The organism is Caulobacter ginsengisoli (genome assembly GCF_030814835.1).
In the GTDB taxonomy this organism is placed as follows: Bacteria; Pseudomonadota; Alphaproteobacteria; order Caulobacterales; family Caulobacteraceae; genus Caulobacter; species Caulobacter ginsengisoli.
In genome coordinates, this window is sequence record NZ_JAUSVS010000001.1 from 533,548 (window position 1) to 755,493 (window position 221,946).

General features: G+C 67.8%; 224 protein-coding genes, 3 tRNA genes and 1 pseudogene (2 of these 228 cut by a window edge). 127 read left to right on the plus strand and 101 right to left on the minus strand.

Annotated features, from left to right (window positions below):
* A protein-coding gene (locus QO010_RS02645; RefSeq protein ID WP_307345577.1) for an ABC transporter ATP-binding protein crosses the window boundary here: on the minus strand, positions 1-245 show its start. It extends 652 nt beyond the left edge of the window; only the first 245 of its 897 coding nucleotides appear in the window; its start codon is at positions 243-245; the stop codon falls past the left edge of the window.
* Positions 246-359: 114 nt separating this feature from the next.
* Here QO010_RS02645 and QO010_RS02650 point away from each other — a divergent pair, with 114 nt between their 5' ends.
* The 13 genes from QO010_RS02650 (at position 360) to QO010_RS02710 (ending at position 9,928) form a co-directional block, all read left to right on the plus strand.
* Complete coding sequence (locus tag QO010_RS02650; protein ID WP_307345579.1) at positions 360-1,580, plus strand: alkaline phosphatase family protein; 1,221 nt, start codon at positions 360-362, stop codon at positions 1,578-1,580.
* A gap of 203 nt (positions 1,581-1,783) precedes the next feature.
* Positions 1,784-2,260 carry a VOC family protein gene (locus QO010_RS02655; protein WP_307345581.1) on the plus strand — a complete coding sequence of 159 codons (477 nt, stop codon included), beginning with the start codon at positions 1,784-1,786 and terminating at the stop codon, positions 2,258-2,260.
* Between the two features lies 1 nt (position 2,261).
* On the plus strand, positions 2,262-2,717 hold the full coding sequence (locus QO010_RS02660) for a VOC family protein (protein WP_307345584.1): 456 nt from the start codon (positions 2,262-2,264) through the stop codon (positions 2,715-2,717).
* Positions 2,717-3,172 carry a VOC family protein gene (locus QO010_RS02665; RefSeq protein ID WP_307345587.1) on the plus strand — a complete coding sequence of 152 codons (456 nt, stop codon included), beginning with the start codon at positions 2,717-2,719 and terminating at the stop codon, positions 3,170-3,172. The genes QO010_RS02660 and QO010_RS02665 overlap by 1 nt, the downstream gene beginning before the upstream one ends.
* Positions 3,172-3,549 (plus strand): cupin domain-containing protein, encoded by a 378-nt coding sequence (locus QO010_RS02670; RefSeq protein WP_307345591.1) that lies wholly within the window; start codon positions 3,172-3,174, stop codon positions 3,547-3,549. Before QO010_RS02665 ends, QO010_RS02670 begins: the two co-directional genes overlap by 1 nt.
* A complete protein-coding gene (locus tag QO010_RS02675) occupies positions 3,546-3,875 on the plus strand; it encodes an ArsR/SmtB family transcription factor (protein WP_307345594.1) in 330 nt (109 codons plus the stop codon). Before QO010_RS02670 ends, QO010_RS02675 begins: the two co-directional genes overlap by 4 nt.
* A gap of 1 nt (position 3,876) precedes the next feature.
* The gene (locus QO010_RS02680) at positions 3,877-4,353 is read left to right on the plus strand and encodes an SRPBCC domain-containing protein (RefSeq protein ID WP_307345597.1); all 477 of its coding nucleotides are present in this window, start codon (positions 3,877-3,879) and stop codon (positions 4,351-4,353) included.
* On the plus strand, positions 4,350-4,691 hold the full coding sequence (locus tag QO010_RS02685; protein WP_307345599.1) for an MmcQ/YjbR family DNA-binding protein: 342 nt from the start codon (positions 4,350-4,352) through the stop codon (positions 4,689-4,691). Before QO010_RS02680 ends, QO010_RS02685 begins: the two co-directional genes overlap by 4 nt.
* Complete coding sequence (locus QO010_RS02690) at positions 4,688-5,959, plus strand: TCR/Tet family MFS transporter (RefSeq protein ID WP_307345602.1); 1,272 nt, start codon at positions 4,688-4,690, stop codon at positions 5,957-5,959. The genes QO010_RS02685 and QO010_RS02690 overlap by 4 nt, the downstream gene beginning before the upstream one ends.
* A gap of 4 nt (positions 5,960-5,963) precedes the next feature.
* Entirely contained in the window at positions 5,964-6,353 is a 390-nt protein-coding gene (locus tag QO010_RS02695) for a VOC family protein (protein ID WP_307345605.1), read from the plus strand.
* Positions 6,354-6,426: 73 nt separating this feature from the next.
* Entirely contained in the window at positions 6,427-7,836 is a 1,410-nt protein-coding gene (locus QO010_RS02700) for a Do family serine endopeptidase (protein ID WP_307345608.1), read from the plus strand.
* A gap of 23 nt (positions 7,837-7,859) precedes the next feature.
* Positions 7,860-9,170: a replication-associated recombination protein A gene (locus QO010_RS02705; RefSeq protein WP_307345610.1), complete on the plus strand. Its 1,311-nt coding sequence runs from the start codon at positions 7,860-7,862 to the stop codon at positions 9,168-9,170.
* An 80-nt stretch (positions 9,171-9,250) separates the two neighbouring features.
* Positions 9,251-9,928: an RluA family pseudouridine synthase gene (locus QO010_RS02710; RefSeq protein WP_307347050.1), complete on the plus strand. Its 678-nt coding sequence runs from the start codon at positions 9,251-9,253 to the stop codon at positions 9,926-9,928.
* Here QO010_RS02710 and QO010_RS02715 read toward each other — a convergent pair.
* Entirely contained in the window at positions 9,925-10,074 is a 150-nt protein-coding gene (locus QO010_RS02715; RefSeq protein ID WP_307345613.1) for a hypothetical protein, read from the minus strand. The two genes, QO010_RS02710 and QO010_RS02715, sit on opposite strands and share 4 nt — an antisense overlap.
* 155 nt (positions 10,075-10,229) lie before the next feature.
* On the opposite strand from QO010_RS02715, the gene QO010_RS02720 reads away from it, so the two are divergent.
* Complete coding sequence (locus QO010_RS02720; protein WP_307345616.1) at positions 10,230-10,724, plus strand: CC0125/CC1285 family lipoprotein; 495 nt, start codon at positions 10,230-10,232, stop codon at positions 10,722-10,724.
* 128 nt (positions 10,725-10,852) lie between these two features.
* A complete protein-coding gene (locus QO010_RS02725) occupies positions 10,853-11,227 on the plus strand; it encodes a DUF4177 domain-containing protein (protein ID WP_307345617.1) in 375 nt (124 codons plus the stop codon).
* A 1-nt stretch (position 11,228) separates the two neighbouring features.
* Here the strand turns inward: QO010_RS02725 and QO010_RS02730 are convergent, their stop codons facing one another.
* Positions 11,229-12,479: a hypothetical protein gene (locus tag QO010_RS02730; RefSeq protein ID WP_307345618.1), complete on the minus strand. Its 1,251-nt coding sequence runs from the start codon at positions 12,477-12,479 to the stop codon at positions 11,229-11,231.
* 161 nt (positions 12,480-12,640) lie between these two features.
* Between QO010_RS02730 and crcB the strand changes: the two genes are divergently transcribed.
* The 4 genes from crcB to QO010_RS02750 are packed head-to-tail and all read left to right on the plus strand — an operon-like array spanning position 12,641 to position 17,197.
* Positions 12,641-13,024 carry a fluoride efflux transporter CrcB gene (crcB, locus tag QO010_RS02735; RefSeq protein WP_307345620.1) on the plus strand — a complete coding sequence of 128 codons (384 nt, stop codon included), beginning with the start codon at positions 12,641-12,643 and terminating at the stop codon, positions 13,022-13,024.
* On the plus strand, positions 13,021-14,007 hold the full coding sequence (locus QO010_RS02740) for an RluA family pseudouridine synthase (protein WP_307345622.1): 987 nt from the start codon (positions 13,021-13,023) through the stop codon (positions 14,005-14,007). The genes crcB and QO010_RS02740 overlap by 4 nt, the downstream gene beginning before the upstream one ends.
* Positions 14,004-15,503 (plus strand): putative 2OG-Fe(II) oxygenase, encoded by a 1,500-nt coding sequence (locus QO010_RS02745; RefSeq protein ID WP_307345624.1) that lies wholly within the window; start codon positions 14,004-14,006, stop codon positions 15,501-15,503. The genes QO010_RS02740 and QO010_RS02745 overlap by 4 nt, the downstream gene beginning before the upstream one ends.
* On the plus strand, positions 15,500-17,197 hold the full coding sequence (locus tag QO010_RS02750; RefSeq protein WP_307345626.1) for a putative 2OG-Fe(II) oxygenase: 1,698 nt from the start codon (positions 15,500-15,502) through the stop codon (positions 17,195-17,197). The genes QO010_RS02745 and QO010_RS02750 overlap by 4 nt, the downstream gene beginning before the upstream one ends.
* Positions 17,198-17,246: 49 nt before the next feature.
* On the opposite strand, the gene QO010_RS02755 is transcribed toward QO010_RS02750, so the two are convergent.
* Together QO010_RS02755 and QO010_RS02760 are read right to left on the minus strand one after the other, a co-directional pair.
* The gene (locus tag QO010_RS02755; RefSeq protein WP_307345628.1) at positions 17,247-18,443 is read right to left on the minus strand and encodes a DUF1501 domain-containing protein; all 1,197 of its coding nucleotides are present in this window, start codon (positions 18,441-18,443) and stop codon (positions 17,247-17,249) included.
* Positions 18,440-19,816: a DUF1800 domain-containing protein gene (locus tag QO010_RS02760; protein WP_307345630.1), complete on the minus strand. Its 1,377-nt coding sequence runs from the start codon at positions 19,814-19,816 to the stop codon at positions 18,440-18,442. The genes QO010_RS02755 and QO010_RS02760 overlap by 4 nt, the downstream gene beginning before the upstream one ends.
* Positions 19,817-19,898: 82 nt before the next feature.
* On the opposite strand from QO010_RS02760, the gene QO010_RS02765 reads away from it, so the two are divergent.
* Together QO010_RS02765 and QO010_RS02770 are read left to right on the plus strand one after the other, a co-directional pair.
* Positions 19,899-20,624, plus strand: coding sequence for an ATP12 family chaperone protein (locus tag QO010_RS02765; protein ID WP_307345632.1), 726 nt, complete (start codon positions 19,899-19,901; stop codon positions 20,622-20,624).
* Between the two features lie 91 nt (positions 20,625-20,715).
* The gene (locus QO010_RS02770; protein ID WP_307345634.1) at positions 20,716-22,248 is read left to right on the plus strand and encodes an acyl-CoA carboxylase subunit beta; all 1,533 of its coding nucleotides are present in this window, start codon (positions 20,716-20,718) and stop codon (positions 22,246-22,248) included.
* Between the two features lie 160 nt (positions 22,249-22,408).
* Here the strand turns inward: QO010_RS02770 and QO010_RS02775 are convergent, their stop codons facing one another.
* The 3 genes from QO010_RS02775 to QO010_RS02785 are packed head-to-tail and all read right to left on the minus strand — an operon-like array spanning position 22,409 to position 24,690.
* Positions 22,409-23,869: a Dyp-type peroxidase gene (locus tag QO010_RS02775; RefSeq protein WP_307345637.1), complete on the minus strand. Its 1,461-nt coding sequence runs from the start codon at positions 23,867-23,869 to the stop codon at positions 22,409-22,411.
* Positions 23,866-24,345, minus strand: coding sequence for a hypothetical protein (locus tag QO010_RS02780; RefSeq protein ID WP_307345640.1), 480 nt, complete (start codon positions 24,343-24,345; stop codon positions 23,866-23,868). Before QO010_RS02780 ends, QO010_RS02775 begins: the two co-directional genes overlap by 4 nt.
* A gap of 51 nt (positions 24,346-24,396) precedes the next feature.
* A complete protein-coding gene (locus QO010_RS02785) occupies positions 24,397-24,690 on the minus strand; it encodes a FliM/FliN family flagellar motor switch protein (protein ID WP_307345642.1) in 294 nt (97 codons plus the stop codon).
* A 9-nt stretch (positions 24,691-24,699) separates the two neighbouring features.
* On the opposite strand from QO010_RS02785, the gene lipB reads away from it, so the two are divergent.
* A complete protein-coding gene (gene lipB / locus QO010_RS02790) occupies positions 24,700-25,422 on the plus strand; it encodes a lipoyl(octanoyl) transferase LipB (RefSeq protein ID WP_307345643.1) in 723 nt (240 codons plus the stop codon).
* Positions 25,423-25,425: 3 nt separating this feature from the next.
* Here lipB and QO010_RS02795 read toward each other — a convergent pair whose 3' ends face one another.
* The 4 genes and pseudogenes from QO010_RS02795 to QO010_RS02810 form a co-directional block, all read right to left on the minus strand.
* A complete protein-coding gene (locus tag QO010_RS02795; protein ID WP_307345646.1) occupies positions 25,426-25,782 on the minus strand; it encodes a hypothetical protein in 357 nt (118 codons plus the stop codon).
* Positions 25,783-25,805: 23 nt separating this feature from the next.
* The gene (locus QO010_RS02800; RefSeq protein WP_307345648.1) at positions 25,806-26,207 is read right to left on the minus strand and encodes a DUF805 domain-containing protein; all 402 of its coding nucleotides are present in this window, start codon (positions 26,205-26,207) and stop codon (positions 25,806-25,808) included.
* Positions 26,208-26,262: 55 nt separating this feature from the next.
* Positions 26,263-26,661: a DUF805 domain-containing protein gene (locus QO010_RS02805; protein WP_307345651.1), complete on the minus strand. Its 399-nt coding sequence runs from the start codon at positions 26,659-26,661 to the stop codon at positions 26,263-26,265.
* A gap of 66 nt (positions 26,662-26,727) precedes the next feature.
* Positions 26,728-28,705 (minus strand): annotated as a pseudogene (locus QO010_RS02810) (acetyl-CoA carboxylase biotin carboxylase subunit).
* A 123-nt stretch (positions 28,706-28,828) separates the two neighbouring features.
* Here QO010_RS02810 and msrB point away from each other — a divergent pair.
* Positions 28,829-29,290: a peptide-methionine (R)-S-oxide reductase MsrB gene (msrB, locus tag QO010_RS02815; RefSeq protein ID WP_307345654.1), complete on the plus strand. Its 462-nt coding sequence runs from the start codon at positions 28,829-28,831 to the stop codon at positions 29,288-29,290.
* Here msrB and QO010_RS02820 read toward each other — a convergent pair.
* Together QO010_RS02820 and QO010_RS02825 are read right to left on the minus strand one after the other, a co-directional pair.
* The gene (locus QO010_RS02820) at positions 29,287-30,306 is read right to left on the minus strand and encodes an N-acetylmuramoyl-L-alanine amidase (protein ID WP_307345657.1); all 1,020 of its coding nucleotides are present in this window, start codon (positions 30,304-30,306) and stop codon (positions 29,287-29,289) included. The two genes, msrB and QO010_RS02820, sit on opposite strands and share 4 nt — an antisense overlap.
* 2 nt (positions 30,307-30,308) lie before the next feature.
* A complete protein-coding gene (locus tag QO010_RS02825) occupies positions 30,309-31,175 on the minus strand; it encodes a hypothetical protein (protein WP_307345661.1) in 867 nt (288 codons plus the stop codon).
* A gap of 226 nt (positions 31,176-31,401) precedes the next feature.
* Between QO010_RS02825 and QO010_RS02830 the strand changes: the two genes are divergently transcribed.
* The 4 genes from QO010_RS02830 to QO010_RS02845 all read left to right on the plus strand — a co-directional run bounded on the left by QO010_RS02830 (position 31,402) and on the right by QO010_RS02845 (position 35,882).
* Positions 31,402-31,486 (plus strand) — tRNA-Leu (locus tag QO010_RS02830).
* Between the two features lie 56 nt (positions 31,487-31,542).
* Positions 31,543-32,979: a magnesium transporter gene (gene mgtE / locus QO010_RS02835; protein ID WP_307345665.1), complete on the plus strand. Its 1,437-nt coding sequence runs from the start codon at positions 31,543-31,545 to the stop codon at positions 32,977-32,979.
* 67 nt (positions 32,980-33,046) lie between these two features.
* Positions 33,047-34,582, plus strand: coding sequence for a lysozyme (locus QO010_RS02840; protein ID WP_307345667.1), 1,536 nt, complete (start codon positions 33,047-33,049; stop codon positions 34,580-34,582).
* 133 nt (positions 34,583-34,715) lie between these two features.
* Positions 34,716-35,882, plus strand: coding sequence for an isovaleryl-CoA dehydrogenase (locus QO010_RS02845; protein ID WP_307345670.1), 1,167 nt, complete (start codon positions 34,716-34,718; stop codon positions 35,880-35,882).
* Here the strand turns inward: QO010_RS02845 and QO010_RS02850 are convergent.
* The gene (locus QO010_RS02850; RefSeq protein WP_307345672.1) at positions 35,879-36,850 is read right to left on the minus strand and encodes a hypothetical protein; all 972 of its coding nucleotides are present in this window, start codon (positions 36,848-36,850) and stop codon (positions 35,879-35,881) included. The two genes, QO010_RS02845 and QO010_RS02850, sit on opposite strands and share 4 nt — an antisense overlap.
* Before the next feature lie 345 nt (positions 36,851-37,195).
* Between QO010_RS02850 and QO010_RS02855 the strand changes: the two genes are divergently transcribed.
* Positions 37,196-37,969 (plus strand): methyltransferase domain-containing protein, encoded by a 774-nt coding sequence (locus QO010_RS02855; RefSeq protein WP_307345675.1) that lies wholly within the window; start codon positions 37,196-37,198, stop codon positions 37,967-37,969.
* Here QO010_RS02855 and QO010_RS02860 read toward each other — a convergent pair.
* Together QO010_RS02860 and QO010_RS02865 are read right to left on the minus strand one after the other, a co-directional pair.
* Entirely contained in the window at positions 37,966-40,545 is a 2,580-nt protein-coding gene (locus tag QO010_RS02860) for a M10 family metallopeptidase C-terminal domain-containing protein (RefSeq protein ID WP_307345678.1), read from the minus strand. The genes QO010_RS02855 and QO010_RS02860 overlap by 4 nt on opposite strands.
* Before the next feature lie 131 nt (positions 40,546-40,676).
* Positions 40,677-42,422 (minus strand): patatin-like phospholipase family protein, encoded by a 1,746-nt coding sequence (locus QO010_RS02865; RefSeq protein WP_307345681.1) that lies wholly within the window; start codon positions 42,420-42,422, stop codon positions 40,677-40,679.
* A 130-nt stretch (positions 42,423-42,552) separates the two neighbouring features.
* Here QO010_RS02865 and QO010_RS02870 point away from each other — a divergent pair, with 130 nt between their 5' ends.
* The 15 genes from QO010_RS02870 (at position 42,553) to QO010_RS02940 (ending at position 53,030) form a co-directional block, all read left to right on the plus strand.
* Positions 42,553-42,822 (plus strand): RebB family R body protein, encoded by a 270-nt coding sequence (locus QO010_RS02870; RefSeq protein WP_307345684.1) that lies wholly within the window; start codon positions 42,553-42,555, stop codon positions 42,820-42,822.
* Between the two features lie 10 nt (positions 42,823-42,832).
* A complete protein-coding gene (locus QO010_RS02875; protein ID WP_307345686.1) occupies positions 42,833-43,090 on the plus strand; it encodes a RebB family R body protein in 258 nt (85 codons plus the stop codon).
* A gap of 1 nt (position 43,091) precedes the next feature.
* Positions 43,092-43,385, plus strand: a complete 294-nt coding sequence (locus tag QO010_RS02880; RefSeq protein ID WP_307345688.1) for a RebB family R body protein — start codon at positions 43,092-43,094, stop codon at positions 43,383-43,385.
* Positions 43,382-43,732 carry a hypothetical protein gene (locus QO010_RS02885; protein WP_307345690.1) on the plus strand — a complete coding sequence of 117 codons (351 nt, stop codon included), beginning with the start codon at positions 43,382-43,384 and terminating at the stop codon, positions 43,730-43,732. Before QO010_RS02880 ends, QO010_RS02885 begins: the two co-directional genes overlap by 4 nt.
* 7 nt (positions 43,733-43,739) lie before the next feature.
* On the plus strand, positions 43,740-44,753 hold the full coding sequence (locus QO010_RS02890; RefSeq protein ID WP_307345692.1) for a hypothetical protein: 1,014 nt from the start codon (positions 43,740-43,742) through the stop codon (positions 44,751-44,753).
* Positions 44,753-44,914: a hypothetical protein gene (locus QO010_RS02895; RefSeq protein WP_307345694.1), complete on the plus strand. Its 162-nt coding sequence runs from the start codon at positions 44,753-44,755 to the stop codon at positions 44,912-44,914. The genes QO010_RS02890 and QO010_RS02895 overlap by 1 nt, the downstream gene beginning before the upstream one ends.
* 55 nt (positions 44,915-44,969) lie before the next feature.
* Positions 44,970-46,562, plus strand: a complete 1,593-nt coding sequence (locus tag QO010_RS02900) for a carboxyl transferase domain-containing protein (RefSeq protein ID WP_307345696.1) — start codon at positions 44,970-44,972, stop codon at positions 46,560-46,562.
* Positions 46,563-46,569: 7 nt separating this feature from the next.
* Entirely contained in the window at positions 46,570-47,409 is an 840-nt protein-coding gene (locus QO010_RS02905) for an enoyl-CoA hydratase-related protein (protein WP_307345698.1), read from the plus strand.
* Positions 47,410-47,428: 19 nt separating this feature from the next.
* Positions 47,429-48,352: a DUF3667 domain-containing protein gene (locus QO010_RS02910; RefSeq protein ID WP_307345700.1), complete on the plus strand. Its 924-nt coding sequence runs from the start codon at positions 47,429-47,431 to the stop codon at positions 48,350-48,352.
* Positions 48,352-50,346 carry an ATP-binding protein gene (locus QO010_RS02915; RefSeq protein ID WP_307345702.1) on the plus strand — a complete coding sequence of 665 codons (1,995 nt, stop codon included), beginning with the start codon at positions 48,352-48,354 and terminating at the stop codon, positions 50,344-50,346. The genes QO010_RS02910 and QO010_RS02915 overlap by 1 nt, the downstream gene beginning before the upstream one ends.
* A gap of 11 nt (positions 50,347-50,357) precedes the next feature.
* On the plus strand, positions 50,358-50,765 hold the full coding sequence (locus tag QO010_RS02920; protein ID WP_307345704.1) for a DUF1489 family protein: 408 nt from the start codon (positions 50,358-50,360) through the stop codon (positions 50,763-50,765).
* Between the two features lie 63 nt (positions 50,766-50,828).
* Entirely contained in the window at positions 50,829-51,194 is a 366-nt protein-coding gene (locus QO010_RS02925; RefSeq protein ID WP_307345706.1) for a hypothetical protein, read from the plus strand.
* A 125-nt stretch (positions 51,195-51,319) separates the two neighbouring features.
* On the plus strand, positions 51,320-52,156 hold the full coding sequence (locus QO010_RS02930; protein WP_307345709.1) for a division plane positioning ATPase MipZ: 837 nt from the start codon (positions 51,320-51,322) through the stop codon (positions 52,154-52,156).
* A gap of 43 nt (positions 52,157-52,199) precedes the next feature.
* Positions 52,200-52,622, plus strand: coding sequence for a J domain-containing protein (locus tag QO010_RS02935; protein ID WP_307345712.1), 423 nt, complete (start codon positions 52,200-52,202; stop codon positions 52,620-52,622).
* A complete protein-coding gene (locus QO010_RS02940) occupies positions 52,623-53,030 on the plus strand; it encodes a GFA family protein (RefSeq protein ID WP_307345715.1) in 408 nt (135 codons plus the stop codon).
* On the opposite strand, the gene QO010_RS02945 is transcribed toward QO010_RS02940, so the two are convergent.
* The gene (locus tag QO010_RS02945) at positions 53,027-54,112 is read right to left on the minus strand and encodes an alpha/beta fold hydrolase (protein ID WP_307345717.1); all 1,086 of its coding nucleotides are present in this window, start codon (positions 54,110-54,112) and stop codon (positions 53,027-53,029) included. The two genes, QO010_RS02940 and QO010_RS02945, sit on opposite strands and share 4 nt — an antisense overlap.
* A gap of 222 nt (positions 54,113-54,334) precedes the next feature.
* The gene (locus QO010_RS02950; protein ID WP_307345720.1) at positions 54,335-56,227 is read right to left on the minus strand and encodes an ABC-F family ATP-binding cassette domain-containing protein; all 1,893 of its coding nucleotides are present in this window, start codon (positions 56,225-56,227) and stop codon (positions 54,335-54,337) included.
* Positions 56,228-56,324: 97 nt separating this feature from the next.
* Here QO010_RS02950 and ndk point away from each other — a divergent pair, with 97 nt between their 5' ends.
* Both ndk and QO010_RS02960 read left to right on the plus strand, forming a co-directional pair.
* Complete coding sequence (gene ndk / locus QO010_RS02955; RefSeq protein ID WP_307345723.1) at positions 56,325-56,744, plus strand: nucleoside-diphosphate kinase; 420 nt, start codon at positions 56,325-56,327, stop codon at positions 56,742-56,744.
* 259 nt (positions 56,745-57,003) lie between these two features.
* Positions 57,004-57,558 (plus strand): hypothetical protein, encoded by a 555-nt coding sequence (locus QO010_RS02960; protein WP_307345726.1) that lies wholly within the window; start codon positions 57,004-57,006, stop codon positions 57,556-57,558.
* Here the strand turns inward: QO010_RS02960 and QO010_RS02965 are convergent.
* From QO010_RS02965 to purM, 3 genes are all read right to left on the minus strand, one after another.
* Positions 57,555-59,327, minus strand: a complete 1,773-nt coding sequence (locus QO010_RS02965) for an ATP-binding protein (protein ID WP_307345729.1) — start codon at positions 59,325-59,327, stop codon at positions 57,555-57,557. The two genes, QO010_RS02960 and QO010_RS02965, sit on opposite strands and share 4 nt — an antisense overlap.
* A gap of 194 nt (positions 59,328-59,521) precedes the next feature.
* A complete protein-coding gene (purN, locus tag QO010_RS02970) occupies positions 59,522-60,094 on the minus strand; it encodes a phosphoribosylglycinamide formyltransferase (protein ID WP_307345732.1) in 573 nt (190 codons plus the stop codon).
* The gene (gene purM / locus QO010_RS02975) at positions 60,091-61,113 is read right to left on the minus strand and encodes a phosphoribosylformylglycinamidine cyclo-ligase (RefSeq protein ID WP_307345735.1); all 1,023 of its coding nucleotides are present in this window, start codon (positions 61,111-61,113) and stop codon (positions 60,091-60,093) included. The genes purN and purM overlap by 4 nt, the downstream gene beginning before the upstream one ends.
* Positions 61,114-61,216: 103 nt before the next feature.
* On the opposite strand from purM, the gene rnd reads away from it, so the two are divergent.
* Entirely contained in the window at positions 61,217-62,386 is a 1,170-nt protein-coding gene (gene rnd, locus QO010_RS02980) for a ribonuclease D (RefSeq protein ID WP_307345738.1), read from the plus strand.
* 43 nt (positions 62,387-62,429) lie between these two features.
* A complete protein-coding gene (locus tag QO010_RS02985; RefSeq protein WP_307345741.1) occupies positions 62,430-63,272 on the plus strand; it encodes an HAD family hydrolase in 843 nt (280 codons plus the stop codon).
* A 9-nt stretch (positions 63,273-63,281) separates the two neighbouring features.
* On the opposite strand, the gene QO010_RS02990 is transcribed toward QO010_RS02985, so the two are convergent.
* The 7 genes from QO010_RS02990 to QO010_RS03020 all read right to left on the minus strand — a co-directional run bounded on the left by QO010_RS02990 (position 63,282) and on the right by QO010_RS03020 (position 73,065).
* Positions 63,282-65,150, minus strand: a complete 1,869-nt coding sequence (locus QO010_RS02990; RefSeq protein ID WP_307345745.1) for a pYEATS domain-containing protein — start codon at positions 65,148-65,150, stop codon at positions 63,282-63,284.
* Complete coding sequence (locus QO010_RS02995; protein WP_307345749.1) at positions 65,147-66,343, minus strand: caspase family protein; 1,197 nt, start codon at positions 66,341-66,343, stop codon at positions 65,147-65,149. Before QO010_RS02995 ends, QO010_RS02990 begins: the two co-directional genes overlap by 4 nt.
* A 3-nt stretch (positions 66,344-66,346) precedes the next feature.
* A complete protein-coding gene (locus QO010_RS03000; RefSeq protein ID WP_307345752.1) occupies positions 66,347-67,462 on the minus strand; it encodes a hypothetical protein in 1,116 nt (371 codons plus the stop codon).
* A 299-nt stretch (positions 67,463-67,761) separates the two neighbouring features.
* Entirely contained in the window at positions 67,762-69,249 is a 1,488-nt protein-coding gene (locus tag QO010_RS03005; protein ID WP_307345754.1) for a Ppx/GppA phosphatase family protein, read from the minus strand.
* Positions 69,250-69,256: 7 nt separating this feature from the next.
* On the minus strand, positions 69,257-71,473 hold the full coding sequence (locus tag QO010_RS03010; RefSeq protein ID WP_307345757.1) for an RNA degradosome polyphosphate kinase: 2,217 nt from the start codon (positions 71,471-71,473) through the stop codon (positions 69,257-69,259).
* Between the two features lie 111 nt (positions 71,474-71,584).
* Positions 71,585-72,247 (minus strand): P-loop NTPase family protein, encoded by a 663-nt coding sequence (locus tag QO010_RS03015; protein ID WP_307345760.1) that lies wholly within the window; start codon positions 72,245-72,247, stop codon positions 71,585-71,587.
* A 92-nt stretch (positions 72,248-72,339) separates the two neighbouring features.
* Positions 72,340-73,065, minus strand: a complete 726-nt coding sequence (locus tag QO010_RS03020; RefSeq protein WP_307345761.1) for an IclR family transcriptional regulator — start codon at positions 73,063-73,065, stop codon at positions 72,340-72,342.
* 71 nt (positions 73,066-73,136) lie between these two features.
* On the opposite strand from QO010_RS03020, the gene QO010_RS03025 reads away from it, so the two are divergent.
* Genes QO010_RS03025 through QO010_RS03035 form a run of 3 tightly spaced genes read left to right on the plus strand, consistent with a single transcriptional unit; the run spans position 73,137 to position 76,328 of the window.
* Positions 73,137-74,366, plus strand: coding sequence for a CaiB/BaiF CoA transferase family protein (locus QO010_RS03025; RefSeq protein WP_307345764.1), 1,230 nt, complete (start codon positions 73,137-73,139; stop codon positions 74,364-74,366).
* Between the two features lie 5 nt (positions 74,367-74,371).
* Positions 74,372-75,538, plus strand: a complete 1,167-nt coding sequence (locus QO010_RS03030) for an acyl-CoA dehydrogenase family protein (protein ID WP_307345767.1) — start codon at positions 74,372-74,374, stop codon at positions 75,536-75,538.
* Between the two features lie 13 nt (positions 75,539-75,551).
* Positions 75,552-76,328 (plus strand): enoyl-CoA hydratase/isomerase family protein, encoded by a 777-nt coding sequence (locus QO010_RS03035; protein ID WP_307345768.1) that lies wholly within the window; start codon positions 75,552-75,554, stop codon positions 76,326-76,328.
* Here the strand turns inward: QO010_RS03035 and QO010_RS03040 are convergent.
* Both QO010_RS03040 and QO010_RS03045 read right to left on the minus strand, forming a co-directional pair.
* Complete coding sequence (locus QO010_RS03040) at positions 76,325-76,582, minus strand: hypothetical protein (RefSeq protein WP_307345771.1); 258 nt, start codon at positions 76,580-76,582, stop codon at positions 76,325-76,327. The two genes, QO010_RS03035 and QO010_RS03040, sit on opposite strands and share 4 nt — an antisense overlap.
* A complete protein-coding gene (locus tag QO010_RS03045) occupies positions 76,579-77,307 on the minus strand; it encodes an EcsC family protein (RefSeq protein ID WP_307345774.1) in 729 nt (242 codons plus the stop codon). Before QO010_RS03045 ends, QO010_RS03040 begins: the two co-directional genes overlap by 4 nt.
* A gap of 97 nt (positions 77,308-77,404) precedes the next feature.
* On the opposite strand from QO010_RS03045, the gene aspS reads away from it, so the two are divergent.
* Positions 77,405-79,183 carry an aspartate--tRNA ligase gene (gene aspS / locus QO010_RS03050; RefSeq protein ID WP_307345776.1) on the plus strand — a complete coding sequence of 593 codons (1,779 nt, stop codon included), beginning with the start codon at positions 77,405-77,407 and terminating at the stop codon, positions 79,181-79,183.
* 13 nt (positions 79,184-79,196) lie between these two features.
* Here aspS and QO010_RS03055 read toward each other — a convergent pair whose 3' ends face one another.
* From QO010_RS03055 to QO010_RS03065, 3 genes are all read right to left on the minus strand, one after another.
* Positions 79,197-80,087, minus strand: coding sequence for a pentapeptide repeat-containing protein (locus QO010_RS03055; RefSeq protein WP_307345778.1), 891 nt, complete (start codon positions 80,085-80,087; stop codon positions 79,197-79,199).
* A gap of 113 nt (positions 80,088-80,200) precedes the next feature.
* Positions 80,201-80,689 carry a pentapeptide repeat-containing protein gene (locus tag QO010_RS03060; protein WP_307345781.1) on the minus strand — a complete coding sequence of 163 codons (489 nt, stop codon included), beginning with the start codon at positions 80,687-80,689 and terminating at the stop codon, positions 80,201-80,203.
* A gap of 258 nt (positions 80,690-80,947) precedes the next feature.
* Positions 80,948-83,440, minus strand: coding sequence for a TSCPD domain-containing protein (locus QO010_RS03065; protein WP_307345783.1), 2,493 nt, complete (start codon positions 83,438-83,440; stop codon positions 80,948-80,950).
* Between the two features lie 202 nt (positions 83,441-83,642).
* Here QO010_RS03065 and QO010_RS03070 point away from each other — a divergent pair, with 202 nt between their 5' ends.
* Both QO010_RS03070 and QO010_RS03075 read left to right on the plus strand, forming a co-directional pair.
* Positions 83,643-84,044 carry an NADH:ubiquinone oxidoreductase subunit NDUFA12 gene (locus QO010_RS03070; RefSeq protein ID WP_307345785.1) on the plus strand — a complete coding sequence of 134 codons (402 nt, stop codon included), beginning with the start codon at positions 83,643-83,645 and terminating at the stop codon, positions 84,042-84,044.
* 3 nt (positions 84,045-84,047) lie between these two features.
* On the plus strand, positions 84,048-84,677 hold the full coding sequence (locus tag QO010_RS03075; RefSeq protein WP_307345787.1) for a DUF2155 domain-containing protein: 630 nt from the start codon (positions 84,048-84,050) through the stop codon (positions 84,675-84,677).
* On the opposite strand, the gene aat is transcribed toward QO010_RS03075, so the two are convergent.
* From aat to QO010_RS03095, 4 genes are read right to left on the minus strand one after another with little or no spacing between them, the layout of a single operon-like run.
* Positions 84,614-85,264 (minus strand): leucyl/phenylalanyl-tRNA--protein transferase, encoded by a 651-nt coding sequence (gene aat, locus QO010_RS03080; protein ID WP_307345789.1) that lies wholly within the window; start codon positions 85,262-85,264, stop codon positions 84,614-84,616. The two genes, QO010_RS03075 and aat, sit on opposite strands and share 64 nt — an antisense overlap.
* A gap of 31 nt (positions 85,265-85,295) precedes the next feature.
* Positions 85,296-86,639, minus strand: coding sequence for an acetyl-CoA carboxylase biotin carboxylase subunit (gene accC / locus QO010_RS03085; RefSeq protein ID WP_307345791.1), 1,344 nt, complete (start codon positions 86,637-86,639; stop codon positions 85,296-85,298).
* A 7-nt stretch (positions 86,640-86,646) separates the two neighbouring features.
* Positions 86,647-87,174, minus strand: a complete 528-nt coding sequence (gene accB / locus QO010_RS03090) for an acetyl-CoA carboxylase biotin carboxyl carrier protein (RefSeq protein ID WP_307345794.1) — start codon at positions 87,172-87,174, stop codon at positions 86,647-86,649.
* A 40-nt stretch (positions 87,175-87,214) separates the two neighbouring features.
* Positions 87,215-87,655, minus strand: coding sequence for a type II 3-dehydroquinate dehydratase (locus QO010_RS03095; protein ID WP_307345796.1), 441 nt, complete (start codon positions 87,653-87,655; stop codon positions 87,215-87,217).
* Between the two features lie 65 nt (positions 87,656-87,720).
* Between QO010_RS03095 and thiS the strand changes: the two genes are divergently transcribed.
* Positions 87,721-87,921 (plus strand): sulfur carrier protein ThiS, encoded by a 201-nt coding sequence (gene thiS / locus QO010_RS03100; protein WP_307345797.1) that lies wholly within the window; start codon positions 87,721-87,723, stop codon positions 87,919-87,921.
* Here thiS and QO010_RS03105 read toward each other — a convergent pair.
* The gene (locus tag QO010_RS03105; RefSeq protein WP_307345801.1) at positions 87,918-88,466 is read right to left on the minus strand and encodes a helix-turn-helix domain-containing protein; all 549 of its coding nucleotides are present in this window, start codon (positions 88,464-88,466) and stop codon (positions 87,918-87,920) included. The two genes, thiS and QO010_RS03105, sit on opposite strands and share 4 nt — an antisense overlap.
* Positions 88,467-88,537: 71 nt before the next feature.
* On the opposite strand from QO010_RS03105, the gene QO010_RS03110 reads away from it, so the two are divergent.
* The 4 genes from QO010_RS03110 (at position 88,538) to QO010_RS03125 (ending at position 92,078) form a co-directional block, all read left to right on the plus strand.
* Positions 88,538-88,903, plus strand: a complete 366-nt coding sequence (locus QO010_RS03110; RefSeq protein WP_307345802.1) for a VOC family protein — start codon at positions 88,538-88,540, stop codon at positions 88,901-88,903.
* Between the two features lie 76 nt (positions 88,904-88,979).
* Positions 88,980-89,609, plus strand: a complete 630-nt coding sequence (locus QO010_RS03115; protein ID WP_307345804.1) for a TetR/AcrR family transcriptional regulator — start codon at positions 88,980-88,982, stop codon at positions 89,607-89,609.
* The gene (gene fabA, locus QO010_RS03120) at positions 89,602-90,132 is read left to right on the plus strand and encodes a bifunctional 3-hydroxydecanoyl-ACP dehydratase/trans-2-decenoyl-ACP isomerase (RefSeq protein WP_307345806.1); all 531 of its coding nucleotides are present in this window, start codon (positions 89,602-89,604) and stop codon (positions 90,130-90,132) included. Before QO010_RS03115 ends, fabA begins: the two co-directional genes overlap by 8 nt.
* Before the next feature lie 71 nt (positions 90,133-90,203).
* Complete coding sequence (locus QO010_RS03125; RefSeq protein ID WP_307345808.1) at positions 90,204-92,078, plus strand: TonB-dependent receptor plug domain-containing protein; 1,875 nt, start codon at positions 90,204-90,206, stop codon at positions 92,076-92,078.
* Here QO010_RS03125 and QO010_RS03130 read toward each other — a convergent pair.
* From QO010_RS03130 to QO010_RS03140, 3 genes are read right to left on the minus strand one after another with little or no spacing between them, the layout of a single operon-like run.
* Entirely contained in the window at positions 92,050-92,694 is a 645-nt protein-coding gene (locus QO010_RS03130) for a VTT domain-containing protein (protein ID WP_307345809.1), read from the minus strand. The genes QO010_RS03125 and QO010_RS03130 overlap by 29 nt on opposite strands.
* Complete coding sequence (locus tag QO010_RS03135; protein WP_307345812.1) at positions 92,691-93,737, minus strand: ferritin-like domain-containing protein; 1,047 nt, start codon at positions 93,735-93,737, stop codon at positions 92,691-92,693. The genes QO010_RS03130 and QO010_RS03135 overlap by 4 nt, the downstream gene beginning before the upstream one ends.
* 12 nt (positions 93,738-93,749) lie before the next feature.
* Positions 93,750-95,618 carry a hypothetical protein gene (locus QO010_RS03140; protein WP_307345814.1) on the minus strand — a complete coding sequence of 623 codons (1,869 nt, stop codon included), beginning with the start codon at positions 95,616-95,618 and terminating at the stop codon, positions 93,750-93,752.
* A gap of 185 nt (positions 95,619-95,803) precedes the next feature.
* On the opposite strand from QO010_RS03140, the gene QO010_RS03145 reads away from it, so the two are divergent.
* Together QO010_RS03145 and QO010_RS03150 are read left to right on the plus strand one after the other, a co-directional pair.
* Positions 95,804-96,607 (plus strand): thiazole synthase, encoded by an 804-nt coding sequence (locus QO010_RS03145; RefSeq protein WP_307345816.1) that lies wholly within the window; start codon positions 95,804-95,806, stop codon positions 96,605-96,607.
* Between the two features lie 49 nt (positions 96,608-96,656).
* Positions 96,657-98,309, plus strand: coding sequence for a tetratricopeptide repeat protein (locus tag QO010_RS03150; protein WP_307345817.1), 1,653 nt, complete (start codon positions 96,657-96,659; stop codon positions 98,307-98,309).
* Here the strand turns inward: QO010_RS03150 and QO010_RS03155 are convergent.
* The 4 genes from QO010_RS03155 to QO010_RS03170 all read right to left on the minus strand — a co-directional run bounded on the left by QO010_RS03155 (position 98,306) and on the right by QO010_RS03170 (position 103,661).
* Entirely contained in the window at positions 98,306-98,554 is a 249-nt protein-coding gene (locus QO010_RS03155; RefSeq protein ID WP_307345819.1) for a hypothetical protein, read from the minus strand. The genes QO010_RS03150 and QO010_RS03155 overlap by 4 nt on opposite strands.
* Positions 98,551-99,288 carry a DsbA family protein gene (locus QO010_RS03160; protein ID WP_307345822.1) on the minus strand — a complete coding sequence of 246 codons (738 nt, stop codon included), beginning with the start codon at positions 99,286-99,288 and terminating at the stop codon, positions 98,551-98,553. The genes QO010_RS03155 and QO010_RS03160 overlap by 4 nt, the downstream gene beginning before the upstream one ends.
* Before the next feature lie 13 nt (positions 99,289-99,301).
* Positions 99,302-100,669, minus strand: coding sequence for a M48 family metalloprotease (locus QO010_RS03165; RefSeq protein ID WP_307345825.1), 1,368 nt, complete (start codon positions 100,667-100,669; stop codon positions 99,302-99,304).
* Between the two features lie 214 nt (positions 100,670-100,883).
* A complete protein-coding gene (locus QO010_RS03170) occupies positions 100,884-103,661 on the minus strand; it encodes an Rne/Rng family ribonuclease (RefSeq protein WP_307345828.1) in 2,778 nt (925 codons plus the stop codon).
* Between the two features lie 458 nt (positions 103,662-104,119).
* On the opposite strand from QO010_RS03170, the gene QO010_RS03175 reads away from it, so the two are divergent.
* From QO010_RS03175 to prfB, 3 genes are all read left to right on the plus strand, one after another.
* Positions 104,120-105,295, plus strand: coding sequence for an N-acetylmuramoyl-L-alanine amidase family protein (locus QO010_RS03175; RefSeq protein WP_307345831.1), 1,176 nt, complete (start codon positions 104,120-104,122; stop codon positions 105,293-105,295).
* 159 nt (positions 105,296-105,454) lie between these two features.
* On the plus strand, positions 105,455-107,881 hold the full coding sequence (locus QO010_RS03180) for a penicillin-binding protein 1A (protein WP_307345833.1): 2,427 nt from the start codon (positions 105,455-105,457) through the stop codon (positions 107,879-107,881).
* A 268-nt stretch (positions 107,882-108,149) separates the two neighbouring features.
* Positions 108,150-109,272 (plus strand): peptide chain release factor 2 gene (gene prfB, locus QO010_RS03185; protein WP_307345835.1). Its coding sequence is split into 2 segments (ribosomal slippage): positions 108,150-108,218 and positions 108,220-109,272, totalling 1,122 coding nucleotides; the frame shifts between segments, so codons are not numbered across the junction.
* 170 nt (positions 109,273-109,442) lie between these two features.
* Here prfB and QO010_RS03190 read toward each other — a convergent pair.
* The 3 genes from QO010_RS03190 to QO010_RS03200 all read right to left on the minus strand — a co-directional run bounded on the left by QO010_RS03190 (position 109,443) and on the right by QO010_RS03200 (position 111,787).
* Complete coding sequence (locus QO010_RS03190) at positions 109,443-109,922, minus strand: bactofilin family protein (RefSeq protein ID WP_307345836.1); 480 nt, start codon at positions 109,920-109,922, stop codon at positions 109,443-109,445.
* Positions 109,903-111,054 (minus strand): peptidoglycan DD-metalloendopeptidase family protein, encoded by a 1,152-nt coding sequence (locus tag QO010_RS03195; protein WP_307345839.1) that lies wholly within the window; start codon positions 111,052-111,054, stop codon positions 109,903-109,905. The genes QO010_RS03190 and QO010_RS03195 overlap by 20 nt, the downstream gene beginning before the upstream one ends.
* A 268-nt stretch (positions 111,055-111,322) precedes the next feature.
* Complete coding sequence (locus QO010_RS03200) at positions 111,323-111,787, minus strand: peroxiredoxin (RefSeq protein ID WP_370873705.1); 465 nt, start codon at positions 111,785-111,787, stop codon at positions 111,323-111,325.
* Positions 111,788-111,967: 180 nt separating this feature from the next.
* Between QO010_RS03200 and QO010_RS03205 the strand changes: the two genes are divergently transcribed.
* The 11 genes from QO010_RS03205 (at position 111,968) to cobA (ending at position 126,370) form a co-directional block, all read left to right on the plus strand.
* Positions 111,968-112,546 carry an ANTAR domain-containing response regulator gene (locus QO010_RS03205; protein ID WP_307345844.1) on the plus strand — a complete coding sequence of 193 codons (579 nt, stop codon included), beginning with the start codon at positions 111,968-111,970 and terminating at the stop codon, positions 112,544-112,546.
* Positions 112,543-113,646 (plus strand): CmpA/NrtA family ABC transporter substrate-binding protein, encoded by a 1,104-nt coding sequence (locus QO010_RS03210; protein ID WP_307345846.1) that lies wholly within the window; start codon positions 112,543-112,545, stop codon positions 113,644-113,646. The genes QO010_RS03205 and QO010_RS03210 overlap by 4 nt, the downstream gene beginning before the upstream one ends.
* Before the next feature lie 598 nt (positions 113,647-114,244).
* Positions 114,245-115,570 carry an alginate export family protein gene (locus QO010_RS03215; RefSeq protein WP_307345849.1) on the plus strand — a complete coding sequence of 442 codons (1,326 nt, stop codon included), beginning with the start codon at positions 114,245-114,247 and terminating at the stop codon, positions 115,568-115,570.
* Between the two features lie 22 nt (positions 115,571-115,592).
* Entirely contained in the window at positions 115,593-116,867 is a 1,275-nt protein-coding gene (locus QO010_RS03220; RefSeq protein ID WP_307345852.1) for a CmpA/NrtA family ABC transporter substrate-binding protein, read from the plus strand.
* A gap of 23 nt (positions 116,868-116,890) precedes the next feature.
* Positions 116,891-117,787: a nitrate ABC transporter permease gene (gene ntrB / locus QO010_RS03225; protein ID WP_370873706.1), complete on the plus strand. Its 897-nt coding sequence runs from the start codon at positions 116,891-116,893 to the stop codon at positions 117,785-117,787.
* A gap of 14 nt (positions 117,788-117,801) precedes the next feature.
* The gene (locus tag QO010_RS03230; protein ID WP_307345855.1) at positions 117,802-118,602 is read left to right on the plus strand and encodes an ABC transporter ATP-binding protein; all 801 of its coding nucleotides are present in this window, start codon (positions 117,802-117,804) and stop codon (positions 118,600-118,602) included.
* 239 nt (positions 118,603-118,841) lie between these two features.
* Positions 118,842-120,080 (plus strand): nitrate/nitrite transporter, encoded by a 1,239-nt coding sequence (locus QO010_RS03235; protein WP_307345857.1) that lies wholly within the window; start codon positions 118,842-118,844, stop codon positions 120,078-120,080.
* A 3-nt stretch (positions 120,081-120,083) separates the two neighbouring features.
* Positions 120,084-122,549 (plus strand): nitrite reductase large subunit NirB, encoded by a 2,466-nt coding sequence (gene nirB, locus QO010_RS03240; protein ID WP_307345859.1) that lies wholly within the window; start codon positions 120,084-120,086, stop codon positions 122,547-122,549.
* A gap of 50 nt (positions 122,550-122,599) precedes the next feature.
* Positions 122,600-122,917: a nitrite reductase small subunit NirD gene (gene nirD, locus QO010_RS03245; protein WP_370873720.1), complete on the plus strand. Its 318-nt coding sequence runs from the start codon at positions 122,600-122,602 to the stop codon at positions 122,915-122,917.
* A 2-nt stretch (positions 122,918-122,919) separates the two neighbouring features.
* Positions 122,920-125,568, plus strand: a complete 2,649-nt coding sequence (locus QO010_RS03250; RefSeq protein WP_307347051.1) for a molybdopterin oxidoreductase family protein — start codon at positions 122,920-122,922, stop codon at positions 125,566-125,568.
* Entirely contained in the window at positions 125,558-126,370 is an 813-nt protein-coding gene (cobA, locus tag QO010_RS03255; protein ID WP_307345864.1) for a uroporphyrinogen-III C-methyltransferase, read from the plus strand. Before QO010_RS03250 ends, cobA begins: the two co-directional genes overlap by 11 nt.
* Here the strand turns inward: cobA and QO010_RS03260 are convergent.
* Positions 126,302-128,332, minus strand: a complete 2,031-nt coding sequence (locus QO010_RS03260) for a M13 family metallopeptidase (protein ID WP_307345866.1) — start codon at positions 128,330-128,332, stop codon at positions 126,302-126,304. The genes cobA and QO010_RS03260 overlap by 69 nt on opposite strands.
* Positions 128,325-128,909 (minus strand): cysteine hydrolase family protein, encoded by a 585-nt coding sequence (locus QO010_RS03265; RefSeq protein WP_307345868.1) that lies wholly within the window; start codon positions 128,907-128,909, stop codon positions 128,325-128,327. The genes QO010_RS03260 and QO010_RS03265 overlap by 8 nt, the downstream gene beginning before the upstream one ends.
* A 106-nt stretch (positions 128,910-129,015) precedes the next feature.
* Here QO010_RS03265 and QO010_RS03270 point away from each other — a divergent pair, with 106 nt between their 5' ends.
* Positions 129,016-129,474 (plus strand): Lrp/AsnC family transcriptional regulator, encoded by a 459-nt coding sequence (locus QO010_RS03270; protein WP_307345871.1) that lies wholly within the window; start codon positions 129,016-129,018, stop codon positions 129,472-129,474.
* 13 nt (positions 129,475-129,487) lie between these two features.
* On the opposite strand, the gene QO010_RS03275 is transcribed toward QO010_RS03270, so the two are convergent.
* The gene (locus QO010_RS03275; RefSeq protein ID WP_307345874.1) at positions 129,488-129,913 is read right to left on the minus strand and encodes a hypothetical protein; all 426 of its coding nucleotides are present in this window, start codon (positions 129,911-129,913) and stop codon (positions 129,488-129,490) included.
* Between the two features lie 13 nt (positions 129,914-129,926).
* Entirely contained in the window at positions 129,927-131,234 is a 1,308-nt protein-coding gene (gene tyrS, locus QO010_RS03280) for a tyrosine--tRNA ligase (protein ID WP_307345877.1), read from the minus strand.
* A gap of 206 nt (positions 131,235-131,440) precedes the next feature.
* Between tyrS and QO010_RS03285 the strand changes: the two genes are divergently transcribed.
* Both QO010_RS03285 and QO010_RS03290 read left to right on the plus strand, forming a co-directional pair.
* Positions 131,441-132,007 (plus strand): DOMON-like domain-containing protein, encoded by a 567-nt coding sequence (locus tag QO010_RS03285; protein ID WP_307345880.1) that lies wholly within the window; start codon positions 131,441-131,443, stop codon positions 132,005-132,007.
* Complete coding sequence (locus QO010_RS03290; protein WP_307345882.1) at positions 132,004-133,206, plus strand: exo-beta-N-acetylmuramidase NamZ family protein; 1,203 nt, start codon at positions 132,004-132,006, stop codon at positions 133,204-133,206. The genes QO010_RS03285 and QO010_RS03290 overlap by 4 nt, the downstream gene beginning before the upstream one ends.
* 33 nt (positions 133,207-133,239) lie before the next feature.
* On the opposite strand, the gene ppa is transcribed toward QO010_RS03290, so the two are convergent.
* Together ppa and QO010_RS03300 are read right to left on the minus strand one after the other, a co-directional pair.
* Positions 133,240-133,767 carry an inorganic diphosphatase gene (gene ppa / locus QO010_RS03295; protein WP_307345884.1) on the minus strand — a complete coding sequence of 176 codons (528 nt, stop codon included), beginning with the start codon at positions 133,765-133,767 and terminating at the stop codon, positions 133,240-133,242.
* Positions 133,767-134,417 (minus strand): alpha/beta hydrolase, encoded by a 651-nt coding sequence (locus tag QO010_RS03300; protein WP_307345887.1) that lies wholly within the window; start codon positions 134,415-134,417, stop codon positions 133,767-133,769. The genes ppa and QO010_RS03300 overlap by 1 nt, the downstream gene beginning before the upstream one ends.
* 151 nt (positions 134,418-134,568) lie before the next feature.
* Between QO010_RS03300 and QO010_RS03305 the strand changes: the two genes are divergently transcribed.
* From QO010_RS03305 to QO010_RS03345, 9 genes are read left to right on the plus strand one after another with little or no spacing between them, the layout of a single operon-like run.
* The gene (locus QO010_RS03305) at positions 134,569-135,018 is read left to right on the plus strand and encodes an Rrf2 family transcriptional regulator (RefSeq protein WP_307345889.1); all 450 of its coding nucleotides are present in this window, start codon (positions 134,569-134,571) and stop codon (positions 135,016-135,018) included.
* Positions 135,015-136,130 (plus strand): cysteine desulfurase family protein, encoded by a 1,116-nt coding sequence (locus QO010_RS03310; RefSeq protein ID WP_307345892.1) that lies wholly within the window; start codon positions 135,015-135,017, stop codon positions 136,128-136,130. The genes QO010_RS03305 and QO010_RS03310 overlap by 4 nt, the downstream gene beginning before the upstream one ends.
* Positions 136,130-137,599 carry a Fe-S cluster assembly protein SufB gene (sufB, locus tag QO010_RS03315; RefSeq protein WP_307345894.1) on the plus strand — a complete coding sequence of 490 codons (1,470 nt, stop codon included), beginning with the start codon at positions 136,130-136,132 and terminating at the stop codon, positions 137,597-137,599. Before QO010_RS03310 ends, sufB begins: the two co-directional genes overlap by 1 nt.
* Positions 137,596-137,844, plus strand: coding sequence for a hypothetical protein (locus tag QO010_RS03320; protein ID WP_307345896.1), 249 nt, complete (start codon positions 137,596-137,598; stop codon positions 137,842-137,844). The genes sufB and QO010_RS03320 overlap by 4 nt, the downstream gene beginning before the upstream one ends.
* 4 nt (positions 137,845-137,848) lie before the next feature.
* On the plus strand, positions 137,849-138,595 hold the full coding sequence (gene sufC / locus QO010_RS03325) for a Fe-S cluster assembly ATPase SufC (RefSeq protein ID WP_307345899.1): 747 nt from the start codon (positions 137,849-137,851) through the stop codon (positions 138,593-138,595).
* Positions 138,592-139,632, plus strand: coding sequence for a Fe-S cluster assembly protein SufD (sufD, locus tag QO010_RS03330; protein WP_307345902.1), 1,041 nt, complete (start codon positions 138,592-138,594; stop codon positions 139,630-139,632). Before sufC ends, sufD begins: the two co-directional genes overlap by 4 nt.
* Complete coding sequence (locus QO010_RS03335; protein ID WP_307345904.1) at positions 139,622-140,839, plus strand: cysteine desulfurase; 1,218 nt, start codon at positions 139,622-139,624, stop codon at positions 140,837-140,839. Before sufD ends, QO010_RS03335 begins: the two co-directional genes overlap by 11 nt.
* A 5-nt stretch (positions 140,840-140,844) precedes the next feature.
* Complete coding sequence (locus QO010_RS03340; RefSeq protein ID WP_307345907.1) at positions 140,845-141,204, plus strand: SUF system Fe-S cluster assembly protein; 360 nt, start codon at positions 140,845-140,847, stop codon at positions 141,202-141,204.
* 2 nt (positions 141,205-141,206) lie between these two features.
* Complete coding sequence (locus QO010_RS03345; protein WP_307345910.1) at positions 141,207-141,584, plus strand: HesB/IscA family protein; 378 nt, start codon at positions 141,207-141,209, stop codon at positions 141,582-141,584.
* Here the strand turns inward: QO010_RS03345 and QO010_RS03350 are convergent.
* Together QO010_RS03350 and QO010_RS03355 are read right to left on the minus strand one after the other, a co-directional pair.
* Entirely contained in the window at positions 141,581-142,369 is a 789-nt protein-coding gene (locus tag QO010_RS03350) for a lysophospholipid acyltransferase family protein (protein ID WP_307345912.1), read from the minus strand. The genes QO010_RS03345 and QO010_RS03350 overlap by 4 nt on opposite strands.
* 9 nt (positions 142,370-142,378) lie before the next feature.
* Positions 142,379-142,960: a TetR/AcrR family transcriptional regulator gene (locus tag QO010_RS03355; RefSeq protein WP_307345915.1), complete on the minus strand. Its 582-nt coding sequence runs from the start codon at positions 142,958-142,960 to the stop codon at positions 142,379-142,381.
* A 60-nt stretch (positions 142,961-143,020) separates the two neighbouring features.
* On the opposite strand from QO010_RS03355, the gene QO010_RS03360 reads away from it, so the two are divergent.
* Positions 143,021-143,410 carry a TfoX/Sxy family protein gene (locus tag QO010_RS03360; RefSeq protein ID WP_307345918.1) on the plus strand — a complete coding sequence of 130 codons (390 nt, stop codon included), beginning with the start codon at positions 143,021-143,023 and terminating at the stop codon, positions 143,408-143,410.
* Here the strand turns inward: QO010_RS03360 and QO010_RS03365 are convergent, their stop codons facing one another.
* Both QO010_RS03365 and QO010_RS03370 read right to left on the minus strand, forming a co-directional pair.
* Positions 143,411-144,214, minus strand: a complete 804-nt coding sequence (locus tag QO010_RS03365; protein ID WP_307345921.1) for an enoyl-CoA hydratase/isomerase — start codon at positions 144,212-144,214, stop codon at positions 143,411-143,413.
* Between the two features lie 90 nt (positions 144,215-144,304).
* Positions 144,305-145,360, minus strand: coding sequence for a GGDEF domain-containing protein (locus QO010_RS03370; protein ID WP_307345923.1), 1,056 nt, complete (start codon positions 145,358-145,360; stop codon positions 144,305-144,307).
* Positions 145,361-145,555: 195 nt separating this feature from the next.
* Between QO010_RS03370 and QO010_RS03375 the strand changes: the two genes are divergently transcribed.
* Together QO010_RS03375 and QO010_RS03380 are read left to right on the plus strand one after the other, a co-directional pair.
* Positions 145,556-146,989, plus strand: coding sequence for a coniferyl aldehyde dehydrogenase (locus QO010_RS03375; RefSeq protein ID WP_307345925.1), 1,434 nt, complete (start codon positions 145,556-145,558; stop codon positions 146,987-146,989).
* Between the two features lie 73 nt (positions 146,990-147,062).
* Complete coding sequence (locus tag QO010_RS03380; RefSeq protein WP_307345929.1) at positions 147,063-147,401, plus strand: hypothetical protein; 339 nt, start codon at positions 147,063-147,065, stop codon at positions 147,399-147,401.
* A gap of 23 nt (positions 147,402-147,424) precedes the next feature.
* Here QO010_RS03380 and QO010_RS03385 read toward each other — a convergent pair whose 3' ends face one another.
* On the minus strand, positions 147,425-149,122 hold the full coding sequence (locus tag QO010_RS03385; RefSeq protein WP_307345931.1) for a DEAD/DEAH box helicase: 1,698 nt from the start codon (positions 149,120-149,122) through the stop codon (positions 147,425-147,427).
* Between the two features lie 166 nt (positions 149,123-149,288).
* Here QO010_RS03385 and QO010_RS03390 point away from each other — a divergent pair, with 166 nt between their 5' ends.
* Positions 149,289-149,663, plus strand: coding sequence for a hypothetical protein (locus QO010_RS03390; protein WP_307345934.1), 375 nt, complete (start codon positions 149,289-149,291; stop codon positions 149,661-149,663).
* A gap of 103 nt (positions 149,664-149,766) precedes the next feature.
* Complete coding sequence (locus tag QO010_RS03395) at positions 149,767-150,138, plus strand: hypothetical protein (protein WP_307345937.1); 372 nt, start codon at positions 149,767-149,769, stop codon at positions 150,136-150,138.
* 58 nt (positions 150,139-150,196) lie between these two features.
* On the opposite strand, the gene QO010_RS03400 is transcribed toward QO010_RS03395, so the two are convergent.
* The 4 genes from QO010_RS03400 to QO010_RS03415 all read right to left on the minus strand — a co-directional run bounded on the left by QO010_RS03400 (position 150,197) and on the right by QO010_RS03415 (position 155,557).
* Positions 150,197-150,586 carry a hypothetical protein gene (locus QO010_RS03400; RefSeq protein ID WP_307345939.1) on the minus strand — a complete coding sequence of 130 codons (390 nt, stop codon included), beginning with the start codon at positions 150,584-150,586 and terminating at the stop codon, positions 150,197-150,199.
* 11 nt (positions 150,587-150,597) lie between these two features.
* The gene (parE, locus tag QO010_RS03405; protein WP_307345941.1) at positions 150,598-152,646 is read right to left on the minus strand and encodes a DNA topoisomerase IV subunit B; all 2,049 of its coding nucleotides are present in this window, start codon (positions 152,644-152,646) and stop codon (positions 150,598-150,600) included.
* A 92-nt stretch (positions 152,647-152,738) separates the two neighbouring features.
* Complete coding sequence (locus tag QO010_RS03410) at positions 152,739-154,097, minus strand: amidohydrolase family protein (RefSeq protein ID WP_307345943.1); 1,359 nt, start codon at positions 154,095-154,097, stop codon at positions 152,739-152,741.
* Positions 154,094-155,557 (minus strand): amidohydrolase, encoded by a 1,464-nt coding sequence (locus QO010_RS03415; protein WP_307345945.1) that lies wholly within the window; start codon positions 155,555-155,557, stop codon positions 154,094-154,096. The genes QO010_RS03410 and QO010_RS03415 overlap by 4 nt, the downstream gene beginning before the upstream one ends.
* Before the next feature lie 101 nt (positions 155,558-155,658).
* Between QO010_RS03415 and QO010_RS03420 the strand changes: the two genes are divergently transcribed.
* From QO010_RS03420 to QO010_RS03440, 5 genes are all read left to right on the plus strand, one after another.
* The gene (locus QO010_RS03420) at positions 155,659-156,036 is read left to right on the plus strand and encodes a PadR family transcriptional regulator (RefSeq protein WP_307345949.1); all 378 of its coding nucleotides are present in this window, start codon (positions 155,659-155,661) and stop codon (positions 156,034-156,036) included.
* Positions 156,033-156,599: an HAAS signaling domain-containing protein gene (locus tag QO010_RS03425; RefSeq protein ID WP_307345951.1), complete on the plus strand. Its 567-nt coding sequence runs from the start codon at positions 156,033-156,035 to the stop codon at positions 156,597-156,599. Before QO010_RS03420 ends, QO010_RS03425 begins: the two co-directional genes overlap by 4 nt.
* Before the next feature lie 60 nt (positions 156,600-156,659).
* Positions 156,660-157,013, plus strand: coding sequence for a Kazal-type serine protease inhibitor domain-containing protein (locus QO010_RS03430; RefSeq protein WP_307345954.1), 354 nt, complete (start codon positions 156,660-156,662; stop codon positions 157,011-157,013).
* A 38-nt stretch (positions 157,014-157,051) separates the two neighbouring features.
* Complete coding sequence (locus QO010_RS03435) at positions 157,052-157,927, plus strand: hypothetical protein (protein WP_307345957.1); 876 nt, start codon at positions 157,052-157,054, stop codon at positions 157,925-157,927.
* Positions 157,928-158,048: 121 nt separating this feature from the next.
* Positions 158,049-162,263 (plus strand): FG-GAP-like repeat-containing protein, encoded by a 4,215-nt coding sequence (locus QO010_RS03440; protein WP_307345960.1) that lies wholly within the window; start codon positions 158,049-158,051, stop codon positions 162,261-162,263.
* Here QO010_RS03440 and feoB read toward each other — a convergent pair.
* The 4 genes from feoB to QO010_RS03460 all read right to left on the minus strand — a co-directional run bounded on the left by feoB (position 162,260) and on the right by QO010_RS03460 (position 166,622).
* Positions 162,260-164,128, minus strand: a complete 1,869-nt coding sequence (gene feoB, locus QO010_RS03445; protein ID WP_307345963.1) for a ferrous iron transport protein B — start codon at positions 164,126-164,128, stop codon at positions 162,260-162,262. The genes QO010_RS03440 and feoB overlap by 4 nt on opposite strands.
* Positions 164,125-164,460, minus strand: a complete 336-nt coding sequence (locus QO010_RS03450) for a FeoA family protein (RefSeq protein WP_370873707.1) — start codon at positions 164,458-164,460, stop codon at positions 164,125-164,127. The genes feoB and QO010_RS03450 overlap by 4 nt, the downstream gene beginning before the upstream one ends.
* Positions 164,461-164,840: 380 nt before the next feature.
* A complete protein-coding gene (glnA, locus tag QO010_RS03455) occupies positions 164,841-166,250 on the minus strand; it encodes a type I glutamate--ammonia ligase (protein ID WP_307345966.1) in 1,410 nt (469 codons plus the stop codon).
* A gap of 33 nt (positions 166,251-166,283) precedes the next feature.
* Positions 166,284-166,622: a P-II family nitrogen regulator gene (locus QO010_RS03460; protein WP_307345969.1), complete on the minus strand. Its 339-nt coding sequence runs from the start codon at positions 166,620-166,622 to the stop codon at positions 166,284-166,286.
* A 432-nt stretch (positions 166,623-167,054) separates the two neighbouring features.
* Between QO010_RS03460 and QO010_RS03465 the strand changes: the two genes are divergently transcribed.
* Positions 167,055-167,621, plus strand: coding sequence for a histidine phosphatase family protein (locus tag QO010_RS03465; RefSeq protein ID WP_307345971.1), 567 nt, complete (start codon positions 167,055-167,057; stop codon positions 167,619-167,621).
* Between the two features lie 37 nt (positions 167,622-167,658).
* A complete protein-coding gene (locus QO010_RS03470; RefSeq protein ID WP_307347057.1) occupies positions 167,659-169,077 on the plus strand; it encodes an NAD(P)H-hydrate dehydratase in 1,419 nt (472 codons plus the stop codon).
* Between the two features lie 18 nt (positions 169,078-169,095).
* Here the strand turns inward: QO010_RS03470 and QO010_RS03475 are convergent, their stop codons facing one another.
* Both QO010_RS03475 and QO010_RS03480 read right to left on the minus strand, forming a co-directional pair.
* Entirely contained in the window at positions 169,096-169,758 is a 663-nt protein-coding gene (locus QO010_RS03475; RefSeq protein ID WP_307345974.1) for a nucleotide synthetase, read from the minus strand.
* Positions 169,759-169,767: 9 nt separating this feature from the next.
* Entirely contained in the window at positions 169,768-171,336 is a 1,569-nt protein-coding gene (locus tag QO010_RS03480; RefSeq protein WP_307345977.1) for a TIR domain-containing protein, read from the minus strand.
* 213 nt (positions 171,337-171,549) lie between these two features.
* Here QO010_RS03480 and QO010_RS03485 point away from each other — a divergent pair, with 213 nt between their 5' ends.
* Both QO010_RS03485 and QO010_RS03490 read left to right on the plus strand, forming a co-directional pair.
* The gene (locus tag QO010_RS03485) at positions 171,550-172,857 is read left to right on the plus strand and encodes a gluzincin family metallopeptidase (protein ID WP_307345981.1); all 1,308 of its coding nucleotides are present in this window, start codon (positions 171,550-171,552) and stop codon (positions 172,855-172,857) included.
* A 572-nt stretch (positions 172,858-173,429) separates the two neighbouring features.
* Positions 173,430-174,293, plus strand: coding sequence for a DUF6602 domain-containing protein (locus QO010_RS03490; RefSeq protein ID WP_307347060.1), 864 nt, complete (start codon positions 173,430-173,432; stop codon positions 174,291-174,293).
* 32 nt (positions 174,294-174,325) lie between these two features.
* Here the strand turns inward: QO010_RS03490 and QO010_RS03495 are convergent, their stop codons facing one another.
* The 7 genes from QO010_RS03495 to QO010_RS03525 form a co-directional block, all read right to left on the minus strand.
* Positions 174,326-174,670, minus strand: a complete 345-nt coding sequence (locus QO010_RS03495; RefSeq protein ID WP_307345984.1) for a DUF3768 domain-containing protein — start codon at positions 174,668-174,670, stop codon at positions 174,326-174,328.
* Positions 174,671-174,896: 226 nt separating this feature from the next.
* Positions 174,897-176,594, minus strand: a complete 1,698-nt coding sequence (locus QO010_RS03500; protein WP_307345987.1) for a hypothetical protein — start codon at positions 176,592-176,594, stop codon at positions 174,897-174,899.
* A gap of 121 nt (positions 176,595-176,715) precedes the next feature.
* Positions 176,716-178,614, minus strand: a complete 1,899-nt coding sequence (locus QO010_RS03505) for a UvrD-helicase domain-containing protein (protein ID WP_307345990.1) — start codon at positions 178,612-178,614, stop codon at positions 176,716-176,718.
* On the minus strand, positions 178,611-180,932 hold the full coding sequence (locus tag QO010_RS03510) for an ATP-dependent nuclease (RefSeq protein ID WP_307345993.1): 2,322 nt from the start codon (positions 180,930-180,932) through the stop codon (positions 178,611-178,613). The genes QO010_RS03505 and QO010_RS03510 overlap by 4 nt, the downstream gene beginning before the upstream one ends.
* A gap of 268 nt (positions 180,933-181,200) precedes the next feature.
* On the minus strand, positions 181,201-181,572 hold the full coding sequence (locus QO010_RS03515) for a DUF3768 domain-containing protein (RefSeq protein WP_307345994.1): 372 nt from the start codon (positions 181,570-181,572) through the stop codon (positions 181,201-181,203).
* Complete coding sequence (locus QO010_RS03520) at positions 181,569-181,799, minus strand: hypothetical protein (protein ID WP_307345996.1); 231 nt, start codon at positions 181,797-181,799, stop codon at positions 181,569-181,571. Before QO010_RS03520 ends, QO010_RS03515 begins: the two co-directional genes overlap by 4 nt.
* A gap of 263 nt (positions 181,800-182,062) precedes the next feature.
* Entirely contained in the window at positions 182,063-182,548 is a 486-nt protein-coding gene (locus QO010_RS03525; RefSeq protein WP_307345998.1) for a hypothetical protein, read from the minus strand.
* Positions 182,549-182,708: 160 nt separating this feature from the next.
* On the opposite strand from QO010_RS03525, the gene QO010_RS03530 reads away from it, so the two are divergent.
* On the plus strand, positions 182,709-185,120 hold the full coding sequence (locus tag QO010_RS03530) for an NACHT domain-containing protein (RefSeq protein WP_307345999.1): 2,412 nt from the start codon (positions 182,709-182,711) through the stop codon (positions 185,118-185,120).
* 68 nt (positions 185,121-185,188) lie between these two features.
* On the opposite strand, the gene QO010_RS03535 is transcribed toward QO010_RS03530, so the two are convergent.
* Positions 185,189-186,064: an ArdC family protein gene (locus tag QO010_RS03535; protein WP_307346001.1), complete on the minus strand. Its 876-nt coding sequence runs from the start codon at positions 186,062-186,064 to the stop codon at positions 185,189-185,191.
* 511 nt (positions 186,065-186,575) lie between these two features.
* On the minus strand, positions 186,576-186,893 hold the full coding sequence (locus QO010_RS03540) for a hypothetical protein (protein WP_307346003.1): 318 nt from the start codon (positions 186,891-186,893) through the stop codon (positions 186,576-186,578).
* Between the two features lie 140 nt (positions 186,894-187,033).
* Here QO010_RS03540 and QO010_RS03545 point away from each other — a divergent pair, with 140 nt between their 5' ends.
* Both QO010_RS03545 and QO010_RS03550 read left to right on the plus strand, forming a co-directional pair.
* The gene (locus QO010_RS03545; RefSeq protein ID WP_307346005.1) at positions 187,034-187,768 is read left to right on the plus strand and encodes an SOS response-associated peptidase; all 735 of its coding nucleotides are present in this window, start codon (positions 187,034-187,036) and stop codon (positions 187,766-187,768) included.
* Positions 187,765-188,196: a hypothetical protein gene (locus tag QO010_RS03550; RefSeq protein ID WP_307346007.1), complete on the plus strand. Its 432-nt coding sequence runs from the start codon at positions 187,765-187,767 to the stop codon at positions 188,194-188,196. The genes QO010_RS03545 and QO010_RS03550 overlap by 4 nt, the downstream gene beginning before the upstream one ends.
* Before the next feature lies 1 nt (position 188,197).
* Here QO010_RS03550 and QO010_RS03555 read toward each other — a convergent pair whose 3' ends face one another.
* Positions 188,198-188,515: a hypothetical protein gene (locus QO010_RS03555; protein WP_307346009.1), complete on the minus strand. Its 318-nt coding sequence runs from the start codon at positions 188,513-188,515 to the stop codon at positions 188,198-188,200.
* 339 nt (positions 188,516-188,854) lie between these two features.
* Between QO010_RS03555 and mobQ the strand changes: the two genes are divergently transcribed.
* Both mobQ and QO010_RS03565 read left to right on the plus strand, forming a co-directional pair.
* Positions 188,855-189,841, plus strand: a complete 987-nt coding sequence (gene mobQ, locus QO010_RS03560) for a MobQ family relaxase (protein WP_307346011.1) — start codon at positions 188,855-188,857, stop codon at positions 189,839-189,841.
* Positions 189,831-190,307: a hypothetical protein gene (locus QO010_RS03565; RefSeq protein ID WP_307346013.1), complete on the plus strand. Its 477-nt coding sequence runs from the start codon at positions 189,831-189,833 to the stop codon at positions 190,305-190,307. The genes mobQ and QO010_RS03565 overlap by 11 nt, the downstream gene beginning before the upstream one ends.
* Here the strand turns inward: QO010_RS03565 and QO010_RS03570 are convergent.
* The 4 genes from QO010_RS03570 to QO010_RS03585 form a co-directional block, all read right to left on the minus strand.
* Positions 190,287-191,054, minus strand: a complete 768-nt coding sequence (locus tag QO010_RS03570) for a DUF8453 domain-containing protein (RefSeq protein ID WP_307346015.1) — start codon at positions 191,052-191,054, stop codon at positions 190,287-190,289. The two genes, QO010_RS03565 and QO010_RS03570, sit on opposite strands and share 21 nt — an antisense overlap.
* A gap of 68 nt (positions 191,055-191,122) precedes the next feature.
* Positions 191,123-191,410 (minus strand): hypothetical protein, encoded by a 288-nt coding sequence (locus QO010_RS03575; RefSeq protein WP_307346018.1) that lies wholly within the window; start codon positions 191,408-191,410, stop codon positions 191,123-191,125.
* Between the two features lie 2 nt (positions 191,411-191,412).
* Positions 191,413-191,652: a hypothetical protein gene (locus QO010_RS03580; RefSeq protein ID WP_307346021.1), complete on the minus strand. Its 240-nt coding sequence runs from the start codon at positions 191,650-191,652 to the stop codon at positions 191,413-191,415.
* Positions 191,649-193,223, minus strand: coding sequence for a type IV secretory system conjugative DNA transfer family protein (locus tag QO010_RS03585; RefSeq protein ID WP_307346024.1), 1,575 nt, complete (start codon positions 193,221-193,223; stop codon positions 191,649-191,651). Before QO010_RS03585 ends, QO010_RS03580 begins: the two co-directional genes overlap by 4 nt.
* 111 nt (positions 193,224-193,334) lie before the next feature.
* Between QO010_RS03585 and QO010_RS03590 the strand changes: the two genes are divergently transcribed.
* Genes QO010_RS03590 through QO010_RS03600 form a run of 3 tightly spaced genes read left to right on the plus strand, consistent with a single transcriptional unit; the run spans position 193,335 to position 195,230 of the window.
* Positions 193,335-193,580 carry a hypothetical protein gene (locus QO010_RS03590; RefSeq protein WP_307346027.1) on the plus strand — a complete coding sequence of 82 codons (246 nt, stop codon included), beginning with the start codon at positions 193,335-193,337 and terminating at the stop codon, positions 193,578-193,580.
* The gene (locus QO010_RS03595; protein ID WP_307346030.1) at positions 193,564-194,775 is read left to right on the plus strand and encodes a hypothetical protein; all 1,212 of its coding nucleotides are present in this window, start codon (positions 193,564-193,566) and stop codon (positions 194,773-194,775) included. The genes QO010_RS03590 and QO010_RS03595 overlap by 17 nt, the downstream gene beginning before the upstream one ends.
* Entirely contained in the window at positions 194,775-195,230 is a 456-nt protein-coding gene (locus QO010_RS03600) for a hypothetical protein (RefSeq protein WP_307346033.1), read from the plus strand. Before QO010_RS03595 ends, QO010_RS03600 begins: the two co-directional genes overlap by 1 nt.
* A gap of 7 nt (positions 195,231-195,237) precedes the next feature.
* On the opposite strand, the gene QO010_RS03605 is transcribed toward QO010_RS03600, so the two are convergent.
* Positions 195,238-195,837 (minus strand): tyrosine-type recombinase/integrase, encoded by a 600-nt coding sequence (locus QO010_RS03605; protein WP_307346036.1) that lies wholly within the window; start codon positions 195,835-195,837, stop codon positions 195,238-195,240.
* Positions 195,838-196,071: 234 nt separating this feature from the next.
* Between QO010_RS03605 and QO010_RS03610 the strand changes: the two genes are divergently transcribed.
* Positions 196,072-196,458, plus strand: coding sequence for a hypothetical protein (locus QO010_RS03610; protein ID WP_307346038.1), 387 nt, complete (start codon positions 196,072-196,074; stop codon positions 196,456-196,458).
* Between the two features lie 3 nt (positions 196,459-196,461).
* Here QO010_RS03610 and QO010_RS03615 read toward each other — a convergent pair whose 3' ends face one another.
* The 8 genes from QO010_RS03615 to QO010_RS03650 form a co-directional block, all read right to left on the minus strand.
* Complete coding sequence (locus tag QO010_RS03615; RefSeq protein ID WP_307346040.1) at positions 196,462-197,244, minus strand: hypothetical protein; 783 nt, start codon at positions 197,242-197,244, stop codon at positions 196,462-196,464.
* Positions 197,245-197,347: 103 nt separating this feature from the next.
* The gene (locus QO010_RS03620; protein WP_307346042.1) at positions 197,348-197,578 is read right to left on the minus strand and encodes a hypothetical protein; all 231 of its coding nucleotides are present in this window, start codon (positions 197,576-197,578) and stop codon (positions 197,348-197,350) included.
* Between the two features lie 119 nt (positions 197,579-197,697).
* The gene (locus tag QO010_RS03625; protein ID WP_307346045.1) at positions 197,698-198,384 is read right to left on the minus strand and encodes a hypothetical protein; all 687 of its coding nucleotides are present in this window, start codon (positions 198,382-198,384) and stop codon (positions 197,698-197,700) included.
* A 482-nt stretch (positions 198,385-198,866) separates the two neighbouring features.
* Positions 198,867-199,775 (minus strand): hypothetical protein, encoded by a 909-nt coding sequence (locus tag QO010_RS03630; RefSeq protein ID WP_307346048.1) that lies wholly within the window; start codon positions 199,773-199,775, stop codon positions 198,867-198,869.
* A 5-nt stretch (positions 199,776-199,780) separates the two neighbouring features.
* Positions 199,781-200,107, minus strand: coding sequence for a helix-turn-helix domain-containing protein (locus tag QO010_RS03635; RefSeq protein WP_307346051.1), 327 nt, complete (start codon positions 200,105-200,107; stop codon positions 199,781-199,783).
* Complete coding sequence (locus QO010_RS03640) at positions 200,104-200,466, minus strand: type II toxin-antitoxin system RelE/ParE family toxin (RefSeq protein WP_307346054.1); 363 nt, start codon at positions 200,464-200,466, stop codon at positions 200,104-200,106. Before QO010_RS03640 ends, QO010_RS03635 begins: the two co-directional genes overlap by 4 nt.
* 149 nt (positions 200,467-200,615) lie before the next feature.
* A tRNA-Leu gene (locus QO010_RS03645) sits at positions 200,616-200,698 on the minus strand.
* Between the two features lie 56 nt (positions 200,699-200,754).
* Positions 200,755-202,032 (minus strand): site-specific integrase, encoded by a 1,278-nt coding sequence (locus QO010_RS03650; RefSeq protein ID WP_307346057.1) that lies wholly within the window; start codon positions 202,030-202,032, stop codon positions 200,755-200,757.
* Positions 202,033-202,496: 464 nt separating this feature from the next.
* On the opposite strand from QO010_RS03650, the gene tig reads away from it, so the two are divergent.
* Positions 202,497-203,849 (plus strand): trigger factor, encoded by a 1,353-nt coding sequence (gene tig, locus QO010_RS03655; protein WP_307346060.1) that lies wholly within the window; start codon positions 202,497-202,499, stop codon positions 203,847-203,849.
* 3 nt (positions 203,850-203,852) lie between these two features.
* Here tig and QO010_RS03660 read toward each other — a convergent pair whose 3' ends face one another.
* The 5 genes from QO010_RS03660 to QO010_RS03680 form a co-directional block, all read right to left on the minus strand.
* The gene (locus QO010_RS03660) at positions 203,853-204,422 is read right to left on the minus strand and encodes an NUDIX hydrolase (RefSeq protein WP_307346063.1); all 570 of its coding nucleotides are present in this window, start codon (positions 204,420-204,422) and stop codon (positions 203,853-203,855) included.
* 77 nt (positions 204,423-204,499) lie between these two features.
* The gene (locus QO010_RS03665; protein ID WP_307346065.1) at positions 204,500-205,486 is read right to left on the minus strand and encodes an inorganic phosphate transporter; all 987 of its coding nucleotides are present in this window, start codon (positions 205,484-205,486) and stop codon (positions 204,500-204,502) included.
* Between the two features lie 14 nt (positions 205,487-205,500).
* Positions 205,501-206,148: a DUF47 domain-containing protein gene (locus QO010_RS03670; protein ID WP_307346068.1), complete on the minus strand. Its 648-nt coding sequence runs from the start codon at positions 206,146-206,148 to the stop codon at positions 205,501-205,503.
* Positions 206,149-206,210: 62 nt separating this feature from the next.
* A complete protein-coding gene (locus QO010_RS03675) occupies positions 206,211-206,909 on the minus strand; it encodes a VIT1/CCC1 transporter family protein (protein WP_307346071.1) in 699 nt (232 codons plus the stop codon).
* Positions 206,910-207,000: 91 nt separating this feature from the next.
* The gene (locus QO010_RS03680; RefSeq protein ID WP_307346074.1) at positions 207,001-207,423 is read right to left on the minus strand and encodes a DUF695 domain-containing protein; all 423 of its coding nucleotides are present in this window, start codon (positions 207,421-207,423) and stop codon (positions 207,001-207,003) included.
* A gap of 106 nt (positions 207,424-207,529) precedes the next feature.
* Here QO010_RS03680 and QO010_RS03685 point away from each other — a divergent pair, with 106 nt between their 5' ends.
* Positions 207,530-208,567, plus strand: a complete 1,038-nt coding sequence (locus QO010_RS03685; protein ID WP_307346076.1) for an acyltransferase family protein — start codon at positions 207,530-207,532, stop codon at positions 208,565-208,567.
* A gap of 3 nt (positions 208,568-208,570) precedes the next feature.
* Here the strand turns inward: QO010_RS03685 and QO010_RS03690 are convergent, their stop codons facing one another.
* From QO010_RS03690 to QO010_RS03700, 3 genes are all read right to left on the minus strand, one after another.
* Entirely contained in the window at positions 208,571-209,209 is a 639-nt protein-coding gene (locus QO010_RS03690; protein WP_307346079.1) for a hypothetical protein, read from the minus strand.
* A gap of 60 nt (positions 209,210-209,269) precedes the next feature.
* Positions 209,270-209,346, minus strand: a tRNA-Asp gene (locus QO010_RS03695).
* 52 nt (positions 209,347-209,398) lie between these two features.
* Complete coding sequence (locus tag QO010_RS03700; RefSeq protein WP_307346081.1) at positions 209,399-210,937, minus strand: AbgT family transporter; 1,539 nt, start codon at positions 210,935-210,937, stop codon at positions 209,399-209,401.
* 143 nt (positions 210,938-211,080) lie between these two features.
* Here QO010_RS03700 and QO010_RS03705 point away from each other — a divergent pair, with 143 nt between their 5' ends.
* From QO010_RS03705 to nuoH, 16 genes are all read left to right on the plus strand, one after another.
* Complete coding sequence (locus tag QO010_RS03705) at positions 211,081-211,743, plus strand: glutathione S-transferase family protein (protein ID WP_307346083.1); 663 nt, start codon at positions 211,081-211,083, stop codon at positions 211,741-211,743.
* A 54-nt stretch (positions 211,744-211,797) separates the two neighbouring features.
* Complete coding sequence (locus QO010_RS03710; RefSeq protein WP_307346086.1) at positions 211,798-212,175, plus strand: NADH-quinone oxidoreductase subunit A; 378 nt, start codon at positions 211,798-211,800, stop codon at positions 212,173-212,175.
* Entirely contained in the window at positions 212,145-212,726 is a 582-nt protein-coding gene (locus tag QO010_RS03715; RefSeq protein WP_307346090.1) for a NuoB/complex I 20 kDa subunit family protein, read from the plus strand. The genes QO010_RS03710 and QO010_RS03715 overlap by 31 nt, the downstream gene beginning before the upstream one ends.
* On the plus strand, positions 212,723-213,328 hold the full coding sequence (locus tag QO010_RS03720) for an NADH-quinone oxidoreductase subunit C (protein WP_307346093.1): 606 nt from the start codon (positions 212,723-212,725) through the stop codon (positions 213,326-213,328). The genes QO010_RS03715 and QO010_RS03720 overlap by 4 nt, the downstream gene beginning before the upstream one ends.
* Positions 213,325-214,575, plus strand: a complete 1,251-nt coding sequence (locus QO010_RS03725; protein ID WP_307346095.1) for an NADH-quinone oxidoreductase subunit D — start codon at positions 213,325-213,327, stop codon at positions 214,573-214,575. Before QO010_RS03720 ends, QO010_RS03725 begins: the two co-directional genes overlap by 4 nt.
* Entirely contained in the window at positions 214,572-214,931 is a 360-nt protein-coding gene (locus QO010_RS03730) for a hypothetical protein (protein WP_307346097.1), read from the plus strand. Before QO010_RS03725 ends, QO010_RS03730 begins: the two co-directional genes overlap by 4 nt.
* Positions 214,931-215,269, plus strand: coding sequence for a nuclear transport factor 2 family protein (locus tag QO010_RS03735; RefSeq protein WP_307346099.1), 339 nt, complete (start codon positions 214,931-214,933; stop codon positions 215,267-215,269). The genes QO010_RS03730 and QO010_RS03735 overlap by 1 nt, the downstream gene beginning before the upstream one ends.
* Before the next feature lie 3 nt (positions 215,270-215,272).
* Positions 215,273-215,683, plus strand: coding sequence for a nuclear transport factor 2 family protein (locus tag QO010_RS03740; RefSeq protein WP_307346102.1), 411 nt, complete (start codon positions 215,273-215,275; stop codon positions 215,681-215,683).
* Between the two features lie 102 nt (positions 215,684-215,785).
* Positions 215,786-216,181, plus strand: a complete 396-nt coding sequence (locus tag QO010_RS03745; protein WP_307346105.1) for a hypothetical protein — start codon at positions 215,786-215,788, stop codon at positions 216,179-216,181.
* Positions 216,182-216,281: 100 nt separating this feature from the next.
* Positions 216,282-216,968 (plus strand): NADH-quinone oxidoreductase subunit NuoE, encoded by a 687-nt coding sequence (gene nuoE / locus QO010_RS03750; RefSeq protein WP_307346108.1) that lies wholly within the window; start codon positions 216,282-216,284, stop codon positions 216,966-216,968.
* Positions 216,968-217,171, plus strand: coding sequence for a hypothetical protein (locus QO010_RS03755; protein WP_307346109.1), 204 nt, complete (start codon positions 216,968-216,970; stop codon positions 217,169-217,171). The genes nuoE and QO010_RS03755 overlap by 1 nt, the downstream gene beginning before the upstream one ends.
* A complete protein-coding gene (locus QO010_RS03760) occupies positions 217,171-217,407 on the plus strand; it encodes a hypothetical protein (protein ID WP_307346112.1) in 237 nt (78 codons plus the stop codon). The genes QO010_RS03755 and QO010_RS03760 overlap by 1 nt, the downstream gene beginning before the upstream one ends.
* Positions 217,408-217,412: 5 nt before the next feature.
* Positions 217,413-218,732, plus strand: coding sequence for an NADH-quinone oxidoreductase subunit NuoF (gene nuoF, locus QO010_RS03765; protein ID WP_307347063.1), 1,320 nt, complete (start codon positions 217,413-217,415; stop codon positions 218,730-218,732).
* 106 nt (positions 218,733-218,838) lie between these two features.
* Positions 218,839-219,300, plus strand: a complete 462-nt coding sequence (locus QO010_RS03770) for a hypothetical protein (RefSeq protein WP_307346114.1) — start codon at positions 218,839-218,841, stop codon at positions 219,298-219,300.
* Between the two features lie 119 nt (positions 219,301-219,419).
* Positions 219,420-221,462: an NADH-quinone oxidoreductase subunit NuoG gene (gene nuoG, locus QO010_RS03775; protein ID WP_307346118.1), complete on the plus strand. Its 2,043-nt coding sequence runs from the start codon at positions 219,420-219,422 to the stop codon at positions 221,460-221,462.
* A gap of 3 nt (positions 221,463-221,465) precedes the next feature.
* A protein-coding gene (nuoH, locus tag QO010_RS03780; protein WP_307346121.1) for an NADH-quinone oxidoreductase subunit NuoH crosses the window boundary here: on the plus strand, positions 221,466-221,946 show its 5' end (the start). It continues 593 nt past the right edge of the window; 481 of the gene's 1,074 nt are visible here — the first part of the coding sequence; the start codon lies at positions 221,466-221,468; its stop codon lies off the right edge, out of view.

Genomic DNA, 221,946 nt, shown 5'->3' on the forward strand with positions numbered 1-221,946 from the left:
TCGATCACCGAGCCGGTGCGCCGCAGAGCCTTGATGTCGCCCCGCTCGGCGCCGAGCACCTTCACCGAACCGCTGCTCGGTCGCACCAGACCCAGCGCGATGCGGAAGAGGGTGCTCTTGCCCGCGCCATTGGGACCCAGCACGCCATAGACCCCGCCCAGCGGGATGGAGAGCGTCAGGTCGCGCAGCGCCTCCACGGTCCCGAACCGTTTGCCAAGACCCTGGGCTTCGAGCGCCACGCTCACCTGGAAATCTCCGACTCGCCGGTCGAACCGACACAGGCGCCGACTATGCCGATGGTCCTTGCGCCCGCAATAGGGCCGGGGCTTGATGGCCCTCCAAACGGCGCGGGGAGTCTCATGTCGCACGTCAAACGCTTCGCCCTGGCGCTGTGCCTGATCCTGCTGGTCCCCGCCGCGGCCCAGGCCGCCGGCAAGCCGCCGCCGCTGACCATCCTGGTCTCCATAGACGGCTTCAGGGCCGATTATCTAGACCGTGGCCTCAGCCCCAACCTGTCGGCGCTGGCGGCCTCTGGCGCCCGTCCCAGGGGCGGCATGCGGCCATCCTTCCCCTCACTGACCTTTCCCAACCACTACGCCCTGGTCACCGGCCTGCGCCCCGACCGCAACGGCATTGTCGACAATGTCATGCGCGACGAGGCCCGTCCCGGCATGACCTTCGGCATGGGCAAGCCCCAGATGGTCACCGACGCCTTCTGGTGGGACCAGGCCGAGCCGATCTGGGTCACCGCTCAGAAGGCCGGCATGCCGACCGCCACCATGTTCTGGCCGGGTTCGGAAGCGCCGATCCGCGGCGTCTGGCCGACCTATTACAAGCCCTATGACAAGACCTTCCTGGCCCCCGATCGGGTGAACCAGGTGCTGACCTGGCTGGACCTGCCGGCGGCCAGGCGGCCGCGCCTGGTCACCCTCTATTTCGATCTGGTCGACACCGCCGGCCACCATGCCGGGCCCGACAGCCAGGAGGTCAATGACGCCATCGCCAGCACCGACCAGGCCATCGGCCAGCTGGTGGCGGGGCTGAAGGCGAGGGGGCTGTATGGCCGGACCAACCTGGTCATCGTCGCCGATCACGGCATGGCCCAGACCTCGCCCGAGCGGGTGGTATATCTGGACGATGTCTTCGACCTGGAGCGGCTGGGTCAGGTGACCGGCGGCTCGATGTCCGAGATGAACCCCGCCGACCCGCAGGCCCTGGCCGCCATCCTGGCCCCGCACGACCACTTCCAATGCTGGAAGAAGGCCGACGTCCCCGAGCGCTTCCATTTCGGCAAGAACCCCCGGGTGCCGGCGGTGGTCTGTCTGGCCGAGACCGGCTGGACGATCACCACCAAGGCCTATGCCGCCAGCCGGCCGATGAAGACCGTCGGCGGGGCGCATGGCTATGACCCCTACGACCCCCAGATGGCCGCGCTGTTCATCGCCGAGGGGCCAAAAATCCGCCGGGGCGTGACGGTCGAGCCGTTCGACAATGTCGATGTCTATGTGCTGGTGGCCAGGCTGGCGGGGATCAAGGCGCTGCCGGGCGATGGGAGGCTGCCCAAGGGGGTTTTGCGGTAACTGCCCTACTACCCGCTCATCCCCGCGAAAGCGGGGACCCAGGCTTTTTACCGTTGAGGACGATTGCGACAGGTCAGGGCGGCGGAAGGTCCGCTACGAAAAACACCTGGGTCCCCGCCGCTTTCGCGGGGATGAGCGGAAATTTGTTTGACGAGATAGTTCTTCCGTGCGTTAAATATTATCGAAATCGGAAGGAGTTCGACATGAGCGCCCAGGTTCTCTCCCCCTGCCTCTCGTACCGGGACCGCCGCGCGGCGATGGACTGGCTGGAGGCGGCTTTCGGCTTCGAGGTCAGCCTGTTGGTCACCGACGACAAGGGCGAGATCGGCCATGCCGAGATGTCCTATCGCGACGCCAGCATCACTATCGCCGGCGAGTGGGCGATGCCCGAGCTGATCGGCCCGGCGGCGTTGCACAGCCCGGCCAACCAGGGCGGCCGCGTCACCGGCTTCCTGCGGGTCTTCCTCGAGGACGGCATCGACGCCCATTGCGAGCGGGCCCGGGCCGCCGGGGCGAGGATCACCGCCGAGCCGACCGACCAGTTCTATGGCGACCGGGTCTATCGCTGCCTGGACCTGGACGGCCACATCTGGACCTTCAGCCAGCCCGTGGCCAACCCGACCCTCGCCGAGATGGAAGCCGCCAGCGGTTTCAAGCTCAGCGCCGGCAAGGAGGCCTAACATGGCCGATTGGCGTCCCAGCCTGATGTCCGCCGTCGTCTACCGCGACCCCAAGGCCGCCCTGCGCTGGCTGGAAGAGGCCTTCGGGTTCGAGCTCCTCATGCTGATCGAGGACAATGACGGCAATCCGGTCCACAGCGAAATGCGCTTTGGCAACGCCGCCATCATGATCGGCAGCGAGTGGAGCGACGACCACAAGAGCCCGGCCTCGATCGGCGGCAAGAACACCCAGACCGTCCATATCGGCATCGACACCGACCTGGACGCCCACTGCGCCCACGCCCGGGCGGCCGGCGCTGAGATCGTGCGCGAGCCGGAGACGCAGTTCTACGGCGACCGCACCTACAGCTGCCGCGACCTGGAAGGCCATATCTGGAGCATCTCCCAGACCGTCCAGGCGGTGACTCGCGAAGAAGCCGAGCAGGTCAGCGGGCTGAAGATCACAGGGTGGGTGTGATGAGCGAACCTCAGGCCAGCATCAGCCCGGCGCTGTTCTACCGCGACAAGGTGGCGGCGATCCGGTGGCTGGAGGAAGCGTTCGGCTTCGACACCACCCTGGTGGTCACCAATCCCGACGGCCAGCCGGGCCATTGCGAGATGGGCTATGGTGGCGTCACCTTCGCCATCGAGAGCCATTGGGCCGACTGGACCCGCAGCCCGGCCAGCCTGGGCGGGGCCAACACCCAGTCGATCCGCATGACCATCGACGGCGATATCGACGCCCATTGCGAGCGGGCCCGGGCCGCCGGCGGCAAAATCATCACCGAGCCGATGACCGAGTATTACGGCATGCGCCTGTACGACGTCGTCGACCTGGAAGGCCATGTCTGGCGGTTCGAGAAGGTGATCCAGAAGATGACGCTCGCCGAGATGCAGGCCGCTGGCGGCTTTGCGATCAGGGACAAGCTCTGATGACGACTTTCGATCTGGAAACCACCTATCTGGGCCTGGACGGGGCCGGCGAGGTCAAACCGCTGCCGGTCGGGCCCGACTTCTGGGCCACCATCGATCGCAATCCGGATCTCCGCGCCAACCTGGTCGCGGTGTTCGGCGGCGAGGGCGACTGGCCAAGCTGGGAGATGCATCCCCAGGGCGACGAGGTGCTGATCCTGCTGGAAGGCTCCATGCAGATGGTCTTCGACCGGCCGCACGAGCCGGAGATCATCTTCATGGCGCCCGGGACCACCGTCATCGTCCCGGCCGGAGTCTGGCATCGCGGCGTCGACCAGCGCGGCGCCAAGCTGCTGGCCATCACCTACGGGGCCGGCACGGACCATCGTCCCGCATGAGTGGCGCCGCTCAGCTTGACCGCACTCTGGCCGCCCTGGCCGATCCCCACCGCCGGCAGGTGGTGGAGCTGCTGCGCGAGCGGCCGCGCCGGGCCGGCGAACTGGCCGAAGCCGCCGGCCTGACCCCGCCGGCCATGAGCCGCCACCTGCGCCACCTGCGCCAGTCGGGCCTGGTCGAGGAAACCCATCCCGAATTCGACGCCCGTGTCCGCGTCTATGCCTTAAGGCCCGAGCCCATGGTCCATCTGCTGCGCTGGCTGGAAGAAACCGAGAGGATGTGGTCCGAGCAACTGACCGCCTTCAAGGCCCATCTGGAGCGACCCTGAAGTGGCTTCCCGCGTCCTCGTCGCCCTGCGGGTCAAGGCCAGCCCTCAGCGCGCCTTCGAAGCCTTCACCGCCGAGATCGGCCAGTGGTGGCGGCCCAACTCGATGTTCCGGTTCACGCCGCGCTCGCCCGGCGTGCTGGGTTTCGAGTTCGATGCGAAGGGCAGGGGGCTGCGCCTGGTCGAGGTTCTCCCCAACGGCAAGGTGTTCGAGGTTGGTCTGGTCCGCATCTGGCAACCCGGCGCCAAGGTGGCTTTCGGCTGGCGGCAGGCCACCTTCGAGCCGGACCAGATGACCGAGGTCGAGGTCACCTTCGAGGCGGTCGGCGAGGAGACCCGCGTCAGCGTCACCCACACCGGCTGGGACAGCGTGCCCTCCGACCATGTGGCGCGGCATCACTTCCCGGACAGCCTCTTCCTGCACCGCCATGGCGAATGGTGGCGCGACCTGCTGGCCTCGTATCGGAGCAACCTGTCATGACCGAAGCCGAACTGCGCGCCCTGGCCCTGTCGCTGCCGGAGACCCTCGAGGTTCCCCATTTCCCGACCGCCTCGTTCCGGGTGCGCGGCAAGATCTACCTGACCATCGGCGAAGGCCGTGACGACACTCCGGCGGTGCTCAGGCTGCCGGCGCACATCCAGGAGGCCGTGCTGCAATCGGATGCTGACACGGCCGAGTCCGTGGGGGGCTATTGGGGACGGATGGGCTGGACCCGCTTCTTCATCGAGCGCATGGAAAACGAAAAGCTGGCCGACCTGGTGCGCCTCGCCTGGCGCCAGGTCGCGCCGAAGAAACTGATTTCTGGGGGAGCCGGATGAGCGACGAACACCATACCGAGCTGGCCGCGGGCAAACGCGCGCCGGCGCTGCGCTTCATCTTCATCACCGCCACGCTGGACGTCATCGCGCTGGGCCTGATGATCCCGGTGTTGCCCAACCTGGTGAAGGCGCTGGCGCAGGGCTCGACGGCCGACGCCGCCTTCTGGGTCGGAATCTTCTCCTCGACCTGGGGGCTGATGCAGTTCGTGGTCAGCCCGATCATGGGGATGATGAGCGACCGGTTCGGTCGCCGTCCGGTGATCCTGACCTCGATCTTCGGGCTGGGGATCGACTTCCTGTTCATGGCCCTCGCCCCGACTTTGGCCTGGCTCTATGTCGGTCGGATCATCAATGGCGCGACCGCCGCCAGCTTCTCGACCGCCAACGCCTATGTCGCCGACATCACCGCGCCGGAGAATCGCGCCAAGGCGTTCGGCATGATCGGCGCCTCTTTCGGGATCGGCTTCACGGTCGGGCCGGTCATCGGTGGCTGGCTGGGGGATATCGATCTGCGGCTGCCGTTCTTCGTCTGCGCGGCGGTGGCCCTGACCAACTGGCTCTACGGCTACTTTGTGCTGCCGGAATCCCTGCCGCCCGAGCGCCGCGTCAAGCGCTTCGACTGGAAGAAGGCCAACCCGGTCGGCTCGCTGAAGCTGCTGCGTTCGCACCCGGACCTGCTGGGCCTGGCCAGCATCGGCTTCCTCTTCCAGCTGGCCCACAACGTGCTGCCCTCGATCTTCGTGCTCTATATGGGCGAGCGCTACCACTGGAACCTCAAGCAGGTGGGCTTGTCCCTCTTGGGCACCGGCATCGCCGGCATCATCGTTCAGACGCTGTTGATCGGCCCGGCCGTGAAGCGGATCGGCGAGCGCGGGGCGCTGCTGGTGGGCCTGACGTTCGGGGTGCTGGGCTTTGCGATCTACGCCCTGGCGCCGACCGGCCTGATCTATCTCTGCGGCATCCCGGTCTTCGCCCTGATGAGCTTCACCGGCCCGGGCATGCAGGGCCTGATGAGCCGCCGGGTCGGGCCCAGCGAACAGGGCCAGCTGCAGGGCGCCAACGCCTCGATCCAGGGCATCACCGCCATCGTCGGGCCCCAGCTCTTCACCCTGACCTATGCCTGGAACCTCAAGAATCCGGGCGTGCTGCACCTGCCGGGCTTTCCGATCCTGATCGCCGCCGGCCTGCTGGCCCTGGGCTTTGTGATCGCACTCGGCGTCGCCAAGCCGCCGAAGGTCTCGGGCGAACCGGCGTCGGTCCAGGCCTAGTGGGATGAACCCCTTCGGCGGCATCAGGGCAGTCGACTACACCGTCATCTTCGCGCGCGACATGGCGGCGATGCGGGCGTTCTACGAGGAGGTGCTGGGCTTTGCGGTGGCCCGGACCCTCTCGTCGGGCTGGATCGAGTATCAACTGGGTGGCAACACGCTGGCCCTGGCCCGGCCCAGCCTGACGGCCCAGGACGCGCCCACGCCCGCCGGCAGCGCGGCCCTGCAGCTGGCCTTCAAGGTCTCCGCGCCGCAGGTGGACCAGTGCGCCGAGGAACTGCTGCGGCAGGGCGTGGACCTGGTCTCGCCGCCGACCGACCGGGCCTTCGGGCACCGCACCCTGTTCTTCCGCGATCCGGACGGAAATCTGCTGGAAGTGTTCGCCGAGATTTAGCAGGGGACCTAGCCATCAGGTCGCCAGAATCCTCAGGCGTGTTGATCGCGACCCAACACGCTGACGGATACCCATGCGCGCCATCAAAGTCCTGATCCCGGCCCTCGTCATCCTGGCCGCCTGTTCCGACCCCTCCTCGCGCAGCCGCGCCCAGGACGCCGGCCTGGCCCAGCCCACCCGCACCGTCCCGGCCAGCGCCGGCGCCATGAAGATGTCGTTCGCCCCCGTGGTGAAGCGGGCCGCGCCGGCGGTGGTCAATGTCTCCTCGCGGCGGGTGGTGCGCACCCAGGTCGATCCCTTTTGGCAAATGTTCGGCGCCGTCCCCGGCAACCGGGTCGAGGGCAGCCTGGGCTCGGGCTCGATCGTGCGGTCCGACGGGGTGATCCTGACCAACCACCACAATATCGAGGGCGCCCAGCAGATCATGGTGCAGTTGGCCGACCGGCGCGAGTTCGCCGCCACCGTGCTGCTCGACGATCCGCGCTCGGACCTGGCGGTCCTGAAGATAGACACCAAGGGCGAAAAGCTGCCGACCATCGCCATCGACGACGCCCAGCAGCCCGAGGTCGGCGACCTGGTGCTGGCCATCGGCAACCCGTTCGGGGTGGGCCAGACGGTGACCAACGGCATCGTCTCGGCCACCGCCCGCTCGAACGTCGGCATCACCGACTTCGGCTTCTTCCTGCAGACCGACGCCGCCATCAATCCGGGCAACAGCGGCGGGCCGCTGGTCGACATGGACGGCGACCTGATCGGGGTGAACACCGCCATCCTGTCGCGCTCGGGCACCTCGTCCGGCGTCGGCTTCGCCATCCCCGCCGCCATGGCCAAACAGGTGGTCAACGCCGCCCTGGGCGGCAGCCGCACGGTGGCCCGCCCCTGGCTGGGCGCCAAGACCCAGAGCGTCACCCCCGAGATCGCCGCCAGCCTGGGCCAACGCACCCCGCGCGGGGCGCTCGTCGCCGACGTCTGGCCGGGCAGCGCCGCCGACCGGGCGGGACTCAAGCCCGGCGACATCATCCTCAAGGTCGGCGGCCAGGACGTCATCGACGAGTCCGGCGTCACCTACTATTTCGCCGGCCGCCGCATCGGCGAGGAGGAGCCGCTGGTGGTGCTGCGCGACGGCCGCGAGCGCACCATTTCCGTCCGCGCCGAGGCCGCCCCGGGCAATCCCAAGGGCGACGAGCGGCTGATCTCCGGCCGCAACCCGCTGGACGGCGCCAGCATCGCCACCTTCAATCCCGCCATGGCCGACGCGGCCGGCCTGGACCCCTTCGCCGGCAAGGGCGTGGTGGTGACCCGGGTGGGCCAGGGGTTCGCCCAGGAGGCCGGTTTCCGGCCCGGCGACTTCGTGCTGTCGATCAATGGACGCTCGGTCAGCACAGTCGGCGACGTCGCCGCCATACTGAACGCCGGCTCGCGCGGCTGGCGGGTGACTATCCTGCGCGGCGGTCAGCAGATCACGGCGGACTTCCGGACCTGAGGAGCAGGGTCTAGAAGCGGGGCATGAGCGACCTCTTCCAGGCCGCGGGCCTGACCCCGCACGCGCCATCGCCGCTGGCCGACCGGCTGCGGCCGGCCAGCCTGGACGAGGTGGTCGGCCAGGACCACCTGCTGGGCGAGGGCGGGCCGATCCGGCGGATGGTCGATGGCGGCCGGCTGGGCTCGATGATCCTCTGGGGCCCGCCGGGCACCGGCAAGACCACGATCGCCCGCTTGCTGGCCAAGGCCGCGGGCTATGAGTTCCAGCAGCTGTCGGCGGTATTCTCCGGCGTCGCCGACCTGAAAAAGGCCTTCGAACAGGCCAAGGTCCGCCGCTCGGCCGGCCAGTCGACCCTGCTGTTCGTCGACGAAATCCACCGCTTCAACCGCGCCCAGCAGGACGGCTTCCTGCCCTTCGTCGAGGAGGGCATCGTGACGCTGGTGGGCGCCACCACCGAGAATCCCAGCTTCGAGCTGAACGGCGCGCTGCTGTCGCGCTCGCAGGTGTTCGTGCTGCGCCGGCTGGACGAGGCCGCCCTCGAGCAGCTGCTGGCCAAGGCCGAGGCCTTCGAAAAGCGCGCGCTGCCGCTCGACCCCGCCGCCCGCGAGGCGATGATCGCCATGGCCGATGGCGATGGCCGCTACCTGCTGACCCTGGCCGACACCCTGTTCGGCATCGCCGCGCCCCAGCCGATGACGCCGGCCGAGCTCGGCCAGGTGCTGCAGAAGCGCAGCCCGGCCTACGACAAGGATCGCGAGGAGCACTACAACCTCATCTCGGCCCTGCATAAGTCGATCCGCGGCAGCGACCCCGACGCGGCCCTCTACTGGCTGGCCCGCATGCTGGACGGCGGCGAGGACCCGCTGTTCATCGCCCGTCGGCTGGTCCGCGCCGCCATGGAAGACATCGGCGAGGCCGACCCCATGGCCCTGGTGCTCGCCAACGCGGCGAAGGACACCTACGACTTCTTAGGGAGTCCCGAGGGCGAACTGGCCCTGGCCCAGCTCACCATCCATCTGGCCGCCGCCCCCAAGTCCAATGCGGTCTACACGGCCTTCAGCGCGGCCCGGAAGGCGGCCAAGGAAACCGGCTCGCTGATGCCGCCCAAACACATCCTCAACGCCCCGACCCGGCTGATGAAGGGCCTGGGCTACGGCAAGGGCTACAACTACGACCACGACGCCGAGGAGGGTTTCTCGGGCCAGAACTACTTCCCGGACGGCATGGAGCGGCGGGTGTTCTATGCGCCGAAAGGCGAGGGGGTCGAGGCGCGGATCAAGGATCGGCTGGACCGCTGGGCCGAGATCCGGGCCAAGCGCGGGGAGGGCCGTTGAGCCCGCGTCCGTCCAAGAAGCTGCGGGCCATCGATACGCCCATCGTCCTGACGCCGGAGGAGATCGCCTTCGTGCGGGGCATGGTCATCCATGAGGACGATCAGGTCATCGCCCTCAACAAGCCGGCCGGCCTCTCCAGCCAGGGCGGGCGGATCGCCACTCACACCCTGGACGAGTTGCTCTGGGCCTTCGCCCGATCGAGCGGCAACCGCCCGCGCCTGATCCACCGCCTGGACCGCGACACCTCCGGGGTGCTGCTGACCGGCCGGACCAAGCCGGCGGCCGGGTTCCTCGGCAAGGCGTTGATGGGCAAGCGCTTCCGCAAAACCTACCTGGCCATCGTCGCCCCTGGCGCGCCGCAGCCGGCCAAGGGTCTGATCGAACTGCCCCTGCGCCGCGAGATGCAGGGGCGCGAGGCTTATATGAAGACCTGCGCGGCCGATCATCCGGACGCCGAACTGGCCCGCACCCGCTACCGCACCCTGGCCGCCAACGACGAGGCGGCCTTGGTCGAGCTCAGCCCCGAGACCGGCCGCATGCACCAGCTGCGGGTGCATATGGCGAGCCTCGGCAGGCCCATCGCCGGCGACGTGCGCTACGGCGGGGCCCTGACCCTGGGCGGGCGGCCGGTCCCCCGGCTGATGCTGCATGCCGCCGCCCTGACCTTCCCGCATCCGGACGGCCAGGAGATGCGCGTGGAGGCGCCGCCGCCGGCCGATTTCGAGGGCCTGCGGGCGGCGCTGTTCGGCGCGGACTAAGGGTCACCCAGCCCGATATCCTTCAGGATGTGCGGCGAGAGCCGCGTTTTGAGGGTCTTCCTGGCCTTGGCGAGTTTGCTTTGGGCCAGCTTATCCGGCGCTGGGCCGGTGAGAGCGCGCACCAGGCGCGTCAGCCATTTGATCATTCCAGCTTTCGACAGTGAGGGTGAAACACGGGGTCTGTTTCATGGGTCACTCTCCTGTCGGCTGGCCGGCCCCACTTGGGCGGACGAGAGTCTCTAAGCCGCCGGCGCCAAAGCGTCGAGCGGAACCTGCGGGCCGCGCTGATCATTTTACGGCCATGAAGAAACTGCTCGCCTGCGCCGCCGCGCTCAGCCTGCTGGCCGCCTGCGCCACCCCCACCACCTACATGCCCGCGCCCGGGCCGCGCGCGGTCGGCTTCTCCGACTACCGGATCGAGACCGGCCGTTATCGTGTCACCTTCCGCGGCGGCCCTGGCGCGCCGCCGGCCCAGGTGGCCAACTATGCTCTGCTGCGGGCCGCCGAGGTGTCGCTGCGGGACGGCTATGACTGGTTCCGCATCGTCGAGCGCTTCGACGACCGTACCGATAGCGGCTCGGGCCCGCGGGTCAGCCTGGGGACGGGCGGCGGCAGTTTCGGCCGGCGCAGCGCCGTGGGCGTGGGGATCGGGACCAGCTTCGACCTCTCCGGCGGCCCGGCCTACAGCCGCACCCTGGAGGTTCAGGCCGGCAAGGGCCAACGGCCGGCCGACGGCTATGACGCCCGCGACATCGTCCGGGTAGTTGGCCGGGGCGAGGCGCCGGCAGCCTCCTAGATCGGTGGCGTTGTCGTAAGACTGTCGTTAGATCGTCGTCTCAACGGCGTCCTGGCGTCGACAGGACGCCGTGGCGCTGTCCGTCGGGGCGGCGGACGCTCTGGGCGTCAACCGGTCAGGGACAGTCGATGAAGATCAACACGGCGTTGGTGCTCAAGGCGAGAAAGCGGCGGTCCTGGTCTCAGGACGAACTGGCGATCGCCTCCGGGCTCAACCTCCGGACCATACAGCGCATAGAGAGCGAAGGGTCGGCGTCGCTTCAGTCGAGAAAAGCCCTCGCCGCGGCGCTGGATTGCGATGTCCAGGACCTCGAATGCGAGGACAAGCGGATGCCACAGAAGTGGGAATACAAGGTCGTCGAAACCAAGGACCGCAAGGCGCTCCAGTCGGAACTGGACAGGGCGGGCGCCGATGGATGGGAGCTGGTGTCAGCGACCTCGATGTTCAACGCGATGATGACGACCGTCGTGCATACGATGTTTTTCAAGCGTCCCGGGGCCTGACCTAGGCGGCAGGCCTGGCGGCTGTCTGGGCCTGTCGGCGCGCGGCGGCGTGGGTCAGGCCGGCCACCTCGGCGATGGCGAAGAAGTCGGCCGAGCTGAGGCCATGCACGCCCAGCACGGGGGCCATGCCCCGGGCCTGGCGGCCGAATTCCAGGATCTGGCTGGCGATGCGCGAGTCGGGGCCGGCCAGCTCGGAAGCGTCCAGGGTGATCCCCATCAGCCGGGCGTCGCGGAAGGTGGGGACGAACTCCTTGCCCGGCGTCACCCGGCCCATCACGCCCCGGCAGATCGAGGTCAGCAGGCCGGCGATCTCGGTCAGCCGGCCGGAGGGCACGCCCGAGCCGGCGTCGATCAGCTCGACGATCACCCCGGCCTTGACCAGGGCGGTGGCGGCGCCGGCCTGGCCGATCAGGGCGTTGCGGCCCCGGCGGGCGGCCATGGTCCGGAACGACTGGGGCAGAACCAGCGGCGGGTGGCTGCGGCCGTCGCCCTTGGGCAGGTAGAGGGCGCCATAGGCGATCGTGGCCTCGTCGATCAGCGCCATGTCCTGGTCCGCCAGGCGGGTGAAGGCCCGGGCCGGGATGATCCGGCCGGTCGGCTCGTCGGTGACGATGGGCTCGATGCGCAGACCCGCCGTAACCTGGTGCTTGAGGCTGATCAGCGGCTCCAGTGAGAAATCGACCCGCAGGGCCAGGCCGCTGCCGGTGACGAAGGAGACCGGATTGCGCTTGCGCTCCTCGGCGAGATCGATCCCGACAAAGGAGTGGGCCGGCGGCGAAACGGGAGCGGTGGGGGTGCGGGTCCGCATCACCGCCATCAGGTCGTCGTCCAGGGTGGCGCAGGTGAGCGAGCCGTTCTCGACCGCCGTCACCGCCTTGATGTCGATGTCGCAGGGCCGCGCCTCGCCCAGGAAGTGGATCAGCACCTCTTCCAGCACCCGCATGGCCACCACCTGGGCGGTGACGCAGTCGCGGCTGGGCATGGCGACCAGGAAGTCTGTGGGATTGAGCCGGTGGCGGACGTCCCCATGGCTGAGATGCTCGTCCAGCTTGCGGTCCATATAGGCCCAGACGTCGCCGGCCCGGCGGGCCCAGCGCTCGCCCAGCCGGGCGCGGATGGCCGCGACACTGATCACATTGACCGTGCCCTTGGCCAGCATCTCGGGGCTGGCGAACCGCTCCAGCACCACGTCGGCGTCCACCGCTTCGAGCCGGCGGCTGTCCGTCGAGGAATCGGCGATGTCACTGCTCATGAACGCGACTCGGGGGGTATTGGGGCGAGTATCGGGAGAATGCTCCACCCAATATGGGTAGACGCGCTTAACGGGCCGTTGAGGCCGCGACGTTTTGACCGAACTTTGCCCAGGCCGCGCCGAGACTTTGCATGCGCGCGCCGCCGTCGCATAAGGGGCCGATGGAAAGATTGCTCTTTGTCGCGCTCGGCGGCGCGGCCGGCGCGGCGGCCCGCTATGGGGTCGGCATGCTGACTCTGCGCTGGTTTGGCCCTGGCTGGCCGGCCGGGACCTTCGCCGTCAACCTGCTGGGCGGGTTGGCGATGGGCATGCTTGCGACCTGGCTGGCCCTGCGCGGCGGCGCCGATCAGGAGCGCTGGCGCCTGTTGCTGGGCGTGGGCGTGCTGGGCGGCTTCACCACCTTCTCGGCCTTCTCGCTGGACATGGCGCTGATGGTCGAGCGCAAGGCCTGGATCGGCGCGGCCGGCTACGCCCTGGCCTCGGTGCTCGGCTCGCTGATCGCCCTCTTTGCCGGCATGGCCCTGATGCGGCGGCTGCTGGCATGAGGGAAGTCCGCACGCTGCATGTGGCTCCGCTCGAGGACGGGGTGCGCCTGGACCGCTGGTTCAAGCGCCGCTGGCCGCACCTCAACCACATCCAGATCCAGAAGCTGGTCCGCTCGGGCCAGATCCGCGTCGATGGCGGTCGCGCGAAGGTCGACACCAAGCTGGCCGCCGGGGCCCAGATCCGCGTCCCGCCGCTGCCCGACGCCCCCGATCCCGACGAGCGCAAGCAGATCTCGCAGCGCGACATCGTCTTCGCCAAGTCGCTGGTCCTCTACGAGGACGAGGACGTGCTGGCCCTCAACAAACCCTCGGGCCTGGCCGTGCAGGGCGGCACCAAGACCGCCCACCACATCGACCGGCTGCTCTCGGCCTGGGGCGAGGGGATGGATCGCCCGCGTCTGGTCCATCGCCTGGACCGCGACACCTCCGGCGTGCTGCTGCTGGGCAAATCCCCCGCCGCCGCCGCCAAGCTTTCCGGCGCCTTCGCCCGCCGCAAGGCCCAGAAGACCTACTGGGCGCTGGTGGTCGGCAACCCCAAGCCGGTCGAGGGGGTCATCGAGCTGCACCTGGCCAAGAAGGGCGTCGGCGACCGTGAACTGGTCGTGCCGGCCGATCCCAAGGACCCCCGCGCCAGCCCGGCCGAGACCGAATACGTCACCCTGGCCCGGGCCGCCGGTCGAGCCGCCTGGATGGCGCTGCGACCCCATACCGGCCGCACCCACCAGCTGCGCGCCCACATGCTGGCCATCGGCCATCCGATCCTGGGCGATCCGAAATACGGCGACGAGAAGAGCCTGGCTCTCTCGGCCGGCCTGCAGCTGCAGCTGCATGCCCGCCGGGTGGTGCTGCCCCATCCCTCCGGCGGCGTCATCGTCGTAGAGGCCCCGCTCAGCAAGGAAATGAAGGCGGGATTTGAACGGTTCGGCTTCGACGAGCATGAAGCCGACCCTGAACCCTTTGGCCGGCGGAGTGTGCGGCGATGAATTCTGGCCAGTCGCCAGTCCAGCGTATCTATGACCTGATCGAGAAGGGCCGGCCCAAGGACGCGGTCGCCCTGGCCGCCCCCATGGCCAGCCGCATCGACGCCAGCCATGCCTTGCGCGCCGCTTACGCCGCCGCACTGAAGGCCGTTGGCCGGACCAAGGACGCCTATGACGTCCAGCGCGGCTCCTCGCGGGCCTTCCCCAACGACCGCATCGCCTGGCACAACCTGGCCGCCGCCGCCGTCGATGTCGACAATCCGCGCGAGGCCAAGGCGGCGGCCGAGAAGGCCTTTGCCCTGGGCCTGGACGCACCGGAAACCTGGACCATCTATGGCCGGGTGCTGATCGCGCTGGGCGACACCGCCGGCGGCCAGGCGGCCCTGGAAAAGGCCGTGGCCCGCGCGCCGGGCCACGCCGTGGCCGCCGTGCTGCTGGCTAAGCTGATCTGGATGCGCACGGCCGACGCTGACGCCGCGGTGGCGCCGCTGCGCAACGGCATCAACAGCCCCGGCGCCGACCTCTCAATGGTCCTGGTCGAGGCCAAGATTCTCGAGGCCGCCGGCCGCACGGGCGAGGCCAGCGATTTGCTGGAGGGCTGGACCCAGGGCTATCCCAACGACGCCATGCTGGCCCGCGCCACCGGCCAGGCGCGTATGGAGCGCGGCGAGCTGCCAGGCGCCGAATGGATGATGCGCCGGGCGGTCAGCCTCGATCCCCGGCTGACGGCCGCCTATGTGGGCCTGGCCTCGGTGCTGATGGCCCAGGGCAAGGCCGAGGAAGCCCTGGCGGCGGCCAAGGCGGCGGCCGAGATCGATCCTGGCGACCAGTCGACCTGGGGCTGGATCGCCACCGCCGCCCGGGCGCTGGACCTGCCCCAGCACCGCGAACTCTACGACTACGACGCCTTCGTGCGGCCCTACAGGATCGAGACGCCGGAGGGCTGGCCCAGCCTGGAGGCCTATCTGGCCGATCTAGACGCCGCGCTGAGCCGCATCCACACCATGCGGGCCGCGCCGTCCGACCAGACCCTGCGGGCCGGCATCCAGACCATCGACGACCTGGCCCAGTCGCAGGACCCGGCGATCAAGGCCTTCTTTCGCGCCATCGACAAGCCGATCCGCGCCTACATGGCCGAGATGGGGCAGGGGAACGATCCCCTGCGCAGCCGCAACACCGGCCAATACCGGATCAGCGACATCTGGTCGGTGCTGCTGCGCGAGCAGGGCTTCCATGTCGACCATTTCCACCCGCGCGGCTGGATCTCCTCGGCCTTCTATGTGTCGCTGCCGCCCATCGTGGATGACGGCAAGCACGAAGGCTGGATCGAGTTCGGCCAGCCGCCCTTCGCCGTCCAACCCCCGCAGCCGCCGGAGCGTTTCGTGAGACCAGAACCGGGGACCCTGGTGCTGTTCCCCAGCTATATGTGGCACGGCACCGTGCCGTTCGAGGGCAGCGACCGGCGCCTGACCATCGCCTTCGACGCGGTGCCGGCATGAGCGCGGCAGACGACGCCATCGCCCAGGCGCGGGCCCTGGGCGGCAAGGGGGACCTGGTCTCGGCCGAGGCCGTCATCCGCGCCGCTCTGGCCACGCAGAAGAAATCCGCCCAGTTGCAAACCGAACTGGCCCAGATCGCCGCCGCCCAGGGCCGCGACGACGAGGCGGAGAAGGCCCTGCGCGCCGCCCTCGACGCCGACCCGCTCTATCCTCCGGCGGCCTATTCACTGACCCAGGGCCTGATCGGCATGGGCCGCGTCGAGGAGGCGCTGGCGGTCATCACGCCGCTGGCTGAGGTCGCCAAGCCCGAGTCCGCCGCCCTGGCCCTGCAGGGACAGGCGCTGCGGGCGCTGGGCCGCACCGAGGCGGCGCTGGACGCCCTCTACACGGCCACCCGGATCGACCAGGCCGACCCCAGCCACCAGCACAACCTGGCGCTGGCCCTGGAAGAGGCCGGCCTGCATCCCGAGGCCACCCGGGCCGCCCGGGCCGCCCGGGCGCGGGGTCTGGACCGGCCGGAGACCTGGCTGATCGAAGGCCGCACGCTGCTGGCCCAGGATCGTCTGGACGAGGCCGAGACCGCCTTCCGCGAGGCGCTGCGCCGGCAGCCGAACTTCACGCCGGCCCACCGCGAACTGAGCCTGTTGACCTGGATGCGCAGCGGCGACCTGGCCGCCGCCACCAGCGAGCTCGACAAGGCCATCGCCGCCAGTCCCGGCCAGCCGGGGCTGCGGGTCGTGCGGGCCAAGCTGCTGGAATACACCGGCGATGCGCGGGGCGCTTACGAGTGCCTGCGGGAGGCCCCTCAGGGCGAGAGCGAGATCGAGATTCAGATGGCCGCCTCGCAGGCCGCCGTGGCCTTCGATCCGGCCGCGGCCCTGGCCCATGCCGAGACGGCCGTGCGGCTGGAGCCCGATCATCCCCTGGCGATCAGCCTGCTGGCCGAGGCCAACCTGGCCCTGGGCCGCCCCGAGGCCATTTTGGCGGCGACCGACCGGCTGCGGGCGCTGCTGCCGTTCAACCAGCATGCCCTGGCGCTGGAGGCGACGGCCTGGCGTCTGTTGGGCGATCCGCGCAACGCCCAGCGCAACGACTACCAGAGCCTGGTCCGCACCGCCCTGGTCGAGACTCCGGCCGGCTGGTCCAGCCGCGAGGCTTGGCTGGCCGACCTGACCGCCGCCCTCGACCGGCTGCAGGTGATGAAGGGCCATCCGGTCGGCCAGTCCCTGCGCGGCGGCTCCCAGACCAACCAGAACCTGCAGCGCTCGACCGACCCGGCCATCCGCGCCTTTTTCCAGGTCATCGCCGATCCGATCATGGCGACCATGGAGGCCTATGGCCGCCTGGGCGACCCGGTCCTGTCCCGCAACACCGGCCGCTACCGGCTGGCCGGGGCCTGGTCGGTCAACCTGCGGCCCGGCGGCCATCACGTCGACCATCTGCATCCGGCCGGCTGGCTGTCCTCGGCCTTCTATGTCGACCTGCCGCCGGCGGTGGAGGGCGAGGGGCGCGAAGGCTGGCTGCGCTTTGGCAAGCCCGGCATCGCCTCCACCCCGGCCCTGGAGGCCGAGCACTGGGTCAAGCCCGAGCCCGGCATGCTGGTGCTGTTCCCCAGCTACATGTGGCATGGCACCCAGCCGTTCGGCGGCGAGGCGCGGCGGCTGACCATGGCCTTCGACGTGATGCCGGCCTAGCGAGAAAAGTCCCCAGACCCGTGCGACGGGCCTGGGGAAGGGAGGTTCTCTAGACCAGTCCCACGACCGGCGCCGCGCCGGCGCTGTCGGGGAAGACGTCGCCCTCCAGGGCCCGGCGGTCGACGCCCATATGGTCGGCCAGCACGCCCTTGAAGAGGCCGCGCATGTCCAGTGTCGGGGCGGTGTCGCGGTTTTCGAACAGGGCCTGCTGTTTGAGGGTCGGCCAGTCGCCGATGATGCCGCCCTTCTTCAGCGCCCCGCCCAGCACCAGGGCCGTCGAGCCGGTGCCGTGGTCCGTGCCGCCGGTGCCGTTGACCTTGGCGGTGCGGCCGAACTCGGTGGCGCAGACGACCACCGTATTCTTCCATTCGTCGCCAAGGCCGCTGCTCAGGCCGTCCAGCAGGGCGTCCATCCCCGCCAGCCGGGGCGGCAGGGCGTTGTTCTGGTTGGCGTGGGTGTCGAAGCCGTCGAGCGAAATGGCGGCGATCTGCGGCCCGTTCGGCTGGGTCATGAAGCCGGCCAGGGTGGTTCCCAGCTTGCGGGAACTGGCCAGGGCGGCGCGGCCAAGGCCCGGCGTCATGCCGCCGCCGGCCATCTGGCCCTGCTCGGCGCTGGCGGCCATGGCCTCGGTCTGCAGGCCCTGAGCCAGGGCCGCGGCCAGCATCGGATCGCCCGCATAGAGGTCGGTGAGCAGGCCGGGCAGGCGGGGCAGGTCGTTGGCCTCGGCCCCCGGCGACCAGGAGCCGGCCGGGGCTTTGCCGCGCAGGATCAGCGGGGCGGTGGCGCCCACCGACAGGCCGGCCACCTTCCGTTGGGGGGCGAGGCTCGCCAGGGTGCGGTTCAGGAAGCCGGAACTCACGCCGTAGACCTTGCTGGCTCCGCTCTCCAGCACGTCCTGGGCCTCGAAGTGCGAGCGGGCGCGGTCGGGGCTGGCGATGGCCGGGGCGATGCGGGCCTGGCCGGCCAGGGCCAGCCTGTGCACCGTCGTCAGGGAGGGGTGCAGGGCGAAAGTGTCGTCCAGCTTCAGCGCCGCCGAGGCGGGGATGGCGATCGAACCGCGCAGGTTCGCATAGTCGGGATCGCCGATCGGCGGCGAGACGGAAAGCCCGTCCATGCCGCCCCGGCAGATGACCACCACCAGCTTGCGGCGGTTCAGGGTCTCGTCGGCATAGGCGCCGCCACCGAGGAAGGTGATGGACGCGCCGGCCGCCAGCAGCAGGCGGCGGGAAATGACAGGACTGGTCATCGGCGTTGGAACTCCGGAGACATCAACAGCAGCGCCAGGGCTTCGGGACGGCTCTCGGCCCTGGCGACGGCCTTGGCGGTCTGGGGCGACAGGCGTGCGCCCAGGGCTTCAGCGGCGATCCGGTTGGGGTCGCGGTCCTGGGCGACCACGGCGGCGAAGCCCTCGGCCCAGCTCATCCGCTTGATCACCGCGTCGGGCGCGCACCAGGTCACCGCGTCGTCGGCCCAGCCCTTGGGCGAGGGGGCGGCGAAGGGCCTCTGGCCCATGCCGGTCAGAAGCGGGGCCAGATACTGGGCCGAGGTCGGCTGGCCGCCGATGGCCCGCCAGCCGGAGATCAGGAACTCATAGGGCGTCTTGAACTTGGCCGGGGTCGGGTCCCAGGCCTCGTTGGCGGTGATCAGCGTATTGGCCACCACCGCCAGATCGCCGCGCGAGGCGGTCCAGGCCGCCACCAGCCGGTCGGTCAGGGCGGCCGGCGGATCGTCGGCGACGAAGTGGCGGGCGATCTTGCCGCAGACATGGCGGGCGGTGGCCGGATGGGCGGCGAGGTCCGCCATCACCGCCGCGGCCTGGTCGACGCCATCCTGGTCGTAGCGCCTGCCCATGATGGTCCGGCTTCCCGGCTCATGGGTGGCGGCGCGGAACACGAACTGGCCCTGGCGCTGCGGCTCGCGCGGCCCGCCGATGCTCCAGCCGGTCATGGCCCGGGCGAACTCGGTGACGTCGGCCTGGCTGTAGCCGCCGTCGACCCCGACGGTGTGCAGCTCCAGGATCTCGCGGGCCAGGTTCTCGTTCAGGCCCGCCGTGCGGTTCTGGCGGCGGGCGGCGAACTGGGCGCCGGGGCTGTCGGGACCGACCGACTGGAACTGGTCCAGATAGGTCAGCATGGCCGGATGGCTGGCGCTGGCGATCAGCAGATCCCCGAACCGGCCGAACACGTGGGGCCGGATGGCCTCGTTCTCGTAGGGCCCGACCACCACGGCGGTGATCAGCTTGGTGGCCGAGGCGGTGAAATGGTTGGCCCAGAAGAGGGCCCAGCGCTCGCGGAACCCGGCCGGGGTGGTGGCGCCCAGCCTGGCCCGGGCGACGAAGTCCTCGCCGACATCGTCGCGCAGGAGGCGGGCGGCGCCCAGCGCCGCCTCACCGTCGGCCTTGGCCGCCCGCCGTTCGCGGCGATAGGCGGCAAACTCGGTCAGGCGCTTGACGCTGCTGGCGCCGTCATTGGGGATGGGGTCGGCGCCCTCCTTGCGGATCTGGGCTTTCAGCCAGCCCTGGGGATCGCCCTGGAGGGTTTCCAGCTCGCCGGGCCGCGCGCCCAGGCCGAAGCGGGTGACGGCGATCGCGGCCATCATGTCTTTGGGAGGGTAGGCCAATTTACGCGCCTCCTTGCGCTCACGATGCGCTTCGGTCACTTGCACGGCGCTGATCGGATGTTCCGTCGTTGGAGAGTTTTTCGTGGCCGACCCCACCGACCTGCCGCGCCGTTTCTACGCGGAGGTGACCACCGGCCCGCTCGAGGAGGGCCCCTCTCAGGAAGGTGGGGCCGTGCTGCTGGACGGCCGCACCCCGCGCAGCCCGGGCGGCAAGCGGCTGATCCTGCCGACGGCGGCCCTGGCGCACCTGGTCGCCGCCGAGTGGGCGGCCCAGGTCGAGGTCATCCGCCTGGCCGAGATGCCCGCCACGCGACTGGCCTACACCGCCCTGGAAAAGATCGGCCCCAGCCACCGCGAGGTCGCCGCCGAGGTCAGCCGCTACGCCAATTCCGACGTGCTCTGCTACTGGGCCGAGGCGCCGCGCGAACTGGTCCGCCTGCAGGGCGAGCGCTGGGCCCCGCTGCTGGCCTGGGCCCAGGAAGAGCTTGGCCTGCGCTTCCAGAAGGCCCACGGCATCGTCCACCAGGCCCAGCCCGCTGAAACCGTGAAGGCCGTCGAGGCCCTGGCCGCCGAACTGGACGACTTCGCCCTGGCGGGCCTCGCCCACGCCACCCCCCTCTACGGCTCGGCCATCCTGGCCCTGGCCCTGCAGCGCGGCCATCTGGACGGGGAGGCCGCCTTCGACCTTTCGCGCCTGGACGAGGCCTACCAGGAAGCCCAGTGGGGCGTGGACGAGGAAGCCGCCGCGCGGACGGCCAAGCTGCGGGCCGAGGCGGTGATGCTGGGGCGGTGGTTCCGGGCTCTCTAAGAACTGGCCTCTGACGCCTATCCTTGCGGCAGGGTTGTCACCGTGGGCGGAGGGCTTTAACCCCTGCTGGCAGGCCAACGGGGTAAGCGAAGTGCAGCACATCCTTGAAGAACTCGACCGGCGCCGCGAACAGGCCCGGGCCGGCGGCGGCGAGCGGCGGATCCAGAGTCAGCACGCCAAGGGCAAGCTGACCGCCCGCGAGCGGGTCGACCTGCTGCTGGACGAAGGGTCCTTCGAAGAGTTCGACATGTTCGTCGAGCACCGCAGCCACGACTTCGGCATGGAAGACCAGCGCATCGCCGGCGACGGCGTGGTCACCGGCTGGGGCACCATCAACGGCCGCGTCGTCTATGTTTTCTCCAAGGATTTCACCGTGTTCGGCGGCTCTCTTAGCGCCACCCACGCCCAGAAGATCGTCAAGGTTCAGCGCCAGGCGGCCAAGGTCGGCGCCCCGATCATCGGCCTGTTCGACGCCGGCGGCGCGCGTATCCAGGAGGGGGTCGACAGTCTGGCCGGCTATGCCGACATTTTCCTCGAGAACGTGCTCAGCTCGGGCGTGGTGCCGCAGATCAGCGTGATCATGGGTCCCTGCGCCGGCGGCGACGTCTATAGCCCGGCCATGACCGACTTCATCTTCATGGTGAAGGACACCAGCTACATGTACGTGACCGGCCCGGACGTGGTCAAAACGGTCACCAACGAGACGGTCACCCACGAGGACCTGGGCGGGGCCCGCGTCCACGCCGCGAAGTCCGGCGTCGCCGAGGGGGCGTTCGAGAACGACCTGGAGGCCCTGACCCAGGTCCGCCGGCTGATCGACTTCCTGCCGCTCAGCAACCGCGAGAAGCCGCCGGTGCGCGAGAGCTTCGACGAGGCCCTGCGAGAAGAGCCCTCGCTCGACACCCTGATCCCGGCCAACGCCAACAAACCCTACGACATGAAGGAGCTGATCCTCAAGATCGTGGACGAGGCAGATTTCTTCGAAATCTCAAGCGAGTGGGCCAAGAACATCATCTGCGGCTTCGCCCGCATGGATGGCCAGCCGGTGGGCATTGTCGCCAACCAGCCGCAGGTGCTGGCCGGGGTTCTGGACATCGATTCCAGCCGCAAGGCCGCGCGGTTCGTCCGCTTCTGCGACGCCTTCAACATCCCCATCGTCACCCTGGTCGACGTGCCGGGCTTCATGCCGGGGACCAAGCAGGAGTATGGCGGCCTGATCAAGCACGGCGCCAAGCTACTGTTCGCCTACGCCGAGGCCACCGTCCCGAAGATCACCGTCATCACCCGCAAGGCCTATGGCGGCGCCTATGACGTGATGAGCTCCAAGCACCTGCGCGGCGACCTCAACTATGCCTGGCCCACCGCCGAGATCGCGGTGATGGGCGCCAAGGGGGCGGTGGAGATCATCTTCCGCGCCGACATCGGCGACCCTGACAAGATCAGCGCCCGGGAAGCGGAGTACAAGGAACGCTTTGCCAACCCCTTCGTGGCGGCGTCACGCGGCTACATCGACGACGTGATCATGCCGCATGGGACGCGCAAGCGGATCGTGCGGGGACTGCAGTCGCTGAAGGGCAAGCAGCTGTCGAACCCCTGGAAGAAGCACGACAACATTCCGCTGTAACGGCTTGGTCTGCCTACCTAATTCCGCTCATCCCCGCGAAAGCGGGGACCCAGGCTTTTTCTGTCTAGGTAGTTCTGACAGGTCTCGGCAGCGGGAAGGCTGAAACGAAAAACACCTGGGTCCCCGCTTTCGCGGGGATGAGCGGTGTGGGTGATGGGGCTTAGCCCTTCAACGCCCCGATCCAGGCCACCCCGTCGATGCTCGGGAAGAACAGGTAGGCGCTGCCCTTGGTCTGCACGAAGCTGCTCAGCGTGAACCGGGTGTCGCGGTCCTTCGGGCCGGTGGGCGCGCTGTGGTCGTAGGGCGCGGTGTGCTGGCCGGGCGGGACCGGGTCGTCGGGGATGTTGGTCCCCATGATCGGGTCGGCGAGGTCGAAGGTGGGGCCAAAGCCGCTGGGGCTGTTCAGCCAGTTCGCCATCAGGAACTCGAACTGCTGGCGCAGGCTGGCGCCGACGAAGAGGCCCATCAGGCCGCGCTCGCCGGTGTTCCGGTTTTCGGCGTTGTAGGGCAGCTGATAGGCGATGGCCCGGCGCAGGATGCGGTGCATGTGGGCAAAGCCGCTGACATGGGGGCTGCTGCGCGGGTTGCCGCGGCGGGTGTGGGCGCCCATCGGACAGACCTCGCCGCGGTCGGGCGCCGTGCGCTGGCCGCCGGGGCCGAAGGGGTCGTAGCTGAAATCGTTGAGCCGCTGGGGCGGCAGGTCAGGGGGCAGCTTGTCGCCCTGGACGGGGAAGACGGCGAGCGGGGTGCCGTTGGGCCAGCGACCCAGCAGCTTGGCCTTCAGCGACGCCTTCTGGATTTCGGGCCTGGTGATGCCGAACGCCGCCCCGAAATCGGGGGCCAGGGCCTCGATCTGGCGTTCGAAGCCGTCGACGTCCTGCTTGAGGATGCGGAACGCCGCATAGGTCCCGTATTGGCCCAGGGCTGGAGGCGAGGGCACGCTGAGGCTCTCGAACCCGCCCCCGGGCCGGGCCGTCCCCAGCAGGAAGCCGCCCGGATCGGCCTGGCGCTGGCCGCCGTCGGGTTCGCGGGCGAAGGGGCTGCCGGCGATGGTGGGCTGGGCGATGCCGTCCTGGTAGCCGAAATAGACCTTGCCGTTCTCCAGTTCCTGGCTGTCGAAGACCCGGCTCATGTCCAGCTTGCCAAAGCCGGCTGCGAAACGGGCGGCCAGGTCCGCCGTCGCCGAGGTGAGCGCCTGTTCGGTGAGGGCGTAGAGGACCAGCATCACGTCGAAATGCTGGTCGTCGATCCGCCAATGGCTGGGGTCGCTCTGGCCGACATCGCCGATCCTGGCGGCGCTGGCGGCGGCCCCGTGCACGAACGGCGCGCAGTTCAGGTCGCGCTGAAAGCTCATCAGGCTCTGCTTGGGCACGCCCAGCGCGTTCAGACCCCGCCAGGTGAAGCCGACATTGAGGCAGGTGGCCGGTTTGACGGTCCAGGGCGCTGCCGAGGTGATGGCCGGCCCATCGGGCCCGGGCCGGGCGAGGTCGGCCAGGAAGCGGCAGGCCTTGGCGCGGTCCTTCACCGTCAGGGCGAAGTAGCGCACGAAGGTCTGGCGATAGCCGCGCAGGATGAAGCCCTGGATGCGATCCAGCGGCCAGTCGGTCTGGACGACGCTCATTTGCGCGCCTTTTTGAGCTGGGCGGCCGAGGGCGGCGGCGGCTTCTGCATGGCGCCCTGGATCTGGTCGACCGTGTAGGGATAGGCCCGGAAGAAGGCCCCGAAATAGCTCGTGCCGCCCTTGGTCAGGTCGCGCTCCAGCAGGTACTGGGTGAAGGCGGGGATGTTGTTCTGGATCGGCTTGAGCTCGCCCATGCCGACGAAGAGGTCGGCGGCGGCGTTGAAGCCATCGGGCAGGGCGTTCACCAGGTCGCCGATATAGTCCTCGAAGGACTCGTCATAGACGGTGGAGAGCAGCGCCGTCTGCCTGCCGTCGGCGCCGACCGGGGGGAAGACCACCCAGGCATAGTGGAGAATATTGACGGCCCCATCCGATGGCGGGCTGAAGGCGGCGGCGAGGGCCGTGGCGGCCTTGGCCTGGTCTGCAGGCTTCACCAGCTCGAGCACGAGCGACAGACCGTTGGGTCTTTGCGGCATGATCACCCCCGAGATCGATCCCGGAAGGATTACAGGTCGTGGGTCTGTTGGCTAGGAGCCGCCGGCCATGAAGTCGTAGACGTCGGCCGCTCGCGTCACGGCGATGGAAATCCGGTCATCGCTGATCTGGATTTCGCCACGGGCGACGGGGTGGTTGTTGGCCAGGATCCACACTTCGTCGGTGGTCTTGGCGTCGAGCGGAATCACCGCGCCGCGGCCCATGCGCAGCAGCTGCTGCATGGGCAGGGTTGAGCGGCCGAGCACGACGGAAATCTCGACATTGACCGAATTGACCTGGCTCACGAAACGCTCACCCCTCGCGCCGACGCGCCTGAGAGACCACATTGGGCCGACATGCTTGACCGCTCGTTAAATCTTCAGGCCCCGGGGCCGCTATTCGGTCGTGATGACGACCATGCCGCAGGCTGGGCGGTGTCGGCCGGATTGGTCGACTATCCCGCCGCCGTGGCCGCCATGGAGGCCCGCGCCGCCGCCATAGCCGAGGGACGGGCAGGGGAGCTGGTCTGGCTGCTGGAGCACCCGCCGCTCTACACCGCAGGGGTCTCGGCCAAGGCCGGCGACCTGCTGGCCCCGGACCGCTTTCCGGTGTTCGAAACCGGGCGGGGCGGACAGCATACCTATCACGGGCCGGGCCAGCGGGTGGCCTATGTCATGCTGGACCTGACCCGCCGCCGCCGCGACGTGCGGGCCTTCGTGGCGGCGCTGGAGGCCTGGGTGATCGAGGCTCTGGGGGCCTTCAATATCGTGGGCGAGATCAAGCCTGGCCGGGTCGGGGTCTGGGTCGAGCGCAAGGGCCCCGGCTGGTTCCGCGAGGACAAGATCGCCGCCATCGGGGTCAAGCTACGCCGCTGGGTCAGCTTCCATGGCGTCAGCCTGAACGTCGAGCCGGACCTGGAGCATTTCAGCGGCATCGTCCCCTGCGGCATCACCGAGCATGGGGTGACCAGCCTGGTCGACCTGGGCCTGCCGGTGACCATGGACGAGGCCGACGCGGCGCTGCGGGCGGGGTTCGAGCGGGTGTTCGGGACGACGGAGGCGGCCGCCCCGCCGATTTGAGGGCTATGGCCCTTTCTGGCAGGCCTTCCAGGCCTGGTAGGCGGACCGCTCGCTGGAGCGGGTCACGGCCGAATCCCAGGTGAAGAAGGAATAGGGCTCGGTCGGTCCCTCGTTGACCCACAGGGCGCCGGTGGCCTTGGTCAGCATGAAGGCCACGTCGTCGCCGCCGCCCATATGGGCGTTGCCGCAGACATCGCCGTTGGCCGCGACCTTGACCTTGCTGAACATGGTCTTGTCGGGAGATTTCAGATGCTGCTTGACCACAGCCAGACCTTCGGCGGCCTCGGGTGGGGGAGGGGCGGCGATCGCGGCGGTGGCGGTCAGGGCCAGGCCGACGGCGATCAGGGGGATAAGGCGCATCTCAAAACTCTCCGCAACTCACGCTAAGCCTGGACGGTGCGGCCGGGATTGGGACCGAAACGATTGGCGCCCTGCTCGCCGCTGAGCAAGCCGAGCTCCACTACCGCCCAGACCACCACCAGCAGGAACAGCACCCGATAGTCGTGCGGCACCGGCCAGACGGCGATCAGGGCCAGCAGCACCACCGCCGCCAGCCAGCCCGAACGGCCGCGGTCGTGCAGGCGCTTCGACAGCAGGCAGGCGCCGCTGTAGACCAGCACCGGATAGACGATCCAACCGGTCAGCCAGTGCGGGATCGAGGGCACGGTCAGCTCATAGAGCGCCGCCGAGCCGATCAGCGCCGCCGCCGCGATGACGAAGGGCGTGCGCGACAGCCTGCCGGTCGAGGAGAAGAACAGTTCCGCCCAGTTGATCTGGCCCTGCATGGCCGCGCCGGTCTCCGAATCGTCCGCGCGCCGAGCGGCGGGACGTGCAGCGGTTTTAGGCGAGGGCGGGGCTTTGCGAAAGCCTCACAGGCGTGACCAACGGTCCCGGCGCCAGGCCCGGTCCGCCCAGCAGGTTCATCACCAGCCAGATCTGACCCAGGATCGGCGGGAAGGCGAACAGCAGCATCCAGCCCGACAGATTGCGGTCGTGGCAGCGCTTGACCGTGGTCGCCAGGGAAATCCAGGCCAGGGCGATGACGAACATCGTGAAGGTCAGGGCGACCACGATCATGATCGGCGGCGTGACCCCGGTCATGTGCTCATCGCCCGCCCCGCTGGCGACGATGAACAGGAAGGCGAAGAAATAGGCGACGGTGAACAGGGTAAGCTGGGTCAGCACGAACCGCCGCCGGCCAACCCGTCCGTCGAAACTGAAGAGTTCGGTATAGGTCATCGACCCGCCCCACATTGCCTGTGGGGTTAACGCGGAACTTTCGGATTGGATGCGGTCGCCGACGCGCTAGGCGAACTCGACCAGCACCTCGTCGGCCGCGACGCTGTCGCCGCCCTTGGCGTTGACGGTCTTCACCACCCCCTCGCGCTCGGCGCGGATGATGTTCTGCATCTTCATCGCCTCGATGACGCAGACCGTCTCGCCCTCGCGCACGGTCTGGCCGACCTCGACATCCATGGTCACCACCAGGCCGGGCATCGGCGAGATGATGGTCTTGGAGGTGTCGGGCTTGGGCTTGGGCGGCAGCTTGTGGTGCAGCTCGGCCGAGCGGGTGGTCAGGACCAGCACCTTGGAGGTCGAGGCGCGGTGGCGGATGGTGAAGCCTTCGGGCGCCGGGGCGACATTCACCGTGAAGGCCGTGCCATTCAGGCGACCGCGGAACTGGGCCTTGCCCGGGCGCCAGGCGATGTCGGTCAGGGTCAGGCTGCGAGCTTCGTCGGTGAGGTCGATGCTCAGGCCCTGGCCGGCGTCGCGCGCCTCGACCCGGCGTTCGGCCGTGCCGACGAACACCACCCAGTCATCGCGCAACAGGCCGGCGGCCCGGCGGGTCATGATCCGGTGCATGGCGACGCCCGCCGCGGTCATCGCGTCCAGCTGGAAGGCCGTGCGCGGCGTGCTCTCGAAGCCGTCGGGGAATTCGTCCTTGATGTAGTTGGTCGACAGGGCCCCGGTGCGGAACCGCTCCTGGTCCATCACGGCCGCCAGGAAGGGCACGTTGTGGCCAAGGCCCTCGATGTGGAAGTCCTCCAGCGCCCGGCCCATGCCGTCCACCGCCGCCAGCCGGGTCGGCGACCAGGTGCAGAGCTTGGCGATCATCGGATCGTAGAACATCGAGATCTCGTCGCCCTCCCGCACCCCGGTGTCGTTGCGGACGCGGTAGCCCTCATGATCGCCCTCGGCCGGCGGCTCGTAGCGGACGAGGCGGCCGATGGAGGGCAGGAACTTGCGGTAGGGATCCTCGGCGTAGATGCGGCTCTCGATGGCCCAGCCGTTGATCTTCAGATCGGCCTGGGAAAAGGCCAGCTTCTCGCCCCAGGCCGAACGGATCATCTGCTCGACCAGGTCGAGGCCGGTGATCAGTTCGGTCACTGGATGCTCGACCTGCAGGCGGGTGTTCATCTCCAGGAAGAAGAAGCTCTTGTCCTGGCCGGCCACGAACTCGACCGTGCCGGCGCTGTCGTAGTTCACGGCCTTGGCGAGCGCCACGGCCTGGGCGCCCATGGCCGCGCGGGTCGTCTCGTCGAGCAGCGGGGAGGGGGCCTCCTCGATGACCTTCTGGTTGCGGCGCTGGATCGAGCATTCGCGCTCGAACAGGTGGACGACGTTGCCGTGCTTGTCGCCCAGCACCTGGATCTCGATATGGCGCGGGCTGACGATGAACTTCTCGATGAAGATGCGGTCGTCGCCGAACGCGCCCTTGGCCTCGGCCTTGACGGCCGGGAAGCCCTCCTCGACGTCCTTGCGGTCCCAGGCGACCCGGATGCCCTTGCCGCCGCCGCCGGCCGACGCCTTGATCATCACCGGATAGCCGATCTCCTCGGAGATCTTCACGGCATGGGCGGTGTCGTCGATCTCGCCGATATGGCCGGGGACGCAGGAGACACCGGCCTTCTGGGCGAACTTCTTGGACTCGATCTTGTCGCCCATGGCCTCGATGGCCCAGGGGTTGGGGCCGATGAAGACGATGCCCTCGTCGGCGCAGCGCTGGGCGAACTCGGCCTTTTCGGAGAGGAAGCCGAAGCCCGGATGGACGGCCTCGGCGCCGGTCGACTTGCAGGCGGCGATGATCTTGTCGGCGTCCAGGTAGGACTGGTTGGCGGGGGGGCGGGCCGATGAAGACAGTCTCGTCGGCCATCTCCACGGCCAGGCTGTCGGCGTCGGCTTCGGAGTAGACGACGACGGTCTTGATCCCCAGGCGGCGGCAGGTCTTGATGACCCGGACGGCGATCTCGCCGCGGTTGGCGATCAGAATCTTCGAAAACATCGTCTCGTCAGGCCCCTGGCGTGGCAAAGCTCACCGTCCGGTTAGACGCCCCCGAAGGGGTTTGCAACGTCACGCCACGTCAGTTGCTTCCCGAACAGCGAGCGGCCACCTACATTGCAGACCATGACCGACACTGCCCATTTCGACCTGACCCCGCCCAGCGAGGCCGAACGCGCCCGCCTGGAAGCCGATCTCAACCCCGAAGAGCGCGAAGTCCTGCTGCGCCACGGCACCGAGGCCCCGTTCTGCGGCGGCCTGCTGGGCGAGAAGCGGCCGGGCGTCTACTGCTGCCGGCTGTGCGGCCTGCCGCTGTTCCGCTCGCGCACCAAGTTCGAAAGCGGCACCGGCTGGCCCAGCTTCTATGAGCCCTACGCCGAGAGCCACGTGGTCGGCATCCGCGATGTCAGCCACGGCATGGTGAGGATCGAAACCCGCTGCGCCCGCTGCGACAGCCACCAGGGGCACGTCTTCCCGGACGGCCCCCCGCCGACCCGCCTGCGATACTGCATCAACTCGGTGTCGCTGCAGTTCGTCGGCGAGGAAGAGCCGCTGCCCGACCCGCTGGGCCGGGGCGACCACCTCTAGAGCCGGCTTTTCAGGTCGGCGCGGAACTCGGCCATCGTCATCACCTGGTCGGGATCGGCAAGGGCGCCGCCGGGATCGTTCTTGCGAGTCGGCGCCACCTCGTCATGGCCCAGCACCCGGTCGAGGCTGAAGCTCGAAAAGCGCTTGGCCAGGTAGAGGGCGATGTTGGTCAGGGTCTCACGCTGGGCATGGCTGTAGGGCAGATACCAGCCGTCGTGGATATTGCCGCCCGAGGCCCGGCGGACCTGGTCGGACGTGTACCATTCGTCCGTGGCCGAGCGGCGGGTCGCGCGGCCCTTGCTGTCGAGGACCGGGTTCTTGTCCTTGTCGACCACCACGTTGAACCAGGGACAGAACACCCCCGGATCGGCCGTCGCGAACAGCTTGCCCGGGTTGTTCATCTCGAAGCCGACATAGAATTGCGAGACACCCGTGCGCTGGGTCACCGGGCACAGGCTGGGCCCGGCGTGATAGCCCCAGTCACCCCAGTCGAAGCCCTCCGGCAGCCAGACCCGGCCGGTCCGGCTGATGATGCCATAGTGGAAGCCGTTGTCCTGCCCGCCGCGGAGGGTGTCGAGCGAGCGGGAATCGGAGTTCTCGGCGCCGTTGCCGGCCGCCCGGATGCGGTAGGCGTCAAAGTGCACGATCATGCCTTCCAGCCCGTTGGGACGCTTGCCCTGCACCTTGTGACGGATGCCGGTCGCCGTTTCGAAGTTCGGCGGCGAATAGTCGCCAAGCTCGGCGCGCGAGGGCCGATCGCCATCGGCGTCGGCGTCGGGGTCGGGGCCGGCCACGAAATTGTCGCAGGCGCCGGCCCAGACGAACTCATTGCCGCCCAGGGCGTACCAGAGGGCGACGCCCTGGACGTTCTGGCCGTTGGCCTGGCCGATCACCCCAAAGCGCTGGCCCGCTTCGATCTGGCGGGTGCGGGGCGAGGCCGAGGAGGGCGCATCGCGCCGGACGTTGAGTTTCAGGCGGGCGGTGACCGCCCCGGCCGATCCGGTGATCGTGACCATGCTCATCCAGCTCCATCGGTGGGGGCCGCCGGAGTGGCGGCGGGGGAGGGCAGAGCCTTGGCCGCCAGATAGCCGACGTGGCTGATGCCCATCAGCCAGATGAACCGCTCGCTCAGCGGCGGCAGGGTGGCGGTGAAGGTGGGCTCGCCGGCGGCCGGCGCATGCAAGGGCCCAAGATGGCCCGCGTAGAAGAACGACCATAGCGCCGCGGCGTAGACGCCCAGCAGCAGCAGGGTGATCAGAAACTGCTGGATCTTGCTGAGATCGGCCGTGGCCGCATCGCCCACCTGTTCGCCGCGGAACATGTCCATCCATTGGGCGTCGGACGCGCTGGACCAGCCCACGATCGAACCGGAGACGACCGCTTGGCCGTCGCTGCGCCCCGTGGCGGCGGCGACATCGTCGGCGGCGGCCTGTCCGGCGGCATCCCCGGATGGGGCGTCCGACGGCGACTTCAGGGTCAGCAGGGCCGGCGAAGCCACCAGGGTGCCGGCCGAAATGCCCATCGCCGCCAGCAGCTCGGCGGGCAGGTCGATGTTCAGGGGGTCCTTCACGCCCAAGCGGATCAGGGCGGCGACCAGGGTGACCAGCGCGGAGATGACGATCACCGTCCAGCCGGCCGCCTGGAACCGGGACAGGCTGACCCGGTTGCGGGAATCGATGAACAGCCCGGCGGGCCGTCCGCGAATGGCGATGCTGGCCAAGGCCATGAACAGCATGACCAGGCCCACGGTCTTGATCCAGGCCCAGGCGATCTCGGGCCCGCTCGGATTGAAGCGCATCCAGTTGACCCAGACTATCGCCGCCAGCACCGCCAGCCCAAGCGCTCCGCAGGTCGCCACGCGCCTCTGGTATCGTTTCTTGTCCATCACGCCCTCCCCGGACAGCGTCCTCTGATTGAAATGCCTTGGTGACGTTATCAGAGATCGCATCCTAGGCCAGTGGCGCGGGCCGCGGCGTGATCGGGATCACGGACCCCCCGATCGCCGGGCGTATCCGCCGCCGCCGAGAATGGCCGTCGCACCGGCCGTCTCTATATTTACTGAGCCCTTCCCATCGCCCATTCATTTTGCTACCCCCCGCGCCTCACCACGAGCGGTCGTGGCGGAATTGGTAGACGCGCAGCGTTGAGGTCGCTGTGGGGCAACCCGTGGAAGTTCGAGTCTTCTCGACCGCACCAGTGAATCAGGGAACTTAGCGCCAGATCGACGCTCACACTCAGACAGGGAGGCCCCAATGACCCGGGAACCAGCCGACCTGACCGAGGATATCCTGAAAAAGCCAGTCCCAGCTCCCGAGGTCGAAGACCTCGAGGACCTGGCGCTTGGCGACGACTACGCCCTCAATCCCGACTACGTGGAAATGGTGGTCGACGCCGCCGACCGCGGCGATTCGGAGCGGCTGGGCGAGCTGGTCAGCGCCCTGCGCTCGGAAGACGTCGCCGACCTGATGGGCTTTCTGACCGCCGACTATCGCGAGCAGGTCATCCCGCATCTGGACCCCGAAGCCCTGGCCGAGGTGCTGTCGGAGCTGGAAACCAGCCTGCGCGAGGAAATCCTCGAGGCCATGCACCCGGCGACGTTGGCCAAGGCCCTCGAAGAACTGGACAGCGACGACGCCGCCGACCTCGTCGACGACCTGGAGGACGACAAGCGCGCCGCCGTGCTGGCCGCCATGGACGAGACCGACCGGGCCGCCATCGAGACCAGCCTGGCCTATGAGGACGAGACCGCCGGCCGCCTGATGCAGCGGGAAGTGCTGGCGGCGCCGCAGTTCTGGACGGTCGGCCAGGCCATCGACCATGTCCGCACCGCCGGCGACGACATCCCCGAGCTGTTCTTCGACATCTATGTGGTCGACCCCGGCTACAAGCCGGTCGGCGCGGTGCCGGTCAGCCATCTGCTGCGGGCCCGGCGCGAGGTCAGCCTGGCCGAGATCATGGAAGAGGTCAGCGAAATCCCGGTCGACATGGACCAGGAAGAGGTCGCCTACATCTTCGACAAATACCACCTGATCAGCGCTCCCGTCGTCGATCCGGGCGGGCGGCTGGTCGGCCAGATCACCGTCGACGACATCGTGGGCGTCATCCAGGAAGAGGCCGACGAAGACGTGCTGGCCCTGGCCGGGGTGTCGGATGCCGGCCGCGACGCCGGGGTCTTCGACGTGGTGCGCTCGCGCCTGCCCTGGCTGGTGGTCAACCTGGTCACGGAGGCCCTGGCGGTCACCGTCATCGGCGCCTTCCAGGCCGAGATCACCAAGCTGGCCGTGCTGGCCGTGCTGATGCCCATCGTCGCCTCGCTGGGCGGCAACGCCGGCACCCAGACCCTGGCCGTGGCCGTGCGGGCCCTGGCCAACAACGAACTGAACGCCGCCAACGCCTTCCGCATCGTCGGGCGGGAGATGTTCGTGGGCCTGCTGAACGGCGGGGCGGTCGGAGCGGTGATGGCGGTCGCCGTCTGGGTGATCTTCAAGGACGCGACCCTCTGCCTGGTCATCGCCCTGGCCCTGATCATCAACATCTTCGTCGCCTCGGTGGCGGGCATCCTGGCTCCGCTGACCCTGGAAAAGCTTGGCCGCGACCCGGCGGTGTCCAGTTCGGTGTTCGTCACCTTCGTCACGGATTTCACAGGATTCTTTTCGTTCCTGGGTCTCGCCGCCCTGATCCTGCTTTAACCGGCCCCTATCTTGCGAACCTGGAGCAGGCGCTCCGGCGTTTGTTTCAAACTGGGTCAGGTAGGGCATGAAACCCCGTCATCAGGTCTCCCGCGCAGCGATCGAACTGATCAAGCGCTTCGAGGGTTACCGCCGCAAGGCGGCCCAGTTGGCCGATGGCCGCTGGACGATCGGCTATGGCCACACCCTGACGGCCCGGGAAGGCGCCGAGGTGTCGGAAAGCGACGCCGAGGCCCTGCTGCTCTACGACATGATCGCCGTCTCGCACGCGGTCAACGAATGGACCTACACCCCGCTCACCCAGAATCAGTTCGACGCCCTCTGCGCCTTCGCCTTCAACATCGGCGTGGAGAATTTCCGCCGCTCGTCCGCCCTTCGCCGGGTCAATGAAGGCGCGCTCCTGCAAGCGGCGTGCGCGATGGAGATGTGGCGCAAGGCCGACTTCGAGGGCGAGCGGATCGTCATCGACGCCCTGGTCCGCCGCCGCTCGGCCGAGAAGACCCTGTTCCTCACTCCGGCCGGCGGCTGGATTCCCGCCCCCTCGCCGGTGCTCAAACCCAAGGTCGACTACGACGCGGTCAACGCCGTGCCGCGCCAGGCCCCGACGGCGGTCACCACCGACCTGACCGGCGACAAGGCTGTCGCAAAACGGGACGAGCCCGTGGCGGCCCCGGCCGCGCCGGTCAGCCCCAGCCTGAGTGAAGCGGCCGCCAGCCGCGTCGAGAGCCAGCTGCAGACCCTGGTTCCGGAAGCCCCTCAAGCCGAGGCTCCGCGCATCTTCGTCGTGCCCGGCACGCCGCTGGACCCCGAGCCCCTGGCCGGGGCGCCGGTGGAAACCGCGCCGGCGGCCCAGGACGTCGCCGCCCTGGTCGGTGAGCTGGTGCAACCGGAAGAGCTGGCGCCGTTCCCCGGCCTGCCGGAACTGATGCCGGAAGAGCCCGCCGCGCCCTCGCCGCCGCCGGCCAGCAGCCTGGATTTCCCGCCGATTCCGACCGGGGACACCGCGCCGTCGGCTCCGCAGTCGCAGCCCGAGCCGCCGCGCGCCGCCCCGACCCTGACCGTGGTCGGCACTGAGCGCGCCTTCGCGCTCAGCCCGCCGCCGGAAGACCTGGAGATCGTCGAGCCGGAAGCCGCGCTGGACCCCGAGCCGGCCCCGCTGCCGGTGGCCGCCAACGAGTCGGAGCCGGGCCTGTTCGAGACCCCTTTCCCCTCGTTTTCTGGCCCGTCGTTCAACCAATCCTTCGACGCCGAGTACGAGGCGGCCCCGTCGCGGCCGCTGGTCAACGAGGACTATGTCCGCCGCCTGGTCCAGGAGGATGAACGCGCTTCCATGGCCCTGGAGCTGGACGCTGAATTCCACGACGTCGAGGTCCAGCCGGGCCGGATCAACGGCCTGCCGTGGCTGGGCGGGGTGCTGGTCGGCATCCTGGGCTTCGGCGGCGGCGTGGTCTGGGCCGTGAAGACCCACGATCCGGTCATCGGCTATTCCGTCGCCGTGCTGGGAATTCTGATCGGGGGCGTCAGCTCCTGGCAGTGGCTCCGCTCGCTGGGTGTGCTGAACGCCACCGGCGATGAAGAGGGGGAACCGCAGGATCAAGTCTGATCCGGCGGGAGTAAGCGTAGCGTTGCGTAGAGTTTAGTGAGGGGGCGTAAGGACCACCCGCGGATCGGCAGATCGGCGGGTGGTTTTTCTTTTGATGTCCCCACGGCGGCACGGATTTGCTAGCTACTGCCGCATGATCCCAAATTCCGGCCCCTCCATGGATTTCGGCCTCGGCGAGACCGCCGACGCCATCCGTAAAACCACCGCCCGCTTCGCCGCCGACCGCATCGCGCCGCTGGCCGCCCAGATCGACGAGACCAACCACTTCCCGCGCGAGCTCTGGCCCGAGATGGGCGACCTGGGCCTGCACGGCATCACCGTCTCGGAAGAGGACGGGGGGCTGGGCCTGGGCTACCTGGAGCATGTCGTGGCCATGGAGGAGGTCTCCAGAGCCTCCGCCTCGATCGGTCTTTCCTACGGCGCCCACTCCAACCTCTGCGTCAACCAGATCCGGCGTTGGGCCAATGCCGAACAGAAGGCCCGCTACCTGCCCAAGCTGATCAGCGGCGAGCATGTCGGCTCGCTGGCAATGAGCGAGGCGGGCTCCGGCTCCGACGTGGTTTCCATGAAGCTGCGGGCCGACCGCCGGGGCGACCGCTATGTCCTGAACGGGACCAAGTTCTGGATCACCAACGCCCCGCACGCCGACACCCTGGTGGTCTACGCCAAGACCACCCCCGACGCCGACAGCCGCGGCATCAGCGCCTTCCTGATCGAGAAGGGCATGAAGGGGTTCAGCGTCTCCAAGAAGCTGGACAAGATGGGCATGCGCGGCTCCGACACCGCCGAGCTGGTGTTCGAGGACTGCGAAGTCCCGGAAGAGAACATCATGGGCCCCGAGAACGGCGGGGTCGGGGTGCTGATGAGCGGCCTGGACTATGAGCGGGCGGTGCTGGCCGCCGGGCCGCTGGGCATCATGCAGGCCTGCCTGGACGCGGTGCTGCCCTATGTCCGCGAGCGCAAGCAGTTCGGCAAGGCGATCGGCAGCTTCCAGCTGATGCAGGGCAAGGTCGCCGACATGTATGTCGCCCTCAACAGCGCCCGCGCCTACGTCTATGCGGTGGCCAGGGCCTGCGACAACGGCAAGACCACGCGATTCGACGCCGCCGGCGCCATCCTGATGGCCAGCGAGAACGCCGTGAAGACCGCGCTCGAAGCCATCCAGGCCCTGGGCGGGGCCGGCTACACCAAGGAATGGCCGGTCGAGCGCTATCTGCGCGACGCCAAGCTCTACGACATCGGGGCGGGGACGAATGAGATCCGCCGGTTCCTGATCGGGCGTGAGTTGGTGGGGGGCTAGGGCCGCCGCATCGCCCACACATCGTGGCTGTAGACGAAGCGGATGTCCGGCGGGCTGCCGGTGGAATACTTGCCGCCGGTGATCCACATCGCGCCGTTCCAGTCCCAGACGGCGACGCCGCCGCGCGGGGTCCAGGGGGCGCTGAGGGCGGTCCAGGTCTTGCCGTCGTCGCTGACCAGCATCTCGCTGGAAAAGCCGCCGCTACGGTTGGCGCCGACCAGCCACAGCCTGCCGTCGAAGGCGGCGGCCGTGTAGCCGACCGGCTCGGGCGTGGCGACGCCGTCGGCGACCTTGGTCCAATGGCGAGCGTCATCGCTGACCCAGACGTCGTTCTGGGCCGGCCCGTCGATCTCGCCGCCGCCGATCAGCCACAGCCGGTCCTTCAGCACCACCAGATGCGGATTGACCCTGGGGCCCCAGGGCGGCGCCTCGACCTGGGTCCAGGTCAGGCCGTCCGTCGAGCGGAACACCTCGTTGCGCGAGCGCTGGCCATCGAAGCCGCCGACGATCCAGATCGCCCCCTTGAAGGCCACCGCGCCGTAGAACACGCGGCGGGGCAGGGTGGAACTGGCTCCCAGGGTCTCCCAGGTCTTGAAGTCGCTGGTGCGCCGGATGGACGGGGTGATGGTGAAGCCCAGATAGTTCCCTTCGATCCGGCCCAGGGCATAGACCGCCTCGCCCAACTGCACCTCCTTGAGATAGGCGGTGTTGGTCCCGCTGGCGGGCAGGGCCTCCTTGCGCCAGGCCGTCCCGTCGGCGCTGCTCCAGGTCCCCGCCGGATGCCGCGCCCAGGCCCGGCCCTGGGCCAGGAAGACGGGGAAGTTGTAGCTGCCTGGAAAGCCGGCGTCGGCGGTGGCCTGGGTCCAGCGATAGGGGCTCGGTGCGACGGCGGCGGCCTTGGCCGGTTCAGCAGGGCGGCAGCTAGCGCTCAGGGCCAGCACGGCGGCAAGGGCTAGGGCGCGGATCATGCCGCAGCTTGGCCCAAACCCCAGATACACAAAAGCCCCGGCGAAACCGGGGCTCTCAGGCTTGTCGGTACGCCACGGAGGCCTAGACCTCCGTGGCGCCCAGCAATGTCAGCGTTGATGCCGACGGCTCAGCTAAGGATATGATCCTCAGCGGAGCGCTCCAGCAACTCCGCGTGATGACATTGAGACACTGGATCACCTCCTTTCAGCTGTTTGAAACAGTAACGTCAGTGAATATGGGGGTCGGTTAACGAGTCGCAAAGATATCTCGCGCGCGGCGCGACCGATTGCCTCGAAATCGGGCCATCTGGCTCACGATTGGCGAAACAGTGTAGCGCTGGCGCCATGCCCAGCTGGGACCCCGCGACTTACGAACGCTACAAGGCCTACCGCGACCGGCCCGCGCTCGACCTGTTGCTGCGCCTGCCCGCCGACCTGTCGCCGCGTGAAATCTGGGACCTGGGCTGCGGGACCGGCGAGCATGCCGCCCTGCTGGCCCGCCGCCATCCCGGCGCCAGGGTCCACGGCCTGGACTCCAGTCCGGCCATGCTCGACGAAGCGCGGGCTCGCAACGCCGAAGTGGATTGGCGGCTGGGCGACATTGCCGGCTTCGCGCCCGATGCGCCGGTCGATCTGATCTTCACCAACGCCGCCCTGCAATGGCTGCCGGACCATGCCGTGTTGTTCCCGCGCCTGGCCGGCCTGCTGGCCAGCGGCGGCGTCTTCGCCTGCCAGATTCCAATCGCTTATGAGAGCCTGCACCATCAGCTGCTGCGCGAGGTGGCGGAGGAGGGGCCGTGGGCCGCGCTGACCCGCACGGCGCGGGTGATCCAGCCCACGCCGTCGATGGCGGACTACCATCGCTGGCTCGGCCAGGCCTGCGACGAGATCGACATCTGGAGCACGACCTATCTGCACGCCCTGGAAGGCCCCGACCCGGTCATCGACTGGATGGACGGCACGGCCCTGCGGCCCTATCTCGACGTACTGACCGACGAGACCCTGCGCCAGGCCTTCCTGGACGCTCTCAAGGCCCGGATGGTCGAAGCCTTCCCGCCCGAGCCGGACGGTACGACCCTGTTCCCCTTCGCCCGGCTGTTCATGGTCGCCCGCCGCTAGAGAATCCAGCCGCCGCTGGCCAGATGGACATCGCCCGTGATCCTCATCTGGTAGTCCGCGATCCCGTCGCCATCCACGTCGAGCTTGAGCAGGGTGGTGTTGTTGGCGGACGTGTAGGCCAGGGTCATCTCGCCAGCATGCTTGGTGAAGGCGCCGGTCAGGTGGAAGGCCTGGTCGCCGCTGGCCGCCAGGTCGGCGTCGATGGCCGACAGGTCCAGTTTGTCGCCCAGGCCGTAGTCGGTGATGTTGTCGGTCTCGATCACCGTCTTCAGCCTGCTCGAGCCCACGGAGGCCGCCTGGATCACGAAGGTGTCGGCCCCCAGGCCGCCGGTCAGAGTGTCGTTACCCGTCCCGCCGATCAGGGTGTCGGCGCCGGCTCCGCCGCCCAGGGTGTCGCCGCCGCCACCGCCGTTCAGGATGTTGGCGCCCTCGTTGCCGGCCAGATTGTTGGCCAGGTCGTTGCCGGTTCCGCTGAGGTCGGCCGCCCCCTGCAGCTGCAGGGTTTCCAGGTTGGCGCCCAGCTTCCAGGTCACCCAGGCGCGGACCACGTCGCTGCCCTCGCTGGCCAGTTCGGTGATGGAGTCGCCCAGGTCATCGACGATGTAGGTGTCGTTGCCGGTCCCGCCCACCAGAGCGTCGGCCCCGGCGCCGCCGTCCAGAGAGTCGTTGTCCGGGCCGCCAACCAGGCTGTCATTGCCCGCTCCGCCGGCCAGGGTGTCGGCTCCGTCGCCGCCGGTGAGGCTGTCGATCCCGTCGCCGCCGTCCAGCTTGTCGGCGCCCGCGCCCCCCGAGAGCGTGTCGTCGCCCAGCCCGCCGATCAGCCTGTCGATGCCATCGCCGCCGTCGAGGGTGTCATTGTCCGAGCCGCCGTCCAGGGCGTCGTCGCCCGCGCCGCCGGCCAGCACGTCCTTGCCGTCGCCGCCGCTCAGGATGTCGTTGCCGTCGTTGCCGTTGATGGTGTCGTCGCCGTCCAGGCCGTTCAGCACGTCCTTGCCGCCCAGGCCGCCCAGGGTGTCGTTGTAGTTCGTGCCGCTGTGGAGGTCGGCGCCGGCCGTGCCTGCATAGGTCTCGCCCTTGGGCGGCGGCGGGGGCGGTGAAGAGCCACTCGGACCTCCATAGATCAGATAGCCGCCCCCTTCGTTGCCGTTCAGGCCGGGCGCGCCGATGAAGAAGTCGTCATAGCCGTCGTCATTGATGTCGCCGGCCGCCGTGATGCTGGCGCCGAGATTATGGAGCGCCTTGTGACCGGCCAGGCGATAGCCGTTGGTCCCGTTCAGGGCGGCCAGATCGACGCTGGCGTTCCAGCCGCCGGTGTGGCCGTAGACCACATAGACCTCGCCCTGGGTGATGATGCCGCCGACCGAGGCGTAGGGCGCCCCGACCGCGATGTCGTCGATACCGTCGCCATTGACGTCGCCGATCCCGGCCACGACGCCGGTGTAGGAATAGGCTGCCACGCCCGGCAGCTTGAAACCGTTGGTCCCGTCCAGGGCCGCCAGGTCGATGCTTTCAGGCAAACTGCCCTGGGAGCCGAAGACGACATAGGCGCCGCCGTTCTCCAGCCGCCCGTTGCTGCTTTCCCGCTGCACCCCGACGATCAGGTCGTCGACGCCATCGCCATTGACATCGCCGGCGGAGGCCAGGGCCCACATCAGGCCGTGGTCGGACGGGCCATCGATCCGCACGCCGTGGACGCCATCGGCCAGCGCCGGCATATCCACAGTGGCCGTGGCGGGCGCATGGCCGTCGCCGAAGATCACATAGACCGCACCATTGCTCTGGCGGCCCAGGGTTTGCTCCCCATAGGCGGCGATCGCGATGTCGGTCAGGCCGTCGCCGTTGAAGTCCAGTCCGGCGACGGGCATGCCGAACTGTTCGTCCTGCAGCTGCTGGCCGACGAGGCGGAAGCCCGCCACCCCGTTCAGGGCGCCCAGGTCGACGGTGGCCGGGCCCGGGTTGGCATGGCCGAAGACGACATAGGCCGCGCCGCTGTCGCCATGCAGGTCGTCGACCCGGAAAGCGCCCAGCAGCAGGTCATCGACGCCGTCGCCGTTGACGTCGTGGATGACGCTGACCGAGCTGCCCACATAGCCGAAGTTCTGCGTCCCATGGATGGCGAAGCCGTTGGTCCCGTCCAGCGAGGCCAGGCTGAAGGTGGGCGACCAGCCGCCGGCCTTGCCGTAGATGACATAGACATCGCCCGCCCGGCCCGGACCGGTGTCGCTGACCACCAGGTCGGCCAGGCCATCGCCGTTCAGGTCGCCGCCCGCGACGGCGCGGCCCAGGTATGTGCTGGCGAATCCGAAGATGGCGAAGCCGTCGGAACCGGACAGGGTGTTGGTGTCGAATATCGCGCCCAGGCCCCCGGCGCGCCCGAAGACGACATAGGCCGCGCCCGTTTCGAAGGCGCCGCGGGACGATCCGGGCGAGGCGATCACGAAGTCGTCGATGCCGTCGCCGTTGATGTCGCCGACGTTCGAGGCGGCGTTGCCCAGACCGCGGTCGAAGAAGTCGTTCCCCGTGATCTCGGTCGCGGAAACTCCGACAAGCGTGTCGATATCGATGGCGTTGGTCATGGCTGGCTCCCCCGGCTGTGTGCGGGGGAAGCTGTGGCGGGCGCCGGCTGGCGCCAACGCGGCGTTGGCTCAATTTGGGGTTTGCCGGCCGTTCCGGGGCCAAGGCTGGCTCAGAATGGGTTTAGAGCCCGTCAGCCGGGGAGGGCGGCCTTGCGCAGCTCGGTGACCGGCCGGGTCAGCTTGGCCAGGGCTTCGCGGGTGGCGATCTCGCCGGCGGCGACGCCGGGATCGAAGGCCTTCCAGTCGCGGATGTCGATGCCGTCGACGCTGGGCATGATCAGGAGGTCGGTGGCCTGGCGGGCGGCGGCCAGGTCCCGGGCGGTGGAGACGGTGGCGGCGCGCATCAGGAGGGCGACGATGGGCGGGCCCTTGCGCCATTCGCCCGACAGGATCCAGCTCAGCCAGTGGCGCGGCCGGTGCATCTCCTCGGCGTTGATGCTGCGGCCACGCGAGACATCGACCCCCACCACCGGTCCCAGCTGAATGGATCGCATGATGTCGGCCGGGTAGTTTTTCAGCACCGCCCCGTCGACCAGCACGCTGCCTTCCTCGGTCATCGGCGGCATGACGCCGGGCAGGGCGATGGAGGCTCGCAGCGCCCGGCTGAGCTTGCCGCGCCGGTGGACCTGCACCGTGCCCGAGGTCAGGTTGGACGAGACGCAGAAGAAGGGCAGCCACAGGTCGGCAATCTCGGTCTCGCTGAAATGCTCGGTCAGCCGCTCCTTGACCTTGACCCCGTGGGTCATGGCCAGGATCGGGAAGGCGATGTCATCGAGCGGGCTCGACTCGACGAAGGCCTTGCGGATGCGGCGGTCGATCTCGGCGTCATCCCAGCCCATGGCGACGCTGGCCGCCACGATGGCGCCCATCGAGGCGCCGCCGACGAAGTCGAGGGGAATGCCTGCGGCCCGCAGCGCCTTGACCGCCCCGATATGGGCATAGGCCCGCGCCCCGCCGCCCGACAGCACCAGCCCCACCGAGCGGCCGGTCAGCACTCGGGCGATACGCTGCACGTCGGCCAGGTTGTCGCGCCGCAGGTGGAAGAGCCGCGCCGCGCCGGTGGCGTCCAGCCAGGCTTCCGAGCCGCTTGGCCGCGCGCAGTCGCCAGGCTGCAGCAGGATCAGGTCGACCAGCCGGTGCTGCTGCAGGGCGTCGGCGGCGTGGGTTTCCAGCAGCGGGGGCGGGGGGCGGTCACCCCGGCCGATACGGAACAGCCGGTCGACCTGGCGCCCGACAATGCCCTTCCACAGGGTCTCGCCCGCCTCGGCGACATAGAGGACGTGGTCGTATTCGGCCTCCAGGTTGGAATACCATTCGGTCGGGGCGTTGGCGGCTTCCGAGCCGATCACCTCGACGCTGGAGCCCTGTTCGGCGATGGCCCGGGCGATCTTCATCACCAGCGGCCGGATCGCCCCGCCTCGGTCGGCGGCCACGAAGCCGAACACCTTGGGCTCGCCGATCGAGGTCTGGGTGGCCGCCTGGCGGGTGCGCAGGATCATCAGTCGGGCCAGCTCGTTCATCACCTGCGGGTCGGCGTCGGCGGCGGCGAAGAAGTCCTCGCGGGTCAGGGCCAGCAGTTCGCTGTCGCGCAGGGCCACGACATTGCCGCTGTGGGGGGTGCCGGCCACCATGGCCATCTCGCCGGCCGGCTCGCCCGGGCGGATCACACCCAGGAAACTGCGCTCGCCGCTCTCGTCGGGGCGGAAGACGCCCAGGCGTCCGGCGCTGAGGAAATACAGCTCGTCCGACGGCTCGCCCGGCGAATACAGGGTCGCCCCGCCGGGCAGCGAGAACCAGCGGGCGTCGCCGCCGATCCGCTCGCGCGCGAACAGACGCCCCAAGGCCGTATCGTCGTCGCTGTTCTGCCCCGTCGCCACAGGAGCAGCCTAGTCCCCCCGCTGAGTCGCGGCGATGGGGTCTTTACGTCGCGCCGGGCGGTATCCTAGGGTAGAAACGGGGGAAGATGGCGCGGCCAAATTGCTCCCCGAACGCAAACGAGGACAAGCCATGGCCTTCCCGACCGCCGTCAACGACCAGATCACCGACTCCATCACCCAGGCCAACACCAAGGTGCTGGGAACCGCCCCGGCCATGGCCATGGGCAACCTCTACCAGGCCACCGCCCAGGCCCTGGCCAACGCCGCCCACAACGCCACCAACAACCAGCAGCAGGCCAACGTCACCGCCCAGGCGGCGACGACCATGGGGGTGGCGACGCTCTATTCGGTCGACACCGCCTCAACCGGCGTGGCGACCAAAGACATCCTGAGCGGCTGAGGCGCGGATCATGGCCTTTCCGACCGCCGTCAACAGCCAGATCACCGACGCGGTGACCCAGATCAATGTCCAGGTGCTGGGGGTCTCGCCGGCCACCGCTCTGGGCAGCTACCTGCAGGGCGCGGCCCTGGCCCTGACCAATGCCGGCCACAACGCCGCCGCCGCCCAGCAGCAGATGAACATCCTCGCGCAGGCCGTTACCACGGCGGGAGTCAATCTGATCTATGCCGCGCATCCGGCAGTCGGCGCGCCGGTCAGGGGGCTCTGACATGGCCGACGACGCAACCGACTCCGGTGGCACGGTCAACAGCCAGATCGTCGACGCTACCACCCTGGTCGACACCCTGGTCACCGGCCTGACCCCGGGGGCCAGCTTCGCGCTGCTCGACGCGGTGATGACCGAGACGATCGGGCTGGCCATGCAGAACGCGGTCACCCGCCAGCAGTCGGCGGGCCTGGTCACCAGCGCGGCGGTCAGCGCCGCCTGCGCGCGGATCGCCGGCGCCGTGCAGCCGCCGCCGTTGCCGCTGCCGCCCCAGCCTGCGCCGGAGCCGGGCTCATGAGCGATCCAACCATCGTCGATCCGCAGGTCGTCGACGCCATAAACCAGGTCCAGCAAGCGACCATGGCGCCCCAGGTCGTGCTGACCTCCGGGGCCGGCAAGGCCTATCAGATGGTCGCCCAGGCCTGCGCCATGGCCGTGCAGGACGCCACCGACGCCCTGCGCAATATCAACACCATCTCCGCTACCGCCATTGGCGTGGCCATGGCCCAACTGCTGGAGACGGGCGATCCACGGTACGTCGCGGTCCTGGCGGAAGCCCAGAAGCTGCTGGTCGACGCCAACGCCAATTTCGCCGCCACCGGCGAGGCGGCGGCCGCAGTCCTCAAGTCATTCCCCAGCGGTTGAGGCGGGCATGACGCTGATCATCGCCGGCCGGCCGCTCGAACAGGCGGACGGACTTTCAGAGACGGCCCGGACGGTCCTTGGCCTGATCGACGGCGGCGTGAACTGGGTCCAGTGGGCCATTCAGGCCCCGAACGCCAACTACGCTTTCGCCGATGAGACGGCGCTGGTCCAGGGCGTGCAGGCGGGCCTGCACGGGCGGGACGCCGCCTTTCTGCCCACGCTCGGCCTGACGGTCGGACCCGGACGGCTGATGACGCTGGGCCTGGCGCAGCTGACGGCGCTGGCCAAGGCCGAGTCCAGCGGCAAGGTCCCCGCGACGGCCCGCAAGATTCTGGCCGCGGCCGGCCTGCTGACCGCCGCCGACCTGGCCGCCGGGACCGCCTGGCTGGCGGGACAGGGGATCGCCGACGCGGCGGTGTTCGCCGGCGCCGACCTGACCGACCGCATCGCCCTTGCGGACCTGGCCGCCGCCGACAAGGCCGAGCCCGCGCTGGGCCGGGAAGCCAGCGCCTTCGCCATCGCCGAGGCCCGCACGCCCGGTGAATTTGCGGACTACCGTCGCCTCTATCTGGCCCTGGCCGCCCGGCCGGGGGCCACTACGCCGGGTGAGCGTCAGGCCCTGGCCCGGTCCAGCCTGGACCTGCTGCTGCCCTGGATGTTCACCGCCCTCGACACCCCCCGCATCAGCCCGGTGGCCTGGAGCGAGGTTGGCCCGGCGCTGGAGGACTGGATGCGCCAGGGCCGCCGGCTGGGGTTCCACAGCGCCGCCGCCGGGGCGCGGCAGATCTGCGAGAACACCGCCTTCGCGCCCGATACGAACGAGGCCGCCGCCTTGATCTCCAGCTACCTCGCCGGGGCCGCCGCCGTCATTTCAACCGGTCCCCTGCCGCCGGCCGCTCTGGGCCAGGATGGCCAGGCGTTGAGCTTCCGGATCGAGCAGGGCGGCAAGGTCGCCGAGCTCTCGGTCAGCGCGCTGGGAGACCTCGCCCTGGAGAACTTCCAGCCCACGGAGCCTGCCTGATGGCCCAGACGCCGAAGAAGGTCGCCACGCCCGCCGACGCCGCGGCCCAGGCCCTGCAGGCCGCCCAGGCCGCGGTCGAGCAGGCCATGCAGGCCGCGCAGCAGGCAGTGGCGACGGCGGTGCATGGCCCCCAGCCTCCGTCACCGCCGCCCAAGGACTGACCCCGCCCCAAAGGGCGCTTCCGACCCGGCCCGGGACAGGCTATTCCCTTCCGTCATGCCCCGCCTTGTCAGCTCGATCGACCCCGCCTCCGAGGCCTTCAAGGCCAATGCCGCCGTCAATACCGCCCTGGCGGAGGACCTGCGCGCCAAGGTCGCCCAGGCGGCCCTGGGCGGTCCCGAATCCTCGCGCACCCGCCATGCCGGCCGCGGCAAGCTGCTGCCCCGCGAGCGGGTCGAGCGGCTGCTGGATCCCGGCTCCCCCTTCCTGGAGGTCGGCCAGCTGGCGGCCAATGGCCTGTATGGCGAGGACATCCCCGGCGCCGGCCTGATCACAGGCATCGGCCGGGTCTCGGGCCGCGAGGTGATGATCGTCTGCAACGACGCCACCGTGAAGGGCGGCACCTACTATCCGATGACGGTCAAGAAGCACCTGCGGGCCCAGGAGATCGCCCTGCAGAACCGCCTGCCGTGCGTCTATCTGGTCGATAGCGGTGGGGCCAACCTGCCGCACCAGGACGAGGTCTTCCCCGACCGCGACCATTTCGGCCGCATCTTCTACAACCAGGCCCGGATGAGCGCCGAGGGCATCGCCCAGATCGCCTGCGTGATGGGTAGCTGCACGGCCGGCGGCGCCTATGTGCCGGCGATGAGCGACGAGACCGTCATTGTCCGCAACCAGGGCACCATTTTCCTGGGCGGGCCGCCGCTGGTGAAGGCCGCCACCGGCGAGATCATCAGCGCCGAGGAACTGGGCGGCGCCGACACCCATGGCCGGCGCTCAGGCGTGGTCGACCATGTCGCCAACAATGACGAGCACGCGCTGGACATCGTCCGCTCGATCGTCGCCAACCTCAACACGGTCAAGGCCGTGGAGATGGATGTCCGCGAGCCCCGGCCGCCGGCTTTCGACCCCTCCGAAATCTACGGCATCGTCCCCCAGGACGTCCGCGCCCCGTACGACGTGCGCGAGGTCATCGCCCGCATCGTCGACGGCAGCGAGTTCGACGAGTTCAAGGCCCTTTACGGCACGACCCTGATCTGCGGCTTCGCCCGCATCTGGGGCTACCCGGTCGCCATCCTGGCCAACAACGGGGTGCTGTTCAGCGAGAGCGCGCTCAAAGCAGCCCACTTCATTGAGCTTGCTTGTAAGAGAAAGATCCCGCTGATCTTCCTGCAGAACATCTCCGGCTTCATGGTCGGCGGCAAATACGAGGCCGGCGGCATCGCCAAGGACGGGGCCAAGATGGTCACCGCCGTCGCCAGCGCCAACGTCCCCAAGTTCACCGTACTGATCGGCGGCAGCTTCGGGGCCGGCAACTACGGCATGTGCGGCCGGGCCTACAGCCCGCGTTTCCTGTTCACCTGGCCCAACAGCCGCATCAGCGTCATGGGCGGCGAGCAGGCCGCCGCCGTCCTGGCCACCGTCCACCGCGACGCCGACAAATGGACCCCCGAGCAGGAAGAAGCGTTCAAGGCTCCGGTGCGACAGAAATACGAGGACGAAGGCAACCCCTACCACGCCACCGCCCGCCTCTGGGACGACGGGGTCATCGACCCGGCCCAGACGCGAGATGTCCTGGGTCTGGCGATTAGCGCCAGCCTCAACGCCCCCATCCCCGACACGCCGTTCGGCGTGTTCCGCATGTGAGTAACCGATGACCAATCCCATCGCCGATCCCCTGGTCGAAGTCCCCGACACCGAGACCGAGAGCGAACTGGTCACCCTGACCGCCACGGTCGACGGCGTCGCCACGGTGACCATCAACCGGGCCGCCAAGCGCAACGCCTTCAACGCCGAGGTCATCTCGGCGCTCAGCCAGGTCTTCGAGAGCCTGCAGGCGGCCGACGGGGTGCGGCTGGTGCTGCTGACCGGAGCGGGGCAGGGGTTCAGCGCCGGGGCCGACCTGGAATGGATGAAGGCCGCCGTCGAATGGAGCGAGGCCGACAACCGCGAGGACGCCATGGCCCTGGCGGTGATGCTGAACCGCCTCTACGACCTGCCGGCCATGACGGTGGCCCTGGTCAATGGCGCGGCCATGGGCGGCGGGGCCGGGCTGGTCGCTGCCTGTGACTACGCCGTCGCGGTCGAGAGCGCGCAGTTTGCCTTCTCCGAGGTCAAGCTGGGCCTGACCCCGGCCACCATCAGCCCCTATGTCGTGGCCGCTATCGGCCCGCGCCGGGCCCGGGCGCTGTTTGCCACCGGCAAGGTGTTCGACGCCGCCTTCGCCGAGAAGATCGGGCTGGTCGACGAGGTGGTGGCCGACGCCGCCGGTCTCCAGGCTGTCGCCGACCGCATCGCCGGCGAGATCAGGCTGGCCGCGCCGGGTGCGGTGGCCGACGCCAAGCTGCTGGTCGACCATGTCGCCCACAAGAAGATCGACCACGGCCTGATGGAAGAGACCGCCAGGCGCATCGCCAAGCGCCGGGTCTCGCCGGAAGGCCAGGAGGGCGTGCGCGCCTTCCTGGATCGCAAGAAGCCCGGCTGGGCTGAATAGGCGAAGAGGGGCGGGGGCCATGATCAGCGAGCTGGAAGCCGCCGCGGCGGATTCGGTCGGCGGCTTCTTCAGCCGCAAGCCGACCCACGCCCTGCCGCTGGGCACGCCCTGTCCCAACTGCGCCACGCCCCTGGAGGGCCCCTGGTGCCATGCCTGCGGCCAGAAGGGCGAGGAGTTCCACCGCTCGATCGGCCACCTGATCGCCGAGGCGGTCGAGGGCCTGACCCATTTCGACGGCCGCCTGTGGCAGACCCTGCCGGACCTGTTCCGCCATCCCGCCCGGCTAACCCGCAGCTACCTGGATGGCCATCGTGCGCCGCAGGTGCCGCCGTTCCGGCTGTTCCTGATCGTGGTGGTGCTGGTCTTCTTCGCCGGCGGCCTGAACCAGAACACCCAGACCCGCGTGGACATGCCCAAGCCCGGGCAGAAGGTGCTGGTCACACCGGGCGCCAAGCTCAGCATCCAGCAGGACGATATGGAGGCCGCCAAACGCAGGGGACCCTTCCAGCGTTGGGTGATCGAGCACGGTCAGGCGGCGATGAAGGATCCCGCCGCCTACGACCGCGCCTTCCATGACTGGTCGCACCGCCTGGCGATCCTGGCCCTGCCGATGGCCGCCGGCTTGCTGGGCCTGCTGTTCATGTTCCCGCGCCGCCGCTTCTATCTGTTCGACCACCTGATCTTCTCGATGCATTCGCTGTCGTTCATGGGGCTGCTGCTCAGCCTCAGCTCGGCGCTGGCCGCGGTCATCGGCGGCTGGTCGCAGCTGCTGCTCTGGGCGATCCCGGTGCATCTGTTCTTCCACATGCGGGGGGTCTATGGCAGCGGGGTGGTCGCCACCCTGGCCCGGATGGTGGCGCTGCTCATCGGCGGCGTGTTCGCCGGCGGAATCATCGTCGTTATCGTCGCCCTGCTGGGCCTGACAGCCATGGGCGCTCATTGATGATTTCATCCCTGCTGATCGCCAACCGCGGCGAGATCGCCCGCCGGATCATCCGCACCGCCCGCCGGATGGGCGTGCGCACCATCGCCGTCTATTCCGAGGCCGACGCCGGCGCGCCGCACGTGCAGGAGGCCGACGAGGCCGTGCTGATCGGCCCGTCGCCGGCCCGCGAGAGCTATCTGGTCGCCGACAAGATTCTGGCCGCCGCCAAGGCGACCGGCGCCGAGGCCATCCATCCCGGCTATGGCTTCCTGTCCGAAAACGCCGCCTTCGCCCGCGCCGTGAAGGCCGCCGGTCTGATCTGGGTGGGCCCGCCGCCGGAGGCCATCGAGGCCATGGGCCTGAAGGACGCCGCCAAGAGCCGCATGCAGGCGGCCGGCGTGCCGGTGACCCCCGGCTATCTCGGCGAGAACCAAAGCCTGACGCGCCTCCAGTCCGAGGCCGACAAGACCGGCTATCCGGTGCTGATCAAGGCCGTGGCCGGCGGCGGCGGCAAGGGCATGCGCAAGGTCGAGGCGGCCGCCGACTTCGCCGCCGCCCTGGCCAGCTGCCAGCGCGAGGCCGCCGCCAGCTTTGGCGACGACAAGGTGCTGATCGAGAAATACGTCACCCGCCCGCGCCACATCGAGGTGCAGGTGTTCGGCGACAGCCACGGTAACGCCGTCCACCTGTTCGAGCGCGACTGCTCGCTGCAGCGCCGCCACCAGAAGGTCATCGAGGAGGCCCCGGCCCCCGGCATGGACGCCGCCACCCGGGCCGCCGTCTGCGACGCCGCGGTCAAGGCTGCCCGCGCCGTGAACTACGAGGGCGCCGGCACGGTGGAATTCATCGCCGACGCTTCCGAGGGCCTGCGCGCCGACCGCATCTGGTTCATGGAAATGAACACCCGCCTGCAGGTCGAGCACCCGGTCACCGAGGCCATCACCGGCCAGGACCTGGTGGAATGGCAGCTGAGGGTGGCGTCGGGCGAGCCGCTGCCGCTGAAGCAGGAAGATCTGTCGATCAACGGCTGGGCGATGGAAGCGCGGCTCTATGCGGAGAACCCGGCGACGGGATTCCTGCCCTCGACGGGCCCGCTCGATCACTTCCAGCTACCCGACTTCGTGCGCGTGGACAGCGCGGTGGAGGAGGGCGGCGAAGTCACCCCCTTCTACGACCCGATGATCGCCAAGCTGATCGCGACCGGTGAGACCCGCGAGGCGGCGGCCGAGGCGTTGGCTGAGGCCTGCGCCGCGGTCGAGGTCTGGCCGGTCAAGACCAACGCCGCCTTCCTGGCCCGCTGCGCGAGCCATCCCGACTTCGTGGCCGGCGCCATCGATACCGGTTTCATCGAGGCGCGGCTGGACGACCTCATCGCCGAGGTCGCGCCTTCCAATCGCACCGTGATGACCGCGGCGGCCTCGTTCGCCATCTCGGCCGACGAGGATGGCTGGCGGGTCCTGCGCGGGCCCTGGAATGATGGACTGTTCAATTTCCGCATGAACGGACCGTCGCTGGGCTGGATGCCGATCCATCACGCCGGCAAGCGGCTGGACATCTCTCTGGAAGGCACGGCTTACGACGGCTCCGCGCCCAAGCATTCGGGTCTGTGGGTCCACTATGCCGGCGAGACCTCCATGGCCTATGGCATGGCCGCCTGCGTGGCGTTCCTGGAGGACGACGAGCCCAATCCGGTGCTCGGCGTGGATGAAAACCTGAAGGTGGTGTTCCAGCAGGGCGCGGCCCTGGAGTTCCGCCGCAGCGCGGTGCTCGACGAGGCGGGCAGCGCCTCCGACGGCTCGATCCGCTCGCCCATGCCCGGCAAGATCGTCTCGGTCTCGGTCAAGGTCGGCGACAAGGTCACCAAGGGCCAGCCGCTGCTGGTGCTGGAGGCCATGAAGATGGAGCACGCCATGACCGCCCCGTTCGACGGGGTGGTGGCCGAGCTGAACGCCACGCCCGGCGGCCAGGTCAGCGAGGGCGTGGTGCTGGCGAAGCTGGAGCCGAGTTCCTAAATCCCCGCCCCATGGCCCTGCATCTGATCAAGCTCTGTGTCGGCGTCGACACCCTGGAGGAACTGCGCGAATGGCGCGCCGAGCGGGACAAGGCCGGCCATAAGCCGCTGGTCCCCACCCGCCAGACCCCCAAGCGGGCGGCCGAGATCGTCGATGGCGGCTCGCTCTACTGGGTGATCAAGGGCCAGATCATGGTTCGTCAGGCCATCCTGGACATCCGCACCCTGGACAGCGGCCCCCAGCCCTGCCGCATCGACCTGGACCCGCTGCTGGTCCCGACCTACCCGCACCCCCGCCGCGCCTTCCAGGGCTGGCGCTACCTGGACCCCAAGGACGCTCCCGCGGATCTGCCGAACGGGGCGCTGGGGGATATGCCCGAGGATCTGGCGCGGCAGCTGCGGGAACTGGGGGCCTGGTAGGTCCGGTCTGATCCATGTGGGCTGACCGCGCGTATCCGCCTTCCATACAAGGGAGGCACGCCAATGCGCGGATTTCTGATCTTCACCACCGTCGTCTACGGCTTCTTCGGACTGGGCCTGCTGGCCATTCCGGCGCCGTTCCTCAGCCCCTACGGCATCTCGGTCGACATGGGCGGCCAGCTGATGTGCCGCATCCTGGGCGCGGCGCTGCTGGGGTTCGCCTGGGTGTTCTGGAGCGTCCGATCGGCCAAGCGCGAGGGTGCAATGCTCGCCGTCCTGCGGGGCAGCTTCGTCTACAACGCCATCGATACGGTGGTGCTGCTGATCGCCATGAACCGGGGCGAGTTGGGCGTGCTGTCCTGGGGCCCCATCGGCCTGCACATCGTCATGGCGCTGGGCTTTGGCTGGTTTGGTCTGCGCCGGGGCTGATCGCCCCTGCGACTCCGCGTCTTGTGGACAACCTGTGACTCGAAGTTGACCCTGGGGCTAGGCGAGGTGTCTCGTCGTCCTGATCGCCACTGAGTCGGCGACCGGATTTGGCCAGGGAGCCATCGATGAATCAGCCGCGCGTTATCGTCGTCGGCAACGAAAAGGGCGGGGCCGGCAAGTCCACCATCGCCGTCCATCTGGCCACCGCCCTGCTACACGGCAAGGCCAGCGTGGCGGTCATCGACCTGGACCTGCGCCAGGCGTCGACCAGCCGCTTCTTCGCCAATCGCGCCGCCTGGATCGCCAGCAATCGGGCCGATCTGCCCCAGCCGCTGATCCGCAACACGTCCGAGGACGGGGTCGCCCTGGCCCTGGCCGACGCCGACACTCAGATGACCGCCTTCGCCAAGGCCTATGCCGCCGCCAAGGCCGACGCCGAGTTCGTGATCATCGACACCCCCGGGGGCGACACGGTGCTGTCGCGCTCGGCCCACGCCCTGGCCGACCTGATCGTCACCCCGATGAACGACAGCTTCGTCGACTTCGACATGCTGGGCCATGTCGATCCGGTGACCCTGGAGCTGCTCAAGCCCAGCCTCTATGCCGAGACCGTCTGGCAGGCCCGCAAGGAGCGCGCCCTGGCCGGCCAACGCCAGGCCCTGGACTGGCTGGTGCTGCAGAACCGCCTGGGCGGCGTCGAGGCCCGCAACAAGCGCCGGGTCGACCAGCGGCTGCACGCCCTGGCCAAGCGGATCGGCTTCCGGGTCGGCCCGGGCCTGCGCGACCGGGTCATCTATCGCGAGCTCTTCCCTTACGGCCTGACCATCGCCGACCTCTCGACCGGCGTGCGCCCGGCCCAGATGTCGCTGGCCCATGTGGCGGCCCGCCAGGAACTGCGTGCGCTGATGCAGGCCACGGGCCTGGGCGCCTGGACCGGCGACGAACTGCTCGCCGCGGAGTAGCGGCTGGTTGCTCCCGGACCTGAAGGGGCGCTAGGTCTGCCGCATGTATCTGGTGCTCATCGTTGCGGCGGTCTTCGCCTTCCTCGTCTGGCTCGGCCGGCGGAACGGCAAGCCGCTGCTGCCGCATCGTGGCTGGCGGACGGCCGCTGGCGGCTTCGCGGCCCTGGGCCTGGCCGGCGGCGGCTTTCTGGCCGTGACCGGGCGAGTGCTGCCCGGCGCGCTCCTGGCCGCCGCGGCCGCCGCCGTCGCCTTCAGCGCTCGCCGCAACCCGGTCCGCAAGCCCGTCCCCGAGCCTTCCAGCATCATTGAGGCCCGCGCCATCCTGGGCGTCGGCCCCGGCGCCACCCGCGAGGAGATCCAGGCCGCCTACAACCGCCTGATCCGCATGGCCCACCCCGACGTCGGCGGCACCTCAGGCCTGGCGGCTCAGCTCAACGCGGCGCGCGACGCGCTGCTGGGCGGCTAGGTGCGAGCCGCCGCCTGCCATTGTGGTCAACTGTCGCTGACCTGCGAGGGTGAGCCGCGCAAGATCTCGCAATGCCACTGCTCCGACTGCCAGCGTCGCACGGGCAGCGTTTTCAGCATCGCCGCCTTCTTCGACCGCGCGGCCGTGACCGTTAGTGGCGAGGCGGGCGCCTTCACCCGCGACTCGGGCAGCGGCCATCCGGTGACCTTCCGCTTTTGCCCGAAATGCGGTTCGAACCTCTGGTGGGAGCCGGCCCGTATGCCCGACCGCATCGGCGTGGCCGTGGGCGCCTTCGCCGACCCCGGCTTCCCGCCGCCAGAGCAGTCGGTGTGGAACCAGGATCGCCACGCCTGGGTCGCCCTGCGCGAGGGCGTGCCGGCCTTCGAGCAGAATCCGCCGCCGCGCTAAGGCTGCTTGGGCCCCACATCCCTCAGCAGCGTCACGAACACCTTCCCCGGCTCCTCGATCGGCATCAGATGGGCCGAGTTCTCGAACCAGGTCGCGCCCTTGGCCGGCGCCTTGAGCCGGGCCAGCCAGGCCTCGGCGATGGACGATGGCGTTGTCCAGTCATGGCGGCCCAGGAAGAAGTAGACGGGCACATCCACCTTGCGGACCGACTGGAAGCTGATGTCGGTCATCTGCGGCAGCATGCGGGTGATGGTCAGCAGGCTGCCGGCGTCGAAGGCCTTGCGGTCGCTGTCGACATAGTCCGGCGAGATGCGCAGGGTGCGGAAATAGGCGTCGGCGTTGTCCCGGCCCGCCATCAGCCCGCCGAAGTGGATGTTCCACTCCCGCTCGACTCCGACCCGCTCGATGGTCAGGGGACCGGGTCCCGGATAGGGGGCCAGGGCCTCCAGATCCTTGATGGCCTTGTCATTCTTGGCCGCCCGGGCCTGGGCCAGGGTCCAGTCGTAGCCAAGCCGTTCGTTCTCGCGGAAATCGATGATCTGACCGATGCCGACATAGGCCTGGACCAGATCGGGGCGCTGGATGGCCACCGACAGGCCCACGACCGTCCCCCAGCTGTGGCCGACCACGATGATCTTCTGCTTGCCGTAGCGCGCTTTCAGCAGCTCGATCAGCTCGATGGCGTCATCGACATAGCGCTGCGGGGTCAGGGTGGCCGGGTCGGGGACCGGGTTGGCGGCGTAGGTCTTGCCGGCGGCCCGCTGGTCCCATTGGACGACGGTGAAATACTCCTCCCAGGGCCGCTGAAAGCTCCAGGACATCGGCATCTCCGGCGAGCCCGGCCCGCCGTGGATGAAGAGGATGATCGGGTTCCTGCGGTCAGCGCCCCGCACGCTGATCCGCTGATCGATGCCGCCGATCGGCGCGTTGAAGGCCTCTTGCACCCCGTTCGGGGTTACGATCGCCTGCGCGTCGGTGACGATCTTACGGGCCGGCTCGTAGTCGACCTTGGGTGGCTCCTCGGCGACCGAGGCGGTGAGGGGAGCGAGGACCAGGGCGAGGGCCAGGAGGAAACGGCGCATCAGGGAACTCCGAAGGCTACTGGCCTTTCGATAGTCCCGGCGGGGACGGTGGGCACGTTAAGTTTCCACCATGTTCAGTAACCCAAAAATCCGCTCATCCCCGCGAAAGCGGGGGCCCAGGCTTTTTGCTGTTGAGGGCGATTCTGAAAGGCCGGGGCGGTTGCAAGCCCGCAACGAAAAACACCTGGGTCCCCGCTTTCGCGGGGATGAGCGGCTGAAAGGTTAGCCTGCCACGCCTTCCAGCGCTTCGGCCGCCGCCATCCACTTAGCCTCGGCCTCGTCCAGGGTTGCCTGGGCCTTCTCGCGCTTCTGGCCCAACTCCGCCGCGCCCTTGGGGTCGCGGACATAGACGCCGGGGTCGGCCAGTTTCTCGTCGATCTCGGCCAAGGCCTTGGTCGCCCGGGCCAGCACTTCCTCGGCCGCCTGCAGCTTGCGCTTCAGCGGGCCGGCCATCGCCGCCGGATCGCGGTTGGTCGGCGGCGGTGGCGGGGAGACCGGTTCGGGTTTGGCGGCGGGAGCGGCCTTGACCTGGGTCGGGGCGCGGGCGGCGACGCGGGCGCGGTCGAGGACGAACCTGGCGTAGTCGTCCATGTCGCCGTTGAACGGCTTCACACTGCCGTCGGCGGCCAGCCACAGGCGGTCGGCGACCAGCTCCATCAGGCCGCGGTCGTGGGTGATCAGGATCACCGCGCCCTCGTATTCGTTCAGGGCGTCGAGCAGGGCCCGGCGGCTGTCGATGTCGAGGTGGTTGGTCGGTTCGTCGAGAATCAGCAGGTGCGGGGCGGCCATCGCCACCAGGTTCAAGAGCAGCCGGGCCCGCTCGCCGCCGGAGAGGTTGGCCACCGTGGTCTCGGCCTTGTCGTAGCCCAGGCCGAACTGCGCCAGTTTCGAGCGGCGTTGCGCCTCGCTCGACTCGGGCATCTCGCGGCGGATGATTTCCAGCGGGGTGTCGGTGGGGTCGAGGGCTTCGATCTGGTGCTGGTGGAACCAGCCGACCTTGATCCGCCGGTCGCGGTGCAGGTGACCGGACTCGATGGCCAGGGCCCCGGCGATCATCTTGGCGAAGGTCGACTTGCCGGCTCCGTTGACGCCCAGCAGGCCAATGCGGTCGTCGATATCGAGCCGCAGATTGAGATGCTTGAGGATCGGCGGGCCGCCATAGCCGACGGTGGCGTTCTCCAGCCGCACCAGCGGCGGGGCCAGCGGCCGGGGCGGGGAGGGGATGGTGAAGGGGGCGGTGCGCTCCTCCAGAGTCATGGTCACTGGCGGCAGCTTGGCCAGCATCTTCAGGCGCGACTGGGCCTGGGTCGCCTTGGAGGCCTTGGCCCGGAAGCGGTCGACGAAGGCCTGCATATGGGCGCGCTTGGCTTCGATCTTGCCGCGCATGGCCTCGGCCAGGCGGGCCTTCTCGGCCCGCTGCTGTTCGAAACTGTCATAGCCGCCGGTGTAGAGGTCGAGCTTTCCCTCTCTCACATGCAGGATGTAACCCACGGAGTTATTGAGCAATTCGCGGTCGTGGCTGATGATGATGGCGGTGTGCGGATACTTCTTCAGCCGCGCCTCGAGCCACAGGGCGCCTTCCAGGTCGAGATAGTTGGTCGGCTCGTCCAGCAGCATCAGGTCGGCCTCGGCGAACAGGGCCGCCGCCAGGGCCACCCGCATCCGCCAGCCGCCGGAGAATTCGGCCATCGGCCGGGAAAGGTCCTCGTGGCTGAAGCCCAGGCCGGCCAGGATTTCCGAGGCCCGGGCCGGGGCCGAGTCGGCGTCGATCTCGATCAACCGGGTCCAGATGTCGCCCATGTCCTCGGGCTCGGCGGTTTCCAGCTTGAGCAGCAGCTCGTGCCGCTCGACATCGGCCTCCAGCACGGTGTCCAGCAGGCTGACCGGGGTGGCCGGATGCTCCTGGGCCACCGAAGTGATCCGGGCCCGCTTGGGGATGCGGATCTCGCCGCCGCCATTGTGCAGTTCGCCCAGGATCAGCTTGAAAAGCGTGGACTTTCCGATGCCGTTGCGCCCGACCAGACCCACCTTGGCCCCCACGGGCAGGCTGACGCTGGCTTCATCGAAGAAGCGGCGGCCCCAGGAGTCAAAAGTGAGATTATCGATCTGAAGCAATGTTGCACTGCGGGAGGTTGGCGCGGAGGGAGCGTGCGGCTATAAGCCCGCAACCTCGAAAACCCAACCACTTCTCACAAGGCTCCAGTCCCAGCCCATGACCGAACGCACCTTCTCGATCCTGAAACCCGACGCCACCGAGCGCAATCTGACCGGCGCGGTGAATGCCGTCATCGAGGCCGCCGGCCTGCGCATCGTCGGCCAGCGCCGCATCCATATGTCTCAGGCCCAGGCCGAGAAGTTCTATGAAGTTCACAAGGAACGCCCCTTCTTCGGCGAACTGGTCGAGTTCATGACCCGCAGCCCGGTCGTGGTGCAGGTGCTGGAAGGCGACAACGCCGTGGCCCGCTACCGCGAAGTCATGGGCGCCACCAACCCGGCCAACGCCGACGAAGGCACCATCCGCAAGCTGTTCGCCCAGTCGGTCGGCGAGAACACCGTCCACGGCTCGGACAGCGCCGAGAACGCGGCGATCGAGATCGCCCAGTTCTTCACGGACGCCGACATCGTCGGCTGATTGCGACACCGCAGTGTGGAGAAGGCCTGTCCGTCGCGGGGCAGGCCTTTTTCATGCCCGTCTCCCATCCTCCCGATCTCCCTGGCGAAGGCCAGGGTCCAAGCCGAGGGGCTTGAAAGGGCTTGGGCAGAGTGGCCGCCCGCGCATGGATCCTGGCCTTCGCCAGGATTTGCCCGGGGGGTGGGTGGGAATCGCCACCGACGCGATTGATTTACGACTCCTCCCGAAGATGCGCTCCCGAACGGTCGGGAGAAAAGCTATGCGGCTGCGAATGGCCCTGGTAGGCGTGCTGACTTTGATGGGCGCGGCTTGCGGCAAGCTCGGCCCCGCGCCGCCGCCGGTGCTTGTGGAAGCCTCTCAGGTCGAGCCACAGATCTACTGGGCCTCGGACCTCAACGGGCGGCGCGTCTCCATCGACGGCTATATCGGCTTCGACAACGGCCCGGGCGGCCAGGCCATCGCCATCGGCCAGGTGCTGACGACACGACCCAACGGTCAGGGCGATGAGTTGATGCGCTTCGATCTGGAGACCGGAACCGGCCCCAACCAGCTCAACATGGCTGTGCTGAGCCGGGAGCGGTTCGTCCCCAACGCCCCGGAGACCATCACGTTCGACTTGGCCGGCACGACGTTCCAGGACTCGGCCGGCAAGCCCCACCCCCTGCGCGAGAAGGTCCGGGTCACCGGGCGTCTGGTCTATATGGGCGTCGGGGGGGCGGGCCTGATGGCCGACGACGACTCCCGCTCGCCCACCGGCAAGCGCTTCAAGCCGCGGCTGGTCGACCTGGTGCTGGAGACGCCGCCGGCCGGCTAGCTGGCCAGGGCCTGGGGCTGAGCCGGCTCCAGGGCCGCCGCCAGGGCGGTCAGAAGTTCGGCGACCCTGATCGGCTTGGCCACGAAATCGGTCATGCCGGCCGCGCGATAGCTCTCGACCTGATGGGTCATGGCGTTGGCCGTGAGGGCGATGATCGGCACCGGCCGGCGGCCGCTCGCCGCCTCCTTCGCCCGGATGGCCCGGGTCGCGGTCGGACCGTCCATCACCGGCATCTGCACGTCCATCAGGATCGCGTCCCAGTCACCGGCTTCCCAGGCCTCGACGGCGGCCTGGCCGTTGTCGACGATCACCGGCCAGATTCCCAGCTGGGCCAGCAGGGTCTTGAGCACCATCTGGTTGACCGGATTGTCCTCCGCCGCCAGCACCCGGATATCCCGCTCTTCCAGACTGGGCGGGGGCGGGCAGACTTCCAGGCCGGGCGCCGAGGCCGCCTCGGCCACCCGCTCCAGCGGCAGTTCGACGGTGAAGGCGCTGCCCTGGTCCTGAAGGCTTTCGGCCTGGATGGTTCCGCCCATGGCGTGGCAGAGCTCGGCGCAGATCGCCAGTCCCAGGCCTGTGCCGCCGAAACGGCGGGTGGTCGAGGAATCGGCCTGGACGAACTTGTCGAACAGCCGGGCGATCCCGTTCGGATCCAGACCCAGGCCCGTATCGCTCACCACCATCCGCACGCCGCTAGTTGTGCGGTCGATCGCCACCTGGACATGGCCGCTGTCGGTGAACTTCACCGCATTGGAGATCAGGTTGTAGAGCACCTGCCGCACCCGGACCGAATCGCCGCGATAGACGCCGCGCGCCGCCGGCGCGATGACCAGGTTGAACGACAGGCCCTTGGCGTTGGCCATCGCCGTGAAGGCGGCATGGGCGCCATGCGCCACGGCTTCCAGATTGAAATCGGCGACCTCGAGCTCAAGCTTGCCGGCCTCGATCTTGGACAGGTCCAGGATATCGTTGAGGATGGCCAGCAGGGTCTCGCCCGACTGTCCGATCACATCCAGCCGCTGACGCTGGGCTTCGGACAACGGCTCCCGCGCCATGGCCTGGGCCATGCCCAGCACTCCGTTCAGCGGCGTGCGGATCTCGTGGCTCATCGTGGCCAGGAAGCTGCTCTTGGCCTGGTTGGCCGCCTGCGCCGCGTCGCGGGCCTGTTCGATCTCATGCATGGCCGCCTTGCGGTCGGCCAGGGCGCTACGCAGGGCGTCGCTCTCGGCGCTGAGGGTGCGGGTGATCTTGACCAGGACGCCGACATAGAAGGCGCCGCCCACCGCCATGGGGAGCGCGTCGCGCAGTCCGACCGTGTGACCGAACAGAGGGGCCAGGAAAGGCATGCCCAGCAGTAGCAGGGCCGAGGGGCCGGCCAGGATCAGCGAAGCCGTCCTCGCCCCCCGGGCCATCAGGGCGGTGTTGAGGACAATGGCCCCGGTGATCAACAGGGCTTCGGAGACGCCCAAAAGGGTCGGATTGCTCAGGAAGACCAGGGCGACGCTGCTGAACACCACCGAGGTGATGGCAAAGCCCGCATAGACCAGAGGCATGCGGCGCGGGTCTTCCAGATCCGCCAGCGCCCACCGGGAGAGACAGGCGTCCAGGAACATGGTCAGCAGGGTCGCGCCCATCCAGAGGGCCGGCCAGACGGTTCCGGTGGTGATCGTCGCCAGGACATAGATCAGCACCACCTGCAGGACGCGGTTGGTCGCGGTCTGGAACCGCCAGCGCAGCACGCGCTCGATCGACTGCCGGTCTTCGGGCATTACAACTCCCCAAGCCTGGATGCTTAGGCTTGGTCGGTTGCGTTCCGCCTAACGATTAAGGTTGATTTGAGTAAACCGAACCAGCTGCGTTGTTCTGTCACGTGCGTGGCCAGAATACCCGGATCGGGTAGCGTATAAGTTCTTTGCAAATCACCGCGAGGTCAAATCGGTGTTCGCCCGAAATGAGAACAGGTCTAGCCGCGGACCAGGTCGGCCAGGCATTTTGCGAACAGTTTGTGTTCCTCCGCCAACACCCGGGCCGTGAGCGCAGCCTCGTCATCTCCCGGCAGGATCGGCGCCCGGGCCTGGCCCAGGATCGGGCCTTCATCAACGCCGGAGGTCACAAGATGCACCGTGCAGCCGGCCTCCACGTCACCGGCCGCCAGCGCCCGGCCATGGGTGTCCAGCCCTGGATATTTCGGCAGCAGCGAAGGGTGGATGTTGATCATCCGTCCAGCCCAGGCCTCGACCAGCCAGGGGGTCAGGATGCGCATGTAGCCGGCCAGGGCGACGTATTCGCAGCCCGCCGCGCGCAGGGCCGCGTCGATGGCCTTCTCGTGGGCCTCGCGGTCCTTGCCGAACGGCTTGCCGTCGATGGCCAGCGCCGTCACCCCGGCGGCCCGGGCCTTGTCCAGGCCCGCCGCCTCCGGCTTGTTGGAGACCACCAGCGCGATCTCGAACGGGCAGTCGGGAGCCTCGGCGGCCCGGATCAGGGCCTCCATGTTCGAGCCCCGCCCCGAGATCAGGACGCCGACCTTGGCCCTCATGCCGCGGCGAGCTCGCCGCAGACGAAGGCGTCTTCGCCGGCTTCCAGCAGTTCGGCCAGCACCACCGGCGCATGGCGCGGGCCAACGATCAGCATGAAGCCGATGCCGCAGTTGAAGGTGCGGCGCAGTTCGTGGTCGTCCATGCCGCCCGTGCGCTGCAGCCAGTCGAACACCGGGGGCAGGGGCCAGGCGTTCCAGTCGATGTTGGGGACCAGGCCCTCGGCGACCGCGCGGGGCGGGTTCTCGATCAGGCCGCCGCCGGTGATGTGGGCGCCGCCCTTGATGCGGCCGGCCTTGATCTGGGGCAGGACCGACTTGATGTAGAGCCGGGTGGGCGCCATCAGCGCCGCCCCCAGCGTGTCTTCGCCGAACGGAGAGGGGGCGTCCCAGGCCAGGCCCGAGCGCTCGACCACCCGGCGCACCAGGCTATAGCCGTTGGAATGCGGGCCGCTGGAGCCGATGCCGATCAAGACGTCGCCGGCCCGCTGCTCGTCGAGCTTGGGCAGCACGCCGTCGCGGTTGACGGCGCCGACCGCGAAACCGGCCAGATCGTAGTCGTCGCCCTCGTACATGCCCGGCATCTCGGCCGTTTCCCCGCCGACCAGGGCGCAGCCGGAGAGGCGGCAACCCTCGGCGATGCCGGCCACCACGCGGGTGGCGATGGCGACGTCCAGCTTGCCGGTGGCGTAATAGTCGAGGAACAGCAGCGGCTCGGCGCCCTGGGCCAGCAGATCGTTGACGCACATGGCCACCAGGTCGATGCCGACCGTGTCGTGCAGGCCCGTATCGAGGGCGATGCGCAGCTTGGTGCCCACCCCGTCGGTGGTCGAGACCAACAGCGGGTCGTCATAGCCGGCCGCCTTGAGGTCGAAGAGCGCCCCGAAACCGCCGAGGCCCGCCTCCGCGCCGGGCCGGCGGGTGGCTTTAGCGAGCGGCTTGATCGCCTCGACCAGAGCGGCGCCCGCATCGATATCGACGCCGGCCTCGGCATAGGTCAGGCCGTTTTTGCGGTCTTGCATGGGGCTCTCAAGGTGGTTTTTTCGGTCACGGTAGGGCGACAATTGCCGCAGCGGGGCTGTTGGCCCTTGCAGACTCGGCCCCGCGCAAGGCTATAGCTAGCCGATGCAGCCTATTACAACCACCGCCGCGCTGGCGGATTTCTGCAAACAATTGAAGGGCCAGCCCTACGTCGTCGTGGACACCGAGTTCATGCGCGAAACCACGTACTGGCCCAAGCTCTGTTTGATCCAGGTCGCCGCCCCCAATTGCGAGGCGTGCATCGACCCGCTGGCCGAGGGCATCGACCTGACGCCCCTGCTGGACATCCTGCGCGACGAGACCGTGCAGAAGGTGTTCCATGCGGCGCGCCAGGACGTCGAAATCTTCAACAACCTGGGCGCCATGCCCCGGCCGCTGTTCGACACCCAGATCGCCAGCATGGCCGCCGGCTATGGCGAGCAGATCGCCTATGACGCCCTGGTCCGCCAGATGCTGAAGATCGACCTGGACAAGTCGCACCGCTTCACCGACTGGGCCCGCCGGCCGCTGTCGGATGCGCAGCTGACCTACGCCCTGGCCGACGTCACCCACCTCTGCACCCTCTACCCGATGCTGCGCGAGCGGCTGGAGAAGGCCGGGCGCCTGGCCTGGGTCGAGGAGGAGATGGCGGCCCTGACCGACCCGGCCCTCTACGATGTCGATCCGGAGAACGCCTGGAAGCGGCTCAAGCCCCGCAAGCACGCGGCCAAATACCTGGCGGTGTTCAAGGCCGTCGCCGCCTGGCGCGAGCGCACCGCCCAGCTGCGCGACCAGCCCAGAGGCCGCATCCTCAAGGATGACGCCATGGACGAGCTGGCCAGCCAGGCGCCGACCGACGCGGCCGCCCTGGATCGCCTGCGCGGGGTGCCCAAGGGCTTCTCGGGGTCCAAGTTCGGCCCCGACCTGCTGGCCGCCATCCGCGAGGCGCTGAAGAACCCCGAGGCCTACGCCCCGGTCGTCGAACGCGAACGCCCGGCCCACAATCCGGCCGCCGGCGCGGTAGTCGAGCTCTTGAAGGTGCTGCTCAAGGCCCGCTCGGAAGACGCCGGCGTCGCCTCCAAGCTGATCGCCACCGTCTCGGACCTGGAAAAGATCGCCAACGACGACAACGCCGACGTCGGCGCCCTGACCGGCTGGCGCAAGGACGCCTTCGGGGCCGATGCGCTGAAGCTCAAGCGCGGCGAGCTGGCCCTGGTGCTGGACGGGACGCGGGTGCGGGTGGTCGAGGTGCGGCGGGCGCCCAAGGCCGGCTAGCCCCGTGGGTTGATTCCCCACGCCCATGGTCTAAGCCGTGGGCATGGAAAATCCTCGCACCACCGCCCTGATCTACGACTTCGACGGCACCCTGGCCCGCGGCAACATGCAGGAGACCAGCTTCATCCCGGCCCTGGGGATGACGCCCAAAGAGTTCTGGAACGACACGGTGCGGCCCCGGACCATCGAGTCCGACGGCGACGACATCCTGATGTACATGCAGCTGATGCTGCGCACGGCCAAGCAGGCCGGGCTGACCGTCACCCGCGAGATGCTGCGCGAACACGGCCGGGACGTGCCGCTGTTCGAGGGCCTGCGGGACATGAGCTGGTTCGAGCGGATCAACGCCTTTGGGGCCAATTATGGCCTGACCATCAAGCACTACATCCTGTCGAGCGGCCTGCAGGAGATGGTCGAGGGCTGCCCGATCTACCCGGCCTTCGAGCACGTCTTCGCCTCGCACTATGTCTACAACGCCAAGGGCGAGGCCGAATGGCCGGCGGTGGGCATCAACTACACCACCAAGACCCAGTACCTCTTCCGCATCAACAAGGGGGTCTACAACAATTGGGAGCACGAGAAGATCAATCGCTACATACCCGACGAGGAGCGGCCGGTGCCGTTCGAGCGGATGATCTTCGTCGGCGACGGCGACACCGATGTGCCGACCATGAAGATGATGCACACCAAGGGCGGCCACTCGATCGCCGTCTACGACCCCAACAACGAGCCCAGTCACCAGACCAAGATCCACCGGCTGATCGCCGACGACCGGGTCAACTTCATCGCCGCCGCCGACTACCGCGAGGGCGCGCCGCTGGACCTGATCGTCAAGGGCATCCTGGGCCGCATCGCCATCGCCGAACGGACCATGCCCCGGGATTGAACAGGGCGGCTAAAGTTCCCGGATGACCTGGGGCGCGTCGGGCAGCAGCGCCAGATCGCATTCCAGCTCGATCCCCTGCGATGGGAGCCAGGCGCCAACCGTGAAACCGCCCAGCGCCCGGACGGTCACCGCCGCCTCGTGGCCGCGGAAGGCCACCTTGATCCGACTGGGGCTGAAGGTCGGGTGCAGGAAGAACTCCACGGCGTCCGAAAAGCTTGGCGGAAGCGTGCGGTCGGCGCGGACGGCCAGTTGGATATCCACCCAGCCTTCCGGTGAGGTTTCGGTGAAGGCGGCCGTCAGCCTGTAGCCGCCGACCTCGGCGAGGCCGCCGAAGCGGTTTTTGTTAGGGTCGTCAACGACGGTGACGGGGCGCTCGAGCGCGGGGGCTTCCAGCGACCTGGCGGCGCCGGCGGAGGCCAGGGCGATGCCCGAGCCATCGATCCGATCGGCTGCCACCGTCCCCGAGGCCATCTCCTGCGGCATGGTCGCCTTGGGGGGCTCGGTCTGGGCGGCGGCGTTGCTGACGCTGATGCCGGCGGCGTCCACACGGCCTTGGAACAGCAGGCGGGCATAGCGCTCATTCATGCTGCCTGTGCTGCGATATGGCGCGATCTGGCCCTGCGCCCGCAGCTTGTTGTCGGCCGCCAGCCAGGAGAAGATCGCCCCGGCGGCGCGTTGCAGGGGCACGTCGCTGCGCCACTTGTCGAGTTGGGTTTGGGCCAGCTCGGTGAGCGTCGCATCAAAGCCCTTAAGCCCCGCCAGCCCGCCCAGCATCTCGCCCATCAGCTGGTTGGTCGCGGCGAAGTAGGGGGCGCCCAGCCGCTGCGCAATGCCCAGGGCCGTCAGCGCGCCACGGGCCGCCTCTTCGCGATCGGAACCCCTGCCGGCCTGATTGAGATGGTGGCGGGCGAGGATGACATGGGTGTCGGAGGCCCATGGATAGCGCTCGGCGAGCAGTGGGCCCCATTCCGGCGGCTTGGGACCGAAGACCTCCGGGAAGCGGATGGTCAGCAGGGTGGCCACCATGGCCGCCCAGGCGTCTTCTTCCAGTCCATCGATGAACCGGGCGATCGAGCCGCCGCGCAGGACGTCGGCATAGACCGCGGAGGCTTCCTCCGCGACTCCCGCCTGCAGCGCCCGCATCAGGGCCCGGCGTTCCGGATCCAGCGGCGTCACCTGGACGGCGATGTCGGCGCTGATCAGCGGCGAAGCCTGGAAGGATACTCGTGTTCCGCCCAGGAAGGCCGGGACCATCATCCGCTCGGTCCGCACGCCCTCCAGCGCCATGGAAAGCCGTAGCCGGGGATGGCGCTTCAACGCATCGGGGGACGAGGCGATCAGCACGTTCAGCACGCCGGCTTCGAGTTCGACGGTGGGGGCGCCGTCGGCGTAGGGCGTCCAGCCGCCCAGGTCGGCCATGTCCTCGTCCTGCGACAGTCCAACGGAAAGCATGCGGGATGAGGCCGATTCCGGGCTGCGCGCCGGCGCCGACCAGACCTCCGACCGCGTAACGGGGGGGGGCGGCGGCGCTTCGGTGGACGCGGGGCGGCCACGCTGCAGGCTCTCGACGGCAGCCTGCAGATTCCCGCTCTCGATCCCGGAGAAGGCGGCTACGTCACCGCCTGCCGCCAGGACCGCATAGAGCGGCATGGTCACGGTGTTGGCGACCTCGGGCTTCACCTCGAAGACGTAGGAACGGGCGCGCAGGCCGACCGGGGCCACCTCGGCGGAATAGAAGCCCGGCTGGATGTCGTCGGTCTCGAAGATCCTGTGGTTGGGGGTCGCCACCCATTCGGTCAGCACGCCATCGGCGCTCGCGACCGTCACCCGCCCGACTGAGAGGTCTCCTGGAGCTTCGAATGTCAGACGCGTGCTCATGGGATCAGGATCCGCTGGTCGAAAATGGGCATGTCCGGGCTGAACTTGGCCTCGTACGAGATCCCGTTGTCCGCCGCGACCGCCACATGCATGTCCCGGCTGGCCGGCACCCAGGCCAGCCATTCCGTCTGCGCCCGCAAGGGTCGCTGATCGACGACAGGCGGCGCGCGGTCGGGGCTGGCGAAGATGCTCAGGTCATAGTTCGAGATGGCCGGGGCCGGGTTGGTGAAAACCACAATCGGCACGATGGGCCGGGCCGGGGCGACGATGGGGAAGGGTCCGGTAGGGAAGGCCGACTGCGTGGGCTCGAAGGGCAGTTCGTCCTCGCGCCAGTCGGTCCGCAATCCGTGCAGGTAGATGATGTCCTCAATAATGGAGGCCGGTTGAACAACCCATCGCCCGAGACGGGAGCGAACCGCGGCCCCGTCCAGAGCCAGGCACAGGGTCTGCGTAAACCGACCAAGCCGGAGGTTGGGGTTATCGGCGCAGGGCCCGTCATAGGCCTTCAGCCCCGCCGAGGTGGCGCTGAGCATGAAGACCTTTTCCCGGGTCAATTGGGGCTGGAACGGGTCGAGGGGCGCGATGAACTGGGCGACCCATTTGGCTTTCGACAGTTCCAGTTTCGGAGAGAACTCCTGGCAGGCGTCGAGAAAGAAGAAGCCGGCGCTGATTTCGGTCACCTGCTTGAAGGCGTTGGCGGTCTCGCCGACGTTCAGGAACCCGCCCCAGGGATGCATCTTGCGGGTGTTGATATCCTGCAGGAACAGCAGCGGATCGGTGCCGAGCCGGGCGCCGTGGCCGCAGGCGTAGAAAAACGCCACATCGCCCGGCCGCTTTTGGAGCTGTCCCAGCCAATCCGCGCCAGCGGCCTCGACATTGGCCACGGTCGGCGGATCGGGCGGCGCGGCGGGCTCGTTGGCCCAGGCATAAGGCGTCGCGCCGGCGGCGTGCTGCGCCGGCCCGATGAGGACCTCCAATGTCGCCAGCGGAGCGTCGAGGTTGTCTTTGTTCTCCAGCAGCCAGTCGCACATCCGCTTGGCGCTGTCCGCCGCGCTGGCCAGGTCGGGCACGGCGCGAAGGTCCTTGTTGAAGCCCTTGCCGGGCTTGGCGTCGGGATAGGTCCCGACTCCGATAACGAAGGCGTGGGTCGCCGGCTTTCCGGGCTGAACAGGACGCTCGAAGATCAGGGTCATCGATCAGATCACGTGAAGGTCTTGCAGGCGCTTGCGGGCGCGGGCGTAGAACTGCGGGCGCTTGAAGTAGGTGGTGTGGGCTGAGATCAGGCCGGTGACCGAGTCGAACTGGAAGTCCTGAGCGTTGGCGAACATCGGCGTGGCGCGGAAGCCGAACAGATCGATGGGATCGAAGATGTTGTGCCAGGCTTTCACATTGGCCGGGCCCGGGGTCGAGGTCGCGCCGGCCGATCGCTTGAAGTCGAACAGGCCCAGTTCCTCGAAGAAGCCAGGCTGCGACCCGACAGTCATCAGCAGGTCCACCGACAGATCGGCCGGCAACCCGGCCTGGGCGGGCGAGGACAGCATGTCGTAGAGGATGACCCCGCCCAGGCTGTGACCCAGCAGGACCAGCTTTTCGCCAGACGCCTTGGCGGCGGTGTGGGCGGCGACGATCTCCTTTCCCACCCGCGCGCGGATGGCGGTTCGGACGCCGTCCTGGGGCGGGCCCTTCAGATAGACGAAGATGTCGCCCAGGAACCGCCCGACCAGAGGGTTCAGATCGTCGCGGAAGGCGTTGGAAATGCTGGTGGAAACGCTGTTGCGAGCCCGGTCGGCCAGAGCGCTTACCGCGCCTTTGATCTTGTCCCCGATCGCGCCATAGCCGGCGTTGTCGCCGAACTGGCCAATGTTGAAGATCAGCTCTTCGTCGGTGGCGGAGGCGGCGACCTGGGGCTGGCCACCGGCGGCGATGGCCTTGGTCACGGCCCTGAACGCCCTGATATCGTCAGCCGTCAGGTCCTCGTTCGAAAGGTCGGCGCGGTCGACCAGGGTGGCGTAGACCGCGTCCAGGGCCGTGGCTGGGTCAGCGGTGGCCAACTCCGCGATGGCGCCGCCCTCGGGATCGCTGACAGTGAGCGCGCCCAGCGCGCTGTAGGCCGAAACGCCGGCCGCGCCGGCGAACGAGCCGCCGCCGTTCGACATGGCCGGGACCAGATCGCCCCACCGCGGTGAGCGGATGTTGAGAGGGGCGCCCTGGAACAAGACCTGCTTGAACAGGGCGTCGCGGTTGCGTTCTTCCTGATCGTAGGCGGGGCCACTCCGCGTCGCCACACCATGAACGAAGACCATCTGGACCATTGGAACGTCCCCTGAAGTGCTGAAAAACTCTGATACCTTCCACCCTGATGCGCAACTGTTGGCTGTGACCGCGGTCACGTTCGCGAGCGAGAGCGGGCGTCGCTCGATGCGCGGATGATGGCCGAGGCTAGTAGATCGGCGGCACGGCGACGGTCAGCTCGCCCAGCAGCGCTTGCCGACGATCCGCTGGGCGGCGAGCCCGACCTGGTCGAGGTGTCGGTACTGCGCCGCAGAACCGCCCGGGGCCTGGGCGTCAAATGGTTCCTGGAGCAGATACGCCGGGCGGCCGAAATCTGAGGTCAGGCGCCGTCGCCGCCCACCCGCAGCTTCACATTCAGGAGGCTGGCCAGCGTCCCGGCCCGCCGCGAGGTCTGGTCGCCGAGCAGCAGGTCGCTGCGCTGCGGGTCGGTGGTCAGCAGCAGGCGGTCGCCTTCCAGCCTCAGGCGGGTGTTGACCAGCAGGGCCGGGGTGCGGGCCGTCAGGTCGCAGCCCAGGCGGATGGCGGCGCCTAGGGCCCGGGCCCGGCGGCGGGCGTCGTCGGGGAGCAGGCGGGCGATGGTGGCGGCCTCGGGGATGGTCGAGGCGCTGGTGTGGCGGGCGAAGGCGGCGACCGACAGGAAGGCCCGCTCGGCGTGGTTCTGGCCGGCGACCGGGGCGCGCAGAACCTGCTCGAAGACCAGGTCGGCGCGATGGTCGGGGTGAAGCCGGGCACCCAGGTCCGCCAGGCGGCAGGCGGCGGCGCGCAGCACGCCGTCACGGCCGTCCATCACCGGGGCGAGGGCGTTGAACACCGGGGCCAGCCAGGCCTCCAGCATGGGCCCGAGCGCCGCGTCGGCGCCGGTGCGGGCGCTGAGCGCCGCGCAGCCTTCGACCAGCGGGTCCAGAGGGGCGGTAGAGGCGTCCAGGGCCTCGAACAGCAGGCCTTCGCGCACGCCATAGGCCGACAGTTCGACCTTCTGGATGTCCAGGGCCTGGATCAGCCGCTCCAGCACCACGGCGGCGTGGGGCAGGGTCTCGGCCCGCTTCTTGGAGACGCCCTCGACGGTTTCCAGGCTGCGGCGCGACTGGCCGGCGACGAAGCGGCAGGCTTCCAGCGCCTCGGTCCGGCGGATTTCATACTGATGCACGACCCGCAGCGGATAGCCGGCCATGTGCATGTGGATGAGAGCCAGGTTGCGCCAGGCGCCGCCGACCGCGTGGAAGGTGTCGGTGCGCAGGTTGCCAAACCCGGCCAGTCGCTCGTCCACGGCTTTGCGCAGGATGTCGGGGTTGTGCTCGGGGAAGGGCCCGAAGGCGAAGGGGCCCAGCGGCAGGGTTACCCCCGGTCCGGCGCCGTCCGGTCCGATGGGGGTCAATTCCAGGCTGGCGCCGCCCAGATCGCCGACCAGGCCGCGCGAGTCCGGCGCCCCGGCCAGCACGCCCAGGGCCGCATAGCGCGCCTCTTCCGCGCCGCTGAGGATGCGCAAGGAGAGGCCCGTCTCGGCCTGCACCCGCTCGACGAAGTCCTGGCCGTCGGCGGCGTCGCGGACGGCGGCGGTGGCGGCGGTGAAGATCTCTTCCGGATTGGCCGCCTCGATGACCGCCCGGAAGCGCTTGAGGGCCGCCATGGCCTGGGCGACGCCGTCGGGGGCGAGGCGGCCGGTCTGGCCGATATCGCGGCCCAGGCCCGCCAGCACCTTCTCGTTATAGACCGTCCAGATCGAGCGGCCCTCGATGCGATAGAGCACCAGGCGCACCGAGTTGGAGCCCACATCGATGACGGCCGCGTCCAGCGGGACTGGGTTCATCGGGGGGCTAACGGCGTGGGCCGACATGGTCGAAGGCTCTGGGCAGATCGAGCACCTTATGCCCCCGGCCCGACAGGCTGGGATTGGTCATGAAATAGTCGTGGGCCGAGAAGGCGCCGCGGCGGTCCCAGTTGGGATCGCGCCGATAGACGCCCTCGGAATCGAGGTTCCAGCTCTGGGCCTCGTCGTTGAGGTTGGCCACCATGATCTGGTCCAGCACCTGCTGGTGCACGGTCGGGTTCTCGATGGGCGTCAGGGCCTCGACGCGGCGGTCCAGGTTGCGGGGCATCCAGTCGGCCGAGGAGATGAATACCTTGGCGGCGGTGCTGGGCATCGGCTGGCCGTTGGCGAAGGCGCAGATGCGGGTGTGCTCCAGGAAGCGGCCGACGATGCTCTTGACCGCGATGTTCTGGGACAGGCCCGGGATGCCCGGGCGCAGGCAGCAGATGCCGCGGATGACCAGGTCGATGCGCACCCCGGCCTGGCTGGCCCGGTAGAGGGCGTCGATGATCTCGGGATCGACCAGGGCGTTGAGCTTGGCCCAGATCCCAGACGGCTTGCCGGCCCGGGCGTTGTCGGCCTCGGCGGCGATCATGGCCAGCAGGTCGTGCTTCATGGCCACCGGCGAGAAGCTGAGCTTCTCCAGGTGCTCGGGCTGGGCGTAGCCGGTGATGAAGTTGAACAGGCGCGCGGAGTCGCGGCCCAGCGTCGGGTCGGTCGTGAACAGCGACAGGTCGGTGTAGATCTTGGCGGTGACCGGATGATAGTTGCCGGTTCCGAAGTGACAGTAGGTGCGCAGGGTCTCGCCCTCGCGGCGGACCACCAGGCTCAGCTTGGCGTGGGTCTTGTACTCGATGAAGCCGAAGACCACATGGACGCCGGCCCGCTCCAGGTCGCGGGCCCATTTCAGGTTGGCCTCTTCGTCGAAGCGCGCCTTGATCTCGACCAGGGCGGTGACGTTCTTGCCGTTCTCGGCCGCCTCGATCAGGGCGGCGACGATGGGGCTGTCCTTGCTGGTCCGGTAGAGGGTCTGCTTGATGGCCAGCACGTTGGGGTCGTGGGCCGCCTGGCGCAGGAACTGGACCACCACGTCGAAGCTCTCGAACGGGTGGTGGACCAGGATGTCCTTCTCGCGGATGGCGGCGAAACAGTCGCCGTTGTGGTCGCGGATGCGCTCGGGAAAGCGCGGCAGGAACAGCGGGAACTTCAGGTCGGCGCGGTCGGCGGGGATCAGCTGGTCCATCTGGGCCAGGCCCAGCTTGCCGTCGATCAGGGTGACGTCCTGCGGCTCGGCATGCAGGTTCTCGATGATGAAGTCGCGCAGGTCGGCCGGCATGGTGGTCTGGATCTTGACCCGCACCACCGAACCCAGCCGGCGCAGCTTCAGCCGGGCCTCGAACTCGCGGACCAGATCCTCGGCCTCTTCCTCGATTTCTACGTCGCTGTCGCGGATCAGCCGGAACAGGCCCCGGCCCAGGATCTCGCAGTTGGGGAAGATGTGGGGCAGGAAGAGGATGATCAGGCTTTCCAGCGCCACGATCCGCCGCTCGCCCTTGCGCCGGCCGGTCGCGGGCAGTTCCCAGAACCGCCGCACCTGCTGGGGCACCGGGGCCAGGGCGTAAAGCTCGCGGTTGTCGTCGCGGCGCTTCAGCTTCAGGGCCAGCGAAAAGCCCAGGTTCGGAATGAAGGGGAAGGGATGGGCCGGATCGATGGCCAGGGGGGTCAGCACCGGGAAGACGTGGTTGAGGAAGATGTCCTCGGCCGCCTTGAGGTCGGCTTCGCTGGTGATGTCCTTGGAATCCAGCAGCTTGATGCCTTCGCCAGCCAGCTCCTGGCGAAGGGTGGCCCAGATCCGCTGCTGGTCCAGCATCAGTTCACCGGCCGCCTCGTTGATCTTTACCAGCTGTTCGGCGGGGGTCAGGCCGTCCTGGCTGACCACGCGCACGCCCTCGCGGACCTGGCCCTTCAGGCCCGCGACCCGCACCGAATAGAACTCATCCAGGTTGCTGGCCGAGATCGATACGAACCGCAGCCGCTCCAGCAGCGGGTGGCGGGGGTTCTCGGCCTCCTCGATGACCCGGCGGTTGAAGCTCAGCCAGGAGATCTCGCGGTTGAAGAAACGCTCGGGCGATCCGAGCCTGGCCTCGTCCAGGGTCAGGTCGGTCGCCGCGGGCGGGGGCTTGGACGCCACGGGTGGGACGGGGGCGGTCGCGGCGTCGGTCATCAAGGGCCTTTTGCGCGGCATGGGGGACTTGTGCCCCGGCTGGCGCCGTTCGGGCAAGCCCGGCATGCCCCAAGACTGTGACGATTGCGCTAAACCGCCGGCCTTTCAGGCTCACGCGTCGTCGAACATGTCGGTGTTGGCCGGCTCGAACAGCTCGCGGGCCAGGGCGCGGTTGACATCGCGCCGCTCCGCCGCCGAGGCCTCGTCCAGGGCATGGACGACCGCGCGGGCGGCGGCGGCCGAGCGTTCCATGCGGCGCAGCAGATAGGGATAGACGTCGGCTGCCGGGCGGATGCCGCTGGCCTCGAAGAGGTTCTCCAGCATGGCGGCCAGCACCGCGTCGTCAGGTTCGGCCAGTTCCGCGACCGTCAGGGCGTTGAGCCGCGAGCGCAGGTCGGGCAGGGCGGCGGGCCAGCTGACGGGGCGCTCGCGGGCGGTGAGCAGCAGGCCGCCCAGGTTCGGGGCCATGTTTATCAGATGGAACAGGGTCTCGCCGTCCAGCCGGTCGGCGTCCTCGATCAGCAGCGGGCCCGTCAGCGTGTCGAGCGGCTGGCCGTCCCAGGTCTGGGCGCCGGCGCGGGCCTGCCAGAGGCTGGCCAGATGGCTTTTGCCCGAGCCTTCCGGCCCAACCAGGGCCAGGAGGGCGCCGGGCCAGGCCGGCCAGGCCTCGACGGCGGCCAGGGCCACCCGGTTGACCGGCGAGGCGGCGAACGGCGCGCGAGCCGGGCCGGCGGTCGCGGGGAGGGGCAGACGTAGCTGGCGGAGGGCGCTCACGGCCGGATGGTTAGCAAAGCCCTGGCGTCGGGTCGATGTGACGGGAGCGCCCGGCCGGGGATAGGCGCAGGTCGCCTGTGGACGATTGTCGTTCAGAGGGCCACGGCGGCGCGCAGACGGGCGGCCAGATCGGCCTCTCGCGCCTCCAGCTCGCCCGTGCGGCCCGCCAGGCCGATCGCCAGCCGCCGGCCATTGGGCGTGGCCGGCATCAGGGCCCCGATCAGGCCGAAACCCGGGCTCACCCCGTCGCGGGAAAAGGCATAGCCCCGCACCCGCACCTCGTGCAGCCGGGCCAGCAGGGCCGCCATGTCGACCCGCGCCTCCAGCCCGGCATATCTTATCCGGCGAACAAGCCGGCGCACCTCGCGGTCGGGCTGGGCGGCCAGCAGCAGCCAGCCCATCCCCGAACTGGCCAGCGGCCGCAGCTGGCCGGGCGTGACGGCGGTCCGCAGCGGCTCGCCGGAATGGACCAGATGCAGATACTGGGCGTGCAGGTCGGACTGCACCGCCAGCACCACCGTCAGCCCGGTTTCGGCATGCAGACGCTGGGCGGCCCCCAGCACCGCGCCGTTGCCGAACAGCTGGTCGCGCACCCACTGGCCCAGCGCCACGATCCGCATGGTCGGCCCGTAGGTCCGGCTGGAGCGGTCGTATTCGAGATAGCCCATGACGATCAGGCTCTTGAGCAGCGCCGCGGCGCTGGAGGTCGGATAGCCCAGCAGGCCCACGACCTGGGTCAGACTCAGGGGCCGCCGCTCGCGCTCGAACAGTTCGAGCACGGCGAAGGCGCGCTGGGCGGATTTGACGACGGCGGTCATACGCAATTCCACATATATGGAAATGACGCTCAGATCATGCGCCGCCGGGATGTCCGTGACACCTTTGCCGCATGACACAGACCAAGACCCTCGCGACCAAGCCGACCGGCCCGCTGGCCGGGATCCGCATCCTGGACCTGACCAGCGTGGTGTTCGGCGCCTACGCCACCCAGCAGCTGGGCGACCTGGGCGCTGACGTGATCAAGGTGGAGTTTCCAGGCGGCCGGCGCGGCGGGGGCGGGGACATCATGCGCTGGGCCGGAATGACGCCGGAAGGCGCGCCGCCGGACCTCGGGCCCATCTTCATGACCATCAACCGCAACAAGCGCTCGGTCCTGCTCGACCTGCGCGTCCCTGAGGACGCCGCGGCGCTGCGGGCCCTGATCCCGACCTGCGACGTCTTCGTGGCCTCGGTCCGCTACGAGGGGCTGGAGCGGCTGGGCCTGGGCTACGAGGCGGTGCGGGCCCTGAAGGACGACATCATCTACGTCCATGGCGCCGGCTACGGTTCCGACGGCCCCTATGCCGGAGAGCCCGCCTATGACGACCTGATCCAGGCCGCCTCGGGGATGGCCGATCTGCTGAACCGCACCGACGGCCGGCCCGAGCCCCGCTACCTGCCCAGCCTGGTCGCCGACAAGGTCTCGGGCCTGTTCATGGGCCAGGCCATCCTGGCGGCCCTGTTCCACCGACAGAAGACCGGCGAGGGCCAGTTCGTCGAGGTGCCGATGTACGAGTGCGTGACCAGCTTCAACCTGGCTGAGCACTTCTTCGGCCATGTCTACGACCCGCCGACCGGCCAGTGGAGCTATGTCCGGGTCACCAATCCCGAGCGCAAGCCCTTCACCACCCTCGATGGCCATATCGGGCTGCTGCCCTATACCGGCGGCCAATGGCAGGCCTTCTTCGAGGCGGCGGGCATGGGCGAGCTTCTGACCAGCGATCCGCGCTTCGCCGACGATCGCTCGCGCGGGCGCCATGCGCGCGAACTCTACGCCCTGGTCGAGACCGTCACCCGCACCAAGACCACCGCCGAATGGCTGGCCGTCCTCAAACCGCTGCAGATACCGGTCATTCCGCTCAACCGCCTGGATGATCTGCCCGCCGACCCGCACCTCACCGCCGTCGGCATGTTCGAGCACTACGAGCACCCCGACGCCGGGCCCTACTGGGGTCTGCGACCGCCCGTCCACTATTCGGTCACCCCGGCCAATGTCCGCCGTCACGCCCCGCGCATGGGCGAGCACACCGCCGAGGTGCTGGCCGAGGTCGGCCACGCTTCCAGAACCGCGCCGGAGTAGCCGTGATGGATTTCGACCTTTCCGAAGAACACCGGATGATCCGCGACCTGGCCGAGCGCTTCGTGGCCGACCAGCTGATCCCGCTGGAGCCGCTGATCCTGGAACGCGAGGCGGCCGGCAAGCCGCCGGGCCTGTCGGCGGCGGAGAAGGCGAAGATCGACAAGGTTTCCCATGAGCTCGGCCTCTGGGGCCTGGACGCGCCGGAAGACATCGGCGGCGCCGACCTGCCGGCGGTGGCGCTGGTGGGGGTCAACGAGGCGATGGGGCGGACCATCACCCCCTACACCCTGCCGCCGGACAGCCCCAACCTGCGCATGCTGATGGCGACCTGCACGCCCCGCCAGCGCGAGGCCTATCTGGAGCCCTATGTTCGCGGCGAGACCATCTCGGCCATGGGCATCTCCGAGCCGGGCGCCGGGGCCGACCCGTCCGGCATGACCACGAAAGCCGAGCGGGACGGCGACGACTGGGTGCTGAACGGCCGCAAGATCTGGATCAGCCGCGCCGCCGAGGCCGACTTCACCATCGTCATGGCGGTGACCCGCCGCGAGGAGGGCAAGCGGGCGGGGGTCTCGGCCTTCCTGGTCGACAAGGGAACGCCCGGTTTCAACGTCCTGCGCCGCATTCCGATGATCGGCGGAGCGGCGACCTACGAGATCGCCCTGGAGGATTGCCGGGTCGAGGGCTGGAAGCTGCTGGGCGAGGAGGGGGCCGGGTTCGCCCCCATGCAGCTTCGCCTGGGCACGCGGCGGGTCGAGATGGCCGCCTGGTCGGTCGGCATGGCCAGCCGGGCCCTGGACATGATCTGCGACTACGCCCCGCAGCGCTCGACCTTCGGCGCGCGCCTGTCCGAGCGCCAGGCCATCCAGTGGTGGGTCGCCGACGCCGCCACCCGCATCCATGCCGCCCGGCTGATGACCTATGACTGCGCCTGGAAGCTGGACCAGGGCCGTGACGTCCGCACCGAGACCTCGATGATCAAGGCCTACGCCGTCGAGATGGCCTGGGAGGTGGTCGACCACGCCATGCAGGTGTTCGGGGCCATGGGCATGACCCGCGAGCTGCCGCTGCACCTGATGGCCTCGCGCCTCAGAACCATGCGCATCTATGAAGGGCCCACCGAAGTGCATAAGTGGGTCGTGGCAAGAAACCGCCTGGGCGGACGGCGCTAGGGGAGCGAGAGCGATGAAGACGCAATACGGCGAGATTTCCGCTGCGCGCGAAGGTCATGTGGCCGTGCTGACCATCGACCGGCCGCCCAACAACCATGTCTCGGTCGACCTGATCCGCGACCTGGCCGACGCCCTTGAGGATGTCGACGCCGAGATTGAGCTGCGGGCCGTGGTGTTGGCCGCGGCCGGCAAGGTGTTCTGCGGCGGCGCCGACCTGACCGCCCCCACAGGCCTGCTGAGCGGCAAGGACACCACCCTGGAACTCTACAGTCAGGCCGCCCGGCTGTTCGCCGCGAAGAAGCCCATCGTCGCCGCCGTCCAGGGCGCCGCCATCGGCGCGGGGCTGGGCCTGGCTGTGATGGCCGACTTCCGCATCGCCGCGCCGGAGGCCCGCTTCGCCTCCAACTTCGTCAAGCTGGGTTTCCATCCAGGCTTTGGCCTGACCCACAGCCTGCCCAGGCTGATCGGCCAGCAGCGCGCCGCCCTGATGAGCCTCACGGGCCGCCGCCTCAAGGCCGACGAGGCCCTCGCCTGGGGCCTGGTCGACGCTGTCGAGCCGCTGGAGACCCTTCAAGCCGCCGCGCTGGCCCTCGCCAATGAAATCGCCGGAAACGCCCCCCTGGCCGTCCAGGCGACCCGCGCCACCCTGCGCGCCGGCCTGGTCGAGGCCATCAAGGCCCAGACCGACCACGAACACGCCCAGCAGGCCATCCTGCGCAAGACCGCCGACTTCGCCGAAGGCGTGCGGGCGGTCAGCGAGCGGCGGCCGGGGAACTTCACCGGGCGCTAGTTCTCGGGGTCGAACTCCCGTGAAATGGTCACCCTATTATAGGCCCACAGCCGAACCAGCTCCCAGCCGCCCGTGACCGCGCCGCTCAGCAACGACATGACGAGCGCGCCTCCAAGCCCCCATGCCGCGTCCTCCGGCGTGCGCGGCGTCGTTGCGATATGGAATCCGACCGCCGCGCCCACGGGGAGGGCCAAGAGGCCGAAGCCCTTCCAAAAGGCCGGCCAGGGCTCCGGTTTTCTCAGGATCTCGCTCAAGCGAACCACCGCATCCGATAGGCCCCCTTCGCCGTCTCGGCCAGTTTCTGCATCAGGTTGAAATTGACCAGCGCCCCGACCGGCGCCCCGACGACGGGGAGCATCTGGGCCAGTTTGGCCAGGTCGATGTGGTCGCGGTACTCCTGCTGGAAGCGGCGCCAGTCGAAGTCCTCCGGGCCGGCGGGCAGGGCGGCCAAGTTCTTGTCCCAGTTCGCCAGCCGCTCGAGCTGCTCGATCCGCGAGGCGCCGCTGGAGAAGGCCAGCTGGAAGATCCACAGCAGGTAGAGCCGCTCACGCCAGTCCTTGGCGTCGTAGCCGTAGAGCGCCGCCGTCTCGACCAGCAGCTTGAACTTCAGCGCCAGCAGGGCCGGGAAGTCGGCCGCCGAGCCCAGGAAACCCGCCGCGCCGGTCACCCCGCCCTCGGCCGCCGCCGCCGTGCGCCAGGAGGCGGTGGCGGTGGCGATGCTCTGTTCGCGGTCCTGCAGGCTGGCGCCCTTCAGGGGTTCGGCGGTCAGCCAGTCGGCGCCGGTGACGATGCCGCGGGTCAGGCCCTCGATAGCCTTGGTGATGGCCGCATGGACCTTCTCGGGAATCAGCCGGTTGACCGTGCCTTGGAAGTGCTTGGCGGCGGCGTCCATCGGGCCGGCCGGCTTGGTCAGCTGGGCCTTCCAGGCGGCCAGTTCGCGGCGGGCCGCTTCCTCGTATTGCTGGTCTGCGGTGGTCATGCAGCGCATGTAGGAGCGCTCGCCCCGCCTTGACAATCGGGGGTCGTCATGCGCCCTTCCGCGCCTCGCAAAAACCGCCCCAAAGACGGCTATTTAGATGCACGCCTATCGCTCCAATACCTGCGGCCAGCTCCGCAGCACCGACACCGGTTCGACGGTGCGCCTGTCCGGCTGGGTCCATCGCAAGCGCGACTTCGGCGGTCTGCTGTTCGTCGACCTGCGCGACCACTATGGCATGACCCAGCTGGTCGTCGGTCCGACCACGCCAGGCTTCAACCTGATCGAACGCCTGCGCGCCGAGAGCGTGATCCGTGTGGATGGCGAAGTCGTCGCCCGCTCTCCCGAGACCTTCAACCCCAACCTGGCCACTGGCGAGGTTGAGGTGCGGGTCACCAACCTTGAAGTGCTGTCTGAAGCGGCCGAGCTGCCGCTGCCGGTGTTCGGCGAGCCCGACTATCCCGAGGACATCCGCCTCAAGCACCGCTATCTCGACCTGCGCCGCGAGACCCTGCACAGGAACATCGTCCTGCGCTCCAAGGTCATCGACTCGATCCGCAAGCGCATGGTCGGCCAGGGCTTCCTGGAGTACCAGACCCCGATCCTGACGGCCTCCTCACCGGAAGGGGCGCGGGACTTCCTGGTCCCCTCGCGCCTGCATCCTTCGAAGTTCTACGCGCTGCCCCAGGCGCCCCAGCAGTTCAAGCAGCTGCTGATGGTCTCGGGCTTCGACCGCTATTTCCAGATCGCCCCCTGTTTCCGCGACGAGGACCTGCGCGCCGACCGCAGCCTGGAATTCTACCAGCTCGACGTCGAGATGAGCTTTGTCACCCAGGAAGACGTGTTCGCGGCCATCGAGCCGGTGATGCACGGCGTCTTCGAGGAATTCGCCGACGGCAAGGCGGTGACGCCCTATCCGTTCCCGCGCATCCCCTACCGTGACGCCATCGCCTGGTATGGCTCGGACAAGCCCGACACCCGCAACCCGATCAAGATGAGCGACGTCTCGGAAAGCTTCCGCGGCGGCGGCTTTGGCCTCTTCGCCCGCATCCTGGAAGACGCCAAGAACGCGGTCTGGGCCGTGCCGGCGCCGGGCGGCGGTTCGCGCGCCTTCTGCGACCGCATGAACAGCTGGGCGCAGGGCGAGGGCCAGCCGGGCCTGGGCTATGTGTTCTGGTCCGAAGACCAGGGCGGCTGGGGCGGCCCGATCGCCAAGAACCTGGGCGCCGAACAGGCGCAGGCGCTGATGAGCGGCCTGGGCCTGGGCCAGGGCGACGCGGCCTTCTTCGTCGCGGGCGATCCGAAGGTCTTCTACAAGTTCGCCGGCCTGGCGCGCACCCGCGTGGGCACGGAACTGAAGCTGATCCCCGAGGACCGGTTCGAGTTCTGCTGGATCGTCGACTTCCCGATGTTCGAATGGTCGGACGAGGAGAAGAAGGTCGATTTCAGCCACAACCCCTTCTCGATGCCGCAGGGCGAGCTGGAGGCGCTGGAGACCCAGGATCCGCTGTCGATCCTGGCCTACCAGTACGACATCGTCTGCAACGGCTACGAGCTGTGCTCCGGGGCGATCCGGAACCACAAGCCCGAGATCATGCTGAAAGCCTTCGAGATCGCCGGCTACGGCGCCGACGTGGTCGAGAGCCAGTTCGGCGGCATGCTGAACGCCTTCCGCTATGGCGCTCCGCCGCACGGGGGCCTGGCCCCCGGCATCGACCGCATCGTCATGCTGCTGGCCGGCCAGACCGCCATCCGCGAGGTCATCGCCTTCCCGCTGAACCAGCAGGGGCAGGATCTGCTGATGAGCGCGCCGTCAGAAGTTTCGGAGAAGCAGCTGAAAGAACTGCACATCCGCCTGGCGCCGCCGATCAAGGTCTGAGCCCCGGGGAAGCCTACTCCCCCGCCACCGTGACGTATTTCGGCGGGGCTGGCGGCCTGGGCGCCTTCGGGGGCTTGGGTGGCTTGGGGACGCGGACGCCGCTGACGACGATCACCCGACGTCCGCCCGTTTTGCACGGCCGCACCGTGAGGCCCGGGGGCAGGCGGGCGCCGGCGTCGCCGCAGGCCTCATCAAGCTGGTCCTGAGTGAGGCCGCGAGCGCTGGAGAGATCGGCGCCATCCAGCCGGGTGCGGCTGAGTTCGGCGCCGCGGAAGTCGGCGCCGGTGAAGATCGCGCCACTGAGGTCGGCGGTGCTCAGGTCGGCGCCGCGGAACGAGACGTTCTGGAACCGGCCGCCGTTCAAATGAGCCCCGGTCAGTTCGGCGTTGGAGAAGTTCGCCCCGCGCGCGTCCACGCCCATGGCCAGGATATGGGGCATGTCGACGCCGGAGAAGTTGGCGCCGGCCAGGATGGCCCCGCTGAAGTCGGCGGCCGGCAGTTCGGCGCCGGTGGCGCTGACCTTGGTGAGGTTGGCGCGGATGAATACCGCCCCCGCACCCTCGACGCCGTCCATCCGGGCCCCGGTGAAATTGGCCCCGACGAAGCGGGTGCCGAACAGCTCGGCCCCGCGCAGGTCGGCCCGCGACAGGTCCGCGCCGCTGAGGTTGGACCCATGGAACACCGCGCCGCGCAGGTCGGCGCCGCTGAGATTGGCCTGGATGAAGTTGGCGCCCATGAAGGTCGCGCCGACCAGCTTGCGGCCCGACAGTTCGCACTTGGCGCAGGAGCCGCCGAACGAGACCACCTTGGCGATGTCCTTGTCGTCGATCATGGCCTGGGCCTGCCCGCCGAACGCGGCGGTGGTCAGAACGGCCAGAATGGCGCCGAGGGCGAAACGCGACATTGATCATCAGCTCCGGGTAAAGGGTTCTACTGTCCCCGACACGACGATCTGACGCTTTGGCGCGCAGGGCGCCACTTAATTCGCGGTAATATCAGGGGAAACCGCCCGCCGCCCTAGCGGCAGGCGGGAATCCGCAGGCCGGCGGGCAGGGTGGTGGCTTCGTCGCCGCAGGCCTGGTCGAGCTGGCGTTGGCTAAGGCCCACGGCCCGGTCCATCTCGGCGCCCGAGAAATTCGTCCCGCTGAGGATGGCCCCCCGGAAGTTGGCGCCCTGCAGGTAGGTTCCCACGAAGCTGGCGTTGGTCAGGTTGGCGCCGACGAAGCTGGACGAGGAGAAGACACTGGCCGAGGCCTCGACGTCACGCAGGTCGCCGCCGGCGAAGCTGGCCCGGTTGTAGACCCCGGCCGAGAGGTTGGCCTGGCGCAGGCGGGCGCCGGAGAGGTTCAGGCCCTTGAGCGTGCGGCCCTCGAGGTCGGCCTGGAACAGGTTGCAGCGCGGGCAGCTGGCGCCGGCCTGGACGCGGGCGATCTGGCCGGCGTTCTGGGCCATGGCCGGGCCGCTGAGCGAGAGCGCGGCGATGGCGGCGAGGGTCAGGCGTTTCATCGGAAGGCGGCCTTCGTCGATTTGGGTCAGGAGTAACCTTACCCAAGCAAACTTAAGGCCAGGTGAGCGTCGGACCGAGGATAGGCACTCACGCCCAACCCCTACAACTCCGTCATCGCCGGGCTTGTCCCGGCGACCCATACACACCGACGATGACGATTGGCCGCCGGTCTGTCCGCGTTACCCTTGACGCCCGGAGTCTATGGGTGGCCGGGACAAGCCCGGCCATGACGGCTGAAATGTGGAGGGCTGAGGAGACTAGCCCGTCCGTCCATCCCCCGCCTGCGCCCCACAGGTCTCGCAGACGCCGTGGACCAGGGCCAGGTCCCCGCATGCCGCGCAGACGCCGGCGGCGCGCAGTTCGCCGGACGGCTCCTCGGCCTTGCGGCCGCCGAAGGGCAGGAAGACCAGGTTGTCGGGCGCCGCGCCGCGCGAGAAGCCCTTGGAGATGAAGTGCGAGGCCGGCTGCGGCTCGTCGGCCTTGCCCCGGCCCAGGCCATCGGCGTTGAGCTCTTCGCTGTCGGCGTTGGCCAGGTCGTCGCGGCCCAGGTAGCTGACGCCCAGCTCGCGGAACACATAGTCGAGGATCGAGGTGGCCGAGCGGACGCTGTCATTGCCCGTCACCGGCCCGGCCGGCTCGAACCTGGTGAAGACGAAGGCGTCGACGAACTCGTCCAGCGGCACGCCGTACTGCAGGCCGATCGAGATCGCGATGGCGAAGTTGTTCATCAGCGAGCGGAAGGCGGCGCCTTCCTTGTGCATGTCGATGAAGATCTCGCCGAGCTCGCCGTCGTCGTATTCGCCGGTGTGCAGGTAGACCTTGTGGCCGCCGACGGCCGCCTTCTGGATATAGCCCTTGCGGCGGTCGGGCAGTTTGCGGCGGCTGCGGTCGCGCTCGACGATCCGCTCGACGATACGTTCCGCCTGCGGCGGCGGATCGACCCGGCGCTGGGCCTCGGCGACTTCGGGAATGTCCAGACGGAAGAGGGCGGGGGCCGGGGCGCGGCGCAGTTCGACAGCCCGGACGCCCAGGGCGGCGGCCTGGTCGATGGCGGCCAGGGCTTCCAGGGGCGAGGAAAGGAAGGGCAGGTCGAGCGGTGTGACACCCGGCGCGGCGCAGGCGGTCTCCAGGGCGGCGGCCAAGGCCAGGCGGTCGGCGGGTGCGGGGGTCTCCCGCAGCAGCAGGCGGGCGGCGTCGTCGAGGCCCGGCAGGGTGTCGAGGCGGCCGTGTCCCAGGATGTGCAGCTCGGCGGCCGTCACGATCTCCCGGGCGAAACCGGCGAAGCCCAGGGTGTCGAAGGCCGGGTCGGCGAGGGCCTCGGCCGAGACGCCCAGCACGTCGGCCAGGAAGTCGGCCCCGACCACGGCGGGCGAGAAGGCGTCCGCCAGGCTGGCGGCCTGGGGCAGGGCCTGCTCGACGGCGGCCAGTTCGTGCGGCGAGAAGCCGACGCCGGCCAGGGCCGCGGCGTCGAGGCCCGGCGCGTCCTCCAGGGTCTGGCTGCCGAGCGCATGGCGGCGGGCGGAGTCGGGGTCGATCTCCAGGCGCTTGAGGACGCGCAGGGCCGGCTCGGACAGCACCCTGACGACCGCGCCATCGGCGGTCTCGGCGGCGGTGACCGCCCCGGTCCAGGCGGCGGCCCCCAGCGGCGCGCCGCCCAGGCGCAGGGAAAGCTCGGCGTCCTCGAAGGGCGACAGCAGGCCCTGGCCGGCGACGGCGGCGGCCTTCCAGAGGGCGGCTACAGCCTTGACGTCATAGGCCGGGCCGCCGGCCATCATCAGGTCGGCCGTGCCCGCCAGCGTCAGAGCGGGACGCCCGGCCCCTGCGTCGAGCTTCAGGGCCATAGCGACCAGGCTGAGCAGCGGGGCCAGGGTGTCGCCCGAGAGGCGGCCGTCGAGCAGGCCCATCAGGTCGACGGCGGCGGTGGGGCCGGCGGCGCGGGCGGCCAGGGTCTCGGCGTCGGCGGGTTTCAGGCAGACGGTGAGGCCGCCGTCGCGCCAGGCCAGTTCGGCCAGGCGGCGGCGCTCGGGGCTGTCGGCGGTTGGCAGCACGGCGATGGCGGTCGGGGCCGGGGCGGGCAGCAGATCGATGGGCGCCCCGGTGCGGGCGGCGGCTATCCCCAGGCCGATGGCGTCGGAGATCTGGGCGTCGGCAGCGCCGGCCTGGCGGGCGGCCAGGGCGGCGCGGGCCAGGGCCGGGTTGCCGGCGAGGTCACCGCAGGCGGCGGCGTCGCCCTCGCAGCGGCGGACCGCGTCGCTGACCTGCTCCAGCCGGCCGGCCAGGGCGCGGGCCCCGGTCTCGGCCAGGTCATGGGCCAGGCGGCGGGCGGCGAAGGCTTCCAGATCCTGGGCCAGGCCTGGGCCGGCCAGCACGGCGGGCGCCGGGCCTCTGGCGCGCCCGAAGGCGACCAGGCCCTGCAGCATGGCGGCCACCAGCTCGTCACGAAAGGCCAGGGCGTCGGCGGGCCGGTCGAACAGGCCCCCCAGCCAGCCCAGGGCGCCGATGCGGCGGGCGTAGCGGCCCGGGCCGCCGCCCAGCAGGCCATCCTCCGGGGTTTCGGCCAGCAGGCCGGGCGGCAGGTCGCCCGCCGGGAGTTCGGGGGGATGCGTCCAGGCCCAGTCCAGCCAGGCCTCGACCCGGGCGTCGGTCCAGCCCTTGGGGGCCAGCACCCCGGTCAGGGCGGCGGCGGTCTCGACCGTGCGCAGTTCGACCGCCGGCCCGGGGGCCTTGGCCAGTCGCCTCGCAAACCGCATTCGGGACGCCTCCTTCACCGGCCCGGAAGGTAAAGGTCGCCCCCCGGGCTCGCAATAGATGTTGCGGGGGTGCGACCACAAATCCACAAGATATGGGGTGCGGCGACACACGGGCGCGGCGGTCGGCTTTGCTGGACTGTGGCAGGGGCGCAAGCTATGGTCCGGCCGTTCTCGCAGCCCTTACCGACACTGGATTCCAAGCGTGTTCAAAGCGATCTTCACCTGGTGGAACGGCGCCACCCTTGGCCAGCGAATCCATATCGGCCGCCGCGGTCGGCTGGTCGGCCAGGACGAGACCGGCAACAAATATTACGAAGCCCGCGACGACAAGGACAGCTACGACAAGGGCCGCAAGCGCCGCTGGGTGATCTACAACGGCTATGCCGAGGCCTCGAAGGTCTCGCCCGACTGGCACGGCTGGCTGCACTATACGTTCGAGGAGCCGCCGACCATCGCGCCGCTGCTGCGCCGGTCGTGGGAGAAGGATCACCTGCCCAACCTGACCGGCACCGTCCACGCCTGGCGGCCGAAGGGCTCGATCGCCAAGGGCGGTCAGCGCGATCCGGCGACCGGCGACTATCAGGCCTGGCTGCCGGAGCAGTAGGGCGTGCGTCGCCGATATCAGCTTGTCCTGACCCTGGTCGCTACGCTGGCGGCGGGCAGCGCCGTCCTGGCCCAGAACACGCCACCGGCGCCGGCGCCTGAGAGCCCCGCGCCCACACCGGCTCCCGTGACGCCCAGCGCGCCGGCCCCGGAAGAAGCGCCGCCCGCGCCGCCAGCCGCCCCCACGCCCAAGGTTGAGGTCGCGCCCACCGAGACCGAAAAGCCCGCTGTCATCGACAAGAAGAAACCGGCCGCGGCCAAGCCGGCCGAGCCGCAGAAGCGGGCCCGCTCGCCGGCCGCCATCCTGCAGGCGCTCGACAAGGTCACCGCCGAGACCTTCCGCTTCGAGGCCCCGGTCGGCCAGCCGATCCGCTACAAGACCCTGGTGATCAACGTCAAAGCCTGCGAGACCACGGCCTCCGACGAACTGATCGCCGACTCCTCGGCCTATGTGGAGATCGTCAGCCAGCCCAAGGCCCAGCCCGGCCGGCTGCCGCCGCAGGCCAAGGGGGTGTTCAAGGGCTGGATGTTCGCCTCCTCGCCGGCCATCAATCCGGTCAAGCACCCGGTCTATGACGTCTGGCTGATTTCCTGCAAAACCGCCGGACCCGCGCCGTCGCCCGCGAAGCGGTAGAAGTCGCTCTCGACCGCCAGCGCTTTTTCCAGTCGCCGCCGATAGTCGGTCCGGCCGATTTCCCGCGCCCCGAACTGGGTCAGGTGGTCGGTGATGAACTGGGCGTCCAGCAGCACATAGCCGCCGGCCTTCAGCCGGGCGACCAGATGGGCCAGCGCCACCTTGCTGGCGTCGCGGGCGCGGCTGAACATGCTCTCGCCGAAAAAGGCCCCGCCCAGCGCCACGCCATAGAGGCCGCCGACCAGGGCGCCGCCCTGCCAGCACTCGACCGAATGGGCCAGGCCCCGCTCATGCAGTTCGCCATAGAGGTGCTGGATGGGCCGGTTGATCCAGGTTTCCGGCCGGCCGGTCACGGCTTCGGCGCAGGCCTCGACCACGGCGTCGAAGGCGGTGTCGATCCTGATCTCGAAGGGCCGGGCGCGAATGGTGCGGGCCAGGCGGGTCGGGACGTGGAATTTATCGAGGGGCAGCACGCCGCGCCGCTCGGGATCGATCAGGAAGACACGCTCGTCGTCCCGCGCGTCGGCCATCGGAAAGACGCCCCGGCGGTAGCAGTCGATCAGGTCCTCGATATCGAACGGGTTCACCCTGGCTTATCTAGCAGGGTGGCCGCCGATTTCATCCCTGGCTCGCGAGCCAGCGCTCCAGCCAGTGGATATCGTAGTCGCCGGCGATGATGTCGGGATTGGCCAGCAGGTCCTGGAACAGCGGGATGGTCGTCTCGATGCCGCCCACCACCATCTCGGCCAGGCACCGGCGGGTGCGGGCGATGCATTCCTCGCGGTCGCGGCCATGGACGATCAGCTTGCCGATCAGGCTGTCGTAGTAGGGCGGGATCGAATAGCCGGCATAGAGGGCCGAATCGAGCCGCACGCCCAGCCCGCCCGGGGCGTGGAAGTCGGTGACCCTGCCCGGCGAGGGGGTGAAGGTGCGCGGGTTCTCGGCGTTGATCCGGCACTCGATGGCGTGGCCCTCGAAGACCACTTCCTTCTGGGTGAAGGACAGCGGCAGGCCGGCGGCGATGCGGATCTGCTCGCGAACGAGGTCGATGCCGGTGATGCCCTCGGTGACCGGGTGCTCGACCTGCAGGCGGGTGTTCATCTCGATGAAGAAGAACTCGCCGTTCTCCCACAGGAACTCGATGGTGCCCACCCCCAGATAGCCGATCTTGCGGATGGCCTCGACGACGACATTGCCGATGTCGGCCCGCTCCTTGGCGGTCAGAGCCGGGGAGGGGGCCTCCTCCAGCACCTTCTGGTGGCGGCGCTGCAGAGAGCAGTCGCGTTCGCCCAGGTGACAGACATTGCCGAAGCTGTCGGCGATGACCTGCAGCTCGATATGGCGCGGCTTCTGGAGGTAGCGCTCCATATAGACCGCGTCGTCGCCGAACGCCGCCCGGGCTTCCGAGCGGGCGGTGGAGACCGCCTCGGCCAGATCCTCACGGGTCTTGGCGACCTTCATGCCGCGCCCGCCGCCGCCGGCGGTGGCCTTGATCAGCACCGGAAAGCCGATCTCCTCGGCGGCCGCGAAGGCTTCTTCCTCGGTGGTGACGGCGCCGTCGGAGCCGGGCACCACGGGGATGCCGGCCTCCTTCACCGCCTGCTTGGCGGTGATCTTGTCGCCCATCATGCGGATGTGCTCGGGCTTGGGCCCGATGAAGGTGAAGCCGTGCCGCCCGACGATCTCGGCGAAGCGGGCGTTTTCCGACAGGAAGCCGTAGCCGGGGTGGATGGCCTGGGCCCCGGTGATCTCGGCCGCGGCAATGATCGAGGGGATGTTCAGATAGCTCTTGGCGGCAGGAGCCGGGCCGATGCAGACGCTCTCGTCGGCCAGCCGCACCCACATGGCCCCGGCGTCGGCCTCGCTGTGCACGGCGACCGTGGCGATGCCCATTTCCTTGCAGGCCCGGTGGACCCGAAGGGCGATCTCGCCCCGGTTGGCGATGAGGATCTTTTCAAACACGCTGCGCCTACTCGATCACGGCGAGCGGTTCGCCAAATTCGACCGGCTGGCCGTCGACGACCAGCAGCTCGACCACCCTGCCGGCCTTGGGCGAGGGGATCGGGTTCATGGTCTTCATGGCCTCGATGATCAGCAGGGTCTGGCCGGCGGTGACGGTGTCGCCGACCTTGACGAAGGGCGGCGAACCGGGCTGGGCCTGTAGGTAGACGGTGCCGACCATCGGCGACTTCACCGCGTCGACCGCAACGGCGGCCGGGGCGGCGGGCGCGGGCGCAGCGGGCGCGGCGGCCACGGGCGCGGGAGCAGCCTGGGGCGCGTGCATCATCTGCGGCGCGGCGACCATCTGGGTGGGGGCGGCCTGCATGGTGATCTCGCGGGCGACGCGAATCTTCAGGCCGCCGTGCTCGACCTGGATCTCGGTCAGGCCGGTGTCGTTGAGGATGTCGGCCAGCTTGCGCACCAGACGGGCGTCGATGGCGCTGGCGGCGCCGCTTGGCGCCACGGCAGTCTCAGCGGCGGCCTTGGGGTTGGACATGAAAGGATTACCTTAGCTGTTGTCAGACAGGCCGGATCGGTCAGGCGCCGATCAGGCCGGCGGCGGCTTCCACCGCCAGTTCATAGCTTGCCGCCCCAAAGCCGGAAACAACTCCAGTAGCGGCCAGGGATACATAGGTCTTACGACGGAACGTCTCGCGGGCCGCCGGGTTCGACAGATGGCATTCGACGATGGGTATACTCAGAGTCTTCAGGGCGTCGAGCAGGGCCACGGAAGTGTGACCATAGCCCGCCGGGTTGAGAATCAGCGCCGACGCCGATTCCCGGGCCTCCTGGACCCAGTCGATCAGCTCGCCCTCATGGTTGGACTGGCGAAAGACCAGGGTCAGCCCACGGTCCTTCACCCGCGCCACGCAGCGGGTCTCGATGTCGGCCAGGGTGTCCCGGCCGTAGATTTCGGGTTCGCGCACCCCCAGGAGATTGAGGTTGGGTCCGCTCAGCACATAGATCGGTTTCGGCATTTAGCCCCGCCGTTGTTCGGCGGGTCTTGTATCGTCCGGCGGCCGGGGTCACAAGCTCGGCCGAGATGCGGATTTTTATCAATGGCGAAGAGCGGGCTTTCGAGGCGCCGCTGACTGTGGCCGGACTGGTCGCGGCCCTGGGCCTGGACGGCCGCAAGCTGGCGGTCGAACGCAACCTCGAAATCGTGCCGAAGTCGACCTACGCGGACGTGGCCCTGGCCGAGGGCGACCGGCTGGAGATCGTGACGTTTATCGGCGGGGGCTAGGGCCAGACCGTTTTGCCATCCAGCCTGACGGTGGGCTCCTGGCCGTAGACCTCCAATGTCACCCAGTCGTCGGTGACCACAACCTGTGAATGGCTTTCTGAATCGGTATCGTCGAAGCTGACCTCCAGAACGCCCCCGGGCCCGACCTCGTAAGCAAGCGCCCAGGGCTCGATGGCGACCTGTTGGGTTTTCGTGCTGCCGTTATGGAAGGTGAGGGTCCGCGCATAGGTCCGCCCCGTTTCCGTGGCCCGCGTGTTCCGCCAGGGCGTATGGACTGTGTACCGCCTCACCTCCGTCGGCGCGTCGCCATAGACGCCGATCAGGTTGCGGCGCTTCAGCCGCTCGACGGCATTCTGCACGGACCGCTTGGAAAGGCCTGTTCGTTCGGCCAACTCAGCGTGACTGAGGGCGATTCTTCCGCTGCTCTCGGCATTGGCCAGCGCCAGATAGACCAGAAAGGCCGATGGGTGACGGTCGTGTCCGACCAGGTCGACCATCAGGGTGTCGATCACGTAACGGTCGAGTTCGATGGGCGAGGCAGTCATTGCCATAGCATTGGCTGCCATACTTCCGGTCAGCAAGGGCAGCGCGCTAACAATCACGTCCGGAGGCCAAGATGATCAAGCAGCTGAAGTTCGTGAGCATTCCCACCCGCGACCAGGACGCGGCTCTGGCCTTCTGGACCGAGAAGATGGGCTTCCGCGTCGCCACCGACCAGCCCATGGGCCCAGGCCAGCGCTGGATCGAGCTCTCCATCCCGGGCGCCCAGACCGGGATAGTGCTGTTCACGCCCGAGGGGCAGGAGGACCGGGTCGGGACCTTCTTCAACGGCTCCTTCGCCTGTGACGACGTCGAGTACAGCTACAAGCAGCTCAGCGCCCGGGGGGTGGAGTTCGAGGGGCCGCCGGAGAAGCAGCCCTGGGGAACCTATGCCAAGTTCAAGGACCCGGACGGCAACAGCTTCGTGCTCTCCAGCCGCTGACGGAGGTTGGAAATAGCGCTTGCCGTCCGCGCGGGCTCCCACCTAAATTGAATTCAATTCAGAGTCGGAGCCTTCCATGGGCGTCACGAAGATCGGCACGCCCGAGCGCCTGATCCGCGCCGCCCAGGAAGAGCTGGTCCACACCCATGGCCTGCTGGAGATGCAGGCCGTCGCCAAACGGGCCAAGGTGTCTGTCGGGCTGGCCTACCACCACTTCGGGTCCAAGGCGGGCCTGATCGCCGCCGTGGTGGAGGCCTTCTACAACCGCCTCGAAGACGCCGCCTTTAGCCCCTCGAAGCTGGTTTCGCCCGACTGGGCGGGCCGGGAGAAGGAGCGGATCGCCGCCTATATCTCATTCCACTACGACCACCCGTTCGCGCCGCTGGTCGTCGGGCCGCTGAGCCGCGCCGCCGAGGTGCTGGATGTGGAACAGGCCTTCACCAGGCGCCAGCTGACCGCCGGCGCCTACAATCTGCGGGCAGGCCAGCGTGACGGGGTTATTCCCCCCGACCTCGATCCGCGCCTGACCATCGCCCTGCTGATCGGGGGCATCCGCCAGGCGCTGGTCGGCGCGCTGACGAGCCAGAATCGCCCCGACCGCGTCGAGCTGACCGAGAAGATCTGGGTCTTTGTCGCCGCCGCCCTGCGCCTGCCGGCGATGCAGGCTGCGGCCGGGGCCCAGGCCAGGAAGGAACTCAATGGCTGACCCCCACGCGTTTCACACCCCCAAGTCCCACTACACAAAGGACGACCTGCTGCTCTCCAGCCAGGGCGGCTATTTCGGTCCCGGCAATGCGCAGCTGCCCGCCCCGCCGATGCTGATGATGGACCGGATCACGCAGCTCAGCCTCGACGGCGGCGAGTTCGGGAAGGGGCACATCGTCGCCGAGCTGGATATCAACCCGGACCTCTGGTTTTTCGCCTGCCATTTCCCGGGCGACCCGGTCATGCCCGGTTGCCTGGGGCTGGACGCCATGTGGCAGATGCTGGGCTACTGGCTGGGCTGGTCGGGCTCGCCGGGCAAGGGTCGGGCCATTGGGGTGGGGGATGTCAAGTTTCGCGGCGACGTGACGCCCGCCACCCGTCTCGTGCGCTACGAGGTGAGCCTGCGGCAGGCGCGGCGCGGCCGGCTGGCGCTGGGGGTGGCCAACGGCCAGATGTTCGCGGACGACGCCTGCGTCTACCTCGCCACCGATCTGAGGGTCGGGATGATCAGGTCCGAGTCCTGAGGAGAATGTCTTCCCATATCCCCGCATAGATTGCACTGTGTCCTCGGCGACGAGGACGGGGGCGATTGCGGATGCGTTGGTGGCTGCTGGCGGGCGTGGGATTGGCGGCGGCCCACGGCGCTCAGGCCCAGACCGTGGACGAGGTGGTGGTCACCGCCTCGCGGCTGCCGGCGCTGGCCGGTGACACGACGGTCAGGACCCTGCCCATTGCAGGCCAGACGCCCGGCGCCAGCCTGGGCCAGGTCCTTTCCGGCCAGCCGGACATCTTCGTCCTGCAGCCCGGCGGCCGGGCCGGGGTGGGGTCGATCTATCTAAGGGGGGCCGATCCCAACTTCACCGTGGTGATGCTGGACGGCATTCCGCTCAACGACGCCACCGACAGCCGTGGCGGGGCGGTGGACGCCTCGGCGCTGGGGATCGGTGATCTGGAGCGGATCGAGATCGCGCCGGGGGTGCGCTCGGCGGTGCATGGCTCGGGGGCGCTGGCGGGGGTGATCAACCTGATCCTGCCGGCCGGGACCCAACCGGGCGGCAGGATCGAGGCGGGCGTTGGGAGCGAGGGGGACGGACTGGTGCTGGGCGCCTGGCGCGGACCGGTGGGCGGCTATGCCGGCGGGCTGTCGGCGCAATGGGAGGATGGCGGCGAGCCGACACCGGGCTCATCGTTCGAGGGCGGCTCGCTGAGCGGCAAGCTGGCGGCCGCGGATGCGGGTCAGGCGGGGCTGCGGAGTGCGGTGTTCCGCCTCTCGCACACCCAGAGCGAGGGCTTCCCGGACGACAGCGGCGGCGACCGGCTGGCGGTGATCCGCACGCCAGAACGGCGCGAGGCGGATCAGGGTGTCGGCGGCGTGCGGTTCGGCTGGGCGCTGGGCGGTGGGAGCGACCTGGAGGTCCTGGCCTCGGTCTTCCGCCGCGAGGAGGACATCGACAGTCCCGGCGTCGCGCCCGGCCTGCGTGACCCGTTCGGCCTGCCGGCCTCGCAATCCTCGACCCGCTTCACGCGCAGCCGCCTCCAGGCAGTGTTGCGCGCCGAGCCGGCGGCGAACTGGCGGCTGGCGCTCGGCGCCGAGGCCCAGCGCGAGACGGGGGACAGCCGGGGGACCCTGACGTTCTTCGGCTTTCCGCTCCCGACCAGCTTCGACCTGGAGCGCGACACCGTCTCGGCCTTCGCCGAGGCCGGCTACCGGAACGGCGGCTGGAGCCTGGACCTGGCGGCCCGCGCCGACCGGCCCGAGGGGTTCGATACCCGCGCCACGGGTGGCTTGGCCCTGGCCTGGGCCGCGCCGGACGGCGGCTTCACGGCCCGGGCGGCGGTGGGCAGCGGCTTCAAGGCCCCCAGCTTCTACGCCCTGGCCAACCCCCTGGTCGGCAACCCGGCCCTGCGGCCCGAGACCAGCCAGGGGATCGACCTGGCCCTGGCCTGGCGGCTGCCCGGCGGCGGGCGGTTCGAGGCCGACGGCTTCTACAGCCGCTATCGCGACCTGATCGACTTCCTCCCGACGCCGTTCCCGCACCTGGAGAATGTGGCGGCGGTGGTGTCGCGCGGGGTCACCCTGACCGGCGAGACGCCGCTGGGCGAGACGCTGACCGTCAGGGGCCGGCTGGCCTACATCGAGACCTATGACCGCGGCACGGGCGCCCAGCTGCGCGGCCGGCCGCGCTGGCGGGGCGGAGCGGATCTGGACTGGCGGGTAGCGCCGAGCCTGACCGCCGGCCTGACGCTGGACTATGTCGGCGAGCGGCTGGAGTCCTCGATCCCCACCGCCGACATCGAGCTGGATGGCTATGCGACCCTGGCCGCCCGGCTGACCTGGAAGCCCCGGGACGATCTGGCCCTGACCGCCTCGGTGGAGAACCTGACCGACACGGACTACCAGACCGGCGCCGGCTTCAGCGGCCCCGGAACCACGGCCCGCCTCACGCTGCGGCGGACGTTCGGCGGCTGAGGCGGACGAGCAGCCAGGCCAGGGTCGGCAGGCCCGCCGCCGCCGCGAAGGCCAGCAGGAACGACCCCTGCGACAGCGCCGCCGCGCCCACGCCGGCATAGACGGCGGCGACACCGGCATTGGCCAGGCTGGTGACCATCACGAACCGGCCCAGCGGGACGCCCGCCGCGCCGGCGGCCAGGGTGGTGGCTTCGGCCAGCACCGGCACGGCGCGGGTCAGGGCCAGGGCCGGACCGTCGACCCGACCGGAGAGCCGCATGGCCTTGGCCAGTTCCGCTTCGCCCAGCAGGCGGCGGGCGAGGGGCCGGCCCGCCTGCGCGCCCAGCCAGTAGCCCAGCAGGCAGCCCAGGGTCATGCCGAGCCAGATCAGCACGCCGCCGAGCACCCAGCCGAACAGGGCCCCGGCCGCCACGCTGACCAGGCTGGAGGGCGTGGGCAGGATGACGTCCAGGGCCAGCAGGACCACGATCAGCAGGGCGATCAGCGGCCCGTGGGCCGCCGGGCTGGCGAACACCTCGCCGACCATGCGGGTGATGGTGGCGTCGAACAGCATCCAGGGGACCAGGATGAAGGCCAGCAGCAGGACGATCGCGATAGTCCAGCGAACGGCCGTCATTGCGGACCCACATAGAGATAACGCGGCCCGGCGTACTGTCCGGCATTCGGGCCCTTGGTCAGCTGTTGTTGCAGCAGCTCCTCGGCGGCGTTCTTGAACTCGAACATCACCGCCGTGGCGTCGAACAGCCGGTGCGGCTGGCCGTTGAAGGTCAGATGCAGGGCGTTGAGCAGCTTGCCGTAGATGATGTCGCATTCGTCGGCCAGCCGCTGGGCCCGCCAGTCGCCGGAGAAGTCGACGAGCTGGGGATTGTCGACCATCGGGGTCACGTCGGCCTTGTCGTCGACGGTGATCGGCTGGTTGGGATCGAAGGCGTAGCCCGGCGGGTGCGGGTCGGGGACGATGGTCATCCCCTTGGCCAGCTCCTCGAAGCGGTAATAGTGGGCCAGCTCATGGCTCATATCGAGCGGCGAGGCGGGCGTGCCCTCGCCCTGGCGCACGATGACCTGGATGGCGGCGAGCGCGGTGTCGACATCGATGACCTCGATGGCGCCGGGCATGTCGGTGACCTGGCGGGCGCGGTCGCCGGTGAAGATGGCCGGCCCCAGCCGTTTGATCTCGGCCGCCACGGCTCCGTAGAACTGGCCGATGGTCTGGTATTTCGGGGCGACGGCCGCCAGGGCCATGGGCTTGACCGGAATAGTGATCGGCTGCTCGGGCTCTTCGATGTTCATGAAGACGTCCTGCACCGTTCCTTGCGAGTAGCGGACGATGCCGACCTCCAGCCCCTTGGGTCCGTCCTCGTAGCCGATGCCCATGGGCAGCGGCCCCGGATAGCTCGGGATGAAGCCCTTGGCGTTGATGGCCGGGGCGCCGCCGATGGCGTTGAGGATGTTCGACGCCAGCAGCATGTGCAGCATCTCCTGCATCACCACGCTGCGGATGATGGCCCGGGCCTGGGCCACGCCCGGGGTGGCCGCCGCCAGGGTGTAGAAGGCGGTCAGATACGGCGGGATGGTGGCGTGTTCGAGCTGGACGGCGTTCTGCAGGGCCGTCTGGAGACCGTCGAGACCGGAGACCGGCGCCGCGCGCAGGTAGAGCATGGGTGTCTCCGATCAGGGTTTCTTGGCGGGTTTGGCCGGGGCGCGGTTGATCCGCCCCAGCGCCGTGGTCTTGCCGCCCAGGCCGGGATCGAAGCCGTCCTGGGAGGGCGGCCCGGCTTCGGCGGCGGCCATGGCCTTGGGCGCGAAGGGCTTGACCGGCGGGCCCCGCACATTCTCGCCGGCCATGACCCGGTCCAGGAATTTGAGCAGCAGGGCCCGCTTGCCGTCCGACAGGTCGCGCACGACCGGCATGTGGTTGGGGTGCTCCAGCGGCAGCAGCAGAGCGTCGTGGATCCGCTTGGCGTAGCCGGCGACGGCGTCGTAGTCGCCCAGGTTGACCACCGGATGCAGCGGCGGCTTGGCGGCGAACGGCACATAGCGGTCGGGGCCGTGCGGGCGGGGATAGAGGTTGGCGTACTGCATGAAGATCGGCAGCACGTCGGGCCACAGCGGCTTGTCCACCGGCTTGACCGCGTTGAACAGCAGGATGGAGATGAAACAGCTGGCGTCGAAGTCGGTCCCGGCCGAGGCCGCGCCCTTCACCCGGACCTCGAGCGCGTAGAGCTGGCCGTCGATATAGCCGCGGGGGTTGTTCGGGTCGGTGGCGGCGATGACGATATCGGCCCAGCCGTCCTTGTCGGTCGGCTTGGCGGCCTTGGGCTTGACGGCCTTGAGGGGGACGGCGACGTCGGGCGTTCCGGGCCCGCCGCCGATGCCGTTGCCGGTGACCGCGGTGACGATGGTCTGGCCGGCGATCGGGGCGCCAAAGCGGCTGACCTGGATCCGGGCGGTCTGGCTGACCGTCGGCTCCATGCGCAGCACGAAGTCGTCGGGCCGGCAGAACAAGCCATCGGCGGGTTCGACCGCCAGCGGTGACAGGCCGGCGAAACTGGCCCCGGCCGCGATGGGGCCCGCGACGATGGCCAGGGGCGCGCCCTCCACGGCCGCCAGTTCGGCGACGCCGAGGCGGCGGTCGGGCGGGAAGGCCTGGATGGCCGCGGTGGCCTCATAGAAGCCGGCCGCCGTGTAGGGGGCCAGAGCGCCCAGGTCGATAGCCGCCCCGCCGGCGCCGGACGCCACCAGGCGCAGATCGCCGGTGTTGGCCAGCGGGCCGCCGGAGATCGTCGTCTGGATCGCCCCGCCGAAATCCACCCAGACCTTGCCGCCCTTGCGGTCCAGCCAGGCGATGACGTTGTCGAAGGTCTGGCCGGTCGGCCCCAGATGCCGGCCGGTGACGAAGTGATCCGGCTCGCCCGCCAGTGATGGCCCGATGGTCCCCACCAGCCGGCCGTAGCCCCGCCGCGCGCCGACCATGGCATAGCCGTCGACCATGAACTTGACCGAGAGCCGGTCGGGCAGGCTGGCCGCCCTCAGGTCCTTGAGCGCCTGGGAGCCGGAGATGTCGCCCCAGATCACATGGGTCAGCACCGACTGGTAGGTGCAGGAGGCCCCGACATCGCCGCCGGACTTCTGGGCCCGGCCCCAGATGTCCCAAATGCCGGTGGGCTCGAAGTCGCCCTGCATCAGCACCGCGCCCTGGCCGTCGCAAATGCGCATCTTCAGGCCATAGATGGTTGAGACCAGCTGCTGCTCGGAATCCAGGTCGACCAGCTTGGCGCTGACCCGGTCGCCGGCGTCGCGCAGGTCCATGCCGACGACCGGGTCGGGCTTGCCGGAGGTATCCGACGAGGCGCAGCCGGTGATCCTGCAGTTGGAAAGCCGCCAGGCCCCCGTGCCCTCAGGCTGCCACCAGCCGTTGGTGGTTCCTGGCCCCGGCAGCTGGTCGTTCGGCCGCTTGAACCTGGCGTTGTTGAAATGCAGCGGATCGTTGTTGACCGTCGAGACGTCGGCCCGGAAGTCGCCGGCGAAATGCAGTCGCACAGGATTGAGATAGGACACGGTTCGCCCCCTTGGGCCGGCCTGGCCGTTGCGGAGAGCATTTCACCGAGCCAGGCCGGCGGCAATCTGTGATTGTATCTATTGATGAAATAAACGACAGGCCGCCGCCTGGAATTTCATTCGCCCGGACGCTTCGCGCGTCGCCTTATCCGGCGTAAACATCGGTCATGAACGCGCCCCTCTCCGCTCAAAGCGTCACCCCCGAAGACAGCTGGACCGTCGCCGGCCGCACCTTCACCTCGCGGCTGATCGTCGGCACCGGCAAATACAAGGACTACGCCACCAACGCCGCCGCCGCCGAGGCGGCCGGGGCCGAGATCGTCACCGTGGCGGTGCGGCGGGTGAACATCTCCGATCCCAGCCAGCCGCTGCTGATGGACTATGTGAAGCCCGACCGCTTCACCTACCTGCCCAACACCGCCGGCTGCTTCACGGGCGAGGAGGCGGTGCGGACGCTTCGTTTGGCCCGCGAGGCCGGCGGCTGGGACCTGGTCAAGCTGGAGGTGCTGAGCGATCCCAAGACCCTCTATCCCGACATGGAGGAGACCCTGCGGGCGCTGAAGCTGCTGGTCGCCGAGGGGTTTGCGGTGATGGTCTATTGCTCGGACGACCCGGTCTACGCCCGCAAGCTGGAGGAGGCCGGGGCCGCGGCCATCATGCCGCTCGGCGCCCCGATCGGCTCGGGCCTGGGCATCCAGAACCGGGTCAATATCCGGCTGATCGTCGAGGCGGCCAAGGTGCCGGTGCTGGTCGACGCCGGGGTGGGCACCGCCTCGGACGCCACGGTGGGCATGGAGCTGGGCTGCGACGGCATCCTGATGAACACCGCCATCTCCGAGGCCAAGGACCCGGTCCGCATGGCCCGGGCGATGAAGCACGCCGTCATCGCCGGCCGGGAAGCCTATCTGGCCGGCCGTATGGCGCGGCGGCTCTACGCCGATCCATCTTCACCCCTGGCGGGATTGATCTAAGTCCAACCTTACAGCGTATAACCGGCAGGAAATCTCTGGGGAGTTTGCCGTGAACAAGACCGCTATCTGGTTGAGCCTCGCCGCCGCCCTGGCCGCGCCGGCCATGACCATCGCCGAACCCGACCTGCCTAATCCGCAGGTTCAGATCTGTGGCGAGGCGCCCGCCAGCGGCGGCGGCGACGCCAACGCGCCGCCGATCATGGTCGCCGGCTTCGGCAGCACCGGCTATCACGCCGACACCGACAACGCCCAGGCCCGGGCCTGGTTCGAGCAGGGCGTGCGGCTGTTCTGGGCCTTCGACGAGAGCGAGGCGATCCGCGCCTTCGTCTATGCCCAGAAGCTGGACCCGAACTGCGCCATGTGCGCCTGGGGCGAGGCCTGGGCGCGCGGCCCGACCATCAACTATCCGGTCAGCGAGCCGGACCGCGTCCTGGCCCTGGCCGCCGCCGACAGAGCGGTGAAGCTGTCGGGCAAGCTGAACGAGCGCGACAAGGGCCTGATCGCGGCCATGCGGGCCCGCTACCTGCCGGGTTCCACCAAGGCCAGCAACGCCGCCTTCGCCATCGCCATGCTGTCGCTGGCCGACCGATTCCCGGAGGACAATGACGTCCTGCTGCTGGCCTCCGACGCCCAGCTGATCAACACCTCCACCGACGTGCTGAACAATCCGCGCCTGATGAACATGCTGGAGACGGTGCTGGCGCGTGACCCCAACCAGAGCTTCGCCATCCACCTCTATATCCACGCCACCGAGTGGGCGAACGATCCGGGCAAGGCCGAGTTCTACGCCAACAAACTGGCGGCCCTGACGCCGGGGGCCAGCCATCTGATCCATATGCCCAGCCACACCTTTTACAATATCGGCCGCTACGAGGACGCGGCGATCGCCAACTACGAGGCGGTCAAGGCCGACATCCGCTACGCCGAACTGGGCAAGCCGCCGGGCGGGGCGACCCGCAGCCCGCTGCATCGCCACAACATCCAGTTCGGCCTGGGCGGGGCGCTGATGTCCGGTGACGCGCCCCGGGGCCTCTACCTGGCTGACCACATGATGACCGCCTATGACGACACCAGCGCCGGCTGGAGCGGCTTTTCCCGCGCCCATGCCTGGTACGCCTACGGCCAGCTGGCCGATCCCGACAAGGTGCTGGCCATGCCCGCGCCCATCCCCAAGGCGGCCTATCTGCGCGTCGCCTGGCGCTATGCCCGGGGCGAAGCGATGTTCCGCAAGCGCGACGTGGCCGGACTGAAGGCCGAGCTGGCCGCCCTGCGCCGCGAGCAGTCGGCGGTCTCGCCGCCCAAGAGCGCCGACTTCGCCAAGACCTACAAGGCGCTGGTCCTGATCCCCGGCCTGGTGCTGGAGGGCCGGCTGGCCGTGCTGGAGAACCGCCCCGCCGCCGCCGTCAACGCGTTCGGCAAGGCCGCCAAGCTGCAGGACGGCGCCTGGATGGGCCAGGACCCGCCGCTGTGGTGGTATCCGGTCCGCCGCAGCCTGGCCGCCGCCTACCTGCGCCAGGGCGACCTGACCCGGGCCCGCGCCGCCGCCGAGGCGTCCCTGAAGCTGCGGCCCAAGGATCCGACCTCGCTGTTCGTGCTGTCAGAGATCGAGACCAAGGCCGGCAACGCCGACACGGCCGCCAAGGATCTGGCGGCGGCCAGGGCCGGCTGGGTCGGCGGGGCTTTCAGTCTGGACGCGGCCTAGCGGAAATAAGGAGGCGGCGGGCCGTACTGGGTTGAAGCGATCGCCAGCAGCGCTACGCCCAGCACGCTCATCAGGCCGACCAGGGACCAGAAGAGCCGTGGCTCGGCCGCGCGCGTGATCTCACGGCGCGCCCAGAATAGGCCGCCACGCCGCAGGGTGAACCAGACAAGGCAGAGGCAGGCGACGCCGGCCAACCCCGCGCCATAGCCCACCAGCGGCGGGCCGATGGGCCCAAACCGGTTCAAGAGGCTTTCAGCGCCTTCTCGATCGCGGCGGCGAGGCGGGTCATGTCCTCGCCCTCGACGATCTGGTCGCCGACGATGAAGTGGGGGGTGCCGCTGGCGCCGACCTTCTTGGCCAGGGCGCGGACGTCCAGAAGCTGAGCGTCGGCGGCCTTCTGGAAGGCCGGGTCGAGCATGATCTTGGGATCGACGCCGCGCGCCTTGAGGATGGCGTCAACGATCTCCGGATCGAGCGCATCGGCGGCCATGAAGTCGTGATAGACGCCGACATAGTCGCCGCCGGCCTTCCTGGCGGCCAGGGCGGCGCGGGCGGCGTAGAGCGAGTCCGGCCCGAAGATCACGAACTCCTTGAACACGAAGCGGATTTCCGGGTGCTGCTCGATCAGGGCCAGCACCTTGGGCGCGGCGTTGATGCAGTGGCCGCAGCGGTAGTCGTAGAACTCGGTGACCGTCACCCTGCCGTTGGGATTGGCCACGAAGTCGCGCGGGTCCCGCTCGAGCTGGCGGCGGATCTCCGGGTCGCCCAGAGCCCGGATCGCCTGCTTGTTCTGCTCGGCCAGCTCCTTGGCCTCGAGCGCCGCCATGGCCTCGCGGATGACCTCCGGGTGCTCGAGCAGATAGGCGTGCACCTTGTTGTCGAAGGCGGCGTCGGCCGGCGACTTGCCGCAGCCGCTCAGTGCCAGAGACGCTGCGAGGCCGACCGCGGCGAGGGCGGTCGGCCGGAGAAAGGCGGTCATGGAAGCTCCCGGGTCAGGTCGAGCCGTCTCGGGCCAGGGCCCGCAGATCCTCGTCGGTGGGGTCGGAGGCCAGGATGATGTCGGTGGCCCGGCGCCAATAGATGCTGTCCTTGGGGAATTCCTGCCGCGCCCGGATGGCGAACTGGCGGGAGTTGGCCAGGGCTCCCATGACGAAATACTGCTCGGCGGTGGCCAGTTCGGCCTGACCCTCGTCGCCGTCGCGGGCATAGGCCAGCGCCAGCAGCCGCCAGGCTTCGGCGTTGTCGTCCTCCGAGAGCAGGGCCCGCTTCAGTTCGGCGACGCCCTCGGCCCGCTTGGCCTTGTCGTCCAGGTTGGTCAGGGTCTGGCCCAGGTTGATGCGCAGCAGGGCCGCATCCGGCTTCAGCTCGACCGACTTGCGCTGCGGGGCCTCGGCCTCGGCGATGCGGCCGTATTCGAACAGGATCTGGCCCTTGAGCTCGTAGAGGTAGGGGTTGTTGGGCTGCTCGGTCAGCATGACCTCGATCATCTTCAGCGCCCGATCCGGCTCGCGGGTCTGGTAGTAGGCGATGGCCCGGGCGTAGCGGGCCGGGAAGCTGGGGTCCTTGTCGCTGTATTTGCGCAAGGACAGCGAGGGGTTCATGAAGCCGTCGATCTTGGCCTTCATGATCTGGAACTTGGCGATGGCCTCGGGGCTGTCCTTGACGCCGTAGTGGGGCAGGGCCTCGATCTTGGCGCGCAGAGCCTCGATGCGGTCCGAGGACAGCGGGTGGCTGCGGAAGAAGGGATAGCGGCGCGATTCGTCGAGCACTTCCTGGTAGCGGAACTTGTCGAAGAAGGTGACCAGGCCCTCGGCGGACATGCCGGCGGCTTCCAGGAAGCCGACCCCCGCCTGGTCGGCGCGGGATTCCTGCTCGCGGCTGTAGGTCAGGGCGCCCAGGGTGCCGAAATAGCCGCTGTTGCCGATCAGGGCCGCGCCGGCGTCGGGGGCGCCCAGGGCCATGGCCAGCACGCCCAGCCCCATGGTCAGCAGCATGGGCTTCAGGCCCGCCCGGGTCATCTCGCCCGAGCGCACCGGGTGGCCGCCGGCCAGGTGGCCGGTTTCGTGGGCCATGACCCCGATCACCTCATTGGGCGTATCGGCCTGCAGGATGGTGCCGGTGTTGAGGCCCAGCATCAGGCCCTGGGTGGCGAAGGCGTTGATGGTCGGATCGCCCACCAGCAGGATGCGCACCCGCTTGGGGTCCAGCTTGGCGACCACGAAGATCGGATCGACCTCCTCGTGCAGGGTTTCCTCGATCTCGGTATCGCGCAGCAGCGAGGGGCCGCGCTCCTGGCTCTGGGCGAAGGCGGGTGTCAGGGGGGCCAGCAGCATCGAGCCGACGGCCAGGGCGCTGATCATGGCCCGAATCGATTTCAACCCGAGTGGCTTGAGGGCGGAAGAGGTGCGCAGGGTCATGCCAGCTCGAAACTCCGGTTCACGCGGACGAGCCTACCCCAGACCCACCGCGAACGCCCGCCGGTTCTCTCCAGCCGGGAAGGCTAGCTGGGGGCAAACTAACGGCGGAAGCAAGGCAAGGCGATCCCCGGAACCGAGGATCGCCTTCCTCTAAAGACTATCGACGCCACCAGCCCTTCTTGGGCTTTTCGGGTGGGGCGAGGATTTCGGCGGGGTCGGGGACGACCGCGACCGGTTCCGGAGCCGGCTTGGGCGCGGCGACCGGTTCGGGCGCGGGCTCCGGTTCTGGCGCGGCTTCGATCACCGGCTCGGGCGCCGTTTCGAGCACGGCCTGAGGCGCGGCGGCCTCGATAAGCGCTTCCTCGGCGGCGGGCTTGGCCTTGGCGCGGCTGCGGCGCTTCTTGGGCGCGGCCTCGTCGGGGGCGGGCAGTTCGACCCAGATGTCGGCCGGCGGCGCGCTGGAGACCGGCTCGGTCAACGGCGCTTCGACCAAGGCCTCTGCGACGGGGGCCTCGGCGCTCGGCTCGAGGACGGGGCGGGGATCGCCCCGGCCACGGCCACGGCCACGGCGGCGCGAACCTTCACCCTCGGCGCGCTCGGGGCGTTCCGGGCGCTCAGCGCGCTCGGCCGCTTCCGGCGCTTCGGTGCGTTCAGGCCGCTCGGTGCGCTCGGTACGGGGACCGCCCCCGCCTTCGAGATTGGCCGGGTCGTGCCAGACGAACACGTCGTTGTCGAAGGGCACGCGCGGGCGGGTCCAGTGGAAGCCGTCGGCCGGCTTGGTTTCGTCACGGCCGCGACGACCGCCGCGGCGGCCCCGGCGGCGGCGGCGGCCGGCTTCGTCATCGCCCTCGGCGTCTTCATCGTTGGCGGGGGAGGGGGCGCGGGCTTCGGCGCCGGCGTCGATCTCGGCCGGGCCGTCCTCACGGCGCGGACCACGGCCACGGCGGCGGCGGCCACGGCGGCCGTTGCGGTCGCCCCCATCGTCTTTGAAGTCACGGCCCTCACGGGCTTCGCGCGGCTCGCGGTCATGGGATTCGCGCGGCTCGGTCTGGTCGCCGTCGTCCTCGAGGACCTCGATGGCTTCCTCGTCCTCATCGGCGTCGACATCGTCCTCGACGTCCATGTCGGCGTCGTCGGCGGGGTCGTAGGAGACCTTGGCCAGGGCCGGCAGGGCCTCGACCGGGTGCAGGCTGCGCTCGCCGCTGACCGTGCGGTCGATCTCGTGGGCGACATGCTCCAGGTGATCGTCGACCACGACGGTGACATAGAGGCCGTGGGCCTGGTGCACCCGGGCCAGATAGGCCCGCTTCTCATTGAGAATGTAGAGGCCGACGTCGCGCGGGACCTTCAGGGTCACCTCGCCGCCGCCCTGCAGGGCCTCCATCTCCACCGCCCGCAGCGCCGCCAGGGCGGACGATTCGGTCGAGCGGACGCGGCCCTGCCCCTGGCAGTGCTCGCAGACATGGGTGGTGGCTTCCAGCACGCCCGAGCGGCGGCGCTGGCGACTGATCTCCAGGAGCCCGAAGCCGGAGATGCGGCCCATCTGGATGCGGGCGCGGTCGTCCTTGATGCTGTCCTTGAACTTCTTCTCGACCGCCCGGTTGTTCTTCGACTCTTCCATGTCGATGAAGTCGATGACGATCAGGCCGGCCAGGTCGCGCAGACGCAGCTGGCGGGCGGCCTCCTCGGCCGCCTCCATGTTGGTCTTCAGGGCGGTGGCTTCGATGTTCCGCTCGCGGGTGGCGCGGCCGGAGTTGACGTCGATGGCGACCAGCGCCTCGGTCTGGTTGATGACCAGATAGCCGCCCGAGCGCAGCGGCACGTTGGGCGAATATATCTGGGAAAGGTGGTTCTCGACCTTGTGGGCCACGAACAGCGGCGTGGCCTCACGGTAGGGCTGCACCTTCTTGGCCTGGCTGGGCATCAGCATGCGCATGAAGTCGCGCGCCTCGCGGAAGCCGGCCTCGCCCTCGACGAAGACGCCGTCGATATCCTTGTCGAAGAGGTCGCGGATGGCCCGCTTCACCAGGTCCTCTTCCTCGTAGATCAGCGCCGGGGCGATGGAGTGGAGGGTGGTCTCGCGGATGTTTTCCCACAGGCGCAGCAGGTAGTCGTAGTCGCGCTTGATCTCGACCTTGGTGCGCTTGGCGCCGGCGGTGCGCACGATAAGCCCCATGCCCTTGGGCACGGCCAGGCTCTGCACGACCGTCTTCAGGCGCTTGCGGTCGGTGGCGGCTTCGATCTTGCGCGAAATGCCGCCGCCCCGGTCGGTGTTGGGCATCAGCACGCCGTAGCGGCCGGCCAGGGAGAGGTAGGTGGTCAGGGCCGCGCCCTTGTTGCCGCGCTCTTCCTTGACGACCTGGACCAGCATGATCTGCCGGCGGCGGATCACTTCCTGGATCTTGTATTTGCGCATCAGCCGGCGCCGGCGGCGCTCGACCTCTTCTTCCATGTCGTCGTCGTCGTCGGACGGGGCGCTGCGGCGGGGCGCGTCGTCCTCGTCTTCATGGTGCTGGGCGTTCTCGGCGGCTTCCGATTCGGAAATCTCCTCGCCTTCCAGCACCGCTTCCGGCGGCGCCTCGACAGCGGCGGCGCGCGAGCGGCCGTTGCCCCGGCCACGGCCACGAGCCGGACGTTCGTCCTCGTCGTCTTCCAGCGCCTCGCGCATCAGCGCTTCGCGGTCGGCGACCGGGATCTGGTAGTAGTCGGGGTGGATTTCGTTGAAGGCCAGGAAGCCATGGCGGTTGCCGCCATACTCGATGAAGGCGGCCTGCAGGCTGGGTTCAACCCGCGTCACCTTGGCGAGATAGATGTTCCCGCGAAGCTGTTTCCTGTTTTGGCTCTCGAAATCGAAGTCTTCTACCCGGGTTCCGTCAATGACGACGACGCGCGTCTCCTCCGGGTGAGCGGCGTCGATAAGCATTCTCTTGGTCATGTAACCATTCTCCGCGGCGCCCTTGGAGTGTGAACTCCGGTCGCCTGCCTGTTGCTGGGGCGCGCGTCACGTCGACCAGCCGTCGGCCGCAAGCGGCGGAGACGATGGGCTGGAATGTGAGAACGTGGGCGCTGCCCATGAGGGTTGTTTGTTCTTCTTGTCGGACGCGCCGGGAAGGCGCGTGAAGCGGATATGAGCGTCTTAGCCAGAATTGGCGGGGCCTGACGCCGGCCCTTGAAATCTCTGCGCGTAGAAGTCGCCATCCAATCGCGGCGACCGGCGCGCGGGCGGACATTACGCCGAAGCGGGGTCAAAAGGAAAGGACGGAACGGCGCCGGCGCAATTGACGCGGTCCATGCCTATAAAACTTAAGCGCTATTAACGCTTTCGCCACCTCCCGCCGCCTATGGTCAGGGTTCGAGTAAGAACCAAAGAATTTGGGGTAGTGGGTGATGGGCTTGAGGGCCGCCGGAGCCGGAAGGCGCTGGACGCTGGGGACGATCGCGGCCGTTGGGCTGGCGATCGCCGCGGCGGCGGTCGGACTCAGCGCCCAGGGCGCCCCGCCGCCCGAGCTGCTCAAGGTCCGCCTGGGCGGCGACATGACCCAGACCCGGGTCGTAGTCGATCTGCAGAAACCCGTCAGCGGTAAGCTTCTTTCCGACGGCGCGGCCGACCGCCTGGTGGTCATCGGCCTGCCGGACGTCAGCGTCGGTCTCGACATGGAAGGGACCGGCCAGGGTCTGGTCCAGAGCTGGTCCGTCGAGCGCAAGGGCGGTCAGGCGCGACTCAAGATCGCCTTGCTGCGCGACGCCGTCGTCGCCCGCCGTTTCCTGTTGCCGCCCGGCGACGGAGTGAAGACCTATCGCTATGTCATCGACCTGCAGGGACGCGGTCCCGCCCCGCCGATGAGCCAGGTCGCGGCCGCCGCCCCGATGGCGCCGACCCGGATCAAGGCTCCGGCCCCCGCGACCCGCAAGGTCATCGTCATCGACGCCGGTCATGGCGGCAAGGACCCCGGCGCCGCCGGCGACCGCAGCCGCGAGAAGGACATCAACCTGGCCGCCGCCAGGGCGCTGAAGGTCCGGCTGGAGCGCTCGGGCCGCTATCGCGTGGTCCTGACCCGCAGCGACGACACCTTCGTGCCGCTCGAGCAGCGGGTGGCCATCGCCCGTAGAGCCCAGGCGGACCTCTTCATCTCGCTGCATGCCGATTCCGGGCCCGAGACGGCCCAGGGCGCCAGCGTCTACACCCTCTCCGAAAAGGGCGAGCGACGGGTCGGCCAGGTGCTGCGCCGCGACGACCAGCTGTTCAACATCAACTATGGCAGCCCCACGGTGGGCCAGATCCTGCTCGACCTGACCCAGCGCTCGACCAAGAACCGCTCGGCGGGCTTCGCCGAGCTGATGCTGGACCATATCTCGACCTGCGCCCCGCTGCTGCGCCGCAGCCACCGCGACGGCAGCCTGGTCGTGCTGCTGGCCCCCGACGTGCCGGCCGTGCTGCTGGAGATGGGCTTCATCACCAACGACGCCGACGAACGCCGCCTGATCGACCCGGCCGGCCGCCGGCGGATGATGGACGCCGTCGGCGATTCCATCGACGCCTGGTTCGCCGCCCGGCCGATGGCGGGGTAGGGGCTACGCTCCCTACGTCTTGCCGCCCCAAGGGGACGAGGAGAGAGCGGAGCACTGTCCGACGTAGGGTTGGGTCCCCTGTGCCCCCATTCCCACACCCGCCCGTGAGACGCCGCACCGCAATTGGCGCCCGGCCCGATGCAGGCTAGATCGTTCGGCATGGCGAAGTCCGGATTCCTCGAGCGTTGGCCCATTCTCAATCCGCCGGAGCGGTGGGTGGCGGTTCTGGGGATTTCCATCTTCAGCACCGTGGCCCTGGCCGGTTTCGCCATCGCCATCTATGCCGCCTGGCTGTTCCACGACATGCCCGACGCCAGCGACCTGGTCGACTACCGCCCGCCGACCGCCACGCGCGTCTATGCCTGGGACGGCACCCTGATCGGCGAGTTCAGCCGCGAGCGCCGCATCTTCGTGCCCTATGACAACGTGCCGCCGCAGCTGGTCCAGGCCTTCCTGGCGGCCGAGGACCACAACTTCTTCACCCACAGCGGCGTCGACGTGCAGGGCCTGGGCCGGGCCATGGCCAAGAATGTGCTCAACGCCGTGCAGGGCAAGCGCCTCGAAGGCGGCTCGACCATCACCCAGCAGGTGGCCAAGAACGTCCTCTTGACCAGCGACGCCACCGTCGGGCGCAAGCTGAAGGAAGCCATCCTGGCCCGCCGCCTGGAGCAGACGCTCAACAAGCAGCAGATCCTGGAGCTGTATCTCAACGAAATCTGGCTGGGCTACCGCTCGTACGGGGTGGGCGCGGCGGCCTACAACTATTTCGGCAAGTCGCTCAATGACCTGACCCTGGCCCAGTGCGCCTTCCTGGCCTCGCTGCCCAAGGGGCCGGACAACTATCACCCGATCCTGCACAAGGCGAACGCCATCGGCCGGCGCAACTGGGTGCTGGGCCAGATGGCCGAGATGCGCTGGATCACCCAGGCCCAGGCGCAGGCGGCCATGGCCGAGGACCTCAAGGTCCAGGCCGCTCCCTCGCGCGCCAAATACAAGGACGCCGACTATTTCGTCGAAGAGGTCCGCCAGCGCGGCCTGCAGACGCTCGGGCCCCGCCTGACCGAGGGCGGCTACTACATGCGCACCACCCTGGACCCCAAGCTGCAGACGGCGGCCCGGGAAGCGCTGATGGACGGGCTGGAGAACTACGACCATCGCCATGGCTGGCGCGGCGCCTGGGGGACCACCACCCTGGCTCCGGGATGGGAAAAGGCGGCGCTGGTCAAGAAGCCGCCGTCCGAGCGGCGCGACTGGCATGCGGCCATCGTCGAGTCCGTCGACGGCGGGGTGCGGGTGCGTCCAGCCAAGGATCTGCCGCCGGGCGTTCTGGCCGGCGAGGATGTCGCCTGGGCGCGGGCCGGCAAGGGCCTCAATGTCGGCGACCTGGTGTTCGTGGCGCCCAGCGACAGCGGCGCCTACCGTCTCAAGCAGGTGCCGCTGGTCAATGGCGCGATCGTGGCCATGGAGCCGCAGACCGGTCGGGTGCTGGCGATGGTCGGCGGCTACAGCTTCTCGCTCAGCAACTTCAACCGCGCCACCCAGGCGATGCGCCAGCCCGGCTCGGCCTTCAAGCCGATCGTCTATGCGACGGCCCTGGAGAACGACTTCACCCCGGCCAGCATCATCACCGACGCCCCGATGAACCTCAAAGGGGCCAACGGCGAGACCTGGAGCCCGGAGAATTACTACAAGAAGTTCTATGGCCCGCAGCCGATGCGCAGAGGCCTGGAGCTGTCGATCAACGGCATGACCGTGCGGCTGGCCCAGGACACCGGCATGGTCAAGGTCCGCGACATGGCCATCAAGCTGGGCGTCGTCGACCAGATGGAGCCGGTGCTGGCCATGGCCCTGGGGGCGGGCGAAACCACGCCGTTCCGCCTGACCGCCGCCTACGCCTCGTTCGTCAACGGCGGGCGCAAGATCCAGCCGCACCTGATCGAGTTGGTCGAGAACCGTGAGGGCGAGGTCATCTACCAGGCCGACAAGCGCGCCTGCCAGCCCTGCAAGGCCGCCTTCAACGGCGATGAGGGCCCGCGGCTGATCCCGACCGGCGAGCAGGTCATGGACCCGATCACCGCCTATCAGATCACCTCCATGCTGCAGGGCGTGGTCCAGCGCGGCACGGGCGCGGCGGTCAGTTCGCTGGGCTATCCGCTGGCCGGCAAGACCGGCACCACCAACGAATATCGCAGCGCCTGGTTCATGGGCTATTCGCCCAACCTGGTGGTCGGGGTGTTCGTGGGCTTCGACGACAACCGCTCGCTCGGCGAGGGCGAGACCGGGGCGCAGGACGCCGTGCCGATCTTCATCTCGTTCATGAAGGTGGCGCTGGAGGGCAAGCCCAAGACCGACTTCACACCGCCCAAGGACGCCAAGTTCATGACCGTGGCCGGCGTCCGCGAGGCCTTCAAGCCGGGCAGCGAGCCCAGGGGCCCGAGCGGCCCGGCGGCGCCCAAGCCCGAGGGCCCGGTGCTCTACAACCAGGCCTGGCCCGACGGCAAGCTGAAGGAAGACCAGGCCCCGCCGCCGCCCACCAAGCCGCCGCCCAAGCCGAAGATTCCGGACGATCTGACCGGATTGTACTAGCCGGCGCCGGGACGTGGCTTCTGCCGGAAGGATTCAACCACGAACAACACGAACAACACGAACGGGTCCGCGCTGAACGCAGCCAAATGGCCGAAGGCCGATCTTGAGATCGAGGACCCTTCGGGTCGGCCCAAGGTTGGCGAGGTCCCGTTCGTGTTGTTCGTGTTGTTCGTGGTCAATTCTTAGGGCGATGGCCGCCCCAACCACCTCTGGCATTTAAACCCGAGGCAGTCTATCTGCCGCTCCCTGACGTGATTGGAGTATTTTCATGAGACCGGATGTCGAGGCCGCCAAGGCCGACATCGAGCAGACCATCGGTCTGCTCAGGAGGCGTCTTTGACTGGGAACCGGCCCTAAGGAAGCTCGACGAGCTGGACGCCAAGTCCGAGGACCCCACCCTCTGGGACCGCCCCACCGAAGCCCAGGCCCTGATGCGCGAGCGCCAGCAGCTGGCTGACCGGGTCGGCGCGGTGAAGAGTCTGGAGCGCGAGCTCAACGACGCCCTCGAATACGCCGAGATGGCCGACGCCGAGAGCGACGAGGAGTCGCTGAACGACGCCCGCCAGCAGCTGGCCGGCCTGCGCGCCCGCGCGGCCCGGGCCGAACTGTTGGCCCTGCTGTCCGGCGAGGCCGACGGCAACGACTGCTATGTCGAAATCAATTCCGGGGCCGGCGGCACGGAGTCCTGCGACTGGGCCAACATGCTGCTGCGCATGTATTCCCGCTGGGCGCAGGCGCATGACATGTCGGTCGAGATCATCGAGGAAACCGGCGGCGACACCGCCGGCATCAAGTCGGCCACCCTGCAGGTCAAGGGCGCCAACGCCTATGGCTGGCTGAAGACCGAGGCCGGCGTCCACCGCCTGGTCCGCATCAGTCCCTACGACTCCAGCGCCCGGCGCCATACCAGCTTCGCCTCGGTCTGGGTCTATCCGGTGGTCGACGAGACCATCGAGATCGACATCAACCCCTCGGACGTCCGCACCGACACCTATCGGGCCAGCGGGGCAGGGGGCCAGCACATCAACAAGACCGACTCCGCCGTCCGCCTGACCCACCTTCCCACCGGCATCGCCGTGGCCTGCCAGACCGGGCGGTCACAGCACCAGAACCGGGATGAAGCGTGGAAGATGCTGCGGGCCCGGCTCTACGAGGCCGAACTGCAGCGCCGCGAAGCCGCCGCCCAGGCCATCGAGGACCAGAAGACCGACATCGGCTGGGGCCACCAGATCCGCAGCTACGTCCTGCAGCCCTACCAGATGGTCAAGGACCTGCGGACCAACGTCGAAACGTCGGACACCGACGGGGTGCTCGACGGCGACCTGGACGAGTTCATGGGCGCGGCCCTGGCGCAGCGGGTCGGGGCCACGCGGGACGCGGTCGAGGGGTAGGTCTTGAGAACCCTTCCTCCTCGATGGAGGAAGGGCAGGGTTGGTGGTGCGCGCTCGGGGATGAGGGGACGAACTCAGGGTGGCGACCACGCCTCCCCGAGCGTTTCCGGGCACGCTGTGCCACCACCACCATCCCCAACCCTTCCTCCATCGAGGAGGAAGGGAGCTTTTTAGGACTGCGGCGTAGACGTCGGGTTCGGGTTCGCCACCGGCGCGGCCTGCGGGGCCGGGGTCGGGGCGGCAGGCCGCTGGAACTTCAGGCTGCGCCCCTGGAAGAACGCCCCGGTTTCCATGGCCAGCTGCTCATGGGTGATGTCGCCGTCGATATAGCTGGTGCCATACAGCCGCACCTGCTTGGCGGTCACGGATCCCACGACCCGGCCGCGAATCTCGGCGGCCTCGGCATAGACCGAGCCCTCGATATGGCCCGTCTCGCCGACCGTCAGCCGGCCGACGCGGACATCGCCGCGCACGGTGCCGTCGATCTGCAGTTCGCCGTCGCCGGCGACGCCGCCCTCGATGGTGATGCCGCTGGAGATCAGCGAGGCGACCTTGGGCTTGGGGCGGGCGGCGTCCGTCGCCGTCAGCGGCGGCGGCTCGGGAGCCGCGGCGGGCTTGGGCGGAGTCTTGTTAGTTGGCTTGCTGAACATATTCGCCGGCTCTCAGGAAACGATTGGGATTTTGGGGACGCCCCCCCACCCAGACTTCATAATGCAGATGCGGGCCGGTCGAACGGCCGGTGGAGCCCATCGAGGCGATCCGCTGGCCGATGGCCACCCGCTGGCCGACGCGCACACTGATCACGGCCAGGTGGCCGAACCGGGTCTTGAAGCCGTTGCCATGGTCGATCTCGACCGTATTGCCATAGCCCGAACGCACGCCGGTGAACGACACTACGCCAGGGCCGGGCGAAAAGATGGCGGTCATCATCGGACCGGGGAAGTCCAGGCCCTGGTGGAAGGCGGGCCGCCGGGTGAAGGGGTCGAACCGCACGCCATAGCTGGACGAGACGGCGCCCACATTGGTCGGCTTGCCGAACGGCAGGCCGCGGGCGGCGACGGTCAGGCTGCGCATGGCGCCCATATTGGCCGAGGCGTTCTGGATGCGGGCGGCGAAGTCCTCGTCCACGTCCAGGATGGCCGCCAGGGCGCGCGGGTCCTTGGCGTCGATCAGCGGGCCGCCCAGGCCCGCGCCGCGCGGGGTGTAGCTGTCGGGATTGAGGCCGGCCAGGCGGAAGGCGGCGCGCAGCCGCTCGGCCCGGGTCTTGGCGAAGGTCTCGGCCGCGTCGATCAGGCGGTCCTGATCCATGCGGGTGTCCTGGATGCGCTCCAGCGGGCTCTCGCTGCCCAGGCGCGGGCTGGCCGGGGCCAGGGCGGCCATGGCGCCGGGCGCGCTCTTGAAGTCGCTGAGCAGCATGGCCAGCGCGGCGTGGCGCTTTTCGATGGTGTTGGCCATCTCATCGATGTTGCCATTGCTGGCGGAGAGCTGGGCCACGGCGCTGTTCAGGCGCGCCTGGCGGTCGGCGTTGATGCGCTCGTAATAGGCTTTGAGCTTGAGCACTTCCTGGTCGTTGGCCCCGGCGCTGAGCGCGCTGACCATCATCGAGGCGGTGCAGATGCCCATCCACAGGGCGCAGAGGGCGACCAGGCCGGCAAAGGTGATCTGCTTGGCGGTGGAGAGAACAAAGGCCCGCATCTCGCCGCCGGACCGAACGTACAGGTGCCGTTCAGGGAACAGCTCCTCCAACGCCCATCGAATCCGCCGCAATTGCGTTAACGCCATAGCCCCCGAACCCACCACCTTTTTGTTGTGGCGATATGCGGCCAAGAGGGCGAAAAGCGCAAGGGTCTTCGCGCGTGAGGTGTGCGCGGAACGGCCATCTGGCCTCAAACGGTTAGAATTAACCCTGGCGCCAGTATTCCGCCAGCGTTTGAGGTGGAGTTCGGGGACTAATCCCTAACGGGCGAGGCCAATTTACAACACTGGGTAGTCGCCGGCGGCCCGGACCGGCCCGCCCAGGCCGTGTGGCCGAACGTCGCAATCCCAAACGCTATAAGGCCTGGGCCGCCGCCAGCACCGCCTCGACATGCCCCTTGACCTTCACCTTGCGCCAGATCTGCCGGACGATCCCGGCCTGGTCGATCAGGAAGGTCGACCGGTCGATCCCCATGTAATGCCGTCCGTACAGGGACTTCTCGACCCACGAGCCGTAGCGCTCGATCACATCGCTGTCAGCATCCGACCCCAGCTCCACCGTCAGCCCATGCTTGGCCCGGAACTTCCCGTGCTTGGCGGCGGTGTCCTTGGAGACCCCGATCACGGTGGCCCCGGCGGCCTCGAAGTCGGCCCTGGCCTGGGAGAAGCCGATCGATTCGGTGGTGCAGCCGGGGGTGTCGTCCTTGGGATAGAAGAAGAGGACGACCTTGCGGCCTCGGAGGGACGCGAGGGTGACACGGCCGGTGTCGGTGGGGAGGTCGAAGTCGGGGGCGGGGGAGCCGGGCTGGGGGTCTGACACGGGTAGGCTCCTTCGTCGGGTGTGGAACCCAGGCATAACCGATCAGATAGGCTTAGCGGAAGGCGCAGGCGCCCACCATGACAGCGCACGCTGGTCAATCGGCAGGCGTTTTCCAGACGTGATCGCCCGCGCGGGCGGATCGGCTGGGGAAGCGGGGCGGGGTGGGGTCTATCGGGGCCGATGCGCGTACTCATTATCGATCCTGATCCGGCCCGGGCCGCGCTGGTGGCCGAGGGGCTGGCCGGGCTGGAGCCGTTCGAGGCGCGGCATGAGGCCGTATTCGACGAGGCCCGAGCTGCGGCTTTCGCGCCCGATGTCGTGGTGGTGGCCGCCGACAGTCCCGACCGCGACACCCTGGAGAGCCTGCGCGAGGCCAGCCAGACCAACCCCCGGCCGGTGGTGATGTTCGTCGACCGCTCCGAACCGGGCCTGGCCGAGGAGGCCGTGCGGGCCGGGGTGGCGGCCTATGTCGTCGACGGCCTGGCGCCGGGGCGGGTGCGGGCAGTGCTGGAGGTGGCGATGAGCCGCTTTTCGCTGATGAACCAGCTGCGCCGGGACCTGGACAAGGCCAAGGCGGACCTGGCCTCGCGCAAGATCGTCGAGCGGGCCAAGGCGTTGCTGATGAAGGAGCGCGGGCTGGAGGAGGAGACCGCCTACCGCCTGCTGCGCAAGCTGGCCATGGACAAGGGCCGGCCGATCGGGGCCGTGGCGGGCGACCTGCTGGCCTTCGCCGGGGTGTTGAAAGGAGACGCCTCGTGAGCGCGCTGACCCTGGGCTTTATTCCCCTGACCGATTGCGCGCCGCTGGTCGTGGCCAGCGCCCTGGGCCTGTTCCGCGAGGAGGGGTTGGAGGTGACCCTGAGCCGCGAGGCCTCCTGGGCGACCGTGCGCGACAAGGTGGCCGTGGGCGCGCTGCACGGCGCCCACATGCTGGCCCCTATGGCCCTGGCCGCCGGACTGGAGGCCGGGCCATCGCCGCCGCTGATCGCGCCCCTGGCCCTGAACCGGGGCGGCAGCGGCGTCACCCTCTCCGCCGCCCTGGTCCGCGCGTTGCGGGAGGAGGGCCCGCTCGACGCCCGTGCCCTGGCCCGGCTGATCGCCCGCCGCGCGGCGGCGGGGTCGCCGCCCCTGACCTTTGCCGTGGTCTTCCCCTGGTCGATCCACAACTACCTGCTGCGCTACTGGCTGGCCCAGGCCGGGATCGATCCCGACCGGGACGTGCGGCTGGTGGTCACCCCGCCGCCGCGCATGGTCGAGCAGCTGCGCGGCGGCGCCATCGACGGGTTCTGCGTCGGCGCGCCCTGGAACGCGGTGGCGATGGCCGAGGGGATTGGCGAGCTGGTGTTGCACGGTTCGGCCTTCTGGGCCGGCGCGCCGGACAAGGTGCTGGGCGTGGCCGCCGGCTGGGCGGCGGAGCAGCCGGACGCGCTGCAGGCCCTGTTGCGGGCGGTGCTGCGGGCCGGGGCCTGGGCCGACGATCCGGCCAACCGGCCAGAGCTCATCGCCCTCCTGGCCCAGCCGGGCCATGTGGGGGCCGCGCCGGAGGCCATCGCCTTCGCCCTGAACGGCGAGCTGGTCTTCCAGCGCGGCGACGCCGCCTTCCCCTGGCGCAGTCAGGCCGCCTGGCTGCTGAGCCAGATGCAGCGCTGGGGCCAGGCCGGGCCGGACCTCGACGCGGCGGCGGTCGCCCTGGCCGTCTATCGCCCCGATCTCTACCGCACGGCCGCCGCCGCCCTGGACCTGGCCGCCCCGACCGTGGACAGCCGGCCGGAGGGGGCGGGCGGCTTCTTCGACGGCAAGGCCTTCGACCCCGCCCAGCCCCTGGCCTATGCGCGGTCCTTCGCGATCAATCGGCTCTAGAGCCTTTCCCATCTGAGATGGGTCTGGAGCCCTGGTCCTTACCCTTTGTTAGGCTGGCGGCTCCGCACATAGCCGCCCCATCCCCGGTTTCCCTGGCGAAGGCCAGGGTCCAAGCGGAGGGTCCAGAAAAGGCGCGGGCAGGGTGGCCAATCCCGCTTGGATCCTGGCCTTCGCCAGGAATCTCGGGAAGGGTAAACAAGGCCCGGCCACCGCCCTTGGTCAAACACCCCCGCCGGGCCTGGCCACGGGCCCTAGACCTCCTTTTCGAACCCTCCGCGCCCGGAACTTGTGCAGGGCGCGCCCGGCCATTGTGCAAATGCGAGATGAGATTGCCCTGGGGCGGCCCCGTTGAATTTCGCAGTTGCGAGATGACGGCGGCCTCCCGCTACTGACGGTGAGCAGGCGGGACAACGGCGTTCCGCGACGCCCCGAACGGGGCTCCGAGGGTCTGCTGAGACCCGCGGTTTTGGCGAAGGACAATGACGTCCGGTGCGGGGTTCACCCCCCGCCCGGGCGTTTTTTTATGCCTGAAAGGGGACGGGGAATGCGATCGGCCAAGCCGGTACTTGCAACGGGGGCCGCACTGACGGTCCTGATCATGGCGACCACCAGCCAGGCGCAGACCGCGCCGGACCCGGTCGCCCCACCCGGGGCGGAGACGCCCTCGGACGAGGCGCCCGAACCGCCGCCTCCGGAACCGCCCCCTCCCGAACCGCCTGCGCCGCCGCCGACCATCAGCGACGCCATCGGTGCGGGAAAGCTGATCTTCGAATCCCGCCTGCGCTTCGAGAGCGTCGACCAGGTCGGGCTGGCCAATACCGGCCAGGCCCTGACCCTGCGCACCCGCCTGGGCTGGGAGACCGGCGCCTGGCATGACGTCAAAGGGCTGGTCGAGTTCGAGGACGTCCGCCAGCTGGGCGCCGAGGACTACAATATCCAGGTCCCGGGCGTCGCCCCCAGCCTGAACGGCAAGACCCTCTATCCGATCATCAACGATCCGGAGGTCACCGAGCTCAACCGCGCCCAGCTGACCTGGAGCCCATCCAGCGAGCTTTCGATCACGGCCGGGCGCCAGCGCATCCTGATCGACGACCAGCGCTTCGTCGGCAATGTCGGCTGGCGCCAGGACGAGCAGACCTTCGACGCCCTGCGCGTCGACGCCGCCCGGGGCCGGCTGAAGGCAACCTACGTCTATGTCGGCCACGTCAACCGCATCCTGGGCGAGATGCGGGACTGGGACTCCGACAGCCAGCTGCTCAACGTCACCTGGGCCCTGGCCGAGCCGCTGAAGCTGCAGGGCTTCGTCTACGCCCTGGATTTCGAGAACAGCCCGGCCAATTCCAGCATTACCCGCGGGGCCAAGGCCTCGGGCAAGCTGTGGCTGGGCCTGGTGCAGTTGGCCTATAACGCCACCTACGCCCGCCAGAGCGACTACCGGGGGGCCACCGCCCCCTTCGACCTGGACTATCAGGGCGGCGACGTCGCCGGGACCTTCGACATCTACACCGTCAGGCTGTCCTACGAGTCGCTGGAGGGCAACGGCGTGCGGGGCTTCACCACCCCGCTGGCCACCACCCACGCCTTCCAGGGCTGGGCCGACGCCTGGGTCTCGCCCGCCGGCAACAAGAGCTTCCGCGACGGGCTGGAGGATCTGAACCTGACCCTGGTGGTCAAGCCGAGGTTCAAGTTCACCTACCTGTTCAACAGCGAGTTCACCGTCCGCTACCACGACTTCGACGACCAGCGCACCGGGGCGGACCTGGGCGGCGAGTGGGACCTGCAGGCCAGCGCCGCCCTCACCCCCAAGCTCACCCTGCTGGTCAAATACGCCGACTTCGAGCGGGAAAAGACCGTGCCCCTGGGCACGGCCGCCCCGCCGGCCTCGCGCACCAAGACCTGGATCAGCCTCGAATACCGGTTCTGAACCGAACCCAAGGACCCATGACATGACCACCCAATCCGGAATGACCCGGCGCGGCGCCCTGACCGCCGCCGCCGCCACCCTGGCCGCCGCCCGCGCCGCCTTCCCTGGCGGGGCCCATGCCGCCGGCCCCGGCCCCGAGGTCAGCAAGGCCAGGCTGGGCTTCATCGCCCTGACCGACGCCTCGCCGCTGATCATCGCCAAGGAGCGCGGCCTGTTCACCAAATACGGCCTGCCCGATGTGGAGGTGCTGAAACAGGCCTCCTGGGCCGCCACCCGCGACAACCTGGTGCTGGGCTCGGCGGCCGGCGGCATCGACGGGGCCCATATCCTGACCCCCATGCCCTACCTGATGACCACCGGGGCGATCACCGGCGGCCGGCCCACCCCGATGAACATCCTGGCCCGGCTGAACCTCAACGGCCAGGCCATCTCGGTCGGCAATGACCTCAAGGCCATCAAGGTCGGGCTGAACAGCGCCGGGGCCAAGGCCCGCTTCGCCCAGCTCAAGGCGGCCGGCAACATCGCCAAGGTGGCCATGACCTTCCGGGGCGGCACCCATGACCTGTGGGTCCGCTATTGGCTGGCGGCCGGCGGCATCAATCCCGATACCGACATCGCCACCATCGTCATCCCGCCGCCCCAGATGGTGGCCAACATGAAGGCCGGCACCCAGGACGTCTTCTGCGTCGGCGAGCCCTGGAACGGCCAGCTGGTCAACCAGAAGGTCGGCTACACCGCCTGCGCCACCAGCGAGATCTGGATGGACCACCCCGAGAAGTCCCTGGGGGTGCGGGCCGACTGGGTCGCCAAATATCCCAGAGCCGCCCAGGCCCTGACCATGGCGGTGATGGAAGCCCAGATGTGGTGTGACAAGATGGCCAACCGCCCGGCCATGTGCTCGATCGTCTCGGGCCGGCAGTATGTCAACGTGCCGATCGGCGACATCCTGCCCAGGCTGCAGGGGACCATCACCTACGGCGATGGCCGCGCCGTCTCCAAGTCGCCCCACTACATGAAGTTCTGGGCCAACAACGCCTCCTTCCCCTTCAAATCGCACGACCTGTGGTTCGTCACCGAGGACGTCCGCTGGGGCGGGCTGCCGGCCTCGACCAACAAGGCGGCCCTGGTGGCCAAGGTGAACCGTTCGGACATCTGGCGCGCCGCCGCCAAGGCGATGAGCGTTCCGGCTCCGGCCGGCGACAGCCGCGGCGTCGAGCGCTTCTTCGACGGCAAGGTCTTCGACCCCGCCAATCCCGGCGCCTACCTGGCCAGCCAGCCGATCAAGAAGCTGGTTTGATCCCCACAGCCCTGGAGACGTCCATGAGCGTTCCCGCGCCGAAGTTCGATCTGGACCTGCAGGTCCCGCCGCCGCCGGACCTGGCGATGGTCCATCCGTTGCCGCGCAAGGCGGGGGAGGGGCGTCGCCGGCTGGTCCAGGCGTTGGTCCGCATGGCCGGCGCCGTCGTCCCGCCGGTGGTGGTGCTGGCCCTGCTGCTGGGGCTCTGGCAGCTGCTGACCATGGGCCAGACCGGCGGCCTGCCGGCCCCGACCACGGTCTGGCTGGAGTCGAAGGACCTGATCCTGCACCCCTTCTTCGACCATGGCGGGGTCGATAAGGGCCTGTTCTGGCATGTGCTGACCAGTCTCAGCCGGGTCGGGGCGGGGTTCGGCCTGGCCGCCGTGGTCGGGGTGGGGCTGGGGGTGCTGGTCGGGGTCAATCTCTGGGCCCATCGCGGGCTGGACCCGATCTTCCAGGTGCTGCGGACCGTGCCGCCCCTGGCCTGGCTGCCGATCAGCCTGGCGACCTTCCGGGAAGCCCAGCCCTCGGCCCTGTTCGTGATCTTCATCACCGCCATCTGGCCGATCGTCATCAACACCGCCGCCGGGGTGCGCAACCTGCCCAGCGACTATGTCAACGTCGCCCGGGTGCTGCGGCTCTCGCCGGTGGAATACTTCCTGCGCATCCTGCTGCCGGCCACCACCCCGCACGTCTTCACCGGCCTGCGCATCGGCATCGGCATGAGCTGGCTGGCCATCGTCGCCTCGGAGATGCTGCTGGGCGGGGTGGGCGTCGGCTTCTTCATCTGGGACCAGTACAACTCGTCCCGCATCTCCGACATCGTCGTGGCCCTGCTGTGGGTGGGGATCACCGGCTACGCGCTGGACCGGCTGGTCGCCCTGGCCGGGCGGCTGATCTCGCGCGGCTCGGCGTCCTGAAGGGAGCATTGCCCATGACCAAAGCCTATCTCTCCATCGAAGCGGTCGGGGTCAGCTTCACCCGCGGCGCCGTCACCACCGAGGTGCTGCGCGAGGTCAGCCTCAAGGTCGACGAAGGCGAGTTCGTCTCGATCATCGGCCATTCCGGCTGCGGGAAATCGACCCTGCTCAATGTGGTGGCCGGGCTGGTCCCCGTCACTACGGGGGCGGTGATCCTGGATCGCGAGGCCGTCGAGGCGCCAGGGCCGGACCGGGCGGTGGTGTTCCAGAACCACTCCCTGCTGCCCTGGCTGTCGGTCTACGAGAACGTCGCCCTGGCCGTCGACAAGGTCTTCGCCGGCCGGAAGAGCCGGGCCGAGCGCCGCGACTGGGTGATGCACAACCTGGCCCTGGTGCAGATGACCCACGCCAAGGCTCAGCGGCCGTCCGAGATCAGCGGCGGCATGAAGCAGCGGGTCGGCATCGCCCGGGCCCTGGCCATGCAGCCCAAGGTGCTGCTGCTGGACGAGCCGTTCGGAGCGCTCGACGCCCTGACCCGGGCCCAGCTACAGGACCGGGTAATGGAGATCCACGCCCAGCTGGGCAACACCGTGCTGATGGTCACCCACGATGTCGACGAGGCGGCCCTGCTGTCGGACCGCATCGTGATGATGACCAACGGCCCGGCCGCCCGCATCGGCCAGGTCCAGCCGGTCGGTCTGTCCCGCCCGCGCCATCGGCTGGAGATCGATCGCGAGGCCGCCTTTCTCGACGCCCGCCACCAGGTCATCGCCTTCCTGCACGCTCGCCACGGCGCGCCGAGGGAGGCGGCTTGAGGAGGTGGCCTGACGGGCGCCTGCGCAACAGGCGCCGCCCTGCCTAAACGCCGGGCAATTGTGCGGCGCAGCATGATTGCACGGCCATCCCGCCCCGCGCCGCTGGCGTCGGGCGCGGCGATGGCGCCAATGGAGGACATGTCCACGGGCAATGGCGTCCGCGGCTGATCGAGACGGCCGCTCTGATGCGGTCAACCCCCGCGGCGCGGTCGCCGCTCTCGCTCATCCGAGGTTGCCCCATGTTGGATCGTTCGTTCCTGAAGGCGGGTCACGCCCCCACGCTGTTCGCCGCCTTTCTCTATTTCGATGTCAGCTTCATGGTCTGGGTCCTGCTGGGACCGCTGGGCGTGGCCATCGCCAAGACCTTCCATCTCGATCCCGGCCAGAAGGGCCTGATGGTCGCCGTGCCGGTGCTGTCCGGAGCGCTGTTGCGCCTGGTCGCCGGGGTGATGGTCGACCGCATCGGGCCCAAGCGCACCGGTCTTATCGGCCAGGCCATCGTGCTGGCGGGGCTGGCCGCCGCCTGGCTGCTGGGCCTGCACAGCTACAACCAGGTGCTGGTCCTGGGCCTGTTGCTCGGCGTCGCCGGCGCCTCGTTCGCCGTGGCCCTGCCGCTGGCCTCGCGCTGGTATCCCCAGGAACACCAGGGCCTGGCCCTGGGCATCGCCGGGGCCGGCAACAGCGGCACGGCGCTGGCCGCCCTCTTCGCCCCGCTGCTGGCCAAGGCCTTCGGCTGGAGCAATGTGATTGGCCTGGCCCTGATCCCGCTGGGCGTCGCCTTCCTGGTCTATCTGCTCATGGCCAAGGACGCCCCCGAGCAGCCCGCCCCCAAGCGCCTGGGGGAATATCTCGACGTGCTCAAGGTCCCCGACGCCTGGTGGCTGATGATGCTCTATGGGGTGACCTTCGGCGGGTTTGTCGGGCTGTCCTCGTCCCTGACCATCTATTTCAACAGCGAATACGGCATGGATCCGGTCAAGGCCGGCTTCTTCACCGCCGCCTGCGTCTTCGCCGGGTCCTTCGTCCGCCCGGTGGGCGGGGCCTTCGCCGACCGGTTTGGCGGGGTGCGCACCCTGATCGTGGTCTACGCCCTGGCGGCCCTGGGCCTGGCCGTGGCCAGCTTCCACATGCCCAGCGCCTGGCTGGCCCTGGGGGTGCTGCTGTTCAGCATGGCCGCCCTGGGCGCCGGCAACGGGGCGGTCTTCCAGCTCGCGCCTCAGCGGTTCCGCAAGGAGATCGGGGTGATGACCGGCCTGATCGGCATGACCGGCGGCATCGGCGGCTTCTATCTCGCCGCCTCGCTGGGCTACGCCAAGAAGCTGACCGGCAGCTACCAGCTGGGGCTGATGGGCTTCGCCATCCTGGCCCTCCTGGCCCTGATCGCCCTGACCGGCCTGAAGAACCACTGGCGTGCGGTCTGGCCCCAACTCGCTAGAGAAGATTTGGCGGCGGACGACGCCCAGCCGGTCCGGGTCTGACCCATGCCAGCCCCTCCCTCTCGCGAGCGTCTGGTCGTCATCGGCAACGGCATGGCCGGCTGCCGGGCGGTGCAGGAGGTGCTCCGGCGCGATCCCGATCGCTATGAGATCGTCATCTTCGGCGCCGAGCCCCGGGTGAATTACGATCGCATCATGCTCTCGCCGGTGCTGGCCGGAGAGAAGCGGTTCGAGGACATCGTCATCAACGACGAGGCCTGGTACCGCGACAACGGCATCCTGCTGCACAGCGGCGTGACCGTGGAGGCGATCGACCGCGAGGCCCGCACGGTCCACGCGGCCGGGGACCTGAGCGTCGGCTATGACCGGCTGATCCTGGCCACGGGCTCCGACCCGGTCCGCCTGCCGCTGCCGGGCGCGGAGCTGGCCGGGGTGGTCGCCTTCCGCGACCTGGACGATGTCCAGGCCATGGTGGCGGCGGCCGGGGAGGGCGGCCAGGCGGTGGTGATCGGCGGCGGCCTGCTGGGCATCGAGGCCGCCTACGGCCTGGTCCGGCGCGGCATGGCGGCCACCGTCGTGCATTTGATGGACGTCCTGATGGAGCGCCAGCTCGACGCCTCCGCCGGCTTCCTGCTGGAAGAGGCCCTGGCGGCGCGCGGGGTTGAGACGGTGCTGGGCGCCAGTTCCGAGCAGATCCTGGGCGAGGACGGCCGGGTCACCGGCCTGAAACTGACCGACGGCCGCATCCTGCCCTGCAGCCTGCTGGTCATGGCGGTCGGCATCCGGCCCAGCACGGGCCTGGCCAAGGCCGCCGGGCTGGACGTTGGGCGGGGCGTGCTGGTCGATGACGCCATGCGCACCTCCGACCCCCACATCTTCGCGGTCGGCGAGTGCCTGGAGCATCGCGGCCAGTGCTACGGCCTGGTCGCGCCGATCTGGGACATGTGCCGCACCCTGGCCCAGACCCTGACGGGCGATGAGGGGGCCTATGCCGGCTCGGTGCTGTCGACCCGGCTGAAGGTCTCGGGCGTCGATGTGTTCTCGGCGGGCGAGTTCGCGGGCGGCGAGGGCTGCGAGGACATCGTGTTCCGCGACGCCGGGCGTGGGGTCTACAAGCGGGTGGTGCTGCGCCAGGGCCGGGTGGCCGGGGCGGTGCTGTTCGGCGACGCCGCCGACGGCGGCTGGTATTTCGACCTGATGCGGTCGGGCGCCGAAGTTGGCGACATCCGCGAGACCCTGATCTTCGGTCAGGCCGCCACGGAGGGCCTTCGAGGACTGGACCCTAGCGCCGCCGTTGCCGCCATGGCCGACCAGGCCGAGGTCTGCGGCTGCAACGGCGTCTGCAAGGGAACCATCACCTCGGCCATCGCCGGCCAGGGCCTGGCCACGCTCGAGGCGGTGCGGGCGGCGACCAAGGCCTCGGCCTCGTGCGGCGCCTGCACGCCGCTGGTCGAGAAGCTGCTCAAACTGACCCTGGGCGACGGTTTCCAGGCCCAGACCGGGCCCAAGTCGGTCTGCGGCTGCACCGGCCACGGCCACGACCATGTCCGGCGGACCATCGTCGAGCAGGGCCTCAAGTCCATGCCGGCCGCCATGCAGGCGCTGGAATGGACGACGCCCGACGGCTGCGGGTCCTGCCGCCCGGCCCTGAACTACTACCTGCTCTGCGCCTGGCCCGGCGAATACCGCGACGACAAGCAGTCGCGCTTCATCAACGAGCGGGTGCACGCCAACATCCAGAAGGACGGCACCTACTCGGTCGTGCCCCGCATGTGGGGCGGGCTGACCAGCGCCGCCGAGCTGCGCGCCATCGCCGATGTGGTCGACCGCTTCGCCATCCCGACCGTCAAGGTCACCGGCGGCCAGCGCATCGACCTGCTGGGCGTCAAGAAGGACGACCTGCCCGCCGTCTGGGCCGACCTCAACGCCGCCGGCATGGTCAGCGGCCACGCCTACGCCAAGGGCCTGCGCACGGTGAAGACCTGCGTGGGCAGCGACTGGTGCCGGTTCGGGACCCAGGACTCCACCGGCTTGGGCGTGCGTCTGGAAAAGTTCATGTGGGGGTCCTGGACCCCGGCCAAGGTCAAGCTGGGCGTCTCCGGCTGCCCCAGAAACTGCGCCGAGGCGACCTGCAAGGACATCGGCGTGGTCTGTGTCGACAGCGGCTACGAGATCCATGTCGGCGGGGCCGCGGGCCTGCACATCCAGGGGACCGAGCTGTTGACCAAGGTGACGACCGAGCAGGAGGCCATCTGGGTCATCTGCGCGGTGACCCAGCTCTACCGCGAGGAGGGCTGGTACCTGGAGCGGATCTACAAATGGATGGCGCGGGTCGGGCTGGACCATATCCGCGCCCAGACCGAGGACCCCGACAGCCGCCGGACCCTCTACGACCGCTTCGCCTTCTCGCAGCGCTTCTCCCGCATCGACCCCTGGGCCGAACGGGTCGCCGGCCGCCACGCCGAGGAATTCACTCCGATGAGCCGCCGTATGGAGTTCGAGCCGACATGACCATCCATCTTCTCGAACCCCCGGTTCTGGAGCCCCCGGTTCTGGCGCCCATGACCTGGACCGATGTCGGGGCGGTCACCGACATCCCCCTGCGCGGCGCCCGGCGCGTGCCCACGCCCAGCGGCGATGTGGCGGTGTTCCGCACTGGCGATGGCGGCGTGTTCGCCCTCATCGACCGCTGCCCGCACAAGGGCGGTCCGCTCAGCCAGGGCATCGTCCATGGCCGGGCGGTGACCTGTCCGCTGCACGCCTGGAACATCGACCTGGCCACCGGCCAGCCCATGGGCGCCGACCAGGGCAAGGGTTGCGCCCCCGTCGCGCCGCTGCGGGTGGAGGAAGGCCGCATCCTGCTGGGCCGGCCGCGTTGAGCATCCGCACCACCTGTCCCTACTGCGGCGTCGGCTGCGGCCTGGCGGTGAAGCCGCAGGGGCGGACGGTGGTGGCGGCGGGTGATCCCGAGCATCCGGCCAACCGCGGCCGGCTGTGCTCCAAGGGCGCGGCCCTGGGTTCGACGGTGGGGTTAGAAGGGCGGCTGCTGCATCCGATGATCGGCGAGCGCCGCGCCGGCTGGAGCGAGGCGACGGCCCTGATCGCCCGCCGCTTCCGCGCCGCCATCGAGCGGCACGGCCCGGACTCGGTGGCCTTCTATGTATCGGGCCAGCTGCTGACCGAGGACTATTACGCCGCCAACAAGCTGATGAAGGGCTTCATCGGCTCGGGCAATATCGACACCAACAGCCGGCTCTGCATGGCCTCGGCGGTGGTGGCCCATAAGCTCAGCTTCGGCGCCGACCTGGTCCCCGGCTGCTATGAGGACCTGGACCTGGCCGACCTGGTGGTGTTCGCCGGCCACAACGCCGCCTGGACCCATCCGGTGCTGTTCCGCCGCCTGGAAGCGGCGCGGGCGGCGGGCCAGCGCCATGTGGTCATCGACCCGCGCCGCACCGACACCGCCGAGGTCGCCGACCTGCATCTGCCCCTGCGGCCCCAGAGCGATGTCAGGCTTTGGAACGGCCTGCTGGCCGACCTGATCCAGCGCGGCGCGGTCGACCGGGCCTATGTCGCCGCCCATGTCTCGGGGTTCGCCGAGGTCGAAGCCGCCCTGGCCAGGGACGACCAATCCCTGGCGGCCGTCGCCGCCGACTGCGACCTGATCCCGGCTGATCTGGAACGGTTCTACGCCTGGTTCGCCCAGACGCCCCGCACCGTCAGCCTGTTTTCCATGGGCGCCAACCAGTCGGCCCAGGGCGTGGCCAAGGGGCTGGCCATCATCAACGCCCACCTGGCCACCGGCCGGATCGGCAAGCCCGGGGCCTGCCCCTTCTCGATCACCGGCCAGCCCAACGCCATGGGGGGGCGCGAAACGGGCGGCATGGCGAACACCCTGGCCGCCCATATGGACTTCGAGCCGGAAAGCCGCGCGCGCCTGGCCCGGTTCTGGGCCGCGCCGGCGGTGGCCGAGCGGGCGGGGCTCAAGGCGGTCGAGCTCTTCGACGCCGTCGCCGAGGGGCGTATCAAGGCCCTGTGGATCATGGCCACCAATCCCGCCGTCAGCCTGCCGGGGACCGGCAAGGTCCGCGAGGCGCTGAAGGCCTGTCCGTTCGTGGTCGTCTCCGACGTCATGGCCAGCGGCGACACCCTGGACCTGGCCCATGTGCGGCTGCCGGCCCTGGCCTGGGGCGAGAAGGACGGCACGGTCACCAATTCCGAGCGCCGCATCTCGCGCCAGCGGCCGCTGTTCGATCCGCCCGGCGAGGCCAGGGCCGACTGGCGCATCGTCGCCGACGTGGCGGACGCCATGGGCTTTGGCGAGGCCTTCGCCTGGCGCGGCCCCGGCCAGGTGTTCCGCGAATGGGCCCGTCTGACCGCCTATGAGAACCAGGACCGCACCCTGAACCTGGGCCCGCTGGTCGGGCTGGATCAGGCCGGCTACGACGCCCTGGCGCCGGTGCAGTGGCCGATCACGCCGGCGGGGGAGGGGACGGCGCGCCTCTTCGTCGACGGCCGGTTCCAGACCCCGGACGGCCGCGCCCTGATGAACCCGGTCGCGCCGCAGGGCGCCGCCATCCCGCTCGACGGCGCCTTTTCGCTGGCCCTCAACACCGGCCGGGTCCGCGATCACTGGCACACCCTGACCCGCACCGGCCTGGCCCCCGAGCTCTGCCGCCACGCGCCCGAGCCCTATGTCGACATTCATCCCGAGGACGCGGCGGCGGCCGGCGTGACCGAGGGCGCCCTGACCCGGGTGCGCACGGCCAGCGGCGAGGCGGTGGCGCCGGCGCGGCTCACCGACCGGCAGCGGCGGGGCGATCTCTTCATGCCCATGCACTGGACGGCGGCCTACGCCCCGGCCGGCAGGGCCAATCTCCTGGTCGGGCCCACCGTCGATCCCCGCTCCGGCCAGCCGGAATTCAAGCACAGCCCCGCCCAGGTGCGTCCCTATCGCGAGACCTGGCGGGGCTTCTTCCTGTCGCGCCAGGCCTGGGCGGCCCCCAGCGACCTGGACCTGGTCTGGCGGCGCATTCCGCAGGACGGCTGCCAGTTGCATGAGTTCGCCGGCCGGGGCGACGACGAGGAGCGCGAGGCCCTACGCCGCGTCCTGATCAAGGGGTCGCCCGCCGCCGAGGTGCTGCGCTACGAGGACCAGACGGTGGGCAGCCTGCGCGAGGCCTTCCTCGACGGCGACCGTCTGGACCGGGTGTTGTTCACCGCCACCACCGGCCGCCTGCCGCCGCGCGAATGGCTGGCCGCGCTGTTCACCCAGGGCGCCCTGACGGCGGCCGATCGCTCCACCCTGCTGATCGGCCGCGCGCCGGGCCAGCCGCTCTCGACCGCCCCCATCGTCTGCGCCTGCCGGGGCGTGCGGGCCGACCGCATCGACGCGGCCATCGCCGCCGGCGCGGACGACCTGGACGCGGTGGCCGAGGCGACCGGGGCCGGGGCGGCCTGCGGCTCGTGCCGGCCGCAGATCGCCCACCAGCTTAGAACCCGCAAACCGGAGGCCCTGCATGCCGCATAGCCCTGCAATCGGCCGGGTCCAGCTCGTCGGGGCGGGACCCGGGGCGGCGGATCTGCTGACGGTCCGCGCCCTGCGCGCCATCGAGGGCGCTCAGGCTGTGCTCTATGACGCCCTGGTTTCGGCCGAGATCGTCGCCCTGGCCCCCGCCGCCTGCCTGAAGATCCGCACCGGCAAGCGGGCCGGCCGGGCCAGCCTGAAGCAGGAAACCATAAACCGCCTGATGCTCCGCCTGGCGCGGCGGGGCCTGAAGGTCGTGCGGCTGAAGGGCGGCGATCCCTCCATCTTCGGGCGGGTAGGCGAGGAGGCCGCCTTCCTGCGGGCCCACGGCGTCGAGACCGAGATCGTCCCGGGCGTCACCGCCGCCTGCGCCGCCGCGGCTCAGTTCGGCTTCCCGCTGACCCATCGCGGCGAGGCCCGCCGCCTGGTCTTCGCCACCGCCATGACCCGGGAGGGCCTGGCCCCATCCGACTGGGCGGCAGCCGCCGATCCCGAGGCTACCCTGGCGCTCTATATGGGCCGCGACCAGCTGGGCGCTGTCGCCGGCCAGCTGATCGCCCAGGGCCGCGCCCCAAGCACCCCGGCCATGGCCGTCGAAAACGCCGGACGACCGGAGGCGCGGGCCATCCCGGGCGTGCTGGGTGACCTGGCCGATCGCCTGGCGGCCCAGGCCTGCGACGGACCCGTCGTGCTGATCATCGGCGAGGTCGCGGCACGCGCTCGCTTAAGCGCGCTCTCACCAGATTCGCGGCCGCGCCTCCGGTCTCAAATAGAGGCTGTCCCCCGGCTTCACATCGAACGCTGACCCCCAGGCCTCCAGGTTCCGCACCGTGGCGGTCCGGTAGGCGCCCGGCGGATGGGTGTCCGTGGCGATCTGCCGGCGCAGGGCGGCGTCGGTCTGGACGCGGCGCCAGCGGCGGGCGAAGGCCAGGAAGAAGCGCTGCTCGCCCGTCAGGCCGTTCTTGACCGTGTCGGGCCGGCCGTTCAGCGACAGCAAGTAGGCGTCGTGGGCCGCCAGCAGGCCGGCGAGATCGGCGATGCTCTCGCCCAGCACCTGCTCGCCGTTCACGCAGAGGCCGGGCTGCGGGCAATAGGCGTTGAGCTGGGCGAGCAGCGGGGCGGCGGCGGCGCGGTAGCGGGCCAGGTCTTCGGGGCCCCACCAGCGGACCAGGCGGCCGCGGGCGTCGTAGAGACTGCCCAGTTCGTCGACGCTGTGGGTGATCTCGTGGGCCATGCCGGCGCCCGCCGAGCCGTAGTTGGTCGCGGCGTCGCCCGTGGGGTCGAAATAGGGCGGCTGCAGCAGGGCCGCCGAGAACTGCATGGCGTTGGGGCTGAAGTTGATGATGGCGCCGACCTGCTGCGGATAGAGCTGGATCCATTCGGCCGGGTCGACGGGCCGACCCAGCTTGGCCAGCTCGCGGCGGTAGGCGAAGGCCTCGGCGCGGTCCAGGTTGCCGAAGGCGTCGCCGCGCACCACCGCCAGCCCTGAGTAGTCGATCCAGCGGTCCGGATAGCCGACCCCGATCCTCAACCCCGCCAGCTTGGCCAGCGCCGTCTGGCGGGCCGCGGGCGAGCGCCAAGCCTGCCGTTCGACGCGGGCGATGAGGGCGGTGCGAAGGGTCTCGGCCATCGCCGCCGCCGCGGCCTTGGCCTGGGGCGGGAAGTAGCGGGCGACATAGAGCTGGCCGATGTCCTCGCCCAGGGCCGCGGTGGTGGCGGCTATGGCCTGAGGGACGCGATCCTCGGCGAGGGGTGGGCCTCCGGCGGGGCGGTTGAGGGGGGAGTTTCCCTCCCCGCCGAAGGCCCTGGGCAGCACCGCCGCATGGTGTTCGGCGAGATGGAAGGCGAGGTAGTCCTTCCATGCCACCAGCGGCTGGCTGCCCACCAGGCTGGCCGCGCCGACCACGGCCGAGGGCTGCCAGACGAGGAACTGGTCCTGCCGGTCCAGGCCCGCGGCCTTGAACCAGGCGGCCCAGTCCAGGCCAGGCGCCCTGGCGGCGAAGTCGGCGCGGCGCCAGGCGTTGTCGGTCTTGAAGACATCGTCGGTGTCGGCGCGGGAGGCGTGGGTCTTGGCGATGGCGATTTCCAGGGCCAGGACGCGGCCGGCGCGGAGGTCGGGCTGGTCGAAGCCGGCCAGCTTCAGCACTCTCGCGACATGGGCCCGGTAGACGTCCCGGCGCGCGGCCGCCTCGGGGCCGGCGTCCAGATAGTCGTCGCGATCAGGGAGGCCCAGTCCGCCCTGCACTAGGTGGGGGACATAGTGGTCGGGGTCGTGGAAGCCCTGGTGGATCCAGACGCCGAACAGGCCGTCGGTCTGGGTATTACTCCCGTCGTCGAGCCGCAGGCTGCGGCCCAGATAGGTCGCAAGGCCCTGGCGGTCCCGGATGACGGCGATGGCGGCCAGTCCGCCGGCCAGGGGCTGCACGCCCTTGGCCTCGATGCCGGCCTGGTCCATCCAGCTGGCGTAGTAGTCGCCGATCCGGCGGGCGCGGGCTGAGGCCGGGGCCTTGGCGGCAGCCTCGACCAGGTCGCGGACCTGCCGGGCGGTTTCGTCCCGCAGCATGGCGGTGGTGTCGTAGCGGTCCCGGCCTTGCGGCAAGGGCGTGGTCTTCAGCCAGTCGCCGTTGGCGTAGCCGTAGAAGTCATCGCCAGGCCGTACGGAAGCGTCGATGGCCGGCGGGTCCGCCGCGCGGGGCGTCGAGCCGGCGAGGGCCGACCCGGACAGGATGGCGGCGGCGGCGCAAGCGGTGAGTAGCCTCCTAGTCATTGGCCGCCTCGTGCACGCCGAGAGCCGTCAGCACGGCGCGGGTGTCGACGACCTGGGCGAACTCGTCCTTCAGGTCGCTGAGCGCGGCGTTGTGAACCTCGTCGGCGGGACGGATCCGCCCGTCGAGATTGGCCCGGGCGAAGGTCGCGGTGGCGTCCGCCACCACGATGGTCTCGAAGCCCAGGTTGGCGGCCATGCGCGCGGTCGTGGAGATGCAGTGGTTGGTGGTCAGGCCCACGATGACCAGGGCAGGGGCGCCCGCCGCGCGCAGGTCGGCCTCGAGCGTCGTGCCGATGAAGGCGCTGTTGACCCGCTTGCGATAGAGCCGTTCTCCGGCCAGCGGCCGGGCCTGGGGCTTGGGCGCATTGCCGGGCGTCCCCGGCCGCAGCCGGCCGGCGGGGCTGGGGGAGTCATGATGGACATGGATGACCGGCGCGCCTGCCGCCCGCCAGGCCGCCAGCAGGGCCGCGACCCTGGCCTCCGCCGCTGGGTTGTTGCGGACGCCCCAGGCGGGGTCGTCGAAGCCCATCTGCATGTCGACCACCAGCAGGGTGGCGTCGCGGTTCAGCGGTCGCAAGCGGGGCCTCCTTGACAGCTTCCGTTCGCGGCCGATTGTTGCGGCCAAGCATGTGCGTCGCCATCAGCAAGACGGCGGCGGACCCTGGCGAAACGATTGAAAACCCATGGCCGATAGACGAAACGGCGGCGTCCGGGACGCCATCGACGAGAAGCTGGTTTCGCTGCTGTGCCAGAACGCCCGCATGACGCTGACGGCGCTGGCCCGGGAGCTGGCCCTGTCGCGCACGGCGCTGCAGGCCCGCATGGCCCGGCTGGAGCGCGACAAGGTCATCGTCGGCTACCGGGCGGTGCTGGGGGACCTGTCTGGGGCGGGCGAGGACAACAGCCTGGGGGCCGTGCTCTCGATCACCTTCAGCCAGCGGCCCTGTTTCCCGGTCGTCGAGAAGTTCCGCCACTGGCCCGAGATCACCAACTACTACTCGGTGACCGGCCCGCTCGACGCCTATGTGGTGGTCAAGGTGAACAACGCCCGCGACCTGTCCCAGTTGGTGGACAGGCTGAGCGCCATAGCCGGTGTGGATCAGGTGCGGTCGGCGGTCGTCCTGAAGGCGGAGTGCAGCTGAGGGCCCCTGAGTCTTACGGAGCCAAACCCGCGGCCCAGGCGGGGATAGCCGCCCCGCCTCCATCAAGGCAGATTGTCATCATGGCCAACGCCTCCAGCCTGGCCGGTTGCGGGCCTGGCGGGTTGAGGAAGGCGACCGGCTTGCCCGCGGCGTGGGCGAAGGCGGCCTCGACCAGGGTGTTTGGTCCGACATAACCCGCAACGCCATGCTTTTCGAAGTTGGCGATCAGAACCCCGTCGCAGGCGCGAATCTGTTCCAGGTAGCCGAGGAGGTAGCCTCGTTTCCTGTCGACCGCCTGCTCCAGGGGCAGCGAGTCCCAGTCGAGGTCGCCCTCTTCCCGAACCGGTGTGAACACCGCCTCTACGTGGGCGCGGAGGTCGGCGGCGATCGCCTCCATTTCGTCGATGAAGCTCATCGAACCGCAGATGGCGATCTTCATTTCGCCCGAGCCCCTAGACCGGCCGCACCAGCACGATCTTCTTCTTGCCGGCCGCCAGCTTGATCACCCCGTCGACCAGGTCGGCGGGGGTCACCATCTGGTTGCCGTCCGCCACGGCCACGTCGTTGACCTTCAGCCCGCCGCCCTGGGCCAGGCGCCGCGCGTCGGAGCGCGAGCCCGCCAGACCGGCGTCGACCGCCAGGGCCGCCAGCATGATCCCCTCGGCCAGGCTGGCCGCGGGAATCTCGTAGCTGGGCAGGTCGCCGCTGACCGAGCCCTGTTCGAAGGCCTTTTCCGCCGCGTCCCGCGCCGCCCGCGCGGCCTCTTCGCCGTGCAGCAGGGTGGTGGCCGCGTCGGCGAGGACCTTCTTGGCCTCGTTGATGCCGGCGCCTTCGAGGGCTTCGAGGCGAGCGATCTCGGCCAGGGGCAGGTCGGTGTAGAGGCGCAGGAAGCGGCCGACATCGGCGTCCTCGGCGTTGCGCCAGAACTGCCAGTAGTCGTAGGGGCTGCGCATGTCGGCGTTCAGCCAGACCGCCCCGGCCGCCGTCTTGCCCATCTTGGCGCCCGAGCTGGTGGCCAGCAGGGGGGTAGTCAGGCCGAAGGCCGGCTTCTGATCGACGCGGCGGATCAGCTCCACGCCGTTGAGGATGTTGCCCCACTGGTCCGAGCCGCCCATCTGCAGGCTGCAGCCGTAGCGGCGGTTCAGCTCCAGGAAGTCGGTGGCCTGCATCAGCATGTAGTTGAATTCGATGAAGGTCAGCGGCTGCTCGCGGTCCAGCCGCAGCTTGACCGAGTCGAAGGCCAGCATGCGGTTGATGGTGAAATGCACGCCGTAGTCGCGCAGGAAGTCGATGTAGCCGAGCTTGCTCAGCCACTCGTCATTGTTGACCATGATGGCGTCGGTCGGACCGTCGCCAAAGGTCAGGAAACGGCTGAACACCGTCTTGATGCTGGCGATATTGGCCTCGATGTCGGCCTCGCTGAGCAGCTTGCGGGTCTCGTCCTTGCCCGAGGGATCGCCGACCTTGGTGGTGCCTCCGCCCATCAGCACGATGGGGCGATGGCCGGCCTGCTGCAGGCGGCGCAGCATCATGATGGTCAAGAGGTTGCCGACATGCAGGCTGGGCGCGGTGGCGTCGAAGCCGATGTAGCCGGTGACGACCCCGCCGGCCGCCGCCTGGTCCAGCTCGTCCGGATGGGTGATCTGGTGGATGTAGCCGCGGTCGCGCATGACCTGCAGGAACGAGGACTTGAAGGCGTCGGACATCGGCGGAATCTCAAGTTGCGCGGCGGGCGGCTGTAGCACGGTGATGGCGTTCATGACAGTTGGCTCCTTGGGGAAGGGCCGGGGGCTGTCTGATCGGAGTTTTGGAGATCATGCCGCCGGCGATTGGGCGGCAAGCAGGATCGCGCCGCGCCTCAGTAGGAGGGGCGGTAGTACCGGCCGGTAGCGGGGCGAGCGGCGATCATGGGCCGCTTGGTAGCCTCGCCCATTGACCGGCGTCAAGCGGTCGCTATCGAAGGGGTATGCTGCTGGCGCTCAAGGCTCACCCCGACAATCCTTCCCCCCCCTCCGGGATTGGGTCGGTCGAATACATCGAGGTCGACGTCCTGCGCGGGACGCCGCAAACCCTGACCCTGACCTGGCTGCTGACCGGCGACCTGGGCGGCATCGTCCTGCCGGCGTTTCGCGGCCGCTCGCGGCAGGACGATCTGTGGAAGCACAGCTGTTTCGAGCTGTTCGTGCGGGGCGAGGGCGAGAGCTACTACGAGTTCAATTTCTCGCCCTCCGGCGGCTGGGCGGCCTATCGCCTGGCGTCGTACCGGGGCGAGATGACCAATGCGCCGGGAACGCCGGTGCTGGACCACGGCTTTCGGACCGGATCCAAATCGCTCAGCATGGTGGCGACGCTCGACCTGAGCGGCCTGCCCGGGCTGTCGCTCGCCGAGCCCCTACGCATCGGGCTGTCGGCCATCATCGAGGACCCAGGTGGCCAGCGGTCCTTCTGGGCCCTGGCCCACCCGCCGGGCGAGCCGGACTTCCACAACCCTGTCGCCTTCGCGGGCGACATCCCGACGATGGATTACGCATGAACTTCGGCATCGACCGCCTCATCGCCGAACCCGAGCTGCGCGCCGCCCTCAGAGGCCGCCGGGTCGCCCTGCTGGCCCATCCGGCCTCGGTCACCGCCGACCTGACCCATTCCGTCGACGCCCTGATGGCGCTGGGCGACCTGAAGATCACCGCCGCCTTCGGGCCGCAGCACGGCATGCGCGGCGACCTGCAGGACAACATGATGGAGTCGCCGGACTACACCGACCCGACCTACGGCTTCCCGGTGTTCAGCCTCTACGGCGAAACCCGCCGGCCGACCGGCCAGGCCATGCACACCTTCGATGTCATCCTGATCGACATGCAGGACCTGGGCTGCCGCATCTACACCTTCATCACCACACTTCTGTATGTGCTCGAAGCCGCCGCCCAGCACGGCAAGGAGGTCTGGGTGCTGGACCGCCCCAACCCCGCCGGCCGGCCTGTCGAGGGCCTGACCCTGCTGCCGGGCTGGGAGAGCTTCGTGGGCGCCGGGCCGATGCCGATGCGCCACGGCATGACCCTGGGCGAACTGGGCCACTGGTTCATCGACCATTTCCGCCTGCAGGTCGCCTATCGGGTGATCGAGATGCAGGGCTATGACCCCGAGGCGGCCCCTGGGTTCGGCTGGCCGCTGGGCGAGCGGGCCTGGGTCAACCCCAGCCCCAATGCGCCCAACCTGTGGATGGCCCGGGCCTACGCCGGCACGGTGATGCTGGAGGGCACGACCCTGTCGGAGGGGCGCGGCACGACACGGCCGCTGGAGCTGTTCGGGGCGCCGGACATCGACGCCAGGAAGGTGATCGCGCAGATGCGGTCGCTGGCGCCGCAATGGCTGGAAGGCTGCCGCCTGCGCGACATCTGGTTCCAGCCGACCTTCCACAAGCATGTCGGCAAGCTGAACAGCGGAGTGCAGATCCACACCGAGGATCCGAGCTACGACCACGCGGCGTTCAAGCCGTGGCGGGTGCAGGCGGTGGGGTTCAAGGCGATACGGACGCTCTATCCGGACTACGACCTCTGGCGGGATTTTCCGTACGAGTACGTGTTCGACAAGCTGGCGATCGACGTGATCAATGGCGGGCCGGGGCTGCGGGAATGGGTCGATGACGCCGGGGCGGTGGCGGGAGACTTGGATGCGGTGACGGAGCCGGACGAGGCGGCCTGGGTCGAAGAGCGCCGCCCCTACCTCCTCTACTAGCCGTTTCCCCAGCGAAAGTTGGGGACGCGGAGATTACTTCTTCGCCCGCTCGATCCCCTCAAGCACCATCTTGCGAGCCTCGGCCGCATCGCCCCAGCCCTTCAGCTTGACCCACTTGCCAGGCTCCAGGTCCTTGTAGTGGCTGAAGAAATGCTCGACCTGGTCCAGGGTGATCTGCGGCAGGTCCTTCAGGTCCTGGACGTTGTCGTAGCGCGCCGTCAGGTGAGACGACGGCACCGCGATCAGCTTCTCGTCGATCCCGGCCTGGTCTTCCATGAGCAGCACGCCGACGATCCGGCAGCTCATCACCGCCCCCGGCGCGATGGCTCTCGTGTTCATGCAGATCACGTCGACCGGGTCGCCATCGCCCGACAGGGTGTGGGGGATGAAGCCGTAATTCCCGGGATAGCGCATCGGCGTGTAGAGGAAGCGGTCGACCATCAGGACGCCGGCTTCCTTGTGCAGCTCGTACTTGATCGGTTCGCCGCCCAGCGGCACCTCGATGACGACATTGACGTCCTCGGGCGGATTGCGACCGATTGGAATGGCGTCGAGGTTCATTACGCGGGGTCCGCGGCCAGGCGCTTGTCCAGATAGCCGCCGACCTGGCTTTCCACGATGGGCAACTGCTCGGTCCAGAAGTGGCCGGCGCCGGGGATCAGCTCATAATCGATGACGATGCCTTTTTGCGTGCGCAGCTTGGAGACCACCCGCTCGACCTCGGTCGGCGGCACCACGGTGTCGGACTCGCCGTGCAGAATCAGGCCCGAGGCGGGGCAGGGGGCCAGGAAGCTGAAGTCGTACATGTTGGTCGGCGGCGAGACCGAGATGAAGCCGTCGGTTTCCGGACGGCGCATGAGGAGCTGCATGCCCACCCAGGCCCCGAAGTCGAAGCCGGCCACCCAGGTCTGGCTGGCGGCGGGGTTGTTGGACTGCAGCCAGTCCAGGGCGGTGGCCGCGTCGGCCAGCTCGCCGATGCCGCTGTCGAACTCGCCCTGCGAACGCCCGACGCCGCGGAAGTTGAAGCGCAGGACCGCGAAGCCGCGCTTCATGAACAGGTGATAGAGCTGCACGGCCACGGGGTTGTTCATGTGGCCCCCGGCGCGCGGGTGGGGGTGCAGGATCAAAGCGATGGGCGCGGTCTCGCGCTTGCCCGGAGAGTATCGACCCTCGATCCGGCCGGCCGCGCCGGTCAGAACCACTTCAGGCATGCCATCGTCCCGTCGTTTGGCGCCCGGTTGAATACTTGACCATGGCGCTTGGTTTTCCTACATCCGCCTTACAGCGAGCGAGGGGCTTCAAGAACCCCTTGCGAGGCGCGGCTTAACACAGGCCGCGCGCCCGATGCCAAGGATTATCGCCATGCGCCTGTCGACCAAGGGACGTTACGCCGTCATGGCCATGACCGACCTTGCCGGTCGTCAGGATGCGGAAGGCGAGGGCCGGGCGGTGGCGCTGGCCGATATCGCAGCCCGCCAGGAGATTTCGCTGTCCTATCTGGAGCAGCTGTTCGCCCGCCTGCGCCGGCGCGGTCTGGTCAAGAGCCACCGCGGCCCGGGCGGCGGTTATCGCCTGGCCGCCAGCGCCGAACTGACCCGCATCGCCGATATCGTCATGGCCGTGGACGAGCCCCTGCGCGCCACCCGCTGCAACGTGGTCGGCAAGGGCTGCATGGCCAAGGGCGAGCGCTGCCTGACCCATGACCTGTGGGAAGAGATGGGCCGCCAGATTCACGGCTACCTCGCCAGCGTGTCGCTGGCCGACGTGCTGGCCGGACGGCTACGCCCTGGCGCCGTCTCGGAGGCCGCGTGAGCGTCTATCTCGACCATAACGCCACCGCCCCCATGCGCCCCGAGGCCATCGCGGCGATGACCGCGCGGCTGGCCGTGACCGGCAATCCCAGTTCCGTGCACGCCGCCGGCCGGGCCGCCCGCTCGGCGGTCGAGACCGCACGCGCCCAGGTCGCCGGGCTGGTTGGGGTGGTCCCGGGCTCGGTCACCTTCGTCAGCGGCGGCACCGAGGCCAACGCGCTGGCCATCGAGAGCGCCGTGCGAGCCGGCGTCGCGCGGATCATCGTGGGCGCCACCGAGCATGACGCCGTCGTCGAGACCGCGAAAATGAGCGGCCTGCCGGTCGAGACCTGGCCGGTTGACGCCTCGGGCGTCGCCGACTTCGCCTGGCTGGACGCGGCCCTGGCCCGCGAGGGCCGCGCCCTGGTCTGCCTGATGCTGGCCAACAACGAGACGGGCGTCATCCAGCCGGTGGCCGAAGCCGCCGAGAAGGTCCGCGCCGCCGACGGCTGGCTGCATGTCGACGCCATCCAGGCCGCCGGCAAGATCCTCATCGATTTCAGCGCTCTGGGCGCAGATACTCTGGCGCTTTCGGCCCACAAGCTGGGCGGCCCGCAAGGCGTCGGCGCTCTGGTCGCCGGGACCCGCGCCATTCTCAGCCGCCGCCAGCACGGCGGTGGGCAGGAACGTGGCCGCCGGGCCGGCACCGAGAATGTCGCCGGCATCGTTGCCTTTGGCGCCGCCGCCGCCGCTGACCCCTCGCACGACCAGTCCGGCTATCGCGACGAACTGGAAGCCCGTATGCGCGCCGCTGGGGCCGTGGTGCTGGGCGAGGGCGCTGAGCGCCTGCCCCAGACCCTGTGCGTGGCCTTCGAGGGCTGGCCGTCGGAACTGCAGGTCATGACCCTGGACCTGGCCGGGGTGATGGTCAGCGCCGGCTCGGCCTGTTCCTCCGGCAAGGTCAAGGCCAGCCGGGTGGTCGAGGCCATGGGGCGGCCGGATCTGGCGCCCTTCGCCATCCGCGTCAGCGGCGGCTGGGATTCGACGCAAGAAGACTGGCGCCGCTGCGGCGATGCCTGGAGTGAAGCTTTGGAACGCCATCTGGCGCGCCGTCAGACGAGAGAGGTCGCCTGATGGCCGCCGTGAGCAAGACCGTCGAGCAGGTCGGCGAACTGGAATCCTACAAGCACGGCTTCGTCTCGGACATCGAGCAGGAGTTCGCGCCCAAGGGCCTGTCGGCCGACACCGTCCGCTTCATCTCGGCCAAGAAGGGCGAGCCGGACTGGATGCTGCAATGGCGGCTCGAGGCCTATGAGCGCTGGCTGGTCCTGGAACAGCCCGACTGGGCCAGGGTCGAGTTCCCGCCGATCGACTACCAGAACAGCTACTACTATGCCGCCCCCTCGACCAAGGAAGGCCCCAAGAGCCTGGACGAGGTCGATCCCGAGCTGCTGGCCATCTACGCCAAACTCGGAATTCCGCTGAAGGAACAAGAGGTTCTGGCCGGTGTCGAAGGCGCCCCGCGCTATGCGGTGGACGCGGTGTTCGACAGCGTCTCGGTGGTCACCACCTTCAAGAAGGAGCTGGCGGCGGTCGGGGTGATCTTCTGCTCGATGAGCGAGGCGATCCGCGAGCATCCCGAGCTGGTCCGCAAATACCTGGGCTCGGTGGTGCCGGTCAGCGACAACTTCTTCGCCTGCCTCAACAGCGCGGTCTTCAGCGACGGCAGCTTCGTCTACATTCCGCCGGGCGTGCGCTGCCCGATGGAGCTGTCGACCTATTTCCGCATCAACGCCGCCGAGAGCGGCCAGTTCGAGCGCACCCTGATCATCGCCGACAAGGGCGCCTACTGCTCTTACCTCGAGGGCTGCACCGCCCCGATGCGCGACGAGAACCAGTTGCACGCCGCCGTGGTCGAGCTGGTCATCCTCGACGACGCCGAGATCAAATACTCCACTGTCCAGAACTGGTACCCGGGCGACCCGGTGACCGGGAAGGGCGGCATCTACAACTTCGTCACCAAGCGGGCCGACTGCCGCGGCGACCGCGCCAAGGTCAGCTGGACCCAGGTCGAGACCGGCAGCGCCATCACCTGGAAATATCCCTCCTGCGTGCTGCGCGGCGAGAGCAGTGTGGGCGAGTTCTATTCCATCGCCATCACCAACGGCCGCCAGCAGGCCGACACCGGCACCAAGATGATCCACCTGGGCGCCAACACCCGCTCGCGGATCATCTCCAAGGGGATCAGCGCCGGCCGCTCGTCCAACACCTACCGGGGCTTGGTTTCAGCCCACCCCAAGGCCAAGGGGGCCCGCAACTTCACCCAGTGCGACAGCCTGCTGATCGGCAAGGACTGCGGCGCCCACACCGTCCCCTACATCGAGGCCCGCAACGGCTCGGCCAAGTTCGAGCACGAGGCGACCACCACCCGGCTGTCGGAAGACCAGCTGTTCTACGTCATGCAGCGCGGCCTCTCCCAGGAGGAGGCGGTGCAGCTGCTGGTCAACGGCTTCGTCAAGGAGGTCCTGCAGGAACTCCCGATGGAGTTCGCCGTCGAGGCGCAGAAGCTGGTGGCGATCTCGCTGGAGGGGTCGGTGGGATGATCGAGCATCCGACCACCGATTTGGATCGTGTGAGCCTGCGTATCTCGGAAATGGCGAGGGCCTTTGCGGCAGAGGCGGATGGGCTCGCCAGTGATCCCTATTTCCGCGACGCCGTGTTGAAGGTCAGCGTTTCGTCGTTCACCTGGGCCATGCGTGAGGCATTCGACGATCGCTCGCAATATCTACTGGCCGACGAACTCGCTACCCAAGCCACCGCCGTTCGGCGTGCCTCAGAAGTGAAATAACTCAATGCTTTCGATCAAAAACCTCCACGCCAGTGTCGGCGGAACCGAGATCCTCAAGGGCCTGACGCTCGACGTCCCAGCCGGCGAGGTGCACGCCATCATGGGGCCCAACGGCGCGGGCAAGTCGACGCTGTCCTACGTGCTGACCGGCCGCGAGGGCTATGAGGTCACAAAAGGCTCGGCGACCCTGGACGGCGAGGACCTGCTGGCCCTGGCGGCCAACGAGAGGGCGGCCCGGGGGGTGTTCCTGTCATTTCAGTATCCCCTGGAAATTCCGGGGGTTCCGGCCCTGACCTTCATCCGCACGGCCCTCAACGCCCAGCGCAAGGCGCGGGGCGAGCCCGAGGTCGCGGCGCCGGCCTTCCTGAAGCTGGCCCGCGAGAAGGCGGCGGCGCTGAAGATCGATTTTGACATGCTCAAGCGCGCCCTCAACGTCGGCTTCTCCGGCGGCGAGAAGAAGCGGATGGAGATCCTGCAGATGGCGATGCTGGAGCCGCGCTTCCTGATCCTGGACGAAACCGACAGCGGCCTGGACATCGACGCCCTGAAGATCGTCTCCGAGGGCGTCAACGCCCTGCGCAGCCCCGAACGCGGCATGCTGGTCATCACCCACTACCAGCGCCTGCTCGACCACATCCGCCCCGACCGGGTGCATGTGCTGTCGGCGGGCCGCATCGTCGCCTCCGGCGGCCCGGAACTGGCGCTCGAGCTGGAGCGCGAGGGCTACGACAAGTACGCGAGAGCCGCATGAGCCTGGCGACCGCCATCAAGCTCGGCGATCCGACCCAGCTCCCGTCGCGCCGCGACGAGGACTGGCGCTGGACCGACCTGCGCGGCCTGATCCGCCAAATCCCGCCGTCGGCCGAATGGGCCGAGGTCGGGGAGGGCGGGCCGTTCGCCGCCATCGAGGCCGAGGAATTCGTGGTCTCGAACGGCCATATCGAGGGCTGGAATGCCGTCGTCTCGGAAGGCCCTGCCGATATCGCCCGGCTGCGGGTGGTCGCCACCGAGGCGTCCAGCAATCCGGCGACGGTCTTCGTCACTGTCCGCGCCGGGACCAGCCTGCTGTTGCTGGAGACCTATGAGGCCCTGGCCGACGGCGCGCTGACCAACGTCGCACTTGAGGTCGAGGTCCAGGCCGGCGGGCGGTTGGAACGCGTCGTGCTGGCCGCCGATGGCCCCGACAGCGTCACCGTCTCGACCGCCAAGGTGGCGTTGGGCGAGGGGGCCATCTTCGCCCAAACCGTGCTGACCAGCGGCGCCCGCCGCCAGCGGCTGGAAACCCAGGTGGCGCATCCCGGCGCCTTCGCCTCAGTCCGCATGGACGGCGCCTATCTGCTGGCCGACAAGCGCCATGCCGACATCACCACCGTCGTCACCCACCAGGGCGTCGACGGGACCACCGAGCAACTGGTCAAGGGTGTGGTCAACGACCAAGCCCGCGGCGTCTTCCAGGGCCGTATCGTCGTCGCCCACGGCGCTGACCGCACCGACGCGCGGATGGGCCACCACGCTCTGATCCTGTCGGATAAGGCCGAGGTCGACGCCAAGCCCGAGCTGCTGATCAACGCCGATGACGTCGCCTGCGCCCACGGCAACACGGTGGGCGCGCTGGACGAGGAAGCCATCTTCTACGCCCGCCAGCGGGGCATTCCCGAGGCCGAGGCCCGCGCCATGCTGACCCTGGCCTTCGTCGAAGAGGTCATCGACCGTATCGGCCACGACGGCGCCCGCGAGATCGCCCGCGCCTGGGCGCACCGCCAGCTGGGGGCCTCCGATGGCCTTTGACGCCGAAGCCATCCGGGCCGAGTTCCCGATCCTGTCGCGGCAGGTGAACGGCCATCCGCTGGTCTATCTGGACAACGCCGCCTCGGCCCAGAAGCCGCGCGCCGTCATCGATGCCCTGACCGGGGCCATGCAGGGCAGCTACGCCAACGTCCATCGCGGCCTGCACACGCTCGCCAACGAAACGACAGAAGCCTATGAAAAGACGCGGGAAACTGTCGCCCGCTTCATCAATGCACCGAGCCCCCAGGACGTGGTCTTCACCAAGGGCGGCACCGAGGCGATAAACTTGGTCGCCGCCTCCTTCGGCCTGTCGCTGCAGGCCGGCGACGAGATCATCGTCAGCCAGATGGAGCACCACTCCAACATCGTCCCCTGGCACCTGCTGCGCGAGCGCAAGGGCGTGGTCCTGCGCTTTATCCCCGTCACCGAGACCGGCGAGCTGGACCTGGCCGGTTTCAAGGCGCTGCTGAACGAGCGCACCCGGATGGTGGCCATCACCCACATGTCCAATGTGCTGGGAACCATCAATCCGATCAAAGAGATAATCGCCGCAGCTCACGCGGCCGGCGCGGCGGTGCTGATCGACGGGTGCCAGGGCGTGGTGCACAGCAAGGTCGACGTCCAGGCCCTGGACTGCGACTTCTACGTCTTCACCGGCCACAAGCTCTATGGCCCGACTGGCGTCGGCATCCTCTACGGCAAGACCGAGCGGCTGGCCGCCATGCCCCCCTACCAGGGCGGCGGCGAGATGATCGGCCAGGTCAGCGAGAGCGTCATCACCTACGCCGACCCGCCGCACCGCTTCGAGGCCGGCACCCCGCCGATCCTGGAAGTCATCGGCCTGGGCGCCGCCATCGAATGGGTCGAGTCGCTGGACTTCGAGGCGGCGCGCCTGCACGAGCACGCCCTCTATGACCGGGTCATCGAGCGGCTGGAGGGCGCCAACTGGCTGCGGGTGATCGGCCAGGCGCCGGGGAAGGGGCCCATCCTCTCCTTTACCGTCGAGGGCGCCCACGCCCACGACATCGCCCAGATCCTTGACCGCTACGGCGTCGCCGTGCGGGCCGGGACCCATTGCGCCGAGCCCCTGATGGCCCGTTTCGGGATCACTTCGAGCGCTCGGGCTTCCTTCGCCCTATATAACACCCTGGCAGAGGCCGACGCGTTCGTGGACGCGCTGGTCAAGGCCCAGAAGTTCTTCAGTTGAGGCCCATGGACGACGCAGCCGCCATCACCGAGACGCCCACCCCGCTGACCCAGGCGGAGCTGGACGTGATCACCGACCAGCTGGTCGAGAAGCTCAAGACCGTGTTCGACCCGGAAATCCCGGTCGACATCTATGAGCTGGGCCTGATCTACAAGGTCGACGTCTCGGACAGCAAGGACGTGGCCATCGACATGACCCTGACCGCCCCGGGCTGCCCGGTGGCCGGCGAGATGCCGGGCTGGGTCGAGGACGCGGTCATGGAGCTGGAGGGCATCCGCTCCTGCACCGTCGATCTGGTGTTCGATCCGCCTTGGGATCCCTCGCGGATGTCCGACGAGGCCAAGCTGCAGTTGAACATGTTCTGACCATGGAAATCACCCGCACCCGCCGTCCCCGCCCCAAGGTCGTCACCCTCAGCGACGCCGCCGCCGCGCGCGTGCGCGAGATCATGGACCGGGCCGAAAAGCCCTATGCCGGCCTGAAGGTGGGCGTGAAGAACGGCGGCTGCGCGGGCCAGGAATACACCCTCGACTATGCCGAGGCAGCCGGACCGCTGGACGAGGTGGTCGAGGACAAGGGCGTCACCATCCTGGTCGACCCCAAGGCGATCCTGTTCCTGATCGGCACCGAGATCGATTACGAGACGACGAAGCTGTCGTCGAAGTTCGTGTTCCGCAATCCGAACCAGACCGATGCGTGCGGGTGCGGGGAGAGCGTGACGATCGTGCCGGCGAGCGAGGCTTAAGCCGCCGCCGCTTCCTTCGCGGCCATCTTCTTCAGCTCGTCCGGCGTCGGGACCAGCACCGAGGGCTTCACGGCCTCACCCGTCGCCATGGCGATCAGCTCCTGGCTCCGGCCCTCGACCACGGCCGTCAGCCGCTTGAGGAAGGCGTTCTTGTCGTCGCCCACCTCCATGGCCGGCAGGAATTCGATGGTCGCCACGCCCGGCGTCTTCTTGAAATCGGTCTGGCGCCAGAAGCAGCCCAGGTTGGTCGCCACCGGCACCACCGGCAGGCCGAAGTCGCGGGCCATGAAATAGACCCCCGAGCGGTAGCGGAAATGCTCGCCGGGCCTGGCCAGGTTGCCCTCCGGATAGATCAGGATGCGCCGGCCCTCGCGCGCCACCTCGGCGGCGGTCTCGACCAGGGCCTTGCGGGCTTCGGGGCCGCCGCAGTTGTCGACGATGATCGCCCCGAACTTGCGCAGCACCGCCCCCATCAGCGGGAAGCGCTCCATATGGTCGCCGGTCACGAAGCTGAGGTTGTCGACATTGGCGAACATCACGAAGCCGTCGCCCCAGCTGTGGTGCTTGGCGGCGATGATGAAGGCGCCGTCGGGCAGGTTCTCGCGGCCGCGCAGGTCGACCTTGATGCCGGCCAGCGCTCGCATCCCCCACAGCATGCGGCGGGTGTAGAGCTTGATCGCCGCCGTCATCGGGCCTCGCCCCGGGGCCAGGGCCAGCAGGGCGGCCGACAGGGTGTAGAAGATCGAGGCGACCCAGTAGTAGGCCGAGAAGAGGAAACTGCGCATTGGCGTCCTTCAGCGGGCGAACAGCACGGCTTGGATCGCCGCGGTGAAGAGGGGGCAGTGGGCCGAGAGCGGGTCGTCGCCGATCCGGCCATAGGCCTTGTTCTGGGCGGTCTGGCTGATCACCCCGATACACATGGCCGCCAGCACCCGCGGGTCGGCCGGGGGCAGCTCGGCGGCGATCATGGCCTGCTTGATGATCTTCTCCACCGTGGTGACCGGATCGCGGCCATCTTCCTGGTAAAGCGGAACGAAACGGTGAACCTGGGTCAGGTGGTAGGAAAACAACAGCCAGTCCTCGTCGGCCACCTCGCAATAGGCCCGGGCGATGGCGGCGGCCTTGGCGCGGATGCCGACCGCCTGGGCCGAGGCCTCCTCGATCAGGGTCGACAGGCGGCGATGCACGCCCATGAACAGGCTGATGGCCAGTTCGTCCTTGGAGCGGAAATGGCGGTACATGGCCCCTTCCGAGACCCCCGCCTGGGCTGCGATCAGCTTGGTGGTGGCTCCGTCGACCCCATGGCTGACGAAGACCTCGAGGGCCGCCCGTTCGATGAGGGGTTTGGCGTTGGTGGCGCGCGGTGTTCCAGTCATGATGGGGTTATGACTCACATCGCCGAACTATGCAAGTGAATATTCACTCACGTATTCGTCATGGCCGTTAGCGAGGCCATCAAGGGCCAGGCCCGGGAGCTGTTCAGCGACCTGGGCGAGGTCGCCATCAAGCTGATGTTCGGCGGGGCGGGACTCTATATCGACGGGATGATGTTCGGGCTGATCGCCGGCGAGGTGGTGCACCTCAAGGTCGACGACGAGACCGAGGCGGCCTTCATCGAAGCGGGCTCGGCGCCGTTCATCTTCCTGATGAGGGATGGCCGCCAGGCGCCGCTGCGCTACTGGCGCCTGCCCGACGTCGCGGCCGACGATCCGGAGGAGGCGGCGCGCTGGGGGCGGCTGGCGCTGGACGCGGCGCTGCGGGCCAAGCGCCCGAAGAGCAAGGCAAAGGCCAGAGCCGATATCGGCCCTGGCCCCTGGGATGGCTAGTTAGCGCCCCTTGAAGGCCGCGACGCGCTTCTGCAGGAAGGCGCTGACGCCCTCGACGAAGTCCTCGGTCTTGCCGGCGATCTTCTGAGTGCGGCGTTCGGCGTGCAGCTGGGCGCCGAAGTGGGCGTCCAGGCTGTCCCACATCAGCCGGCGGATATGGCCCAGCGAGGCAGGGCCATTGGCCAGTTCGACCGCCAGGGCCTTGGCCGTGGCCATCAACTCGGCGTCGGGGACGACGCGGTTGACCAGACCCCATTCCAGCGCCTTGGCCGCGCCGATCTTCTCGCCCAGCAGGGTCATTTCCATGGCCCGGGCCCGGCCGATCATGCGTGGCAGCAGGTAGGTCGAGCCGCCGTCCGGCACCAGACCGATGCGGCGGAAGGCCTGCAGGAAGTAGGCGCTCTCGCCGGCGACGATCAGGTCGCCCATCAGGGCGATGGAGCAGCCGACGCCGGCCGCCGCGCCGTTGACGGCGGTGACCACCGGGACTGGCATGTCGCGCATCAGGGTGATCAGCGGGTTGTAGACCGTCTCCAGCGCCCGGCCGGCGTCCGGCTTGCCGTCGACGTCGCTCTGACGGCCGGCGGCCCCGCCGCCCGACAGGTTGGCGCCCGAACAGAAGCCGCGGCCCTCGCCGGTGACGATCACCGCCCGGGCGGCGACGATGCCCGAAGCGACGCTCTGCAGCGCATGGGTCATTTCCTCGGCCAGGTCGAGGCCGGCGGCGTTCATGGTGCCGGGGTCGTTCAGGGTGACGATGGCCACGCCGTCGGCGACCTCGAGCTTGATCTTGGTGTAGTCCATGGGGTTCCTCGCGCGTGCGGCCTCTTGCGGCGAGGCTAAACGCGAATAACGCGGGGGAACGCCAGAGAAAAATGCGGAGGGCGGACGGCCTCAGGCCGCCGCGACGATCCGTTCGCCGTTGGTGACCCGGTTACGGCCGGTGCGCTTGGAGGTGTAGAGGGCCGAGTCGGCCCGTTCCATGGCGGCCAGGGCCGGTTCGCCGACCTGGCGCTGGGCCAGGCCCGCCGAGATGGTGACGGTGCCCAGGTCCTCGTTGGTCGAGCGGCGCTTGAGCGTGCGCGAGGCGACCTCGTGGCGGATCTCTTCCAGGCAGGACTCGACCAGGGCGGCGTCCTCGTTGGGGAAGATCATGGCGAATTCCTCGCCGCCGTAGCGGGCGGCGAAGCGCGGCGGGGCGCCGATGCGGCCGATGACGCTGGCGACATAGCGGATGACCTGGTCGCCGGTCTGGTGGCCCCAGGTGTCGTTGAAGCCCTTGAAATGGTCGATATCCAGCACCGCCAGGGTGAGGATGGTCCCGGCCGTATCGGCCTCGGCGCAGGCCCGGTCGAGCTCGTCGTCGAAGGCCTTGCGGTTAGCGAGGTTGGTCAGGCCGTCGGTGGTGGCGTCGCGGCGGACCTGTTCCAGGTGCTCGCGCAGGCGGTTCACCTCGGTGGTGGAATCGTCGAGGCGCTTTTCCAGCGACTTGTTCTCGCGCTGCACCCGGCGGGTGGCGGCGGACAGCTCGTCGACCATGGCCTTGAACGAATTGGCGTCGGTCGTGGTGGTCAGGCCCTTGGAGGCGCCGGCCAGGGTCTGGCCGTAGGACTGGTTGGACTTCTGGGCTTCGCGGATGGCGGTGGAGACGGCGGACAGTTCCTTGGACAGCTGATCCCCGGCGTCGCGGATCTGGTCGTTCAGGCGGACCTTGGCCAGGTAGGCGGCGGCCAGTTCCTCGCAGACCGTCTCGGTCAGGGCCTCGCCCTCGGACAGCAGGCGGCCCAGTTCGCGGGCCAGCGGCCCTTCAGGATCGGCGACATAGTGGGTCCACAGCTCGAAATTCAGAGCCGTCGGCCAGACCTGATGGCGTTCCATCAGTTCCATGGCGGCCCGCGCGACCTTGTAGGCTTCCGGTCCGCGCAGCGTCGTTTCTACATCGCCAGACATCAATCATCTTCCCCCGAGCCGGCGTGCACCTTCTACGCGCCCAGCATGTGGACCCTCAGGTTAGGTCGGGAACTCAAAACGCAGGGTTAAGATAACGACGGTCGCTTGCTCTTCCGTTGGGACAGTGGGTTAGTTATCGCGGATAATATTGCCGCACCGGCTGACAGAGCCGGGCAGGGGAAGAGACAAGACGCCATGACCGCCACATCTGAGACGATGAACGCCCTGTTGGCCCGCCAGAAGGCCGCCCACCTGCGCGACGGGCCCCTGAGCGCCGAGGCCCGTATCGACTGGCTGGATCGCTGCATCGGCCTGCTGGTCGACCACGCCGACGAGATCGCCGCGGCGCTGAACAGCGATTTCGGCAACCGCTCCAAGGACGCCACTCTGCTGACCGACATCTCCGGCTCGATCGGGCCGCTGAAGTTCGCCAAAGAGAATCTGCGCAAATGGATGAAGCCTGAGAAGCGCAAGACCTCGCCCGCCATCCTGGGCCTGTTCGGCGCCAAGGCCGAGATCCAGTACCAGCCCAAGGGCGTGGTCGGGGTGATCAGCCCCTGGAACTTCCCGATCAACCTGACCTTCGCGCCGCTGGCGGGTGTCATCGCGGCGGGCAACCGGGCGATGATCAAGCCGTCCGAGTTCACCCCCGCCACGTCCGAGCTGATGAAGACCATGTTCGCCAAGGCCTTCTCAGAAGAGGAGATCGCCGTGGTCGTCGGCGGGCCGGAGGTCGGGCAGGCTTTCTCGAGCCTGGCCTTCGACCACCTGATCTTCACCGGCGCGACCTCGGTGGCCCGTCACGTCATGCGGGCGGCGGCCGAGAACCTGGTGCCCGTCACCCTGGAGCTGGGTGGCAAGAGCCCGGTCATCCTGTCGCGCAGCGCCGACATGGCCACCGCTGCGGCCCGGGTGATGAACGGCAAGACCCTCAACGCCGGCCAGATCTGCCTGGCCCCCGACTATGTCTATGCGCCGGAGGAGAAGCTGGGCGAGTTCGTCGAGGCGGCCAAGGCTTCGGTGGCCAGGATGTTCCCGACCCTGAAGGACAACCCCGACTACACCGCCGTGGTCGCCCAGCGGCACTATGACCGCATCATGGGCTATCTGGACGACGCCCGGTCCAAGGGGGCCGAGATCGTCGAGATCAATCCGGCCAATGAGGACCTGTCGCAGCAGGAGCATCGCAAGATCGCCCCGACCCTGGTGCTCAACCCGACCGACGACATGAAAATCATGCAGGAAGAGATCTTCGGCCCCGTCATGCCGGTGAAGACCTATCGCCAGGTCAGCGAGGCGGTCGACTATATCAACGGCCGCGACCGGCCGCTGGGCCTCTACTGGTTCGGCTCGGACGAGACCGAGCGCGACATGGTGCTGACCCGCACCACCAGCGGCGGGGTGACGGTCAATGACGTCATCTTCCATGTCGCCCAGGAGGAGCTGCCGTTCGGGGGCGTAGGGCCCTCGGGCATGGGCAGCTATCACGGCCATGACGGCTTCCGCGAGTTCAGCCACCGCAAGTCGGTCTACAGCCAGCTGAAGAAGGATATCGGCCCGCTGGTCGCCATGCGGCCGCCGTACGGGGCCGGGTTCCGCAAGGCGATGGCCGGGCAGATCAAGCGCTGAATTTGAGTTCCGCCGCCGTCAGCCCATATTCATGTTCGACGGCGCAGTGTCGGCCGTCACTTTGGAGACGACCATGACCCGCTTTGCGCCCCTCGGGGTGCTGCTCTTCGCGACCCTCGCCGGATCGGCCACCGCCGCCGGCGCGCCGGACTGGCATGTCCAGGCCCGCTGCATCGCCGCCTACGAGGCGGCGGCCAACGGCCTGGAGGACCAGGGCGGCCAGGCCGCGCTGGTCAAGCGCTACGACGGCAACCGCGAGAAGACGTCGCTGGCGCTGGCGACGCGGTCGGATTTGCCCTCGTCGGCTGAGGCCGATGCGGTGAAGAAGGCCGAGGCCAGGCGGCTGGGCGGGCTGTCGGCCGACGAGGCCGTGAGCGCCGCCAAGGCGTGTGACAAGGCGCTGGGGTACTAGACCCTCGCTGGGGATGCGGAGTTTTACTCTTCCGCCGACTTCGAAATCGGCGCGGCCCGCATCAGAAACGCCGGGGTGTCCGAGCCGAAACCCACGACCTTGCGGCCGTCGTCGTCATCGCGGTCGCGGCGGTGATCGCGGTCGCGGTCTCGGCCGCCGCGGTCTCCACGGCCTTCGTCGCGGGACGGCCGGTCGCGGCTGCGTTCGGGGCGCTCGGCGCGGATGGGTTCAGCGCGGGCCGGCTCGGCGGCGCGGGGCGCGGCTTCAGCGGCCGGAGCGGCTTCTTCACGACGCGGGCGACGCTCGCGGCCACGGGAGGAACGCTCCTCGCGCGGCGCACGCTCTTCGCGAGGCGCTCGTTCTTCACGCGCAACCGGTTCAGCAGCGGCGGCGATCGGCTCCACCGGGGCCGGTTCGCGGCGCGCGGGACGCTCCACCGGCTCTTCCGGCGTGCTGATGGCTTCCATGCCGACCGTCGAGGTCTCGGAGGCCGGGCGACCCCGGCTGCGGTCGCGGTCCTTGTCGCGGCCCCGCTCACGGGAAGCCTTGTTGGCGACCTTGTGGCGCTCGTCGGTCTTGGCGCTGGCCCAGTCGAGGTCCAGCGTCAGCACTTCCGGCGACTGGCCGATCAGCTTGAGCACCTTGTCGAGGTTGCGGTCATCGGCCGGGGTGACGATCATGAAGGTCTGGCCGGTCTTGCCGGCCCGGCCCGTGCGCCCGATGCGGTGGACATAGTCGTCCGCGTGGTGCGGGACGTCGTAGTTGAAGACGTGGCTGACGTCCGGGATGTCCAGCCCGCGGGCCGCGACGTCCGAGGCGCAGAGCAGGCGAAGCTCACCCTTGCGGAAGGCCTCCAGGGTGCGCATTCGGGTGGCCTGGTCCAGGTCGCCATGGATCGGGGCGGCGTCCAGGCCGTGGACCTTCAGCGACTTGGCGACGATATCGACCTCGGCCTTGCGGTTGCAGAAGACGATGCCGTTCTTGACATCGTCCCGGTCGATCAGGGCCCGCAGCGCCAGGCGCTTGGCCTTGGGGTCGCTCGAGGGGATCTTGACCAGGATCTGCTTGATGGTGTCGGCGGTGGTGGCCGGCCGGGCCGCCTCGATGCGGATCGGGTCCTTGAGGAACTGCTTGGTCAGCCGGGTGATCTCGGGCGGCATGGTCGCCGAGAAGAACAGGGTCTGGCGCTTGGGCGGGGTCAGCTTGAAGATGCGCTCGATGTCGGGGATGAAGCCCATGTCGAGCATGCGGTCGGCTTCGTCGACCACCATGATCTGCACGCCGGTGAGCAGCAGCTTGCCGCGCTCGAAGTGGTCGAGCAGGCGGCCGGGGGTGGCGATCAGCACGTCGACGCCGCGGTCCAGCTTGGTTTCCTGGTCGCCGAACGACACGCCGCCGATCAGCAGGGCCCAGGTCAGGCGCTGGCCCTTGGCGTATTTCTCGAAGCTGGCGGACACCTGGTCGGCCAGTTCGCGGGTCGGGGCGATGACCAGGGCGCGCGGCATGCGGGCCCGGGCCCGGCCCGAGGCCAGGCGGTCGATCATCGGCAGGGTGAAGGCGGCGGTCTTGCCGGTGCCGGTCTGGGCGATGCCCAGGACGTCACGGCCGGCCAGGGCGACCGGGATGGCCTGCTCCTGGATCGGGGTGGCGGTGGTGTAGCCGGTGTCAGCCACCGCCTTGAGGGTGAGGGGGGATAGCCCCAGGTCAGCGAATTCAGTCATCGATTGGGTAAATACCGTTCGCGCCGCCTTGGGCGGGGGCGAATCCTAAAAAGGGCGCGGACGAACGCCGTCCGGCGGCCCGGAACATAGGGATAGACGCTTGCAAGTCAACGCATGGGCCCGATTATGCGTTTCACAGCACCCGTTGCTTCAAAAGTGAGCGTTCATGATCCGCAGGCCCGCCCGGCATCTTCTTCTGACCATTATCGCGCTGAGCCTGGCGCTGCCGGCGTTCGCCCTGACCCGGGCTGACTTGGAACCGGCCTTCAAGAACACCGTCGTCACGACCTATCCCAGCGGCCGGACGGCCAGGCTGTGGCTGAACCGCGACGGCACCTATGACGCCACCCGCACCAATGGCGAGCGGACCAGCGGCACCTGGCAGATCAAGGGCGACAAGATCTGCATGACCCAGGACAAGCCGTTCCACTTCCCGCTCTCGCTCTGCACCATCGTGCCCAAGGGCGGGGTGGGGACCAGCTGGGCCTCCAAGAGCATCAAGGGCGAGCCGGTCCGCAACACCCTGGTTGCCGGCCGCTGATCGCCACCTAGTTAAAGGTTAACGAGGGCGCGGACCTGTGCTTACAGTGCGGGTCTTCGCCTGTCGGGCGAACTGACAACCAACAAATCGGGTGGAAACAATCATGCGTCTTCTCGCGAAAGTCGCGGCCTGCAGCCTCATGCTCGCCGCTCTGGCCGGCCCGGCGATGGCCGCCGACGCCATGGCCTCGGCCTATGGCAACACCGTCAGCGTCACCTATCCCGACGGCACGACCGTCAAGCTGTTCATCGAGGCGGACGGCACCTACACCTCGACCGGAGGTCCCAGCGGCGACACCATGGGCGCCTGGGCGATCAAGGGCGGCCAGACCTGCTTCACCCAGACCAGCCCCGAGCCGCCGGCCGGCACGAGCCCGTCCTGCAGCCCGACGGTCACCAAGAACGTCGGCGATACCTGGACCGCGCCCGGCCAGGGCGGCGCGACGGCGACGATCACCATCACCGCCGGCCGCTAGGCTTTCATTTCCAGGGTGGAGAAGCGGCCCATTCAGGGCCGCTTCCTTCATTTCAAGCTCAGGGCGCGGCTTCGTAGGTCACATCGACACCGCCAACCCGCGCTGACTGTTCGAAGATGCGGGCGCCTGTCGCGTATCGGACAAGCAGGTGGTTGGGAGACAGCCAGCGCAACTCCGCCCATGGACCGCCCCACGCGCCGGACCGCGCCGCGCCGTGTCCGGTGTCGGCTCTGAACAGGTTGCCGGGCCCGCTTGGCTCCTTGTCCGGGCCGATCAGCGAAATCTGCGTGGAATAGCCCGTCGTCGCGCCGCAGTTCCGCTCGAAGATGACCGCGCTGACCTTGCCGTCGGGAGATGTGGCCCGGCTTACGACATCATTGGCGCAACCGTCGGAACAGCCCCCCAGGATGGCCAGCAAGCTTGCGGCGAGGACGAGGGGGGCTTGCATGACCTTTCCGCTCAGATGTCGACGTCCGCCGCCGCGAACTCGGCGTTTTCCTGGATGAAGCGGAAGCGCAGCTCTGGCTTGCGGCCCATCAGGGTCTCGACCAGCGCCTCCACCGCCTCTTCCGAGCGGGGCAGGGTGACCCGGGCCAGGGTGCGCTTGGCCGGGTCCATGGTGGTTTCCTTCAGCTGGGCCGGCATCATCTCGCCTAGGCCCTTGAAGCGGCTGATCTCGGGCTTCTTGCCCTTGAACTCGGTGGCCAGCAGCTCGTCCTTGTGGGCGTCGTCGCGGGCGTAGACGCTCTTGTTCCCATGACTCAGCCGATAGAGCGGGGGCAGGGCGAGGTACAGGCGGCCGGCCCGGACCATCTGCGGCATGGTGCGGTAGAAGAAGGTGATCAAGAGGCTGGCGATGTGGGCGCCGTCGACGTCGGCGTCGGTCATGATGACGATGCGCTCGTAGCGCAGCTCTTCTTCCTTGAACTTGGCCCCGCCCTGGACGCCCAGGGCCAGCATCAGGTCGCTGAGCTCCTTGTTGGCGCCCATCTTCTCGCCGGTGGCCGAGGCGACGTTGAGGATCTTGCCGCGCAGGGGCAGGATCGCCTGGGTCTTGCGGTCTCTGGCCTGCTTGGCCGAGCCGCCGGCGCTGTCGCCCTCGACCAGGAACAGTTCGGCCCCGTCGATGGCCCCGCCTGAGCAGTCAGCCAGCTTGCCGGGCAGGCGCAGCTTGCGGGTCGCCGAGGCCCGGGCCACCTCACGGTCCTTGCGGCGCTTGAGGCGGTCCTCGGCCCGCTCGATGACGAAGTCGAGCAGCGCCCGCGCCACCTTGGGGCTGGCGGTCAGCCAGTGGTCGAAGGGATCGCGCAGGGCAGTCTCGACCAGCTTCTGGGCGTCCGAAGAGGAGAGGCGCTCCTTGGTCTGGCCCTGGAATTCGGGATTGCGGATGAAGACGCTGATCAGGGCGCCGGCGTTGGCGATCACGTCGTCGGCGGTGATCAGCCCGGCCTTCTTCTCGTTGACCAGTTCGCCATAGGCCTTGAGGCCCCGGGTCAGGGCCGCGCGCAGGCCGCTTTCATGGGTGCCGCCCTCGGGGGTCGGCACGGTGTTGCAGTAGGACTGCAGGAAGCCGTCGGCCTCGCCAAAGCCCTGCGGCGTCCAGCTGATCGCCCATTCCACGGCGCCGGCCTCGCCGGTGCGCTCGATACGACCGGAGAAGGCCTCGGGAGTGACGGTTGCGATGCCCTTGGTCCGCTCGGCCAGGAAGTCGGCCAGGCCGTTGGGGAAGTGGAAGGTGGCCTCGGCCGGGGTCTGGTCCTGGATCCGGGAGGGATCGCACTTCCAGCGGATTTCCACGCCGCGGAACAGATAGGCCTTGGAGCGGGCCATGCGGTAGAGCCGGGCCGGGCGGAAGGCCGCGCCCTCGCCGAAGATCACCGGGTCGGGCAGGAAGCTGACCGCCGTCCCCTTCTTTCGGGAAGGGCCCATCTGCTCGAGTTTGCCCACCGGCTTGCCGCGCGAGAACACCTGCCGGTGTTCGAAGCCATCGCGCCACGAAGTAATCTGAACGCGCTCGGAGAGGGCGTTGACCACGCTGACCCCAACGCCATGCAGGCCGCCGGAGGTCTCGTAGGACTTGCCGGAGAACTTACCGCCTGAGTGCAGGATGGTCATGATGACCTCCAGCGCCGACTTGTCCGGATACTTGGGGTGCGGATCGACCGGCATGCCCCGGCCGTTGTCGGTGACGGTCAGGGTTCCGTCGGCGTCGAGATGGACCTCGATCAGCTTGGCGTGGCCGGCGACGGCCTCGTCCATGCTGTTGTCCAGCACCTCGGCGAACAGGTGGTGCAGGGCCCGCTCGTCGGTGCCGCCGATATACATGCCCGGCCGCTTGCGCACCGGCTCCAGGCCTTCCAGCACCTCGATGTCGCTGGCGGTGTAGCCGCCGGGCGTCTTGGCGACAGCCGGCCGCGGCTCATGGCTCTCGGCCAGGGGCGAGGCGGGCGGGGGATTGAGGGCGTCGTCGCCGAACAGGTCGAAGCTTGCGGGAGCGGGTTTGGACATAAGCGGAACTCTAGTCGATTCGAGTCCGTCCTATGCGACCCAACCGCACCCGAGGGCAAGGACCGCCGCAGCGACCCTTTGCCCCCGGCCGGCTATCGATACTGCACCGGATAGCCGTTGTCGGGCTTGGCGTAGCGATCGCGCAGCTGCTGGGCGCGGCTGGTCATCGGCTGCTGGGTCCCGCCGATGAAGACGGCCGTGGGCCAGGATTGGGTGTCCAGCGGGTCGCCGCTCCAGATGACCACGTCCGCTTCCTTGCCGACCTCCAGCGAGCCGACGCGGTCGGCCATGCCCCAGGCCTTGGCGGGGTTCAGGGTCACCGCCGCCAGGGCCTGCTGCCAGGTCATGCCGTAGGGCACGCTCATGCCGGCGTTGAAGCGGGCCTGGCGCAGGTTGTTGAAGTCGCGGCTGCCGGCGATCACCACCAGGACGCCGGCGGCCTGCAGCCGGGCGGCGTTGTCCAGGCGCGAGCCCAGGGTCTCGAACTGGTCGGGGAGGTCCGCCTCGGTGTCGATGATCACCGGCACGCCGGCGGCGGCCAGGTCGGCGGCGACCAACCAGCCCTCCTCGGCGCCTTCGATGATGATCTTGATCTTCTCGTCGCTGGCCAGCTTGAGGGCCTGGCGGATGTCCGAGGCGCGGTGGACGCGGATCAGCAGGGGGATCCTGCCCTGAACCACCGGGACCAGGGCCTCCAGATCGACCCGCGAGAGGCCGAAGTCGCGGGTGGCGCCCCGGTCATAGGCGGCGCGGTTGTTGTTGAAATCGCGGGCGTCCTGCAGGGCGGCGCGGACCAGCACCAGCGAGGCGCCGCGCGAGCCGCCGGCGTTGGCGGCTCCGGCCTGGCCGAGGTCGAGGGCCACGGCCACCCGGGCCTTGACCAGCGGGTCGGTGTCGCTGGCGTCCAGGCTGACAATGGCCGCCTGGCCGGCGAACAGGCGCGGATCGCCCTTGCCGCCGCCACCGCCGCCTTGCAGCAGACCGGCGTCGGCGCTGCCGCCTTCTTCCTGGTCTTCGCCATCGCCGCCACCGGTGAGGGTAGGAGTGACCACCACGCGGGTGACGCCGCCCTGGCGGGCCAGCGGGATCAGGGCCGAGGCGGGGTTGATGCCGTAGCTGATGTCGAACCCGGCGCTGAGCTGGGTTCCGGACCCGTCGTCGCGGGTTTCCTTGATCAGGTCGACCTCGGTCACCGTCAGGTTGGTCGAGGGCGAGATCAGGCCAGGCGTCACCACCCCGCCCTGGGCGTCGACGATGCGGGCGCCTTCGGGAACCTTCACGTCGGCGCCGACCGCGGCGATGCGGCCGTCCTTGATCACCAGCGTGCCGGACGGGATCGAGCCCGCCTTGCCCACGGTCTCGATACGGGCGTTGACGATGGCTACCGTCTCGGCGGCGGCGGGGCCGGCGATCAGCAGGGCCGCCGCGGCTGCGAAGAGGAACTTTCTCATGGGATGAAGGCCCCTTCGCTGGGCTGGCCGAGCTCGAAATCGGACTTGGGCTGGAAGCGCTTGTCTTTGCGGTCGAAGGCCAGGCCGCCGTCGATATAGACCTGATCGGCCACGGCATAGATGCTGAACGGATCGGCGCTCCAGATCACCACGTCGGCGCGCTTGCCGACCGTGAGGCTGCCAGTCTGGTCGGCGATGCCCATGGCCTTGGCCGGGTTGAGGGTGATCCAGGCGATGGCGTCGGCGTCCTTGATGTCCAGCCCGATGCGCCGCCCGGCGGCCATGGCGATGCCGGCCTCCTGGTTGAGGTGCTGGGTGATGATCGGATCGTCCGAGTGGATGACCACGCAGGCCCCCGACTTCCAGGTCAGGGCGGCGTTGGCCTCGATGCCGTCATAGGACTCCATCTTGAAGCCCGCCCAGTCGGCCCAGGTGGCGATGCAGATGTCGTTCTCCTTGAGGAGATCGCCGATCTTGTAGGCCTCCGAGGCGTGGTGGAACATCGAGATGTGGAAGCCGAACTCCTTCGAAATGTCGATCATCGTCGCCATCTCGTCGGCCCGGTAGCAGTGGTTCTGGATCAGGATCTTGCCGCGCAGCACGTCGGCCAGGGTGTCCAGGCCCAGGTCGCGCTTGGGGGCGTCGGCCTTGTCGCCCTTGGCGACCTTGGCGCGGTAGTCGTCCCATTTGCGGCGGTAGTCGGCGGCGTCGATCCAGGCTTTCTTGTAGCCGTAGACATTGCCCATCGCCGTGGAGGGGCCCCGGCCGCGGCTGCCATAGACCCGCTTGGGGTTCTCGCCGCAGGCCATCTTCACGCCATAGGGCGCGCCGGGGAACTTCATCCCCTGCATGGTGATCGAGGGCACGTTGCGCAGGGTGACCGAGCGGCCGCCGATCAGGTTGCCTGACCCGGGGAGGATCTGCAGGGTCGTGACCCCGCCGGCCCGGGCGCGGTCGAAGCCGGGATCGGCCGGCCAGACCGAGTTCTCGGCCCAGACGTAGGGGGTGGTCGGGTCGGTCAGCTCATTGCCGTCCGAGCGTGAGCTGACCGAGGGCGAGGGATAGACGCCCAGGTGGCTGTGGGCGTCGATGACGCCCGGCGTCACCCAGCGGCCCTTGGCGTCGATGATCTGGACGCCGGCGGGGAGGGGGGTGTCGGGGCCGCCGACCGCGGCGACCTTGCCGTCGACCAGCACCACGACGCCGTTGTCGATCTGCTTGCCGTCGCCCGTCAGCACCGTGCCGCCGACAATGGCCGTCGGCCGCGAGGGCAGGGGCTTGTAGGTGGACGGAAAGCCGCTGGCGGTGTCCGGATCCAGCCCCGTGGGCAGCGGCTTGTTGTCGGCCGGCTTGCTGGGGGTGGAGTCAGCAGTTTTGGTCGTGGTGGGGGTGGTCGCGCAGCCGATCAGCAGGCTGGCGGTTACCCCGGCGGCGAGCGCCGCCCAAAGTCTGGATTTCATGGCCCATCCCAACTCAACAGGCGCGCAACCTGACCCGCCAGCGCGGACGGATCAAGGGCCGACTTGACAGTCCGGCTTCGCACGTTATCTTGCAATACAAGATGACAGACAAAACAAGCCCAGACGCCGGCCTCGCCGCCGGGCCGGAAGGCCGCAAGGCCCAGCTCCTCAAGGGGTTGGCCGAGCTGGCCCTGCTCAGCCTGCTGAAGGACCGGGCCCATTACGGGCTGGAGATTCTCGACCGGTTGCGCGCCGAGGCGGGTCTCGATCTGGCCGAGGGGACCATCTACCCGCTGCTGCATCGCCTGGAGCGGGGCGGCCTGGTGGCGGCGGAATGGCGGATGGAGTCCGAGGGGGCCCGGCCCCGCAAATACTATCAGCTGACCGACGCCGGACGGGCGGAACTGGTCAGCCAATCGGCCGAGTGGCGGCGCATCGCGACCAGCCTGACGGCCTTCCTGGACAGGAGTGGCGCATGACCATTCAGTATGACGAAGACCTGGTGGCCGGCTGGCTGCGCCGTTTCAAATGGGCCCTCAAGCGCATGCCCTCGCCCGAGCGCGAGGACATTGTCGCCGAGACCCGCGCGCACCTGCATGAGCGCATGGCCGGCGGCCTGACCGCCGTCCAGGCCCTGGCCAATTTCGGCGCGCCCGAAGCCTATGCCGGCAAGTTCCTGGACGAGATGTATCTGTCGGCGGCGGCGGGCTCCCAAAGTTGGAGCGACAACCTGCGGGCCGTGGCGCGGTTCGCCACCCGCAGCGGCGTCGCCTTCGTGGCCATCTTTGTCGTGCTGATGGTCGGCAGCCTGGGCCTGGGCTTCCTGATCGCCGGGGTGTGGAAGATCTTCGACCCCGCCCATGTCGGGATGTGGGTCGGCCCCAGGGACTTCGCGCTGGGCGTGGTCGACCATCCCGAGGCCTCCCGCGAACTGCTCGGGAACTGGATGTATCCGCTCTGCGCCGCGGCCGTCGCCTTGGCCTGGTTCATCTGCCGGGGCGTGCTGCTCTGGGCCGTGCGGATCCTCGCGCCCAAGGCCTGAGCCGGGTGGCGGAACCGGACGCGGGGGCGCATGGTTACCGCCTCTGACACGGAGGACGCCATGACCGGTTGGATGAAGGCCTTTGCATCGGCGGCCCTGTGCGTGGCCCTGCTGGGCGCCTGCCAGACGGACGCTGGCGGAAGCGCCCCGCCCGGCCGCGACAACCGCAGCGAGGGCCAGATGTGCGGCGGCATCGCCGGCTTCCAGTGCGCCACGGGTCTCTACTGCGAGATGAAATCCACGGAGTGCCGGGTGATCGCCGACGCGGCGGGGGTCTGCAAGAAGCCCACCCGGATCTGCCCGATGATCTACAAGCCGGTCTGCGGTTGCGACGGCAAGACCTACGGCAACGCCTGCCAGGCCGGCGCGGCGGGGGCGAGCGTCGCCAGCGAGGGCGCCTGCAAGGCCGACTGACCGCTTTCCACGCCCAGATTGGGTTGGGATAAGGGGCGATGGGCGAGGGCAGGGACCAGAGTGGGCTGGGCGGCGCGCGGATTTCCGTGATCCGGGGCCATCCGCGCCTGGACGAGGCCATCCGCCATGCCGCCCGCGGCGCGCTCGACCTGGCCCGCGAGCCGGGCGGGCTGGGCCGGCTCTATCGCGACAACGGCTCGCACATGATCATGGTCATCGCCCTGGCAGAGCATTTCACCAAGCCCGGGCTGACCGCCATGCGCTTCAAGGCGCTTTGCCACGAGGCGGGGCTGGGCAGCCCCGGCCGGGCCGGCGCCCTGGCCGCCCAGCTGCTCGATCGCGGCGGCCTGGTCGAGGTCCGGTCCAGCCGCGACCGCCGGGAACACCGCCTCAGGCCCACCCCCGAACTGCTGGCCTTCATCCAGGCCCGCATCCGGGTCGATGTCGAGGCCGCGGCCCTGGTGCAACCGGGTGTCGCCGAGGCCCTGGCCCGCTTCGACGAGCCCGCCTTCCATCCGACCTACTACGCCGCCGTCGCCCGCACGATGCGCCAGCATGGCCGGCGGCTGGGGGTGCTCGAGCCCGAGCTGGCCCTGTTCTTCGACCGCACGGCCGGCACGCTGGTGCTGCTCGACCTGCTGGTTTCGGTCCCCGAATGGCCGCCGGGCGTCGTCGCGCCAGTCTCGGTGTCGGACTGGTCGGGGCGGCTGGGCGTCTCGCGCAGCCACCTGCTCAAGCTGCTGCGCGACGCCGACGGAGCCGGGCTGATCGCCTGGCGTTCCGCCGAACATGAGGCGGTGCTCTCCGGCCGCCTGATCGAGGCGGTGCGCGACTTCTTCGCCTTCTTCCTGTTCGGGATCGCCTTCGTGCTGTTCGACGCGCTGCGCGACCAGCCCCGGCCGGCTGGGACCTAGGCGGCCAGATTTTTTAGACTCGCCATTTCCCGATTCCCGCCGCGCGGTCGGCTAGACCTGCCACCCAAAATGGGTGGGGCGGCGTCGGTTCCGGCGGCGCCCGAAGCGGGCGGGGATTGCGATGAGCGCGCCGGAACTGGGGTCGGTCAACGACGCGACCTTTGGCGAACACCAGGCCAACAGCGGCCAGCTGCTGGACCCTGACGTCATCCTGACCGACGCCGAGGGCGACTTCGACGGCGGCAGCCTGACGGTCAGCGGCCTGCTGGCCGAGGACCGGGTGTCGGTCCGCAACCAGGGCTCGGGCGCCGGCCAGATCGGCTACGACAGCCTGACCGGCGAGATCACCTACGGCGGCCTGGTGATCGGCCATGCCACCGGGGGCAAGGGCGGCGACTTCACCGTGACCTTCGACGCCGGCGCCACTACCCAGGCGGTCGAGGCCCTGATCGAGAACCTGGTCTACGCCAACATCTCCCACACGCCGACAGCCCAGCGGACCCTGGTCGTCACCGTCACCGACGCCGCGGGCGAGAGCACGGCGGCCGGGGCGGGCTTCAGCCCGGTCAGCGGCGGGGCCAGCCCCTTCGCCGGCTTCAGCTTCGATTTCGGCAGCGCGCCGGCCCTGGCCGATCTGGACGCCGACGGCGACCTGGACACGGTGGTCATCGACGCCAATGGGGTTGGCCACTATCTGCAGAATATCGGAACCCCCGAGGCCCCGGTTTTCGTGGCGGGGGCCGTGGCGCTCCCTGTCGTCGCCTCGATCGATCCGCCGACGGTCAGCCTGGCCGATCTGGATGGCGACGGCGATTTCGACCTCGTGATCCGGGAGGGCTATTTCGACAGCGAAGACAACATCCAGCAGCGCCTCCGCTATTTCGAGAATACCGGGACCGCCCAGGCCGCGGCCTTCACCGAGCGGACCGGCGCGGCCAATCCGGTCGCGGGCCTTGTCGCCTATCTCACGCCGGTGTTCGCGGATCTGGATGGAGACGGGGACCTGGACGCCTTCGTCGTCGACTACGGCGACTTCAACAACGGGACCCTCCGCTATTTCGAGAATACCGGCACGGCCCAGGCCCCGGCCTTCGTGGAGAACGCCGCCGCCAATCCCCTGGCCGGGGTGACGCCGGAACGGGAGGCGCGCCTCGCCTTCATCGACGCCGACCACGATGGCGATCTCGACCTGGTCGGCGGCGGGCTGTTCGGTCAGCTGAGCTTTTTCGAAAACACCGGGGCGGGGTTTGTGCAGCGGAGCGGCGCGGCCAACCCCTTCGGCGCCTACGACTTCGGCTACTTCGCTGCGCCAGCGGCCGGCGACCTGAACGGCGACGGGGTCCAGGATCTGGTGATCGGCGCCGACACCGGCCTGTTGACCTGGCTGGCCAGCGGCCGGCCGCAGGGCGCGGTGCTGGTCACCGTCAACGCCGAGGCCAACACCGCGCCAAGCTTGGCGGGGACCGAGACCGCCGCCTTCCTGGAGAACGGGGTCAACGCCGGCGCCCAGGGCCTGGAGATCGGTCTGGTCCTGGCCGACGCCGACGGCAATTTCGATGGCGGCCAGCTGCGGGTCGGCAACCTGTTGGCAGAGGATGTCGTCACCCTGCTGGCCGGCGGCGCCGTCGGCTTCGACGCGGGCACGGGGGCGGTCAGCGTCGGGGGCGTGCTGGTCGGCCAGGCGTCCGGCGGGCAGGGCGCGACCTTCGTGGTCACCTTCAACGCCGAGGCGACCACCGCCGCCGTCCAGGCGGTGATCGCCAGCCTGGCCTACGCCAACAGCTCTGACACGCCGACAGCGGACCGCACCCTGCTGGTCGACGTGGTCGATTCCGACGGCCTTCACAGCGGGGCCTTCGTCCTGGCCAATCTGGGCCAGACCGCGGGGGCCGCCGTCAACCAGCTGGCCAAGCCGGCCCTGGTCGACCTGGACGGCGACGGCGATCTCGACCTGGCAGTCGGCAGCTTCTCGGCGGGCCTGCGCTATTTCGAGAATACCGGATCGGCCGCCGGATCGGTGTTCACGGCCCGCATCGGCGGCGCCAATCCGTTCGACGCCATCACCGGACAGTCGCTGACCCCGACGCTGGGGGACCTCGACGGGGACGGCGACGCCGACCTGCTGCTGGGACAATCGGACGGCGCGGTGCGCTGGTTCGACAACACCGGCTCGGCGGCCAGCCCGGTCTTCGTCGAGCGGACCGGCCTGGCCAATCCGCTGGCCGCGCTGGACGTTGGCTCCAATTCGGCGCCGGCCCTGGTCGACCTGGACGGCGACGGCGATCTCGACCTGGTCGCCGGTCTGGGCGACACCCATGGCGTGCTCTCCTACCTGGAGAACACCGGCGGCCCGGCCACGCCGCTGTTCGTGCAGCGCACGGGCGCGCAGAACCCCTTCTCGGCTCTGGATATCGGCGACTACTCGACGCCGGCCTTCGCCGACCTGGACGGCGACGGCGACCTGGACATGGTCGCGGGCCAGTCAGGCGGCGCGGTGCGCTACTATCAGAACACGGGCTCGGCCGCCCATCCGATCTTCGCCTCGATCAGCGCGCCGGCGGGCTGGGCCTTTGGGGCGCCCGGCGGGGCGGCAGCCTTCGGCGACCTGGACGGGGACGGCGACTCCGATTTCCTGCTGGGCGACCTGAACGGCGTGCTGGTCCAGTATCGCAACAACTCGCCGGTCGCCCGCCTGGTGGTGACCGTCACCGCCGAGCAGGACCTCGCCCAGGCGCGCGACGACGCCGTCGGCGTGGCCGAGAACGGCGTCCTGACCGGGCAGGTCTTCGCTGACAATGCCCATGGCGCCGACAGCGATCCCGATGGCGGCGTCTTCCAGGTGACGGCGGTGAACGGCCAGCCGGCCGCGGTGGGCGTCCCGGTTGTCCTGGCCTCAGGCGCGCTGCTCACCCTGAACGCCGACGGAACCTTCAGCTACGATCCCAACGGCGCCTTCAACGCCCTGGTCCCCACCGGCCATGGCGCCGCGAACACCAGCGCCGTCGACAGCTTCAGCTATGCGGTCACCGGCGGCGACACGGCCACGGTCAGGGTCACGGTCACCGGCGTGGCCTCGCCCGGCGACGTGTTCACCGGCTCGGCCCTGGCCGATGTGATCACCGGCGGCGGGACCAGCGACGTTCTCGAAGGTGGGCTCGGGGCCGACGCTATGACCGGCGGAGCGGGCGACGACACCTACTATGTCGACGACGCCGGCGACACGACGGTGGAGACCGGCGGCCAGGGCAATGACGTGGTCCATGCCGCGATCAGCTGGACCCTCAGCGCCAATACCGAGACCCTGATCCTCGACGGGCCTGGCGACATCAACGGGACGGGCAACGCCGCCGCCAACCTGATGATCGGCAATGGCGGCGCCAACAGCCTGGACGGCGGCGACGGCGACGACCTGATCAAGGCTGGCGCCGGGATCGACATGGTGCTGGGCGGCGCCGGGGTCGACCAGATCCTGGGCCAGGACGGCGATGACAGCCTGGACGGCGGCGATGGCGCCGACCGCCTGGACGGCGGCGCCGGCGATGACAGCCTCCTGGGCGGCGCCGGCAACGACATCCTCGACGGCGCCGCGGGCGTCGACAGCCTGGACGGCGGTGTCGGCGCCGATCAGCTGAACGGCGGGGCGGACAACGACAGCCTGAACGGCGGCGACGGCAACGACGTGCTGACCGGCGGGCTGGGCGCCGATGCGATGACCGGCGGTCTGGGCGACGACAGCTTCTATGTCGACGACGCCGGCGACGTCACGACCGAAGCCAGCGGGCAGGGGACCGACACCGTCCGGACCACGGTCACCCTCGGCCTGGCCGCCAATATCGAGAACCTGGTGCTGGAGGGTTCGGGCGATATCGGCGGGACCGGCAACGGCCTGGCCAACGCCATGACCGGCAATGGCGGCGACAACAGCCTGGACGGCGGGGCCGGCGACGACGTCCTCAAGGGCCTGAACGGCGCCGACACCCTGATCGGCGGAACCGGGGCGGACATCCTGGTGGGCGGGGCGGGGGCGGACAGCTTCGTGGTCACCCAGGCCTCGATCCATACCAGCGGCGCGGTCGAGGTCGACACGGTCAACGACCTGGTCGCCGGCCAGGGCGACCGGCTGGACCTGTCGGCCATCGACGCCGACAGCCTGACCGCGGGCGACCAGGCCTTCCATCTTGTGTCGGGCTTTACCCGCCACGCCGCCGAAATGACCCTGACCTTCGCGGCCGGGAGCACGGTGCTGGCGCTCGACGTCGACGGGGACGGGCGGGCCGACTATCGCATGATCATCGCCGGCAACGTCACCGGCGACAGCGGCGGCTGGCTGCTCTAGCCGCCCAAGGCGTGGGCGACCTGGTAGGTGACGAAGGCGGCCAGATAGGCCAGGGCGACCATGTAGCCGAACATGATGGCCGGCCATTTCCAGCTGTTGGTCTCGCGCTTGACCACGCCCAGGGTCGCCGCGCACTGCGGGGCGAAGATGTACCAGGCCAGGAAGGCCAGGCCCGAGGCCAGGCTCCACTGGTGGGCCAGGGTGGCGCTGAGCGCGCCGGGATCGGCCTCGCCGCCCACGGCATAGACCGTGCCCAGGGCGGCCACGGCGACTTCGCGGGCCGCCATGCCGGGGATCAGGGCCACGGTCATCTGCCAGGAGAAGCCGATGGGCGCGAAGATCGGCTGGATGAAATGGCCGATCATGCCGGCGAAGCTGTAGTCGATGGCCGGCCCGGTGGCGCCGGCGGGCGGGTAGGGGAAGGTCGACAGGAACCAGACCAGCACCATCAGCGGCAGGATGATCCGCCCGGCCCGGTTCAGGAAGATGTTGGCCCGCTGCCAGAGATTGCGGGCGATGTTGGCCGGGTCCGGCGTCTTGTAGGCCGGCAGCTCCATCAGGAAGGGCTCGACCAGGCCGCGCCAGAAAAAGGTGCGGATGACAAAGGCGACCACCAGGGCCGAAACGATGCCGGCGGCGTAGAGGCCGAACATCACCAGGCCCGGCAGGTTGAACAGGCCCCAGACCTTCACGTGCGGAATGAAGGCGCCGATGATCAGGGTGTAGACCGGGATGCGGGCCGAACAGGTCATCAGCGGGGCGACCAGGATGGTCGTCAGCCGGTCGCGCTTGTTGTCGATCACCCGCGTCGACATGATGCCGGGAATGGCGCAGGCGACGCTGGAGAGCAGGGGGATGAAGGCCCGGCCGTGCAGGCCCGCCCCGCCCATGATCCGGTCCAGCAGGAAGGCCGCCCGGGCCATGTAGCCGGTGTCCTCCAGCATGATGATGAAGAAGAACAGGATCAGGATTTGCGGCAGGAAGACCAGCACGCTGCCGACCCCGGAGATGATGCCGTTGGTCAAGAGGTCGGTGAGCAGGCCCGGCGGCAGGATCTGGCCGACCGTCGTGGCCAGCCAGGCAAAGCCGGCGTCGATCAGGTCGGCGACGGGCGTGGCCCAGGTGAACACCGCCTGGAACATCACGAACATGATGGCCGTCAGGATGACCAGGCCCCAGACCGGATGCAGCAGCACGCTGTCGATCTTCGCCGTCCAGGTGTCCGGCCGCTCGGGGGGCAGGACATGGGCCTTCATGATCCGCTGGGCCTCGCGATGGGCGCTGCGGATCTCGCCGGCGTCGGGCTCGCGCCAGGTCTGCGGGCCGTTCAGGACGCCGGAACGGGCCAGCTCGTCGACCTTGGCGACCAGCTCTTCGATGCCGCGCTTGCGGGTGGCGACGGTGGTGACGATGGGGGCGCCGATCTCGCGCGACAGGCCCTCGATGTCGATGCGCAGGCCCTGGCGCTGGGCGATGTCGAACATGTTGAGCGCCAGCACCAGCGGCCGACCGACCTGTTTCAGCTCCAGGATCAGCCGCAGCACCAGGCGCAGGTTGGTGGCGTCGGCCACGCAGACCACCACGTCCGGCGGGGTCTCGCCCGCCAGCCGGCCCAGGACCGCGTCGCGGGTGACCATCTCGTCGGGGCTGCGGGCGCGCAGGGAATAGGTGCCGGGCAGGTCCAGCACCGAGATGGTGCGGCCCTCCGGGGTGGTCAGATGGCCTTCCTTCCGCTCGACGGTGACGCCGGCATAGTTGGCCACCTTCTGGCGGCTGCCGGTCAGGGCGTTGAACAGGGCCGTCTTGCCCGAGTTTGGATTGCCGACCAGCGCGACCCGCGTGGCGGCGGCAAAAGCGGTGCTCATTCGGCGGCGAGCGGCAGGGCGTCGCTATCGAGGGCGATCAGCACGCCCCGCGCATCGCCCCGGCGCAGGGCCACCCGCATGTCGTCCAGCCTGACGGCGATCGGGTTACGCCCGACGAGGCCTTCGTGGATCAACTCAACGCGCGCGCCCTCGACGAAGCCGAACTCCAGCAGGCGGCGATGCAGTTCCTCGGAGGCGATCCCCTCACTGGTCTCGGCGCTGACCCCGATGATCGTCCCGCGCTGACCGCGCTCGGCCTCGCTCAGCCGCACCGTAGTGGCCCCTTCGACTGAGGGTTGGCCGGCCAGGATCGGGGTGTCCAGCATGCGCATGGAGGGTACTCGCGGGAACAGTTATTGCGAGTGATTATCATTAAGCCGGTTCGCCGCCAAGCGCTTTGATCTGGCGCAAGGGGAACTGCGTTTCTACTCCGCCCCCGGCGGGGGCGGACGGCCCGCCCGACACGCGCGGCGAGCGCGTGCGAGGCCCGGCCAGGTGAGGGTTTCAAAAGCCGTGCGCTGGACTTTCCCCGCGCATCCCAGGCGGAGTTGGTAGGCGCCCGTAGGCCTGGAACAGCCGTGAAACACCGAACACGGCTTCCGAAACCCTCACCGGATCGCGCTCTGGCGCGATCGTCCGCCCCCGCCGGGGGCGGAATAGAAAAGGGCCGCAGCTTGCGCCACGGCCCCTCCGCGCCATCAGCTTTCGCCGACTAGCACTTGTAATACATGTCGAATTCGACCGGGTGCGGGTGCAGGGCCAGGCGCATGACCTCTTCCATCTTCAGCTCGATATAGGCGTCGATGAAGTCGTCATCCATGACGCCGCCCTTCTTGAGGAAGGCGCGGTCCTTGTCGAGATTCTCCAGCGCCTCACGCAGCGAGCCGCAGACTTCCGGCACCTTCTTCTGCTCGCGGGGCGGCAGGTCGTAGAGGTTCTTGTCCATGGCGGGACCCGGATCGATCTTGTTCTCGATGCCGTCCAGCCCGGCCATCAGCAGGGCCACGAAGGTCAGGTAGGGGTTGCCCATGGGGTCGGGGAAGCGGCATTCGATACGCTTGCCCTTGGGGCTGTCGACGTGGGGGATGCGGATCGAGGCTGAGCGGTTGCGGCTGGAATAGGCCAGCTTCACCGGGGCTTCGTAGCCGGGCACCAGGCGCTTGTAGCTGTTGGTGGTCGAGTTGGCGAAGGCGTTGATGGCCTTGGCGTGCTTGATGACCCCGCCAATGTACCAGAGACATTGTTGCGACAATCCGGCGTACAGGTCGCCCGCGAACAGCGGCTTGCCGTCGTTCCAGATCGACTGGTGCACGTGCATGCCCGAGCCGTTGTCGCCGAACATCGGCTTGGCCATGAAGGTGGCCGTCTTGCCATAGGCGGCGGCGACGTTGTGGATCACGTATTTATAGAGCTGCAGCCGGTCGGCCATGGTGATCAGGTCGGAGAATTTCAGGCCCAGCTCGTGCTGGGCCGGCGCCACTTCGTGGTGGTGCTTCTCGGGCTGCATGCCCAGTTCGCCCATCACCGCCAGCATCTCGCCGCGCAGGTCCTGGCCGCTGTCGACCGGGTTGACCGGGAAGTAGCCGCCCTTGGGCCCCGGGCGGTGGCCCATATTGCCTTCCGGATAGGTCGTGCCGCTGTTCACCGGCAGTTCGACGCTGTCGAAGCTGTAGCCGGTGTTGTGCGGGGCGGTGGACCACTTGACGTCGTCGAAGATGAAGAACTCGGCTTCCGGGCCGAAATAGACGGTGTCGCCGACGCCGGCCGACTTGACGTAGGCCAGGGCCGTCTTGGCGATCGAGCGCGGATCGCGGTTGTAGGGGGTGCCGCTGTCGGGGTTCACCACGTCGCAGGTCAGGCAGAGGGTGGTCTGCTGGTAGAAGGGGTCGATATAGGCGGTATTGAGGTCCGGCCGCAGCTTCATGTCGGACTCGTTGATGGCCTTCCAGCCCGAGATCGACGAGCCGTCGAACATGGTGCCGTCTTCCAGGAAGTCGGTGTCGACCAGGTCGATGTCGAAGGTCACATGCTGCAGCTTGCCGCGGATGTCGGTGAAGCGGACGTCGACATATTTGACGTCCTTCTCCTTGATCATCGCCAGAATGTCTTTGGAACTCGCCATGAACCTATCCCCTAGGTGTTTGAAGTCGCGTTGTTAGATGGCCGCCGCGCCGTTTTCGCCGGTGCGGATACGGATCACGTCGATGATCTCGGACACGAAGATCTTGCCGTCGCCGATGCGCCCGGTCCGGGCCGCGCCCTGGATGGCTTCCAGCGCCCGCTCCAGCTGGTCGTCGGCGATCACCACCTCGACCTTGATCTTGGGCAGGAAGTCGACGACGTACTCGGCGCCCCGATAGAGCTCGGTATGGCCCTTCTGGCGGCCATAGCCCTTGGCCTCGAGCACGGTCATGCCCTGGACGCCCAGCTCCTGCAGGGCCTCCTTCACTTCATCCAGCTTGAAGGGTTTGATGATCGCTTCGATCTTCTTCATGGGCCGTATGGGTTCCTGGGCCGAGGCCCGCTGTCGAATGGCTAGCAGCATGCGCCGGGCGGGCCGCCAAGCGAAGTCGCCAAAGGATTGACGGTCTTTTCGCCGGGCAGGATAGGGCGCCCAAAATCCAGGCGCCATGGCCCGAAATACGGGCAATTGCCCAAACGGGGCGCTCGTGACCCGACGGGCCCCGTCCAGGCGCGCGGGATGGCCGGATTGGATCGACCCAGGCTGGGTTGGCGGGGGGTTGGCGACGAGATCGGGCCGATTTGCGCGAACCGCTGAAGGGCCTCGGCGGCGGGTCCGACCAAGTCTGCTGAAGATTGCGGCGAAACCGGCGGCCGGAAGTTAACGCGGCAGACCCCCCAATCGCGCATTGAAAACCGGCCCGTTCCCGGCGAAAGCCTATCGGGTCAACTTCGAGAGGCCCGCATGACCCGCGTCTACATGATCCGTCACGGCAAGCCCTCGGCCACCTGGGGGGATCATGATGACGATCCGGGCCTGGACGAGACCGGCCGGACCCAGGCCAGGGCCGCCGCCGAGGCGCTGCTGGCCCTGCCCGAGGCCGAGCGGCCGAGCAAGGTGGTCAGCTCGCCCCTGCGCCGCTGCCGCGAGACCGCCCAGCCGTTCGCCGACGCATTGGGCGTCGAACTGACCATCGACCCGATGGTGGGCGAGATTCCAACCCCCAAGACCATAGCCCGTGCCGACCGGGGCGCCTGGCTGCGCAACGCCTTTACCGGGCGCTGGGGCGAGATCGTCGGGGACCTGAACTATGAAGACTGGCGCCGCGCCGTCGCCAAGGCCGTGGCCGGCTATCCCAACACCGCGGTCTTCAGCCACTACGTCGCCATCAACGCCGCCGTCTCCACGGCAGAGGGCAGCGATCTGGTGATGGGCTTCCGCCCCGACCACTGCTCGATCAGCGTCTTCGAGGCGGGCCCCGAGCTGGTCCTGGTCGAGCGTGGCCGGGAAGCGGCCACATCAGTGCTATGACTGGCGTCCTGTGAGCAACATTCTCACCGTCGCCGAGATGGGCGCCGCCGACGCGGCCGCCATCGCCGCCGGGACGCCCGGAACGGTGCTGATGGAACGGGCCGGCCTGGCGGTCGCCGAGGCCATTCGCGAGCGCCACCGCCGCTGCCGCGTGGCGGTGCTCTGCGGGCCGGGCAACAACGGCGGTGACGGCTATGTGGTGGCCCGCCGACTCAAGCGCTGGGGCTGGCCGGTCTGGGTCGAGGCCTCCGCGCCGCCCGCCACCCCCGACGCCAAGGCCGCCGCCGCCCGCTGGCGCGGCGAGACCGTGTCGCTGGGCGCCCAGCGCCAGACCGACCTGGTGGTCGACGCCCTCTATGGCGCCGGTCTCAGCCGCCCGCTCGACGGCGAGGCCGCCCGCCTGGCCCGCACCATCCCGCGCGAACAGGTCATCGCCATCGACACGCCCAGCGGCCTTTCGGGCGACACCGGCCAGCCGCTGAAGGATGTCGCCTTCCGCGCCGCCCTGACCGTCACCTTCCACCGCCGCAAGCCGGCCCACGTGCTGCAGCCCGGCCGCGGCTACTGCGGCGAGGTGGTCGTCGCCGACATCGGCCTGGGCGACACCGTCTCGGCCCTCAGTGAAAACAGCCCCGACCTCTGGGCGCACCGCTTCCCCTGGCCCTCCATCGAGGCTCACAAGCACGCCCGGGGCCGGTTGATCGTCATCAGCGGCGAGGCCGCCTCGACCGGCGCCGCCCGGCTGGCGGCGCGGGGCGGCCTGCGGGTCGGGGCAGGCCTCGTCACCGTCCTTTCGCCGCCGGGCGCGCTCGCCGAACACGCCGCCCAGCTGGAGGCGGTGATGCTCAAGGCCTTCGAGGGGGAAGCCGCCCTGGCCGAGGCGGCCGAGGCGGCCGACGCGGCGGTGATCGGCCCCGCCGCCGGGGTCACGGCCGCCACAAGAGCCAACCTGATCACCCTGGCCCATACCGGCGCGGCCCTGGTTGTCGACGCCGACGCCCTGACGGTCTTCAAGGACCGCCCCGACGACCTCTTCGCCGCCCTCGACCGCGACGACGTGCTGACCCCCCACCCGGGCGAGTTCGAGCGCATCTTCCCCGGCCTGTTGAAAAACAGCCCCGAACGCATCACCGCCGCCAGAACCGCCGCCAAGCGGGCAGGGGCCATCGTCCTGCTCAAAGGCCCGGACACCGTCATCGCCGCCCCCGACGGCCGCGCCGCGGTCAACCTCAACGGCTCCCCCTGGCTGGCCACCGCCGGCAGCGGCGACGTCCTGGCCGGCCTGATCGGCGGCCTGCTGGCCCAGGGCATGGACAGCTTCGAAGCCGCCTGCGCCGGGGCGTGGATTCACGCCGAGGCGGGGGCGGGGTTTGGGCCGGGGCTGATCGCGGAGGATTTGCCGGGGTTGGTTCCCGCCCGGCTGGCCGATCTCCACGGCCGCCCCCCCATCCGTTGAGGTCTGTGTCTCGCAGGGTTAGAACCCCGGCAGGTGACCGCCATCGTTGGGAATGTCCGGATCGATCATGATCTCGAGCGGCCTGCTGTTCTCGACCAGCAACTCGATGTGGAGGTTGAAATGCTGGATTTCGCCTTCCGCGCGTTTGTTCATCGCAAAGCAGAGAAAATGGCATCCCTCGTCGCCAGGCCGCTCGCCCATCACAGCCTTTCCGGTCTTGGAGAAATGCCGGAGCAGACCGTTGGTGTCGCCGTAGTCGCGTTTTGTGGTCAGGCCGGCGTCATATCTCCGGAACTGCCAGGCTTGGCTTGTAGACAGTCCGATAATAACCAGCGTGTTCGGCTTGTAGGACGGGACATCGAGCAAGGTGTGCCGGTCCGCATTGTACCCTTTGGGCTTTAGTTCGGACCAGCCGTCGGGGATATTGTCGCTCTTCGCCATGGCTTGCTGCACAAAAGTCTCGGCGTTCCGGTTGAAGTCAGTCGCCAAGTATTCTCTGCAGATGTCCTTCTTGACGTTGAAAGAGAGACGTTGGAGTGGATTTGTGCCGTCCTTATCCTTGAACTGAAATTGATAACAGACGTAGACGATGGTCTCGAACAGCCAACCCGGCGGAGGACTGTCGGGAATCCTGAACTGGCCGTTGTAGACATCGCCGGCGCTGGAGATCTGTGCAGTCATTTTCTGTTCCTAGTTCAAACGAGATCGGATGAAGGCCAAGTCTTGGTCCGATTGGCGAAGCCGTGATTGCCACATGACATTCGTCGGCTCGATCCGCGTCATCCGCTCCAAGGTGGCGCGGGCCTTCATCAAGCGATCCAGCGCGGAGCGGTACCGGCCTGCGTCATAGTCCAGGATGGCGTAAGCCCGTTGGAGGGCCGACCAGTGGAGGTTCAGGGTCATATCGTCCGGGTCGGCCTTCAGCGCGACGCTGAGAATCTCCTCCTCGGCGCCGCGGTGCCGTCGAGCCGAGTCTCGGTCACCGACTTCCCGATAGGTGTCCGCCAGCCAAGCATGACGGTTGGCCAGTTCGGCTGCGAACTTTCCTGGCGCGCCCGACAGGCTCACGGCCTTTTCCATCAGGCGAAGCGCTTCCAGGCAGTCGGCGACTCCGGCTTTGGGTTCAGTTCGGTGTTCCAGTACGCAAACGCTGCCCTTGGCGAAGGCCAGTTCGCGAAGGACTTTCGGGTCGTTGGGCCGCAGCTTCAGCAGCCGGTCGGCCGAGACGTGATAGGCGGCGAACCACTTCTGCGCACCGGATCGATCACCGCGCTTGAGAGCGATCTCACCAAGCGAACTTTGGATCGAAGCATAGGTGAGCAGGCGGTCGGAGTTCCCCGGGTCATTCCTGACCAACTGGTCAGAGATTTTCCAGGCTTCCCGAAACTTGGCGGTAGCCGCATCAAAGCGACCGGCGTCCTGGTCATCCCTTCCCAGCAGATGCAGAGCTCGCGCCCGACGATCAAGGGAGGCTGGGCCGAGCTTCCTGAGATCCTGGTCCGAATAGTATTCAAATGCCAGCCGATCGACCTCGGTCTGGGCGCCAAGGCGGCCCATCTTTTCCATCTCGCTGCGCAGATCGGTCAGCATGAAGTCCACGAGTCTTTCAGCCTTGGCCCGCTGACGTTCCGCGTCCATGCGTGATTGCACGGCCAGGGTAGTCGCTATCGACATGGCTAACATGCCGGCAACCGACACGGCCGTGACGGCCATCACGCGCGCGACCCGGCTCTGGGCGTCACGTTGGACCAAATCGTCGAGTTCGACGCCCGTGATGCCGGCCGCCAGCTTCAACAGGGCTAGGCGGTTGCCATCTCCCCCGCGACGGAAATCAGCGGCTAGTGGCTCGCTGTCGCCCGGGGTCAGAGGGGGCGGGAATGCTTGCGCAGGCTCACCATCGATCAGCGCGGCCAGTATAGGGCGGGTAGGATGAAGTTCACGAAAGACCTCGATCTCGCGGGCAACCCACAGCGATCGCGCGGCGGCGGGGGAGCAAATGACCACCAGAGTATCGGATTGGAGCAGGGCGGCCCTGACCGCATCGGAGAGATTTTCGGCGGCCGGAAGTTCGTCCTTGTCGCGAAAGATCGGCGAGAGCTTCCGCGGAATATCCCTCCTCGAGGTGGGGCTCGCCATCAGGCGGCGCGGTAGGACATAGCTTTCCAGGCGTCGATGTATCCGTGAGGCGAACGCGCTGTCATGACGGCTGTAGCTGATGAAGGCGGTATATCTTCGGGCCACGGGCCCCTGATCGAGCATGCCTCATCCCCCCGCCTCAATCCTGTCCAAGCTTGCCAGTTAATAGTCTTTCTTACAACTTTAACGCACCTCTAGACGATAGATTCAAATCTTACGGCGATTGGGGCGGGGGAAATGGCAAATACCGGAAGTGAGACGGGGAACAGTTGGCGTCGGTGGTGGGAACGACTGGCGTTTCCGGCCCGGTTCTCGCCGGCTTCCGATAGAATACAGGTGTGGCTGGACGATCCCGATAGCGGCAAGCTTGTCGGCCGCCCAATCCCTGATTTGGCGAAAACGCCGTTTCCGACCGAGATCGCGCGATACGGCGCCATCACGCCCGTTATGATGGGAGCCAAGCCGGGGACGCCAGCGTTTCGGCACTGGGTCGCCGCTGAAGCGCTCCGCCGTAGCGCTGACTTCTGGGGCGACCGCATCTCGGACGGTCAATGGTGCAAATACCCGAAACTCTCGGTCGAAATAGCGAACGGGCAAGCCATCGACTGTTACTATACGCGGGGCAGCGTCAATATTGGCCTGGACGCGAACTTTCCCGGCGGATCGATATATGCGGGCGAAAGCGCGGAAGTTGTCGCCCACGAGGTAGGGCATGGCGTCCTGGATGGCCTGAACCCGGATGTGTGGGATGCGGGCTACGTCGAGACGGCGGCATTCCATGAAGCCTGGGGCGACATCACCGCCATCCTATCCGCCCTGCAAGTGCCAGAGGTGCGGGCAATCGTTGCAGCTTCGCCATCGCTCTACCTCAAAACAAGCTCAAGTCTTTCCCGCTTTGGAGAACAGGTATCCAAGGTGCTGCGGGCGGCGAACCCGACCCATGTGGAGTTCAACTGTGTGCGCGACGCCGCGCGCCGGTTTGATTATCGCGACCCCACACAGCTCCCGGCCGCCGCGAGCGTCGACAAGCTGAGCACCGAATGCCACTCGTTCGCGCGGGTGTTCACTGGGGCGTTTCTTGAGATACTTGCCGACATGGTCGGCACCCAAACTGACGAGCGGGGCTTGATCCAGACAAGCGCTAATCTAGGCAGCATGCTGGTCGATGCCGTTCGCAAAGCGCCGGTGACTACTCACTATTTCGCGGAGGTCGCCCTCGCCCTTGTTTCCGCTTCAAGTCGGTACGGCGGCAGCTACCCAGACATTTTGAGCCGGGTTTTTGTCAGCCGCAAAATACTCACGAACGATCAGATCAACCGGGGCGAAACCGGCTTCAAGTCCCAAGCCCTCGTCCCAATGCCGGTTGTGGGCTTTCCGCCGATCTCGGCGGGGAGAGTTTCGCTACCCGGTAAGGTCTTCAGACTTAAGCGGCGTGTTTGGATCAGGGCTCAGCCGTCCTGCGAGGAATCGACCAGAGCCGCTGTGATCTTCGCCCGGCATCTGGTGGCGCGGGGAGACGTCCGCCCCTTCGCGATCGAAGCGGCGTTTTCGAGTCCTCGTGGCTTTACTCATGAGATCAAAATTGTAGGCGAAGAGCTTGAACTAGTCCGGGTTCGAACGGACTGCGGTCTCCGAGGTAGTTGACCCAACCTTCTCAGGCTCGACCGAACATCGCCATGTAAACCACTCGTACGCCGCCGACGGATCAGCCGACGCGAACATCGACAGCGTCAGCAATACGACCGTCTACGCATTGAAACAGAACGCTGTGCCTTGGCGATACGAAAAGGGTATCCTGGATCGCCGCCCACAAAGGCGGTGAAAGGCGGTGTTCTTTGAGCACCTCTTTGATAGTCGCTCGTTCCTTATAGCGTCGCTGGCGCATGGATCAGATTAGGGCTGCGCCGCGGGGTGAGCCCCGTGGTCCAGGGGTCCCGGGCGTACCCCAGCGGGGGAGGCCTGGTGGCCGGTCATCAGGCCTCTCTCGCCAAAGCCCATGCCACCCTTTACGCCTGCGCCCCCATCCCCTAAGCCTCCGCGCCAAGTGCGGGCGTGGCGGAACTGGTAGACGCACCAGATTTAGGTTCTGGCAAGGGTAATAAATTATCTAATTAATTCAATATATTATGATCCCCGCGTCAAATGGTGTGTCCAGTTTTGTGTCCAAAAAATGGCTGGGTGTGCTCAAGCGCAGGGGCTAGAGGGGATAGGTGAGTATGGCGTTCGATGGACCCGCTTTCATCCGTCACGTTGCAGAGAGGCTCGTGCACGAGTTCCAATTCTCGCAGGGAGCCGGCACGCCGGGGCTAATTGGAGCAGCAAAAGAACATCCGGCACGTGTTCAACTTGCCCGTCTCATGCCAGGCGGCGTGGGCGTTGGTAGCGGAATTGTCGTGGACAGTTATGGCGGCGTAAGCCGCCAGCAGGACATCGTGATCTTCGAAGACCTCTGCCCGGTATTCACCCACAACGACGCGCCTGAAGCGACTTACTATCCGGTAGAGGGCGTGATTGCAGTCGGCGAGGTAAAAAGTGGGCTTGGACAAACGGAGCTCAATGATTCCATCGCGAAGAGCGCTTCTGTAAAAGGCTTACGTCGGTACGTTGATTCGAATGAGGTCGGTTATTCGTTTCGACAATACTGTAGCGGCACGTCGTTTGCTGGCGCTCCAGAAGAGAAATATGACCAGGATGATAAATCGCTGGATCAAGTATACAGCTTTGTTCTTTGCCAACGCTTTACATTGAGTTCGCAGACAATGCTGAAACACGTTGCCGAAGGCGCTCGTGCTGCCGGTGTTGCCATGATGCCAAACCTGGTGGCCTCGCTGGAAAGCGGAACACTTTACGCTTTCAATTCAGCTTCCCACGCGGTTGCTCGGTCAATGAAGGAAGGAGATGGAGCCATTTCCATCGAGGATTCCATGGCTGGCTTTGCGCATCTCCTGGCGATGCTCCGCCTCTATGTGATGAGCGGACGCACCGTTGATCGAAAGCATTATGAGCGCTACTTCCGGAAAATTGGCGCCCCCGGTCCACCTAGCGTTTCAATCAGCGGACATGTGAGTTTCAGCCAGTAGAGCTGTCGGCCACAGTTCCATAGCCGCTGGCCTCAGTACTCTGAGGCCAGCATGATGGTGAGCACCCGGCAGGTCACCGCCGGGTCGGCGGGGTTTTCGGAGCCGCCACCGAGATCGAGATTGTAGTAGTCGATCTTCCAAAACAGCCGCTCGCCGGCCAGGTCGAACGCGCCGAAGTCATGCTCGCCATAGGGATCATTGTCGGCAGTGAAGGTGTCGAACGCGCGCACGTCGGCAAGCGCCCTGGCGGCGAAGGCGACGCCCAGATCCGAGACGCCTCGGGTAAAGAGCCAGCGACCGGACCCGCACGGCCCGCCGGTGCGGAAGTCATCATTGAGATCGCAGATTTGGTGACGCTTGGCGATGGAAGGGGTCATGGTGCTTCTCCAATCCGCCGCGGGACCATCCCGCGGCTTCATGGGAGCCCCCTGAAGCGGGCCATTGAGCTGTCGGTCACACCCCGCGCGAAGCGCGCCCGAAGGGGCAAGCTGCACAAGCCGAAGGCGCGGAAGCGCAGCGGGTTGACCGGCGGCGGGTCCGCTTCACGCTGCGTCCATAGAAGTCGAACGGCTCTGCGTCGGATTGAGCGAGGGCGCGCTGCCCTTAAGCGGGCTGGAGCGTGTTCGTAATGATGGCGAGGGATTCATCGCAGGCCTGCGCCAGTGCCCGGTAGTGTTCGCGCAACGTGCCGTGCTCCTGCAGAATGGATTGGCGCAGCACCTTGGCGCTCTCGCCCCCGGCATGACCCTTGGCCTTGCTGCGCAACTGATGGAGGCTCTTCAGCGGAGCGACGATCCTGCCTGCATGCTCCTCCTCGAAACCCGCGCCCACGAGGCAGAGCTGAAGCAGGCCAAGCGACCGCATCTGATCCTGCGGCTGCTCTCCGAGTTCGATGCCTTTTGCTCGAAGAACCTTCTCCTCGAAGCCTTCAACCAGGAGCTGGTCGAGGTTCAAGAGTTCCTCCGCCCACTCGTCGGGCGAGGCGGTTGCAGGATAGTGGACCCTGTCCGGCAGATCCTTTCCACGCAGCGTCCACCACGGCGCATGGATTTCCTCCAACCTGCGGAGCTTGGCTTTGAGGCTGAGAAGGGGATCGTAGCTCTCATCCCAGGTTCCGTAGAGGTCGGTCTTCAGCGCCCGCTCGGAGATGCCCCCTTTCGGGGCTTCATTGTATTGCTTCCAGTGTAGCTGCTCCTCGAAAGGGAGCTTGTTGAGGTAGCCGAGATAGGTGTGAACCTGACCTTCCTCATTGACGTCGTAGGTCTTGAGATACCACGCACCGCGACAGCCGATGGACCGATGATCCAGCTTGTATTTCTCGCGATCCGATTTGTATTTCAGGAGCACTTCCGGCTTGAAGAAGGCCGGGGTGACCTCCCAAGGCTTGTCGGATTTGGTGAAGTAGTTGGCTAGCGCATCCGGCGCACAGGAGATTTCACGCACTTGATCGTGCTTGCGGTCATAGGCGATGAAGGTCGCGTGTTGCTTGTCTTCGTCGTCATGCCAGAAGGCGCGGCTGACCTCTTCCAGCGTTGTGGCTGTGGGGATGATCTGAGCGCCGCGACCATAGCTGGCAGTGCCCTTCATCCGGCCGTAGCGATACTGGATGTTCTCGCCATGGGCTCGGCGATCCGAGTCCTCGGAGCCCCAACCGCTGAACCGCTCGGACAGGATGCAGGTAAAATCGAACAGCCTGACAAGCGTTGCACCGGTGAGGGCGGCATACTGATCCAGCACCTTCCTGGAGCCCAGCACCACGCGACCCTGCGGGGTCTTTGTGCCCGGTTCCTGGAGCGACACGACGCGGAAAACATCTTCGATGTCACCAAGCCGATCCAGCCTGCACCAGGCGTTTCGCTCCGGCATGAAATGCAGACCGAAAACATGAGTTAGGGGTTGAAGAATCTCCACGTAGCTCGAGCGCGATGGCACGCCTTCGAACCCGCGCATGAAGACAATCTGCTCTCCCTTGCGTAGCGATTTCGACGCCTCCGACTCTAAGGGTGAACTGATCCAGGTTTTGTTGGCCGAGTAGGTGATCGACCAGGAAGACCATGGGTCGGCATGCCAACTGGTGAGATCCTCGAAGTTGGGTGGAGAGACTGCCCCGGTCGGTGCTAGCACCGAATGGACGTACATGTGACCGGCGCTGAGAAACAGCACGACGCTGTCGCTGCGCGCGTTCTCTTCCAGAAAATCCAGCGATACACCCAGCTCAAGCCAGGCCGCGATTTCCTCCGTCGTCTCCGGCAGGGCCAAGAGCGCCTGCAGCTGTTTCAGGACCCTATGTTGGTCGTGCATGCCAATATCTCCGCAGGCTGGCGTAGAACAGACCAGAAACATCGGCAAGCAAATCGTGCGTGGCTAGAGACCCGTTTCCGCAGCATCTGGGGGCTTGGGCGCGCCGCTTAATTTATTGAGACTAGAGGTCTTCAATTCCAAAGAGTTGAGCGGGCGGTACCAGGTTTTTCGCAAGAATTGCGTTCCTTGCACCGTTTGGGTCGGGTGCAAATACGACCACTGCCAAATCTTCGCGTGCACGGGAAGCGCAAACGTAAAATAGACGTCGCGTTCTGTCCAACACAGAATCTACGCCGTTAGCTATATTTTCCTCATCTTTGTCGGAAAGATCCGCAAACCCGAAATATTTACCGTATGAAAATAAGCTGTAGTTGGCTTCTTCATCGTCGATTACGACCAGAACGCGCTCGAACTCGGCGCCCTTGATGCCCTGCTGCGTTGCGAAGGGAGATTCTTCCTCCAAATATGCCCGGTAGCCCCAAAGCTCGGGCGCCGGGCACGCCAGGAACGCGGAGACAGCATGTCGCTCACTAGCGTCACTCTCCTCCTCATTGTCGTCACCCATATCGGCCTCTGCCTCCGGATTTGGGGCAAACCGGGGATCCAACTCCGCCAGTTCGGTTTCGCCGACGAGGGAGATTATATCACCGACGGTCGCCACGCTTTCATCGGCCAGGAGGCCTGTAAGCCGTACGACAGCTGCATGTAGACCGGCGAGCACACCGACCGCATTTTCTGACGTCAACCGCTCGGCAGTGAGCAGCGGGCAGTTTGCCCTCAAATGGGCAATCACCTCTGAACTCCGTTCGGCACGAGAGGCGAGTACGATCGGGAGAATGAAGTTGATGAACGGTCTAAGGGGCCAAGCCTTTCCGTCCTTCAGCCCCTCCTTGAAGTCCACGGGAGCCCTGTCATTGAGCGCGGCGTAGAGCCCCGCGAAGCCTAGGCGAACGGCAGCCATGCGGTGGACGAGCACCAGCGACCGCACGTTAGAGTCGGGGTCGTTTCTAAGCCAAAGATCATCGCCGGCAGCAGCGGCAAGCCAGCCCCGCACTTGTTCGAGTCGGGCGGCACGTTCCCTATCGGCGGGAAGAACGAAGATACGCGCTGTGCCTTGAACTGGTTCGGCAACGCCATTCCTCAAGACGGTTCGGCCACGAATCTGTCGGAGCCCGTCATCTTCGCTGCGGATCTGATTTACGAACGCCAGAACGGATTGCGGGCATCGGAAGTTCTCAGGCTTCTTGATCTCGTTCCACCCGTCGACCAAGGCAATTGCCCCGGCACCGGTGGTGTAGATTTTCTGCATGGGGTCGCCGAAGAAACCCACGCAAAACTCTATTTCGACCTCGGCCTCGATGCGCTTTAAGGCCTCCACGACGGTGGGGCTGGTATCTTGGCTCTCATCAACGAAGACGAACGGAAAGCGACCGGCCACGAGCGTTCTTAGCAGCGCATGACGTCCGATGAGTTCGGGGCCGATTTTCAGAATATCGTCATGCCCCAACACGCCCTTTGCGTAGTTGGCGCCCGGTCCATAGGTGAACTTGGGCACTGCATCGATCACTTCGAGCTGGCGTCGATAGCGCTCGATTTTTCGCGCTTCCTTCTCACGAGTAGCCTGGCGCGTGAGCGGCCGGCCGATCTTCTCGTCTGATGTCGCGATCTTCTCCGCAATACGATCCTTCACCCAGGCCTTCAGGTCGGTTTGAAACGGGCTCACTACCGACCAAAGAAAACTGTGGATGGTGGAGACGTGGAACAGCGTCGAGTTGCCCACATCACCCCAAATCTCGCCAACCGCGACTTCCGTATATGTGATGCATGCGATCTGTTGCCCGCGTCGGCGAAGTGCGACGCCCCTAGTCCGGGCCAAATGGTCGAGTGCTTTGACAAGCGACGTGGTCTTTCCAGATCCCGCGCCCGCCACCATGACAAAACTTCGAACAGGAGTCTCATCGAGACAGGCGCGCAACTCCAGGTCCGCGCGCGTATCGGGCTGCCCAATCCTCGTCGTCATGCGGCCTCAGGTTCGTCGGCCGCTTCAGCAGGCTGAGCTTCGGGAACTTCATCTGGAGGAGTCACTTCGCCTTCCAACCAGCGAAGGCCATCGGAAATGTAGCTTGGCACATCCCATCGCTCTGGATCGCGGGCGAGCAGAGCCAATGCAAAGTCGGTCTTATTGAACCAGGTTCCTTTGATGCGTTTATGGAGCCGCTCCGCGAGTTGCGCGACCGTCATATTGGTATTCTTGGGAATTCTGAGCTTAAGCGATGCTCCGTCTTTGGCTTGGCAGTGTTTCAAGTTCTCCAGGGCGAATGCTTCTTCAAGCGTGCGCCCCGCAATGGTTACGGTCTCGTCGCCCCACGTCACGTCGATATTTGACTGGTAGGTCACTCGAACGAGCGCGCCGCCATCGGCGCGCGCTTGGGTCCGCTGATCGTCGCTCGCTGCCAACAAATCAGCGATTGCAACTACGCCAGGGAGCCAGCGCGCCAGAGTTTGATTGGACGTCACGGCATCTGGTTGATGGACCATGCAAGCCTTTCCAGGCTTGGCCTCATCATCTTCGTCCTCCTCCTCCTCGTCCTCTTCGGCCGCCGGTTCAGGTCCGACTTGTTGATCGGGGTGAAGTTCGCCAGCGTCTTGCGCTTGGGCAGCGGCTGGGGGCTGGGGCTCGTCTTCCTCGTCGTCGACTAACGCAGGCGCTGGACCGAGGACGCTATCAATGTCCGTAATAACGAGTGTGGTAATTCCAAGGAATTCGATCAGAGTCTTGAAGCGATGACCGAACGCACCACCGATTTCAAGAATGCTAAGGTAGGCAGACTGTAATCGTGGCGCAGATTTAGCGATCATCTGCGGAAGGAGCAGCCTTTCGACATTCCCCTCCACCAACACTGCGGCATCGGCGAAAAAGAGGTCGCAATGCGTGAGTTTAAGGTAGCGCTCTAGAAAGTCGCGAGTGGGATTCCGCGTGCGCTGATAGAACGCAGACAGGTTCAGAACCTCAGAGGCCTGCCCTTCTTCGCGGGACACGCGCCGGAAGTAGCGTATCGGCCGGAAGCCACGCTCATAAAGGATATGTGGAGAGTGCGTGGTAATGACCAGTTGGCTACCATAGTGCTGTGCATCAGCACCCTCGATAGCAATGATGTCCAGGACCTTGCGCACGAAGACCTGTTGTAGCTGCGCATGCAAATGCGCTTCCGGTTCTTCAATAAAAATGAGGTGGACCGGAGGTCGCTTTTCCTCGGTGTCCATCCACTGCGTATGAAGGTCCAAAAGTTCGACCACCATGTAGATGAGGTTTTTGAACCCAAGACCATTATAGCGATCCGGAAGCGTCGGGACTTCTGAACCGTCAACCGGCTGGGAGAGCGCATAGTGAACGCGCGCGCCGTCGTTCGCGCTCATGATGGTTGTTGGATTTAGGGTGGACTTGATTAGTAGTCTTGGGTTGGTCAGACCCGGGTAACCTAGTCTTGCAAGTCGCGTGAGTGTCGGCTCGAAGACCTTGTCCAAGTGCGCGTTGAGGAGCGCCTCTGAGCCGGCGAGGGCGCTCAAGGCGTCAAAGTCGTCACCTCTCTTTTCCAGGTTCTTCTCGTAGAAGCGGCTCAAGCGGCGAGAAAGGTCTTCCGCCCTCCCACCAGCCGCGGCGTCGGATAGATGGCGCTGCGCATGCAGCACATCCACGCGCAACAGCGATCCTAAAATGTCTCGACCCGTGCGCCCTTTGTCAGGCGTAAGGGGCTGGGGAGAATAGCCCACGTGTTCGACGAACTCGTTGTCGAAGCGCGATCGGTCCAAGATGAAGTACCGCAACTCAAATTCGCGATTGAGATATTCAGCCAAGTACTCGCGCAGCGTTCTCGGCGGCGGATGATAGGCCGCAACACCCTCCGTCGCTGGACGCGCGTTGGCTCGCGCTTGATCGCGTGCTGCTTGGAAACTTCGCAGTAGCGATGCAGGGTCGGAGGCGGCGTACTCTATGCGCAGTCCAACGGTTGCGCCGGTCCAAGCCAAACCTGGCAGCAGGTCGACAACCCGGTGCAGGTTTGCCGGGTCGACGTTGAACCAGATGTCCAAGGAGATAGCAGGTAGTGTTGCCCCATCTTCTGCGTTGCCCCACGCATCGATGTCGGCCCAGCTCTCGAAGCTAAAATCGTGTATCGAGAAGCGGTCCCTGGTCGGCGACATGAATAGCTGAAAAGCATGCGAGGCGGATGTCTTACCGCTATTATTCGGCCCCACAAAAATTGAGAGTTCAGATTCCAAATCTATGGTGACTTCACGCAATCGGCGGAAGTTCCGGATTCTGACTGCCTCGACATGCATATTGCCACCCTCTCTCGCCGACCATAGCCGGGGCGTATTCTGAAAACTATGAGAACTTCTCAAGGTGGCAATTTGAGATAGCGCCCGGTCGGGTAGGGGCACCCCTATGCGGCATACCTGGCGCGCATTTGGGTATGCGCAGCAATGCCGATGGACAGCAGGCCGAAGGCCGATCAACCACGCTCCTAGCTTGTGGGACCCTCAGATGGGTAGATGGCGTGAGCGCTCGCGACGCCCCCAGGCGCGAATGCCTGAGAACGCCACAGCGCTAGCCTCGGGGGGGCTGAGACGACCGCGCACGGACACACGATGCCAGAATCCGGCAGGTGCGCATATTGTCGGCCGGGTCCTCGGCCGCCCATGGTGTGCCGCGTTCGAGGTAGTCGAACTTCCAAAACACTTCGCGCCCATTTACCTCGAAGCACCCGAAATCATGCTCACCGTACGGGTCATTGTTCGGTGTGAAATCGTCGTAGGTGAACACCGTGTTCAACGCCTGCCAGGTGAACTGCGGCCCCATCATCTGGACACCGGAGGTGACGAGCCAAAGCCCCTCGAACTTCGTCCAGCCCATTAGCGGGCCATACCGGCGGAAGTCGTCATTGATCGCCGCAATCGCCGCCGCCCTGGCGGGGGTCATTGCTGACCCCCTTCGGCTTGCGGCCGATCCGTGATGAAGCGCAGAACGATCCGGCCCTGGAGCGGCACCGCATCGCAGCTGATGCTGAAGCCCAGGCCATCCTTGTGCGGCCAGGCCGCGCCGATGGGCGTCCAGTTGGCGGCATCGCCATCACCGAGGACGCGGAACAGGCGATGGGAGGGTTTGCGGCCGACCGGCAGCTTGGGTTGGGGTTGTTGTTTGGCCATGATGGGCTCCTTCCAAGTTTGCCGCGGACCATTCCGCGGCTTCATGGGGAGCAAGGGGCGTCGGCCATCGAGGCGGCGGTCACACCCCGCGCGCCAGCGCGCCCGCAGGGGGCGGAGCTGCACGGAGCAAAGCGAAGGAAGCGAGACGGGTTGATCGACGCCGGGCCGGCGCCAGAACGCTCACAGATAGAAGCCGTGATTGGTTCTGCCCTGGCCTGGAAGGATCCTTGCCAGCCAACCCGGGACGTAGAGAGCTGACAAACTTAAGAGGCGTAGCTGTCCCAGTGGATCCGCGTATAGTCCGACATACCCCGCGCCGCATTGTAGGGCGGATAGATGGTCCTGAACGCTGCGAGCGCTTCATCATGACCAAGGCCACGGAACCTGTCGGTGTGTTTGGCCAAATAGAGAAAGGCGATGGTGGGCGACCGCGACATGCCCTGATTGCAGTGAACCAGCACCTGGGATGTACCGATGTGTTCTTCGATAGCTGCCAGGGCGGCATCGATCAGCGACGGGCCAATGAATTTGACATTGGGCGCATCGACCAGGTTCAAGATCAGGCGACTGTCCCGCCTGGCGATTAGATATTCCGGATGGTCTTTGGAGGCTGCAGGGCCGGTATAGCCGAGGGCTTGCCGGTGATATGGCTCCTTGCAGGCATGAATGGTGAACCAACCAGGCTGACCACGAATGCGGCGTTCATCGACCTCGCCGCCCACATGGAGGTTGGGATGGACTTCAATCATGATGGCATTTTCCCGTTGCTTCGCCGTTGAGGGATCAGCCTCAGGTGACACCGGCATTGGTTGATACGTTGCGCCTTGTGTGGATTGCGCACCATCCCCTAAGGTTGCAATGCGCGCTGGCAGGTTAGGCGGTGACGCTAGCCGAGGCAGACAATCTGGTATGACAACGTTTGACCTGGATAACCCAGAACCCAACAGCGGCGATGCTCTACGAGATGAAGCGGCAAACCTATTAGCCACCCGCTTTGGTCGACCCAAGCGGGAGAAGCGTGCCGACGGAAAAAAGGTCGATTTGTATTTCATGCGTCGAGATTTCGGGCGCGACGTAGGGATGTATGTAGAAGCCAAGGACTACAATCGAAATCTAAGTCGCGCGGAAGTCGTTTCAATTTGGACGGATTATAGTGGGATCATCCGGAAGAATGCTCCTGCGACGCTTCTCGTTGTCACGCGAAATGGCCTCGCAACTGACGCCCAGGAGTTCATCGAAACCGAGCAGACTGAAATTCGACATCAGACAATATACGAGCTGGAAAATGAGATACTTGGGCTGACTGAATATATTCGCTCTCTGCAGACGCTTTTTTCAGAGGGCGGCTTGGATAAATATTATGTAGAGGGAAGAGCGCGCCTCGCCCAATACGGCACGACAGTTGAGGAGCGGCACCTCTCGCAACGGTCAGAGTCGCTCTTTGATCTTTTGGTGCGTTGGGTTGAAGACAAAGACGATTTCACACCAATCGCCATTCTCGGCGGATACGGCGCGGGCAAATCGAGTTTCGCAAAGAGGGTCGTCGCACATCAGGCAAAGAAGGCGCTGGTTGATCCTCTCGCTCGTCGGCCGGTCCTAATCAAGCTGGGGGCGCTTGCGAGCGCTTCGAGCCTGGAGGGACTGCTGGGCGGAATGTTCACACATGACTTTCCGGTAGATGGATTCAACACGCACACCTTTCTGCAGATGAGCGACAAGGGTCGCTTACTCATGGTGTTGGACGGTTTTGATGAGATGAAGCACGCGATGACCTGGGCAGACTTTCGTACCCAGATCACTCGTTTGAATCGCCTGACCAACGAGCGCGCCAAAGTCGTTCTTTTGGGCCGGCCCAGTGCCTTCACGTCTGCAGAAGAGCACGTGCATGTGCTCCGGGGCGTACGGAAATTTGGAGAGCAATGGCACCGCTTGCCCGAGTGGCCGGAGTTCCGCGAATTTGAACTGGAACCATTCACTCCCACAGAGCGCAGCGATTTTGTCCGGCGATATCTTGAGTATCAAAGTGCTCATCAGCGCACTAAGCGAGAGCCAGGGTGGATTTCTCAGCGAGCCGCTGAGGTCAATAGGATTGCAGATCTGGACACGCAGGTGTTTGCCAAACCTGTCCACGCCAAGATCTTGACGGACCTTGCTTCCGATCCCGGGGTTGATCTTTCCAAGCTGTCTGGCGGAGTCTCCCGCTGGGCGCTCTATGATCTGTTTTTTAATCGGCTCGCTGAGCGTGAGGTCGAGAAAGACGCCCGTAGACCTATTGGCGAAGAACACAGACTGACATTTCTTCGCGAACTGGCTTTCTGGCTTTGGACCGGAAAGGGCGGGGCTACTTCGTTCTACGCGCCGGATATACCTAGCTCAGTCATCCAACTGCTCCCACAGGGTGATGGCGAAGATATTGAGGCAGTGCGAAGGGAATATCTAACCGGCGCATTTTTAGAAAAGAAGCACGGCGATATCTATTATTTTGGCCATAGATCTTTCGCAGAGTTTCTTGTGGCGCAACGAATGCTTCTTCGGAAACCAATCGGATCCACACATTCAATGTATTCCGATACGCTACGAGATGGCGTCGAAATTTTCCTGCGGGAAGCGCCAAACCGTCACTATTTCGCCCAATGGGCTGACGAGGTGTCTGGGGCGCAAGGCCACTTGAGTTTGGATTATTTCGCCTTCCTAGCTGAAATGTTGGGAGGAGTGGATGCTCTAAAGCGCCAGCTTCCGTCTAGCTCTATCTGGCTCCCGATCTTGTCGGCGTTTGATGACCCAATCTCGGTGAATGAATCGAGCCTTGGAAAGCTATGGCGGACTACGCGCGATCCGAACAACCGGTACTTTTTCCTCGCTTTGGGACTGTTACACGAATGCGCTGTCCAGCTCAGTGTGCCGCACAGCGAGCGTTACTGTAGAACAGCAGCAGCGCTCATAGAACGTGTATTTAAGGGGGCAGAGGTTGAAGCCAATGGGGGTCGCGCGAGGATTTCAGCACAACTTTCAGACGCCCGCCAACTTGCCGTAAACGTACTCCCAGCGTTAGAGGCGCGATTTGGCGAACGGCGTCTCGTATTCCGCGGCGATCGACTAATTGCTGCGCATAGTGAAATCAAAAGCAGCATGGGATTAGACATCGGGCTGAGTGGCTTAGACACCATTCCCGGCTGGCCGAAGGAGGACCGTCTCCCCTGGGATGCGGTCCTCCAGTATATCGAAGAAGATACGCGCAAGAAGGTAAGTGCGTATTTCTCTAAAGCTGAAAATATGCGCGGGATTGTTACCGTGACAACCGTTCCGAAGCGGGGAGGGTAATACACTGTCATTTAATCCAATGCCCTGCAGCGGCGCGGCAATTCCAATTGGCACGAAAAGAGCGTGGTTCACTGCGCCTCGTGATGTTCCTGCAGCCAATCCACCGCCGCCTGGGCTTTGCCGGCGGCAGTGAAGATCGCGCGGTGATCGGACTTCAGCACCTTCAGCCAGGAAGCGATGTAGCCGGCATGGTCTGGACGGGGCTCGGGCGACAGCCCAAGTTCCGCGCAGAGGAACGCAGCGCCCAGCTCGGCGACCAGCTCTTCCACGGCATAGGACTCAGAACCGAACCGGCCGGTCAGATCACGATCCAGCCGAGCCGGCGCCCCGGTGGCATGAACGCATTCATGTGCGCGAGTGGAGTAGTAACCATTGGCATCCTTGAACCGCGCGAAGGGCGGCAGATGCACCGTGTCGGTGCTGGGCAGGTAGTAGGCCCGCTCGTCGTCATGCAGGACGGTGATGGGTAGCGAAGCGAAGAAGCGCTCGGCAGCTTGATCCCGCTCGGACTCCGCCAGGACCTGGAAGGTCGGAGGCGTGTAGCCCTCGACCTGGGCGGCATTGAACACATGGTAGGCCCGGGCCACGAAAGGCCGGCGCGTGTCGGCCGGATCGGCATCGGCTTCCGGCTCGCCGGCGGTAAGCTGTTTCCAGAACACGACGGTGGCGGATTTCTCACCCTTGCGCACGGGATGGCCCAACTCGCGCCATTGCTTGAAGGTGGCCCAGTAGGGCGTGGCGTAGCCGCGGCTGTTGCCCATCAGCCAAAGCAGAAGGGTGTTGATGCCGCGATAGGACCGGTCGCTGGCGATATTCTTCGGCAGACCACCGATGCATTGCCAGGGCATCTCGAAGGTGGCGGCTCCCGCCTTGATGGCGGCGACGATCTGGTTGGTGACGGAAGTATAGAGGTCGCCTTTCTGTTGGTTGGTGGTGGAAGTCATGGTCAGCTCCTTTCTGAGCCGCGCCCGCTGCGCTGCTGATGGAGCCAAACCGCCCGCCCGGACCCGCCGGGCTGGCACACACCGTGCGAAGCGCGCCGCTTGCGGGGCGGAGCTGCACAAACCGAAGGTGCGGAAGCGAGCCGTGTTGCCAGGCCGGCCCGGGCGGGCACGGTCTCCCATCAGCAGGGCAGGGGGTGGCTCAACGAAGCGACCACCCCTCCCCACCCACTAGCCGATTGGCCGCCAACCTCCGAAGAACATCCCAAGTTCTTTCAGATTGGCGAGGGCTAAAGCCGCCGACCGTCCTGGACCGTTACGCTTACCGCCTGGCCGGAATTGCATCGCCCGCACACCGCCCGCCGTCGCACCTCGAATGGGCAGGCGATATCGCCGAACGCGGCTAGCGCTACGGTTCGAGTCCAGACGATCATCCGCCCGCATCGTCCGCATTCTAGGACGAGGACCGACGACGGGCCCATGGCCCGGCCGAGGCGTTCGATCTGCGGCACGGCTATCGCCACACATAGATGCCGCCAGTGCGCGCGGCGGCCTCGTCGCAACTGCCATGGTGAAGGAACAGAGGGATAGATCGCCGGCCGCACATGCAGCGCAAACGGTCTTCGAATGAGGTGAGCGGAAGATTGTGCAGGCCCATCTCCGCCCAACCGCTGATGTCTACCACGACGCTTAGCCCGCACGCGCAGGTCGCCCTGATGTGCTTGCCCGGCATCTCGCCATGGGCGAGCGTCGGGACGAACTGGCTGGAGGCATCGATCCGCCGCACGGCATGGTCGCGAAGGTTGGTCACGGGGCGGGCAGGAACGGGCATTGCTGAACTCCTATCGCCGTTCAGCATGGCGCGCCGACCGGTCAGGCGCGAGTCAAATGTTCGGTGTTTGTTCTCATTTGCTGTGGATGTTCGCGTGCTAGGGTTATTGGCTGAGACCAAGGCCCCGCGAGACCGAACGCATGTGCAACCTCTACGCCATCATGAAGTCGCGCGCCGAAATCGCCCGCCTCGTCCGGGCCATGTCGGACCTCAACAACAACCAGCCGCCGGCGCCGGGTGTGTATCCGGATACCGTCGCCCCGATCATCACCAAGACGGAGAGCGGCGAGCGCGTCATGCGCGATGTGCGGTGGGGAATGCCTTCATCCAAGAAGGCGATCTTGGATGCGGCGACCAGGCGTGCCGACAAGCTGAGAGCGAAGGGCAAGGAAGTCGATTTCGACCACCTGCTGCGTATGGAACCCGATAGGGGGACCACTAATGTCCGCAACACCAACAGCGGGCATTGGACCAGGTGGCTGGGGCCGCAGAACCGGGCCCTGGTGCCGTTCACTTCCTTCAGCGAACCGGACCAGGTCGGCGGCTCGCTGAAGCCGGTCTGGTTCGGCCTGAGCGATGATCGCCCGTTGGCCTTCTTCGCCGGCATCTGGACACCATGGACCTGCGTCCGGAAGATCAAGGAGGGCGAGGTCAGCTGCGACCTGTTCGGCTTCCTCACGACCGACGCTAATGCGGAGGTGGCCGTCTATCATAACAAGGCAATGCCGGTGATCCTGAGGGAGGAAACGGACCTCGATCTTTGGATGAGCGATGCTCCCTGGAGCGAGGTGAAGCACTTGCAGCGGCCGCTGCCGAACGGTTCGCTGAAGGTCGTCGCCACGGGGGTCGGCAAGGACGAAGCCATCCCAGCATGAATCCGCGCGGATCGACGGACGCGCCCTGGCTGAGACCACTGCCGGAGCATGAAGGCCCGCCTGCGTTCACGATTTACGCGCTGCACGAACCGACCCCGGATCGCCTGGCGAAGGTCAGGGCCCAAATGCTGGAGTTGGGCGCGCCGGAAATCGAGGTCGTCTATTTCCACGGCCACATCATGGCGCTGGAAGGAAGCCACCGGCTGGCGGCGGCTTCCGAACTCGGCCTGGTCCCCAGATTTGCCGTCCATTCCCCACACGACATGCTGGATCTGCCCAGATACGACTGGTTCGATCCTGGCTTCTGGGAGGAATGGCGGTTGCCGGCCGACTTCATGGTGCGAGACCTGTTCTTTGTCGGGCAAGCGGTCGCCTACCGTTTCTCGGGCTATCCACAAATGCGCCTGGCTGAAGGTGCCGAGAGCTGAACTAAGCTCCGACCGATGGCGGCCAGGTCCAAGGCTCGTCATACAGATGCGGGAACACGGCGACTTCGCGTGAGCCGCATCCTCCGTCGCCGCTGCAGGCCAGGCGCGACACTAGGTCGGCCAGCCGAAGATCCAGCCGGTCTTCGAACCGCTCCAGCAGTTCGGGCGGCGTCCACTCGATCAGCCGCGGGCAATCCTTGCAGCAGATGCCAAGCGAATAGCCGTTCTGAAGGAGTGTCCGGATCGTATCGCGGCCGACATAGCTTGGCCGGAACTTCCGGATGTAGTGCTCCTCAGGGCGCTTGATCGTCGATGCCATTCCGCGAGCATTCCAGCTGCCATCATACATCGCAATGTATGCAGCCACCCAAGCGCAGGGTGTCGGGGCCGGTGCCTGAGGTCCTGACCTGGGTGCGGGAGAGTTCCCGTTCGGCCTGAAGGCCGATACGCCGGGGTGGCAATGGGGGTGGCGCAGAACCCCCTCCCAACCCCATCCGCCATTGTTGCGACGATGCACCAATGGCGGATTTCCGACGCCAAGTACTACCGACGCGCGAAAAGAAAGTCTTGTGCACATCCGCAGGATGTATAAGTGCACCCATACCGACTTTCTTCCTTACCGTCGCTCGGCAGGCGTTGGTTCGATAGGGGGTTGGGTATGGCCATCTACCACCTTCGGCTCAAGGTGGTTTCGCGTTCGCTCGGTCGGGCTCCGCGCCCGGGCGGGGCGACGCGACGCTCGGCGATAGCCGCAGCAGCGTACCGTTCAGGGGAGCGGCTCTACGACATCACGCAAGGACGCTGGTTCGATTTCGACAAGCCCGATGTAGTTCACACCGAGATTCTCGCGCCCACCGGTGCCCCATCCTGGGTGTTCGACCGGCAGACACTACACAATCAAATTGAGCGTTCCGAACGACGCGCAGACGCCCAATTATTGCGTGAGGTCGAGGTCACGTGCCCCCGTGAACTGAGCCGCGATCAACAAATCGACTTGGTCCGCAATTTCGTACGCGAGCACTATGTGAACCGCGGCATGGTGGCGGATATAGCCATTCACTGTCCGCAGGCGGCCGATGGGCTAGAGCAGCCGCACGCCCATGTGCTGCTCACACTGCGGCGGCTCGATGCATCGAGCCCGACAGGATTCAGCAGCACCAAAGAGCGCGACTGGAACGAGCGCGAGGACGTTGCGCGCCTCGTGGCCGAGGCGCGCAAGCGGTTCAACGATACCGGGCTTGAAGTCGACAAGGACGCGCTCGACGCTGCCGAAGCGCTGCGCAATGTCAGCATCTGGCGAGCGGCGTGGTCGACGCACGCGAACCAGGCGCTGGAGGCCGCCGGTTCGGAGGCGCGGATCGATCACCGGACGCTGGAGGCACAGGGTATTTTCCGCGCCCCGCAAATCAGCCTCGGGATCGCCCGGCACATCGAGAAGGCATACGAGTACGTGCGCGCCCGTGTGACCCAATGGGTTTCGATCAAGCACCGCGCCGACATTTATGCCGAGGTCGAGCACTACAAGAAGCGCGACCCGATGAAGCTGACCGACTTCGTCATGCGTCTGGGCGACATGGCGGAGGAGTTCGCCGCCTCCTTCCGTAAGCCTGCTCACGATATCCCGGAGGTGGACCTTGAGCGGTGACGATTTCGATCAGGTGTTCGGCCGCCGGCCGATCCATGCTCCCGGCTTCGCCGACCGCATCAACCGGGACCAGGCCGCACCTGCTCCCGGGGAGCCGTCGGAAGCGACGGCGGGATCCGGCCCTTACAAACCCTACGGCTTCCTGCCCAGCGGCGGGCTCGGCGAAAGCTGTGAAGTCGTCCGCTGGATGGACGGGACCGAGGTGCCGGAAGGCCTGGTGCTGCAGTATCGCTTCCTGATGCAGATCGGCTTCGTCGGCGAGGAACAGCTCAAGCTGTTCTTGCCGGACTGCATTGTGGTCATCGACGGCAAGCGCTTGCGTGACTTACGCAAAAAACTGTCGCGGCGGATGGCGACGTTCATTCAGCAATGGAATCCGCGCATCTGGCCCGCTCCGCCCGTCGGCGAACCGATCATCGAGCGGATTTCCGTTATGCGGCCTGAGCTACTCCGGTCGGGTTCGTGAGCGTCGCCTCGGCGGTCGGGGTGCGGGATCGATAGGCGGCGGCTCCGGCGGCTGAATTGATGCCTGAGCCTCTGCTGAGGCAGCGGCCTGCTCCCGCGCTGTGCGGCGGCGCCACCGATCTCTCTCCCTGCGCTCATGCAGCCTGTCCACCGGCGAGTGGGTATTGATCTCAAGGGTGCGGCGACCATCGACGAGCCGTTCAATATCCTCGCGCAGCTTTTTCATCTGCTCGGCGATTTGGATCATTGGGCTGGCTGCACCGAGCCGCGTGAGCGCGCTTATTTCTCCCAGGTCGAGCGTGTAGCTGTAAGCCTCGGAACTGTCGCTTCCAGGATCGCGCTTCCAGCGAATGGTCACGGTGTACAGGGTGCCGATGATCGGCTCGAACGCCGAGAGGTAGCTGGATTGCGTTTGTCCGGGTTTGAGCAGGCTGATGCGCTGGAGAGGGATGTCCCGGCTTCCACGAACCTCGGCGTTCTGAAGTGGCGGGTCGAATGATACGCGAATGTCGAACGCGGTCGCGTTTCCGGTATTCGCCACCACCAGGTCCGCGTGGTTGAGCGCCCATTGATTGGGCTCCAGTGTGGCGACGACCTGGGGCTGGGCGCTGGCTTCGGCCATGCGCCGCGTTTCATCCGCGAGCGTCTTCGTGACGCGCCAAAGGAAGATCGTCGCCACTGCGACCACCGCAGTTTCGACCAGGTCGCCGACTCCCAAAGCGACTTCCGTCCAGTTGGGCAGTTCCATGTCCTGCTCCGCAGTGCTGGGTGATGCCGAGATTCAGTTTCCGGGAATTCGGCGAGGCAGCAGGCCCGCTAGCTACCAGTTCTGAGAAGGTTGCGGCAGTAGGCAGGCAACACCGCGAATGTCTGTACCGGCGTCGGCGAGCCGGACGGCACGCCAAGGCAGACGGTGACGAAGTTCCCGCCCTTGGCAGCGGACGGCTTTGGTGCGGCCAGGGCCTTCCGGGCGGTCATCGCGATGATGAGGGCGACGCCGGCGGCGAACATCAGGATGGGGATGAGGAGCGCGGGATTGTCGCGCTGCTGGATGGCGAAGGCGACGCCAGCCAGGAGCGTTGCGATGGCGATGATGGCGCGCATGGTCAATGCTTCCTCTTCGGGGCAAGCGCGTTCCATTCGCGCTCCCAATCCAGGTAGTGGCGCACGCGCTCGTAGGCGCGGTTGGCGAAGAAACCGGCGACCAGGCAGATGATCGCCAGCGCGCAATAGCCGTTGTCACCCCGGCTGATGCCGAGCCAGCCGAACCAGAACATGCCAAGGCCCAGCGGCAGGATGACGAGCGCATTGCCGATCAAGAATTCGAACCAGTGGGGCCTGGTCATTGGCGGAAGCTCACATGCAGGTAGTTGCGCTGGCTGTCGTTGAAGACCTTGCCGGCCTGGAACCAGACGCCGGTTACGACGCCGCCATTGGCGGGGCCGCCGGTGCGTAGGGTGCGCGAAAAGTCGGCGGGCTCGATCTCGGCGTCGAGGACTTCGCTGTAGCCGCTGCTGGTGTTGGTGCCTTCGTTGTAGCCGCGGTTGCGGCCCTGATTGGCGCCCGTGCCGTAGTTCGAACCGGCGTTGAACGAGTAGGTGGCATGCCCTCCCAAGCTGCCCGACATGCCGCCGCTGGAACTGCGGCCCCGGTTCTCGCTCTCGCCCCGGTTCATGCCGTGCGAGTAGCCGCTGCTTTCGCCTTCGCTGTAGGTGGCGCGCCGCTGAACGGCGCGGCCGATCATGTCGGAGGCCCAGCGGTTGGTGACGTTGTCGGGGCTGTTGTGAAAGACGCGGGTGACAAAGTTCGACAACAGCATGTCGGCGCGATGGGCGGCCTGGTCGCCGCCCATGCGCGCATAGTAGGTCGGCAGCGACTGCGTCAGGTAGACGGTGCAGGCCTTGGCCGAGCGGCAGGTTGATTGGAAATCCGCGTCGTAGCTGTTGACGAAATACTGGCTCTCATCGGCCCAGAGGAAGACGGGACGCGCCGCGTGTTCGGGCCCCAGGCCGTTGCGGCCGAGCACCGCGCGCTGCCACATGTACTTGAACAGCTGCTGGCCGATGATGCCGTCCTCGTTCCAGCTCAGCGCCGACATATCCATGATGATGATCGCGCCATGGAAGGTCATCTCGGGCACGACGTTGGTGCTGGTGCAGAACAGCTCGTGCAACCGGCCGCGATTGAAGCGATCGAGCGCGGTCGACAGCGAGATCGCGATGTTGGAGCGCGTTTTCGGATCGAGGGTCGCGTACTCGTCGCGCCAGTAGGCGGCGCATTTGTCGAAGTCGGGATCGGGCAACGCGACGACCGGTGCGCGTCGCGCCTGGGCCAGGGCCTGGAACATGAAGGCGTGCTGCTGCCAGTCGGCGCTCTGCAATTCCTGCAGGCTTTTGGGCGCGGAACCGATGAAGCGGATGATGTCGGGGATGCTGACCGTTCCGGTGGCGGCATAGAGGATCGGGATGGTGTTGCGCAGCAACTGGCGCGAGGCGTCTTCCCAGAAGGCCTCGCTGCCACGGCCGGCATTGGGATTGGTGAGGCGCGCCGCCTCGAGGATCCGCATCAGGCATTCGACAACGCTGCCGATGCCGGCCGGTCCTTGCCGCGACAGTTCGTAGGTGAGGAAGTTGAAGCGCCAGCGGTCGGGAGGGCCGAACAGCATGACTGACTGCTCGCGCCCGTTCTCGGCGGCGTATTCGCACCAGCGATGCGCCTCGTCGGGCTTGGCACAGAGCACCAGCCCGCCCATACCGGCGCGCAGGTAGGCGGCGGCCAGGGCCTTGCCGGAACCGCTGGTCTTACCCGACCCGATCCCGCCGAAAACATGAACGCCCTGGACGGCGTCGCGCAGTGTGAACCGGTCGCGCGGCGAGAGCTGCAAGAGCGGCGTGTCGAGATTGCTGACGTAACCCATCGCGTAACCCCTCCGGGCGACTGGCTTTCAACCAGGGAGTTAAAGGGGTCGCGGCGCGAAGGGCGAACCAATACTACCTAGACGAGTCTTTGGCCTCGTGAGGTGGTGGCGATGGGCGAGCGTAGCGGCGGCGGGCTATTGGCCTTCCTGTTCGACGAATTGGCGAGCGCCATCCAGGATGTGCGCCAGAAGGCCGTGGAAGAAGGCTGGTTCGGGCGAACCGTCACCGCCGCGCCGGTGATCGATGTCGAGCGCGGCGCGCTCGGTCACCGCCCATCCTTCGAGGAAGAATGGGCTCCGCGCCAACAGGCCGGCGAACCCCAACTGGAGCAAGGCGGCCATGACCTCGACCGTTGACGGGCTGCCCAACGGCGTCGTGCGCGGAGAGGTGCGTTTCGGCCGGCTGCTGGTCCTGCTGATCCCGTTCGGCATCGCGCCGACCGCCTACCTCGTGAGCTTCCCGAGCGTCGGCACCGCCGTCCTCGCCGGCTGCTGCCTGGTGGCCATCGCCGACCTGGTGTCGCTCGAAGGCGACAAGCGGACGATCACTGCCATCGAGGCGCGTTATTTCTGGCGGCTGGTGTTGATGACGTTGGCGATCTTCGGCCTGCGCGAGCTGGCGCTCGACGTCGATGCGCCGGGACTCGCAACGCCTCTGAATCTCGTCCAGTGGGCCGCGGCGGCGTTCCTGGGCTTTCATTTCTTCGTCTTCTTCCGCGACCGCGCGCAGAGCAAGCCGATGCCGCAGCCCTCGCGCGCCCTTACCGCGACCGTGGTCGGCGTCGAGGATCTGCGCGCCCGCAAGGTTGCGATGGAAGCGGCCGAACGCGCCCTCGCCCAATTGCCGCTGTTCGATCCAGACGCCCCCACGTTGATGGCGGCCTGGGACCGGAAGGACACGGCCCGCCTGGAGGCGCTACTGCTTGAAGGCGACGCGCTGAATCGCGCAAGCTGGCAACGCGGCATGGACCTCTACAATCCCTCGGCCGAAACCGTCGATGCCGGGCGCAGCACGCTGCAGCAGCAGCTCGCGGCGGCCGAAGCCCTGCTCACCGCCTACAACATCGACTACGGCGCGATCCCGCTGGAGCGTAGCGACCAGCTCGGGGGGGTGGTCGCCACCACCCGCATGCAGCGCGACCTGTCGCAGAAGCTGAACTACACCGCCGGTACGGCCAATGCGTTGAGCAAGGCCGCCAGCGGGGCGATGCCCTGGCAGTTCGCAGCGGCGGTCGCGGCCGGCGCGCTGGTGATGCAGGCCATCAATCACAGCAAAGCGCTGCGCCAGCTCAAGGAAATGGAAGGCACGATCAGCCTGAACGCCGAAGCGGCGCGGGGTGATTTCGCGCTGATGCGCAACCTGCTTTCGACCCGGCTGATCCCGCAGATGACGCGCATCCTGGCGGTGCTCGACGCGCTGCAATCGCGCTCGACCGCCCTGCGGGTCAGCGAGCGCCTGGCGACGGCCGGCGACCCGCGTGAAGCCGCCACACGGCTGGCCTTCACCGTGGTCGAGGCGCGGCATCTGCTTGAACTGACGGCGGGTAATTGATGGAGCAGTTCGACGACGGCATGGGAGGCCTGCTCTCCGCTGCCCGCGAACGCGGCGCACAGGCGATGGGAGCAACGGTCCTGCCCGCCGGCCTGGACCAGTTCACCGTCTATGCCGGGCTGATCGGCAGCGCGCTCGATCTCGGCAAGCTGCTCGCCACCGAGCAGCGCGACCTGCAGGTGATCGGCAGTCACCACCAGATCGAAGCAGCGCGCATCGATGCGGCCTTCCGCGAGGTGGAAGCGGCGATGGTCGCCGACTTCCAGCGCGATGCTGGCCTGCGCCAGAAGACCTTCGACGCCATCGACCAGTTGATCGCCGCCGGGCAATACGAGATCGCCAGCGAATTCCATCGCCGCCTGTTCGAAGGCTTCCAGCGCGGCGCGCTGGAATCGATCATCGGCCATCGTAACGTGGCGGCGGCCGCGGCCAGTTCGCGGATGTTCGTGAAGTAAACTGCGGTCAGCCTACGACCGGGTGCCGCCTCCAGAGACGACGGGCAAAGGCGCGCTCTTCGCGGCCGACCGCGTGCTGGTAGATGGCGGTCGTCTCCAGCCGCGCATGGCCCATCCAGCGCTGAGTCAGCGACGGGGGCACGTTCTCCTCGGCATTGGCGATGCCAAAGCCGTGGCGCAAGCCCTTGGGCGTGGCCTGGGCGCCAGTGATGCCGGCGGCGCGCATCACGGCTTTGATGCGTCGCCAAGCGGTTTGGCGCGTCCAGGTCCAGAGCGGCGCGTCTGCTGGTCTGTCAACGGCCAACTGGCGCAGCAGCGTCATTAGTTCGGCCGGGACTGGCACGGCGCGGAATACACGCGCGCGGCGCTTGAGGGTGCGAAAGATGACCCGCGAGGTCTCGGGGTCGAGCCTCGTCGGGGTCAGCGCCAGGGCCTCACTGATGCGACAGCCAGTGTAGGCGAGCAGCAGGCAAAGGGCCTGCGTCTGATCATCTGCCTTCCCGCCAGCGCGCAGGAAGCGGTTCACCTCGCCGCCAGTCAGATATTTGCGGTGACCATCGGCGTCGAATAGCTGTTCCAATCCCTCCGACCTGGCGATCAGGGTCATGGTCGCACCGGGTTTCGAACCCCCGATACAGAATGCGGGATACGGTTCAAGGGCTGAGCACACGCAAACCAAGACCAGTCCTCAGCTTTTTCACCGAGAGCGGGGTCAGTTCATCCACAATGTTGATGGATCGAAACACGGCGCTACATCTGAGCCGACCTCTGTGTGCCGGCAACAAAATCCCGCATACGGTTACAATTTTCCTGCAACTTCCTCGAATTGCAGGCCGTATCCATGCGGAAATACAACAACGCCGTTGGCATCGCTTCGCTAGTCGCTGTTGTGTCGCTGTGGTTCGGCCCGCTGTCGGCTCGGTCCGCGATGGCGGAGGCTGATATTGGCCATGGCTATGCGGTGGCGCGCCAATGCTATGTCGCCAACGTATTCGCCTCGGACGAGTTCGAGCGGCGGGGCGACCAAGCCAAGGCAGCCCTCTATATGAGCCAGGCCAAACGGGCGTTCGCGTTCGCGAAATACCAGGGGCGGGCGCTGGGGCTTTCAGAGAAGGCAATCGGTGACGACCTGGACGCGACAGAGGCCAGCGAAACGAAACCAATGTTGAGCGAGCCGGGCTACTTCGCGAAGATGGTAGCCGTCTGCAAGGCGGCCGGCTTCATGTAGCGGCTAGCGGCCGTGGTCGGCACCTGAGGCCTTAACGGTCGCGGCGAGGCCGTGACTTTGGTCGGTTTGACCGGTGGCTGATGGGTCGAGCGTATCGAAGAAGCGGCTTACTTCCGTTTTGGCAGCACCTTTTGCCAATCCGTCAGGGGAGATCGCCTCGACCAGCCGGTCCCTACTGGCTTTGAGGCGATCTGTTCTCGCCTTGAAATCCGGGCTGTCGCCCGCGCCATGCGCCTCGGCATCGTCCATCTGCGCGGCCATCGCATTGGCGGCAGCCAGGTCGCCCTGGGGCGTTCCCTTGGCCAACTCGTCGGCGATGAGCTGCTGGCGTTCGGCCTCGCGTTTGCGGAAAGCTTCTTCGTCCGCGACGCTCGTAAAGCGAAGATATGGCTGAAACAGATTGTGCTCGTAGTAATCGTTCGCCAGTTCGGCGACCTCGCGATGCGCCGCCTGGCTGGCCTCGCGCAATACCGCCTCGGCGGTTTGCGTGGTCGTCGCGGCTCGCGACTGCTGCATTAGGAGCTGGGTCGCCGCGATAGAGGCGGTGATCTCGGCGCGGAGCGCGACCAGCTCACCACCGCGCGCGTTGGCCAAGCGCTGCTGTAGCCGGCCCAGGCCTTGAAGCTGGGATTGCGCCTGAAGGAGCGGAAGCTCGTTGCCAGCGCTCGCGACGTGGGACAGGGTTTCGAGGTTGGTCTCGATGTCCGCCTGCGCGCTCGCGATCTGCTGCTGCAGATTTTCTCGGAGGCTAGCCTCCGGATCAGTCGGCTTCGCCGGCTGATCCACTGGGGGAGGCTGAACTGTAGGATTGGCCGCTATAGAATACCAAGTTCAATAGTGATTGCTACAATTATAGCGTGCATTTCTTAAAGTTCTATTAATACTTCGACTAGAACCCTAAGCCACCACCGAAGAAGTGCTCAAGTAATACCCGGAAGAAGCTTTCGAGGGCGATACGCGCCAATCCCGCGAGCGAAGACTTGGTCGCGGCGGCTTGATGCAAGAGCGTCTCACCGGTCGCTGGGGCGCTGGTGAAGAGTGCTTTGAGGGATTGCAAGCGTTGTGAGCAGAACTCGACTGCCGCGCTGAACCAACCATAGAGCTGTTCTGGCAAGTGCATGACTTCCTCCTGGTGAAGGAAGGATCGTCACCTCCACCAACCTCAGGGAACGGAGGAGATTTATGGTGAATATAATTAGGTCCGCCATCCATAACAACGGATAGGCGAATTCGGCTCTGCTAACTTCGCGTGTTTTGACGAAGGCCCCGCTGGTGCAGGGCCGCTTTGAACTTCGCCATTTCGGCAGCGTTTTCCGGGCGAGCCTCGCCACCCTTTAGAACTCGCGTCACCCAACGGTCGTTGTATTCTTGAAGTGTCGGTAGATCGATGTCGTCCGGCATGGGGTGGTTCGCAAGGTAGTTGCCAAGCGCGTTGTAGAGCGGCCTATCGAGCCGGCGAATGTCCCCGCGATGCAATCCCTTTCCGAGCCACGGCGTATAGTGGCGACGGATGAATTCGATAGGGGTTTCTTTGCCCTCCCGATCCACGAGCCATAGGGCCGGAGGCTCCTTCGGAACCTGCCGCTCGACGGAAACCGATTTCAGTTCAGGAAATAGTTCCGCGACAATAGCCGAGACCGGCGCGCCGGGATTTTCGGCGGCGAAAAGGTCAAGCCTTGCGAATTTGTCTGTAATGCTCTCGCCGATATAGCTCTCAGTAGAGTTACCGTGAGCATTATCCTTTAAATTGATCTTTTCGGCAACTGTTTTGGCCTTGCCCATCCGCAGTCGGGGCGCCCCGTTGCCTCGGGCAACGCGCGCCGACGAAGCGGCCGTCTCGGCCAACGGCCGCTTCGGCGTGGTGCTTGCACCGGCCGTATCGGTCGGCTGGTGCGGTGCAATGGGCTGCGAAATCTGGCGCGCCATTTGTTTCGTTCCGGGACGCGGAATGGGGTCCGGCCGGGTCCGAAGCATGATCCGCGCCGCTCCCTTAGGCGCGGGATGGGCGACCTGGGGCCGCCCTGTCTATCGAGGCAAACCGATTTCAGCGCTGGCGCTTCAACCGATGTCGAACCCAGCCCAAGCAATTCCCAAGGCGCTTACCGGCACGGCATGACGAACGGCTTTCGGAGTGTCGCTGGCGCTGCGGGGCCTTCAATGCTGCTCGCTTCGTCCGCGTTGCTACCTGCAGCTCCGTCCCGCGTGGCGGCGCAATGAAGCGGCATTTTCCGGTCCCGCTCTGATCGCCAGCGGAGGCTCCTCATCCGTCGCGCATTCCGCGCGCGGCAACCGAGGAGGATCTATGACATGGACTGATATCAACACGCTCATCGGCGCACTGGCGGCGCTATTCGCGGCACTCGCCAAACTGATCTGGGCGTTACGCCGCCCCAGGTAGGGGCGAGCGACTACCTGGCGAGCCGGCCGGGCTTCCTATCAAGCAGGTATTCGTCGCCCTGGCTCACCGGCAGATATTCCGCTTGAGCCGGCAGGAGGCCGAGAGGGATGGGATTATTGGCCTCCGGGTTGTGGACTACCGCCAGCGCACCGGTCCGTTCGAACATCTGGTTCTCGTCGATATCAGCGGCCCAGATGGCACTGATGGGTTTGAATCTCGGATCGAGAAACGTGTCGGCCGGAATCTGTGCGCCGTTTGGCTTAGGAATGCGTGGCCGATGCTGATGCCCTGCATCGATCGTTTCGAGCGTTTCGCGATTGATCGTGAGCGCGAATGGGCCGACGCAGAGCGTTGCCTCGACCGCGAACGGAAACTGACTGATCCCCTCAAGGTTAGGCCAGTCGGCACGCAGTAGCCGCGCGTTGACTGCGATCACGTAGGCATCTTCGGCTGCTACCACGCCCTTGCCGAGATAACCTCCGGCCGCCTCGTCAAGCTTTCCCAACAGCTTTTCTGACTTCTCCTTGATGGCCGTTGTCCAACGCAGAAGCATGGCTTCATGCGGAAGCGATCGGACAGAGCCATCCGGAGGTGCCAGCCATTCGCGTGGAACGTCTCGTGGTTCCGGGCAAACGACTTCTATCCAGATGCGCTGTCCTTCGTGTTCGATCAAAAAGTCAGGGCCGACCCCGGCATGGGCCGGCTGAATTCCAACGCGGGCTAGCTGGTCAGCAAGCAGAACCTCGGAGAGTTGCTGCCAGAACTGGTGATCGTTTTCGGAGCACAACCTCTGCTCGGCATTGTTGTCCGCCAAGCCGCTTTGCAGATGCCGACGACATAGTTCAACACCGCGTTCGCGGATCGCCACATCCCCTGGCGTGTCGAGCGGATATCGCCGTGCAAATGCTGCCTCCAGCATCAGGGCTAGGCCAGTGCTGGGCGCATTTGCCCGTCGGGGCGGGGCCGTATGGAAAGCTGCACTTTCACTTCCTGGCCAAGCCGGCTGAGGATCGTCATCAGGCGGTCGACGGTGAAGCGTTCGAGCTTCACCTGGCGGATGCGCGAAAAATCGGCGGCGGCAATGCCGGTATCGGCAGCGGCGGCGCGCACGGTGAGCGCGCGGCCATCGAGCGTCTTGATGATCTCGGCCGCGAGCAGCGCCTTCAACTGACGCAGTTCGGCGTCTTCCATGCCGAGGTCGCGGAAGACGTTGCCGCTGCCGCGCACGATCTCGATGGGGTCCTCGCTCATTTCAACGCCTCCTTCAAACGCTTGATCCGCTCCCGCACCAGGTCGATTTCCTGTTTGGGCGTGGCAATTCCTTTCTTCGACTTCTTCTGGAAGGCATGCACCACCCAGATGTCGTCATCGATCTGCAGGGCGTAGATGACGCGGTAAGCGTCGCCTCGTTCCTTGATCGCCAGTTCCCAGACACCCGCGCCAAGGCCGCTCAAAGGCTTAGCAATGTCTGGCGTCGCGCCATCGGCGATGACCGTCAGCGCCTCGGCAGCCCGCGCCTGGGCTTTAGCTGGGAAGTCGGCGAAGTCCTTCTGCGCCGCCTTGATCCAGCTGACCTTTCGAGTGTCGCGAACCTTCTTGTATGTAGTCATATTTGACAACAGAAGTCAAGGGTTATCCAAGGCGCGTGGCTGCATCCTGTCCAGGATGCCATAGCCAGCATGCCGCCGGTTCCGTCGGCATTCGCGATGCGCCGCGCGGCGGTCGGTTCCGCCCTGGCTGCGTCGCCAAATGAAGACAGTGGTGCGGCTAGAGGGACTCGAACCCCCACGGTTGCCCGACTGGACCTAAACCAGTTGCGTCTACCAATTCCGCCATAGCCGCGCCCCTCGGGTCTAGGAGGGCAGAAGAAACTCCGCAAGCAATTCGTCGTCTCAGAGTCAGCCTGTGGATCGTTTCCTGCGCGGCGTCCCTTTGGCCCTTGGCCGCGGACCCGCCGCAGGTTTTTTGGCCTTAGGGCGGCGAACATTGATCGCAGAGGCGTCCAGCCGATCCTTGATGTGGGAGGCGTAGTGCTCCTCGATCATCTGGACGCTGGTTCGGCAGTTGTTGGCGATCTGGTGGATGTTAGCGCCTTCCATGAGGCGCATCGAAATGTAGGTGTGTCGCAGGCTGTAGGCCGTGCGGCGTTTGCCGTCGCGGTCGAAGCGCAGGCCTTCTTCCCGCAGGATGCGGTTGAAGGCTTCGCGGTTGAAGCGAAGGAATAGGTTGGTGGTTGCCAGCCGAGCGGCGGCTTCCTTCGCTCCGTGTTCGGCCTCCAGTTCCGCCAGCCGGCGGGCACGGAGGCGTCGGAAGGGGTGAACGGCGCCCGGCATGCTTTTGCAAAAGCCGGTGCCGGTTTTGCCGCGCACGTCGATGACGAGAATGGTCTCTCCGGTCGCGTCGTCCTGCTCGATCTGCACGTCCCGGATTTCGGCGTTAAGCGCCTCGTCGGGCCGCAAGCCGGTGTTGCCCATGAGCAGCACGAAGTCGTGCAAATCCTCGTATTGCGACTTCCAACCGCGACGGGGACAAGTCGCGATCCGTTGGCGGGTCGCCTTGTAGAGCTTCTCGTATTCCTCCGGCGAGAACCAGGCGCGGCGACCCTTCTTTTTCAGGGTCAGATAGGGGAGGGAGAGGTTCGGCATGAAGGGAAGCCGGCCCGCGCCTTCCTCGTGCTTCAGCACTTGCCGGATCACCACCATGTCGGAAAGGATGGTGCTCCGCGCGGGAGAGCGGCCCCGTCGCTCCTGCATGTCTTCCGTCCGTTTGACGACATAGCTCTGAATGGTGGAGCGATTGATGGTCGATGGGTCCAGCTTCCCGAAGAACGGGAGGATGGACGCCTTCAATCGGATTTCTAGTTCCGCGATGTAGAGCGGTGAGCGGGAGCCAGCAGCCAGCACGCGGACCTCGCGGATGAATTCATCGGCAGCGTCCGCGAAAGTGCGTTCTGGTCGTTTTGGTTTGTCAGGAAGGCCCAAGGGCTGGCCGGTGCGAACCCGGCCGCGAAGGTCGAGATACCATTCTTCGGCAAACGCGGTGGCGCGTTCGAGATTTTCTTCTCCGGTAGAGTGCCGGAACCGGTGGCCATCGACTCGGGCAGCGCACTGCCACACCAGTGCAGCGCCTCGACGATAAATCTGCACCCGTCCGTCGAATAAAAGATGCGTCGTCATAGAACCTCCAGCCCAGGGGGAGTCCGGGTCGGTTGCAACTTTCACGGCGCATTTTTGCTAGATGTGTCCAGGATGTGTCCAGACAATGCAAGCGTCAGGCGAACATGAAGTCGTTGTTTTGGTTGACATTTTACATGTCTGATGCTTTTTAGCACCGGGTTTAGGTTCTGGCATCGCAAGATGTAGAGGTTCGAGTCCTCTCGCCCGCACCATCCTGCTTCGCCCTTCGGGCTTCGCAGGACAGGTCCCGCAGGGAGAGGCGAAGCAGGACGCCCTGCGAAGCCTTGGCGTAGCAGGGCAAGGCCAAATGCCAACCTCCCGAAAGTGGGACTTGGCCCTCCGGGGCGTGCGTGACATAAGGGCGCTCGCTTTGCGCCGCCCCCTGTGGGCGGCCGCTTCCATTTCACCTTAGGGCGGATCGCGGCCGGGCGTTTGTCCCCGCATCCGGAACTTGAAGAATGTCGATGCAGATCGTTGAAAAGTCTGGCGAAGGCCTCAGCCGCGTTTATGGCGTCACCGTCCCCGCGGGGGACCTGGCCGACCGGCTGGAGAAGCGGATCGCCGAGATTCTCCCGACCCTGAACCTGAAGGGATTCCGTCCCGGCAAGGTGCCGGTGGCCCATGTGAAGCGCCTCTATGGCAAGTCGCTGATGAGCGAAGTCATCGAGCAGACGCTCAATGAAAGCACCCAGAAGGTGCTGGACGACAACCAGCTGCGCCCCGCCGGCCAGCCCGACCTGACCCCGTCCTCGGACATGGACGCGGTGCTGGATGGCAAGACCGACCTGGCCTACGACCTGGCTGTCGAGGTCATGCCCGACTTCGAACCGCTCGACATGGCGACACTGAAGCTCAAGCGCCCCGTCTATTCGCCGACCGACAAGGAGGTCGACGAGGCCCTGGCGGACCTGGCCAAGCAGGCCCGCACCTATGCGCCGCGCACCGGCAAGACGGTCAAGGCCAAGGACGGCGACCAGGTCCTGATCGACTTCCTGGGCTCGGTCGACGGCGTGCCGTTCGATGGCGGCAAGGGCGAAGGCTTCGAACTGGTCCTGGGCTCGGGCCAGTTCATCCCGGGCTTCGAAGAGCAGCTGGTCGGCGCCAAGCCCGACAGCGACGTCACCGTGAAGGTGACCTTCCCCGAGCCCTACCAATCGGCCGAACTGGCCGGCAAGAACGCCGAGTTCGCCGTCCACGTCCATGAAGTCCGCGCCCCGGTCGACGCCGAGCCGGACGACGCCCTGGCCGAGCGGGTCGGCATGAAGGACCTGGCCGCCCTGAAGGACGCCCTGCGCTCCAACCTGGAAGGCCGCTACGCCAACGCCTCGCGTTTCAAGCTCAAGCGCGCCCTGCTGGACGAGCTGGACACCAGGCACGACTTCCCGCTGCCGCCGCGCATGGTCGAGGCCGAGTTCGCCGGCATCTGGCAACAGGTCGAGAGCGACAAGGCCGCTGGCAACCTGCCGGAGGAGGACGCCGCCAAGTCCGACGAGGACCTGAAGGTCGAATACCGCAAGATCGCCGAGCGCCGGGTGCGCCTGGGCCTGGTGCTGGCCGAGATCGGCCGCCGGGCCAACGTCCAGGTCACCGACCAGGAGCTGACCGAGGCCATGCGCCGCGAGGCCATGCAGTACGGCGCCCAGGCCCAGCAGGTCTTCGACCTCTACCGCCAGAACCCCCAGGCCCAGGCCAGCCTCCGGGCCCCCCTCTATGAGGACAAGGTGGTGGAGCTGATCTTCAGCCAGGCCAAGATCGACGACAAGAAGGTCTCCAAGAAGGAGATCGAGGCCGAGGACGACCTGCCGGAAGGCTACTGAGCCTCAACTCGCTGACTTAGCGCGCGGCCGTCCTTCGGGGCGGCCGTTTGCGTTTGCGGCCTTGGCCTTGCTGTTGGCCATCCCGAACGCCTGGACGATTTCCGACAGTTCGGGTTCGGCCACCAGGCCGGCGGCCTCCTGCGCCGAGAACCATTTGCGCTCACGCTGGCCCTTCTCGGGCCATTTCTCCAGGGTCTTGACGACCTTCATCGGGAAGACGTCGACCGCGCAGTGGCGGGTCTCGCCGTTCTTGAGCAGCTTGTCGTAGTGGAAGGCGCCCAGCGGCGTTTCCACCGGTTTGCCCTCGACGCCGGCCTCCTCGAAGGCCTCGCGGGCGGCGGCCTCGTGCGGCGCCCGGTTCTTCATCGGCCAGCCCTTGGGGATGATCCAGCGCCGGGTCTCGCGCGAGGTGACCAGCAGCACCTCGACCTGACCCTTGCGGCGCCGCCAGACCAGGGCGGCGTACTGGCTGGCCGGATCCTCCTGGACCTCGGCGGCGGGCGCCGCGCGCGCATCATCCGTAGCCGGAGCAATCCAGCTGAACAGACGGGTGAGGAATCCGGCCTTGGCCATGACGGGTGGAACGTTCCGGCGGGGAAAAAGAATCAGTTGGCCCAACAGGATAGCATTCCAAGGTCGGGCTGCCGCCGTCAGAGGAAGAGGTGGCCGATCCACCAGAACACGCCGCCCATCAACGCGGCGGCGGGCAGGGTAATGACCCAGGCCCAGACAATGTTGCGCGCCACGCCCCAGCGCACCGCTCCGGCCCGCTTGGCCGCCCCGACCCCGACAATGGCCCCGGTGATGGTGTGGGTGGTCGAGACGGGGATGCCAAGCGCTGTGAAGCCGAACAGGGTGATCGCCCCGCCGGTCTCGGCGCAGAAGCCCTGCATGGGCGACAGGCGGGTAATCTTGGAGCCCATGGTGTGGACGATGCGCCAGCCGCCCATCAGCGTGCCCAGGGCCATGGCGGCCTGGCAGGACAGCACCACCCACATCGGCACGTGGAAGTCGCCGGTCATCTGGTGATTGGCGTAGAGCAGGACGGCGATGATCCCCATGGTCTTCTGGGCGTCGTTGCCGCCGTGGCCCAGGCTGTAGGCGGCGGCCGAGACGAACTGCAGGCGGCGGAAGACGCTGTCGGCGACGCTGGGCCGGGCCTTGACGAACAGCCAGGAGACGATCAGCACCAGCAGCAGGGCCAGGAAGAAGCCGATGGCCGGCGACATCACGATGGCCGAGACGGTCTTGTCCAGCCCGCCCCACTGCACCGCCGTGAAGCCCCCCTTGGCCACCCCCGACCCCACCAGCCCGCCGATCAGGGCGTGCGAGCTGGACGAGGGGATGCCCGCCAGCCAGGTGACGACGTTCCAGATGATGGCACCCATCAGGGCCCCGAAGATCACCGCGTTGTCGACGATGTCGGGAGAGATGATGCCCTTGCCGACCGTGTTGGCGACATGCAGCCCGAAGAACAGGAAGGCGATGAAGTTGAAGAAGGCCGCCCACAACACGGCCCAACGGGCCGGCAGCACGCGGGTGGAGACGATGGTGGCGATGGAATTGGCCGCATCGTGCAGGCCGTTCAGGAAGTCGAAGGCCAGGGCGACCACGATCAGGCCGACCAGAATGATCATGGCGCCGTCCATGCTCAGAGATGCTCGATCAGGATGCCGCTGACCTCATGGGCCACGTCCTCGAAGCGGTCCATGACCTTTTCCAGGTGGTCCAGCACCTCGGCGCCGACGATATAGGCCATGGCGTCGCCCGCCTTGCCCTTCTGGTAGATCGACCGCAGGCCGGCGTCATAGGCCTGGTCGGCCTGGTCCTCGAGCTTGGTGATCTCCTCCGCCAGGGCGTTGAGCTTGCCGGCGTTGGCCCGCATGCTGGGCAGGAGGCCGATCATCTCCCGGGTCTTGGCGGCCGCCTGGACGATCTGGTCGCCCATGGTGCGCATCTCGGGCTCGAAGGACCGGACCTCGAACAGCAGGGTGGCCTTGGCGGTCTTGTGCATCTGGTCGATGGCGTCGTCGAGCGAGGCGAACAGCGCCTTCACATCGCCGCGGTCGAAGGGAGTGATGAAGGTGCGCCGCACCGCCAGCAGGCCCTCGCGGGCCACCTCGTCGGCCTCTTCCTCGTGCTTGGCGACCCGCGCCGCGCAGGCCGGCACGTTCTCGCCGCCGTCCAGCAACTCGCGGAGCGCCGCCGCGCCGGCCACCAGGGTCTCGGCGTGGCGGGCGTACAGCCCGTAAAAGGCGTCTTCCTTGGGCATCAGGGCCTGGAACAGTCGCAGCATCATCGGCCTTCCGAAGTGAGTCGTCCGTGCCCGGAATAACCCATCCGGCCCCGGCTGGGGACCCGCTAAACCGTTGTGTGGAACAGCGCGCCGATGCCGGCGGTGGCGGCCATGGCCAGCGCGCCCCAGAAGGTGACCCGCACGGCCGCCTTCAGCATCCCCGCGCCGCCCGCCCGCGCGCCGACGCCGCCCAGCAGGGCCAGGAACAGCAGCGAGGCGACGGTGACCGTCACAACCAGCGCCGAGGCCGGGGCCAGCACGGCCGCGACCATGGGCAGGGCCGCGCCGACCGCGAAACTGGCGGCCGAGGCCAGGGCGGCCTGGATCGGCCTGGCCGTGCTCACCTCGGAAATGCCCAGCTCGTCCCGGGCATGGGCGACCAGGGCGTCCTTGGCCATAAGTTGGGTGGCGACCTGGCCGGCGAGTTCGGGGTCGAGGCCGCGCCGCACATAGATGCCGGCCAGCTCCGCATGCTCGGCCTCGCCGTCGGCGGCCAGTTCGGCCCGTTCGCGATCCAGGTCGGCGCGCTCGGTGTCCGATTGCGAACTGACGGAGACATACTCGCCCGCCGCCATCGACATCGCCCCGGCAACCAGCCCGGCCAGTCCGGCCACCGTCACCGCCCGATGATCGCCTCCGGCGGCCGCGACGCCGACGATCAGGCTGGCGGTGGAGACGATGCCGTCATTGGCGCCCAGCACGGCGGCCCGCAGCCAGCCGATCCGGGCGATCAGGTGCCGTTCGCTATGTTTGAGCCGGGTCATCGAGACTCTCCGCGCCTTGCCCGGGTATCTGGGCCCGGCCCGGGCGGCCCGTCCATGACCTGCCGCAAGGAATTGACCGCCGCCCGGTCCGTCAGGGCAGCAGTTCGGTCAGCCCGTCCCAGTCCGGATCGTCATAGGACTGCATCTCGATCGGGAAGGCCGGCAGGGCGTCGAGGGCCTGGTTGAACACCTCCAGGAAGCGCTCGGCGTCGGCGGCGTAGTAGCGCCATTCCTTGACGCCCCGGCCCAGCAGGCTGGCCGCCTCCATCCCGACGCCGCTTTCGACCAGGGCGGCGAAGACCGCTTCCTGGAACCGGTGCATCTGGTCATAGGTCTTCTTGTCGGGCAGGCCGCCCGCGCCGTCATGCTCATAGGGCCAGGCCGCGACGATCAGCACCGGAAAATGGGCGCGGTCGCTGTCCGAGGGCGGCGTGCGCAGGGCGCGGATGAAGACCGCGTCTCCATCGGGGCCGTCCTGCAGGCTGAGCCAGGGATCGTTGTCTGCGGTGGTCATCCGCGCCTCATAGTGCGGCCAGCCGCCGCGAGGAAGGCGTTTTCCTTGGACAGGCGCGGCGCCCAGCGGGTAGGGGGCGCCTCTGGATATGTTTGGCGAGGGACGCGTGGACGAGCAGGGTGCGAGCGGCGGCGGGCGGGTGGCCTGGCTGGACTATGCCCGCATGGCCTCGGCCCTGGCGGTGGTGGCCTTCCACTATCTGTGGAACGGGCCCTACCACCACATCGTGCCCGTCTCGTTCGGCTGGGTGGGCCAGATCGCGGCCCATGGCTATCTGGGCGTCGACTTCTTCTTCATCATCAGCGGCTTTGTGATCCTGCAGTCGGCCAGCGGCGCGACATCGGACCGTTTCGTGGTCGGCCGGCTGACCCGGCTCTATCCGGCCTTCCTGCTCTGCATGCTGGTCACCTTCGTGTTCCGGGGCATGCCGCTGAGCGATCTGCCGGCCCAGCTGACCATGATGCCGCGCTATTTCGGGGTTCAGCCGGCCGACGGGGTCTACTGGACCCTGGCGGTGGAGATGAAGTTCTACGCCGCGGTGCTGGCCGTCCTGCTGCTGGGCTGGATGAAGCAGGTCCAGTGGCTGCTGCTGGGCGCGGTGCTGATCTTCGCCTGCTGGACCAATAGCTGGCACAACCCCAGCCACTATCTGGAGTTCGCCGCCGGCTGCGCCCTGGCGCTGATCTATCGCGACGGCTTCAAGCCCGTCCCCAGCCTGACCCTGGCCATCGCCGCCCCGCTGGTCGTCTATCTCGCCGCCAAGGCCGGACCCAGCTACACCTCGCACCTGGCCATCGCCCTGGTGATGATCGCCATCTTCGCCCTGTTCCTGGCCATGCGGGGCGTGACGTTCGCGCCGCGCTCGTCGGCGGCGGTGGGCGCGCTGACCTATCCGCTCTACCTGCTGCACGGCCAGTTAGGTTACGCGGCCATGCGGGCCCTGTGCACCGAGGACAACAAGGCCTGGATGACGCCCCTGATCGCCATTGCCGCCATCGGCTGCGCCTGGGCTGTCTCGCGCTACGAGGCCTGGTCGCGGCCCTGGTGGAAGCGTCAGTTCGACCAGTCGGTAGGGGCCGGGATGCGCTGGCTTGGCAACCGGCTGCGCGGCCTGCGGGTCACGACCGCCTCGGAATCGGCCTGACGTTCAGTTCAGGCGATCGAGGTTGTTGAGGAAGCGCTTGAGCACCTTGGGATCGACGCCCATGGGCTGGCGCGTGGCGTCGGCCTCGGCGTCGGCGGCGAACGGGATGATCACCACGCTGGCCGGTTCCGAGGGATCAGGCGACGTCTGAGGGACCGGCGCGGGTTCGCCCGCCGGACGGGGCGGGGCGACCGCGAACCAGGTCTTGTCCGGCGACTTGCGGCGATAGCCGCACTGCATGCAGGTATCGTAGCCATCCAGGCGACGGCTGGGGACGAAGGTGTGCCCACGCCGGAGCGCGCAGCCCATCATGGCCAGGGGCCGCAGCGCCGCGTCGGACTCCGTCTCCGGCGCCCGCGCCTGGCGGAGCGGTTTTTCAGCGTTGTCTTCCGGGGAAAACCAGGCGCCCTCGATGCTCCTGCGGCGGTGGCCGCATTGCGTGCAGGTGTCGAAGCCTTCGAAACGGCGGCTGGCGATATAGTCGTGGCCGCCCCGCAGCGCGCAGCCCACGGCGGCGAGCGGCCGGCCACGGCCGAGCTTGTCGGTGCGTTGCGTTGGTTGCGACGGCCCACCCTGCGGCATGATTAACGAAAAGGGCTGTCCAGGGCCGTCTGTCAATCGCCAGTCATCGAACAGCGACATTTTTACCCAATTTGGGCGGTCTCGCGGCGTGCTTTCGCGGCGCTGATCTCTGGGGAGAAATGGCGCGAATGACGGGACTCGAACCCGCGACCTCCGGCGTGACAGGCCGGCGCTCTAACCAACTGAGCTACATCCGCAATAACGCGAGGGGCGTCTGATAGGGGGAGGCCCCGACTCTGTCAACCGCCCTTACTGAGCGGGCGCCGAATAGTGAGTGGGCGCGCCCGGACCGGTCGGAATCTGCAGGGCCGACCAGGTCCCGGTGAGGGCCAGGGCGATGATCAGGAAGGCGGCGCTGTAGGGCAGCATGGTCGAGATCAGCCCGCCCACCCCGAAGCTGGGCCGCCAGCGCTGGCAGAAGCCCAGCACCAGGGCGAAATAGGGCATCAGGGGCGAGGCGAAGTTGACGGTCGAATCCCCCATGCGGTAGGCGGCCGTGCTCATCTCCGGCGAGATGCCGACCAGCATCAGCATCGGCACGATGATCGGCGCCAGCGCCGCCCATTTGGCGCTGGCCGAGCCGATGAACATGTCCAGCACCGCGGTCAGCAGCACCACCCCCATCAGGAAGATGGGAATCGGCAGGCCGCTGGCCTTCAACAGGTCGGCCCCGCCGATGGCGATGATCACCCCCAGGTTCGACAGCGTGAACATCAGGATGAAGTGGGCGGCGGCGAAGGCCAGCACGATATAGGGCGACATCGCCGCCATCGACTCCGAGGCCAGGCGGACCACGTCTCGGTCGCTGCGGATCGCGCCGACGGCCACGCCATAGGCGCAGCCGCTGGTCAGGAACAGGAAGAAGAAGCCGGCCACCAGCGAGCGGAAGAAGGGCGTCCAGCGGGCCGCCCCGACCGCTTCCGGGTCGAGCAGCGGGGTTGGCGGGATCAGCACCAGCCCGGCCCAGACCAGGATCACCGCCAGGGCCGCGAGCCCGGCCCAGCGCAGGCCCTTGCGTTCGATGTCGGAGAGCGGGGCGTCATGCGGGACATCGCCGGCGATGGGCATCCAGGGGCCGAGCTTGGGCTCGATGACCTTTTCGGTGACCCACCAGCCGATGGGCACGAACAAGGCCGCGGCGGTGGCGGTGAAATACCAGTTGCCGGCCAGGTTGGCGGTCCAGTGAACATCGATCAACCGGGCGGCGGGCTCGGAAAGGCCCAGGATCAGAGCGTCGAACTGGCCGGGCAGGGGATTGCCCGCGAACGCCCCCACCGTCCCGGCGAAGGCTGCGGCAATGCCGGCGATGGGGTGGCGGCCACAGGCGGCGAAGGCCACCCCCGCGAGGGGCAGCAGCACCACGAAGCCGCTGTCGGCGGCATGGTTGGAGAGCAGGCCGATGAGGATGATGATCGGGCAGATCAGCCGGCGCGGCGCGACCCGCACCAGGCTGCGGATCGCCGCGCTCATCAGCCCGGCCCGCTCGGCCAGGCCCGCGCCCATCATCACCAGCAGCACCAGGCCCAGCGGCGCGAAGCCGGTCAGGGTCTTGGGCATCTCGACCAGGATGCTGCGGATCGAGTCGGGCGCCAGCAGGCTCTTGGCCTCCAGGACCTTGTGGGTTACCGGATTGAGGGCCGAGACGCCGGCATAGTCGCAGGCGATGCTGGCCAGGATCAGCGCCCCGATCATCCAGGCGAAGATGAACACCGGGTCGGGCAGGCGGTCGCCCAGCCGCTCGACCCAGTCGAGGAATTTCAGGGCGCGCGGCGCGGTCGGTTCGGTCAAAGGCTGGCCCCCAATTCAGCCGCGAGGTTGGCTGGGCGGGGAGGGGAGTTCAAGGGGCCGGGCTCTTTTGTCGGCGCCGCCTGTCGGAACGGCGGCGGGCGGGTCGTCTTATGATCAAAGGCCGCAAGCGAATGGAGCGTGAAATGACCATCACCATCACCGCCTTCGAGCAATCCCCCGATCGTGGCCGGGGCCTGGCGCGCGACATGCGGGTCCGCTGGGCGCTGGAAGAAGTCGGCCAGCCCTACGACGTCCGTTTGGTTTCGTTCCAGGAGATGAGAGAGCCCGCCTATCGCGCGCTGCATCCGTTCGGGCAGATTCCGGCCTATCAGGAAGGCGATCTCGCCCTCTTCGAGTCGGGGGCGATCATCTTCCACCTCGCCGAGCGCCATGCCGGCCTGCTGCCGAACGATGCGAACGCCCGCGCCCGCGCCATCACCTGGATGTTCGCCGCGCTCAATACGGTGGAGCCGCCGATCGTCAGCCGCGAGGCCGCGATCCTGCTGGAGGGCGACAAGCCCTGGCAGGCCGAGCGCGCGCCCATGCTCGAGAAAAACGTTCGCGTTCGCCTGGAAGACCTTTCCAGGCGGCTGGGTGACGCCGACTGGCTGGACGGCGCGTTCAGCGCCGGGGACCTCATGATGGTGTCGGTGCTACGCCGGCCTGCCGGCGCGTCCTTCCTGCCGGACTATCCGAACCTCGCCGCCTATGTCGCTCGCGGGGAAGCGCGGCCGGCCTACCAGCGCGCCTTCGCCGACCAGCTGGCGGTTTTCAACGCCGCGAATAAACCCGGCCACAGCGTTTGAACCCCTAGCGGCCTTGGGCTACAACCCGCCCCGACTCCGCAGGCCGGGACACCCATGGACGACTTTCTTCTGCACTATCTGCCCATCGTCATCTTCCTCGGCATAGCGACCGCCCTGGGGATCGGCTTCATCGTCCTGGCGGCGGTCTTCGCCCCCAAGGCGCCGGACACCGAGAAGCTGTCCTCCTACGAATGCGGCTTCAACGCCTTCGACGACGCCCGCATGAAGTTCGACGTGCGCTTCTACCTGGTCTCGATCCTGTTCATCATCTTCGACCTGGAAGTGGCCTTCCTGTTCCCCTGGGCGGTGACGCTGATGAAGCTGCCGGTCGCGGTCGGCCAGTTCGCCTTCGTCTCGATGCTGATCTTCCTGTTGGTGCTCACCGTCGGCTTTATCTACGAGTGGAAAAAGGGAGCCCTGGAATGGGAGTAATCGTTCCGGCGGGGTCCGCCGCCCGTTCCACCGTCGAGGGCTATGACCCTCAGAAGCACGACCCCTATTTCGACGGCGTCAACCAGCAGCTGGCCGACAAGGGCTTTGTCACCGCCGCCGCCGACGACCTGATCACCTGGGCCCGCACCGGTTCGCTGATGTGGATGACCTTTGGCCTCGCCTGCTGCGCGGTCGAGATGATGCAGGCCTCGATGCCGCGCTACGACCTGGAGCGCTACGGCTTCGCGCCCCGCGCCAGCCCGCGCCAGAGCGACGTGATGATCGTCGCCGGCACCCTGACCAACAAGATGGCTCCGGCGCTGCGCAAGGTCTACGACCAGATGCCCGAGCCCCGCTACGTTATCAGCATGGGCAGCTGCGCCAACGGCGGCGGCTACTATTATTACAGCTACAGCGTCGTGCGCGGCTGCGACCGGATCGTGCCGGTGGACATCTATGTCCCGGGCTGCCCGCCGACCGCCGAGGCCCTGGTCTACGGCGTGCTGCAGCTGCAGAAGAAGATCCGCCGCACGGGGACCATCGAGCGATGAGCGACCTCGAAGCGCTTGGCCAGAGCATCGTCACCAACAGCACCGGCGCGATCACCGCCTTCTCCATCGCCTTCGACGAGTTGACCCTGACCGGCCCGGCCCACCGGGTGGTCGAGGCCCTGACGCAGCTGCGCGATCATCCGGATTGCCGGTTTCAGGAGCTGATCGACCTCTGCGGCGTCGACTATCCCGACCGGCCGCTGCGGTTCGACGTGGTCTATCACCTGCTGTCGATCACCAAAAACCACCGGGTGCGGCTGAAGGTCATGACCGACGAGGACACCGCCGTCCCCTCGGTCACCGGCGTCTATCCGGTCGCCGACTGGTTCGAGCGCGAAGCCTTCGACATGTACGGCATCTTCTTCTCGGGCCATCCGGACCTGCGCCGCATCCTCACCGACTACGGCTTCCACGGGCATCCGCTGCGCAAGGACTTCCCGATGACCGGCTATGTCGAGGTCCGCTATGACGATGCGCTGCGGCGCGTGGTCTATGAGCCGGTCAAGATCGCCGAATTCAGGCAGTTCGATTTCCTCTCGCCGTGGGAGGGCGCCCAGTATGCCCTGCCGGGCGATGACAAGGCCAAGGAAGGCGGCCAATGACCGGCTCCAACGCGCCCGCCGAGGCGACCGACTTCTTCCACGACGCGCCGGCTGCGCCCGCGATCCCCGAGACTCCGGTCCGCAAGTTCAACATCAACTTCGGCCCCCAGCACCCGGCGGCCCACGGCGTGCTGCGCCTGGTGCTCGAGCTGGACGGCGAGGTGGTCGAGCGGGTCGATCCGCATATCGGCCTGCTGCACCGCGGCACCGAGAAGTTGATGGAGGCCCGCACCTACCTCCAGAACATCCCCTATTTCGACCGCCTCGATTACGTGGCGCCGATGAACCAGGAGCATGCCTTCTGCCTGGCCATCGAAAAGCTGCTGGGCGTCGAGGTCCCGATCCGGGGCAGCATCATCCGGGTGCTGTATTCCGAGATCGGCCGCATCCTCAGCCATCTGCTCAACGTCACCACTCAGGCGATGGACGTCGGCGCCCTGACCCCACCGCTGTGGGGCTTCGAAGAGCGCGAGAAGCTGATGATCTTCTACGAGCGCGCCTGCGGGGCCCGCTTGCACTCCAACTATTTCCGGCCCGGCGGCGTCCACCAGGACCTGACCGAAAGCCTGATCGACGATATCGACGCCTGGGCCGTGGCTTTCCCGAAGATCTGCGACGACATCGAGCAGCTGATCACCGGCAACCGCATCTTCAAGCAGCGCAACGTCGACATCGGCGTGGTCAAGAAGGACGAAGCCCTGGCCTGGGGCTTCACCGGCGTGATGGTGCGGGGCTCGGGCATCGCCTGGGACCTGCGGCGCAACCAGCCGTACGAGTGCTACAGCGATTTCGACTTCCAGATTCCGCTGGGCATCAATGGCGACTGCTACGACCGCTACCTGTGCCGCATGCAGGAGATGCGGGAGTCGACCAAGATTATCCGCCAGTGCTGCGCCCGCCTGAAGGGCACGCCCGGCCCGGTGATGACCGAGGACAACAAGATCACTCCGCCGCGCCGCGCCGAGATGAAGCGGTCGATGGAAGCCCTGATCCACCACTTCAAGCTCTACACCGAGGGCTTCCGCACGCCGGAAGGCGAGGTCTATGCCTGCGTGGAAGCGCCCAAGGGCGAGTTCGGCGTCTATCTGGTCAGCGACGGCACCAACAAGCCCTACCGCTGCAAGATCCGCGCGCCGGGCTTCCCGCACCTGGCGGCCATGGACTGGATGAACCGCGGCCACATGCTGGCCGACGTCTCCGCCATCCTGGGCAGTCTGGACATCGTGTTCGGTGAGATCGATCGTTGATCAACATCCCGCCGGTGCTCCTCGAATTAGTCGCGGCTCTGATCTTCATCGAGTTTGCGACTATCGTGGCGGCGATGTTTCTCTTTAAGCGCTACCTGAAGACCTACCAGGGTGGCTGGCCGGGTCTTGCGAAAGACATTCTCGGCTACACCACCCCTATGCTGATCCTGGCGGTCATCGGCGCGGTCGGCTTCAAGTTCGTCCAAGCGGGACAATTTCCGAATACGCCCTTCCTTGTTGGAGCCTCGCTCGTCGCAGCGATCTGCTTCGTCGTCATAAACCTCCCGCCCATCAAGGCCGGACGGCAACGGCATCTGGCCCTGGTACGGGCGCGCAAGGCGCGGAACCGCTGGTGATGACCCCGGCCGAAGTCGCCCAGGCCCAACTCGACGCCTACAACGCCCAGGATCTGGACGGCCACTGCACCCACTTCACGGACGACGTCGTGGTCGCGACCCCGGACGGCGAGGTCCTCCGTCAGGGGATCGCCGCCTACCGCGCCTTCTACGGCCAGCTCTTCGCGGACCATCCGAACAACCGCGCCGAGGTGCTCTACCGGATGGTCATCGGCAACACGGTGATCGATCACGAGCGGGTCGATCGCGGCGCCGGCGACGGGCCGTTCGAGGTCGCGGCGATCTACACCATCAGAGACGGGCGGATTGCCAGGGCGGTCTTCGTCAGGCCAGGATAGGGTATGGAACCCCTGACCGCCGCCGCCCTGCTGTTCTGCAGCACCGCCCAGCCCGGGCCGTATCCGCCGGCCAGCGCGGTCGTCGACGCCTTCGTGCAGGCCTATAATCGCCAGGACGCCAAGGGGATCGCCGCCGTGGTCAGCCAGGACGCGGTAATCCTGCGCGGCGACCAGCGGCTGGACGGCGACGAACTGGCCAGAAACTATCGCGACAATCTGTTCACCATGCCATCGCCCTATCGGTTCAAGGTCAAGAACCGCCTGGCGCAGGACAACATCGTCGCCGAAACCGAGTTCTACACCGGAGGCGAAGAGGGCGAACCGCCCGAGACCATCCTGAGCGTCTATGAGGTCAAGGGTGGCTGCATCGTCCGCATCCTCGCCAGCGATCCCGGCGACGCGGAGGGGGACTGACCTTCCGGCGGCGGATTAATTTCGCTCGGGCGGGCGGGGTCTCATAGAACTGTCACGCAACTGAGCGAGGTGTTGGCCTTCACGCCAACCCGAGGAGCCCCGATGGGACCCCTGATCGCCGCCTCCATCGCCTTCTGCACCCCGATGACCAGCAGCCCGCCGCCGGCCGCCTCGGCGGTGGTCGACAGTTTTATCGGCGCCTTCAACAGCCAGGACGCCGCCGCCCTGGCCGGAACCCTGACCAAGAACGCCATCATCGTGCGCTGGCCCGAGCGGGTGGAGCCGGCCAGCCTGGTCGAGAACTACCGCGACAACCTCTTCAAGCTGCCCACGCCCTACAGGATGACGGTGGTCCAGCGGCTGACCGGCGATGACCTGGTCGCCGAGACGGAATCGGTCACCCGGGGCACATCGCGCGAGGACATGCTGGTGGTCTACCGGGTCGACCGAGGCTGCATCATCAGCGTCACCATCTCCAAGACTCTGAGCGCCAACTAGCTTTCCCTTCGGGTGGGGGTGCGGTTGCCATTGTCGGATGGTAGGCAGCCGCGCTACATCGGCGCCAAATCAGGGCCGCCACCCGTCCGAAGAGTCTTCAATGTCCGTCCGCCGCCTCGCCAAAGACCAGCCCGCGTCCTTTGCCTTCACGGCCGAGTCGCAGAAGGCCGCCCAATGGTGGCTGGCCAAGTATCCCGAAGCGCGGCGGCAATCGGCGGTGATTCCGCTGCTGTGGCTGGTGCAGAAGCAGGAAGGCTGGGTCAGCGAGCCGTCGATCCGGTTCGTTGCCGAATATCTCTCCATGCCGGTCATCCGGGTGCTGGAGGTGGCGACCTTCTATGTGATGTTCCAGCTGGAACCGGTGGGCAAGGTCGCCTTCGTGCAGCTGTGCGGCACGACCCCCTGCATGCTGCGCGGCGCCAATGACCTGAAGACCGTTCTGGAAGCCAAGGTCGGCCCCCGTAACACCGTCAGCGCCGACGGCAGGTTCAGCTGGGAAGAGGTCGAGTGCCTGGGCGCCTGCTGCAACGCCCCGATGGCCGCCATCAACGACTACTATTACGAGGACCTGACCCCCGAGATCCTGGGCCAGATCCTCGACGATTTCGCCGCCGGCAAGTCGCCCCAGCCGGGCAGCTATGAGGGCCGCAAGTCCTCCGAGCCCAAGGACGCCATCCAGACCCTGCTGGACCCCAGGCTCTATGACGGCTCGCTGGCCAAGCCGATCAAGGCTCTGCCCAACGCGCCCGAAAAGCCCAAGAAGGCCAAGAAGGAGCCCGTCGCCTGATGGACGAGGCCGCGCTCAAGAAGCGGATGGTCCTGACGCTGGCCACGACGGTGGCCTGCGCGGTCCTGGCCATGGCCTGCATCATCGCCAATGTGCTGACCCAGATCGCCTGGCTGAACTATGGCTTCTGGGTCTTCCTGGTCGCCGGTTTCGCCGTGCAGATCTGGATGATCGTCACCTTCTACCGTTCGGGCCGCCGCTGATGACTCTGGAAGAGCGCCGCGCCATCGCCAGGACGATGTACACCGGGGAGCAGATCGGCGGGACCCTGTCCTTCTTTGTCGGGCTGGCTCTGTTGTTTTGGCGGCGTTTCGGCGCGCCGGATTTCGCCTTCCCCGTCGCCTGGGCGGCCATGACGCTGGGCTGGGCCCTTTTCGCCTACGTATTCGTCCGGCGCGCGCGCTTTGTGCGTTCCGAACCCACTGATCCGAAAGCTTGAGACGCATGGTCGGCATCCTGGAAGACAAGGACCGGATTTTCCTCAACCTCTACGGCCTCCAGGACTGGGGTCTGGAAGGGGCGAGGAAACGCGGCTGCTGGAACGCCACCAAGGCGATGCTGGACGCCGGCCCGGACTGGATCATCACCAACGTCAAGAACTCCGGCCTGCGCGGCCGCGGCGGGGCGGGCTTCGGCACCGGCCTGAAGTGGTCCTTCATGCCCAAGGAGGTCAAGGAAGGCCGGCCGCACTATCTGGTGGTCAACGCCGACGAGTCCGAGCCCGGGACCTGCAAGGACCGCGAGATCATGCGCCATGATCCGCACCTGCTGATCGAGGGCTGCCTGATCGCCAGCTTCGCGATGCAGGCCCACGCCTGCTACATCTACATCCGCGGCGAATACGTGCGCGAGCGCGAGGTGCTGGAAGCCGCCATCAAGCAGGCCTACGAGGCCAAGCTGATCGGCAGGAACAATGTCCACGGCTGGGACTTCGACCTCTTCGTCCACCACGGCGGCGGCGCTTACATCTGCGGCGAGGAAACCGCCCTGCTGGAGAGCCTGGAAGGCAAGAAGGGCCAGCCGCGCCTCAAGCCGCCGTTCCCGGCCGGCGCCGGGCTGTATGGGTGCCCGACCACCGTCAACAACGTCGAATCGATCGCCGTCGTCGGCACCATCCTGCGCCGGGGCGCCGAGTGGTTCGCCGGGTTCGGGCGGCCGAACAATACCGGGACAAAGTTGTTCTGCGTCTCGGGCCATGTGAACAAGCCCTGCAACGTCGAAGAGGCGATGAGCATCCCCTTCAGGCAGCTGATCGACGACCACTGCGGCGGCATCCGCGGCGGTTGGGGCAACCTCAAGGCCGTGATCCCGGGCGGCAGCTCGGTGCGGATGATCCCGGCCCATGAGGCCGAGGAAGTGCTGATGGACTTCGACGCCCTGTCGGCGCTGAAGTCGGGCCTGGGCACCGCCGCCGTCATCGTGATGGACAAGGACACCGACCTGATCAAGGCGATCGCCCGCCTGGCCTATTTCTACAAGCATGAGAGCTGCGGCCAGTGCACGCCCTGCCGCGAGGGCACCGGCTGGATGTGGCGGGTGATGGAACGCATGGTCACCGGCGAGGCCGATCCGAAAGAGATCGACACGCTTCTCGATGTCGCCAGCCAGGTCGAAGGCCACACCATCTGCGCCCTGGGCGACGCGGCCGCCTGGCCGATCCAGGGCCTGTTCCGCCACTTCCGCCATGAGGTCGAGGACCGGATTTCGCTCTATCGGGCCAACAGGCCGCACGTGCAGGGCGCCAAGCTGGTCGCGGCGGAGTAGGGCGCTGAGCGAGGACCCACCGGACCTCGAGATCGCCGCTCCGGCGGAGGAACGAGGCTGGCTGCGCTCCACCGCCTGGTGGTCGGTCGTCGGCGGGATCGCCACGGTGATCACCGCGGTCACGGCGGTGCTGGCGGTCTATCTGGGCATCGACCAGCTCAACACCGCCCGCCAGCTGCAGGCGATGGATAGCGCCTACAACAGCTGGAACAACCTCAACCAGGCGACCCTGGCCAACCCGGAACTGGCCTGTCCCAATACCGAGGAAGCCTTCCAGCGGCTGATGACTGCCAAGGACCCGAAGTCGCCGATCGGCGGGACCTACAATGACCGCTACACCGCCTATGGCTACATGCTCGCCACGACGTCCGAGCAGATTCTGGAAATGGCCCCAGGCGACAAGCGCTGGGAATTCCTGATCGCCGAGCGGATGCGCTGCAACGCCCCGGCCCTGCGCTATATCCAGAAGGAAGGCACCTACGAGAAACGCTACAGCTGCCGGCTGCGGCGGGTCATCGCCACCGCCCTGGATCAGCCGCCGGTCGCCTGCGCGGGCAAGGGCGACTGATATGGCTGCGCATTTCCCATTCCGCCCTGTTGACGTCGGCCAGGAAGCGATAGAGACAGCGCACCAACGCGCGGTCCGCTCCGGCGGGCGCGTCCTTGAGATCAGGTAGTCCAGCCACCATGCCCAAAGCCAAGGTCAACGGCGTCGAGGTCGAGTTCGAGCCCGGGATGACGGTCCTGCAGGTGGCCGAGCTGGCCGGGGAGGAAATCCCCCGCTTCTGCTACCACGAGCGCCTCTCCATCGCCGGCAACTGCCGCATGTGCCTGGTCGAGGTGAAGCCCGGCCCGCCCAAGCCGCAGGCCAGCTGCGCCCTGCCGGCCGCCGAGAACCAGGAGATCTTCACCAACACCCCGATGGTCAAGAAGGCCCGGGAAGGGGTGATGGAGTTCCTGCTGATCAACCACCCGCTGGACTGCCCGATCTGCGACCAGGGCGGCGAGTGCGACCTGCAGGACCAGGCCATGGGCTATGGCCGCGACGACAGCCGCTATGCTGAGAACAAGCGGGCCGTCGAAGAGAAGCACATGGGTCCGCTGATCAAGACGGTGATGACCCGCTGCATCCAGTGCACCCGCTGCGTGCGCTTCATCACCGAGGTCGCCGGCGTGCCGGAGATCGGCCTGATCAGCCGCGGCGAAGACGTCGAGATCACCACCTATCTGGGCGCCGCCGTCACCAGCGAGCTGTCGGGCAACGTCAACGACCTCTGCCCGGTCGGCGCGCTGACCCACCGGCCCTGGGCCTTCAACTACCGGCCCTGGGAACTGAAGAAGACCCAGTCGATCGACGTCATGGACGCCCTGGGCAGCGCCATCCGGGTCGACAGCCGGGGCGCCCAGGTGCTGCGGGTGCTGCCGCGCATCAATGACGACATCAACGAGGAATGGCTGAGCGACAAGAGCCGCTACGCCGTCGACGGCCTCTCGCGCCAGCGCCTCGACCGGCCGATGGTCAAGGTCGGCGGCAAGCTGAAACCCGCGACCTGGGGCGAGGCCTTCGCCGCCGTGGCCGGCAAGATCAAGGCGACCAGCCCCGACCGCATCGGCGTCATCGCCGGCGACCTGCAGGACGCCGAATCCATGAAGGCGGCGCTGGACCTGTTCGGCGGGCTGGGCGTGACCAGCCTCGACTGCCGCCAGGACGGCTCGGGCCTGGGCCAGGGCGCCCGCGAAAGCTGGCTGTTCAACTCCACCATCGCCGGCATCGAGCAGGCCGATGTGCTGCTGCTGGTCGGGACCAACCCGCGCCTGGAAGCCCCGGTGCTGAACGCTCGCCTGCGCCGCCAGTGGCTGGCCGGCAAGCTGACCATCGGCGTCATCGGCGAGCAGGCCGACCTGACCTACGCTTACGAATATCTGGGCGCCGGCGCGGCCAGCCTGAATGGCCTGGCCAAGTCCAGGAGCAGGTTCGCCGAGGCCTTCAAGGCCGCCGCCAACCCCGCCGTCATCGTCGGCGCCAACGCCTCGGCCGGGGCGCTGAAGGCCGCCGCCGCGGTCGCCAAGACCTATGGCGTCGTCCGTGACGGCTGGAACGGCTGGAACGTGCTGCACAGCGCCGCCGCCCGCGTCGGCGGCCTGGATCTGGGCTTCGTTCCAAAGGCTGGCGGCAAGTCGGCCGCCGATCTGACCGCCAAGGGTGGCGCGGACGTCCTCTTCCTGCTGGGCGCCGACGAACTCGACCTCTCCAAGACTGACGCCTTTGTCGTCTACCTGGGCACCCACGGCGACGCCGGGGCCCACAGGGCCGACGTCATCCTGCCGGGCGCCGCCTACACCGAGAAGAATGGCCTCTACGTCAACACCGAAGGCCGGGTGCAGATGGCCGAACGCGCCGTCTTCCCCAAGGGCGAGGCCCGCGAGGACTGGGCGATCCTTAGGGCGCTGTCCGAGCACCTGGACGCCAAGCTGCCCTATGACAGCCTGGAGCAACTGCGGGCCAAGCTGTTCGCCGACCATCCGACCTTCGGCCAGATCGATCACGCCCCGGGCTCCATCCCCGCCGGCCTCGACCTGGGAACCATCGGGGCCGGGGAGGGGGGCGAGGCCCCGCTGACCAGCGCCGTGAAGGCCTTCCACCTGACCAACCCCATCGCGCGCGCCAGCGTGACCATGGCCGAATGCGCGGCCCTGGCTTCGGGCGCCGCCAGACACGCGGCGGAGTAGCGGATGCCGGCTCAATCCCCCTGGCTCTGGTTCGGGCTGGCTGTCGGCCAGATCGCCCTGGTGCTGATCTGGGTGCTGCTGTCGCTCGCCTTCCTGCTGTGGGGCGACCGTAAGATCTGGGCCGGCGTGCAGATGCGCAAGGGCCCCAACGTCGTGGGCCCGTTCGGCCTGTTCCAGTCCTTCGCCGACTTCCTGAAGTTCGTGCTGAAGGAGATCGTCATCCCGGCCGGGGCGGACAAGTTCGTCTTCCTGCTGGCCCCGCTGATCAGCTTCATCCTGGCCTTCGGGGCCTGGGCCGTGGTGCCGCTGGCCCCAGGCTGGGTGGTGGCCGACATCAATGTCGGCATCCTCTACCTGTTCGCCATCTCCTCGCTGGGCGTCTACGGCATCATCATGGGAGGCTGGGCCTCCAACTCGAAATACCCCTTCCTCGGCAGCCTGCGCTCGGCCGCCCAGATGGTCAGCTACGAGGTCTCCATCGGCT

Bases quoted from the DNA above. Each gene is read 5' to 3' on its own strand.
- QO010_RS03430 (WP_307345954.1), top strand. From the start codon at position 156,660: ATGACCGGTTGGATGAAGGCCTTTGCATCGGCGGCCCTGTGCGTGGCC.
- QO010_RS03580 (WP_307346021.1), bottom strand. From the start codon at position 191,652: ATGACCAGGCCCCACTGGTTCGAATTCTTGATCGGCAATGCGCTCGTC.
- QO010_RS03110 (WP_307345802.1), top strand. From the start codon at position 88,538: ATGATCAAGCAGCTGAAGTTCGTGAGCATTCCCACCCGCGACCAGGAC.
- QO010_RS03450 (WP_370873707.1), bottom strand. From the start codon at position 164,460: ATGCGCATGCTGGACACCCCGATCCTGGCCGGCCAACCCTCAGTCGAA.
- QO010_RS02925 (WP_307345706.1), top strand. From the start codon at position 50,829: ATGCGCGGATTTCTGATCTTCACCACCGTCGTCTACGGCTTCTTCGGA.
- QO010_RS03635 (WP_307346051.1), bottom strand. From the start codon at position 200,107: ATGAGCGAGGACCCCATCGAGATCGTGCGCGGCAGCGGCAACGTCTTC.
- QO010_RS03135 (WP_307345812.1), bottom strand. From the start codon at position 93,737: ATGCTCTACCTGCGCGCGGCGCCGGTCTCCGGTCTCGACGGTCTCCAG.
- QO010_RS02725 (WP_307345617.1), top strand. From the start codon at position 10,853: ATGAAGATCAACACGGCGTTGGTGCTCAAGGCGAGAAAGCGGCGGTCC.
- mgtE (WP_307345665.1), top strand. From the start codon at position 31,543: ATGACCCGGGAACCAGCCGACCTGACCGAGGATATCCTGAAAAAGCCA.
- QO010_RS03575 (WP_307346018.1), bottom strand. From the start codon at position 191,410: ATGCGCGCCATCATCGCCATCGCAACGCTCCTGGCTGGCGTCGCCTTC.
- QO010_RS03710 (WP_307346086.1), top strand. From the start codon at position 211,798: ATGGACGACTTTCTTCTGCACTATCTGCCCATCGTCATCTTCCTCGGC.
- QO010_RS03540 (WP_307346003.1), bottom strand. From the start codon at position 186,893: ATGCCCGTTCCTGCCCGCCCCGTGACCAACCTTCGCGACCATGCCGTG.
- QO010_RS02910 (WP_307345700.1), top strand. From the start codon at position 47,429: ATGATCAGCGAGCTGGAAGCCGCCGCGGCGGATTCGGTCGGCGGCTTC.
- QO010_RS03115 (WP_307345804.1), top strand. From the start codon at position 88,980: ATGGGCGTCACGAAGATCGGCACGCCCGAGCGCCTGATCCGCGCCGCC.
- ntrB (WP_370873706.1), top strand. From the start codon at position 116,891: ATGAGCGTTCCCGCGCCGAAGTTCGATCTGGACCTGCAGGTCCCGCCG.
- QO010_RS03505 (WP_307345990.1), bottom strand. From the start codon at position 178,614: ATGACGACGAGGATTGGGCAGCCCGATACGCGCGCGGACCTGGAGTTG.
- QO010_RS02930 (WP_307345709.1), top strand. From the start codon at position 51,320: ATGAATCAGCCGCGCGTTATCGTCGTCGGCAACGAAAAGGGCGGGGCC.
- QO010_RS03065 (WP_307345783.1), bottom strand. From the start codon at position 83,440: ATGCGGTTTGCGAGGCGACTGGCCAAGGCCCCCGGGCCGGCGGTCGAA.
- QO010_RS03670 (WP_307346068.1), bottom strand. From the start codon at position 206,148: ATGATGCTGCGACTGTTCCAGGCCCTGATGCCCAAGGAAGACGCCTTT.
- QO010_RS02985 (WP_307345741.1), top strand. From the start codon at position 62,430: ATGGAAAATCCTCGCACCACCGCCCTGATCTACGACTTCGACGGCACC.
- QO010_RS02795 (WP_307345646.1), bottom strand. From the start codon at position 25,782: ATGCGCCTTATCCCCCTGATCGCCGTCGGCCTGGCCCTGACCGCCACC.
- nuoG (WP_307346118.1), top strand. From the start codon at position 219,420: ATGCCCAAAGCCAAGGTCAACGGCGTCGAGGTCGAGTTCGAGCCCGGG.
- QO010_RS03605 (WP_307346036.1), bottom strand. From the start codon at position 195,837: ATGACCCTGATCGCCAGGTCGGAGGGATTGGAACAGCTATTCGACGCC.
- QO010_RS02745 (WP_307345624.1), top strand. From the start codon at position 14,004: ATGAATTCTGGCCAGTCGCCAGTCCAGCGTATCTATGACCTGATCGAG.
- QO010_RS03030 (WP_307345767.1), top strand. From the start codon at position 74,372: ATGGATTTCGACCTTTCCGAAGAACACCGGATGATCCGCGACCTGGCC.
- QO010_RS03285 (WP_307345880.1), top strand. From the start codon at position 131,441: ATGCTGCTGGCGCTCAAGGCTCACCCCGACAATCCTTCCCCCCCCTCC.
- QO010_RS03270 (WP_307345871.1), top strand. From the start codon at position 129,016: ATGGCCGATAGACGAAACGGCGGCGTCCGGGACGCCATCGACGAGAAG.
- QO010_RS03235 (WP_307345857.1), top strand. From the start codon at position 118,842: ATGTTGGATCGTTCGTTCCTGAAGGCGGGTCACGCCCCCACGCTGTTC.
- QO010_RS03440 (WP_307345960.1), top strand. From the start codon at position 158,049: ATGAGCGCGCCGGAACTGGGGTCGGTCAACGACGCGACCTTTGGCGAA.
- tig (WP_307346060.1), top strand. From the start codon at position 202,497: ATGCAGATCGTTGAAAAGTCTGGCGAAGGCCTCAGCCGCGTTTATGGC.
- QO010_RS03130 (WP_307345809.1), bottom strand. From the start codon at position 92,694: ATGACGGCCGTTCGCTGGACTATCGCGATCGTCCTGCTGCTGGCCTTC.
- QO010_RS03725 (WP_307346095.1), top strand. From the start codon at position 213,325: ATGACCGGCTCCAACGCGCCCGCCGAGGCGACCGACTTCTTCCACGAC.
- QO010_RS02820 (WP_307345657.1), bottom strand. From the start codon at position 30,306: ATGGTCACGATCACCGGATCGGCCGGGGCGGTCACCGCCCGCCTGAAA.
- QO010_RS02655 (WP_307345581.1), top strand. From the start codon at position 1,784: ATGAGCGCCCAGGTTCTCTCCCCCTGCCTCTCGTACCGGGACCGCCGC.
- QO010_RS02660 (WP_307345584.1), top strand. From the start codon at position 2,262: ATGGCCGATTGGCGTCCCAGCCTGATGTCCGCCGTCGTCTACCGCGAC.
- QO010_RS03640 (WP_307346054.1), bottom strand. From the start codon at position 200,466: ATGACTACATACAAGAAGGTTCGCGACACTCGAAAGGTCAGCTGGATC.
- QO010_RS03410 (WP_307345943.1), bottom strand. From the start codon at position 154,097: ATGAGAAAGTTCCTCTTCGCAGCCGCGGCGGCCCTGCTGATCGCCGGC.
- QO010_RS03595 (WP_307346030.1), top strand. From the start codon at position 193,564: ATGACCTCGACCGTTGACGGGCTGCCCAACGGCGTCGTGCGCGGAGAG.
- QO010_RS03620 (WP_307346042.1), bottom strand. From the start codon at position 197,578: ATGCACTTGCCAGAACAGCTCTATGGTTGGTTCAGCGCGGCAGTCGAG.
- QO010_RS03610 (WP_307346038.1), top strand. From the start codon at position 196,072: ATGCGGAAATACAACAACGCCGTTGGCATCGCTTCGCTAGTCGCTGTT.
- QO010_RS02750 (WP_307345626.1), top strand. From the start codon at position 15,500: ATGAGCGCGGCAGACGACGCCATCGCCCAGGCGCGGGCCCTGGGCGGC.
- feoB (WP_307345963.1), bottom strand. From the start codon at position 164,128: ATGAGCACCGCTTTTGCCGCCGCCACGCGGGTCGCGCTGGTCGGCAAT.
- QO010_RS03625 (WP_307346045.1), bottom strand. From the start codon at position 198,384: ATGGCGCGCCAGATTTCGCAGCCCATTGCACCGCACCAGCCGACCGAT.
- QO010_RS03745 (WP_307346105.1), top strand. From the start codon at position 215,786: ATGGGACCCCTGATCGCCGCCTCCATCGCCTTCTGCACCCCGATGACC.
- QO010_RS02890 (WP_307345692.1), top strand. From the start codon at position 43,740: ATGACGCTGATCATCGCCGGCCGGCCGCTCGAACAGGCGGACGGACTT.
- QO010_RS03705 (WP_307346083.1), top strand. From the start codon at position 211,081: ATGACCATCACCATCACCGCCTTCGAGCAATCCCCCGATCGTGGCCGG.
- QO010_RS02900 (WP_307345696.1), top strand. From the start codon at position 44,970: ATGCCCCGCCTTGTCAGCTCGATCGACCCCGCCTCCGAGGCCTTCAAG.
- QO010_RS03590 (WP_307346027.1), top strand. From the start codon at position 193,335: ATGGGCGAGCGTAGCGGCGGCGGGCTATTGGCCTTCCTGTTCGACGAA.
- QO010_RS02670 (WP_307345591.1), top strand. From the start codon at position 3,172: ATGACGACTTTCGATCTGGAAACCACCTATCTGGGCCTGGACGGGGCC.
- QO010_RS03690 (WP_307346079.1), bottom strand. From the start codon at position 209,209: ATGTCGCTGTTCGATGACTGGCGATTGACAGACGGCCCTGGACAGCCC.
- QO010_RS03205 (WP_307345844.1), top strand. From the start codon at position 111,968: ATGCGCGTACTCATTATCGATCCTGATCCGGCCCGGGCCGCGCTGGTG.
- purN (WP_307345732.1), bottom strand. From the start codon at position 60,094: ATGAGGGCCAAGGTCGGCGTCCTGATCTCGGGGCGGGGCTCGAACATG.
- QO010_RS03490 (WP_307347060.1), top strand. From the start codon at position 173,430: ATGGCGTTCGATGGACCCGCTTTCATCCGTCACGTTGCAGAGAGGCTC.
- cobA (WP_307345864.1), top strand. From the start codon at position 125,558: ATGCCGCATAGCCCTGCAATCGGCCGGGTCCAGCTCGTCGGGGCGGGA.
- QO010_RS03355 (WP_307345915.1), bottom strand. From the start codon at position 142,960: ATGACTGGAACACCGCGCGCCACCAACGCCAAACCCCTCATCGAACGG.
- QO010_RS03515 (WP_307345994.1), bottom strand. From the start codon at position 181,572: ATGACCCCCGCCAGGGCGGCGGCGATTGCGGCGATCAATGACGACTTC.
- QO010_RS03395 (WP_307345937.1), top strand. From the start codon at position 149,767: ATGCGTCTTCTCGCGAAAGTCGCGGCCTGCAGCCTCATGCTCGCCGCT.
- QO010_RS03735 (WP_307346099.1), top strand. From the start codon at position 214,931: ATGACCCCGGCCGAAGTCGCCCAGGCCCAACTCGACGCCTACAACGCC.
- sufB (WP_307345894.1), top strand. From the start codon at position 136,130: ATGGCCGCCGTGAGCAAGACCGTCGAGCAGGTCGGCGAACTGGAATCC.
- QO010_RS02690 (WP_307345602.1), top strand. From the start codon at position 4,688: ATGAGCGACGAACACCATACCGAGCTGGCCGCGGGCAAACGCGCGCCG.
- nuoF (WP_307347063.1), top strand. From the start codon at position 217,413: ATGGTCGGCATCCTGGAAGACAAGGACCGGATTTTCCTCAACCTCTAC.
- glnA (WP_307345966.1), bottom strand. From the start codon at position 166,250: ATGGCGAGTTCCAAAGACATTCTGGCGATGATCAAGGAGAAGGACGTC.
- QO010_RS03675 (WP_307346071.1), bottom strand. From the start codon at position 206,909: ATGACCCGGCTCAAACATAGCGAACGGCACCTGATCGCCCGGATCGGC.
- QO010_RS03480 (WP_307345977.1), bottom strand. From the start codon at position 171,336: ATGCTCGATCAGGGGCCCGTGGCCCGAAGATATACCGCCTTCATCAGC.
- fabA (WP_307345806.1), top strand. From the start codon at position 89,602: ATGGCTGACCCCCACGCGTTTCACACCCCCAAGTCCCACTACACAAAG.
- nirD (WP_370873720.1), top strand. From the start codon at position 122,600: ATGACCTGGACCGATGTCGGGGCGGTCACCGACATCCCCCTGCGCGGC.
- QO010_RS02780 (WP_307345640.1), bottom strand. From the start codon at position 24,345: ATGCCGCAAAGACCCAACGGTCTGTCGCTCGTGCTCGAGCTGGTGAAG.
- QO010_RS03390 (WP_307345934.1), top strand. From the start codon at position 149,289: ATGATCCGCAGGCCCGCCCGGCATCTTCTTCTGACCATTATCGCGCTG.
- sufC (WP_307345899.1), top strand. From the start codon at position 137,849: ATGCTTTCGATCAAAAACCTCCACGCCAGTGTCGGCGGAACCGAGATC.
- QO010_RS03010 (WP_307345757.1), bottom strand. From the start codon at position 71,473: ATGACCGACGCCGCGACCGCCCCCGTCCCACCCGTGGCGTCCAAGCCC.
- QO010_RS03180 (WP_307345833.1), top strand. From the start codon at position 105,455: ATGGCGAAGTCCGGATTCCTCGAGCGTTGGCCCATTCTCAATCCGCCG.
- QO010_RS02800 (WP_307345648.1), bottom strand. From the start codon at position 26,207: ATGCAGGGCCAGATCAACTGGGCGGAACTGTTCTTCTCCTCGACCGGC.
- nuoE (WP_307346108.1), top strand. From the start codon at position 216,282: ATGTCCGTCCGCCGCCTCGCCAAAGACCAGCCCGCGTCCTTTGCCTTC.
- QO010_RS02880 (WP_307345688.1), top strand. From the start codon at position 43,092: ATGGCCGACGACGCAACCGACTCCGGTGGCACGGTCAACAGCCAGATC.
- QO010_RS03300 (WP_307345887.1), bottom strand. From the start codon at position 134,417: ATGCCTGAAGTGGTTCTGACCGGCGCGGCCGGCCGGATCGAGGGTCGA.
- QO010_RS03535 (WP_307346001.1), bottom strand. From the start codon at position 186,064: ATGACTTCCACCACCAACCAACAGAAAGGCGACCTCTATACTTCCGTC.
- QO010_RS03465 (WP_307345971.1), top strand. From the start codon at position 167,055: ATGACCCGCGTCTACATGATCCGTCACGGCAAGCCCTCGGCCACCTGG.
- QO010_RS03170 (WP_307345828.1), bottom strand. From the start codon at position 103,661: ATGACCAAGAGAATGCTTATCGACGCCGCTCACCCGGAGGAGACGCGC.
- ndk (WP_307345723.1), top strand. From the start codon at position 56,325: ATGACCGAACGCACCTTCTCGATCCTGAAACCCGACGCCACCGAGCGC.
- QO010_RS03055 (WP_307345778.1), bottom strand. From the start codon at position 80,087: ATGTCGCGTTTCGCCCTCGGCGCCATTCTGGCCGTTCTGACCACCGCC.
- QO010_RS03020 (WP_307345761.1), bottom strand. From the start codon at position 73,065: ATGACCGCCGTCGTCAAATCCGCCCAGCGCGCCTTCGCCGTGCTCGAA.
- QO010_RS02995 (WP_307345749.1), bottom strand. From the start codon at position 66,343: ATGACCCTGATCTTCGAGCGTCCTGTTCAGCCCGGAAAGCCGGCGACC.
- QO010_RS02675 (WP_307345594.1), top strand. From the start codon at position 3,546: ATGAGTGGCGCCGCTCAGCTTGACCGCACTCTGGCCGCCCTGGCCGAT.
- QO010_RS02850 (WP_307345672.1), bottom strand. From the start codon at position 36,850: ATGATCCGCGCCCTAGCCCTTGCCGCCGTGCTGGCCCTGAGCGCTAGC.
- QO010_RS03260 (WP_307345866.1), bottom strand. From the start codon at position 128,332: ATGACTAGGAGGCTACTCACCGCTTGCGCCGCCGCCGCCATCCTGTCC.
- mobQ (WP_307346011.1), top strand. From the start codon at position 188,855: ATGGCCATCTACCACCTTCGGCTCAAGGTGGTTTCGCGTTCGCTCGGT.
- QO010_RS02715 (WP_307345613.1), bottom strand. From the start codon at position 10,074: ATGATCAAATGGCTGACGCGCCTGGTGCGCGCTCTCACCGGCCCAGCG.
- QO010_RS02825 (WP_307345661.1), bottom strand. From the start codon at position 31,175: ATGGACAAGAAACGATACCAGAGGCGCGTGGCGACCTGCGGAGCGCTT.
- msrB (WP_307345654.1), top strand. From the start codon at position 28,829: ATGACCGACACTGCCCATTTCGACCTGACCCCGCCCAGCGAGGCCGAA.
- tyrS (WP_307345877.1), bottom strand. From the start codon at position 131,234: ATGAACGCCATCACCGTGCTACAGCCGCCCGCCGCGCAACTTGAGATT.
- QO010_RS02785 (WP_307345642.1), bottom strand. From the start codon at position 24,690: ATGTGGTCTCTCAGGCGCGTCGGCGCGAGGGGTGAGCGTTTCGTGAGC.
- QO010_RS03740 (WP_307346102.1), top strand. From the start codon at position 215,273: ATGGAACCCCTGACCGCCGCCGCCCTGCTGTTCTGCAGCACCGCCCAG.
- QO010_RS03215 (WP_307345849.1), top strand. From the start codon at position 114,245: ATGGCGACCACCAGCCAGGCGCAGACCGCGCCGGACCCGGTCGCCCCA.
- QO010_RS02905 (WP_307345698.1), top strand. From the start codon at position 46,570: ATGACCAATCCCATCGCCGATCCCCTGGTCGAAGTCCCCGACACCGAG.
- thiS (WP_307345797.1), top strand. From the start codon at position 87,721: ATGCGGATTTTTATCAATGGCGAAGAGCGGGCTTTCGAGGCGCCGCTG.
- QO010_RS02775 (WP_307345637.1), bottom strand. From the start codon at position 23,869: ATGAGCGTCGTCCAGACCGACTGGCCGCTGGATCGCATCCAGGGCTTC.
- QO010_RS02705 (WP_307345610.1), top strand. From the start codon at position 7,860: ATGAGCGACCTCTTCCAGGCCGCGGGCCTGACCCCGCACGCGCCATCG.
- QO010_RS02860 (WP_307345678.1), bottom strand. From the start codon at position 40,545: ATGACCAACGCCATCGATATCGACACGCTTGTCGGAGTTTCCGCGACC.
- QO010_RS03095 (WP_307345796.1), bottom strand. From the start codon at position 87,655: ATGCCGAAACCGATCTATGTGCTGAGCGGACCCAACCTCAATCTCCTG.
- purM (WP_307345735.1), bottom strand. From the start codon at position 61,113: ATGCAAGACCGCAAAAACGGCCTGACCTATGCCGAGGCCGGCGTCGAT.
- QO010_RS02710 (WP_307347050.1), top strand. From the start codon at position 9,251: ATGGTCATCCATGAGGACGATCAGGTCATCGCCCTCAACAAGCCGGCC.
- QO010_RS03415 (WP_307345945.1), bottom strand. From the start codon at position 155,557: ATGAAATCCAGACTTTGGGCGGCGCTCGCCGCCGGGGTAACCGCCAGC.
- ppa (WP_307345884.1), bottom strand. From the start codon at position 133,767: ATGAACCTCGACGCCATTCCAATCGGTCGCAATCCGCCCGAGGACGTC.
- QO010_RS03345 (WP_307345910.1), top strand. From the start codon at position 141,207: ATGGAAATCACCCGCACCCGCCGTCCCCGCCCCAAGGTCGTCACCCTC.
- nirB (WP_307345859.1), top strand. From the start codon at position 120,084: ATGCCAGCCCCTCCCTCTCGCGAGCGTCTGGTCGTCATCGGCAACGGC.
- QO010_RS02895 (WP_307345694.1), top strand. From the start codon at position 44,753: ATGGCCCAGACGCCGAAGAAGGTCGCCACGCCCGCCGACGCCGCGGCC.
- QO010_RS03420 (WP_307345949.1), top strand. From the start codon at position 155,659: ATGACAGACAAAACAAGCCCAGACGCCGGCCTCGCCGCCGGGCCGGAA.
- QO010_RS03220 (WP_307345852.1), top strand. From the start codon at position 115,593: ATGACCACCCAATCCGGAATGACCCGGCGCGGCGCCCTGACCGCCGCC.
- QO010_RS03370 (WP_307345923.1), bottom strand. From the start codon at position 145,360: ATGTCTGGCGATGTAGAAACGACGCTGCGCGGACCGGAAGCCTACAAG.
- QO010_RS02965 (WP_307345729.1), bottom strand. From the start codon at position 59,327: ATGCCCGAAGACCGGCAGTCGATCGAGCGCGTGCTGCGCTGGCGGTTC.
- QO010_RS02685 (WP_307345599.1), top strand. From the start codon at position 4,350: ATGACCGAAGCCGAACTGCGCGCCCTGGCCCTGTCGCTGCCGGAGACC.
- QO010_RS03145 (WP_307345816.1), top strand. From the start codon at position 95,804: ATGAACGCGCCCCTCTCCGCTCAAAGCGTCACCCCCGAAGACAGCTGG.
- QO010_RS03230 (WP_307345855.1), top strand. From the start codon at position 117,802: ATGACCAAAGCCTATCTCTCCATCGAAGCGGTCGGGGTCAGCTTCACC.
- QO010_RS03335 (WP_307345904.1), top strand. From the start codon at position 139,622: ATGGCCTTTGACGCCGAAGCCATCCGGGCCGAGTTCCCGATCCTGTCG.
- QO010_RS03570 (WP_307346015.1), bottom strand. From the start codon at position 191,054: ATGGAACTGCCCAACTGGACGGAAGTCGCTTTGGGAGTCGGCGACCTG.
- QO010_RS03530 (WP_307345999.1), top strand. From the start codon at position 182,709: ATGACAACGTTTGACCTGGATAACCCAGAACCCAACAGCGGCGATGCT.
- QO010_RS03425 (WP_307345951.1), top strand. From the start codon at position 156,033: ATGACCATTCAGTATGACGAAGACCTGGTGGCCGGCTGGCTGCGCCGT.
- QO010_RS03400 (WP_307345939.1), bottom strand. From the start codon at position 150,586: ATGCAAGCCCCCCTCGTCCTCGCCGCAAGCTTGCTGGCCATCCTGGGG.
- QO010_RS03650 (WP_307346057.1), bottom strand. From the start codon at position 202,032: ATGACGACGCATCTTTTATTCGACGGACGGGTGCAGATTTATCGTCGA.
- QO010_RS02720 (WP_307345616.1), top strand. From the start codon at position 10,230: ATGAAGAAACTGCTCGCCTGCGCCGCCGCGCTCAGCCTGCTGGCCGCC.
- QO010_RS03195 (WP_307345839.1), bottom strand. From the start codon at position 111,054: ATGGCGTTAACGCAATTGCGGCGGATTCGATGGGCGTTGGAGGAGCTG.
- QO010_RS03125 (WP_307345808.1), top strand. From the start codon at position 90,204: ATGCGTTGGTGGCTGCTGGCGGGCGTGGGATTGGCGGCGGCCCACGGC.
- crcB (WP_307345620.1), top strand. From the start codon at position 12,641: ATGGAAAGATTGCTCTTTGTCGCGCTCGGCGGCGCGGCCGGCGCGGCG.
- QO010_RS03680 (WP_307346074.1), bottom strand. From the start codon at position 207,423: ATGACCACCGCAGACAACGATCCCTGGCTCAGCCTGCAGGACGGCCCC.
- QO010_RS02960 (WP_307345726.1), top strand. From the start codon at position 57,004: ATGCGGCTGCGAATGGCCCTGGTAGGCGTGCTGACTTTGATGGGCGCG.
- QO010_RS03305 (WP_307345889.1), top strand. From the start codon at position 134,569: ATGCGCCTGTCGACCAAGGGACGTTACGCCGTCATGGCCATGACCGAC.
- QO010_RS03470 (WP_307347057.1), top strand. From the start codon at position 167,659: ATGGGCGCCGCCGACGCGGCCGCCATCGCCGCCGGGACGCCCGGAACG.
- QO010_RS03510 (WP_307345993.1), bottom strand. From the start codon at position 180,932: ATGCATGTCGAGGCAGTCAGAATCCGGAACTTCCGCCGATTGCGTGAA.
- QO010_RS03555 (WP_307346009.1), bottom strand. From the start codon at position 188,515: ATGGCATCGACGATCAAGCGCCCTGAGGAGCACTACATCCGGAAGTTC.
- QO010_RS02700 (WP_307345608.1), top strand. From the start codon at position 6,427: ATGCGCGCCATCAAAGTCCTGATCCCGGCCCTCGTCATCCTGGCCGCC.
- QO010_RS03600 (WP_307346033.1), top strand. From the start codon at position 194,775: ATGGAGCAGTTCGACGACGGCATGGGAGGCCTGCTCTCCGCTGCCCGC.
- aspS (WP_307345776.1), top strand. From the start codon at position 77,405: ATGCACGCCTATCGCTCCAATACCTGCGGCCAGCTCCGCAGCACCGAC.
- QO010_RS03035 (WP_307345768.1), top strand. From the start codon at position 75,552: ATGAAGACGCAATACGGCGAGATTTCCGCTGCGCGCGAAGGTCATGTG.
- QO010_RS03495 (WP_307345984.1), bottom strand. From the start codon at position 174,670: ATGACCCCTTCCATCGCCAAGCGTCACCAAATCTGCGATCTCAATGAT.
- QO010_RS03365 (WP_307345921.1), bottom strand. From the start codon at position 144,214: ATGGACTACACCAAGATCAAGCTCGAGGTCGCCGACGGCGTGGCCATC.
- QO010_RS03190 (WP_307345836.1), bottom strand. From the start codon at position 109,922: ATGTTCAGCAAGCCAACTAACAAGACTCCGCCCAAGCCCGCCGCGGCT.
- QO010_RS03060 (WP_307345781.1), bottom strand. From the start codon at position 80,689: ATGAAACGCCTGACCCTCGCCGCCATCGCCGCGCTCTCGCTCAGCGGC.
- QO010_RS02805 (WP_307345651.1), bottom strand. From the start codon at position 26,661: ATGACCTATACCGAACTCTTCAGTTTCGACGGACGGGTTGGCCGGCGG.
- QO010_RS02650 (WP_307345579.1), top strand. From the start codon at position 360: ATGTCGCACGTCAAACGCTTCGCCCTGGCGCTGTGCCTGATCCTGCTG.
- QO010_RS02755 (WP_307345628.1), bottom strand. From the start codon at position 18,443: ATGACCAGTCCTGTCATTTCCCGCCGCCTGCTGCTGGCGGCCGGCGCG.
- QO010_RS02875 (WP_307345686.1), top strand. From the start codon at position 42,833: ATGGCCTTTCCGACCGCCGTCAACAGCCAGATCACCGACGCGGTGACC.
- QO010_RS02945 (WP_307345717.1), bottom strand. From the start codon at position 54,112: ATGCGCCGTTTCCTCCTGGCCCTCGCCCTGGTCCTCGCTCCCCTCACC.
- QO010_RS02885 (WP_307345690.1), top strand. From the start codon at position 43,382: ATGAGCGATCCAACCATCGTCGATCCGCAGGTCGTCGACGCCATAAAC.
- QO010_RS03720 (WP_307346093.1), top strand. From the start codon at position 212,723: ATGAGCGACCTCGAAGCGCTTGGCCAGAGCATCGTCACCAACAGCACC.
- QO010_RS02730 (WP_307345618.1), bottom strand. From the start codon at position 12,479: ATGAGCAGTGACATCGCCGATTCCTCGACGGACAGCCGCCGGCTCGAA.
- QO010_RS03320 (WP_307345896.1), top strand. From the start codon at position 137,596: ATGATCGAGCATCCGACCACCGATTTGGATCGTGTGAGCCTGCGTATC.
- QO010_RS03160 (WP_307345822.1), bottom strand. From the start codon at position 99,288: ATGACCGCCTTTCTCCGGCCGACCGCCCTCGCCGCGGTCGGCCTCGCA.
- QO010_RS03350 (WP_307345912.1), bottom strand. From the start codon at position 142,369: ATGCGCAGTTTCCTCTTCTCGGCCTACTACTGGGTCGCCTCGATCTTC.
- QO010_RS03755 (WP_307346109.1), top strand. From the start codon at position 216,968: ATGGACGAGGCCGCGCTCAAGAAGCGGATGGTCCTGACGCTGGCCACG.
- QO010_RS03045 (WP_307345774.1), bottom strand. From the start codon at position 77,307: ATGACCACCGCAGACCAGCAATACGAGGAAGCGGCCCGCCGCGAACTG.
- QO010_RS02845 (WP_307345670.1), top strand. From the start codon at position 34,716: ATGATCCCAAATTCCGGCCCCTCCATGGATTTCGGCCTCGGCGAGACC.
- QO010_RS03005 (WP_307345754.1), bottom strand. From the start codon at position 69,249: ATGAACCCAGTCCCGCTGGACGCGGCCGTCATCGATGTGGGCTCCAAC.
- QO010_RS03665 (WP_307346065.1), bottom strand. From the start codon at position 205,486: ATGATCATTCTGGTCGGCCTGATCGTGGTCGCCCTGGCCTTCGACTTC.
- QO010_RS03475 (WP_307345974.1), bottom strand. From the start codon at position 169,758: ATGACTGCACAGATCTCCAGCGCCGGCGATGTCTACAACGGCCAGTTC.
- QO010_RS03630 (WP_307346048.1), bottom strand. From the start codon at position 199,775: ATGCTGGAGGCAGCATTTGCACGGCGATATCCGCTCGACACGCCAGGG.
- QO010_RS03360 (WP_307345918.1), top strand. From the start codon at position 143,021: ATGGCCGTTAGCGAGGCCATCAAGGGCCAGGCCCGGGAGCTGTTCAGC.
- QO010_RS03025 (WP_307345764.1), top strand. From the start codon at position 73,137: ATGACACAGACCAAGACCCTCGCGACCAAGCCGACCGGCCCGCTGGCC.
- QO010_RS03435 (WP_307345957.1), top strand. From the start codon at position 157,052: ATGGGCGAGGGCAGGGACCAGAGTGGGCTGGGCGGCGCGCGGATTTCC.
- QO010_RS02870 (WP_307345684.1), top strand. From the start codon at position 42,553: ATGGCCTTCCCGACCGCCGTCAACGACCAGATCACCGACTCCATCACC.
- rnd (WP_307345738.1), top strand. From the start codon at position 61,217: ATGCAGCCTATTACAACCACCGCCGCGCTGGCGGATTTCTGCAAACAA.
- QO010_RS03375 (WP_307345925.1), top strand. From the start codon at position 145,556: ATGACCGCCACATCTGAGACGATGAACGCCCTGTTGGCCCGCCAGAAG.
- QO010_RS03385 (WP_307345931.1), bottom strand. From the start codon at position 149,122: ATGACTGAATTCGCTGACCTGGGGCTATCCCCCCTCACCCTCAAGGCG.
- QO010_RS03290 (WP_307345882.1), top strand. From the start codon at position 132,004: ATGAACTTCGGCATCGACCGCCTCATCGCCGAACCCGAGCTGCGCGCC.
- QO010_RS02935 (WP_307345712.1), top strand. From the start codon at position 52,200: ATGTATCTGGTGCTCATCGTTGCGGCGGTCTTCGCCTTCCTCGTCTGG.
- sufD (WP_307345902.1), top strand. From the start codon at position 138,592: ATGAGCCTGGCGACCGCCATCAAGCTCGGCGATCCGACCCAGCTCCCG.
- QO010_RS03760 (WP_307346112.1), top strand. From the start codon at position 217,171: ATGACTCTGGAAGAGCGCCGCGCCATCGCCAGGACGATGTACACCGGG.
- QO010_RS02915 (WP_307345702.1), top strand. From the start codon at position 48,352: ATGATTTCATCCCTGCTGATCGCCAACCGCGGCGAGATCGCCCGCCGG.
- QO010_RS03545 (WP_307346005.1), top strand. From the start codon at position 187,034: ATGTGCAACCTCTACGCCATCATGAAGTCGCGCGCCGAAATCGCCCGC.
- QO010_RS02990 (WP_307345745.1), bottom strand. From the start codon at position 65,150: ATGAGCACGCGTCTGACATTCGAAGCTCCAGGAGACCTCTCAGTCGGG.
- QO010_RS03460 (WP_307345969.1), bottom strand. From the start codon at position 166,622: ATGAAGAAGATCGAAGCGATCATCAAACCCTTCAAGCTGGATGAAGTG.
- parE (WP_307345941.1), bottom strand. From the start codon at position 152,646: ATGTCCAAACCCGCTCCCGCAAGCTTCGACCTGTTCGGCGACGACGCC.
- QO010_RS03105 (WP_307345801.1), bottom strand. From the start codon at position 88,466: ATGACTGCCTCGCCCATCGAACTCGACCGTTACGTGATCGACACCCTG.
- QO010_RS03275 (WP_307345874.1), bottom strand. From the start codon at position 129,913: ATGAAGATCGCCATCTGCGGTTCGATGAGCTTCATCGACGAAATGGAG.
- QO010_RS03520 (WP_307345996.1), bottom strand. From the start codon at position 181,799: ATGGCCAAACAACAACCCCAACCCAAGCTGCCGGTCGGCCGCAAACCC.
- accB (WP_307345794.1), bottom strand. From the start codon at position 87,174: ATGTCCAACCCCAAGGCCGCCGCTGAGACTGCCGTGGCGCCAAGCGGC.
- QO010_RS03660 (WP_307346063.1), bottom strand. From the start codon at position 204,422: ATGGCCAAGGCCGGATTCCTCACCCGTCTGTTCAGCTGGATTGCTCCG.
- QO010_RS02665 (WP_307345587.1), top strand. From the start codon at position 2,717: ATGAGCGAACCTCAGGCCAGCATCAGCCCGGCGCTGTTCTACCGCGAC.
- QO010_RS03000 (WP_307345752.1), bottom strand. From the start codon at position 67,462: ATGGTCCAGATGGTCTTCGTTCATGGTGTGGCGACGCGGAGTGGCCCC.
- QO010_RS03550 (WP_307346007.1), top strand. From the start codon at position 187,765: ATGAATCCGCGCGGATCGACGGACGCGCCCTGGCTGAGACCACTGCCG.
- QO010_RS02840 (WP_307345667.1), top strand. From the start codon at position 33,047: ATGAAACCCCGTCATCAGGTCTCCCGCGCAGCGATCGAACTGATCAAG.
- QO010_RS02855 (WP_307345675.1), top strand. From the start codon at position 37,196: ATGCCCAGCTGGGACCCCGCGACTTACGAACGCTACAAGGCCTACCGC.
- lipB (WP_307345643.1), top strand. From the start codon at position 24,700: ATGCTTGACCGCTCGTTAAATCTTCAGGCCCCGGGGCCGCTATTCGGT.
- QO010_RS03340 (WP_307345907.1), top strand. From the start codon at position 140,845: ATGGACGACGCAGCCGCCATCACCGAGACGCCCACCCCGCTGACCCAG.
- QO010_RS03585 (WP_307346024.1), bottom strand. From the start codon at position 193,223: ATGGGTTACGTCAGCAATCTCGACACGCCGCTCTTGCAGCTCTCGCCG.
- QO010_RS03525 (WP_307345998.1), bottom strand. From the start codon at position 182,548: ATGATTGAAGTCCATCCCAACCTCCATGTGGGCGGCGAGGTCGATGAA.
- QO010_RS02695 (WP_307345605.1), top strand. From the start codon at position 5,964: ATGAACCCCTTCGGCGGCATCAGGGCAGTCGACTACACCGTCATCTTC.
- QO010_RS03380 (WP_307345929.1), top strand. From the start codon at position 147,063: ATGACCCGCTTTGCGCCCCTCGGGGTGCTGCTCTTCGCGACCCTCGCC.
- QO010_RS02740 (WP_307345622.1), top strand. From the start codon at position 13,021: ATGAGGGAAGTCCGCACGCTGCATGTGGCTCCGCTCGAGGACGGGGTG.
- QO010_RS03500 (WP_307345987.1), bottom strand. From the start codon at position 176,594: ATGCACGACCAACATAGGGTCCTGAAACAGCTGCAGGCGCTCTTGGCC.
- QO010_RS02920 (WP_307345704.1), top strand. From the start codon at position 50,358: ATGGCCCTGCATCTGATCAAGCTCTGTGTCGGCGTCGACACCCTGGAG.
- QO010_RS03165 (WP_307345825.1), bottom strand. From the start codon at position 100,669: ATGATCAGCGCCCTGGCCGTCGGCTCGATGCTGCTGGCCCCCCTGACA.